Origin of the sequence: Glutamicibacter sp. HZAU, assembly GCF_004100365.1 — a bacterium.
Taxonomy (GTDB): Bacteria; Actinomycetota; Actinomycetes; order Actinomycetales; family Micrococcaceae; genus Glutamicibacter; species Glutamicibacter nicotianae.
On the sequence record NZ_SCKZ01000001.1, the window covers coordinates 153,782 to 379,908 of the forward strand.

213 protein-coding genes, 2 pseudogenes and 2 riboswitches are annotated in these 226,127 nt (G+C 63.5%); of the genes and pseudogenes, 85 read left to right on the plus strand and 130 right to left on the minus strand.

Annotated features, from left to right (window positions below; genetic code table 11):
• From EKH49_RS00720 to EKH49_RS00745, 6 genes are all read right to left on the minus strand, one after another.
• Positions 1–780 (minus strand): dioxygenase family protein (locus tag EKH49_RS00720; protein WP_145964433.1); only part of this gene is annotated, 780 nt, incomplete at its 3' end.
• 128 nt (positions 781–908) lie between these two features.
• On the minus strand, positions 909–1,982 hold the full coding sequence (locus EKH49_RS00725) for an ABC transporter ATP-binding protein (protein WP_128469220.1): 1,074 nt from the start codon (positions 1,980–1,982) through the stop codon (positions 909–911).
• Positions 1,979–3,013 (minus strand): ABC transporter ATP-binding protein, encoded by a 1,035-nt coding sequence (locus EKH49_RS00730; RefSeq protein WP_128469221.1) that lies wholly within the window; start codon positions 3,011–3,013, stop codon positions 1,979–1,981. Before EKH49_RS00730 ends, EKH49_RS00725 begins: the two co-directional genes overlap by 4 nt.
• Positions 3,010–3,999: an ABC transporter permease gene (locus tag EKH49_RS00735; RefSeq protein ID WP_236640965.1), complete on the minus strand. Its 990-nt coding sequence runs from the start codon at positions 3,997–3,999 to the stop codon at positions 3,010–3,012. The genes EKH49_RS00730 and EKH49_RS00735 overlap by 4 nt, the downstream gene beginning before the upstream one ends.
• Positions 3,996–5,039: an ABC transporter permease gene (locus tag EKH49_RS00740; protein ID WP_128469222.1), complete on the minus strand. Its 1,044-nt coding sequence runs from the start codon at positions 5,037–5,039 to the stop codon at positions 3,996–3,998. The genes EKH49_RS00735 and EKH49_RS00740 overlap by 4 nt, the downstream gene beginning before the upstream one ends.
• Before the next feature lie 30 nt (positions 5,040–5,069).
• Positions 5,070–6,647 carry an ABC transporter substrate-binding protein gene (locus EKH49_RS00745; RefSeq protein WP_201739530.1) on the minus strand — a complete coding sequence of 526 codons (1,578 nt, stop codon included), beginning with the start codon at positions 6,645–6,647 and terminating at the stop codon, positions 5,070–5,072.
• A 301-nt stretch (positions 6,648–6,948) separates the two neighbouring features.
• Between EKH49_RS00745 and EKH49_RS00750 the strand changes: the two genes are divergently transcribed.
• Positions 6,949–7,920, plus strand: coding sequence for a 2-hydroxyacid dehydrogenase (locus tag EKH49_RS00750; RefSeq protein ID WP_236640966.1), 972 nt, complete (start codon positions 6,949–6,951; stop codon positions 7,918–7,920).
• 275 nt (positions 7,921–8,195) lie between these two features.
• On the opposite strand, the gene EKH49_RS00755 is transcribed toward EKH49_RS00750, so the two are convergent.
• Positions 8,196–9,146 (minus strand): LysR family transcriptional regulator, encoded by a 951-nt coding sequence (locus EKH49_RS00755; RefSeq protein WP_128469224.1) that lies wholly within the window; start codon positions 9,144–9,146, stop codon positions 8,196–8,198.
• Between the two features lie 103 nt (positions 9,147–9,249).
• Here EKH49_RS00755 and EKH49_RS00760 point away from each other — a divergent pair, with 103 nt between their 5' ends.
• Genes EKH49_RS00760 through EKH49_RS00770 form a run of 3 tightly spaced genes read left to right on the plus strand, consistent with a single transcriptional unit; the run spans position 9,250 to position 11,949 of the window.
• Entirely contained in the window at positions 9,250–10,530 is a 1,281-nt protein-coding gene (locus tag EKH49_RS00760; protein ID WP_128469225.1) for a glucarate dehydratase family protein, read from the plus strand.
• A complete protein-coding gene (locus EKH49_RS00765; RefSeq protein WP_128469226.1) occupies positions 10,524–11,495 on the plus strand; it encodes a 2-hydroxyacid dehydrogenase in 972 nt (323 codons plus the stop codon). The genes EKH49_RS00760 and EKH49_RS00765 overlap by 7 nt, the downstream gene beginning before the upstream one ends.
• A 10-nt stretch (positions 11,496–11,505) precedes the next feature.
• Positions 11,506–11,949: a MarR family winged helix-turn-helix transcriptional regulator gene (locus tag EKH49_RS00770; RefSeq protein WP_073707797.1), complete on the plus strand. Its 444-nt coding sequence runs from the start codon at positions 11,506–11,508 to the stop codon at positions 11,947–11,949.
• Between the two features lie 62 nt (positions 11,950–12,011).
• Here EKH49_RS00770 and EKH49_RS00775 read toward each other — a convergent pair whose 3' ends face one another.
• On the minus strand, positions 12,012–15,227 hold the full coding sequence (locus EKH49_RS00775) for a DEAD/DEAH box helicase (RefSeq protein ID WP_128469228.1): 3,216 nt from the start codon (positions 15,225–15,227) through the stop codon (positions 12,012–12,014).
• A 140-nt stretch (positions 15,228–15,367) separates the two neighbouring features.
• Positions 15,368–15,489, plus strand: a riboswitch (SAM riboswitch).
• 31 nt (positions 15,490–15,520) lie between these two features.
• Between EKH49_RS00775 and EKH49_RS00780 the strand changes: the two genes are divergently transcribed.
• Positions 15,521–16,072 carry an OsmC family protein gene (locus EKH49_RS00780; RefSeq protein ID WP_128469229.1) on the plus strand — a complete coding sequence of 184 codons (552 nt, stop codon included), beginning with the start codon at positions 15,521–15,523 and terminating at the stop codon, positions 16,070–16,072.
• A 77-nt stretch (positions 16,073–16,149) separates the two neighbouring features.
• Here the strand turns inward: EKH49_RS00780 and EKH49_RS00785 are convergent, their stop codons facing one another.
• From EKH49_RS00785 to EKH49_RS00800, 4 genes are all read right to left on the minus strand, one after another.
• Entirely contained in the window at positions 16,150–17,205 is a 1,056-nt protein-coding gene (locus tag EKH49_RS00785; RefSeq protein WP_236640967.1) for an L-idonate 5-dehydrogenase, read from the minus strand.
• On the minus strand, positions 17,195–17,965 hold the full coding sequence (locus tag EKH49_RS00790) for an SDR family oxidoreductase (RefSeq protein WP_128469230.1): 771 nt from the start codon (positions 17,963–17,965) through the stop codon (positions 17,195–17,197). The genes EKH49_RS00785 and EKH49_RS00790 overlap by 11 nt, the downstream gene beginning before the upstream one ends.
• 171 nt (positions 17,966–18,136) lie before the next feature.
• Positions 18,137–18,844: a FadR/GntR family transcriptional regulator gene (locus EKH49_RS00795; protein ID WP_128469231.1), complete on the minus strand. Its 708-nt coding sequence runs from the start codon at positions 18,842–18,844 to the stop codon at positions 18,137–18,139.
• A 24-nt stretch (positions 18,845–18,868) separates the two neighbouring features.
• Positions 18,869–20,545, minus strand: coding sequence for an L-lactate permease (locus EKH49_RS00800; RefSeq protein ID WP_128469232.1), 1,677 nt, complete (start codon positions 20,543–20,545; stop codon positions 18,869–18,871).
• A gap of 146 nt (positions 20,546–20,691) precedes the next feature.
• Between EKH49_RS00800 and EKH49_RS00805 the strand changes: the two genes are divergently transcribed.
• From EKH49_RS00805 to EKH49_RS00815, 3 genes are read left to right on the plus strand one after another with little or no spacing between them, the layout of a single operon-like run.
• The gene (locus EKH49_RS00805) at positions 20,692–21,456 is read left to right on the plus strand and encodes a (Fe-S)-binding protein (protein WP_073707794.1); all 765 of its coding nucleotides are present in this window, start codon (positions 20,692–20,694) and stop codon (positions 21,454–21,456) included.
• Positions 21,457–21,473: 17 nt separating this feature from the next.
• Complete coding sequence (locus tag EKH49_RS00810) at positions 21,474–22,925, plus strand: LutB/LldF family L-lactate oxidation iron-sulfur protein (protein WP_128469579.1); 1,452 nt, start codon at positions 21,474–21,476, stop codon at positions 22,923–22,925.
• Entirely contained in the window at positions 22,922–23,554 is a 633-nt protein-coding gene (locus EKH49_RS00815; protein WP_128469233.1) for a LutC/YkgG family protein, read from the plus strand. The genes EKH49_RS00810 and EKH49_RS00815 overlap by 4 nt, the downstream gene beginning before the upstream one ends.
• Positions 23,555–23,648: 94 nt before the next feature.
• Here the strand turns inward: EKH49_RS00815 and EKH49_RS00820 are convergent, their stop codons facing one another.
• A complete protein-coding gene (locus tag EKH49_RS00820; RefSeq protein WP_128469234.1) occupies positions 23,649–24,443 on the minus strand; it encodes an IclR family transcriptional regulator in 795 nt (264 codons plus the stop codon).
• A 169-nt stretch (positions 24,444–24,612) separates the two neighbouring features.
• On the opposite strand from EKH49_RS00820, the gene EKH49_RS00825 reads away from it, so the two are divergent.
• The 3 genes from EKH49_RS00825 (at position 24,613) to EKH49_RS00835 (ending at position 28,376) form a co-directional block, all read left to right on the plus strand.
• Complete coding sequence (locus EKH49_RS00825; RefSeq protein WP_128469235.1) at positions 24,613–26,526, plus strand: FAD-dependent monooxygenase; 1,914 nt, start codon at positions 24,613–24,615, stop codon at positions 26,524–26,526.
• Positions 26,527–26,634: 108 nt separating this feature from the next.
• Positions 26,635–27,807 carry an MFS transporter gene (locus tag EKH49_RS00830; protein WP_128469236.1) on the plus strand — a complete coding sequence of 391 codons (1,173 nt, stop codon included), beginning with the start codon at positions 26,635–26,637 and terminating at the stop codon, positions 27,805–27,807.
• Positions 27,808–27,932: 125 nt separating this feature from the next.
• Positions 27,933–28,376 carry a DUF4190 domain-containing protein gene (locus EKH49_RS00835; RefSeq protein ID WP_161567407.1) on the plus strand — a complete coding sequence of 148 codons (444 nt, stop codon included), beginning with the start codon at positions 27,933–27,935 and terminating at the stop codon, positions 28,374–28,376.
• A gap of 127 nt (positions 28,377–28,503) precedes the next feature.
• Here the strand turns inward: EKH49_RS00835 and EKH49_RS00840 are convergent, their stop codons facing one another.
• Positions 28,504–29,052: a YceI family protein gene (locus EKH49_RS00840; protein WP_121867356.1), complete on the minus strand. Its 549-nt coding sequence runs from the start codon at positions 29,050–29,052 to the stop codon at positions 28,504–28,506.
• 222 nt (positions 29,053–29,274) lie between these two features.
• Between EKH49_RS00840 and EKH49_RS16470 the strand changes: the two genes are divergently transcribed.
• Positions 29,275–29,433, plus strand: coding sequence for a hypothetical protein (locus tag EKH49_RS16470; protein ID WP_161567408.1), 159 nt, complete (start codon positions 29,275–29,277; stop codon positions 29,431–29,433).
• A 149-nt stretch (positions 29,434–29,582) separates the two neighbouring features.
• Here the strand turns inward: EKH49_RS16470 and EKH49_RS00845 are convergent, their stop codons facing one another.
• Genes EKH49_RS00845 through EKH49_RS00860 form a run of 4 tightly spaced genes read right to left on the minus strand, consistent with a single transcriptional unit; the run spans position 29,583 to position 33,178 of the window.
• Positions 29,583–30,560, minus strand: a complete 978-nt coding sequence (locus tag EKH49_RS00845) for a glycine betaine ABC transporter substrate-binding protein (protein ID WP_201739532.1) — start codon at positions 30,558–30,560, stop codon at positions 29,583–29,585.
• On the minus strand, positions 30,557–31,285 hold the full coding sequence (locus EKH49_RS00850) for an ABC transporter permease (protein WP_073707788.1): 729 nt from the start codon (positions 31,283–31,285) through the stop codon (positions 30,557–30,559). The genes EKH49_RS00845 and EKH49_RS00850 overlap by 4 nt, the downstream gene beginning before the upstream one ends.
• Positions 31,282–32,544: an ABC transporter ATP-binding protein gene (locus tag EKH49_RS00855; protein WP_128469238.1), complete on the minus strand. Its 1,263-nt coding sequence runs from the start codon at positions 32,542–32,544 to the stop codon at positions 31,282–31,284. Before EKH49_RS00855 ends, EKH49_RS00850 begins: the two co-directional genes overlap by 4 nt.
• Positions 32,537–33,178: an ABC transporter permease gene (locus tag EKH49_RS00860; RefSeq protein WP_073707787.1), complete on the minus strand. Its 642-nt coding sequence runs from the start codon at positions 33,176–33,178 to the stop codon at positions 32,537–32,539. Before EKH49_RS00860 ends, EKH49_RS00855 begins: the two co-directional genes overlap by 8 nt.
• Positions 33,179–33,397: 219 nt before the next feature.
• Here EKH49_RS00860 and EKH49_RS00865 point away from each other — a divergent pair, with 219 nt between their 5' ends.
• From EKH49_RS00865 to EKH49_RS00880, 4 genes are all read left to right on the plus strand, one after another.
• Positions 33,398–34,255, plus strand: a complete 858-nt coding sequence (locus EKH49_RS00865) for a fumarylacetoacetate hydrolase family protein (protein ID WP_128469239.1) — start codon at positions 33,398–33,400, stop codon at positions 34,253–34,255.
• Positions 34,256–34,362: 107 nt separating this feature from the next.
• Positions 34,363–35,424 carry a GTP-binding protein gene (locus EKH49_RS00870; RefSeq protein WP_128469240.1) on the plus strand — a complete coding sequence of 354 codons (1,062 nt, stop codon included), beginning with the start codon at positions 34,363–34,365 and terminating at the stop codon, positions 35,422–35,424.
• On the plus strand, positions 35,414–35,536 hold the full coding sequence (gene ykgO, locus EKH49_RS00875; RefSeq protein WP_128469241.1) for a type B 50S ribosomal protein L36: 123 nt from the start codon (positions 35,414–35,416) through the stop codon (positions 35,534–35,536). The genes EKH49_RS00870 and ykgO overlap by 11 nt, the downstream gene beginning before the upstream one ends.
• Positions 35,537–35,762: 226 nt before the next feature.
• Positions 35,763–37,253: an alanine/glycine:cation symporter family protein gene (locus EKH49_RS00880; RefSeq protein ID WP_128469242.1), complete on the plus strand. Its 1,491-nt coding sequence runs from the start codon at positions 35,763–35,765 to the stop codon at positions 37,251–37,253.
• 86 nt (positions 37,254–37,339) lie between these two features.
• Here the strand turns inward: EKH49_RS00880 and EKH49_RS00885 are convergent, their stop codons facing one another.
• Positions 37,340–38,185 carry an HpcH/HpaI aldolase/citrate lyase family protein gene (locus tag EKH49_RS00885; protein WP_128469243.1) on the minus strand — a complete coding sequence of 282 codons (846 nt, stop codon included), beginning with the start codon at positions 38,183–38,185 and terminating at the stop codon, positions 37,340–37,342.
• Positions 38,186–38,793: 608 nt separating this feature from the next.
• On the opposite strand from EKH49_RS00885, the gene EKH49_RS00890 reads away from it, so the two are divergent.
• Positions 38,794–40,275, plus strand: coding sequence for an amino acid permease (locus EKH49_RS00890; protein WP_128469244.1), 1,482 nt, complete (start codon positions 38,794–38,796; stop codon positions 40,273–40,275).
• A gap of 224 nt (positions 40,276–40,499) precedes the next feature.
• Here EKH49_RS00890 and EKH49_RS00895 read toward each other — a convergent pair whose 3' ends face one another.
• On the minus strand, positions 40,500–40,964 hold the full coding sequence (locus tag EKH49_RS00895; RefSeq protein ID WP_161567409.1) for a DUF4262 domain-containing protein: 465 nt from the start codon (positions 40,962–40,964) through the stop codon (positions 40,500–40,502).
• A gap of 168 nt (positions 40,965–41,132) precedes the next feature.
• Positions 41,133–42,308 carry an NAD(P)-dependent malic enzyme gene (locus EKH49_RS00900; protein ID WP_128469246.1) on the minus strand — a complete coding sequence of 392 codons (1,176 nt, stop codon included), beginning with the start codon at positions 42,306–42,308 and terminating at the stop codon, positions 41,133–41,135.
• Between the two features lie 380 nt (positions 42,309–42,688).
• On the opposite strand from EKH49_RS00900, the gene EKH49_RS00905 reads away from it, so the two are divergent.
• From EKH49_RS00905 to EKH49_RS00915, 3 genes are all read left to right on the plus strand, one after another.
• Positions 42,689–43,078, plus strand: coding sequence for a helix-turn-helix domain-containing protein (locus EKH49_RS00905; RefSeq protein ID WP_128469247.1), 390 nt, complete (start codon positions 42,689–42,691; stop codon positions 43,076–43,078).
• On the plus strand, positions 43,075–43,932 hold the full coding sequence (locus EKH49_RS00910; RefSeq protein WP_128469248.1) for a hypothetical protein: 858 nt from the start codon (positions 43,075–43,077) through the stop codon (positions 43,930–43,932). Before EKH49_RS00905 ends, EKH49_RS00910 begins: the two co-directional genes overlap by 4 nt.
• 151 nt (positions 43,933–44,083) lie before the next feature.
• Complete coding sequence (locus EKH49_RS00915) at positions 44,084–45,319, plus strand: aminotransferase-like domain-containing protein (protein WP_128469249.1); 1,236 nt, start codon at positions 44,084–44,086, stop codon at positions 45,317–45,319.
• Between the two features lie 99 nt (positions 45,320–45,418).
• Here EKH49_RS00915 and EKH49_RS00920 read toward each other — a convergent pair whose 3' ends face one another.
• Genes EKH49_RS00920 through EKH49_RS00930 form a run of 3 tightly spaced genes read right to left on the minus strand, consistent with a single transcriptional unit; the run spans position 45,419 to position 48,471 of the window.
• Positions 45,419–45,727: an AtuA-related protein gene (locus tag EKH49_RS00920; RefSeq protein WP_128469250.1), complete on the minus strand. Its 309-nt coding sequence runs from the start codon at positions 45,725–45,727 to the stop codon at positions 45,419–45,421.
• Positions 45,728–47,071: an acyclic terpene utilization AtuA family protein gene (locus EKH49_RS00925; protein ID WP_201739533.1), complete on the minus strand. Its 1,344-nt coding sequence runs from the start codon at positions 47,069–47,071 to the stop codon at positions 45,728–45,730.
• Positions 47,068–48,471, minus strand: coding sequence for a CitMHS family transporter (locus tag EKH49_RS00930; protein WP_128469251.1), 1,404 nt, complete (start codon positions 48,469–48,471; stop codon positions 47,068–47,070). The genes EKH49_RS00925 and EKH49_RS00930 overlap by 4 nt, the downstream gene beginning before the upstream one ends.
• A 113-nt stretch (positions 48,472–48,584) precedes the next feature.
• On the opposite strand from EKH49_RS00930, the gene EKH49_RS00935 reads away from it, so the two are divergent.
• On the plus strand, positions 48,585–49,490 hold the full coding sequence (locus tag EKH49_RS00935) for a LysR family transcriptional regulator (protein WP_161567410.1): 906 nt from the start codon (positions 48,585–48,587) through the stop codon (positions 49,488–49,490).
• Here the strand turns inward: EKH49_RS00935 and EKH49_RS00940 are convergent.
• Entirely contained in the window at positions 49,487–50,419 is a 933-nt protein-coding gene (locus EKH49_RS00940; RefSeq protein ID WP_128469253.1) for a LysR family transcriptional regulator, read from the minus strand. The two genes, EKH49_RS00935 and EKH49_RS00940, sit on opposite strands and share 4 nt — an antisense overlap.
• Before the next feature lie 72 nt (positions 50,420–50,491).
• Between EKH49_RS00940 and EKH49_RS00945 the strand changes: the two genes are divergently transcribed.
• A complete protein-coding gene (locus EKH49_RS00945; RefSeq protein ID WP_128469254.1) occupies positions 50,492–51,550 on the plus strand; it encodes a YeiH family protein in 1,059 nt (352 codons plus the stop codon).
• A gap of 37 nt (positions 51,551–51,587) precedes the next feature.
• Here the strand turns inward: EKH49_RS00945 and EKH49_RS00950 are convergent, their stop codons facing one another.
• Positions 51,588–52,367, minus strand: coding sequence for a 3-hydroxybutyrate dehydrogenase (locus EKH49_RS00950; RefSeq protein WP_128469255.1), 780 nt, complete (start codon positions 52,365–52,367; stop codon positions 51,588–51,590).
• Positions 52,368–52,603: 236 nt separating this feature from the next.
• On the opposite strand from EKH49_RS00950, the gene EKH49_RS00955 reads away from it, so the two are divergent.
• Positions 52,604–53,308: an NUDIX hydrolase gene (locus EKH49_RS00955; protein WP_128469256.1), complete on the plus strand. Its 705-nt coding sequence runs from the start codon at positions 52,604–52,606 to the stop codon at positions 53,306–53,308.
• Between the two features lie 13 nt (positions 53,309–53,321).
• Here the strand turns inward: EKH49_RS00955 and EKH49_RS00960 are convergent, their stop codons facing one another.
• Positions 53,322–54,458: an acyl-CoA dehydrogenase family protein gene (locus EKH49_RS00960; RefSeq protein ID WP_128469257.1), complete on the minus strand. Its 1,137-nt coding sequence runs from the start codon at positions 54,456–54,458 to the stop codon at positions 53,322–53,324.
• A gap of 119 nt (positions 54,459–54,577) precedes the next feature.
• Here EKH49_RS00960 and EKH49_RS00965 point away from each other — a divergent pair, with 119 nt between their 5' ends.
• Positions 54,578–55,087, plus strand: coding sequence for a GNAT family N-acetyltransferase (locus EKH49_RS00965; protein WP_128469258.1), 510 nt, complete (start codon positions 54,578–54,580; stop codon positions 55,085–55,087).
• On the opposite strand, the gene EKH49_RS00970 is transcribed toward EKH49_RS00965, so the two are convergent.
• Entirely contained in the window at positions 55,084–55,452 is a 369-nt protein-coding gene (locus tag EKH49_RS00970) for a winged helix-turn-helix transcriptional regulator (protein WP_128469259.1), read from the minus strand. The two genes, EKH49_RS00965 and EKH49_RS00970, sit on opposite strands and share 4 nt — an antisense overlap.
• A gap of 84 nt (positions 55,453–55,536) precedes the next feature.
• On the opposite strand from EKH49_RS00970, the gene EKH49_RS00975 reads away from it, so the two are divergent.
• From EKH49_RS00975 to EKH49_RS01000, 6 genes are all read left to right on the plus strand, one after another.
• Positions 55,537–56,145 carry an NAD(P)-dependent oxidoreductase gene (locus tag EKH49_RS00975; RefSeq protein ID WP_128469260.1) on the plus strand — a complete coding sequence of 203 codons (609 nt, stop codon included), beginning with the start codon at positions 55,537–55,539 and terminating at the stop codon, positions 56,143–56,145.
• A 131-nt stretch (positions 56,146–56,276) separates the two neighbouring features.
• On the plus strand, positions 56,277–57,941 hold the full coding sequence (locus EKH49_RS00980; RefSeq protein ID WP_128469261.1) for an ABC transporter substrate-binding protein: 1,665 nt from the start codon (positions 56,277–56,279) through the stop codon (positions 57,939–57,941).
• Between the two features lie 6 nt (positions 57,942–57,947).
• On the plus strand, positions 57,948–58,880 hold the full coding sequence (locus tag EKH49_RS00985; RefSeq protein WP_128469262.1) for an ABC transporter permease: 933 nt from the start codon (positions 57,948–57,950) through the stop codon (positions 58,878–58,880).
• The gene (locus tag EKH49_RS00990; protein WP_128469263.1) at positions 58,877–59,674 is read left to right on the plus strand and encodes an ABC transporter permease; all 798 of its coding nucleotides are present in this window, start codon (positions 58,877–58,879) and stop codon (positions 59,672–59,674) included. Before EKH49_RS00985 ends, EKH49_RS00990 begins: the two co-directional genes overlap by 4 nt.
• A complete protein-coding gene (locus EKH49_RS00995) occupies positions 59,671–61,266 on the plus strand; it encodes a dipeptide ABC transporter ATP-binding protein (protein ID WP_128469264.1) in 1,596 nt (531 codons plus the stop codon). Before EKH49_RS00990 ends, EKH49_RS00995 begins: the two co-directional genes overlap by 4 nt.
• Before the next feature lie 235 nt (positions 61,267–61,501).
• Positions 61,502–62,278, plus strand: a complete 777-nt coding sequence (locus EKH49_RS01000) for a glucose 1-dehydrogenase (RefSeq protein WP_128469265.1) — start codon at positions 61,502–61,504, stop codon at positions 62,276–62,278.
• A 94-nt stretch (positions 62,279–62,372) separates the two neighbouring features.
• Here EKH49_RS01000 and EKH49_RS01005 read toward each other — a convergent pair whose 3' ends face one another.
• Positions 62,373–63,044 carry a M23 family metallopeptidase gene (locus EKH49_RS01005; protein WP_236640968.1) on the minus strand — a complete coding sequence of 224 codons (672 nt, stop codon included), beginning with the start codon at positions 63,042–63,044 and terminating at the stop codon, positions 62,373–62,375.
• A gap of 16 nt (positions 63,045–63,060) precedes the next feature.
• Here EKH49_RS01005 and EKH49_RS01010 point away from each other — a divergent pair, with 16 nt between their 5' ends.
• Positions 63,061–63,306, plus strand: a complete 246-nt coding sequence (locus tag EKH49_RS01010; protein WP_128469266.1) for a type II toxin-antitoxin system prevent-host-death family antitoxin — start codon at positions 63,061–63,063, stop codon at positions 63,304–63,306.
• Between the two features lie 535 nt (positions 63,307–63,841).
• On the opposite strand, the gene EKH49_RS01020 is transcribed toward EKH49_RS01010, so the two are convergent.
• The 3 genes from EKH49_RS01020 to EKH49_RS01030 form a co-directional block, all read right to left on the minus strand.
• The gene (locus EKH49_RS01020; protein WP_128469267.1) at positions 63,842–64,156 is read right to left on the minus strand and encodes a HigA family addiction module antitoxin; all 315 of its coding nucleotides are present in this window, start codon (positions 64,154–64,156) and stop codon (positions 63,842–63,844) included.
• Positions 64,131–64,412 (minus strand): type II toxin-antitoxin system RelE/ParE family toxin, encoded by a 282-nt coding sequence (locus EKH49_RS01025; RefSeq protein WP_128469268.1) that lies wholly within the window; start codon positions 64,410–64,412, stop codon positions 64,131–64,133. Before EKH49_RS01025 ends, EKH49_RS01020 begins: the two co-directional genes overlap by 26 nt.
• Before the next feature lie 105 nt (positions 64,413–64,517).
• Positions 64,518–66,206: a long-chain-fatty-acid--CoA ligase gene (locus EKH49_RS01030; protein WP_128469269.1), complete on the minus strand. Its 1,689-nt coding sequence runs from the start codon at positions 66,204–66,206 to the stop codon at positions 64,518–64,520.
• Between the two features lie 72 nt (positions 66,207–66,278).
• Between EKH49_RS01030 and EKH49_RS01035 the strand changes: the two genes are divergently transcribed.
• Positions 66,279–68,033 carry a nuclease-related domain-containing DEAD/DEAH box helicase gene (locus EKH49_RS01035; RefSeq protein ID WP_128469270.1) on the plus strand — a complete coding sequence of 585 codons (1,755 nt, stop codon included), beginning with the start codon at positions 66,279–66,281 and terminating at the stop codon, positions 68,031–68,033.
• On the opposite strand, the gene EKH49_RS01040 is transcribed toward EKH49_RS01035, so the two are convergent.
• Both EKH49_RS01040 and EKH49_RS01045 read right to left on the minus strand, forming a co-directional pair.
• On the minus strand, positions 68,030–69,130 hold the full coding sequence (locus EKH49_RS01040) for an alanine racemase (RefSeq protein WP_128469271.1): 1,101 nt from the start codon (positions 69,128–69,130) through the stop codon (positions 68,030–68,032). The genes EKH49_RS01035 and EKH49_RS01040 overlap by 4 nt on opposite strands.
• A 108-nt stretch (positions 69,131–69,238) precedes the next feature.
• Positions 69,239–70,027 (minus strand): IclR family transcriptional regulator, encoded by a 789-nt coding sequence (locus EKH49_RS01045; RefSeq protein ID WP_066141779.1) that lies wholly within the window; start codon positions 70,025–70,027, stop codon positions 69,239–69,241.
• Positions 70,028–70,131: 104 nt separating this feature from the next.
• Between EKH49_RS01045 and EKH49_RS01050 the strand changes: the two genes are divergently transcribed.
• The 4 genes from EKH49_RS01050 to EKH49_RS01065 all read left to right on the plus strand — a co-directional run bounded on the left by EKH49_RS01050 (position 70,132) and on the right by EKH49_RS01065 (position 73,274).
• A complete protein-coding gene (locus tag EKH49_RS01050; RefSeq protein WP_073707760.1) occupies positions 70,132–70,587 on the plus strand; it encodes a VOC family protein in 456 nt (151 codons plus the stop codon).
• Positions 70,588–70,750: 163 nt separating this feature from the next.
• Complete coding sequence (locus EKH49_RS01055; protein WP_038993256.1) at positions 70,751–71,455, plus strand: CoA transferase subunit A; 705 nt, start codon at positions 70,751–70,753, stop codon at positions 71,453–71,455.
• A 2-nt stretch (positions 71,456–71,457) separates the two neighbouring features.
• Positions 71,458–72,108 carry a CoA transferase subunit B gene (locus tag EKH49_RS01060; RefSeq protein ID WP_066141785.1) on the plus strand — a complete coding sequence of 217 codons (651 nt, stop codon included), beginning with the start codon at positions 71,458–71,460 and terminating at the stop codon, positions 72,106–72,108.
• Positions 72,105–73,274, plus strand: a complete 1,170-nt coding sequence (locus tag EKH49_RS01065; RefSeq protein ID WP_128469272.1) for an acetyl-CoA C-acyltransferase — start codon at positions 72,105–72,107, stop codon at positions 73,272–73,274. Before EKH49_RS01060 ends, EKH49_RS01065 begins: the two co-directional genes overlap by 4 nt.
• Before the next feature lie 138 nt (positions 73,275–73,412).
• Here the strand turns inward: EKH49_RS01065 and EKH49_RS01070 are convergent, their stop codons facing one another.
• Together EKH49_RS01070 and EKH49_RS01075 are read right to left on the minus strand one after the other, a co-directional pair.
• Positions 73,413–73,973 carry a histidine phosphatase family protein gene (locus tag EKH49_RS01070; RefSeq protein ID WP_161567411.1) on the minus strand — a complete coding sequence of 187 codons (561 nt, stop codon included), beginning with the start codon at positions 73,971–73,973 and terminating at the stop codon, positions 73,413–73,415.
• Positions 73,974–74,037: 64 nt separating this feature from the next.
• Positions 74,038–74,868, minus strand: a complete 831-nt coding sequence (locus EKH49_RS01075; RefSeq protein WP_128469274.1) for a metallophosphoesterase family protein — start codon at positions 74,866–74,868, stop codon at positions 74,038–74,040.
• A 249-nt stretch (positions 74,869–75,117) separates the two neighbouring features.
• On the opposite strand from EKH49_RS01075, the gene EKH49_RS01080 reads away from it, so the two are divergent.
• The 9 genes and pseudogenes from EKH49_RS01080 (at position 75,118) to EKH49_RS01115 (ending at position 82,731) form a co-directional block, all read left to right on the plus strand.
• Positions 75,118–76,068 (plus strand): beta-ketoacyl-ACP synthase III, encoded by a 951-nt coding sequence (locus tag EKH49_RS01080; RefSeq protein WP_128469275.1) that lies wholly within the window; start codon positions 75,118–75,120, stop codon positions 76,066–76,068.
• A gap of 106 nt (positions 76,069–76,174) precedes the next feature.
• Entirely contained in the window at positions 76,175–76,522 is a 348-nt protein-coding gene (locus EKH49_RS01085; RefSeq protein ID WP_201739534.1) for an ArsR/SmtB family transcription factor, read from the plus strand.
• A pseudogene (locus tag EKH49_RS17130) lies at positions 76,519–76,839 on the plus strand (SRPBCC family protein); the annotation flags it as partial. The gene EKH49_RS01085 and the pseudogene EKH49_RS17130, both read left to right, overlap by 4 nt.
• A gap of 92 nt (positions 76,840–76,931) precedes the next feature.
• Positions 76,932–77,249 (plus strand): annotated as a pseudogene (locus tag EKH49_RS17135) (maleylpyruvate isomerase N-terminal domain-containing protein); the annotation flags it as partial.
• A 35-nt stretch (positions 77,250–77,284) separates the two neighbouring features.
• A complete protein-coding gene (locus EKH49_RS01095) occupies positions 77,285–77,998 on the plus strand; it encodes an SRPBCC family protein (RefSeq protein WP_236640969.1) in 714 nt (237 codons plus the stop codon).
• A gap of 81 nt (positions 77,999–78,079) precedes the next feature.
• Positions 78,080–78,784 (plus strand): FadR/GntR family transcriptional regulator, encoded by a 705-nt coding sequence (locus EKH49_RS01100; RefSeq protein WP_073707752.1) that lies wholly within the window; start codon positions 78,080–78,082, stop codon positions 78,782–78,784.
• A complete protein-coding gene (locus tag EKH49_RS01105) occupies positions 78,781–79,776 on the plus strand; it encodes an asparaginase (RefSeq protein WP_236640970.1) in 996 nt (331 codons plus the stop codon). Before EKH49_RS01100 ends, EKH49_RS01105 begins: the two co-directional genes overlap by 4 nt.
• A gap of 46 nt (positions 79,777–79,822) precedes the next feature.
• Positions 79,823–81,238: an aspartate ammonia-lyase gene (locus tag EKH49_RS01110; RefSeq protein ID WP_128469584.1), complete on the plus strand. Its 1,416-nt coding sequence runs from the start codon at positions 79,823–79,825 to the stop codon at positions 81,236–81,238.
• 14 nt (positions 81,239–81,252) lie between these two features.
• Positions 81,253–82,731: an amino acid permease gene (locus tag EKH49_RS01115; protein WP_128469278.1), complete on the plus strand. Its 1,479-nt coding sequence runs from the start codon at positions 81,253–81,255 to the stop codon at positions 82,729–82,731.
• Between the two features lie 72 nt (positions 82,732–82,803).
• Here EKH49_RS01115 and EKH49_RS01120 read toward each other — a convergent pair whose 3' ends face one another.
• Positions 82,804–83,580, minus strand: coding sequence for a hypothetical protein (locus EKH49_RS01120; RefSeq protein WP_128469279.1), 777 nt, complete (start codon positions 83,578–83,580; stop codon positions 82,804–82,806).
• A gap of 206 nt (positions 83,581–83,786) precedes the next feature.
• Here EKH49_RS01120 and EKH49_RS01125 point away from each other — a divergent pair, with 206 nt between their 5' ends.
• A complete protein-coding gene (locus EKH49_RS01125) occupies positions 83,787–85,844 on the plus strand; it encodes a S9 family peptidase (protein ID WP_128469280.1) in 2,058 nt (685 codons plus the stop codon).
• Between the two features lie 34 nt (positions 85,845–85,878).
• Here EKH49_RS01125 and EKH49_RS01130 read toward each other — a convergent pair whose 3' ends face one another.
• The 8 genes from EKH49_RS01130 to EKH49_RS01165 all read right to left on the minus strand — a co-directional run bounded on the left by EKH49_RS01130 (position 85,879) and on the right by EKH49_RS01165 (position 96,315).
• Positions 85,879–88,452 (minus strand): hypothetical protein, encoded by a 2,574-nt coding sequence (locus tag EKH49_RS01130; RefSeq protein WP_128469281.1) that lies wholly within the window; start codon positions 88,450–88,452, stop codon positions 85,879–85,881.
• Positions 88,452–89,960, minus strand: a complete 1,509-nt coding sequence (locus tag EKH49_RS01135; RefSeq protein WP_128469282.1) for a hypothetical protein — start codon at positions 89,958–89,960, stop codon at positions 88,452–88,454. The genes EKH49_RS01130 and EKH49_RS01135 overlap by 1 nt, the downstream gene beginning before the upstream one ends.
• Before the next feature lie 5 nt (positions 89,961–89,965).
• Positions 89,966–90,898: a sigma-70 family RNA polymerase sigma factor gene (locus tag EKH49_RS01140; RefSeq protein WP_330857397.1), complete on the minus strand. Its 933-nt coding sequence runs from the start codon at positions 90,896–90,898 to the stop codon at positions 89,966–89,968.
• A 46-nt stretch (positions 90,899–90,944) separates the two neighbouring features.
• Complete coding sequence (locus EKH49_RS01145; RefSeq protein WP_236640972.1) at positions 90,945–91,307, minus strand: carboxymuconolactone decarboxylase family protein; 363 nt, start codon at positions 91,305–91,307, stop codon at positions 90,945–90,947.
• Positions 91,308–91,520: 213 nt separating this feature from the next.
• Positions 91,521–92,936, minus strand: coding sequence for a dihydrolipoamide acetyltransferase family protein (locus EKH49_RS01150; RefSeq protein WP_128469286.1), 1,416 nt, complete (start codon positions 92,934–92,936; stop codon positions 91,521–91,523).
• A 21-nt stretch (positions 92,937–92,957) separates the two neighbouring features.
• Positions 92,958–93,935 (minus strand): alpha-ketoacid dehydrogenase subunit beta, encoded by a 978-nt coding sequence (locus EKH49_RS01155; protein WP_128469288.1) that lies wholly within the window; start codon positions 93,933–93,935, stop codon positions 92,958–92,960.
• On the minus strand, positions 93,936–95,078 hold the full coding sequence (pdhA, locus tag EKH49_RS01160; RefSeq protein WP_128469289.1) for a pyruvate dehydrogenase (acetyl-transferring) E1 component subunit alpha: 1,143 nt from the start codon (positions 95,076–95,078) through the stop codon (positions 93,936–93,938).
• Positions 95,079–95,205: 127 nt separating this feature from the next.
• Positions 95,206–96,315 (minus strand): histidinol-phosphate transaminase, encoded by a 1,110-nt coding sequence (locus EKH49_RS01165; protein ID WP_128469291.1) that lies wholly within the window; start codon positions 96,313–96,315, stop codon positions 95,206–95,208.
• Positions 96,316–96,397: 82 nt separating this feature from the next.
• On the opposite strand from EKH49_RS01165, the gene EKH49_RS01170 reads away from it, so the two are divergent.
• Positions 96,398–96,784, plus strand: a complete 387-nt coding sequence (locus EKH49_RS01170) for a phage holin family protein (protein ID WP_128469292.1) — start codon at positions 96,398–96,400, stop codon at positions 96,782–96,784.
• A 162-nt stretch (positions 96,785–96,946) separates the two neighbouring features.
• On the opposite strand, the gene EKH49_RS01175 is transcribed toward EKH49_RS01170, so the two are convergent.
• Both EKH49_RS01175 and EKH49_RS01180 read right to left on the minus strand, forming a co-directional pair.
• Complete coding sequence (locus EKH49_RS01175; RefSeq protein WP_128469293.1) at positions 96,947–98,296, minus strand: hypothetical protein; 1,350 nt, start codon at positions 98,294–98,296, stop codon at positions 96,947–96,949.
• A gap of 2 nt (positions 98,297–98,298) precedes the next feature.
• Entirely contained in the window at positions 98,299–98,730 is a 432-nt protein-coding gene (locus EKH49_RS01180) for a hypothetical protein (RefSeq protein ID WP_161567412.1), read from the minus strand.
• Between EKH49_RS01180 and purB the strand changes: the two genes are divergently transcribed.
• Entirely contained in the window at positions 98,711–100,120 is a 1,410-nt protein-coding gene (gene purB, locus EKH49_RS01185; protein ID WP_128469296.1) for an adenylosuccinate lyase, read from the plus strand. The two genes, EKH49_RS01180 and purB, sit on opposite strands and share 20 nt — an antisense overlap.
• Positions 100,121–100,257: 137 nt before the next feature.
• Here purB and EKH49_RS01190 read toward each other — a convergent pair whose 3' ends face one another.
• From EKH49_RS01190 to EKH49_RS01225, 8 genes are all read right to left on the minus strand, one after another.
• Positions 100,258–100,848, minus strand: a complete 591-nt coding sequence (locus tag EKH49_RS01190; RefSeq protein WP_128469297.1) for a hypothetical protein — start codon at positions 100,846–100,848, stop codon at positions 100,258–100,260.
• Positions 100,849–100,880: 32 nt separating this feature from the next.
• Complete coding sequence (locus tag EKH49_RS01195) at positions 100,881–101,483, minus strand: hypothetical protein (RefSeq protein ID WP_128469299.1); 603 nt, start codon at positions 101,481–101,483, stop codon at positions 100,881–100,883.
• Between the two features lie 56 nt (positions 101,484–101,539).
• On the minus strand, positions 101,540–102,160 hold the full coding sequence (locus tag EKH49_RS01200; RefSeq protein WP_128469301.1) for a hypothetical protein: 621 nt from the start codon (positions 102,158–102,160) through the stop codon (positions 101,540–101,542).
• A 16-nt stretch (positions 102,161–102,176) separates the two neighbouring features.
• Positions 102,177–102,752, minus strand: a complete 576-nt coding sequence (locus EKH49_RS01205) for a hypothetical protein (protein WP_128469302.1) — start codon at positions 102,750–102,752, stop codon at positions 102,177–102,179.
• Positions 102,749–103,378 (minus strand): hypothetical protein, encoded by a 630-nt coding sequence (locus tag EKH49_RS01210; protein WP_128469303.1) that lies wholly within the window; start codon positions 103,376–103,378, stop codon positions 102,749–102,751. Before EKH49_RS01210 ends, EKH49_RS01205 begins: the two co-directional genes overlap by 4 nt.
• 60 nt (positions 103,379–103,438) lie before the next feature.
• Positions 103,439–104,830, minus strand: coding sequence for a hypothetical protein (locus EKH49_RS01215; protein ID WP_128469304.1), 1,392 nt, complete (start codon positions 104,828–104,830; stop codon positions 103,439–103,441).
• A 16-nt stretch (positions 104,831–104,846) separates the two neighbouring features.
• Complete coding sequence (locus EKH49_RS01220) at positions 104,847–105,167, minus strand: hypothetical protein (RefSeq protein WP_128469305.1); 321 nt, start codon at positions 105,165–105,167, stop codon at positions 104,847–104,849.
• 130 nt (positions 105,168–105,297) lie between these two features.
• The gene (locus EKH49_RS01225) at positions 105,298–105,585 is read right to left on the minus strand and encodes a WXG100 family type VII secretion target (protein ID WP_038993214.1); all 288 of its coding nucleotides are present in this window, start codon (positions 105,583–105,585) and stop codon (positions 105,298–105,300) included.
• A gap of 146 nt (positions 105,586–105,731) precedes the next feature.
• On the opposite strand from EKH49_RS01225, the gene EKH49_RS01230 reads away from it, so the two are divergent.
• Together EKH49_RS01230 and EKH49_RS01235 are read left to right on the plus strand one after the other, a co-directional pair.
• Positions 105,732–106,778, plus strand: a complete 1,047-nt coding sequence (locus EKH49_RS01230; protein WP_128469307.1) for an RDD family protein — start codon at positions 105,732–105,734, stop codon at positions 106,776–106,778.
• On the plus strand, positions 106,775–111,229 hold the full coding sequence (locus tag EKH49_RS01235) for an FtsK/SpoIIIE domain-containing protein (RefSeq protein WP_128469308.1): 4,455 nt from the start codon (positions 106,775–106,777) through the stop codon (positions 111,227–111,229). Before EKH49_RS01230 ends, EKH49_RS01235 begins: the two co-directional genes overlap by 4 nt.
• 69 nt (positions 111,230–111,298) lie before the next feature.
• Here the strand turns inward: EKH49_RS01235 and EKH49_RS01240 are convergent, their stop codons facing one another.
• The 4 genes from EKH49_RS01240 to EKH49_RS01255 all read right to left on the minus strand — a co-directional run bounded on the left by EKH49_RS01240 (position 111,299) and on the right by EKH49_RS01255 (position 116,830).
• Positions 111,299–112,048 carry a hypothetical protein gene (locus EKH49_RS01240; protein ID WP_128469309.1) on the minus strand — a complete coding sequence of 250 codons (750 nt, stop codon included), beginning with the start codon at positions 112,046–112,048 and terminating at the stop codon, positions 111,299–111,301.
• A gap of 128 nt (positions 112,049–112,176) precedes the next feature.
• Complete coding sequence (gene xdhC, locus EKH49_RS01245; protein ID WP_128469311.1) at positions 112,177–112,995, minus strand: xanthine dehydrogenase accessory protein XdhC; 819 nt, start codon at positions 112,993–112,995, stop codon at positions 112,177–112,179.
• Positions 112,996–112,997: 2 nt separating this feature from the next.
• Complete coding sequence (xdhB, locus tag EKH49_RS01250) at positions 112,998–115,331, minus strand: xanthine dehydrogenase molybdopterin binding subunit (RefSeq protein ID WP_128469313.1); 2,334 nt, start codon at positions 115,329–115,331, stop codon at positions 112,998–113,000.
• Positions 115,328–116,830, minus strand: a complete 1,503-nt coding sequence (locus EKH49_RS01255) for a xanthine dehydrogenase small subunit (protein WP_128469314.1) — start codon at positions 116,828–116,830, stop codon at positions 115,328–115,330. The genes xdhB and EKH49_RS01255 overlap by 4 nt, the downstream gene beginning before the upstream one ends.
• 54 nt (positions 116,831–116,884) lie before the next feature.
• On the opposite strand from EKH49_RS01255, the gene EKH49_RS01260 reads away from it, so the two are divergent.
• Genes EKH49_RS01260 through EKH49_RS01275 form a run of 4 tightly spaced genes read left to right on the plus strand, consistent with a single transcriptional unit; the run spans position 116,885 to position 122,421 of the window.
• The gene (locus tag EKH49_RS01260) at positions 116,885–117,403 is read left to right on the plus strand and encodes a hypothetical protein (protein WP_128469315.1); all 519 of its coding nucleotides are present in this window, start codon (positions 116,885–116,887) and stop codon (positions 117,401–117,403) included.
• Positions 117,404–117,420: 17 nt separating this feature from the next.
• The gene (locus EKH49_RS01265; protein WP_128469317.1) at positions 117,421–118,797 is read left to right on the plus strand and encodes an MFS transporter; all 1,377 of its coding nucleotides are present in this window, start codon (positions 117,421–117,423) and stop codon (positions 118,795–118,797) included.
• A gap of 1 nt (position 118,798) precedes the next feature.
• Positions 118,799–120,934 (plus strand): molybdopterin oxidoreductase family protein, encoded by a 2,136-nt coding sequence (locus EKH49_RS01270; RefSeq protein ID WP_128469318.1) that lies wholly within the window; start codon positions 118,799–118,801, stop codon positions 120,932–120,934.
• Positions 120,931–122,421, plus strand: a complete 1,491-nt coding sequence (locus EKH49_RS01275; RefSeq protein WP_128469319.1) for an FAD-dependent oxidoreductase — start codon at positions 120,931–120,933, stop codon at positions 122,419–122,421. Before EKH49_RS01270 ends, EKH49_RS01275 begins: the two co-directional genes overlap by 4 nt.
• Positions 122,422–122,463: 42 nt before the next feature.
• Here the strand turns inward: EKH49_RS01275 and EKH49_RS01280 are convergent, their stop codons facing one another.
• Together EKH49_RS01280 and EKH49_RS16770 are read right to left on the minus strand one after the other, a co-directional pair.
• On the minus strand, positions 122,464–123,090 hold the full coding sequence (locus tag EKH49_RS01280) for a dihydrofolate reductase family protein (RefSeq protein WP_236640973.1): 627 nt from the start codon (positions 123,088–123,090) through the stop codon (positions 122,464–122,466).
• A 324-nt stretch (positions 123,091–123,414) separates the two neighbouring features.
• Positions 123,415–124,002: a nitrite reductase (NAD(P)H) small subunit gene (locus EKH49_RS16770; protein ID WP_236640974.1), complete on the minus strand. Its 588-nt coding sequence runs from the start codon at positions 124,000–124,002 to the stop codon at positions 123,415–123,417.
• 148 nt (positions 124,003–124,150) lie between these two features.
• Between EKH49_RS16770 and nirB the strand changes: the two genes are divergently transcribed.
• Positions 124,151–126,766 (plus strand): nitrite reductase large subunit NirB, encoded by a 2,616-nt coding sequence (gene nirB / locus EKH49_RS01290; protein WP_128469321.1) that lies wholly within the window; start codon positions 124,151–124,153, stop codon positions 126,764–126,766.
• A gap of 22 nt (positions 126,767–126,788) precedes the next feature.
• Here nirB and EKH49_RS01295 read toward each other — a convergent pair whose 3' ends face one another.
• Positions 126,789–127,778 (minus strand): aldo/keto reductase, encoded by a 990-nt coding sequence (locus tag EKH49_RS01295; RefSeq protein ID WP_128469322.1) that lies wholly within the window; start codon positions 127,776–127,778, stop codon positions 126,789–126,791.
• A gap of 134 nt (positions 127,779–127,912) precedes the next feature.
• On the opposite strand from EKH49_RS01295, the gene EKH49_RS01300 reads away from it, so the two are divergent.
• Positions 127,913–128,803 (plus strand): SPFH domain-containing protein, encoded by an 891-nt coding sequence (locus EKH49_RS01300; RefSeq protein WP_128469323.1) that lies wholly within the window; start codon positions 127,913–127,915, stop codon positions 128,801–128,803.
• A gap of 69 nt (positions 128,804–128,872) precedes the next feature.
• On the opposite strand, the gene EKH49_RS01305 is transcribed toward EKH49_RS01300, so the two are convergent.
• Positions 128,873–130,354, minus strand: coding sequence for a nucleobase:cation symporter-2 family protein (locus tag EKH49_RS01305; RefSeq protein WP_128469324.1), 1,482 nt, complete (start codon positions 130,352–130,354; stop codon positions 128,873–128,875).
• A 29-nt stretch (positions 130,355–130,383) separates the two neighbouring features.
• Between EKH49_RS01305 and EKH49_RS01310 the strand changes: the two genes are divergently transcribed.
• Positions 130,384–130,716: a hypothetical protein gene (locus EKH49_RS01310; protein ID WP_128469326.1), complete on the plus strand. Its 333-nt coding sequence runs from the start codon at positions 130,384–130,386 to the stop codon at positions 130,714–130,716.
• Positions 130,717–130,769: 53 nt separating this feature from the next.
• Here EKH49_RS01310 and EKH49_RS01315 read toward each other — a convergent pair whose 3' ends face one another.
• Both EKH49_RS01315 and fdhD read right to left on the minus strand, forming a co-directional pair.
• Positions 130,770–133,091, minus strand: coding sequence for an FdhF/YdeP family oxidoreductase (locus EKH49_RS01315; protein ID WP_128469327.1), 2,322 nt, complete (start codon positions 133,089–133,091; stop codon positions 130,770–130,772).
• Positions 133,092–133,149: 58 nt separating this feature from the next.
• Positions 133,150–133,977, minus strand: coding sequence for a formate dehydrogenase accessory sulfurtransferase FdhD (fdhD, locus tag EKH49_RS01320; RefSeq protein WP_128469329.1), 828 nt, complete (start codon positions 133,975–133,977; stop codon positions 133,150–133,152).
• A 92-nt stretch (positions 133,978–134,069) separates the two neighbouring features.
• On the opposite strand from fdhD, the gene EKH49_RS01325 reads away from it, so the two are divergent.
• Positions 134,070–134,876 (plus strand): GNAT family N-acetyltransferase, encoded by an 807-nt coding sequence (locus EKH49_RS01325; RefSeq protein WP_128469330.1) that lies wholly within the window; start codon positions 134,070–134,072, stop codon positions 134,874–134,876.
• Positions 134,877–134,886: 10 nt separating this feature from the next.
• On the opposite strand, the gene EKH49_RS01330 is transcribed toward EKH49_RS01325, so the two are convergent.
• A complete protein-coding gene (locus tag EKH49_RS01330) occupies positions 134,887–135,657 on the minus strand; it encodes a VOC family protein (RefSeq protein WP_128469332.1) in 771 nt (256 codons plus the stop codon).
• Positions 135,658–135,849: 192 nt separating this feature from the next.
• Here EKH49_RS01330 and EKH49_RS01335 point away from each other — a divergent pair, with 192 nt between their 5' ends.
• Positions 135,850–137,409 (plus strand): long-chain-fatty-acid--CoA ligase, encoded by a 1,560-nt coding sequence (locus EKH49_RS01335; RefSeq protein WP_128469334.1) that lies wholly within the window; start codon positions 135,850–135,852, stop codon positions 137,407–137,409.
• A gap of 6 nt (positions 137,410–137,415) precedes the next feature.
• Here the strand turns inward: EKH49_RS01335 and EKH49_RS01340 are convergent, their stop codons facing one another.
• Positions 137,416–138,210 carry an enoyl-CoA hydratase/isomerase family protein gene (locus EKH49_RS01340; protein WP_128469335.1) on the minus strand — a complete coding sequence of 265 codons (795 nt, stop codon included), beginning with the start codon at positions 138,208–138,210 and terminating at the stop codon, positions 137,416–137,418.
• A 120-nt stretch (positions 138,211–138,330) separates the two neighbouring features.
• Here EKH49_RS01340 and EKH49_RS01345 point away from each other — a divergent pair, with 120 nt between their 5' ends.
• Positions 138,331–138,831 carry a DUF456 domain-containing protein gene (locus EKH49_RS01345; protein ID WP_201739535.1) on the plus strand — a complete coding sequence of 167 codons (501 nt, stop codon included), beginning with the start codon at positions 138,331–138,333 and terminating at the stop codon, positions 138,829–138,831.
• Here EKH49_RS01345 and EKH49_RS01350 read toward each other — a convergent pair.
• Genes EKH49_RS01350 through EKH49_RS01365 form a run of 4 tightly spaced genes read right to left on the minus strand, consistent with a single transcriptional unit; the run spans position 138,828 to position 142,250 of the window.
• Entirely contained in the window at positions 138,828–139,433 is a 606-nt protein-coding gene (locus EKH49_RS01350) for a response regulator transcription factor (RefSeq protein WP_128469338.1), read from the minus strand. The two genes, EKH49_RS01345 and EKH49_RS01350, sit on opposite strands and share 4 nt — an antisense overlap.
• Positions 139,430–140,584 (minus strand): sensor histidine kinase, encoded by a 1,155-nt coding sequence (locus EKH49_RS01355; RefSeq protein WP_128469339.1) that lies wholly within the window; start codon positions 140,582–140,584, stop codon positions 139,430–139,432. Before EKH49_RS01355 ends, EKH49_RS01350 begins: the two co-directional genes overlap by 4 nt.
• Complete coding sequence (locus EKH49_RS01360; RefSeq protein ID WP_128469340.1) at positions 140,581–141,336, minus strand: ABC transporter permease; 756 nt, start codon at positions 141,334–141,336, stop codon at positions 140,581–140,583. Before EKH49_RS01360 ends, EKH49_RS01355 begins: the two co-directional genes overlap by 4 nt.
• On the minus strand, positions 141,333–142,250 hold the full coding sequence (locus EKH49_RS01365) for an ABC transporter ATP-binding protein (RefSeq protein WP_128469341.1): 918 nt from the start codon (positions 142,248–142,250) through the stop codon (positions 141,333–141,335). Before EKH49_RS01365 ends, EKH49_RS01360 begins: the two co-directional genes overlap by 4 nt.
• Before the next feature lie 344 nt (positions 142,251–142,594).
• On the opposite strand from EKH49_RS01365, the gene EKH49_RS01370 reads away from it, so the two are divergent.
• A complete protein-coding gene (locus EKH49_RS01370) occupies positions 142,595–143,269 on the plus strand; it encodes a DedA family protein (protein ID WP_369826776.1) in 675 nt (224 codons plus the stop codon).
• A gap of 3 nt (positions 143,270–143,272) precedes the next feature.
• On the opposite strand, the gene EKH49_RS01375 is transcribed toward EKH49_RS01370, so the two are convergent.
• Both EKH49_RS01375 and EKH49_RS01380 read right to left on the minus strand, forming a co-directional pair.
• Entirely contained in the window at positions 143,273–143,629 is a 357-nt protein-coding gene (locus EKH49_RS01375; RefSeq protein WP_128469342.1) for a DUF2695 domain-containing protein, read from the minus strand.
• A gap of 105 nt (positions 143,630–143,734) precedes the next feature.
• The gene (locus EKH49_RS01380) at positions 143,735–144,931 is read right to left on the minus strand and encodes a pyridoxal phosphate-dependent aminotransferase (protein ID WP_128469343.1); all 1,197 of its coding nucleotides are present in this window, start codon (positions 144,929–144,931) and stop codon (positions 143,735–143,737) included.
• A gap of 239 nt (positions 144,932–145,170) precedes the next feature.
• Between EKH49_RS01380 and EKH49_RS01385 the strand changes: the two genes are divergently transcribed.
• The gene (locus EKH49_RS01385) at positions 145,171–147,066 is read left to right on the plus strand and encodes a metallophosphoesterase family protein (protein WP_128469344.1); all 1,896 of its coding nucleotides are present in this window, start codon (positions 145,171–145,173) and stop codon (positions 147,064–147,066) included.
• 100 nt (positions 147,067–147,166) lie between these two features.
• Positions 147,167–147,424, plus strand: a complete 258-nt coding sequence (locus EKH49_RS01390; protein WP_128469346.1) for a hypothetical protein — start codon at positions 147,167–147,169, stop codon at positions 147,422–147,424.
• Between the two features lie 68 nt (positions 147,425–147,492).
• On the opposite strand, the gene EKH49_RS01395 is transcribed toward EKH49_RS01390, so the two are convergent.
• From EKH49_RS01395 to EKH49_RS01420, 6 genes are all read right to left on the minus strand, one after another.
• Positions 147,493–147,978, minus strand: a complete 486-nt coding sequence (locus EKH49_RS01395) for a carboxymuconolactone decarboxylase family protein (RefSeq protein WP_236640975.1) — start codon at positions 147,976–147,978, stop codon at positions 147,493–147,495.
• Between the two features lie 94 nt (positions 147,979–148,072).
• Positions 148,073–149,371: a 23S rRNA (adenine(2503)-C(2))-methyltransferase RlmN gene (gene rlmN, locus EKH49_RS01400; RefSeq protein WP_073706892.1), complete on the minus strand. Its 1,299-nt coding sequence runs from the start codon at positions 149,369–149,371 to the stop codon at positions 148,073–148,075.
• Positions 149,337–150,083, minus strand: a complete 747-nt coding sequence (locus EKH49_RS01405) for a hypothetical protein (protein ID WP_128469348.1) — start codon at positions 150,081–150,083, stop codon at positions 149,337–149,339. The genes rlmN and EKH49_RS01405 overlap by 35 nt, the downstream gene beginning before the upstream one ends.
• A gap of 241 nt (positions 150,084–150,324) precedes the next feature.
• Positions 150,325–151,458, minus strand: a complete 1,134-nt coding sequence (locus tag EKH49_RS01410; protein ID WP_161567413.1) for an FAD-dependent oxidoreductase — start codon at positions 151,456–151,458, stop codon at positions 150,325–150,327.
• Positions 151,451–152,164 carry a methyltransferase domain-containing protein gene (locus tag EKH49_RS01415; protein WP_128469350.1) on the minus strand — a complete coding sequence of 238 codons (714 nt, stop codon included), beginning with the start codon at positions 152,162–152,164 and terminating at the stop codon, positions 151,451–151,453. The genes EKH49_RS01410 and EKH49_RS01415 overlap by 8 nt, the downstream gene beginning before the upstream one ends.
• Complete coding sequence (locus EKH49_RS01420) at positions 152,164–153,285, minus strand: type III polyketide synthase (RefSeq protein ID WP_128469352.1); 1,122 nt, start codon at positions 153,283–153,285, stop codon at positions 152,164–152,166. Before EKH49_RS01420 ends, EKH49_RS01415 begins: the two co-directional genes overlap by 1 nt.
• Positions 153,286–153,450: 165 nt before the next feature.
• Between EKH49_RS01420 and EKH49_RS01425 the strand changes: the two genes are divergently transcribed.
• Positions 153,451–154,116 (plus strand): GntR family transcriptional regulator, encoded by a 666-nt coding sequence (locus EKH49_RS01425; RefSeq protein WP_161567414.1) that lies wholly within the window; start codon positions 153,451–153,453, stop codon positions 154,114–154,116.
• Positions 154,117–154,134: 18 nt separating this feature from the next.
• On the opposite strand, the gene EKH49_RS01430 is transcribed toward EKH49_RS01425, so the two are convergent.
• From EKH49_RS01430 to EKH49_RS01440, 3 genes are all read right to left on the minus strand, one after another.
• A complete protein-coding gene (locus EKH49_RS01430) occupies positions 154,135–154,797 on the minus strand; it encodes a GOLPH3/VPS74 family protein (protein ID WP_128469354.1) in 663 nt (220 codons plus the stop codon).
• Positions 154,798–154,857: 60 nt separating this feature from the next.
• Complete coding sequence (locus EKH49_RS01435) at positions 154,858–156,033, minus strand: hypothetical protein (protein ID WP_145964430.1); 1,176 nt, start codon at positions 156,031–156,033, stop codon at positions 154,858–154,860.
• A gap of 78 nt (positions 156,034–156,111) precedes the next feature.
• Complete coding sequence (locus tag EKH49_RS01440; protein WP_128469357.1) at positions 156,112–156,849, minus strand: sulfite exporter TauE/SafE family protein; 738 nt, start codon at positions 156,847–156,849, stop codon at positions 156,112–156,114.
• A 126-nt stretch (positions 156,850–156,975) separates the two neighbouring features.
• On the opposite strand from EKH49_RS01440, the gene EKH49_RS01445 reads away from it, so the two are divergent.
• Entirely contained in the window at positions 156,976–158,139 is a 1,164-nt protein-coding gene (locus tag EKH49_RS01445; RefSeq protein ID WP_236640976.1) for an FAD-dependent oxidoreductase, read from the plus strand.
• Between the two features lie 64 nt (positions 158,140–158,203).
• Positions 158,204–158,584, plus strand: a complete 381-nt coding sequence (locus EKH49_RS01450) for a TetR/AcrR family transcriptional regulator C-terminal domain-containing protein (RefSeq protein ID WP_161567415.1) — start codon at positions 158,204–158,206, stop codon at positions 158,582–158,584.
• A 101-nt stretch (positions 158,585–158,685) separates the two neighbouring features.
• Here the strand turns inward: EKH49_RS01450 and EKH49_RS01455 are convergent, their stop codons facing one another.
• The 7 genes from EKH49_RS01455 to glsA form a co-directional block, all read right to left on the minus strand.
• On the minus strand, positions 158,686–159,804 hold the full coding sequence (locus EKH49_RS01455) for a signal peptidase I (protein ID WP_161567416.1): 1,119 nt from the start codon (positions 159,802–159,804) through the stop codon (positions 158,686–158,688).
• A 1-nt stretch (position 159,805) separates the two neighbouring features.
• The gene (locus EKH49_RS01460; RefSeq protein WP_128469362.1) at positions 159,806–160,384 is read right to left on the minus strand and encodes a SipW-dependent-type signal peptide-containing protein; all 579 of its coding nucleotides are present in this window, start codon (positions 160,382–160,384) and stop codon (positions 159,806–159,808) included.
• Positions 160,381–161,046 carry a hypothetical protein gene (locus EKH49_RS01465; RefSeq protein WP_128469364.1) on the minus strand — a complete coding sequence of 222 codons (666 nt, stop codon included), beginning with the start codon at positions 161,044–161,046 and terminating at the stop codon, positions 160,381–160,383. The genes EKH49_RS01460 and EKH49_RS01465 overlap by 4 nt, the downstream gene beginning before the upstream one ends.
• Positions 161,043–161,612 carry a signal peptidase I gene (locus tag EKH49_RS01470; protein ID WP_128469365.1) on the minus strand — a complete coding sequence of 190 codons (570 nt, stop codon included), beginning with the start codon at positions 161,610–161,612 and terminating at the stop codon, positions 161,043–161,045. The genes EKH49_RS01465 and EKH49_RS01470 overlap by 4 nt, the downstream gene beginning before the upstream one ends.
• A complete protein-coding gene (locus EKH49_RS01475) occupies positions 161,609–162,163 on the minus strand; it encodes a hypothetical protein (protein ID WP_128469367.1) in 555 nt (184 codons plus the stop codon). The genes EKH49_RS01470 and EKH49_RS01475 overlap by 4 nt, the downstream gene beginning before the upstream one ends.
• Before the next feature lie 60 nt (positions 162,164–162,223).
• On the minus strand, positions 162,224–162,775 hold the full coding sequence (locus EKH49_RS01480) for an alternate-type signal peptide domain-containing protein (RefSeq protein ID WP_128469368.1): 552 nt from the start codon (positions 162,773–162,775) through the stop codon (positions 162,224–162,226).
• A gap of 340 nt (positions 162,776–163,115) precedes the next feature.
• Positions 163,116–164,144 (minus strand): glutaminase A, encoded by a 1,029-nt coding sequence (gene glsA, locus EKH49_RS01485; protein ID WP_128469370.1) that lies wholly within the window; start codon positions 164,142–164,144, stop codon positions 163,116–163,118.
• Between the two features lie 209 nt (positions 164,145–164,353).
• Here glsA and EKH49_RS01490 point away from each other — a divergent pair, with 209 nt between their 5' ends.
• Together EKH49_RS01490 and EKH49_RS01495 are read left to right on the plus strand one after the other, a co-directional pair.
• Positions 164,354–164,776 (plus strand): acyl-CoA thioesterase, encoded by a 423-nt coding sequence (locus EKH49_RS01490; protein WP_073706909.1) that lies wholly within the window; start codon positions 164,354–164,356, stop codon positions 164,774–164,776.
• 199 nt (positions 164,777–164,975) lie between these two features.
• Complete coding sequence (locus EKH49_RS01495; RefSeq protein ID WP_128469371.1) at positions 164,976–165,398, plus strand: VOC family protein; 423 nt, start codon at positions 164,976–164,978, stop codon at positions 165,396–165,398.
• Between the two features lie 4 nt (positions 165,399–165,402).
• Here the strand turns inward: EKH49_RS01495 and EKH49_RS01500 are convergent, their stop codons facing one another.
• Together EKH49_RS01500 and EKH49_RS01505 are read right to left on the minus strand one after the other, a co-directional pair.
• Positions 165,403–166,242 (minus strand): SGNH/GDSL hydrolase family protein, encoded by an 840-nt coding sequence (locus EKH49_RS01500; RefSeq protein WP_128469373.1) that lies wholly within the window; start codon positions 166,240–166,242, stop codon positions 165,403–165,405.
• Between the two features lie 71 nt (positions 166,243–166,313).
• On the minus strand, positions 166,314–166,922 hold the full coding sequence (locus tag EKH49_RS01505) for a GNAT family N-acetyltransferase (RefSeq protein WP_128469375.1): 609 nt from the start codon (positions 166,920–166,922) through the stop codon (positions 166,314–166,316).
• A 125-nt stretch (positions 166,923–167,047) separates the two neighbouring features.
• Here EKH49_RS01505 and EKH49_RS01510 point away from each other — a divergent pair, with 125 nt between their 5' ends.
• From EKH49_RS01510 to EKH49_RS01520, 3 genes are read left to right on the plus strand one after another with little or no spacing between them, the layout of a single operon-like run.
• Positions 167,048–168,340 (plus strand): sensor histidine kinase, encoded by a 1,293-nt coding sequence (locus tag EKH49_RS01510; RefSeq protein ID WP_128469377.1) that lies wholly within the window; start codon positions 167,048–167,050, stop codon positions 168,338–168,340.
• Complete coding sequence (locus EKH49_RS01515) at positions 168,328–169,017, plus strand: response regulator transcription factor (RefSeq protein WP_128469378.1); 690 nt, start codon at positions 168,328–168,330, stop codon at positions 169,015–169,017. The genes EKH49_RS01510 and EKH49_RS01515 overlap by 13 nt, the downstream gene beginning before the upstream one ends.
• Positions 169,014–169,877: a hypothetical protein gene (locus EKH49_RS01520; protein WP_128469380.1), complete on the plus strand. Its 864-nt coding sequence runs from the start codon at positions 169,014–169,016 to the stop codon at positions 169,875–169,877. The genes EKH49_RS01515 and EKH49_RS01520 overlap by 4 nt, the downstream gene beginning before the upstream one ends.
• Positions 169,878–170,009: 132 nt before the next feature.
• Here the strand turns inward: EKH49_RS01520 and xylB are convergent, their stop codons facing one another.
• Together xylB and EKH49_RS01530 are read right to left on the minus strand one after the other, a co-directional pair.
• Positions 170,010–171,398: a xylulokinase gene (gene xylB, locus EKH49_RS01525; RefSeq protein WP_128469381.1), complete on the minus strand. Its 1,389-nt coding sequence runs from the start codon at positions 171,396–171,398 to the stop codon at positions 170,010–170,012.
• Positions 171,395–172,210, minus strand: coding sequence for a DeoR/GlpR family DNA-binding transcription regulator (locus EKH49_RS01530; protein WP_073706916.1), 816 nt, complete (start codon positions 172,208–172,210; stop codon positions 171,395–171,397). Before EKH49_RS01530 ends, xylB begins: the two co-directional genes overlap by 4 nt.
• A 174-nt stretch (positions 172,211–172,384) precedes the next feature.
• Here EKH49_RS01530 and EKH49_RS01535 point away from each other — a divergent pair, with 174 nt between their 5' ends.
• The gene (locus EKH49_RS01535; protein WP_128469383.1) at positions 172,385–173,716 is read left to right on the plus strand and encodes an MFS transporter; all 1,332 of its coding nucleotides are present in this window, start codon (positions 172,385–172,387) and stop codon (positions 173,714–173,716) included.
• A gap of 39 nt (positions 173,717–173,755) precedes the next feature.
• On the plus strand, positions 173,756–175,240 hold the full coding sequence (locus EKH49_RS01540) for a mannitol dehydrogenase family protein (RefSeq protein ID WP_128469385.1): 1,485 nt from the start codon (positions 173,756–173,758) through the stop codon (positions 175,238–175,240).
• Between the two features lie 71 nt (positions 175,241–175,311).
• On the opposite strand, the gene EKH49_RS01545 is transcribed toward EKH49_RS01540, so the two are convergent.
• From EKH49_RS01545 to EKH49_RS01560, 4 genes are all read right to left on the minus strand, one after another.
• Positions 175,312–175,638 (minus strand): helix-turn-helix transcriptional regulator, encoded by a 327-nt coding sequence (locus tag EKH49_RS01545; protein ID WP_128469386.1) that lies wholly within the window; start codon positions 175,636–175,638, stop codon positions 175,312–175,314.
• A 257-nt stretch (positions 175,639–175,895) separates the two neighbouring features.
• Positions 175,896–176,723 carry a PspA/IM30 family protein gene (locus tag EKH49_RS01550; RefSeq protein WP_128469387.1) on the minus strand — a complete coding sequence of 276 codons (828 nt, stop codon included), beginning with the start codon at positions 176,721–176,723 and terminating at the stop codon, positions 175,896–175,898.
• 88 nt (positions 176,724–176,811) lie between these two features.
• Positions 176,812–177,528: an AAA family ATPase gene (locus tag EKH49_RS01555; RefSeq protein ID WP_128469388.1), complete on the minus strand. Its 717-nt coding sequence runs from the start codon at positions 177,526–177,528 to the stop codon at positions 176,812–176,814.
• 112 nt (positions 177,529–177,640) lie between these two features.
• Positions 177,641–179,539: an FAD-dependent monooxygenase gene (locus tag EKH49_RS01560; protein WP_128469389.1), complete on the minus strand. Its 1,899-nt coding sequence runs from the start codon at positions 179,537–179,539 to the stop codon at positions 177,641–177,643.
• A 167-nt stretch (positions 179,540–179,706) separates the two neighbouring features.
• Here EKH49_RS01560 and EKH49_RS01565 point away from each other — a divergent pair, with 167 nt between their 5' ends.
• The gene (locus EKH49_RS01565; RefSeq protein ID WP_128469390.1) at positions 179,707–180,372 is read left to right on the plus strand and encodes an IclR family transcriptional regulator; all 666 of its coding nucleotides are present in this window, start codon (positions 179,707–179,709) and stop codon (positions 180,370–180,372) included.
• Between the two features lie 409 nt (positions 180,373–180,781).
• Positions 180,782–181,546 carry a DUF2786 domain-containing protein gene (locus EKH49_RS01570; protein WP_161567417.1) on the plus strand — a complete coding sequence of 255 codons (765 nt, stop codon included), beginning with the start codon at positions 180,782–180,784 and terminating at the stop codon, positions 181,544–181,546.
• Here EKH49_RS01570 and EKH49_RS01575 read toward each other — a convergent pair.
• Together EKH49_RS01575 and EKH49_RS01580 are read right to left on the minus strand one after the other, a co-directional pair.
• Entirely contained in the window at positions 181,543–182,787 is a 1,245-nt protein-coding gene (locus EKH49_RS01575; protein WP_236641000.1) for an MFS transporter, read from the minus strand. The genes EKH49_RS01570 and EKH49_RS01575 overlap by 4 nt on opposite strands.
• Positions 182,788–182,903: 116 nt before the next feature.
• A complete protein-coding gene (locus EKH49_RS01580; RefSeq protein WP_128469393.1) occupies positions 182,904–183,362 on the minus strand; it encodes a GatB/YqeY domain-containing protein in 459 nt (152 codons plus the stop codon).
• A 109-nt stretch (positions 183,363–183,471) separates the two neighbouring features.
• On the opposite strand from EKH49_RS01580, the gene EKH49_RS01585 reads away from it, so the two are divergent.
• Complete coding sequence (locus EKH49_RS01585; RefSeq protein WP_128469394.1) at positions 183,472–184,896, plus strand: DUF4232 domain-containing protein; 1,425 nt, start codon at positions 183,472–183,474, stop codon at positions 184,894–184,896.
• Positions 184,897–184,913: 17 nt separating this feature from the next.
• Here EKH49_RS01585 and EKH49_RS01590 read toward each other — a convergent pair whose 3' ends face one another.
• Entirely contained in the window at positions 184,914–186,188 is a 1,275-nt protein-coding gene (locus EKH49_RS01590; RefSeq protein WP_128469395.1) for a carboxylate--amine ligase, read from the minus strand.
• A 13-nt stretch (positions 186,189–186,201) separates the two neighbouring features.
• Positions 186,202–187,344 (minus strand): lipid II:glycine glycyltransferase FemX, encoded by a 1,143-nt coding sequence (locus EKH49_RS01595; RefSeq protein WP_128469396.1) that lies wholly within the window; start codon positions 187,342–187,344, stop codon positions 186,202–186,204.
• A 96-nt stretch (positions 187,345–187,440) separates the two neighbouring features.
• Between EKH49_RS01595 and EKH49_RS01600 the strand changes: the two genes are divergently transcribed.
• The 5 genes from EKH49_RS01600 (at position 187,441) to EKH49_RS16475 (ending at position 193,198) form a co-directional block, all read left to right on the plus strand.
• On the plus strand, positions 187,441–187,770 hold the full coding sequence (locus EKH49_RS01600) for a metal-sensitive transcriptional regulator (protein WP_128469397.1): 330 nt from the start codon (positions 187,441–187,443) through the stop codon (positions 187,768–187,770).
• Positions 187,771–187,829: 59 nt separating this feature from the next.
• The gene (locus EKH49_RS01605) at positions 187,830–188,144 is read left to right on the plus strand and encodes a heavy-metal-associated domain-containing protein (RefSeq protein WP_128469398.1); all 315 of its coding nucleotides are present in this window, start codon (positions 187,830–187,832) and stop codon (positions 188,142–188,144) included.
• A 55-nt stretch (positions 188,145–188,199) separates the two neighbouring features.
• Complete coding sequence (locus EKH49_RS01610) at positions 188,200–190,476, plus strand: heavy metal translocating P-type ATPase (protein ID WP_128469399.1); 2,277 nt, start codon at positions 188,200–188,202, stop codon at positions 190,474–190,476.
• A 308-nt stretch (positions 190,477–190,784) separates the two neighbouring features.
• Positions 190,785–190,883, plus strand: a riboswitch (glycine riboswitch).
• A 319-nt stretch (positions 190,884–191,202) separates the two neighbouring features.
• Entirely contained in the window at positions 191,203–192,705 is a 1,503-nt protein-coding gene (gene cycA, locus EKH49_RS01615; protein ID WP_128469400.1) for a D-serine/D-alanine/glycine transporter, read from the plus strand.
• Positions 192,706–192,874: 169 nt separating this feature from the next.
• Positions 192,875–193,198, plus strand: coding sequence for a 4a-hydroxytetrahydrobiopterin dehydratase (locus EKH49_RS16475; RefSeq protein WP_161567418.1), 324 nt, complete (start codon positions 192,875–192,877; stop codon positions 193,196–193,198).
• A gap of 13 nt (positions 193,199–193,211) precedes the next feature.
• On the opposite strand, the gene EKH49_RS01625 is transcribed toward EKH49_RS16475, so the two are convergent.
• From EKH49_RS01625 to EKH49_RS01640, 4 genes are all read right to left on the minus strand, one after another.
• Positions 193,212–194,240 (minus strand): FUSC family protein, encoded by a 1,029-nt coding sequence (locus tag EKH49_RS01625; protein ID WP_128469402.1) that lies wholly within the window; start codon positions 194,238–194,240, stop codon positions 193,212–193,214.
• The gene (locus EKH49_RS01630; protein WP_128469403.1) at positions 194,237–194,689 is read right to left on the minus strand and encodes a MarR family winged helix-turn-helix transcriptional regulator; all 453 of its coding nucleotides are present in this window, start codon (positions 194,687–194,689) and stop codon (positions 194,237–194,239) included. Before EKH49_RS01630 ends, EKH49_RS01625 begins: the two co-directional genes overlap by 4 nt.
• A 154-nt stretch (positions 194,690–194,843) precedes the next feature.
• Positions 194,844–196,367 carry a GMC family oxidoreductase gene (locus EKH49_RS01635; protein ID WP_128469404.1) on the minus strand — a complete coding sequence of 508 codons (1,524 nt, stop codon included), beginning with the start codon at positions 196,365–196,367 and terminating at the stop codon, positions 194,844–194,846.
• 132 nt (positions 196,368–196,499) lie between these two features.
• Positions 196,500–197,477, minus strand: a complete 978-nt coding sequence (locus tag EKH49_RS01640; protein ID WP_128469405.1) for an EamA family transporter — start codon at positions 197,475–197,477, stop codon at positions 196,500–196,502.
• 114 nt (positions 197,478–197,591) lie between these two features.
• On the opposite strand from EKH49_RS01640, the gene EKH49_RS01645 reads away from it, so the two are divergent.
• On the plus strand, positions 197,592–198,161 hold the full coding sequence (locus tag EKH49_RS01645) for a CGNR zinc finger domain-containing protein (RefSeq protein WP_128469406.1): 570 nt from the start codon (positions 197,592–197,594) through the stop codon (positions 198,159–198,161).
• Positions 198,162–198,273: 112 nt separating this feature from the next.
• Positions 198,274–198,582, plus strand: a complete 309-nt coding sequence (locus tag EKH49_RS01650) for a hypothetical protein (protein ID WP_038993088.1) — start codon at positions 198,274–198,276, stop codon at positions 198,580–198,582.
• Between the two features lie 16 nt (positions 198,583–198,598).
• Here EKH49_RS01650 and rraA read toward each other — a convergent pair whose 3' ends face one another.
• The 6 genes from rraA to EKH49_RS01680 all read right to left on the minus strand — a co-directional run bounded on the left by rraA (position 198,599) and on the right by EKH49_RS01680 (position 204,316).
• Positions 198,599–199,075, minus strand: coding sequence for a ribonuclease E activity regulator RraA (rraA, locus tag EKH49_RS01655; protein WP_128469407.1), 477 nt, complete (start codon positions 199,073–199,075; stop codon positions 198,599–198,601).
• A gap of 83 nt (positions 199,076–199,158) precedes the next feature.
• Positions 199,159–200,553 carry an amino acid permease gene (locus tag EKH49_RS01660; protein ID WP_236641001.1) on the minus strand — a complete coding sequence of 465 codons (1,395 nt, stop codon included), beginning with the start codon at positions 200,551–200,553 and terminating at the stop codon, positions 199,159–199,161.
• Positions 200,554–200,760: 207 nt separating this feature from the next.
• Positions 200,761–201,054 carry a hypothetical protein gene (locus EKH49_RS01665; RefSeq protein WP_236640977.1) on the minus strand — a complete coding sequence of 98 codons (294 nt, stop codon included), beginning with the start codon at positions 201,052–201,054 and terminating at the stop codon, positions 200,761–200,763.
• A gap of 38 nt (positions 201,055–201,092) precedes the next feature.
• Positions 201,093–201,686, minus strand: a complete 594-nt coding sequence (locus EKH49_RS01670) for a DUF308 domain-containing protein (protein WP_161567419.1) — start codon at positions 201,684–201,686, stop codon at positions 201,093–201,095.
• Positions 201,687–201,742: 56 nt separating this feature from the next.
• Complete coding sequence (locus tag EKH49_RS01675) at positions 201,743–202,963, minus strand: alpha-hydroxy acid oxidase (protein ID WP_128469410.1); 1,221 nt, start codon at positions 202,961–202,963, stop codon at positions 201,743–201,745.
• A 33-nt stretch (positions 202,964–202,996) separates the two neighbouring features.
• A complete protein-coding gene (locus EKH49_RS01680) occupies positions 202,997–204,316 on the minus strand; it encodes an MFS transporter (protein WP_038993081.1) in 1,320 nt (439 codons plus the stop codon).
• A 124-nt stretch (positions 204,317–204,440) separates the two neighbouring features.
• On the opposite strand from EKH49_RS01680, the gene EKH49_RS01685 reads away from it, so the two are divergent.
• Positions 204,441–205,082 carry a GntR family transcriptional regulator gene (locus EKH49_RS01685; RefSeq protein ID WP_128469412.1) on the plus strand — a complete coding sequence of 214 codons (642 nt, stop codon included), beginning with the start codon at positions 204,441–204,443 and terminating at the stop codon, positions 205,080–205,082.
• Here EKH49_RS01685 and EKH49_RS01690 read toward each other — a convergent pair.
• Both EKH49_RS01690 and EKH49_RS01695 read right to left on the minus strand, forming a co-directional pair.
• The gene (locus EKH49_RS01690; protein WP_128469413.1) at positions 205,070–205,831 is read right to left on the minus strand and encodes a DUF6308 family protein; all 762 of its coding nucleotides are present in this window, start codon (positions 205,829–205,831) and stop codon (positions 205,070–205,072) included. The genes EKH49_RS01685 and EKH49_RS01690 overlap by 13 nt on opposite strands.
• A gap of 211 nt (positions 205,832–206,042) precedes the next feature.
• Positions 206,043–207,347: an MATE family efflux transporter gene (locus tag EKH49_RS01695; RefSeq protein ID WP_128469589.1), complete on the minus strand. Its 1,305-nt coding sequence runs from the start codon at positions 207,345–207,347 to the stop codon at positions 206,043–206,045.
• Between the two features lie 191 nt (positions 207,348–207,538).
• Here EKH49_RS01695 and EKH49_RS01700 point away from each other — a divergent pair, with 191 nt between their 5' ends.
• On the plus strand, positions 207,539–208,372 hold the full coding sequence (locus tag EKH49_RS01700) for a hydrolase (RefSeq protein WP_236640978.1): 834 nt from the start codon (positions 207,539–207,541) through the stop codon (positions 208,370–208,372).
• 40 nt (positions 208,373–208,412) lie between these two features.
• On the opposite strand, the gene EKH49_RS01705 is transcribed toward EKH49_RS01700, so the two are convergent.
• From EKH49_RS01705 to EKH49_RS01785, 17 genes are all read right to left on the minus strand, one after another.
• Positions 208,413–209,612: an MFS transporter gene (locus EKH49_RS01705; protein ID WP_128469414.1), complete on the minus strand. Its 1,200-nt coding sequence runs from the start codon at positions 209,610–209,612 to the stop codon at positions 208,413–208,415.
• Positions 209,613–209,615: 3 nt separating this feature from the next.
• Positions 209,616–210,386: a CPBP family intramembrane glutamic endopeptidase gene (locus tag EKH49_RS01710; RefSeq protein WP_128469415.1), complete on the minus strand. Its 771-nt coding sequence runs from the start codon at positions 210,384–210,386 to the stop codon at positions 209,616–209,618.
• Positions 210,387–210,589: 203 nt separating this feature from the next.
• Positions 210,590–211,939: an SH3 domain-containing protein gene (locus EKH49_RS01715; protein ID WP_161567420.1), complete on the minus strand. Its 1,350-nt coding sequence runs from the start codon at positions 211,937–211,939 to the stop codon at positions 210,590–210,592.
• Between the two features lie 132 nt (positions 211,940–212,071).
• Positions 212,072–213,130, minus strand: a complete 1,059-nt coding sequence (locus EKH49_RS01720) for an FUSC family protein (RefSeq protein WP_128469417.1) — start codon at positions 213,128–213,130, stop codon at positions 212,072–212,074.
• Positions 213,131–213,251: 121 nt separating this feature from the next.
• Positions 213,252–214,163 (minus strand): LysR family transcriptional regulator, encoded by a 912-nt coding sequence (locus EKH49_RS01725; protein ID WP_128469418.1) that lies wholly within the window; start codon positions 214,161–214,163, stop codon positions 213,252–213,254.
• Between the two features lie 129 nt (positions 214,164–214,292).
• Entirely contained in the window at positions 214,293–215,228 is a 936-nt protein-coding gene (locus EKH49_RS01730) for a cytochrome b/b6 domain-containing protein (protein WP_128469419.1), read from the minus strand.
• A gap of 19 nt (positions 215,229–215,247) precedes the next feature.
• Positions 215,248–216,222: an electron transfer flavoprotein subunit alpha/FixB family protein gene (locus tag EKH49_RS17090; RefSeq protein ID WP_128469420.1), complete on the minus strand. Its 975-nt coding sequence runs from the start codon at positions 216,220–216,222 to the stop codon at positions 215,248–215,250.
• Positions 216,223–216,234: 12 nt separating this feature from the next.
• Positions 216,235–217,005, minus strand: a complete 771-nt coding sequence (locus EKH49_RS01740; RefSeq protein ID WP_128469421.1) for an electron transfer flavoprotein subunit beta/FixA family protein — start codon at positions 217,003–217,005, stop codon at positions 216,235–216,237.
• 172 nt (positions 217,006–217,177) lie between these two features.
• Positions 217,178–217,822 (minus strand): PaaI family thioesterase, encoded by a 645-nt coding sequence (locus EKH49_RS01745; RefSeq protein ID WP_128469422.1) that lies wholly within the window; start codon positions 217,820–217,822, stop codon positions 217,178–217,180.
• Positions 217,815–218,990, minus strand: coding sequence for a lipid-transfer protein (locus tag EKH49_RS01750; RefSeq protein WP_128469423.1), 1,176 nt, complete (start codon positions 218,988–218,990; stop codon positions 217,815–217,817). The genes EKH49_RS01745 and EKH49_RS01750 overlap by 8 nt, the downstream gene beginning before the upstream one ends.
• On the minus strand, positions 218,987–219,418 hold the full coding sequence (locus tag EKH49_RS01755; RefSeq protein ID WP_201739536.1) for a MaoC/PaaZ C-terminal domain-containing protein: 432 nt from the start codon (positions 219,416–219,418) through the stop codon (positions 218,987–218,989). Before EKH49_RS01755 ends, EKH49_RS01750 begins: the two co-directional genes overlap by 4 nt.
• Positions 219,415–219,867: a Zn-ribbon domain-containing OB-fold protein gene (locus tag EKH49_RS01760; RefSeq protein WP_128469424.1), complete on the minus strand. Its 453-nt coding sequence runs from the start codon at positions 219,865–219,867 to the stop codon at positions 219,415–219,417. The genes EKH49_RS01755 and EKH49_RS01760 overlap by 4 nt, the downstream gene beginning before the upstream one ends.
• Positions 219,867–220,385: an FAS1-like dehydratase domain-containing protein gene (locus tag EKH49_RS01765; RefSeq protein ID WP_128469425.1), complete on the minus strand. Its 519-nt coding sequence runs from the start codon at positions 220,383–220,385 to the stop codon at positions 219,867–219,869. The genes EKH49_RS01760 and EKH49_RS01765 overlap by 1 nt, the downstream gene beginning before the upstream one ends.
• A complete protein-coding gene (locus tag EKH49_RS01770; protein ID WP_128469426.1) occupies positions 220,382–222,094 on the minus strand; it encodes an AMP-binding protein in 1,713 nt (570 codons plus the stop codon). The genes EKH49_RS01765 and EKH49_RS01770 overlap by 4 nt, the downstream gene beginning before the upstream one ends.
• A 2-nt stretch (positions 222,095–222,096) precedes the next feature.
• The gene (locus EKH49_RS01775; protein WP_128469427.1) at positions 222,097–223,605 is read right to left on the minus strand and encodes an MFS transporter; all 1,509 of its coding nucleotides are present in this window, start codon (positions 223,603–223,605) and stop codon (positions 222,097–222,099) included.
• Positions 223,602–224,738: an acyl-CoA dehydrogenase family protein gene (locus EKH49_RS01780; protein ID WP_128469428.1), complete on the minus strand. Its 1,137-nt coding sequence runs from the start codon at positions 224,736–224,738 to the stop codon at positions 223,602–223,604. Before EKH49_RS01780 ends, EKH49_RS01775 begins: the two co-directional genes overlap by 4 nt.
• Entirely contained in the window at positions 224,735–225,916 is a 1,182-nt protein-coding gene (locus EKH49_RS01785) for an acyl-CoA dehydrogenase family protein (RefSeq protein ID WP_128469429.1), read from the minus strand. Before EKH49_RS01785 ends, EKH49_RS01780 begins: the two co-directional genes overlap by 4 nt.
• Between the last annotated feature and the right edge of the window lie 211 nt (positions 225,917–226,127).

A 226,127-nucleotide genomic window follows, 5' to 3' on the forward strand; every position in this document is an offset into this window, starting at 1 on the left:
GCGCTTGGACAGCCCATACCAGAAACCGTCAATAGCGGTCTTGGCATCGATGCCGCCCGAGGCGTAGGCAGCTCCCAGCGCAACGTACAGCGGAGCCCAGTGCTCCGAGCGCGGATGCGCTTCGCGCGCTGCCGGCGCCTTGTGCAGGAAGTCCAGGATAGAGTCCACGTCGCCGCGGGCCATCGCTTCCTCGGCCCAGTGGTCGAACTCGCTGGAGGCCGAAGGCGGGGCAACATCCGGTCCGCCGGCCGGGTTGAACCAGCGCAAGTTGTGGGTGGTGAATCCGGAACCAACAATCAGGGTTCCCCGATCACGCAAGGGGGCCAGGCTCTTGCCCAATTCGAAGAGTCCCGAAGGATCCAGTGTCGGCATGGACATCTGCACCACCGGCACGTCGGCATCCGGGAACATTTCCTTCAGCGGCACGTAGGCGCCGTGGTCCAGGCCTCGGGACTCATCGCGCTCCACGTGGTGCCCGTAGGCGGAGGTCAGTCGCTCGACTTCATTGGCCAGTTCCGGTGCCATGGGCGCGTCGTAGCGGACGTCGTAGTACTTCTGGTCAAAGCCCCAGAAGTCGTAGACCAATTCGTTCTTCTGCCGGGTCGCGCTCAGCGTCACCGGGGCATTTTCCCAGTGCGCGGAGATCATCAGAATATCTTTGGGCTTCTCGAAGGTGCCGGACCAATCGGCCAGTTCACTGGTCCAGCGCTGGTCATCGGCCAGCGGCGGAGCACCGTGGCTGAGGAAGAGGACGGGAGGGGTATCGGATCGCTGAGTCATAATTCAAAGCTACCAATCATTAGTTGAAGCGTCAACCTTTTGGGATCGTTTGCCGTTCCTGTCTCCAACCAACTGCGTACCGGGCCTTCGTCCATAACTCATGGACGAAGGCCCCAGCACCCGGGGCACTAGGCTCCCCGGCCTCTCTGCCCGGACTCAACCACTTCCACCGGGAAGTGGCATTCGGTGCTGTGCAATCCTTGCACCGGACCATCGCCAGGCATCCCCAAACGAATAGTTCCTCCCTGCTCACGCACCCGCACTTCGGGCCGTTCGGCACTGCACACCGGCTGCGCCTTCCAGCACCGGGTACGGAAACGGCACCCCGAAGGCGGATCCAACGGCGAGGGCAGCTCACCGCGCAGCACAATCCGCTCGGCCGGCCGCTGCGCCGGATCCAGCTTCGGCGAGGCCGACAGCAACGAAGCAGTATACGGATGCAACGGCGAATCAAACACCTGCTCGGTCGTCCCGGTCTCGATGATCCTGCCCAGATACATGACCGCCACCTGGTCAGTCACATGCCGCACCACCGACAAATCATGCGAAATGAACAGGTAGCTGACACCCAGCTCTTGCTGCAACTCGTTGAGCAGGTTCAGCACCTGGGCCTGCACCGAGAGGTCCAGCGCGGACACCGGCTCGTCCAGGATGATCAGCTCCGGGTTCAATGCCAATGCCCGGGCAATCCCCAATCGCTGGCGCTGCCCTCCGGAGAACTCCTGCGGGGACTTGTCCGCATCGGTTCGGCGCAACCCCACCACATCGAGCAGCTCATGCAGCCGCCGCTGCTTGGCAGCCCCGCGATACAGATCGCGGTGCGTAGCAAAGGGCTCGGTAATGATCTGCCCGGCGCTCATCCGCGGGTTCAGCGAGGCGAACGGGTCCTGGAAGACCATCTGCACCCGGCGCCGCCACGTCAGCAATTCCTTGCCGTGCAGGGCGAAAGGATCCTTGTCGTCAAAGAGCACCTGTCCCGCGTCCGGGGTTTCAAGCATCATCAAGGTACGCGCCAGCGTGGACTTGCCGCACCCGGATTCGCCCACCAGGCCCAGGGTCTCGCCGCGCTTGATGCTCAGGTTGATGCCGTCCAGGGCGCGCAGTTCGCGGGAGCCCGACGCGCCGGCTGAAACGTGGAAGACCTTGCTCAGATCCTTGACCTGCAGCACGGTATCCGAGCGCTGGATAGTTGCGGTGCTCATGCGGGAATCTCCTTCTCGGTGGAGCCGGTTTGGCTGACGGTGGCGTGCGGCACCTGCTCGGCGAAGTGGCAGGCTGCCCGTTGGCCCGGACCGGTTTCCCGCAACGCCGGGCGTTCTGCCCGGCACAGCTGGGACGCGAGCGGGCAGCGGTCCTGGTAGACGCACCCGGCGGGGATGCGGCTGAGCTCCGGAGGGCTGCCCGGGATCGAGGACAGCGCCTGCCCGCGCTGCCCTTGGCCGGGCACCGATTCCAGCAAGCCCTTGGTGTAGGGGTGGGTGGGATTGGCGAAAACCGTTTGCACGCTGCCCTGTTCCACCACGTTGCCGGCATACATGATGCACACGTCATCGGCTTCTTCGGCTACTACCGCCAGGTCGTGGGTGATCAGCACCAGCGCCATGTCGGTTTCGGTACGCAGGCGCTTGAGCAGCGCCATGATCTGCGCCTGCACCGTCACATCCAGGGCCGTGGTCGGCTCATCTGCAATCAGCAGGCGCGGGTTCAACGCCACCGCCATCGCAATCAAGATGCGCTGTCGCATCCCGCCGGAGAACTGGTGCGGATAGGAGTTAACCCGGGTTTCCGGCTCCGGGATTCCCACCCGGCGCATCAAATCCACGGCTTCGGCCTTGGCCTGCTTCTTGCCCATGCCGCGGTGGATCCTGAAGGCTTCGCCCAGTTGGGTGCCCACCGTATAGACCGGATTCAGCGCCGCCAGCGCATCCTGGAAGACGATACCCAGCCCGGGACCTGCCACCTGGCGGCGCCGTGAACTGCTCATCTGATTCAAGTCCTCGCCCAGCAGCTCGGCGCTGCCGCCGGATACCTGGGCGACCGGGTCCAGCAGCCCGGCGATCGCCTTGGCCGTCATGGATTTGCCGCACCCGGACTCCCCCAGCAGGGCCAACGTGGTGCCGCTGCGGGCAGTGAACCCCACGTTGTTGACCACCCGCAAGGTGCCCTGCGGGCTACGGATATCAACATCCAGGTTCCGGACCTGCAGCACTGCCTGATCGGTGATGGTGCTCATTTTGCATCCTTTACTATGGTCTTCAGCGCCTTGGCCGAACGCTTATCCAAGGTCAAACGCCACCGCTGGGCCGGGTCGGTGGCGATCCGCAGCCACGCGGCCAGCGCGTTGGCCGCCACCGCGGTGATCACGATGGCCAGGCCCGGCAGGATCGAGAGCCACCACGCGGTCTGCAGATACTGGCGACCCTGGGCCACCAGCAGACCCCAGGAAACTTCCGGCGGCTGGATCCCGATGCCCAGGAAGGACAGCGAGGATTCGGCCAGCATCACGAAACAGAATTCCAGCGTCGCCAAGGTCAGCAGGGTTGGGGTGACCACCGGGATCACATGCCGGGCAATGATCGCATTGGGCTTGGTGCCGAAGGTGCGGGCGGCATCCACGAAAGTCCGCGACTGCAGCTCAGCGGCCTCGGCCCGGGCGGTACGCAGGTAGATCGGGATGCGGGTGATCGCCAGGATCAGCACGATATTCGCTGCCGAAGGGCTGAAGACGAACAGCACCACCACTGCCAGCAGCAGCGAGGGGAAGGACATGATCACATCGGCAATGCGCATCGACACGGTCTCGCGCCGGCCCCGGTGATAACCGGCCCACACACCCCACAACGAACCGATCAGCAGGGCAATCGCCACCGCCGGGAGCGCAACCATCATGGTGGTGCGGGTGGCCACCACGATACGAGCGAGCACCGAACGGCCCAGCGAATCCGAGCCCAGGATGTAGGCCCACCCATTGGCCGGGTCGAACGGGGCCTTGTTCATGAACATCAAATCCTGCTTGGTGGCCAGCTCGCCCATCAACGGCGGACCGAAGATCGCGGTCAGCGCCACCACTGCCAGGACTGCTGCCGCCACGGTGGCGACCTTGTCGCGCAGCAGCAGGTGCAGCATGCTCGGCTTGCTGCCGCGCGCCAGCTTGGTCCGCGGTTGCTTGGCGTGCGGTTCCTCGGCTTGCGGGCCTTGGGGGTTCATCGTCTGCGTCATGGCAGGCTCCTTGTCAGCTCGTGCTCCGTAGCTTCGGCGCGCTCAGCGGCAACGGCCGGTGCCGGCTGCGACGGGCGATGCCGGGACGCATCGCGCCGTGCGCTGCGCCGCGCCCGCTTGCCGGCACTGGGCCGCACCCTCGGGTCGAGCAGCGCATAGCCGAGATCAATCAGGATGTTCAATGCGAAGATCGCCACCGCGGTGAGCAGCACGCAGGCCTGCAGCACCGCAAAATCGCGTTGCAGGATCGAATCGATCATCAGCTTGCCGATGCCCGGCCAGCCGAAGATGGTTTCCACCACCACCGCGCCATTGACCAGGCCCACGGTCAGGTCCCCGGCCACGGTCAACGCGGGAGCCGCGGCGTTGCGCAGCGCATGGCTGGCGATCACCCGGCGCTGGGCTGCGCCCTTGGAACGCGCCAGCTTGATATACGGTTCGGACAGGGCCGAGACCATGGCCCCGCGGATTACCTGCACCAGCGTGCCGAAGGGCCGCATCAGCAGCGTGGCCACCGGCAGGAACCAGGCGGCCGCACCGGCCACCCCGGAGGTCGGCACCCAGCCCAAGCTGATCGCGAAGACCCAGATCCCCACGATGGCCAGCCAGAAGTCCGGGATGGATGCGGCGATCATCGAGGTGAAGCTCGCGAAGCGGTCCAGCAGCCCGTTGGGCTTCAGCGCGGCGATCGAGCCGACCACCACTGCCAGCACGATGGCCAGCAGCATCGTCATCGCCGCCAGCTGCAGCGTGGCCGGGAAGGCGCGCAACGCCATCGTTGCGGCGTCTTCCCCGGTGCGCATCGATGCGCCGAAGTCCAGTCGCAGCAGTCCGCCGAAATATTGGGCCATCTGCACCCAGATCGGCTGGTCCAGGCCGTTGCGTGCCGCAAAGTCCTCGCGCATCGCCTCGGTCGCGTTCAGCGGCAGGTACAGCGCCGCCGGGTTGCCGGTCATGCGGGCCAGCGCGAAGACGCCGATGACCACGACGACCAGGGGCAGCGCGGAGGAGATAATCCTCTTTCGCAAATAGGTCAGCATCTCACATCCTCGTTTCACTCATGGCGGCGCCTACTTGCTGGAAACTTCGGCCAGGCGCAGCTCGTCGCCCGTCGAGGAATTCGGGGTGTAGTCGATATTCGCCGCGACCCCGAGCATGCCGGTCTGGTGGGCGATGTGCGCGAACTGCACCACCTCGTCGTTCTGGTACTTGAAGACCTTCTCGAAGGCCGCCTGGCGGTCTTCGCCGGTGGCGGCATCCGCGGTGGCAATCAGCTCGTCGAGCTTTTTGGTGCCAAAGGCCGACTGGGCGCCCTTGGTAGTCATGTACTGGTCCACGGTGAAGGCGGCGTCGCCGGCCTGGTTGCCGTGCTGGGTCATCAGCATGATCGCCCCGTCCTCATCGGTGGGGAACGGGCGGACCTGGTAGGTCAGGTGCTGGCTGGTCTCCAGCATCTTCAGGTTCACTGTCAGCCCGACCTGGGAGAGCTGTTCCTGGATCACCTGGGCCAGCTCCTGGATCTTGGGGAACTGGGCGGTGCGCACGATCATGTTGATCGGGGCTGAGACGTCCTCGCCGGCGGCCTTGGCTTCTTCGACCAGCGCTTTGGCCTTCTCCGGGTTGTATTCCCAGACTGGCAGGTCTTCGCTGTGTCCCACCACGCCGGCGGGGACCAGCTGGGCGGCGGCCTTGTCGCGTCCGCCGTACAGCGAGGCGACAATGGATTCCTTGTCGATGGCGTAGTTGATGGCTCGGCGCACGCGCTCGTCGTTGAGCGGGGCTTTGTCATTGTGCATGCGCAGCGCCACGGTTTCGTTGTTCGGGTAAGAGACGCCCAGCTCGCCGATGTTGTCTTCCGGGCTCAGGCCGGTGGCGATATCCGCCTCGCCGGAGGTGATCATGGCCGCGCGGACGCTGCCTTCGGAGCGCCACTGGTAGTTGGCCTTGGCGAAGGACGGGGCTTCGCCCCAGTAGTCGGCATAGGCGGAGACATCGATGGACTGCCCGGCTTTCCAGTCATCAATCTGGTAGGGGCCGGTGCCAATTGGTTCGCGCACCTTCTCGGTGGCGGAGGTTTCCTCCGGGACGACTTCCAGGAAGGACAGGCGCAATGGCAGGATCGGATCCTTCTTCACTGCGGTGACCTCCAGGGTGTAGTCGTCCACGACCTTCAGCTTCAGGTCGTCGTCGCCGAAGACATAGCCTTCAACGTTGCAGCCCAGGTTGGAGTTGACCGCACGGTCAATGGTGGCGGCGGCATCGGCGGCGGTGAAGTCGGAGCCGTCATGGAATTTCACGCCCTCGCGCAGCTTCAGCGTCCAGGTCTGGTCATCGTCGCTGGACCACTCGGTGGCCAGTTTCGGCTCAAGCTCACCGCTGGAAGGGTTGCGTTCGATCAGCGGCTCGGTGATGGTCGAGCGAACCACCACGCCGGTGCTGGTCAGGTTCGATTCGCAGGCTTCCAGGGTGGGCGGTTCCTGCTGCAACACCACGCGCAGGGTGTCGCTGGCGGTGCCGGAGGCAGGTGCGCCGGCAGCCTGTTCCGAGTTGGCTACCGAGCAGCCTGACAGGGCGGTGGTGCCCAGCAGGGCGGAGGCGGCGACGGCCAGTGAGAGCTTGCGGGTGCGGGTGTGCTTGGTCAACATCATTGTGATCCTTCGCGAAGAGTGATGGGTTCAGTGAGTGGAGCATCCGGCGTGGCAGGACTGCCGGCGTTGATTCAAAAGCTTTGACCGATGAACCCGCATGGTCAAGGGAAAACAGGCCCCTTCGGTGGCGCCCGGCGAGCGCCGCAATGGCGATCCGCGCCTTTGGCAAATGTGACTTGCGCGACATTTCGGGGTTATTCGACGATCAATGCCTCAACAGCATTGATCCATCCAATCTGCGTGTTGGACGTGAATTGATTGGTCTTCCTAGGATGCTGGTATGCCCACAAATACCAGCGCCATGACGCACTCAAAGAACTCCCCCATCACCGGCGACGCCATTCTGCGCGTGGGACCGGTGAATCCAGAGGTGGCCCAGGCCCTGCAGGCCGACTTCGGCGCGCAGGCGCTGCCCGAGCCAGGCCCAGAACGCGAAGCACTGCTCGAGGAGCACGGAACGCAGATCCGCGTGGCCGTCTGTTCCGGACGCATCGGGGTGGACTCGGAGCTGATGCAGCGCCTGCCAAATCTCGAGGCGATCATCAATTTCGGAGTGGGCTACGACGCCACCGATGTTGCCCAGGCCCAGGCCCGCGGCATCGTAGTCAGCAATACCCCGGACGTGCTGACCGAGTGCGTGGCCGATACTGCGCTGGGACTCTACCTGTCGACGCTGCGCTCGCTCGGCGCTGCCGAACGCTTCCTGCGTGCGGGAGCCTGGGCTGCCGGTGAGAATTTTCCGCTGGCCACCCGGGCCAGCGGCACGAAGGTAGGCGTCCTTGGCCTGGGCCGCATCGGCCAAGCAATCGCAAACCGCCTGGAAGCCTTTGGGTGTGAAATCCACTATCACAACCGCTCGGAAAAGCCCGATAGCCGTTATGCCTACCATCCCTCGGCCCTCGCCTTGGCTGAGGCCACCGATGTGCTGATGATCGCCGCGGCCGGTGGACCCCAGTCCGCTGGGCTGGTGGACCGCGAGGTCATCGAAGCCGTCGGTCCGCGCGGATTCATCATCAACATTGCCCGCGGTTCGGTCATCGACGAAACAGCGCTGGTCCAGTCCCTGGCCAATAAGGACATTGCAGGGGCAGGGCTGGATGTTTTCGCCAAGGAACCGAGCGTCCCCGCCGAACTGTTGAACCTGGACAATGTCGTGCTGCTGCCCCACGTGGGCAGCGGAACCCACGAAACCCGCGCCGACATGGCAGCCTTGACCCTGGGCAATTTGCGCTCCTATCTGGAGGATCGCACACTGCTCACTCCGATCTCCTGATCGGTTCCCCAGCTCGATGCCGGCTCACCGGCATCACCACTTCTGCCGAAGCCGCGACGAGCGGCCGATTTTGCCATGCAAGGCCGGCCGCTCGCCGCGGATTTTGGTAGGAGATTCAACAACCTCCCAGCGCAGCGAACTTCCTTGGCATCCAGAGCAGAGAATGCTGAACCCGGCACGGCTCTCAAAAGCAGTGCGCTGGCACTGCTGCCGGCTGTTGCCGGGCGGGCCGCCTTGGTTCGCCGCCCCGGCTGGCAACTGGCGAAACCCGTTGCCTATTTCCCTGCGCTGCTGCCGTCACCCGCTTTCCGAGGGGTCGCATCATTCCCCTGCAATTCGGCCAGGTAGAGTTCGCGCAATCGCTGCGCCGCGGGATTCCCGGCCTCAGACTCCCACGCCAGGAAGATGTCCGAGTGGTTCAGCTCCTCCATCCCGCCCGGACCCACCAGCTCCTCGAAGACCACCCCCGGCGGGGCAAAGTCGCGGGCACTGGCTGGCACCAGGGAGACGCCCAAGCCCACCGAGACCAGCGCCATCAGCGCTGGGATCTGGCTGGCCACCTGGGTGATCGTGGGGCTGACACCCACCGAATCAAACAGCCGCAGCACCAGATCGTAGAAGTAGCGCGCCTCGTGGGTGGAGTACATCATCAGCGGCAGGCCGACCAGTTCCTTGATCAGCACCCCCTTGCCGGTTTCCAGGTGGTGCCCGGCCGGCAGCGCGATGACCAGCCGATCCTTCTTGACCAGGTGGGTTTGCACGCCCGGCCGGTGCACCGCCGGACGCAGCAGCCCCAGGTCGATCTGTCCCTTGCTCAGCGCATCGAGCTGGTCGATGGATACACCCTCGCGCAGCACCAGCGTGATCTCCGGCAGTTCGCGGGCCGCCAGCGCGAGCAGCTGCGGCAGCACCGACTGGCCGGCTACCGAGGTGTAGCCGAGGATCACGGTGCCCGATTCTCCGGTGGCGACCTTGGAGACTTCCAAACTGGTTTTCTGGCACAGATCCAGAATGCGCCGCGCGTTGGGAAGCAGCACCTGTCCTGCCGCGGTCAGCGCCACCTGCCGCGAGGTGCGGGTGAACAGCTTGGCATCCAATTCGCGTTCCAGCAGCTGGATTTGCCGGCTGAGCGGGGGCTGGGTCATATTCAGCCGCTCCGCCGCGGCGCCGAAGTGCAGCTCCTCGGCCACGGCCACAAAAGATTCCAGCTGGATCAGCGAGAACATCAATTCACTCCTTGAATTGCTGGTTGCCAATTTTAGCTTGGACAGGTATCGATTCACTTTCTAGGGTGATTCTAAACGTCCCTTACCGACTGGAGCTACCCCCATGACGCAATCCCAATCCCACCGAATCGCCGATATCCATATCACTCCTGTCGCCTTCGCCGATCCACCGCTGCTCAATTCCGTGGGCGTGCACGAACCGTATGCATTGCGCTCCATCGTGGTGCTGCACACCGAATCCGGCCACTACGGGCTGGGCGAGACCTATGGAGACAGCGCGCACCTGGCCCGGCTGGAACGCGCCGCCGGGTTCCTGCGCGGCACCGACGTGTTCAAGCTCAACCAGATCGCCGAGCTCGTGGAGGACTCGCTGCGCGGGGACCAGGGCCAGGGCGGGCACGGCACAGGCGGCATGGTCACCACCACTTCGCTGGCCGACCGGGTGCTTTCCGCCTTCAATGTCGCCGCACTGGATGCGCAGGGCAAGATCCTGGGACTGCCGGTGAGCACGCTGCTTGGCGGAGCGGTCCGCGATCGTGTGGACTTCAGCGGCTACCTGTTCTACAAGTGGGAACGCCACCCGGGGCATGAGCCGGACGCCTGGGGCGAGGCGCTGGACCCCGAGGGCATCGTGCGCCAGGCACGCACCATGGTCGAACGCTACGGATTCAAGGCGCTGAAGCTCAAGGGCGGGGTCTTCCCGCCCGAGCAGGAGGCCGCCGCAATCGAAGCCCTGCACCAGGCCTTCCCCGAATTGCCGCTGCGTCTGGACCCCAACGGGGTGTGGAACGTGGCTACCGGAATCGAGGTGGGCCGGCGGCTGGACGGCGTGCTGGAATACCTGGAGGATCCGTGCCTGAGCGCGGAAGACAACGCCGCGGTGCGCCGGGCCATCCCGATGCCGTTGGCGACGAACATGTGCGTAGTTTCCTTCAATGACCTGCCCGAAGCGATCGAACGCAAAGCCATAGACATCGTCCTGTCGGACCACCACTTCTGGGGCGGACTCAGCCGTTCCGCGCTGCTCGCCGGCATCGCGCGCACCTTCGGCCTGAAGCTGTCCATGCATTCGAATTCGCATCTGGGCATCAGCTTTGCGGCGATGGTGCAGCTAGCTGCGGCGACCGAGAACATCGACTACGCCTGCGACACCCACTGGCCGTGGAAGCGCCCGGACGAGGATGTCATCCTCCCCGGGGCGCTGGAACTGGCGGGCGGTGCCGTCGCGGTGCCCGAGGCACCGGGCCTGGGGATCGAGCTTGCCCCGGAGGGGTTGGCACGGCTGCACCAGCAATATCTGGACTGCGGGCTGCGCGAACGCGACGACACCGGCTACATGCGCCGCATCGACCCGTCCTTCGAGCTGGCGAGCCCCCGATGGTAGCGCCGTTGCGGGTAGTCGTCACCGACGCCATCGTCGCCCGCTTCGAGCCGCTGTTCCGCAGCCTGTGCCCGCACCACGACTGGCACTTTGCCGCCTCGATGGCGCCGGGGCCGCAACTGGAACTGATAGCCGAGGCCGACGTGCTGGTCTGCGCCCGGCTGAGTGCCGAGCAGGCCGCGGCTACCCGCGCCGGGCTGGTTCATGTCACAGGTTCCGGCACCGACCGGCTGGCACTCGACCGGCTCTCCTCCGGCACCACGGTGGCGCGCACCGCGCATCACGAACGGGCCATCGCCGAGCACATCCTGATGGTCATCCTGGCCGCGCAGCGCCGCCTGCTTGAGGTCACCGCGCAGTTGCGCGCTGGCAGCTGGCAGACCCTGGCCACCGATCCGCAAACGCCGCTGCACCGTACGCTCGCCGAGCTGACCATCGGCTTCGTGGGGCTCGGTGCCATCGGCACGCAGGCCCTTGAACTCTGCGGCAGCCTGGGTGCCCGCTGCGTCGCCGTGCGACGCACCGTCCCGGAGCAGCTCCCGCCCCATGCGGCCTGGGTGGGCACCATGGATGCATTGCCACGCCTGCTGTCCGAGGCAGACGTGCTGGTGCTGTGCGTGCCGCTGACCGATGAGACCACCGGGCTGATCGGCAGCGAGCAGCTAGCCGCACTGCGCCCCGGGGCAGTGCTGGTCAACGTCGCCCGTGGCCCGGTGCTGGACCTGGCTGCGTTGCACGAGGCGCTGGATTCGGGCCGCTTGGGTGCCGCGGCGCTGGATGTATGGTGGCAGGCTCCGGAGGGTATGCAGGCACCGGAGGACACCCGGCGCCTTGCCAACCATCCCCGAGTCATCGCTACCCCGCATTATTCAGGCCATTCGAACGACACCTTCACCCGCCGGGTGCAGGAAATCTGTGCGAATATCGATGGCTACGCGAACTGCCTGCCCGTGCGAAACGCTGATTAGAATAGGAGTTATGCAAGAAGAAGAATTGATGCAGACGGTCGAAGAAGAATTCACCGCCATCTTATTGCGTGCCCGCCAGATGCTGATCCGCCGTGCCAAGATCATCCACCCGGATCTGCAGGACCCAGGGTACCGCTTGCTTGCAGTGGTCATCCGTGACGAGGCCCAGCAGCAGGGATCGCTCGCAGAGAAGCTGCGCTTGGACAAGGCAACCATATCGCGCCTCGTGCAGCACCTTGAATCCTTGGACCTTGTCACCCGTACCCAGGATCCTTCCGATGGCCGGGCCCAGCTGGTTTCGGCAACAGATATAGCCAAGGAAAAATGGCGTTCGAGCGGCAACACGCTGCGTCAGGAACTGCGCCGCCAGCTCAAGGAATGGGAAGCATCCGAACTGAAGAACTTCGGAGATCTCCTGCACCGCCTCAACCACAGCTTTGACGAAATTCTCTAAACCGCTAGAGGAGCCGAAGCCTTGGAAACCCTACAGTTTCCAAGGCTTCAGCTTTTTAAGCATCAATCCATCAGTGCCAAGAAATCATCGGCAGAAAGCGCAGCGCTCTGTGCTCCCTCGGCGGTGTCGCCCAAGACATCGTTGAACAGCTGAGTCTTCTTGGCCTGCAGCGCGAGCACCTTGGATTCGATGGTGTCCTTGGCTACCAAACGGTACACATAGACGGGCCGGGTCTGACCGATGCGATGAGCACGGTCAATCGCCTGTGCTTCGGCCTGGGGGTTCCACCACGGGTCAAGCAGGATGCAATAGTCCGCTGAGGTGAGGTTGATGCCGAATCCACCGGACTTCAGCGAGATGAAGAAGACCGGGAAATCCCCCTCGCTGAAACCGTCAATCAGTTCCTTGCGCTTGGGTCCACTGGTGGAGCCATCAAGGTAACCGTGCTCAATGCCCAGCTCCTCGGCGACGTCGCGTGCCTTGGACAGGAAGCTGGTGAATTGGCTGAAGACCAGGATCTTGTGTCCTTCGGAAACCGCATCCCCCATGAGCTCGCGCAGCATTTCCAGCTTCGCGCTGGGCGCATTGCCTTCGCCTACCAGCGAGGGATCCAAAGCCAGCTGGCGCAGCAAGGTCAGCGACTGGAGAATCTGGAACCGATTCGAATCAACATCGCCAACCAGGCCCAGCACTTCTTGCCGCACGCGCTGGAAGCGGCGGTCATAGGCTTTCCGGTGCCCTGGCTCCAGCTCGACTTCCAGGACCTGTTCGGTCTTTGCCGGCAGCTCGGGAACGACCTGTTCCTTAGTGCGGCGCAGCACGAACGGTCGCAGACGGTTCTTCAAGCGTTCCATCCGTTCCTGGTCCCCGTCGGCGATTGGCTTCTGGTAGTTGTCCTTGAAGGACTTCGCACCACCCAGCAGGCCAGGTGCGGCCAGCGAGACCAACGCCCACAGTTCCATGAGGTTGTTCTCCATGGGCGTGCCCGTGACCACGAATTTGCACGGCACCGGCAGCTGCCGGGCCTGCTTGTAGCCCTTGGACGCGTGGTTCTTCAGCTGCTGGGCCTCGTCCATGATCATCACGTTGAAACCGGCAGCCTCGAAATCCTCATAGGCCAAGCGGAAGATCGTATAGCTGGTCACCACCAGCTGCGCATCACCGATCTGCGCAGCCAAATCCTGCCCGCTCTTCTTTGCCGTAGAGGTAATGCCAGTGACGCTCATCTGCGGGGCAAAACGCTGAGCCTCATTGATCCAGTTGCCCACCACCGAAGTAGGGGCAAGCACCAGGAACTTCTGGCTGGGATCTTCAACGCGTGCCTGCTCCAGGCAGGCCAGCAGCTGGACGGTTTTGCCCAGACCCATGTCGTCGGCGAGGACTCCGCCCAGGCCGTGGGTGCGCAAGAAGTCCAGCCAGGACAGGCCGTGGCTCTGGTAGGGGCGCAACTGCGCATTGAAGGTATCCGAGAGCTCAACAGGCTTCATCTCTTCGCCGCTTTGCAATGCCTTCATGGTCTGCAGCCACTGGTTGTGCTGGGCTTCGATAATTCCCAGATCCACCAGTTCCTGCCACCAGTCGATGCTCAACTTGTGGATGCGAATCGTATCGCCCTGCACCGTGCCCAGCTCCCCTGCTTCGGTGATCAGCTGGCGCAGCTGGGCAAAGTCCGCACCATCAATCGGGATCACCGTCAGGTCATCGAGGATGAGGTATTCATCTTGCTTGGTCAGTGCTTCGAGCAGCAGCGCGAACGGCACCTTGATCTCGCCGAGTAGCACTTCCACTGACAGGTCGAACCAGTCCCCCGTGCTTTCACCCGCTTCGACGCTGACAGTCGCGGGGGCATCGCTGATCCGATATTTCGGCAGCCGATTCTGCTCCTCGATAATGACATCGGGATGCTCTTCCAGCAGCGGCAGTGCGTGGACCAGGAAGTCGATGGATTCAGAGGTGCTGAATTCCTTCGGAGGGAAAATCCCTGATGAGGTCAGCTGCCCCAGCGAACCCAGCTCGCCGAGCTTGTCCTGCACCGAAGCGGCAATTTCCCGTTCCACTGCCTGCTGGCGAGGCCCCTTGGTGGAGTACTCCCAGGAATAGCGCACGGTCAGCGGGGTTTGGATGCTCTCCAAGGACAGCTTGAGGCTGGGGCGCGCGGGAACCGGGATGCGGTAGCTTCCATCTTCGCTCTTCAGCGGCGCCATTAAGCGCAGCCGGTCCAGGTGCTGCCGCTCGAATAGCTCGATGGCTCCATCCGGGATGATGTGCGCACCGGATTCGATGAATGCCGCCAGTTCCTTTCTGACCGGTTCTGCGAACTGCGCGAAGCCGAGTTCCTTCGCTTTGGGCAACGGGCTGGAGGCGTAGGCCAGCAGGGTCGGCGGCGTGCCGATCGGCAGGAGGTGGTGGTGCTCTTCGTGCGGGCCGCGCAGCTTGCCTTCCATGCGCAGGCCCTGCTCAGTGCGGCGCACATCCACGTGGGCCATGGCTGGTTGCGCACTGAATTCCACCGGGAGCTTGGCAGCGGAACCGCCGTTGACGATCTGCACTCCGGCGTCGCGCAGGGCCTCGAAGGCATCCAGCAGGTCCTGGCCAGGCAGATCCATCAGCGAGATCCAGTCCTTGGGATCCCACGAATGCCGGTAGGTGTTCTGTTCCACGCGTTCACGCAGCCGGTCCAGTTCAACGACCGCTCGGCGCTGCTTCTTGGAGAAGCGCTCATCGAAGGCGACGTTGCGCCAGCTGACTCCAGTCTGGACCCAGGGGCTCTTGGTGCCCCGGCGGGCCGGCCGCGCCTGCAAGGTCAGCGCGTCCTCGCCTCCGTAACGGGGTTCGCTGACCACTTTCAGGATCAATCCCAGCGGTTCCTCGTCAATCAGTTGCTCATCTGGAATTGCTGGAAGCAGACGGTCAAGGGTCCGTTCCCACTGCGGCTTGCTGTTGCGTTTCCATGCGAAAGGGTCCACCCCGGAGTCGGAGACGAAGAAGCCCTGGTCCTCTTCGGTGGTGACCTCAATGAGCAAGGCGGCGACATCCTCGCAGGATTGAACGCCCGGATGCTTGCTGCAGAAGCTGGTGAAGCTGATATTGCCGCGGTTGATTTGCAGCTCGGCCATCACCGATTCGCGCAGCACCATTGCCGAAATGCGGGTATATCCCGGCTTCATGTCCCGGTGGACGATCTCCACTTTTCCGGAATCGCAGAGGAACTGGCCCAGGTTGTATTCGGATTCGGTCACCAAGGTCTGGGCCGCAGAAAGTGTCAGCTGGAATTCCATACTCGCCGTTCATTGTTCGTGCAGTGGGTGCCCGAGAGCTCGATTCCATCTTAGCGAGCAGCCAGACAAGTTGCCCGATGACGAAAAGTTACCCCTGCCCTTTACGCGCTGGCACCGCAGCCGATAGAAAAGAACCACAGAATCACGAGTTCCGCTCTTTGAGCCCTGGCTGAGTGGACGGCAACCCTCCTGCGTCATTGTGCGGGGTGCCCCAGGTGAAGATTCGACGCATCTTGAACGCCAAGGTGCGTAAGCGATGGCGCCCCTTGCGCCAGAAAGGGGATTAATTCCTCATGTCTAATGCAGCATCTACCCTGACCGTATCCGAAGACCGCGCACAGCGCCTGCAGGAAGCAGGCAAGGGCTGGGGCGAACGCATCTCGGCGGCCCCGCAAAGCGCCAAATTGACCTTTACCGTTCAGGGCGAGGGTTTCGATTCGGTAGCCAGCAACATTGTCTCCGGGAAGCACACTTTCCAGGTCGACGAGCCAGCTGCCCTGGGTGGCAACGACGTGGCCGCCAGCCCGGTGGAATATGCGCTCGGCGCGCTGATCTCCTGCCAGGTTGTGGTCTACCGCTTGTATGCCCAAAACCTTGGCATCCAGGTGGACGACGTGAAGATCCAGGCCAATGGCCACCTCGATGTCCGTGGCCTCCTCGGCATTGACAAGTCCATCCGCCCGGGCTTCTCGTCGGTGGAACTGGACATCCAGATCGCCGGCCCGGAATCGGCCGAACGCTATGAAGAACTGCGCCAGGCAGTGGATGCCCACTGCCCGGTACTGGATCTGTTCGCCAACCCGGTACCGGTGCGTACCGCGGTGAGCATTGCAGCGGCCAATTAACGTCCGCTAAACCAAACAAGTAGCCGCCGCGGGCCCTGGCTTCGGGGCTGCGGCGGCGCACTTGCGGTAAAGGCGGGCTACTTCCCGAGGAAGTTCAGCAAGACCTTGCCGGACTTCGAAGAATTCTTGGCTGTTTCAAAGGCTTCGAGGCCCTCGGCCACCGGGAATTCGTGGGTTACCGCCGCGGAAATCTGCAATGAGCCATCGGCCAGGGCAGCAAGCACTTGGTCGATTTCGCCGTTGAAGCGGAAAGACCCGGCAAGTTCCAGCTCGCGGGTAATCGCCAGGGAAATCAGTGCAGGTTGCTCTCCCGAAGGCAGCAACCCGACCATGACCACGCGCCCGCCGCGCACAGCACCGCGCACCGCCGAGGCCAATCCGCGGTAATTGCCGCTGGCCTCGATCACCACATCGGCGTTCACCTTGGCAATCGCCTCCTGGTCATCGGCACGCAAGGTGGATGTGGCACCCAGTTCCTTGGCAATTTCCAGCGGCTTATCGTGCATGTCCACCGCGATGATTTCCTCGGCTCCGGCACGCTTGAGCACGGCCACGGCCAGCGCTCCGATCGGGCCAGCGCCAATGACCAACGCCTTCTTGGCGGCAACCTCGCCGGCTCGCGATACCGCGTGCCAGGCCACTGCGGCTGGCTCGGCCAGCGCAGCGTCGCGCAGCGACAGTCCGGCAGGCAGTTCGCGAAGCATCCGGGAGGGCAGATTCACCTCGCGCGCAAAGGCGCCCTCGGTATGCGGGTAGCGGGCAGCCGAGCCCAGGTAGGTGCATCCCGGTGAAAGGTTCGGGCAGGCCTCCGGATAAGGTTCCCCGGTCTCCCCTGGTGTTGCAGGGTGCACCGCAACTTTGGTTCCGGCTGGCGGACCGCTGCCGTCGGCGGCAGCCTGGATGACGGTGCCGACGATCTCGTGCCCCAGAACCATCGGGGCCTTGAGGATGGATTCCCCAGCGGCTCCGTGGCTCCAGTAGTGCAGGTCCGATCCGCAGATGCCTCCGTAGGCGATGGCTACGCGTGCCTCATTTGCTGCCGGTGCTGGCAGCTCGATCTGCTCGATGCGCAGGTCCCCGGCCGCGTGCGCCACGACGGCCAAGGTCCTGTTGGACAGGGCGCTAGACGACAACGCTCATGCCTCCGTCGATGAAAATGGTTTGCCCGTTCACGTAGTTCGATCCACCCGAGGCCAACCACACTGCTGGGCCCGCTAGGTCCTCGACGGTTCCCCAACGGCCAGCCGGGGTGCGGCCCAGGATCCAGGAGTTGAATTTCTCGTCATCCACCAGATTCTGCGTCATTTCGGTGTGGATATAGCCCGGTGCGATGCCGTTGATCTGAAGTCCTGCTCCGGCCCATTCTGCGGTCATGGCGCGGGTGAGATTGCGCAGTCCGCCCTTGGCCGCGGTGTAGCCGGAGATGGTGGGTCGGGCCAGGTCGGTTTGCACCGAACAGATGTTGATGATCTTGCCTTCGCCGCGTTCTACCATGCCACGTGCGACTTCTCGGCCTACTAAGAAGGCGCTGGTGAGGTTGGTATCGATCACGCGCTGCCAGTCGGCGACTTCCAGTTCCAGCATGGGCACGCGGTGCTGGATGCCTGCGTTGTTCACCAGGATGCGGATGGGGCCGATGGTCTTTTCGATGGCGGCGATATTCTCGCGCACAGTGGCGTCATCGGTGACATCGAAGCAGACGCTATGGATTCTTTCTGCGCCGTAGCAGGCGGCGAATTCGGCGGCCGTTTTGTCAAGCCTTTGCGCATCTCGGCCGTGCAGGATGATGGTGGCACCGGCATCGGCCAGTGCTTTAGCAAGTTCGCGGCCAATGCCGCGGGAGGACCCGGTGACCAAGGCCAGTCGTCCGGACAGGTCAAAAAGTTGGCTCATGAATTCCCTCGCAAGAAGTTTCGATGGTAAATCGACGGGAACTGACCTGCGATATGAACCTGCTGTTGCATCCGAAAAAGTAGCCCCGTCGCTGTCCCAGAATATATCAGATATATAAGGGTCGAGGGGCAATAAAGTCCGACTTATACGGTCGAAGTTTAGATGTTGGCGCTAGCGGGTCTGCGAGTAGAACCAGTTGATGTGCTCTTCGAGCAGCTGGGCTGCCCGTTCGCGCTGGTTCGTCGCGAAGGCGTGGTGGATGGCCTTGTGCTGGCGGCGCAGCACGCGCACCACCGGCTGCCAGGCCTCGTCGCTGGGCACTGAGTCGGAGACGTAGTCGCTGATCGAGTTGCGCAGCGATTCCATCATCGATTCCACCACGGCGTTGCCGGCCATGGAGGCCAGGAGCACATGGAACTCGGCATCGATGCGGTGGAAGGACTCGCGGGAAAGCTGCGGGTCGTCCATGCGCATGATCAGCACCGCGGTGCGGTCGATGACCTGCTGGGCGTAGACCGGGTCGCGGGGGTTCATTTGCGCGGCCCAGGTTTCCAGCAGGATGCGCGACTCGACGATCTCGCGGACGTTGATCCCCTTGGCCGCCAGGTGCAGCCGCAATGCTTGCGAGATGCCGGCCGAGGGGTTGGAGATGATCACCGCTCCGGAGTTCGGCCCGGAGCCGGTAGAAGTCTTGATAATGCCCATGACATCGAGGATGCGGATGGCATCGCGGACCGAAGCCCGCGAAATCCCATGCCGCTCCGCGAGCGCACGCTCGCCGGGAAGCTGGTCTCCTACGGATAGCTTCTCCCTGCGCAGATCTTCTTCAATTGCCTGGAGAACGATCTGGTATGCACGCGGAGCTGGGTTCATTGACATCGGATCTATTTTAGCCGGTCAGGGCTATGGCAGCATCCAGGACAGCACCGGGGTGGACTGCAGGTAGACCAAGCAGCACAGCACCAGCAGCATGCCTACGGACCAGCCGGCAACCTTCTTCAGGATCACCGATTCCTGGCCTTCCATCTTCACCGAGGTGGCGGCGATGGCCAGGTTCTGCGGGGAGATCAGCTTGCCGACCACGCCGCCGGAGGTGTTGGCGGCAACCAGCAGGTTCGGGTCGATGCCGGCATTGACGCCGGCGGTCTGCTGCAGCTTGGCGAACAGCGCGTTGGCCGAGGTGTCCGAGCCGGTCACCGCGGTGCCGATCCAGCCCAGGATTGGTGAGAGGAAGGCGAAGAACGCGCCGGTGCCGGCCAGCCAAGTGCCGATGGTGATGGTCTGGCCCGAAAGGTTCATCACGTATGCCAGGCCGAGGACCGACAGGATGGTCAGCGCAGCCCAGCGCATGTTGTAGATGGTCTTGCCGATTTCGGCAGCACCTTCGCCGAAGGTCATGGCGTACTTGCCGTTGCCGTCGTTCTTTGCGTAGACCAGGGCCACGATCAGGCCGGTGATCAGCAGCAGGGTGCCCGGGGAGGACAGCCACTGGAAGTTGTAGATGGTGGAGGTGACCGCTTCGCCTTCGGCGTTCAGGATCTTGCCGTCCAGGCCTGGCCAGCCGAACTTGATGTCGGTGCTTGCCAGCCATGCAGGAATGTCCACGCCCAGCTTCCACAGCTTGGCCACGCCGAAGATGACGATAACCAGCAGGTATGGGAACAGAGCCATCCAGGTGTTGCCTGCGTGCAGCTTGGTGTTCGACTCGTGCGGAACTGCGGCTGCTTCAGCGGTCAGCACGCGCTGGCGTGCTTCGTCGGCGCCCTTCGGGGTCCAGAAGCGAAGCAGGATCACTGCCGCGGCCAGGCCGATCAGCGAGGCGACGATATCGGTCAGCTCGTAGGAGAAGTAGGTGGAGCACAGCCACTGCGCGACACCGAAGGAAATGCCGATGGTCAGCGTTGCCGGCAGGGTCTGGCGCATGCCGCGCCAGCCATCGAGGATCAGCACCAGGATCGACGGGACGAACAGTGCCAGCAGCGGGGACTGGTGGCCGACGATGGCGCCGATGTCGGCAGCCGGGATGCCGGTCAGCGCGCCGGCGGTGGTGATCGGGATGGCCACGGCGCCGAAGGCAACCGGAGCGGTGTTGGCGATCAGCACGGCGCAGGCAGCGCGAAGCGGGGACAGGCCCAGTGCCAGCAGCATGGTGGCGGTAATCGCCACCGGTGCGCCGAATCCGGCCAGCGCTTCAAGCAGGCCGCCGAAGCAGAAGGCGATCAGCACGGCCTGGATGCGCACGTCACCGCCGCCGATGACGTCGAATACACGACGGAGATCTTCGAAGCGGCCGGACTTGACGGTGACCTGGTAGAGGAAGATCGCCATGACAACGATCCAGACGATCGGGAAGGCGCCGAAGACCATGCCCATCAGTCCGGAGTTCAATGCCAATCCAACCGGCATGCTCCAGCCGAAGATCGCAACGATGATGGCAACGGCGAGCGAGCCGAGGCCGGCCCAGTGGGCCTTGACCTTGATCACCGCGAGGAGCACGAAGAAGGCTAGAAGCGGTATCAGCGCGACGAGCGCTGAGACAGCGATGCTCCCCGCAATTGGATCCGTGGAGGGTGTAAACACGGTGTGGGCGTCCTTACTCTAGATGGTCTGACCATATGTGGTCCGACCACCAAGAGTACAAGGTGAGAGCCATCACAACAAGTCTTGACTATTGAGAAGCAAGTGGAATAGTATGGTCTGACCACACCCTGAAAGAGTCATTTATTATGCGAATTGCTCTCTTTGCCACGTGCATTGTGGATGCTATGTATCCGGAAACCGCCAAGTCGACCGTGAAAATCCTGGAACGCTTGGGCCATGAAGTCATTTTCCCGAAGGCGCAAGCCTGCTGTGGGCAAATGCATATGAATTCCGGCTATATGCCTGAAGCGCTGCCCGTCGTCGAAAACCACATCAACGCCTTCGACACCGAAGACTATGACGTCGCGGTCGCCCCCTCGGGTTCCTGCGTCGCTTCGGTCAAGCACCAGCACCCCTATCTGGCCGAGCGCCTGGGCAAGCCCGAGCTGAAGGACCGCGCAGTTGCCGTCGGCAAGCGCACCTACGAGCTGAGCCAGCTGCTGGTGGATGTCCTGGGCATCACCAACGCGGCAGAGCAGCTGGGCAGCTACTTCCCGCAGACCATCACCTACCACCCTTCCTGCCACGGCATGCGTTCGCTGAAGCTCGGCGACCGCCAGCTGGATCTGCTCAAGACCGTCGGCGGCATCACCGTCAACGAGCTGCCGGAAGCCGACCAGTGCTGCGGCTTCGGCGGCACCTTCGCGATCAAGAACTCCGATGTTTCCTCGGCGATGCTCGAAGACAAGATGAAGAACATCTGCTCCACCGGCGCCTCCGCCTGCGCAGGCGGCGACGCCTCCTGCCTGATGCACATCGGCGGCGGCCTTTCGCGCACCGGAGCCAAGCCAAAGACCCTGCACCTGGCCGACATCCTGGCCAGCACCATGGAAGAGACGGTGTCACTGTGACCCAGGTATTCCTCGGCATGCCAGCCGGCGGGCAGGGCAACCTGTTCGAGACCGAGCCATTCCCGAAGGCGGCGCACCGCGAGCTGGGCAACACCCAGATGCGCAAGAACCTGCGCCACGCCACCCACACCATTCGCGACAAGCGGCTGAATGTCGTCGGCGAGCTCCCTGACTGGGAAGAGCTGCGCGACGCCGGCAGCGCCATCAAGAACCTGACGATGGCCAACCTCGAAGAGCGGCTGGAGGAGTTCGAGAAGAACTTCACCGCCCGCGGCGGCGTCGTCCACTGGGCCCGTGACGCGGCCGAAGCCAACAAGATCGTCACCGAGCTGGTCAAGGCCACCGGCTCGAAAGAGGTCGTCAAGGTCAAGTCCATGGCCACCCAGGAAATCGGCCTCAACGAGCACCTGGAGACCGAGGGCATCGAAGCCTTCGAAACCGATCTCGCCGAGCTGATTGTCCAGCTGGGCAACGACAAGCCAAGCCACATCCTGGTTCCGGCCATCCACAAGAACCGCACCGAGGTGCGCGACATCTTCCTCAGCCAAATGCCGGTGGTGGACCCGAACCTGACCGATGAGCCGGCCAAGCTCGCCGAGGCCGCGCGCAAGCACCTGCGCAAGAAGTTCCTCGCCGCCAAGGTCGCCATCTCCGGCGCGAACTTCGCGCTGGCCGACACCGGAACCCTGGGCGTCGTGGAATCCGAGGGCAACGGCCGCATGTGCCTGACCCTGCCGGAAACCCTGATCACCGTCATGGGCATCGAGAAGGTCCTCCCCCACTGGGAAGACATCGAGGTCTTCATGCAGCTGCTGCCGCGCTCCTCCACCGGCGAGCGCATGAACCCGTACACCTCGCTGTGGACCGGGGTCAGCGAAGACGACGGACCGCAGAACGTGCACATCGTGCTGCTGGACAACGGCCGCACCCGGGCCCTGGCCGACCGTTTCGGCCGCACCGCACTGAACTGCATCCGCTGCTCGGCCTGCATGAACGTGTGCCCGGTCTACGAGCGCACCGGCGGCCACGCCTACGGCTCCACCTACCCGGGCCCGATCGGCGCGATCCTCTCCCCGCTGCTGACCGGCATCGAGGTCGAGGAAAACGGCTCCCTGCCGTACGCGTCCTCGCTGTGCGGCGCCTGCTACGACGCCTGCCCGGTAAAGATCAACATCCCTGAAATCCTCGTGCACCTGCGCGGCGACGATGTGGATGCCAACCGCGGCAAGCACAAGATCCCTACCCAAATGGACCTGCTGATGAAGGGCGGCTCCTGGGCACTGGGCAAGGGCAAGAATATTGGCCTGCTCGAAAAGGCCCTGCCGCTGGGCCGTCTGGTGTCCGGCAAGGACAAGAAGATCAAGAAGCTTCCGGGCATCGCCGCAGGCTGGACCGCCAGCCGCGACATTCCCGCCCCGCCAAGCAAGTCCTTCCGCGACTGGTGGAGCGACGAGAAGGAGTCCAAGTGAGCGCAAAAGAAGAAATCCTCGGGCGGATCCGCTCGGCGCTAGCCGATGCCCCCGTCGCGCCCGAAGTTCCCCGCGAATACCGCAAGACCTCGGATATGGGCGAAGCCGAGCTCATTGAGCTGCTGGTCGACCGCCTGGTGGATTACAAGGCCGGCGTGGATGTCATTGACGCCGCGCAGATCCCGGACTTCGTGGCCGCCAAGCTGGCCGGCGCCTCCAGCGTCGTCTACCCGCACGGCCTGGACACCGCATGGCTCTCCGCGCTGGGCGAGGACATCGAGCAGCGCGTGGATGCCCCGGGCGCACGCCTGGGCATTGCCGAGCTGGATGGAACCAGCGCCGTGGTCACCTCCTCGGCCGTGTCGGTTGCCGAGTCGGGCACCATCATCCTCGATGGCGAGCCGAACCAGGGCCGCCGCGCGATCTCGCTGGTGCCCGACCACCATGTGTGCATCGTGCCGGTCTCCTCAATCGTGCGCCTGCTGCCGGAAGCCATGCCGCGGCTGACGATCACCCGTCCGCAGACCTGGATCTCCGGTCCGTCGGCCACCAGTGACATCGAGCTGGAACGCGTCGAAGGTGTGCACGGCCCGCGTACGCTGGACGTCCTGATGGTCCGCGGCCTCTAAGGCCAGCCCGCCAAGCTATCGCGGCCGGTTCCCTTCCTAAACCTCCAGGGAACCGGCCGCGAGTTTTTTAATGCCTTCCGGCTGCCATTGCCGGTTATTGCCCGGCAATGAAATCTTCCAGACCGGCTTCAATGCGCCCACGCGCCGCAAAGACCGCCATGGGCACCCCTGCCTCGAACATCTGGCGGAAGCGCACCGGCGGGATGGAAACGCTCAGCCCCGCGACCACCTCTCCGGCCCCGTCCCGGATGGCCACGCCCAATGCGTTGGCGCCCACTTCCGTTTCTTCCAAGTTCACCGCGAAGCCCCGGCGGTTGGCGGCAATCAGCTCCTGCTCGAAACTTGCAAACCACGACTGGTCGAACTCGGCGCCATTGATTCTCGATTCGAGCAAATACAGGTCCTTGACCGCCGGGAGACCCAGCTGGGCGAGCATGGCCTTCCCGGCAGAGGCGGAATGAGCCGGCATCACCTCGCCTTGCCGGTCCCCCACGCGCACGGCGCGCGAGCCTTGTACGGTGGCCAGGAAGCGCACTTGCGTGCCCGCCCGAACCATCAGGTTCACGGTCTCGTCCAGCTCATCGCTCAGTGCCTGCAGGTGCGGATGCACGCGGCGACGCAGCTCTGCCGTCCAGCTCATTCCCGCCGGAGCCACGCCCAAGGCCGGGCCGGGAATGTATCGATGCGCGGCATCCTGGTCGGCAAAACCGCGGTACACCAGCATGGCCAGCAGCCGGTGGGCCGTGGAACGCGAGATGCCCAGTTCCAGCGCCGCATCGCTCAGGCGCAGGGTGCCGAAATCGCGCAGCAGCTCAAGCAGGGCCAAGGCGTTATCCACCGAGGCAATGGGATAGGACGGCCGCTTCCGGCGGTATCTCTTGAACGGCATACTCCGAGCTTACGCGCTGCATGCGGCCCGCTCCGAAGCGCGCAGCATGGTCAGGATTCTGCTCTGCAGAACAATATGGCCCGAGATCACTGGAAAGCAATAGCCTCATGGCAATCCATTTTTCTTTTCACAGCGGCTTCACGACGCTGTCAACCTGCAAAGGCCGAACATGCAGTACTACCTCAATGGCTTCCGCACCGGCAGCCCCGATATCCAGCCAGCACAGCGCGAGCACGACCCTGAGGTGCTCCCCGCCCAGGTCGATGTGCTCATTGCCGGAACCGGACCGGCCGGAGCCATCTTGACGGCCCAGCTCGCCGAATTCGGCGACCTTCACACCCTGGTCATCGAGAAGAATGGCGAACCGCTGCTGATGGGCCACGCCGATGGCGTTGCCTGCCGCACCGTGGAAATGTTCAACGCCTTCGGCCTGGCAGACCGCCTGCTGCGCGAAGGCTACAGCGTGAACGAGACAGTCTTCTGGGGCCCTGATGCCAAGGACCGTTCGCAGATCACGCGCAACAGCCGGGTCAAGGATGTTGCCGAAGGCCTGAGCGAATACCCGCACCTGATCGTGAACCAGGCCCGCCTCCAGGATTTCCTCTTCGAGAAAGCCTCCAAGAGCCCGAGCCGTACAGCTCCGTACTATGGCGTTGAGCTGATTTCCGTGGAAAACACCAATGACGGGGACTATCCTGTGGTGGCCACCGTCCGGCGCAACGGCGAAGAGCAGCAGATCCGCGCCAAGTACGTGGTGGGCACCGATGGCGCCCGGTCCGCGGTGCGCCGGTCCCTGGGCATCAAGCTCGAAGGCGATGCCCGCAACCATGCGTGGTGCGTCATGGACATCCTGGCCACGACCGATTTCCCGGATATCCGCGTCAAGGCCGCCATACAGTCCGCCGATGGCGGCAACATCCTGTTGATCCCGCGCGAAGGCGGCTACATGGTCCGCATGTATGTGGACATGGGAAATCTGGATCCAGCAGACCGCGAGGCGCGCAGCCGCTTCACTTCGGACCAGCTGATTGCCACCGCGCAGCGGATCATCCATCCCTACTCGCTGGACGTGAAGGAAATCGCATGGTGGTCAGTCTATGAAGTCGGCCAGCGCGTGGCCGCCCGTTTCGATGACCTGGATGCCGATGCGGCCCCGGATGCCTCGCCGCGCATTTTCATCGCCGGGGACGCCTGCCACACCCACTCGGCCAAGGCCGGCCAGGGCATGAATGTTTCCATGCAGGACACGTTCAACCTCGGCTGGAAACTGGCCGCCGTGCTGCAGGGCCGCGCCCACAGCTCGCTGCTGCGCACCTACTCCGAAGAACGGCAGGCCATTGCCCAGGAATTGATCGATTTCGACACCCGCTGGTCCAAGACCATGTCCACCGCGCCCAAGGACCCCGGCAATCCCGAAGCAGGCGGGCTGGATCCAGACCAGGTCCAGGAGCAATTCCAGCGCGGCGGCCAGTTCACCGCCGGCTTCGGCACCCGCTACACGCCCTCGCTGCTCACTGGCGGCACCCAGCATCAGCATCTGGCCTCCGGCTTCCCCGTCGGCGAGCGCTTCCACTCCGCCGATGCCACGCGCATCGCCGATGCGCAGCGCATCGGCCTGGGCCACACCGCCCAGGCAGATGGACGGTGGCGCCTGTACGCCTTCGCGGACCGCGATGCGCAGGGCTGTTCGCCGAACTACGATGCCCTGATCCAGTTCCTGGGCCAGGATCCGGAATCGCCGCTGCGGCGGTTCACGCCGGCCGGCGCAGATGTCGACGCAGTGTTCGACCTGCGCGGCGTGCACCAGGGTTCGCACACCGAGACCACCGTTGCGGATCTGCCGGCGTTGCTGGTTCCGGCCAAGGGAAAGTACGGCCTGCGGGACTACGAAAAGGCCTTCGCCTCCCAGCTGGTTGATGGCGGCGAGGAAATCTATGAGGCTCGCGGCATCGACCGTGCTGCCGGGGCGCTGGTGGTCGTTCGCCCGGACCAGTACGTCTCCATGGTGCTGCCCTTGGACGGCACCGCTGCCCTTACTGAGTTCTTCGCCCAATTCATGGCCGAAACCGTGGTGGCTGCCTGACGTGCAGCTCGTCATGTGCCCTGCACCACCGTCTTGAATGGCAGTTGTGCAGGGCACACTCTGCTTACATGGGTAGGTAAGCACAAGACATAGATGCGAAAGGCCGGAATGCGGCAAGATCAGGACCTCCAGTCTCGGGCACATGGCGTTCCCGATTCGGCTTTGCGCTTCATCGGCTTCCTTTCCTTCTTCGACCGCTATGGCACCCCGCCGATGCTGGTGGCTTTGTCGCTGGGCACCTCGCTCAGCTTCGCCCAAGCGGTCCAATTGGTAGCGTCCTATGCCTTGTTCTATGCCATCGGCCAGCCGATCTGGGGCATGCTCAGTGACCGCTTCGGGCGCTTGGCGGTGTTGCGTGCTGCGCTCATCGGTGCCGCGCTGGCCGCAATCGCCAGCATCCTTTTCACCAACTACCTGCCGCTGCTCATTGCCCGCTCCATCACCGGGCTCATGTTCGGAGCGCTGTACCCGACCCTCTTGACGCTGCTGGGCGATACACGCACCGGCGTAGAACGCGCGCGGGGCCTTTCCGATCTGCAGATCTATTCCTCGCTGGGCACGACCTTGGCGACGTTGGCTTCGGGTGCATTGGCGTCCTATGTCAATTGGCGGCTGGTGTTCTTCTTGCCTGCACTCGGTTGCATCGCTGCCCTGTATTCCCTGCGGAAGTCCGCGGAGCCTGAGCGTTCCCGCCCCGGGTTCAATTTCCGTGCCGCGTTGCGTCCCATGAATTTGGCCCTCTACGGCATTGTCTTCCTCGAAGGCGGCCTGCTGATGGGCTTGCTGACCTATATCGTCCCGGCCTTGCAGGAATCAGGTGTCTCCATCGGCCTGGCCGGAGCGCTTGGCTGCGCTTTCGCTTTGGGAGTCATCGTGGGCGCGCGCTTGATGCGCCGATTGGTGGCACGTTTCAGCCGAACGTGGCTTATCGGCGCTGGAGGGCTCGTGCTTTGCGCGGCATTCCTCCCCTCAGCGCTGGCACCGTCCCCTGCCTCGTATACCGTCACGGCATTCCTGCTCGGCGCCACGAATGCCATTATGCACTCGTCCATGCAGGGCTGGGCGACCGATATCTCGCCAGACGCGCGGGCCACCACCGTTTCGCTCTTCGTCTTTGCCCTGTTTGCCGGAGCATCTGCGGCGACTTATCTCACCGCAGATCTGGCGCAGCATGGCGGCTACGGCCAGATCTTCGGCTTCGGCTTGGCATTCAGCCTGCTGCTCGTGGCGTTGGCGACCGGCACCCACGCGCTGTGGTGCCGAAGGCATCCTGCAAGCTAGGCATCCTGGCAGGTTCGAGCCTTCATTTCGTTGCGGAAAGTTCCTATTGCCCAGGCGCTTTGGCCATCTGCATGAGAGAATCTTGAACTAGGCGCATGAGCTTCACGAACGGAAAGCAGGTTGTCATGACCAGTCCAAGCGAAGAACCGAGAAACCCTTATTCTTCGGGACAGCAGGGGCAGAACCAGCAGTACCAGCAGCCTGGCTATTACGAGCTCAATGGGGTGCCCCAGCAGCCGTATTACAACCAGCAGGCTCACGGCCAGCCGGGCCCATATCCCCCGGGCAACTTCGGCTATCCGCCTGCAGCCCATTTCGAAGGCGCCCAGTTGGCGCAGACTTCGATGATTCTTGGCATCTTGTCCCTTTTCGTTGCAGGCGTGATTCTTGGGCCGATTGCGATTTCCAAAGCCAACAAAGCCGAGAGGGAATTCAACACGGCATCCACGGTCGGCAAGGTGACCGGCTGGATCGGCACCATTTTCGGCATCCTCTGGGTCGCGTATTTCGCCTTCATGCTCCTCGGCTTGCTCGCCTTTTCCATGGAACCGTCATTCAGCGAGTTCTAGGCGTTTCATCCCTTCGCTCTCGACAGCACACTCTTAACGGCAAAGCCTCCGGCTCACTTTCGTGAGCCGGAGGCTTTCCGGTATCGGCCCTTACGCCGTCATCCCCATGACGGCTCTCGGGAAACTATTACTCTGCGGTTGGCAGTACGAACGAAGCGTCGATTTCGATCTTGACCTTGTCGCTGACCAGAACGCCACCGGCTTCCAGTGCTGCGTTCCAGGTGATGCCGAATTCCTTGCGGGAAATGGTGGTCGATGCGAAGAAGCCAACGCGGGTTGCACCGAAGGCGTCAACAGCTTCGCCGCCGAGCTCAGCTTCGAATTCAACTTCCTTGCTCACGCCGCGGATGGTCAGGTCGCCAACGAGAACGAACTCTCCGGCGTCGCCCTTGACTGCGGTGGACTTGAAGGTCATGGTTGGGAACTGCTCAGCGTTGAAGAAGTCCTCGCCCTTCAGGTGAGCGTCGCGGTTGGCATCCTTGGTGTTGACCGATGCGATCTGCACGGTTGCCTCAACCGAGGAATCAGCCAGGGTCTCGCCCGTGGTCAGGGTTGCATCGAACTCGGTGAAGCTGCCGCGTACCTTGGAGATGCCTGCGTGGCGAACCGAGAAGCCGATCTCGGAGTGCGATGCGTCGAGGTTCCAGGTTCCGGTGGTCAGTGCAGTTGCAGTCATGTCTACATCCTTTCGTCGGGCCGTCAAGTAGTTGACGCCTCAATTTGTTTTGCTGATACCAGTATGGCACTAATGAAGTTGAAGCGTCAACCACTTTTCGCAAGAAAAGTTCAAATCGGGTCGTCGCAAGGTTCTTTTTTCGAATGTGACTAGGAAGGTTTCCGATGAAATTATTTTTCAATCACCCCTTTACTCCTGCACGTTCATGGCTAGACTGAGGCCATGAACGCAAATAACCTAGATCCCAATCATGTCCAAGAAGAAGCCGAGCTATCTGCAGAGCTGGAGGAAATTTGGCAGGAAGAATCCATCACTACTGCTGCCAGCACCGAAATCGCCGATGAAGTCGACGGCGAGCTCGGCACGCGTGATCAGCCGTAGGCAGATGGCCTCCACCTATATCCATCCTGCAAGCAAAACCATCGGAGCGGAACCAATCCCCAGTGAATCCTCGGCAACATTAAACTGGATCCCCGGCATCGGGATGCCGGGGATCCAATATTTAATGCCTGCAATTTGGGTTGCCGGGATCAGGGTTCGGAGACCAGGCCCTCTCCGACCATCCATTCGAAGGCAACATCGGCTGGTTCACGTCCAACGACATCGACCTGGTAATTCAGGTCCATCAAGACCTGATCGGTCAGCAATGGAGCGATCTGGTCCATGATCTGCTGGATCTCCGGGTGCTGGTCAAGGAATTCCCCGTTGAAAGCCGGGGCAGCGTTGTAGCTCGGGAAATACTTCCGGTCATCTTCCAGGACGGTCAGGTTCAATGCTTTGATGCGTCCGTCAGTGGTGAAGACTTCACCGAAGTTGCACGCGCCATTAGCGGTCGCCTGGTAAATGGCGCCAACATCGTACAAGCCGATATTGTCCTCGCTCACCTCAGAGCCGCGGTCGATGCCGTAATGCTCCAGCATCGGGGTCAGCCCGTCGCGACGGGAGTTGAATTCCGGGTCGACGCAGAACGTCAGTTCGTCGGGATCCAGCTCCTGCAGCTCGGAAAGCTTGGTAATCCCCAGCCGCTTGGTCGTTTCCTCGTTCATCGCCAACGCATAGGTGTTATTCAACGGAGCCGGGTTCCCCCAGACGATTCCGTTGGCAACGTCCTCATCGTGCACGGCCTGCCACTGCTCCTCCTCGCCCACGACAGGCTTCTCATGGCCGAGGTAGGTCAGCCACGCAGTACCGGTGTACTCCCAGAGCACGCTCGCGTCGCCGGAAAGCAGCAGTTGGCGTGCCGGCTGGGACCCGGGAACATTGGTCAGGTCGGTGACGTCATACCCGGCGGCTTCGAGTGCGATCACGGTGATCTTGCCCAGCAGCAGCTGCTCGGTGAAGGCCTTGGAGGTCACGGTCACGGACGTGCTTGCAGCATTGTCGACCAGCGGCTTGATCTCGGCCGGGCCGGCTGGGGGCACCGTGCCGGTCGAGGGGCTCAGCCCGCAGCCGGTCAACCCGATCAGCGCGGCCATGGACAGGACAGCGAATTTCAGTTTGCGGTTCACGAAAGTCCTCTCGGTCGGGCCACCTGTTCGACGACGCGGCCAAGCCAGTCAACCGTCAAGGCCAGCAAGGCCACGAGCAGCGAACCGGCGATCAGCACCACATTCAGATTCAGGTTCACACCCGTGGTGATCAGGATGCCCAGCCCGCCACCGTTGATGAAGGTGGCCAGCGTCGCGGTGCCTACCAGCAGCACCAGTGCGGTGCGGATGCCCGAGAGCATCACCGGGACGGCCAATGGCAGTTCAACCTTGAACAGCACCGCCATCTGGCTCATGCCGATTCCCCGTCCGGCTTCCACCAGGCGCGCATCAACTTGCTGCAGGCCGACAATGGTGTTGGAGAGCACCGGGAGAATCGCGTAGATCACCAGCGAGATGATTGCGGTTTTCGGACCGAAGCCCAGCCAGAACGCCAAGAGCACGATAACGCCAATAGCAGGTGCCGCCTGGCCGAAGTTGGCAATGGCGCGTACCGCCGGGGCGGCCTTGCGCAACCCCGGGCGGGTCAGCAGCACGCCCAGCGGGATGGCGATCAGCAGGACGATGACTGCAGCGATGACCGTGATCTTCAAGTGGTCGAGGGTATAGCCCCAAATTGTTGCCGGATCCAGCGTTTGCCGTTCGGTCTCGGTCAGGTCGGCTGTCACCAGCCAACCCACCAGGATGGCAAAAGCAGCTGCGATTCCGGCGATCTGCCAAATCAAGCTGCGGGTTTCGGATCTCATGCCGATTCACCGCCCTGCCCGGCGGCGGCACCGTCGATGTCCACGACATTGATGGCACCGGAATTCAGGCCCACCGGAGCTTCATGATCAGCTTCCTCGGCGTTGTTGGCGGCGGCGATCGCCTCCATGACGGTCTGCACGGTAATGACACCGGTGAGCACATCACGGCGCCCCGTCACCAGGGCCGACTCGGAACTGGCCACCAGCATGGTGTCCAATGCGTCATTCAGGGTCGCCTGCTCGCCGACTACCGGCATGCTTTCGTCGTAGGTGCCCTCGATAATCTGGGCACGCGACAACTGGCGGCGGTCCAGCCGGCGCAGCGGACGTCCGCGCGAATCAAGCACCACAGCGTATTTGCGTCCGGCACCCTGCAGCTGCGAGAGCACATCCGAAGCGTTCTTGCCCGGGGTGGTGGTCAGCGCGTCTTCCAGCTCCACTTCGTTCACGCGCGTCAGGGTCAGCTGCTTGAGACCCGCACCCGAGCCAATGAAGTTCTCCACGAACTCGCTGGCCGGATTGGCCAGGATCCGCTCCGGGGAATCGTATTGCTCAAGCTGCGCGCCTTCGTTGAAGATCGCGATCCAGTCGCCGAGCTTCACCGCTTCGTCGAAGTCGTGGGTCACGCACACGATGGTCTTCTGGACCTCGGACTGGATATTGAGCAGCTCATCCTGCAGGCGCTGGCGGGTGATCGGGTCGACCGCGCCAAATGGCTCATCCATCAGCAGCACCGGAGGATCCGCTGCCAGTGCACGGGCCACGCCCACGCGCTGCTGCTGGCCGCCGGAGAGTTCCTTGGGGAAACGGTTCCGGTACAGGTCCGGGTCCAGCGAGACCAGCTCAAGCAGCTCGTCGACGCGGGCGGCGATCTTCTCCTTGGGCCAGCCCAGCATCTTCGGCACCATGGCAATATTGGCGGCCACGGTCATGTGCGGGAACAGGCCGCCGGCCTGGATCACGTAGCCGATGCGGCGGCGCAACTCGTCGCCGTTCATGTCAGTGACATCTTCGCCGTCGATGACAATCTTGCCGCTGGTCGGCTCGATCAGCCGGTTGATCATCTTCAGAGTGGTCGTCTTGCCGCAGCCGGATGGTCCGACGAACATCACGATGGATCCTGCGGGGATCTCGAGGGTCAGGCCGCCGACGGCCGACTTCTTCTGCCCCGGATACGTCTTGGTTACTTCTTCGAGCATGATCGAAGTGCCGGTGACATTTTGGGCCACGGCGTTTTCGGAAATCTTATTTTCAGACACGGATACCTCGCGGGGTAGTCAGTCGGCCGATGCCGAGCAAAATCAAGTCAAGGATGAGCGCCAGGATAACGACGCCAACGACGCCGGTAACCACGGATTCCAGGGAGTTCGCGCCGCCAAGGCGCGAAAGTCCCTGGAAAATGAATCCGCCAAGGCCTGGGCCCAGGGCGTAGGAAACCACTGCGGCGACGCCCATCACCATCTGGGCTGAAATGCGTATGCCGGTAAGGATCACCGGCCACGCCATGGGTATCTCCACGGAGACCAGCGTCTTCAGCCGGCTCATGCCGATGCCGCGTGCCGACTCGATAATGGTTGGCTCGATGTTGTTCAGGCCTACGATCGCATTGCGCAGAATCGGCAAGGCCGCGAAGAACGTCACCACGATGACGGCCGGCGTGACGCCGAAGCCAACGGGAACTATGAGCAAACCGATCAAGGCGAAGGATGGAATGGTCAGGCCGATGGCGCTAATGCCGTTGGCCAAACCGGATAAGGACTTATTGCGGTAAACCAGTACGGCGATAAGGACAGAAATAATTGTCGCCAGGATCAGGCACTGCGCGACGAGCGAGAAATGCTGCCAGGAGGCGAAGAGGATATGGCGAGATCTCTCGCCAATAAAGTCACCCACATTAAAACCTGCTTCACTTTAGTTTCGTTTCTAGATCTTTGTTTCAGGACTGGTCACTGAGACCCGAGCTTGCCCTGAGTTTAGCCGGGTTGCCGTAGCCTGACCAAGCCACGTTTTGATAACACACCTCTGGCTTGGCCCTATTCAGCGCGGATGGGAATCTCCTGGCGGGTACGAAATATGGTGCACTTTCAGCGGGAAATGTAGTGAGATAGATTCATGAAACTTGCCACGCTCCGCCTCGCCAGCGAACCAGGCCATACCACCGCAGCTGTCATTGAAGATGGCCGTGCCTATTATTTGGACAACCTCGATTCGGTGCAGCGTTTCCTGCGGCTCGAGGAAGCCGTCCAGCAAGAAGTCATTGCCCGTGCCCTGGTGGGTGATTCCATTGCCGAGGGCGAAGCCGACTACGCTCCGCTGATTCCCAAGCCGGAGAAAATCTACTGCATCGGCTTGAACTACAAGACCCACGCGGCCGAGATCGGCGAAGAGCTGCCGAAGTACCCGACGGTTTTCGCGAAGTTCGCTTCCACCCTCTGCGGCGCCAATGACTCGGTTGAAATTCCCGTTGAGGACCACCGTGTGGACTACGAAGCAGAGCTGGCCATTATTATCGGCAAGCCCGGCCGTCGCATCAGCCAAGAAGATGCACCAGCGCATATTGCCGGCTATGCGGTGTCCAGCGACGTGTCGATGCGCGGGTACCAGGGCCGCACCCAGGAATGGCTGCAGGGCAAGATCTGGGACCACTCCACTCCCCTGGGTCCTTGGCTTGTGACCCCTGATGAGCTGAATCCTTCGGCGCGCATCAGCAGCAAGGTCAATGGCACCGTGGTGCAGGACGAGCAGATCGATGACCTGATTTTCTCGGCGGATGAGTTGGTTTCCTACCTTTCGACCTTCAATGATCTGCAGCCCGGTGACGTGATCCTCACTGGCACGCCTTCCGGTGTCGCCTTGGGACGCCGGGACGAGAATGGGCGCCACCCGTGGCTCAAGCACGGCGACGCGCTTGAAACCTCGATTGAGGGACTGGGAACCTCAACGGTAGTTTTCCACGCACCGCAGCACTGATATTCAGCTGCTTCTCGGGGCCTGTCCGCGATTGCGGGCAGGCCCCTGGCCGTTAAGCATCGCAACTCTTTTGTTATTGAGACTCATTCTCATATAAGCTGTGATGCGTGAACCTCATTGTCCTCTCTGCACTTGACACCTCCAGCCGCGACACCGGCTTGGAGCACCTGCGACGCTACTACCCCGATGCCATCGTCCTGCGCTATGACTTCGTCGACGGCAATCGGCTGGTGCGCCACGTCTTTGGATCGGCGGCCCCCGAACGCGCCGAAGCGGTGCTTGAGCATCCCTGCATCGGCTGTGCCACGAAATTCGAGATCCTGCCGACCATCAGGCGCCTGGCGCCCCAGGATTCCGAAACCACCATGGTCTTGGGGTTGCCTTCCGCCTGGCATAGCGCCACTGTGCTCCAGATGCTCGAAACACAACTCGAACCACTGGACCTGCAGATCAGCAGCATCGCGCTGGCCCTGGATCCAGCCGAACTGGAAAACCAGATGTGGGATCGGCACACCCTCTGGGAATCGGGATTCAACGCCATGGAACACGATGCGCGGACTGCCGGAGAGTTCTTCTTCACCGAACTGATGCAGGCAGATACGCTCATTCCGGTTGAAGGCCTGGAAGCCCAGCTGCTTGAGGATGCTGCAGGTCCGCGGCGTGCTGGCGGCACCAGCTACGAAGCCGGTCTCGGCCTGGCACGGCAGATGGCGCCGCATGCGCAAATCTGCGTGCACAAAGGGGAACTCGGATCCTTCCACCCAGCCGCGGCACGCCAGCGCACCAGCGCCGGGCATCTGCCGCGAACACCCCTTGATGCCAGCAGTGCGCCGATCCGCCTGCACGCGGAACGTCCGCTTCACCCCGAGCGCTTCCGCCAAGCCCTGCCGTCGCTGGCCGAATCCTGCACCTGCATCCGCGGCGTCCTCTGGGTAGCCAGCGCGCTGAGCGAGCGCGTTGCCATCGGCGGAGCCGGCCCACGCATCTGGATGGAGAACACCGGGGCCTGGCACTCGGATATCGCCGTGTCAGAATTGCTGCTCTACGGATCCGAGCATGAAGCGTCGCAGATTGAAACGGTCTTCGAGCAGTGCCAGGTCACCGAGGAAGAGCTCAAGGGGCTGTTCAATTCCGCAAATCACGAGGGAGGTGAATGGCATGAAAGTTAGGAATTCCCTCCGCGCGCTGAAGAATGCGCCCGGAGCGCAAGTGGTCAGGCGGCGTGGCCGCGTCTTCGTGATCAACAAGAAGAATCCGCGCATGAAGGCACGGCAGGGCTGAAGCCCGGCAGCTGCCGGCGTCCACTGCCATGGACGCCGGCAGCCGTTTCCTGCCCAAAACTCTGGCCCTTTGGTGAAAACAAGTTAATGAACTGGACATGACTTGAACCAGCGCGCTTTGTGACACGCCTCTCCCGAGTGCCATATGATGGCACTCACATAGGGGAATCGGCTTCTCGCCTGAGACTCTTCATCATCAGTCACTCGCACATAAGGATATTGAATCCATGGACGCTTTGGGCACTCTCTTCGGGGATATCTCTTCCGTCATTTGGGGACCGTTTGTCCTCATCCCGCTGCTTCTGGGCACCGGCCTGTACCTGACCATCCGCTTGGGCGGCCTGCAGTTCTTCAAGCTCGCCGCCGCGCTGCGCCTTGGCCTGCTCAAGCGCAAGGACGCTGAGGCGGAAGGCGACATCTCGCAGTTCCAGGCACTGACCACCGCGCTGGCCGCCACCGTCGGCACCGGCAACATCGTCGGCGTGGCCACGGCCATCGGCATCGGCGGCCCGGGCGCCCTGTTCTGGATGTGGGTCACCGGCCTGCTCGGCATGGCTTCGAAGTACACCGAGGCCTACCTGGGCGTGCGCTATCGCGGCACTGACGCCGCCGGCGAAAAGTCCGGCGGTCCGCAGTACTACCTCGAACGCGGCATCAAGGGCCCCGTCGGCAAGTTCCTGGCATTGTTCTTCGCCATCGCCGCCACCCTGGCCTGCTTCGGCATCGGCAACATGACCCAGGGCAACTCCATCGCCCTGAACCTGGAGAACTCCTTCAGCGTGGCCCCATGGGTCACCGGCGTGGTCCTGACCGTGCTGTCCATCGCGGTGCTGGTTGGCGGCATCAAGTCCATCGGCCGCGTCACCGCAGGCTTCGTTCCCGTGATGATCGTCTTCTACGTGGCCGCAGCGATCTACATCCTGGTCGCCAACGTCGGTGGCATCCCTGCAGCTTTCGCTACCATCTTCACCGACGCCTTCACCGGCACCTCCGCTGTTGGCGGCTTCGCCGGCTCGGCCATCATCATCGCAGTCCAGTACGGTGTTGCCCGCGGCATCTTCTCCAACGAGTCCGGCATGGGCTCGGCTGCCATTGCCGCCGCTTCGGCACAGACCACGCACCCGGTTCGCCAGGGCCTGGTCTCCATGACCCAGACCTTCATCGACACCATCATCGTGGTCACCTGCACCGGCCTGGTCATCATCACCACCGGCACCTGGAACCTGCTCGACGAGGCCACCGGCGAGCAGATCTCCGCCGCGCTGATGACCGGCCAGGCCTTCACCCACGGCCTGCCGGGCGAGTGGGGCCACTGGATCGTGACCATCGGCCTGGTCATGTTCGCCTTCTCCACCATCCTGGGCTGGAGCTACTACGGCGAGCGCAACATCGAGCGCCTGTTCGGCCGCAAGCTGGTCATGCCGTTCCGCGTCGTGTTCTCGCTGGTCGTCTACGTAGGCTGCACCACCGAGCTGACCGCAGTGTGGAACTTCTCGGACATGATGAACGGCCTGATGGCCCTGCCGAACCTGATCGGCCTGCTGATCCTGTCGGGCATGGTGGCCCGCGAAACCCGCTGGTACCTCAAGCATGACCCGAAGCTGGAAGCCAGCAAGGCGCAGATCGAGGACTTCATGAGCGAGCGACCGGGCTGGGCTGATTGGAAGGCCGGCGACGTCGTCGGCTCCTCGCACAACCGCGGTGCCCACGAGGCATAGGCGCAGCTAGCGAAAAGGACCCGTTCAGCATCTGGTTGGTTCCAGATGCTGAACGGGTCCTTTGCTGTTGGAAGAAGGCTAGTGCCTTAGGCGTTCCACAAGCCGTAGGAGTCGGCCAGGTCGGCAATCTTCTGGGCACGAGCCAGGCGAGGCAGGTAGGAGCCGTCGCCCACCGATGCGCCGGCAGCGTGCGCTTCGAGCAGTTCCATGGCCCAGGACAGTTCGTCTTCACTTGGAGCCAGCGCGGCATTGATGCCGTCCACGTGGCCAGCGGAAAGGGACAGCTTGCCGGTCATGCCCATGGAAGCCGTGACGCGGGTTTCCTCGGTCACCTTGGCGGCGTCGGCACCCGCTGGCGGTGGTCCGTCGATTGGGCCGGGCAGCTTGCCGACACGCGAAGCGATCACGAGGCGGCCGCGTGCGTAGGCCAGGGCCATCGGCTCATCGGAGATGCCGGTGTCCTTGCGGAAGTCGTTGATGCCGAACGCCAGGCGGAAGGTGCCCGGCGCCGAAGCGATCTTCGTTGCGTTCTCGATGCCCAAGGCGGTTTCAATCAAGGCAAGTACCGGGGTGCCTGCGCGCAGGCGCATCGCGCTGTAAGTCACCTGTTCAGGTTGCTCGGTCATGGCCAGCATGATTCCGCGCAGGCCGGGAGCGCCGGACAATGCGGCAAGGTCATCGGCCCAGAAATCGGTGTCAATGCCGTTGACGCGCACCCAGGCAGTCATGCCATTGGACAGGGCGCGTACCACGTTGTCGCGAGCCTGGACCTTCTGATCGTCAGGAACGGCAGCTTCCATATCGAAAATGACCGAGTCCGCTTCACATGCTAGTGAAGGGGCGAAAGTTTCCTCCTTGGCAGCATTGACCAAGAGCCAGGAACGGGACAATTTTGCAGGAAGAGCCGCAGCTCGACGATTTCGGAATGCCATGAGTCTTACACTACTCACTTGCCCGGCATAGCTTCCACTGGCCATGTACAGTATTTGCTTCAAGTGAACCAGTTGCCTTGAAATGCAACGCAAAAGCAACCGGGTTTCGTGGTGCTCCTGTGCGCCAGACTGGCTATGCTGCAGCGAAAAGTGCGCCTGGATTTCGTGGTGATCCTGGTGTTTCCCCTTTACTTGGATCTGCCATTTCCGATATCCGACGGCAACGTGCACAAAGCTGAAAATGATCACCGATAATTCTGAATCAGCTAATCAAGCGCATCACGCTAATTCCATTCGCCGGAACCGGAGAAATTCCTTCATGGATATTCGATTGGCTTTCTTCCTTGCCCATTCCTGCCAGCTTTGCGACTGGCCACTTCGATTAAGCGCTCCCAAGGGCCAGGCCGGCTCCCCAGCTATTGTGCGAAGCGGCGTGCAGCATCCTTTGAGCTAGGTGCATATAACGAATTTCACAACTGTTAAGCCTGCTCGCACTCTGCGTTGACGGCCAAATATAGTCGGTCAATGCATCTGCGATAACCTCGTTCTGCGGTCTAGTCCTTCCTCCCAGCGGGCCGTCTCCTTCGAAAAACCGAAGGGATCTGCTCATGAAAGGTGCAGCCGTGGCGAACGATTCCACGCAACTGAAAACCGATTCCTCCGGAACGAAACTTGAGCGCGGCCTGTCCAGCAGGCATATCCAGCTCATGGCGATCTCCGGAGCAGTTGGCACCGGCTTGTTCATGGGCTCCGGCAAGACCATCTCGGCAGCCGGACCATCGGTCATCTTCGTGTACATGATCATCGGCTTCATGCTCTTTTTCGTCATGCGCGCCATGGGCGAAATCCTGCTCAGCAACTTGAATTACAAGACTTTTGCAGATTTTGCCGGAGACCTGCTAGGGCCTTGGGCCGCCTTCTTCACCGGCTGGACCTACTGGTTCTGCTGGGTTGTCACCGGCATTGCCGACGTGGTCGCCATCGCCCAGTACGTCGCCTACTGGTGGTCCGAGATCCCGTTGTGGCTTCCTGCGCTGTGCTGCATCCTGCTATTGGTCGGATTGAATCTGCCAACCGTCAAAGCCTTCGGCGAGACCGAGTTCTGGTTCTCGCTGGTGAAAATCGTCGCCATCCTGGCCTTGATTGTCTGCGGTCTGGCCATGATCGCCACCGGTTTCAGCTCATCAGAGGGAGACACCGCGTCCTTCGTCCACCTCTGGGCGCACGGCGGCATGTTCCCCACCGGTTTCATGGGCTTTGTCGCTGGCTTCCAGATAGCTGTTTTCGCCTTCGTTGGCATTGAATTGGTTGGCACTGCGGCGGCCGAGACCAAGGATCCTGAGAAGAATCTGCCCAAGGCGATCAATTCCATTCCGCTGCGCGTGATCCTGTTCTACGTCGGCGCGTTGACCGTCCTGATGGCCGTCACGCCCTGGTACAAGTTCTCCGCTGACGCATCGCCATTCGTCGGCATGTTCTCGATGGCCGGCCTGGCCGCGGCTGCGGGTCTGGTCAACTTCGTTGTCCTGACGGCGGCCGCGTCCAGCGCCAATTCCGGAATCTACTCAACCTCCCGCATGCTGTACGCCCTGTCCCAAGATGGAGATGCTCCGAAGAAGTTCAGCAAGCTGTCGACCACGCAGGTGCCGCGCAATGCGTTGCTGTTCTCCTGCATGTTCCTGCTTGCCGCCGTGGTCCTGCTGTACGCGGGCGACTCGGTGGCCCAGGCGTTCACGTTGGTCACCACGGTGTCCGCGTTGTGTTTCATGTTCGTCTGGTCAATGATCCTGATCAGCTATTTGGCCTTCCGCAAGCGTCGCCCGCACCTGCATGATGCCTCGAAGTTCAAAGTCCCCGGCGGCATGGGAGCCCCGTACATGGTGCTCGCCTTCTTCGTCTTCATCCTGTGGGCATTGACCACGCAGGCTGATACGCGCGCCGCGTTGCTGGCTACTCCCCTGTGGTTCCTCGTCGTTGCACTGTCCTACGTCAAGGTGCGCAAGTCCGAAGGCCATCAGGCACTGCGCGCTGCGCATCGGGCAAAGGTTGCTGCGGAGAACGAGGCAGCCGAGGTATATCGGGCAGGCTAGAAGCTCGGCAAGAATATCCAACGGCGAGTTTCGCTCCGTCACGCAAGCAGAAACCCGCCGAACAGCGCGGTACTTCCAGCCACGTCCAACGGGCGCCGAAGAAGCCTCGATGGAACCTCCGACTCAGGCCTTCTGCGCATGCCCACGACTGGAAAGCCCGACCGAGCAGAACAAAAAATCTCCTGTCGCGCCCCGACATGCGCCTCGCGGCGGTTTGCTCCAGTTCAAGCGACGCGGCGCAGATCTTGAGACAGCGTCTGTGGCCGGATATTAATGAAGTCCAACGGCATCATGCACTGGATCCACGAGACTGGAGAGTCTCCAAGAATCAGACGCGAGTATGGAAGCTCGTGCCATTTCGCTGAAGAATCATGAAAAGCGAGCTTGCTGAACAATGACGTGCTGTGTGTACCTGCGGAGAAGACCTGCCCGTGCTCGACGACCTGCTCGGCTACATGTGAGGCCAGGGCGAAAACATCATCCTCGTTTCCCCCAACGCAAGTGATTTCAGGATGCTCAAACGTGGTCAGGCCCAGCGTGTAGGCAGAAACCTGCTGATGCTTGGCGGAATGGCAGAGCATGATGGCATAGCCATTTTCGTCCGCTTCCAGGGCCGCAACGAGGCCAATCAGCTGTGTGTCGGGCAATGAGGTGCGGACACTGAGGTGGAAATCTGTAGGATCTGGCATGGCGTTCCTCCTGGACTGAATCGATTCCATTCAGTTTCGCGCTCATTCATCACCCGCAGCAGAATCTTTCGCGATTGTGGATAACTTCGCCCAACGCATCCAGGGGTGCCGTGCACGAAAAAAACTGCCTGCAACGGTAGGTTGCAGGCAGCTTTTCGCGTGAAATATCTACTGATTTTTTTCGGCTTCCGCAGCCACAGCCGCAGCCACGGCAGGCATTACGCGATCGTCGGTTGCCGAAGGAATGATGTAGCCCGGAGCCAGGTCATCGCCGACCAGGTTGGCAATGGCGTGGGCCGCCGCGACCTTCATGCCTTCGGTGATCTTCTTGGCGCCCGAGTCCAGCGCTCCGCGGAAGATGCCGGGGAAGGCCAGCACGTTATTGATCTGGTTCGGGAAATCGCTCCGTCCGGTGGCAACCACAGCTGCATACTTCGCGGCGACATCCGGCATGATCTCCGGGGTCGGGTTGGACAGCGCGAAGATGATGGCGTCCTTGTTCATCTTCGCCACCGCAGACTCAGCAAAGGTCGACGAGGAAAGGCCTACCACGACGTCGGCGCCATCCAGGGCCTCGGCCAAGCCGCCCATAACATCTTCGCGGTTGGTGCGCGCCGCCAGGTCGGCCTTGACCGGGTTCAAGTCGTCGCGTTCGCGGTGGATGGTGCCGCGCGAGTCGAGCACGATGACATCATCCACGCCGGCCGAAAGCAGCAGGTTGGTGACGGCGACGCCGGCCGAACCTGCGCCGGAGATGACAACCTTCAGCGAGCTGATGTCGCGGTTGGTCTGGCGGGCCGCACCGATCAGCGCTGCCAGCACCACGACGGCGGTGCCGTGCTGGTCATCGTGCATGACCGGGATGTCCAGGGCCTCGATCAGGCGCTTCTCGATTTCGAAGCAACGCGGGGCGGAGATGTCTTCCAGATTCACTGCGCCGAAGCTCGGACGCAGGCGGATGACGGTCTCGACGATTTCATCCACATCGGTGGTGTCCAGCACCAGCGGAATCGAATCCAGTCCGCCGAATTCCTTGAACAGCGCGCTCTTGCCTTCCATGACCGGGAGCGAGGCGGCGGCGCCGATATCGCCCAGGCCGAGCACCGCGGTGCCGTCGGAAACCACAGCGACCAGGCGGGAAGCCCAGGTGTGGGTGGCGTGCTTGGCCGGATCATCGGCAATGGCTTGGGACACCTTGGCTACACCCGGGGTGTAGGCAATGGACAGGTCGTGCTTGGTATTCAGCGGCATCTGCGAGGAGACGGAAAGCTTGCCGCCGAGGTGGGCATCGAAAATCTCTGCGTCGGTGATGGTGGACAGGTCTTTGGTGGATTCAACAGACATTGAATAGCTCTTCTTTCAAGAAAGTTCTGATTGACGAAAACGCAGTACCCACGAAATTGGTGGCAGAGCGTAGGAACGCGCATGACCATTCATCCGACCGCAACGGAGCGTGACCCACAGGCAATTAAGGAGGGTGTCAGGCTTCCATGTACACAATTCCCAATCGGGCTACGCCGGGTGAGGCTGAAGGATCCGTCATGGTGTGCCGGAAGATGGCTGGTCAGTACTTTCTTTAGACCTACGTTTTCCACCATACGGGAACCGTTTGGCGCAATTCAACCCCCTTTCGTCGTATGCGCGTCACAATTCAAGCGCCGCACGTTGCCGAGACCCAGCGTCATGAGGTGCGGTTCAGGAGCATCTCGGGCAAAATTGGGGCCATGGCATCACCGACTTCAGCACTAGGCAGGGTCCGCACTTTCGAAGCGTTGGACGAGAAGACCACGGTGCGATTGCGCCGTGCGTTGGACGAGTCGAATGACACGACAGTATTCGTCAACGGCACTGCCCTGCAGCTGCCCAAGGAAGCCCATCAGGCGCTGATCGAGGTGCTGTCGCGCTTCGCCGATGGCGAGTCGGTCAGCATCGGCACGCCCGAGTTGCTGCTCAATACTTCCCAGGCGGCCCAGATGGCAGGCATTTCCAACAGCTATCTGCGCAAGCTGGCCGATTCCGGGATCATCCCGGTGGAATACCGCGGCACGCATCGCCGCATCCGCCCGAGCGCCATTCAAGCATGGCTGGATTCGCGAGGCGAAACCCGAAAATGAGCAAGCCGGCCGGTTCATCCGCCAGCGCTCCGCAGGAAGTCGCCTGGTGGGATCGCCTGCTGATCCGCCTTCCCGGGTATTCCCTGTTCGCCTGGATGGGCGCCTACGGCATGCACCAGTCCGGCGACATCACCCTTGGCACCGCGGCGCTGCTCTTTTTCGCGCTCGCCCTTCCCCTGCTGGCCGGGTGGCAAATCTTCCAGGTCCTGCGCAGCCGCCGGCGCATCCAGGCGTGGCGCGACGCCCAGCGGATTTCCCAAGGCCGGCTGGGCGTTCCCGACCTGCCAGAAATCCGCGCGAGCCTCGACCGGATCACCAGGACCCGCGCAATTCGCCCGGAACCGAAAAAGCCGCGTTTCGGCAGCCTGGCGATCTTCCTCATCATTCTCGGGGTGGCAGGGTTGGCCATCGCCGCAGGAATTCTACTGGCCAAGCTCGGTGTTGCGGGCCTGTCGGCCTTCGCCATGGTCGGCATGCTGCTGGCCGCCATCAGGCCGTTGCAGCTCATGGGGGTGAAGAACCGGACGCACCGCGCGGTGGTTTCCATTGCCGAAAAGCTCACGGAGATCCGCGAGCTGGTGATGCGCGAACGCCACGCACCCAGCGGGCAGCGCGCCACGCAAGCCGCCGATAGCGCACTGGATGCGTCATTGCTGATCATCGATGCTGCCATCGCCCTGTCCCGGTCCGGATATTTCCGTGCTTCTGCCCACTGCGTCGAGCTGCTGGCCCATTTGGCCACGCAGTGCTGGCTGGCGGGGAGCAAGCCCCGGAATCTTGCGGAGAAACTCCACAATCGCGTGAACGCGGCGCTGGCCCAGCTGGCCATCGAGGAGCGCCATGCCTCGCGCTGAGGCATGGAATCGCGTTGCTGGATGCCCAGGTCTTGCCAAGCCCTGAATTTCCTGCTGGAATACCAAAGTATTCTATTTGAAAACAATTCTTGTGCCGCACCCAGCGCAGGAATCACGCTCCCGCCAGCGGGAGCCCCGGCCGAGGAGAACCATGACCACCGCATCACAATCGCTGACTACTTTGCACGAGTCCCTGCTTTCCGAGCGCGCGGCGGGAATCAAGCAATCTGCGGTGCGCGACGTGTTCGAGCTGTCGCTGGACCCTTCGCTGGTATCGCTGGCCGGAGGCAACCCCTTCCTGCAGCTGCTCCCGCTGGAGAAGATCGGCGAGATGGCCCAGCGCATCATCGTCGAGCAGGGCCCCGAAGCTCTGCAGTACGGCTCCGGGCTGGGCACCCCCGAGCTGCGCGCGCAGATCATCGACGTGATGGCGGCCGAGGGCATCACGAATGTGGGCATCGAGGATGTCGTGGTCACCAACGGCTCCCAGTCAGCCCAGGACATGGCATGCAAGGTGTTCTGCAATCCCGGCGACGCGGTGCTCTGCGAAGACCCGACCTATGTCGGCGCGCTGAACACCTTCGAGGCCTACCAGGTGACCGCCCGCCCGGTGGGCACGGACGAGAACGGGCTGATTCCTTCCGCCCTGCGCGAGCGCATTGCCGAATTGCGTGCGGCCGGAGAGCGCATCAAGTTCCTCTACACCATCCCGAACTTCAACAACCCTTCGGGCATCACGCTGGCTGCCGAACGCCGCCGGGAAATCGTGGAGATTTGCCGCGAAGCAGGCATCCTGATCCTGGAAGACAACCCGTACGGCATGCTGCGCTACGAGGGCACCCCGGCGCCCACGCTGCGCAGCCTGGACCCGGAAAACGTGATCTACATGGGTTCCTTCTCCAAGATCTTCGCACCGGGCCTGCGCATCGGCTGGGCCGCGGTCCCCACTCACCTGTTCCGCCGCTTCTATCTTGCCGGCGAAGCGGTAGCGCTCTGCCCGCCGACCCTGAACCAGATGATCATCAGCGCCTACCTGCAGGAGCATGATTGGAAGGGACAGATCACCAAGTACAACGATTTGTACCGTGCCCGCCGCGACGCGATGCTTGAGGCCTTGGCGAAGTACCTGCCGGCAGGCGTCACGCACACCCATCCTGAGGGCGGCTTCTTCGTTTGGCTGACCTTGCCAGAAGGCATCGATACCTACGCTCTGCTTCAGCAGGGTGTGAAGGCCGGCGTCATCTTCATTCCAGGTGCGGCTTTCAGCCCGAGCGGCAAGGCCGACAACAAGCTGCGTCTGGCTTTCTGCTCGGTTGATGAGAAGACCATCGACGAAGGCGTCAAACGCCTGGCGGACCTGCTCACGAACGAGATCTCAAAGCTCTAGGACCGGTTTCTTGTACCGGGACCCACGTCTCCCGGTACAAGCTTCCCGAGTTAGCAACGCACGAATTTATGCGAGCCTATTGGTTAATGCGACGATTCGTTAGTTTCCTAGTTTCAATGTTAGCAAGTGATAGCTCAACGATTTACCATGTCCATCTAACACTGGCGAACCCGTCACTCCCCCACCCAAAGCCCCCGGAAGAGTAAAAACCAGCGCCCTCGTCGAATCCACTACCTTTCGAGTAACCGGACCGCTCATCGGCAATGAATAGTGTTGGGCGACGCGATTAGCCGTCAGCTCACCTACCAGCAGCTCATAGGACTTTTCATCGCGAGCCAGTACCGACAGGATCAATGTGTCGCCTTTATCCCCTGTTCTGACATCTGCGTAGCTATCTATCGTAGCCATTTACGCTTCCTCTACTTGTACTTTTGTCTGTACGAATTCACGGGGGATGTAACACGAACGGACGGCCAAGACTTCTTGTATAGAACGTCTCACTCCCCCTCCTGCCGCAGGGCCGTTTGTGTAAAGAGCCTCAATTTCCCAACCGACGGCATCTGCGTGGTCCCACTGATCAACCCGTGCAGAGACCCGTAACCGAATTTCGATACCTTCTTGATTTGTCGACATTCCACGAAGGGCTGCACCGGCACCGATGTACTCCACCGATATCGACTCGGCCGACATTCCGTGTATGGCAACTAACCTATGTGTCACAATTTCTGCTGCCAGCTGCGCTCGTTCGTATGCCCGTGGCCCAGCGTAACTAATCTGCCCTTCCCCAATCCATCCACCTTTAAAGCCAAGAGTAACCTTGAGCTGTTCGGGCTTCCTGTGACCACCTGCCCCATGGACACGAACAGTGTTCTCACCAGCTTCGCTGAGCTGAACTTTTGAAAAATCGGCAACAACATCGGGCGTTACATATGCATGCGGATCGGCCACTTCATAGAACAGCTGCTCCGCTGCGGTACGAGTGGTCAACGAACCTCCACAATGGTCCAGCTTGGACAGCAACGCGCTCCCATCTCGAGCAACGTCCGCGAAGGGGAATCCCAAGGTTTCCATATCTGGCACAGGCTTGATGACAGGGTCGGCATAGTATCCACCGGTAATTTGTCCGGCGCATTCAAGCAAGTGCCCCACCAATATTCCATTGCCGAGAAGATCCCAATCATTTGCCAAGTCCCACTGATGCTCATAGGCAATTGGTGCCAGGTACAACGCCGGATCAGCCACGCGCCCGGCTATAACTATGTCGGCCCCGGCATTAAGAGCTTCGATAATTGGCTCCGCTCCAAGATACGCATTCGCAGATACCAGTTCCATATCTTCAGCGGAGAGCGGCTTTCCGGTCTCCCAAAGCACTGGATCCAGTGCGCGGATTACCTCCAGTACGTCATCACCCGTGACGACTGCTACTTTTGTTCCCAGCAGTCCAGCGGCCCTTGCCACCCGAAGGGCCATCTGTCCCGCGGCTTCCGGGTCAGCAGCGCCACCATTGGTAATAATAGTTGTATCGCTTTTCCGGGAGTGGGCTAGGGTCGCTTGGAATCGACGTTCCAACAATGAGTCATAGGCAACTCCGGTTCCGCCAATCCTGCGGGCATGAGCCGCTGCTATTGTCCTCTCACCCAGTACTTCAAAAATGAGGTAGTCGAGATTCGCGTGCTGCGCCAGCTCTACAGCAGGGTCTATACGGTCCCCGGCAAATCCGGCCCCTGCTCCAAGACGAATTGTTCGAGTCACGCCGCACCGCCCAGAGTAATTACGCCGGTCAGCAAAGCAACCGCGACCATAACCACACTTACAAGCCAGGCCCAGCCAAACATTGCGCGTATGTGTTTTCCGATATCTACACCTGCCAAGCCCACCAGCAGATAAAAGGATCCGGTCAATGGGCTGATAGGGAAACCTACCGTTTCCTGACCCAGAATTGAAGCTTGGGCAATTTCAATGGCAGGCACTCCATGGACCGCACCAAGCGTGTTAAGAACGGGAAGAATCCCAAAGTAGTAGGCATCTGGCCCAAATACTAAGCTCAGAGGAACCCCCAGGACGCCCACGATCAATGGAAGCATTGGCGCGGCCTGATCTGGAATCCGGCCGGCGGCCGCTTTAGCCATGGCATCGATCATTTCGGTGCCTTCCATGATGCCAAGGAATACGCCAGCGGCGAGCAATGTTGTTGCCATCAGCATCGCACCGGTCGCATGGGACTCGATACGCGACGTTTGGATTTTTAGTCCGGGATAATTGATCACCAATGCGATGATAACCGCCACTACGAAAATCAATTCAGGCTTGCTGAGTCCAGTAACCAGTGCAGCCAGCACCGCAATGGTCAGCACAGCATTAACCCACAGAAGTTTGGGACGGCGCAATATTGCATCTTCTTCGCCGAGTTCCGAAATATTCGAGCCTTGCATTTCAGGATCATGACCAGAACCCGCTGCTCCAGCGGAAGCACTATGCTCGGTCCTGCCTGCACCCACTCGTACGCTTGCTTCCTCACTTGGAACTTGAATGTTGAACGACAGGCGCTTCTGCTCTCTCAGTCCCAAGAACCAAGCGATCCCCAACGCGACGATAATGCCGACAATTTGCGCCGGAATCAATGGCACCCAAAGGTCATTCACCGGAACTTCGGTAGTAGCTGCGGCACGCGCTGTTGGCCCTCCCCATGGGAGCAAATTCATCGTTCCGGCGCCGAGGCCGACACAGACGCTCAAGGTTAACCGGCTCATTCCAATGCGGTCAAACAGCGGTAGCATCGCTGGAATAGTAATGAGGAACGTCGTTGCCCCCGCGCCGTCTAGGTGCGCCACCATAGCCAGCGCGGTGGTTGCTACCGTGATGGTCACCGGCGCATTGCCAGCCCAGCGAACAATGCGCTTGATGATCGGATCAAAAAGTCCAGCATCGCGCATCACCCCGAAGTAGATGATCGCAAAGATGAACATCACCGCTACCCCGGAGACGCCCTTAAGCCCATCGGTCACAAAACCGCCTATTTCGGCTGGACCAAAACCTGCAATGAGCGCAAACAGAACCGGTACGCCCGCCAGCGCAACGACAGCCGCGACACGATTTGAGAGTAGTAGCGCCAGGATGACGCCTATTGTTAGAAATCCAGCCCAAGCCAGCATTAGATCCCCTTTCCTATGAACTCTGACCAGTATGAGCTGTGTCACTTTCTACAGTCCAACATCATTGCCAGATAGACTCATGCGCCATGGCTATAAATTTAGGAATCCATCACTTGCGCGCCATTGTGGCCATCACTGAGGAAGGCAGTTTCACTGCAGCGGCTACGAGCTTGGGCCTCGCGCAATCGTCTCTCAGCCGCTCGATTCAAGAAGCAGAACGACGGCTGCGTGTCCCGTTGTTTCAGCGAAGCACCCGCAAATTAGAAGTTACTGCAGATGGGGAAGCCATTGCACAGGTCGCTAGGGCGATGATCAATCAGTTCGACGCCGGGATGCTTCATATCGAAGGATATTTGAAAGGAACGCAAGGGCATATAACCATCGCAACGCTCCCGTCATTAGCGGCGACGTTGCTTCCGCCAATCATTCGCAAGTACCAGCTCGATTTTCCAGATGTGGAGGTCCATGTGCTGGATTGCCTCAGTGAACAGGTGATCGAACGCTTGCAGTCTGGGGTCGCTGACGTGGCAGTAACTGTTGAAGTTCCCAACAATGATGCATTCAAGTCGAAGCTGATTGCCAAAGACAGCTTTTACGTGGCGGTTCGTTCAGACCATGAATTCGCCAATCTCGAAACGATTCGCTGGGTCGAGTTGAACGGCAAGCCTCTAATCCAGTTCACAAACACTTCCAGCGTTCAGCAAGGTGTTGCGTCGGCGCTTGAAATTCATGAAGTAGAGCCGGCCACTACAATGCGCGCCCAAAATGTCGCAGCAGTAGCTGGTCTGGTCGCTGCCGGCTTGGGAATTGCACCGGTTCCAGGCTTTGTTATTCCGTTGATGAGCTTCGCGGGTCTCCACTTCATACCGCTTAGTCCTACGCACGTGCGACGCATTGCCCTCATTCGAGATCCTGCCCGTCCGTTCACGCCCGCAGCCAGTGCATGGGTTGAGATCCTCCAGGAATATTTGATTTCATCAAAAGCACAATTCCAAGGCGTCGATTGGAATGCGGATTAGCCCTGCGCGGTTTTGGAGTCCACCGAAATCTCAAGCAGCTTCTGCTCGGTGGCATTCAATACGCGGTGTGCAGGCCAGATCGCCCTCAGCTCGCGCAACAGCGCAGGCCCGTCAAAAGGGATCTCGACTAGCAATCCCTGCTCCAGTTGGCTTTCCACCGCCAAGTGGCTGAGCACAGCCGGACCCATCCCGCGTGCCACGCACTGGCAAATTATGGCGTTGGAGTTGAAGACTGCTACCGGATTCGGTCGTTCGGCATGGGCAATGTAATCCAAGAACGCACGAGTGCCAGAGCCTTCCTCGCGTTCAATCAGCGGCGTGCTTTGCAATTCGTGCAGGCTCAGGGGTTCTTGGCGTTGCGCCCAGGCATGCTCCGGTGAGGTGACTACGAGCATTTCATCCTGGAGTATCTGCCGGCTTTTCAGTCCCAGAGGAATATGCGGGGTTTCCACGAATCCCAGTCCGAGCAGCTCTTGCTGCACTGCGCGAATGACATCTTGCGAATTCATGATCTGCATGCGGGGCTTGACCTGTGGCAGGGCGCGATGAAGTTGGCCAATCCAATTTGGCGCCAAAAATTCGGCCACCGTCATGCTGGCTCCGAACTCCAGCTCGCCCTCTCCGGATTCCGCCAGGGAGCGTGCTCCGTCGGCGAAGGCTTCCAGGCTTGCCAGGACTTCCCGAGCCCACTGGACGGTCAGCACCCCTTCTGCGGTCAATCGGGATCCCGTAGTTTTGCGGGCTACAAGCTCGTATCCGAGTCTGCGTTCCAAGGTTTTCAAGGCACGGGTGGCATTTGGCTGGGCCATGCCCGCCGCTCTGGCACCAGCGCTTAGGCTTCCGTGATCGGCGATGCCAACCAGCAGTTTAAGTGAAGAGGGTTGAATCCAGCGGGCAATGTCTTCAAGAGATGACGAACTGCTTTCCATATCATGATCATATGCCTGCAATAGCCAGAACGGGTATACCGCAATCGGCTAGGCCAGCGAAGAATTAAAGGCATGCACGACCCCACAAGTCCAGTCGACGAATCTGCCGTGTCAAGAACCGACGAGAGCACGAATCGAAAACCGGCTGCACGCCTCGCGTCCGCCCTTCCGGGATTGCTCCTCGGCTTGCTGGTCGGGGCCCTGTGCATGCTCGCCAGCCACTACGCGAACGGCTTGAGCGCACTGCTGCTGGCCATCGTCCTTGGTGCCCTGTGGCGCAACATTGCCCCAATTCCGCAGGCCTTTGAGGCCGGAACAGCAATCGCCGGCAAGCAGCTATTGCGTCTGGGCATCGTCTTACTGGGTCTGCAGCTGTCTCTGCACACCATATTCGGCTTGGGTCCCGGAGCGCTCTTGGTGGTCGCCCTCTCGGTCGGCGTGACCTTCCTAGCCACACTGTGGATAGGCAAGAAGCTCGGCATCGACCTGCAGCAGCGTCTGCTGATCGCCACCGGCTTCTCCATCTGCGGCGCCGCCGCGGTCGCCGGGACCGAGAACGTCATCAAGGCCAAGCAGGAACAGGTCGCCACCGCCATCGGACTGGTGGTGCTCTTCGGTACCCTGATGATTCCACTGATGCCCGCGGTGGGCTTGCTGCTCGGCATGGAAGAACGCAGCATCGGCATGCTCATCGGCGCCTCCACCCATGAGGTCGCCCAAGTAGTTGCGGCCAGCGGTTCAGTCGGCGCAGGGGCCTTGGCCGTCGCGGTAACCGTCAAGCTGGCCCGCGTGGTGCTGCTGGCTCCGATCATCGCCGGTGTAGGCCTGTACATGCGGCGAAACCAACTGGTTCAAGGCGGCAAGAACCCGCCATTGATTCCGCTGTTCGTACTCGGGTTCCTGGCCGCAGCGGTGCTGCGCACCACCGGAGTGCTGCCCGAGATCCTGCTTTCTGCTGCGGCCAGCTTGCAGACACTGTTGCTTGCAGCTGCCATGTTCGCCTTGGGGCTCGGAGTCCACCTGCGCGGCATGCTCAAATCTGGTGGACGGGCCTTACTGCTGGGATTGCTGGCCACCTTGGTGATCATCGCCGTATCCATCGGAGGCACCCTATTGCTGCCGCCGGCCTAGGAATGCCACGGGCTTTACCAAGAACAGTGCTTCCGGCTTATTTAGCACTCCAGCCACCATCCATGGTGTAGGAAGCGCCGGTGACCATGCCGGCGGCATCTGCGCTGAGCCATGTTGCCAATGAAGCGACTTCTTCGGGCTCCACCAGGCGTTTGATGGCTGCTTCGGCGAGCATGATTTTCTGGATAACTTCCGATTCGCCGATGCCATGGATCTTCGCTTGGTCGGCAATCTGCTCTTCCACCAATGGCGTGCGCACATAGCCCGGGTTGATGCAGTTGCTGGTGATGCCGTGCTCTGCGCCTTCCAAGGCGGTGACCTTGGACAGCCCCTCCAGTCCATGCTTGGCCGAGACATAGGCACTTTTGAAGGCGCTGGCTCGCAGCCCGTGGATCGATGAGATATTGATGATCCGCCCAAATCCGCGTTCTCGCATGCCGGGCAATGCGGCACGGATCAGCAAGAACGGGGATTCAAGCATGAGCCGGTGGATCAGTCGCCAAGCTTCGGGATCGTATTCGTGAATTGGGGCCACTCTTTGCACGCCGGCGTTGTTAATCAGAATGTCGGTATCTATGCTCAGCTCTTCCAAGGACTTGGTATCGGCCAAATCCACGGCCCACGCCGTGCCGCACAACTTCTGCGCCGCGTCTTCCGAGGCCCGCTTATTCAGGTCGGCAATCGTCACGTTCGCTCCAGCTTGGGCCAAGGCAGTTGCGCAGGCAAGCCCGATTCCCGAGGCGCCGCCGGTGACCAGTGCACGGCGTCCTGCCAACCGCGCAAAGTGCCCGCCAGCGGATCCTGTCTTTTCGCTCATCGCTGTTTTGCCTTCCCGGTTGCTGAATATCCATTGCCGGTTTTTGCACCGGGTCCTTGGTTTCAAATTAGGCGCCGGGACTGAACCCGGTCAACGATATGAGCTGTGCAGATTCCGCAGGCAAATGTGCAGGCTTGCACAGTGATTACCGTTGGATCTGCATTGGCTGTGCGCCAGAAGCTAAGCTGGCATTCAAAGGCTATTTCGCAATCCACGAGCCAAGGACACGGTAAGCAATGACGACTTCCCCGATACCTCCGACCCCCGCTGAAGTCCCCATCCGCAAGGCAGCCAGCGTTCTGCTGCTGCGCGAGGCAGCCGCCGGATTCGAAGTATTCGTCCAGCACCGCGTGAACACGATGGACTTCGCGGCAGGCATGGTGGTCTATCCCGGCGGACGAGTTGATCTCCAGGACGGACAGGCGGCAGACGAGGCCGAAATGGATCCGGCAGTGCTCAGCGATCACGTCCAGCGTTGGGCGCACACCTCGGTCCTTGCCGAAGGCCGGGAACGCGCGCCGCGCCTGGCCGGCGAGGTCCTCTTCGCAGCCCGGCGCGAAGTCTTCGAGGAAACCGGCCTGCTGCTGGATCCTGGCCAACTGCATCCATGGGCCAACTGGGTCACCCCAGCCGGATTCCCGCGGCGGTTCGACACCTATTTCTTCGTCGCTGCATTGCGCGCAGGCCAGGAACCGATCCACCAGACCACCGAAGCGGTGATTTCCAAGTGGACCAGCCCCGAAGCGCTGTTCGCTGCGCTTGAGCGCGGCGAGGTCAAAATGATGCGTCCCACCCAACGCACCTTGCTGGATGCGATGGAGCTGGGCAGCATCGAGCAGATCATGTCCAGCAAGCCGGTGATTTCCCCAGTCCACCCGAATCCCGAGGATTCGCAGTCGTCACACCCGGTGCGGGACTCGGAGCGGCACCCCAGAGGCTAGCCGCCGCCCTGGCTCAGGACTCCAGCAGCGAGCGCCCGACGATCAGCGACATGATCTCGTTGGTGCCTTCCAGGATCTGGTGCACGCGCAGGTCCCGGGCGATCTTCTCCATCCCGTAGTCAGCCAGGTAGCCGTAGCCGCCGTGCAGCTGGATCGCGCTGTTGGCGGCATTGAAGCCGGCATCCGAGGCCATCTTCTTGGCCATCGCGCACAACCGCACCCGGTCCGGGCTCTTGGCGTCCAGGGCGGCCGCGGCACGGCGCAGCAGCGAGCGGGCGGCTTCCAGTTCCATGTCCATCTCGGCCAGCTTGAAGACCAGGGCCTCTTGCCTGGTCAGCGGCCCGCCGAAGGCCTGGCGCTCCTTCAGGTACAGCGCCGACTTCTCCAGCGCGCTCTGCCCGCCGCCCAGCGAGCAGGCACCGATGTTCAGCCGGCCGCCATTCAGCGCCTGCATGGCCATGGAGAATCCCTGCCCTTCGGCGCCCAGCAGATTGCCAGCGGGAACGCGCACGCCTTCCATGATCACCTGGCGGGTGGGCTGCGCCTTCCAGCCCATCTTCTTCTCGTTCGGCCCGAAACTCAGGCCCTCGGCATCTCCTGGAACCAGGAAGGCGCTGATCCCGCGCGAACCGGTATCGGCGGTGCGGGCCATGACGATGTAGAGCGCCGAGCTGCCGGCGCCGGAGATGAACTGCTTGACCCCGCTGAGCACATACTCGTCTCCGTCCTTCCGGGCCCGGGTGGACAGGGCCGCCGCATCGGAGCCGACGCCCGGCTCGGTCAGGCAGTAGGAGCCCAGGTCTTCCATCGTGGTCATCGACGGCAGCCAAGCGGCACGCTGCTCGTCATTGCCGAAGGTGTCGACCATCCACACCACCATGTTGTGGATGGAAATGTAGGCGGCCAGGGTCGGATCGGCCTTGGCCAGTTCCTCGAAGACCAGCACGGCATCGCTGCGGGTCAGGCCCGATCCGCCGTGGTCTTCCGAAACATAGATGCCGCCCATGCCCAACTGGCCGGCCTCGGCCAGCACATCCACCGGGAAGTGCTGCTCCTGGTCCCACTTCAGGGCATTGGGAGCAATCCTGGTCTCAGCGAAATCATGAACCATCTCGATCAACGACTTCTGGTCATCGCTTACTTCAAACAACACCGGCTCCTTTGCCTGCACCTTGCGTCTTTGACCTCAGTCTATGTGACGCAAGATACACTTGGGTGCGAATCAGCTGAATTCCGAAGCATCCATTTCGAAAAGTTGGGCTCACCCGCATGCAGATCCGCACAAGCACCGCCGAGGATTGGCCTGAGATCTACGGCTTCTACCGCAAGATCATGGATGAGGGTCAAACCTACGCTTTCCCGCAAGGCCAGTCCGTCGAGGAAGCCCGTCCCTGGTGGATGGAGGAGCCGCCAGGCCAAACGGTGGTCGCCGTGGAGGAGGGAAGGATCATCGGTTCAGCGAAGATGGGCCCGAATAAGCCCGGGGCCGGATCCCACATAGCCACCGCTTCATTCCTGGTCGATCCGGAAGCCCGCAGCCGCGGCGTGGGGCGAGCGCTGGGCCGCTACGCAATCGACTGGGCGCGGCAGGAAAACTACCACGGCATCCAGTTCAACGCGGTTGTCGAAACCAATGAGGCGGCCGTGCACCTGTGGCAATCGCTGGGCTTCACGATCCTGGGCACGGTTCCGGGAGCATTCAGGCATCCCACCCAGGGGCTGGTGGGTCTGCACTTCATGTTCCTGCCCCTGGACCCTACTGTTTCAGCGGAGCATTAGCCGCGCGCGTCGAACCGCTCGCGGGCGGCGAGCACCTTGGGCACATGCTCTTCGGACCACAGCCGCAGGATTTCCATGGGTTCCAGGATCCCCTGGCCCAAATCGGTCAGCTCATAGTCCACCCGCACCGGCACCTGGGCGAACACGGTGCGCTGCACCAGCCCGTCGCGTTCCAGGTTGCGCAGGGTATGGGTGAGCACCTTCGGGGTGACGGCTCCGACGCGTTGGCGTAACGCAGAGAAACGTTGCGGTCCGCCAGCCAGCGCCAGAAGCACCAGCGGTGTCCATTTATCGCCTAGACGCTGCATAATTTCACGTGAAGGGCATTCCTGCACGAACACGTCGAAGGGTTCATGGCTATCCATGAGGAAACCTGGTTTCGTTGTAGTGGCCGGTATCTAAAAGATACCATTGACTCGAACCCGCTTCCCCCAAGGAAAGAGAGCACCATGAAGATTGCAGTTTACGGAGCGACCGGCATGGTCGGCTCGGAAGTTGTTGCCGAAGCCATTTCCCGCGGCCACGAGGTCACCTCGGTCACCCGTTCGGGCAAGGACGTCGAAGGCACCACCGCAGTGGCCGCCGAGCTGGGCGACGGCGCAACCTACCGCGATCTGGGCAAGGGCAACGACGTAATCGTCATCGCCGTGCCGCCATCGCGCACCGGCGGCGACCACCAGGAATACCTGGACGCCTTCGAGCAGATCACCGAAACCCTGGTTCCGGCCCGCCTGGTCGTGGTCGGCGGCGCCGGCGCCACCGAAGTCGAGGGCGTGCGCCTGGTCGACACCCCGGGATTCCCCGAGGAATACAAGGCCGAGGCCACCACCTGCGCCGAGGTCTATGACATGTTCACCTCGGTGTCCGGCATCACCTGGACCGTCGTGGCCCCGGCCCCGGTCATCATGCCAGCGCGCCGCACCGGCAGCTACACCCTGGGCACCGATTCGCCGGCTGGCGACTTCGTTTCCTCCCAGGACTTCGCCGTAGCGATCCTCGATGAGATCGAAACCCCGGTCCACGAGAACCGCCGCATGACCGTAGCCAGCGAAAAGTAGTCCGCTTCGCAGACTGCCGCTGGCAGGCATTCGCCAGATCGGAGCGAGACGCTCCGATCTGACGAATGCGTTCCGGATGACTAGAGTTGGTTTGGTCATCACCACTAGTTCATCGAGGTAAGCACTTCCCCATGCAACGAAACTCGCGCGCATCCCGGATCCTCGGCTGCGCTATCGCGCTCCCGCTCGTTGGATCCCTGCTGGCCAGCTGCTCGGCAGGAGCCGGATCCGATTCCGCCGAAGAGAATGTGAAGCCGGTAGCCGGCGGCACCCTGGTCTACGCGTCGGGCGATGCCGAGCCGTCCTGCCTGGACCCGCATGTGGGCGGCAACTACCCGCAGGCCCTGGTGGCCAGCCAGTACCTCGAATCACTGTTCACCAAGGATGCTAACGGGAAGATCATCCCGTGGCTTGCCGAAAGCTCCGAAGTATCGGAAGACGGCCTGACCCGCACCATCACTCTGCGCGACGGCATCACCTTCACCGACGGCACCAAGCTCACCGCCGAGGCCATCAAGGCCAATATCGAGCACCTGAAGGATCCAAATACCGCCTCCTCCACCGGCTATCTGGCCGTGGGCAAGGTCGTGGACATCGAGATCGCCGATGAGCTCACCGCCAAGCTGACGCTCTCCGCCCCGGATAACGCGCTGCTCGAATCGCTGTCCATGCCGTGGACCGCCATCGAATCCCCCAAGGCGCTGGAACGCGACCAGGCCACCAACTGCGCCTCCCCGGTAGGCACCGGCCCGTTCAAGGTCGAGTCCTGGGAGCACCAGAAGGCAGTGAACCTGGTCCGCAACGAAGACTACGTGCTGCCGGTGGACGACGCGGCGCGTGCCGATGACAAGGCCTATCTGGATGGCATCACCTGGCGCTTCATCCCGGAGGCCGCCACCCGCTACGCCGCATTGCAGTCCGGCGAGGTCGACGTGATCGACAATGCGCAGCCGGACACCATTGCCACCGCAACGAAGGACAACTCGCTGGGCCACCTGGATGCCCCGCGCCCGGGCGCTTCCAACCGCATCGAGCTGAACAGCTCCAAGGCGCCCTTCGATGACCAGCGCGTGCGCGAAGCCTTCATCCGCGCTGTGGATGCCAACTCCGGCATCAGCGCCCTCTACTTCGGCACCGCGCAGCGCAGCTACTCGCTGCTTTCTTCCGTGGAGCCGCTGGGCTACTCCGACGAGTCGCTGTTCGGCACCGATGCGGCCAAGGCCAATGAGCTGCTCGACGAAGCTGGCTGGAGTGAGCGCGACGCCGAAGGCTACCGCGTGAAGGACGGCAAGCGCCTGTCCCTGGACTTCCCGGTCTCCACCAACCAGTCTGTTCCTGCCGAGCAGTCCCTGTTCGAGCAGTTCCAGGCCCAGGCCAAGGCCGTGGGCTTCGAGGTGAAGATCCAGCTGCTGGACCTCTCCAGCTGGTACGGCGCGCTGGCCAAGCATGAATACAACCTGGTCTCCGCCCCGTACACCAAGGTCGGCCCGTCGGTGCTGCGCATCCTCTACCACTCCGATTCGACCGTGCCTGCGCCATCGGGCTACTTCGCCAACAACGCGCAGGTGAAGAACGAGAAGCTGGATGGGATCCTGGCCGAGGCGGAGCAGACCAGCGACGAGGCGCAGCGCGCCTCGCTGTATGAGCAGGCGCAGAAGCTGGTGCTCGAGGGCTACTACGTGCTGCCGCTCTACGACCAGCAGAACCACTTCCTCTACGGCAAGAACGTGCACGGAGTCGGCGCCACCACCGCGGTGTCCTCGCCGACCTACTACGACACCTTCATCACCGAGTAGCAACCGGTGGGCACGATTGCTTGGGCCGGGCGCAAGATCGGCGGCGCGCTAGTGGTGCTGTGGCTGGTCGCCACCGCCATCTTCATCGCCATCCGGCTGATCCCCGGCGACCCGGCCGAAGCAATCATGGGCGGCCCCGGCTCCCAGGCCTCGGCCGAAGCGCTGGCGGCTGCCCGCGCCGAATACGGGCTGGACCACCCGCTGGCCGCCCAGTACCTGATGTATCTGGGCAAGCTGGCCAGCCTGGATTTCGGCACTTCCTATTCGCTCAAGCAACCGGTGATCGGCATCATGGGCGAAGTCCTGCCCAACACGCTCTGGCTGGCGCTGCTCGCCCTGGCCGCCGCGTGGGTGCTCTCCCTGTGCTTCGCAGCCCTGGCCATGCGCGCCAACCGGGTGGGCGCCTGGGTGGGCAATATCGTGGAAATCGTTGCCGCCGCGGTGCCGCACTTCTGGCTTGGCGCGGTGCTGATCATGCTCTTCTCCTCGATGCTCGGCTGGCTGCCGGCGGTGGACAACGGCACGACCCAGGGCCTGGTCCTGCCGGTGCTGACCCTGGCCCTGCCGCTGGCCGGCTTCCTCACCCAGCTGATGCGCGATTCGCTCAGCGAGGCCATGTCAAGCCAGTTCGCGCTGGCCGCCCGGGCCCGCGGCGAGAGCCGGCTGGCAGTCTTCTGGCGCCATGGCCTGCGCCATGCGGCGTTGCCCGCACTGGGCCTGACCGGCTGGGCGTTCTCCTCGCTGCTCTCCGGGGCCGTGGTAGTCGAGGCGATCTTCGCCCGCCCGGGCCTGGGCCGTTCGCTGCTCTCTGCGGTGCTGGCCCGCGACATTCCCATGGTCACCGGCATCGCCTTGTTCTCCGCATTGGTGTACATCGTGGTCATGGCCATCACCGAAGGCCTCGAACGCGCCATCGACCCGGCAGGAGCGAGCTCATGAGCCGCACCGCCAAGATCCTCGGCCTCAGCTTCATCGCACTGTGGCTGCTGATCGCGCTGGCTCCCTCGGTGCTGGCTCCCGGCGACCCATTGGCCGTCAACCCTGCCGAGGCATTCCAGGCACCGGGCACCGCGCACTTCTTCGGCACCGACGAATCCGGCCGCGACATCTATACCCGCGTCATCCACGGCGCCCGCGACTCGCTGGCCATCGGCTTGGCCGCCACCGCACTGGGCATGGGGCTGGCCATCATCTTGGGCACCGTCGCGGCACTGTCCCCGCGCTGGCTCGATGAGATCATCCTGCGGGTGCTCGAAGCGCTGTATGCCATTCCTTCACTGCTGATGGCGCTGCTGATCATCGCCTTCACAGGGCCCGGCGTCGGACCGGCCATCGTCGCTGTGGGCCTTTCCACCGCACCTGGCTACGCCCGGCTTGTGCGCAGCCAGATCCGCACGTTGAAGAGCTCGGAAATGCTGGAGGCGGCCACCGTGCTGGGCCGCGGCACCTGGCTGCGCGTGCGCAACCACCTGGTGCCCAACGCCCTGAAGCCCCTGCTGGCACTGGTGACCTTGGGGATTGGCCAGGCGGTCATCTGGGCCGCCGCACTGTCCTTCCTGGGCTTGGGCACCCCGCCCCCAGCACCCGAATGGGGTGCCATGCTCTCGGCCGGGCGCACCTACCTGCACCTGGCCTGGTGGATGAGCCTGTTCCCCGGTCTGGCCATTGTCTTCGTGGCCGCCGGCGCCACCCTGATCGGCCGCACGCTGGGCGGAAAGGCCAGGACCGCGTGAACGGGCAAGCATTGATCACCGCCAGGAACCTGTCGGTCAGCTTCGGTTCCACCGTGGCGGTGAGGAACGTTTCCTTCACCGTCCAGGCCGGACGCTGCCTGGCCCTGGTGGGCGAATCAGGCTCCGGGAAATCCGTGACCGCACGCAGCCTGCTGGGACTCTCCGGCGGCACCGCGACCGCGGACGAGCTGGCAGTCTGCGGGCAGGATGCCCTGTCGCTGTCCGAGCGCAGCTGGCAGCAGATCCGCGGCAATTCCGTCTCGATGATCCTGCAGGATGCGCTGATGGCGCTGGATCCGCTGCGCCCGGTGGGCCGGGAAATCGGCGACGCGCTCAAGGCCCACGGCAAGCTGTCCCGGGCGCAGCGCCGGCAGCGGGTGTTCCAGGTGCTTGAGTCCGTGCGCATGCCCGAACCGGAACGCCGCGCCAAGCAGCGTTCCACCGAGCTCTCCGGCGGGATGCGCCAGCGCGCGCTGATTGCCCAGGCGCTGGCCGGCAATCCGCAGGTGGTCATCGCCGATGAGGCCACCACCGCGCTGGACTCGGCGCTGACCGCCTTGGTTCTCGCACAGCTGCGCGAGCTGAAGGAGCAGGGCCGCGGCGTGCTGATGATCAGCCACGACCTGGCCCAGGTAGCCCACCTGGCCGATGACATCGCGGTGATGCGCCAAGGCGAGATTGTCGAGGCCGGAGTCACCGCGCAGATCCTGGGCAACCCGCAGCACGAGTACACCCGGCAGCTGCTGCGCGCCGTGCCCTCGGGCGTGCCGCGCTTCGCCCCCTTGTCGGCATCCAGCAGGCCGTTGGCCGCACCGATGCAGCACGATGCCGCGACGGCTTCCAGCGCCCTGTCGGCCAAGGGGCTGTCCAAGAGCTTCGGCAAGCACACGGCGGTCGAGTCGGCCAGTTTCGAGCTGCCGCGCGGCAGGACCCTGGGCATCGTTGGCGAATCCGGATCGGGCAAGACCACCACTGCCCGCATGGTCCTGGGCTTGCAGCAACCGGATGCCGGCACCGTCGAGCTGCTCGGCGAACGCTTCGCCCCGGCCCATGAGCCGCAGCGCCGGAAGCTGCGCGAGCAGATGGGTGCGATCTACCAGAACCCGCTGGGATCCTTCGACCCGCGCTATTCCGTGGGCCAGCTGCTGGCCGATGTGCTGAGCCGGGGCAAGTCCAAGCGCGCGGCCGAGTACCGCATTCCGGTGACGGAGCTGCTGGAACAGGTTGAATTATCCCCTGGTTTGCTGGAGCGCAATCCGCGCGAGCTCTCCGGCGGGCAGCGCCAGCGCCTGGCCATTGCCCGTGCGCTGGCGCCGAAGCCATCGGTGCTGGTCCTCGACGAGCCGGTCTCCGCACTGGACGCTTCCATCCAGGCCACCGTGCTGGATCTGCTGGATAGGATCCAGGTCGAAACCGGGACCAGCTACCTGTTCATCAGCCACGATTTATCGGTCATCGAGCATATGAGCGATACGGTCGCGGTGATGCACCAAGGCAAGATCATCGAGCAGGGCGCGACTGCCCACCTATTCGCTGCCCCGCAACAGGAGTACACGAAGCTGCTGCTCTCGGCCATGCCTCGGTTGCGCTAGCCGGCATTCCGTCGCTCCCGCAGGCCCAGGCCGTGCCACGGCACCCTGCAATCCTCTGGGGGTCCGGAAAATACGTCAGATCAGATGAGCCAGCATCTCTGGTCCAACCGGCTGGATACCGTCCAATTCCGGCGGTAGCGGAAGAATCTCTTCCTATAATTATCCGGAGCCCCAGTGGCCTGGCAAACGGCCTCTGGCAACCATTCGGAGACGCAAAAAGCAGAGGATTCAAATCATGGCGCAAGACCTGAACGGCAAAGTTGTTATCGTGACCGGCGCGGCAGGTGGCCAAGGCGCCGCCGACGCGCGCCTGCTGGTTGAGCGTGGCGCCAAGGTGGTGCTGACCGACTTCAACGCCGAACTGGGCGAGGAAACGGCCGCGGCCTTGGGCGAGAATGCCATTTTCGTGAAGCACGACGTGTCCAGCGAGGAAGACTGGGCCAAGGTCATCGAGACCACCATCGCCACGTTTGGCCAGATCAATGCCCTGGTCAACAACGCAGGAATCCTCAAGATGGAACCGCTGGAGTCATCGAGCGCGCAGACCATCGACAAGCTGCTGGCCGTGAACGTGCGCAGCGTCTACCTGGGCATGATGGCCGTGGTTCCTGCACTGAAGGAGGCCGGTGGCGGCTCCATCGTCAACATCTCCTCGCTGGCTGGCATGAGCGGCCAGGCCAACGCTGTTGCCTACTCGGGATCCAAGTGGGCGGTGCGCGGCATGACGAAGTCGGCAGCGCTTGAGCTGGGCCAGTACGGCATCCGGGTGAACTCGGTGCACCCGGGCACCATCGCCACGCCGATGACCGCAGGCATGCTGCGAGCACCGATCGATGCCGCCTTCCCGCTCGCTGCCATGAACCGCGTAGGAACCCCCGATGACATCGCTCCGGCAGTGGCGTTCCTAATTTCCGACGAGTCGACCTACATCTCCGGCGCGGAGCTTGTCATCGACGGCGCCAGCGCCGTAGGGCAGTCCTCCCAGTTCACCGCCATGATGTCGCGCGGCTAATCTCCAATAACGCCTACCAGCAGTGCGCCGCCACCCATGGACGGTGGCGGCGTACAGCTGCCTGCATCTGCACGCTGGGCGTCGGATCCAGCGCTCACGGGGCTCCGGGAATTTGCACGATCTCACCGTTGCGCGGCAATTGACCGTTGAAGTTCATGTCAATGGCTTGCGCCCGTTCGATGGGTAGTCGATCAATGGCTTGCACGTGGACATGCGGCTCGGTGCTGTTGCCGGAATTTCCGCAGGCGGCCATAGGATCCCCGAGCACGACGTGGTCTCCGACGCCAACTTCGAGGCTGCCCTGCTTCAGATGGCATAGCGCAACGACCGCTGCACCGGTTTGGATCATGACATGGTTCCCGGCGAGCGCCTGCCAACCTTGGGCAAGCCGCTGGCGTTGGGTCAGCGCATAGCCAACGGATGCCAACCCGCGTCGGGCTCGATGGTCGGGCATCGAGTCGTCCGCCGCGATGACGGTCCCGGCGAACGGCGCCAGAATGGGCGCCCCGAATCCGAAAAAGCTCGTTGGCTCCTCTGTACCTAACCAGGTCCTGGCGGTCACTGGTGCGGACCTTCCCTGCTCATCGACCTGGACGAAGTCGATGGCATATGAGGAGGCCAACAGGGTTGTTCCGTGGCTGGGCACCCGGTCTGCCGGGCTATTCTGGACCAGCCAGAGACCGGTGAAGGGATAGCTCAGGTGCACTGCATTACCGCCGCTCATAAAACCCCTGTAGCCCAAAACCCATGTTGCCTTCTTGTACAAGATCTACCATAGGGTCATGATTTCCCTGACCCTCTCCGACTTCCGCAACCGCCAGGCCGATCTCATCGCCGCAGCACAGCGTGAGCCAGTCGTGATCACCTCCTGCGGCGCTGGTCGACGCGCAGTCGTGGTGTCACCGGCGTTCTACGATCGTGCGCTCCAGGCGTTGGAAGATCAAGCTGACATTAGTGCCGCGGCGGCAGCACGCCAAGAGACCGAACGCATTTCGCACGAGGATCTGGCCACCGAGCTCGGTCTCTGATCCGTAGCGTATCGCATCGGAACCGGTGACTAGCGAGTCGTTCATGACGTCGTGGACGATGAACTGGTTGTGCTGCCCCTCAGGCTCGGGCACCGTCGAGAACTCTATCGATGAGCGGCGATGGTTCCTCATCGATCCCAATGTAGATCTCACGCACTCGAGCCCCAGCGTGGAGGCCAAAGGCACCGATTGGGACCTTATAGTACGGGACTTGGACAGTTAGCTTCACGGTGGGCACCAACGACTTCAATTCGCGAGGGGCAAGCACTCGGCCCTCGGCAAAACCCGCCTTCAGCAGCCCCGATGACGACAGTGAGGTGCACTTCAGCGACACGCGGAAAATGGCGATCGATCAGCGTGACGCCGACGACCGTCCCCTCACTGCTTCGGATAGCCCACGTCTCCTTGGAGTGAGCTGCCTCGATGCAATCCTCGTTGGAATCCGGCCGCGCGAATCACTCGGGGACCGTGGCGAGCAACTTCGCGACGTCCTCAGGCGCCTGCCGGTCGCGCCGAACAACGAATCCTGTACTGGTCAGGCGACAGCTAGAGGTGTGATCGCCTCGATCTGCTCAGACACCCGGTCCCGGGCTAGCCCCAGCTCATAGTGCGCCTGCAGGTTGAGCCAGAACTGTGGGTCGATCCCGAAGTAGCGCCCAAGGCGCAACGCCGTGTCAGCAGTGATCGCACGCTTGCCGTGCACGATCTCATTGATGCGGCGTGGCGGCACGCCGATAGATACAGCCAGCTTGTTCTGGGTGATCCCGAACCCTTCGATGAAGTCCTCCATGAGAACTTCACCTGGATGAACGGGATCCCACTTCTCAGTGGTAGTCGACGAGTTCGACATTCTCGGCACCTCCTTCTGTCCAGCTGAAACAGATTCGCCACTGATCGTTGACCCGGATGCTGCGCTGTCCCACACGGTCGCCTTTCAGCGACTCCAACCGGTTGCCAGGTGGCACGCGCAGCGAGTCGAGGAATCGAGCGGCATGGATCTGCGTCAGCTTTCGAATGGCTGCCTTCTGGACACGGGGATCGACCGACGGCACCTTATCGCGATGCCAAAGTCGCTCAGTCGCCTTGTCGGCGGAGGATCTGATCACACCTACAGCATGCCACGCTTAACGCGATGCGTCAATAACGCTATACGTTAAACCGGAGCTCAACCGCGCTCCCGCCACTCACGACTACCCGTAGGCTCTGAGTCCCTAGACCAGGTCCGACATCTGGTCCTTGACCTGCTTGCGCAGGATCTTGCCCAGCAGCGAACGCGGCATCTCGTCGATCTGCACGATGCGCTTGGGCACCTTGTAGGCGGCCAGCAGCTCGCGGCAGTGGGCGCGCAACGCATCCTCGTTCAGGCCGGCGCCTTCTTCGAGTTGCACCGCGGCAACCACCATTTCGCCGCCACGGGCCAATGGCTTGCCGAAGACTGCGGCATCGGCAACATCGGCATGCTGGCGCAACGCGATCTCCACCTCGGTCGGAGACACGTTGAAGCCGCCGGTGATGATCAGTTCCTTGGCGCGGTCCACCACCTGGGCGAAGCCGTCCTCGTCCACGGTGACCACATCGCCCGAACGCAGCCAGCCGTCCTCGGTCTTGGCCTTGGCAGTTTCCTCCGGGTTGTTCCAGTAGCCCTGGAACACCTGCGGGCCCTTGACCAGCAATTCGCCCGGTTCGCCCTGGGCGACTTCCTTGGACGGGTCTTCCACATCGACGACCTTCATCAGCGTCGAGGGGAAGGGCACGCCGATGGTGCCGGTGCGCCGGCTCGGGTGGAAGGGATTGCCCAGTGCCACCGGGGAGGACTCGGTCATGCCGTAGCCTTCCACCAGCAGGCCGCCGGACATCGACTCCCACAGCTCCACTACGTGGTCCGGCAGGTTCATTGCCCCGGAGATGCAGTACTTGGCGCTCTTCAACGACATCCCGCGTTCCTTGGCGGCCAGTGCGGTGCGTTCGTAGATGGGCGGCACCGCGCAGTACACAGTGGCCGGGGATTTCTTCCAGGCATCCAGGATCATGTCCGGGTCGAATTTCGGGAAGAGCACCAGCAGGCCCTGCTTCTTCACGCCGAAGGTCAGGTACAGGGTCATGCCGAAGGCATGGAACATCGGCAGGATCGCGTAGAGGATTTCCTCGCGCTCCTTGGCCCCGAGCATCCAGGCCTCGCCCTGCAGGGCGTTGGAGTACAGGTTGAAGTGGGTGAGCATGGCGCCCTTGGGGTGCCCGGTGGTGCCCGAGGTGTACTGGATGACCGCCAGGTCGTTGACGTCCGGATGCGGGTGGCTTTCATCCAGTGCCGGCCCGGAGAGCAGCTCCTTCCAGGCCACGGTGCCCGAGGTGCGGGCGGTGAGCGAGGCCTTGGTTTCGCGCAGCTTCTTCACCGGAAGGTTCAGCGCCAGGCGCTTGATGGCAGGGAAGGCTTCGAGCAGGTTGACCGAGACGATCGAGTCGAGCTGCACGTCCTTGGGGAATTCCTGGAGGTTGGCCACGACCTTGTCCCAGGCAATCACGATGCGCGCCTGGTGGTCTTCGAACTGGTGGCGCAGTTCGCGCGAGGTGTACAGCGGGTTGTGCTCCACCACGACGGCGCCAAGGCGCAGGATCGCGTAGAAAGCTACCACGTGCTGCGGGCAGTTGGGCAGGACCAGTGCCACGCGGTCCCCGGCACGCACGCCGAGCTTGCGCAGGCCTTCGGCGGCCTTTGCGACCTGGTCCCCCAGCTCGGCGTAGCTGGTGCGGCGGCCGAAGAATTCGGTCGCCGAGCTGTCGCCGGCTTCGCGAACCGAGCGCTCGAACATGCGGCTGAGCGGTTCGGTGGGCAACTCGATTTCGGCAGGGACTCCGGGCTGGTAATTCGCCACCCATGCGGGCGCAGCACTATTTTCCATATCTCCAATCATGCCTTGTTGCGTCCCTTGGCGCGATTTCGCACCGGCGGCACGCGGTGAAACGCTGTGCCCATGTTGCCTGCGTCACTGGATAGACTGCCGGTAGAAGATGAGGAGGCCATGATGGTGCGCTGCTACCCGCAGGAACCGGAATTCACCAGCAAAACTGCCGCCGAGCAGAAGGTGTGGGAGATTCTGCGCCGCGACTTGCCGGATGACGCATTGCTGTTCCATTCAGTGCAGCTGCGCCATCAGCGGGCAGAACACGAAATTGATCTGCTGGTGCTCCTGCCCGGAGTCGGCGTTGCAGTCATCGAGGTCAAGGGCGGGCTGATCAGCGTGGAGAACGGCACCTGGTACCAGTCCGGGGCCAAGGACAAGCATCCATTGAAGGAAAGCCCCATGGCCCAAGTGCAAAGCGCATCCCATGCGCTGCGCGAACTGCTGGGCAAGCACATGGGCAGCCGCTTCACCAGCCGCATCGCTGATCTCGTCTGCTTCCCCTACACCGATTGGCCGGCCGGCTATTCATCGGTGGGCCTTCCACGTGATCTGGTGATTGACCGGGGCCAGGTCGAGCACCTCGTCGAGCACCTGCACCAAGCCATCGAAGAGCGCGGTGCCGGTTCCTCCACGCTCGCTCCGGAGTTCGCCGAGCGCATGGTCAGGCATTCGAATGGGGACACCGGTCCGCTGGGGGCGACACCGGCCGAGGTCGATTACGCCCAGGCCATGTCCAACGAGGACATCCAGGAAACGCTCACCACCCGCCAGTCCATCTTGCTCTCCTGCACCCGCTCCTTGAATCGCGTGCAGTTCCTTGGCGGCGCCGGAAGCGGCAAGACCTGGATGGCGTTGAAGAAGGCCAAGGAACTTGCCAAGGAGGACAAGCGGGTCGGCCTGTTCTGCTACAACAAGGGCCTGGGGCTCTACCTGCAGTCCGAGGTGGGCACCTGGCGCCAGAACAAGCCGGTGCACGTTGGCGAATTCCACGAATATGCCCGGAAGCTCGGCGTACCCGATGGGTACGGCCAAGAATACTTCGAGGTGGAATTGCCGCAGCATCTGCTCGCGTTGAGCCGGACCCTGCCCGAAGAAGAGAAGCTTGATGCGGTGATTGTTGACGAAGCCCAGGACTTCGCCGGCAGCTGGTGGGAAGCGCTGCTGGCCTGCACCAAGGATCCGGCCGACGGCGAAGTCTACGCCTTCATGGATGACCGCCAGGATGTGTACCAGCGCTGGGACGGGCAGTTCTCCGGGGATGGCATGCCGCTGGTTCCGATCCACGTTGACGATAATCTGCGCAACACCCGCCGGATTGCCGATACGTTCAAGGAGATCATCGGCAACCACTCAAGGCTTCGCGGCGGCGAGGGCTACGCTGTCCGCTACGTCAATTGCGCAACGGAAGATGCCGTGGATGTCGCTTCCGATTGCGTTGATGCGCTGCTGGACGAGGGGTGGGCGAACAACCAGATCGCGTTGCTGACCACCAACCGGCGCCACCCGATTCACCAGGACCACTTCGAGAACGGCACGATCGACAGCGAGTACTGGCCTGCCTTCCACCGGGATGAGGAGGAATTCTATGGCCATGTGCTCGGCTTCAAGGGGCTGGAGCGCAGCGTGGTGATCCTCTGCGTCAACGGCTTCAAGGACATGCAGCGCGCTACCGAGCAGCTCTACGTCGGCTTTTCCCGGGCACGCAGCCTGCTGGTGGTTGTCGGCGAGAAGGACCTCATCGATGAGGCCAGTGGCGCGAATCGGCAAATTTCCCTGGACGCGGCGCTGGACTGGTGGCCGTCGGCCGACACCGTGAGCAGCTAGAAATTCAGCCCGCGGGCCGCCACATCCCATTCTTCGCTCGTGCCGTCCTCATGCACGGCCAGCACGGTATCAACCAGGTTCACTGCGACGCAGACGTGGTTGGGGATGACCTGCAGCTGCTGGCCATGGGCCGGCAGCGGCTGGTCTTCGGGCCACAGCACGGTGGCATGGTGCTCGGACAGCGCACTGATCCGGGCTTCCGGGCATTCGGCGATGCGCCCGTAGCCGGTAGCCCAAGCCGGGCGGTCGCCGCCGAGCATCTTGCTGCCGGCGTCCAGCACAATGCGCCGGGGAATCTGCGCATCGCCTTCATGCCGGCTGATCACGGTGGATGCGACAGAAAGCGAAATGTCCTCCCAGCGCACGCGCCCCAGCTCGAACTGCTGCGCATCGCCAAAGACATAGACCCCGGGACGCACCTCGGTCAGCACCGAGTTGTCGCTGAGTTCCGCCGTCGGTGTGGAACCGCCGCTGATCCGCTTGATCTTATGCCCTGCCTCGCGCAGCAGGAAAGCCGCCTCGGCCAGGGCCTTGTGCTCATCGTTCAATGCCGCGTCAATGCCGTCCGGCGAGTAGCTGTGGCCGGGGAAGGTGAAGATCCCGTGCACGCGCATCCCCAAAGCACGGGCGGCCTCGGCAATTTCAACTGCGCCTTGCGGGCTGGTGCCGCTTCGGTGATGGCCGCTGTCGATCTCGATGACGAGCTTGACCTTGGAGGCCTTCTCCCCCAGCATCTTGGCCATCTGCTGGACGGCTTCGACCGAGTCAGTGCCAATACTCAGCTTGGCCCGGCGCATCAGCTCCATGATCCGCTCTGCCTGGGATTCATTGACCCACAGCGGGTAGGCGATGAAGATCTTGGCGACCCCGTGCAACGCGAAGGCGAGGGCTTCGCCCACGGTGGCCACGGTGAGTCCGGCGGCACCGGCATTCATCTGGCGTTCGGCGATCTCATGCATCTTATGGGTCTTGGCATGCGGGCGCAGCTTCAGCCCTTGGCTTGCCACCCGATGGGCCACCCGGTCGATGTTCTGCTGGAGCTTCGCTACGTCAACGATGATCTGCGGGGTGTTGATGCCGGCCGGGATAATGCCCAAATTTTCTGTCCTTCTTGCACGTGTACTGCGTCGCAGGGAACCTGTGGAATTGCATTCCCGCCGATCTGAAAGACTACCGCAGGAAGCTTTGTATAGGGGAAGGAAGAACTAGCGCGGCAGCGTGCCTGGCCGGCTGGACAGCTTGGTGGACAGCTCATGGGCGTGGTGCAGCAAGAGGTTGCCCAGTTCCTGACGGCGGCCTTCTTCAAAGCGGGTGTGGATTCCGGTCAGGCTCAGCGCCCAGGCGGGCTGCCCGGAGTTGTCGAAAACTGCAGCGCCCATGCCCCAGCTGCCCTCGACGATCAGTCCGGGGTTGACCGAATAGCCCAGCTGGCGGGTTTCGGCGACCTTCTTGCGCAGCTCGTCGCGTGAATGCGCCGGCCCGTATTCCGGCTCCAGGTCGGCGTTGCGCAGATAGCGTTCGATCCCCTGCTCGGGCAGGAACGCAAGAATGGCGATGCCGGCCGAGGCGACACCGAGCGGGAAGCGCCGGCCTTCATACAGGACGAAGGAGCGGATCGGGAAGGCCCCGTCCTGGCGCAGCAGGCACACGGTTTCGTCCCCGCGGCGGGCCGAGAGGAACGCGCTTTCTCCGGTGGCCTCGGCGAGCGCTGCCACGTGTTCACGGGCCAGTTCGCTGATGTCGTAGCGTTCGGCCGCCACCGCGCCCATGAGGTAGAGCTCGGGGCCCAGCAGCCAGCGGCCGGTGCGGTTATCGTGGTCGCAGAATCCTTCGGTGGCCAGCGCACTGAGCAGCCGGTGCACGGTGGGGCGGGCCAACGCGGTGCTCCGGGCGGCCTGCGTCGTGGTGATGCCCTCGGGCATGGAGGTGCTTACGGCGCGCAGCACGGCGGCCAGCCGTCCGACGACCTGGGTTCCAGCCGGGGAATTGCTCATGACCACATTATGGACGATGGGGGTTCGGGCCTGGTAGATTTCGGCTTCATACTTTGTCGCCGCACCCCTGTTGCAGTGGGGCCGATCGGCGGATAATTTGGCACATGGAAAAGACATGGCAGATCGTCATCGACTGCGCTGAGCCGCAAGCGATGGTCCGGTTCTGGACCGAGGCGCTGCGCTACGTTCCCGAGCCCGCTCCTGATGGGCATCCGACCTGGCGCGCCTACTGGCGGTCGATGGGTGTGCCCGAGGATGAATTGCCGCCCGGCGCCGGCGACGCTCCGGAGTCGCTGGTCGATCCGCACGGTGGTGGTCCCCGGATTTGGTTCCAGCAGGTGCCGGAAGCCAAGCACGTCAAGAACCGCCTGCATCTGGATTTGCTGGTCAGCGGCGGCCGCGGTGTCCGCTTCGAGCAGCGCCGGCAGATCATCACCGACGAGGCAGAGCGCCTAGTCGGTTTGGGGGCAAAGGTCCAGACCGTTCACGACATGCCCGAGATGGGCCATTTCGCCATTTGCATGCTCGATATCGAAGGCAACGAGTTCGACATCGTCTAGCTCCCGTCATACGCGTCCATGATATGGACAGGGTGTCCACTTCTCTTCACCATCCGACCAATTCACCGGCAAATCTCCGGGCCTATTGCATGCTCACCTGCGACTACGTACGTTAGGGACTAAGCAGATCCGAGCTCCACATAGTGGACACATGGAGGAATCGATGACAACGAAGTTTCAGGATGACGCAGCCGCTGCTTTGGCTGCCGTCGTCAAGGATGGCATGACCATCGCAGTAGGCGGATTCGGCCTATCCGGCATCCCGAACCGGCTGATCACCGCGTTGCGGGACTCGAAGGCAACCAACCTGACGATCGTTTCAAACAACATGGGCGTGGATGGCAAGGGGCTGGGCGTCCTGTTGGAAAACAAGCAGGTTTCCAAGGTCCTGGCCTCCTACGTCGGGGAGAACAAGCTGTTCGCCCAGCAGTTCCTTGATGGAGATCTGGAAGTTGAATTCTGCCCGCAAGGCACCTTGGCCGAGCGCCTGCGTGCTGGCGGTGTCGGCATCCCCGCGTTCTTCACGCCAACCGGCGTGGGAACGCCGATTGCCGAAGGCAAGGAAGTCATGGAATTCAATGGCAAGCCGGCGATCCTGGAACGCGGCATCTTCGCCGACATCGCCCTGGTCAAGGCGCACCAGGCGGATGCGGAAGGCAACCTGCGCTATCGGATGACCTCGAAGAACTTCAACCCGCTGGCCGCCATGTCCGGCCGGCACACCTTCGCCGAGGCCGAAGAAATCCTCGATGACTACCTGGATCCGTCATTGGTGGAAACCCCGGGAATTTTCGTGCAGACCCTGGTCCAGGCCGATGAGGTCAAGGACATTGAACAGCGCACCGTGCGCAGCCGAGAGGAGGCCTGAACATGTGGACACGAGATGAAATGGCGGCCATCGCCGCCAGCGAGCTGACCGATGGCCAGTACGTGAACCTGGGCATTGGCATCCCCACCATGGTGGCCAATAACCTGCCGGACGGCGTATCGGTCAAGCTGCAGAGCGAGAACGGCCTGCTGGGCATGGGCCCCTTCCCCTATGAAGGCGAAGAAGACGCTGATTTGATCAATGCCGGAAAGCAGACCGTGACGATCCTGCCCGGCGGCAGCTTCTTCGATTCGGCGACCTCCTTCGGCATGATCCGCGGCGGCCACGTCCAGACCGCGATCCTCGGAGCCCTGCAGGTGGCCGCCAACGGCGATCTGGCCAACTGGACCATCCCGGGCAAGCTGGTCAAGGGCATGGGCGGCGCCATGGATCTGGTCGCTGGCACCCCACGCGTGATCGTCTTGACCGACCACGTGGCCAAGGACGGAACATCGAAGATCGTGGAGAAATGCGACCTGCCGCTGACCGGAGTCGGCGTGGTCAACCGCATCATCACCGATCGAGCAGTGTTTGATATAGAGGACTCGAGCTTGACCCTGCGTGCAGTAGCCCCGGGGGAAAGCGTGGAAAGCATCAAGGAAATCACGGCAGCGGAATTTGCCGTGGATATTGTGGAGGATCTGAAAGCATGACCGCAAAGATTGTGGGCTACGCCCGCACCCCGTTCGTGAAGTTCAATGGCGTCTTCGCCGCGGTTCCGGCCACCGAGCTGGGCGCGCACGCCGCCAAGGCGGCACTGGAAGGCGCTGGAGTGGCACCCAGCGAGGTGCAGCAGGTCGTCGTCGGCCAGGTGCTGCAGGGGGGCGCTGGCCAGAATCCGGCCCGCCAGTCCGCTGTGGGCGCCGGTGTTCCACTGGATGTTCCGGCCATTGCGGTGAATGCGGTGTGCCTTTCGGGTGCCGAAGCAGTGGTGGCAGGTGCCCGCTTGATCAACAGCGGCGAAGCTGATGTCGTCCTGGCCATCGGCCAGGAATCGATGTCGCTGGCTCCGCACGTGCAGCGCGCCCGTGCCGGCGCCAAGTACGGTGCCATCGAAATGATCGACACCCTGGAATACGACGGCCTGACCGATGCCGCCGAGAAGCGTTCGATGGGTGCCTCCACCGAGGAGCACAACGCCAAGCTGTCGATGACCCGCGAGGCACAGGATACGGTTTCGGCCGCTTCCCACCAGCGCGCTGCCGCTTCCCGCGATTTCGCAGCCGGCGAGATTGCGCCTTTCACCATTTCCAGCCGCCGCGGCGACACCACCATCAGCGAAGATGACGGCGTCCGCGCAGACACCACCGTTGAGTCCCTGGGCAAGCTGCGCCCTGCCTTCGCCAAGGAAGGCACCATCACCGCAGGCAACTCCTCGCAGATCACCGATGGCGCCGCGGCAGTCGTGCTGGCCAGCGACGCGGCCATTGAGCGACTGGGCCTGAAGCCGCTGGCGGAAATCGTCTCCCATGCTTTTGTTGCCGGTCCGGACCGTACCCTGCACGAGCAGCCATCCAACGCAATCAGCGCAGCCCTGCAGAAGGCAGGTGCCGAAGCGAAGGACCTGAAGGCAGTGGAAATCAACGAGGCCTTCGCTGCCGTGTCGGTGCAGTCCACCAAGGCGCTCGGCCTGGATGCCTCCATCGTGAACCCGCATGGCGGCGCCATCGCCCTGGGCCACCCGATCGGTGCTTCCGGTGCACGAATCGTCGGCACCCTGGCCCGCCAGCTGCATGAACTGCCTGCCGGTTCGCTGGGTGCCATCGGCATCTGCGGCGGTGGCGGCCAGGGCACCGCATTGGTCCTGCGCTCGCTGTAGCCACCTGCTAACAAGCCGGTGCGGCCGGGTCCTGCTGGGATCAGGCCGCACCGGCTTTTTCGTTGTCCCAGTGGATCAAGAGCAAGAATTCTCGAGCTGACCGCTTGATGTTTCGATGCTGTGCCTTACGCTTTGTTTCTAATGCCAGAGCGGCTCCCGCGATACGTGGTTGATCAGCAGCTGCGGGTCCAGTTCGACATAGGTTCCATTGGCCATCCGCGGGTTGCTTTCTGCGGTGAGCGCAGCGATTACCGAGCAGATCAAGGCGCTGTGGCTGACTACCAGGACATTCTGTCCCGGATGCTGATGGCAGATCTTGAACAGCGCATTCACTGCACGGCCCACCAGGTGCTCTTCGGTTTCGCCGGTGCCCACCAGCAGCTGGCGCTGCTCATCGGCACCACCGGCAACCAGGGTGCCTTCCAGATTGCCGAAGTCCTGCTCCATCAGTTCCGGGTTCTCGTGCAGGGCGCGGATGCCCATGCTGTTCGCAATGATCTGCGCGGTTTGGCGGGCACGGAACAGCGGGGAGGAATACACAGCATCCCACGGTCCCTGAGGCGCCAGCTCGGCGGCGAGCTGCTGGGCTTGGCAGATGCCCGTGTCGTTCATCGGCAGGTCGCTGCGTCCATGCAGTCGTCCTGCCTTGTTCCATTCGGTCTGTCCGTGGCGGATCAGTACTAGTTTCTGTGCACTCATCGTCTTCTTCTTTCTGGCCTGCACCGCGGCGACACGCGCCCGGTGCTCAGTTCTGTTCTTCGAGTCAGTTGCTGGTCTGCGAACTCTTGACTGGCGCGGGCAGGGCCGGGCTTTCGTTCTGCGCAGGGCACTGGTCGCTGGACGCAGCGAACGCGTCCACTGTTTTTGCGCCGACATTGATGACGTTGAATGCCGTCGCGGGCTCGGCAACGATCTGGGTCGGGGCGAATGGATTCATGTTGTAGGACACTGCAGGAGCCATGAACACCGGGGTGTTCACCAGCTGGCTGGTGGACGCCTGGTGGTAGTGGCCGCAAAGGATCGCACGGATATCGCTACCGGCGGTAATGGCCGCCAGCTCCATGGGGTCCTGCAGTCCACGTCCGGCACGGGCCTCATTGGTGGCCTCCACCGGAGGATGGTGCAACAGCAGCAGGGATCCGCGCGGTGCTGGCGCCGCCAGGAGCATGGAAAGCCAATCGAGCTGCTCGCGTTCAAGGTTCCCCAGGGCCAGTTGGAATCCCCCGCTGTCCAGGCCGATGATTCGAAGCCCGTGGACCTCGTGCACCGTGTCGGCTGGACGGGGACCGGTGGACAGGCGCCTGGTGTTGAACCACTCCCCCACCGCTCCCAACGGGTCATGATTGCCCGGCACGCTGATGACCGGGCAGTCCAGTACACGCTGCGTCCGGTTGAACAGCTCGGCGGCCCGCTCATGGACGGGCGAACCGCGGTCGGCGATATCGCCAGTCACCACGATGGCATCCGGCTCCAGGCATGCGGCCGCTTCCAGCGCCTGCTCGGTGCGCTGCCACGAATCAATGGTCCCGTGAAGCAGCTGTCCTTCGGGGTGCAGGTGGGTGTCGCTCAATTGGATGATCGTCAGACGCTCCATCTATTCCCTCCCGTGCGGCTGCCGCATTTCATCCCATTGAACGCCGGAGGTTTGGCCAGCAGGTGAACAGGGCGCCGACACCATATGAAGTCCTGAAGAATCAAGGTTCCCCGAATGCCGGACAAATGGGCTATCTAAGACAGGGAAAACCCCGTATTACATGCTTTCTGGCGCATATGAACAGCGAGTAGCATTCAAAACGACTAACCTTGAAGAGAGAAGTTTTGAATCCACCGAGGAGCTATATCCATGACCGGCAGCAAAGTCGTCGCCTTTGGCCACTTCCAGCCAGAGCGCATCGTCCCGAATACCGAGCTGGAGAAGCTGGTGGAAACCAGCGACGAGTGGATTACCCGCCGCGTCGGCATCGAGGAACGCCGCTGGGGCACCGGTGTTGAAACCGTCGACTCCATGGCCATCAAGGCCGCCGAGATGGCTTTCGGCAATTCGGCGGACATCAAGGCAGCAGATATCGATTTGATTGTTGTCGCGACCTGCACCGCCACCGACCGCTCGCCGAATATGGCGGCCCGCGTTGCCGAGGCACTGAACATGGAGCAGGGCCCTGCCGCCATGGATGTCAATGTGGCTTGCTCTGGCTTCGCCCATGCAGTGGGCATCGCCCAAGGTGCTATCGCGGCAGGCACCGCCACCAACGCTCTGGTTATCGGCTCCGAAATGCTCACCGATTACACCGACTTCACCGACCGCACCACCTGCGTGCTCACCGCCGATGGCGCTGGCGCCTTCGTGATCACCGCGTCGGAGGACAATGGCATTTCGCCAGTCGTGTGGGGTTCGGTCCCGTCGCTGTCCGATGCCGTGCGCATCGAGGCCGAGAACGACATGAAGTTCGCGCAGAATGGCCAGAGCGTCTACCGCTGGACCGTGACCCAGCTGCCGAAGATCGCTTCGCAGATTATCGAGCGTGCGGGCATGAAGCCGGAAGAGCTGGACGCCATCGTCCTGCACCAGGCCAACCTGCGCATTATCGAGCCGCTGGCCGAGAAGATCGGCGCACCGAACGCACGCGTGGCCACCGACGTGGTCTACTCAGGCAACACCTCGGCCGCCTCGGTGCCGCTGGCGCTGTCCAAGCTGATGGCTTCGGAGGAGCCGCTGCCTTCGGGGTCCAAGGCGCTGCTGTTCGCCTTCGGCGGCGGCCTGGCCTACGCAGGCCAGATCATCACCATTCCCTAGGCTTCCTTCTTCGCGAAAGGCGCACTGGCAATCTGCCCGTGCGCCTTTCGCGGTTAATCTCCCGGCAGACCTTATGCAATGCGTAGCAACGGCTAACGCATTGCACATGCTCGAAGTGCTGGAGGTCGCCGCTGAACCGACGCGCAAGCGCCTGGTACAGCTGCTCGGCTCCGGTGAACGAACGGTGACGGAGCTGGCCGGGCATTTCCCGGTCAGCAGGTCCGCCATCTCCCAACACCTGCTGCTGTTGATCGAAGCCGGTTTGCTCGACGCCCGGAAGGACGGACGCCAGCGCTACTATTCGCTCAACCGTGCAGGCATCGCCCGGCTCAAGAAAGAAATCGAGTCGTTCTGGAGTACCGAATTGGATCTGCTTGCAGCCGAGGCCAGCCAGCTGGCCGCCGGCGGGCAGCCCACCGCCTCCCCGATGGCACACCCAGGAGAACAGCCATGAGCTTCGAGAGAACCGTCATCCTCCCTGTCAACCCGGACACCGCCTTCACCCTGGTCACCGACCCCGAACGCTTGCGCCGCTGGCAAACTGTGGCCTGCCGCATGAACCTGAGGGTCAGTGGCAGCTACCGATTCACCATGGGCCCCGGCCACCATGCCGCAGGCACAGTCACCGAAATCGAGCCAGGCCGCCGGCTGGTGCTCAGCTGGGGCTGGGAAGGCTCCGACGCGGTGCCTCTCGGTGATTCCACCCTCTACATCACCATGGAAGCGCATGCGGAAGGCACCGCGCTCACCCTGTGCCACGAACGCCTGGATGCCGGGCAGTCCTCCGGTCATGCTGAGGGCTGGAACCACTTCCTGGACCGCTTGGTGCGCTTCGCGAAAGCCGGCCATGCCGTCCCCGATGAATGGAACGCCACGCCGGAACCCGCAGATGCCATCACCGCTGCCGAGGCCTCCCTGGCCGTGCTGCAGCTGGTGCTGCACCACCTTCAGGAAAAGGACCTGCAGCGCCCACCCCCTGCACCGAGTTCAACGTCAGCCAGCTCGTGGACCATTTGGCCGGCAACCTCGCGCTGGCTTGCAAGGCGCTGGGCTCAGAACAGGCAGATGACCCGTCGCTGGAACCGGAACCGCGCATTGCCCAGCTCGCGCAGGCGGCCCTGGAGTCCTTCTCCGCACGTGGGCTGGAGGGCACGCTCGATCCGGGCTTCGCAATGGTTCCGGCCAGCGTCCTGTCCGGTATCCTGACCTCGAATTCATGGTCCACGGCTGGGATTTCGCCCAGGCCACGAGCCAGGAATTCGACGTGGATCCGGGCCTGGCCGAGTACGTCCTGGAACTGGCGCGGGCCACGGTTGGCGAACAGCAGCGCGCTTCGGGCTCACTCGGCCCCGAGACGGCCATCGCCGAATCCGCCGGTAGCCTGGAACGGCTGATCGCCTTCACCGGCCGCGTGCCGGCCGGCGCCCGAGCGGCACCGATGGTTGATGTCGCCACAAGCATCGTGATCCGCCGGCCGCTGCACGAGGTGGCCGGCTCCACGATGGATCCGCTCAACGCCCCGGCGTGGTACCGGAACATCAGCACCGCGCGCCGGCTCGATGAGGGCAGCTTCGGCATCGGAGCGCGTGCCGCTTTCGAAGCCCGCTTCCGGGGCCGGGCCCTGTCCTACACCTACGTGCTCAAGGAATATGTGCCCGGCCGGCTGCTGGTCATGGCCACCGCGCAAGGACCGTTCCCGATGCGCACCAGCTACCGCTTTAAGGCGGTGGATGGCGCCAGGACCCGGTTGCACCTGCGCAATGACGGGCGGCCCTCGGGATTCAGCAAGCTGCTGGCACCGCTGATGGCCCCCGATGATGCGCCGGGCGAACACCGCCGATCTGCGGATGCTCAAGCGTGTCCTGGAGGCAGGACAACGCTCAGCCAGGTGCGGGGACGCAGGTGTTCTACTCCTGCGTTCCCGCACTAGGCCACTGCACTGACTAGAGTGTTCGCGATCACGAATGGAGCGACTTGACGTTAAGTGGCTCACAGTCGCACACTGGTACACGTGAACCTGTCAGACAGCTGGACACCCGGACAACAGCCGATCGAACGCCGATCCGCTGCCGAAGGCGTCTTCCATGCACTCCGCTTAGCCATTGAAGCCCGGGAAATCGCCATTGGTGCGAAACTCGGATCCGAAGCAGCCCTCGCGGCCGACTACGGCGTGAGCCGTTCGGTCATCCGCGAAGCGCTGCGCTCCTGCGCAGCCCTGGGGCTGACCCGCACCGAAACCGGGCGCGGCACCTTCGTGGTCTCCCACCGGCCCACCCGCGAGCTGAAGCTGGGCAGCTTCTCCTCCGATGACCTGCACGAGGCCCGCCCGCATATCGAGATCCCGGCCGCCAGCTTCGCCGCCACCCGGCGCACCGCCGAGGACCTGGAGCGGATCAGCGGCCTGATCGAGGCCATGGAGCAGGAAGACGACCCGGCCGCCTGGGTGGAGCTGGATGCCGCCTTCCATGCGGCAATCGCGCAGGCCAGCGGCAATTCGGTGTTCACCAAGGTGGTCGCCGACATCCGTGAGGCCATGGCCCGCCAGTCCGAGACCGTGAACCTGGTCGCCGGCCGCCGCGCGCCCTCGAACACGGAGCACCAGGAGATCTACCAGGCCATCGCAGCACAGGATGAGCAAGCCGCCACCGCTGCCATGGCCAAGCACCTCAACGCGGTGCAGCACGCAGTATCCACCATAGTCAGGAGCAAGAAGTGACCCCCGCCGATCCCCAGACCCTGCGCGCATCGCTGGCCAATCAGGCACTGCCCCAGCACGAACCGCTGGTCATCGCCACCCGCGGTGACGCCGTCGAGTCCATCCACTACGGCTCGGCAGTGCTGCTGGATGCCTCCGGCTCCATCGCCGCCAGCCGCGGCGATGCCCAGGCCGTGTTCTACCCGCGCTCGGCGCTGAAGCCGCTGTTCGCGGTGGGCATGCTGCGCGCCGGGCTGCAGCTCGATGACCAGCAGCTGGCCCTGGCCTCGGCCAGCCACTCCGGAGCAGAACGCCACCAGCAGGTTGCCGCCTCGACGCTGGCAGCGGCCGGGCTGGACGAGCACGCGCTGCTCAACTCCACCGACCTGCCCTACGGCGCCGCCGAGCGCCAGCGCCACCTGTCCACCGGCGGCAAGGCCACCCAGCTGGCACAGAACTGCTCGGGCAAGCACGCGGCACTGGCCGCCCTATGCCAGCTCAAGGGCTGGGACACCGCAGACTACCTGAATGACCAGCGCCTGCTGGATCTGCTGCAGGACACCGTCGAGGAGCTGGCCGGCGAAGAGATCAGCGGGGTGAGCACCGACGGCTGCGGCACCCCGGTATACCGGATGAGCCTGGCCGGACTGGCCCGCGCCTTCGGCAAGCTGGCCAGCGCCGCCGAAGGCACCGCCGAGCACCGCGTGGCCGCTGCCATGTCCGGCTACCCGGAACTGGTGGCAGGCGAGGGCCGCGATGTCACCGAGCTGATGCGCGTGCTGCCCGGCGCCGTGGCCAAGGACGGCTTCGAAGGCATCCAGGCCGTGGGCCTGCCCGATGGCAGCGCGCTGGCCGTGAAGATCGCCGATGGCTCGGACCGCGCCCGGATGCCGATCACCGCCAAGCTGCTCGCCGAGCACCTTGGCTCCGAAGCGGCTCTGGCCCTTGAGCCGCTGGCCACCAGCCCGGCCCTCGGCGGCGGACAGCCCGTAGGCCTGCTGGCCGCACTGTAAGTTTCCCGTTCCCACCCAATCAATGAACACTGGAGAAGAATCCACCATGCCTGAAACCTTGCTCAGCGGCCAGACCCGCACCGAGCATGACCTGATCGGCGACCGCGAGATCCCGGCGGAAGCCTATTGGGGCGTGCACACCCTGCGCGCCAAGGAGAACTTCGACATCACCGGCACCGCGCTGTCCGGCAACCCGCACCTGATCCGCGCATTGGCGCGCGTGAAGCAGGCGGCCGCCCGGGCCAACCACGAGCTCGGTCTGCTCGACGCCCAGCGCGCCGCGGCCATCGACACGGCCTGCGAGCGCATCGTCGCCGGCGAGCTGCACGACCAGTTCATCATCGACCCGATCCAGGGCGGGGCGGGCACCAGCACCAACATGAACGCCAATGAGGTCATCGCCAACCTGGCGCTGGAGATCCTCGGCCATGCAAAGGGCGAGTACCAGCACCTGCACCCGAACGACCATGTGAACCTGTCGCAGTCCACCAACGACGCCTACCCGACCGCGGTGAACATCGCCACCCACTTCGCCACCCAGCCGCTGCTGGCGGCCATCGAGGTGCTGCAGGATTCCTGCAACGCCAAGGCCGCAGAATTCCGCACCGTCGTGAAGATGGGCCGTACCCAGCTGCAGGACGCCGTGCCGATGACCGTGGGCCAGGAGTTCCGCGGCTGGGCGGTGACCCTGGGCGAGGACCGGGCGCGGCTGGAGGAATCGCTGTCGCTGGTCACCGAGATCAACCTCGGCGCCACAGCCATCGGCACCGGGCTGAACGCCCCGGCCGGCTACGCCGAGGCCGCCTGCCGCCACCTGCGCGAGCTGACCGGCCTGCCGCTGACCACCAGCCCGGATCTGATCGAGGCCACCAGCGATGTGGGCGCCTTCGTGCACCTGTCCGGAGTGCTCAAGCGAGTGGCGCTGAAGATCTCCAAGATCTGTAACGACCTGCGCCTGCTCTCCTCCGGACCGCGCGCTGGCCTGAATGACCTGCAGCTGCCGGCCGTGCAGTCCGGCTCCTCGATCATGCCGGGCAAGGTCAACCCGGTGATCCCGGAAGTGGTCAGCCAGATCGCCTACCAGGTGGTGGGCCACGACTTGACCGTGACCATGGCCGCCGAGGGCGGGCAGCTGCAGCTGAACGCCTTCGAGCCGGTGATCGCGCACTCCATCGGCCTGTCGCTCAAGTACCTGGCCAACGGCTGCCTGACGCTGGCGCGCATGTGCATCGACGGGATCACCGTGGACGAGCAGGCGCTGCGCCGCGAGGTGGAGAACTCCATCGGCCTGGTCACCGCGCTGAATCCGCGCCTGGGCTATGCCGCGTCCACTTCGGTGGCCCTCGAAGCGCTGCACACCGGACGCGGCGTGGCCGAACTGGTGCTCGAACGCGGCCTGCTTTCGGCCGAAGACCTCAATGAGCTGCTCTCCCCCGAGCGGCTTGCCAACCTCACCGACTAGATCCAAGGAATCTTATGGATAATTCCACCCCGCACGCCACCGCGGCGCACGTCCCCGATGCCGCGCTGACTGCCGGCGACAACGATTACCACAAGGGCCTGTCCTCCCGGCAGATGCAGATGATCGCCATTGGCGGCGCGATTGGCACCGGCCTGTTCATGGGCGCCGGCGGACGCCTGGAGGCGGCCGGCCCGGGCATCGTGATCAGCTACGCGGTCTGCGGCTTCTTCGCCTTCCTGATCCTGCGGGCGCTGGGCGAACTGGTCATGCACCGCCCGTCCACCGGCTCCTTCGTGTCCTACGCCCGCGAGTTCTACGGCGAGAAGGCGGCGTTCGCCACCGGCTGGCTGTACTGGCTGAACTGGGTGATGACCGCCATCGTGGACATCACCGCGGTCGCCCTGTACATGGGCTTCTTCGGCAAATACGTGGGGTGGATCAGCTCGGTGCCGCAGTGGCTCTGGGCGCTGGTGGCGCTGGCCGTGGTGCTCACCATGAACCTGATCTCGGTCAAGGCCTTCGGCGAGATGGAATTCTGGTTCGCGCTGGTCAAGGTCGTGGCCCTGGTGGCATTCCTGATTGTCGGCTGCTACTTCGTCATCTTCGGCACGCCGCTGGACGGGCATGAGGTCGGCTTCTCGCTGCTGGCCGATAATGGCGGGCTGCTGCCCAACGGCCTGCTGCCGGTGCTGGTGCTGATGCAGGGCGTGGTCTTCTCCTATGCGTCCATCGAGCTGATCGGCACCGCCGCAGGCGAGACCGCGAACCCGGAAAAGGTCATGCCAAAGGCCATCAACACCGTGATCATCCGCATTGCCGTGTTCTACGTCGGCTCGCTGGTGCTGCTCTCGCTGCTGCTGCCCTACTCGGCCTACAGCGCCGGGGAATCGCCGTTCGTGACCTTCTTCGGATCCATTGGCGTGCAGGGCATGGACGTGGTGATGAACCTGGTGGTGCTCACCGCAGCGCTGTCCTCGCTGAACGCCGGGCTCTACTCCACCGGGCGCACCATGCGCTCCATGTCGTTGAACGGGTCGGCGCCGAAGTTCGCCGGACGCATGAACAAGGCAGGAGTGCCCTACGGCGGCATCGTGATCACCGCCGTGGTGGCAGTGTTCGGCGTGGTGCTCAACGCCGTGGTCCCGGCCAAGGCCTTCGAAATCGTGCTGAACTTCGCTGCCATCGGCATCATTGCCTCCTGGGCGATGATCGTGCTGTGCCAGATGGCGCTGGTGAAATCGGCCAAGCGCGGAGAGCAGGATCGCCCGAGCTTCCGGATGCCGTTCGCCCCGGTTTCCGGCTGGGTCACCCTGGGCTTCCTTGCCCTGGTGCTGGTGATGATGGCCTTCGACAATCCGGTGGGCACCTGGACCATTGCCTCTCTGGTGATCATCATTCCGCTGATCATCGGCGGCTGGTACCTGTGCCGCGGACGGATCAACGAGATCGCCGAGGCACGGCTGCGCAACGAGCAGCCGGCCAACCAGGGATAGCAGGTTCCCCGAACCGGTCCGGATGCAGCATCGCGCTGCTTCCGGGCCGGTTTTCTGCGTTCCGCAGCTGGGTTAGCCGACGGCAGGTTCCACGCTGAGCAAGATGTCGCGCACCAACGCGTACTGCTCGGTGTCCAGGAACTGCTGCGCTTGCTGCTTGGTCGGGTCGTCGGGAACACCATGGTCTTCCAGATAATCCTCTTCAACCCACATCATCGGCGACTGCTCGCCGATCCTGAAGAAGTTCAGATCCGGGTTCTCATCGCGCTTGGCGAGCTCTTCGTCATCGATCAGGGCAATGCCGAATCCTGAATCCTTCTCGCCGTCTTCCTGGTCCGTCGATTCCCAGAACTCGGCAATCAGGCTAGTGGGATGGAATCCGGTGTCCGCTCCGGGATTTTCAAGTTCCTTGCGGTCCAGCAGCTCCCGTTCATACAGCGCCATATCTCCATCCGGAGAGGTTGCCGTGGTGGGGATCAGGGTCAGCACGTGCTTGCCTTGCGCGTTCTTGATCTCCCATTCGTCCCATTCGGTGCATTCGCCGTCGCAGTCATCCCCGGTGGCAGTCCACTGTTCCGGGGTAAAGAAGCGGATGCCATGCACTTCATGCACCTGATTCAGCTCTGGCGCCGCCGAGCTTGACTCATCCGGGCTTCCGGTGCTTTGCGTTGGGCTGGCTTCGGGACTGGAGGCCGTCGGCGCGCTGGCACTTGCCGATGGCGACGTTCCGCTGGGTGCTGCGCTCTGGCTTTCGGCCGGTTCCGGCTCGGCTCCCTGGCAGGCAGCCAGCATCAGTGCTGCTGCGCACATCATCGGGAGCGCGCCAAGACGGGTTCTGGCACGGTTCATCTTTTCCAACTCCTTGATCGATTATCCGGTCATGCAGCTGACATCGCGAGCTCCCCCATGGAACCCATCCTCCACGGCCTTGCAGGTTTTTCCAATAGCTGCGGCATCACGCCTTGATTACAAGTTGCACCGGCCCTTCGTTCCGATGCCGCGTAATTTTCGATATTCGGTAGTGCCCGACCGCGAACAGTGGCAAGATATGTGAAGTGGAACACTCTAAGCATTCATTTCATAATTTAGATTCTTTTATCGGCCTGGGCCGGCTCAGCGGACTGGCGCTCTCCCCCGACGGCACGAAGCTCGTCACCACCCTCAGCACCCTGTCCGAGGATGAGACGAAATACGAAAGCGCCCTCTGGTCGCTGGACCCCAAAGGCCAGGAACCGGCACGCCGGCTGACCTTCGGCGAGCACGGCGAATCGCAGCCGCAGTTCACCGCCAACGGCGACCTGCTCTTCGTGTCCAAGCGCTCATCCAAGGAAGACGCCAAGGCCGAAGGATGGATCCTTCCGGTGGCAGGAGGCGAAGCCCGCTCGGTGATCTCCCACCCGGCCGGGGTGCAGTCCTTGCGGATCTGCAAGCAGTCCCCGCAGACCATCGTGCTGCGCACCTCGGCCTTCAGCCGCGCCAAGGATCTGGAGGCCGAAGCGGCACTGCGCACCGGCCGCAAGGACAAGAAGGTCTCGGCCATCCTGCACACCGGCTACCCGGTGCGCTTCTGGGACGAAGACCTGGGCCCGTCCACCCCGCACTTCTACACCGGCTCCCTGCCGGACCCCCAGGACACCAGCGGCACCCAGCTCACCGATCTCACCCCGGGCATCGGCGCGAACCTGGAGGATACCTACTACGATGTCGCTGCCAACGGGGCCTTCCTGATCACCGAATGGCAGGTTCCCGAAGGCCGGGCTTCCTCGGCCCCGGGCTTGATGCGGATCGACCTGCACACCGGCGCCCACGAAATGCTGCTCGCCCCCGACGACACGTACGAATACACGCTGGGCAAGATCAGCCCGGACTCCACCCAGCTGGCCTATGCACGTTGGGAGCGTTCCACCGCCGAAACCGCCCCGGTCTTCGAGCTGTGGCTGATGGACCTGGCCGACGGCGCCACCCATCGGATCGCCGCCGGCTGGGACCGCTGGGTCAGCGACCTGCAGTGGGTTCCCAATGGACGCTCGCTGCTGCTGGTCGCGGACGACAACGGCCATGCCCCGGTCTTCCACCTGAGCTTGTACAACGACAAGATCACCCGGCTCACCGACGAGGGCGCGTTCACCGACGTGGTCATCAGCAGCGACTCGCGCACCGCCTACGCGTTGCGCTCCAGCTACCTGCACCCGGCCGAACCGGTAGCCATCGACCTGGCGCACACCGGCGACCTGGAGCCGGGCGAATTCGCCGCCTTGACCGAGCTGCGCTCCCCGGTTGCCCGCCCGGCCTTGCCGGGCACGCTCACCGAGGTGACGACCACGGCCGAAGACGGATCGAGCGTCCGCGCCTGGCTGGCCCTGCCGGAATCAGCTTCTGCCACCAACAAGGCGCCGCTGCTGCTGTGGATCCACGGCGGACCGCTGGGCTCGTGGAACGCCTGGAGCTGGCGCTGGAGCCCATGGCTGCTGGTAGCCCAGGGCTATGCGGTGCTGCTGCCGGATCCCGCCCTGTCCACCGGCTACGGCCAGGCGTTCATCCAGCGCGGCTGGGGCCGCTGGGGCCAGGAACCGTACACGGATCTGCTGGCCATCACCGATGCCGCCGAGGCGCGCGCTGACATCGATGAAACCCGCACCGCCGCGATGGGCGGCTCCTTCGGCGGCTACATGGCCAACTGGGTGGCAGGGCACACCGACCGCTTCAAGGCCATCGTCACGCACGCCAGCCTGTGGGCGCTGGAAGGATTCGGGAAGACCACCGACGCAGCGTTCTACTGGACCCGCGAGATGAGCCCTCAAATGCGCGAGCTGAACTCCCCGCATCATTCGGTGGGCAGCATCGTCACCCCGATGCTGGTCATCCACGGCGACAAGGACTACCGGGTGCCCATCGGCGAAGGCCTGCGCCTGTGGTACGAGCTGCTGGCCGATTCGGGGCTGCCGCAAAAGGAAGACGGCAGCACCGAGCACCAGTTCCTCTACTTCCCGGATGAGAACCACTGGATCCTGACCCCGCAGCACGCCAAGATCTGGTACCAGGTGGTCACCGAGTTCCTCTCGCAGAAGGTGCTGGGCAACGAGGCGCAAGACCTGCCCGAGCTGCTGGGCTGAGTCCGAGCAGAATCCGGCTGCCGGGGCGGGTGCATTACCGCCCCGGCAGCGCCACTTCCGCCGGGGCATCCCCGCCGGCGCCACGGCTGGCCAGCACCAGCGCCTTGGCCCGCCGCGCCACATCGGCATCGCGTTCGCCCAGCAACGCCACCAGCTGAGCCAGATGCGCCGCGCGCTGGGCATAGCTTGCCTGCAGGCGCTGTCCCAGGGTCATCGAGGACAATTCCTCGGCCTCGCGCCACGCCATCATCAGGGCACGCTCGAACAAGCGCTGGCCTGCCTCGTCGGCAGTCCCCGCCTCGCTGGCCCCGAGCACGGCCACAGCATTGATCTGCGAATCCTCCAGGCCCATGGCCAGCTGCTCCAGCTGGCGGCGCGATTGCTGCACCGACCGCGAACCGCGGGAGAACCGGGTCAGCTGCGTGCTCGCCCCGAGCAGGTACTGGATCACCTGGAAAACGTTGATGACCGTGAAGAACAGCATGAACACGAGCATCCAGTAGAGCAACGTGGTGTTGTAGTCGGGCTGCTCGTAGCCGGCCCGCTTGAGCACCACGGCGAAGTCCTCGGCCGCGCCGGCCGCTTCCATGGCCGGATAGTTCGACTCGTAGATGCTGCCGTGCTCCCACCCGCCGGTCGTTCCCCAGGAGGCGGTACCGCTGATGACCGCACCGGAAATCAGCCCGGGCATGATGCCCTTGCCTCCATCCGTGATCAGCAGCGGGATAATCGTCAGGTCCTCGGGCAGCTCGCCGCTGGCGGGATCCGCGCGATCGGAGTATTCGTCCTTGATCCGCAAGATCGCCGAGCGCACGCTCTGGGGTGTCGATTCGCGGAATTCATAGCCTTCGACCTCGTTGAGATCCAGGTAGGCCTCCGCATCGCGGACCGCGACCAGGATCCGCTGCGGGGTATCGAAGTCTTCCTCCATGTACCGGCGGATCTCGGCCTCGTCCACCAGTTGGCCCTGGTCATCGATTTCAAGTTCCATCCCCCGGCCGGACCCCTCATAGGTGCGCTCGGGCTCGTTGGCTATCGAGGAGACAATGAGCCCGGAGGCGATCAGGCTGCCCACCAGCAGGGCCGCAAGCAGCCCGAACTTCCACGCCCGGCGCAGCTTCGGCGGTTCATCGCCAGCTGCCTTGCGCGTGCCGGCGAGCCGGGCCAGCATGCGCTGCCAGCCAGCAGGTTCGCCCGAGTTCCCTCCAGCGGCCTGGTCGGTCTGCAGCGTGTCGCCGAGCACCCCGCGGGCCAAAGCATTCGCGGTAGCGATCCGCTGCAGCGCGCTCTGCTTGGTAACCGGTGGCAGCCCCAGGCTGGCGCGCAGCTCATTGTGCTGGGCACCAATCGGCGGCACCTCCTGCTTCTGGCCCCGCGGATAACGGCGCAACCGGGTGGAGATCTTCGCGGCGAGCTTGGCCAGCTGCTTTTCGGCGTCGGCCCAGCGCTCGATGGCTGAGCGCTGGCCGGTGTCGCCGTGGGCGGCGTTGAGCAGTTCGCCCAAGGCGCCGCGGAAATCCTCCAGGTCCTTGCCGGCAACCATGGTGCCGGGGGCCGTTTCCAGCCGGATCAGCAGCGCTGTGGCGGCATCATTGATCGGGGCGCTGAGCTTGTCGAATGTGGACCCGGTGCCGGCCAGGTCGGCATGCACCGAGCCGGCGCCCATCAGGGAGTCGGCCAGTTCGGTCAGCTTGCGCGCGTCGGTTTCAAAGGCGGCCAGCTGCTGTCCGGTGTCCTTGTCCAGGCAGGTGGCACGGTCGAAGATCTGGCGCACCAAGGGGTCTTCGCGCCGGGCCGCATCAAGGGAGAGCGCTTCGAGCTGTTGCCAGGCCTTGGTGAAGCCAGCCGGGCGCTGCCCCGGATCAGCTGCCTGATAAGTGGCTTCCAGCGCTTCGAGATCCAGGACCACGCGGGCCAGCTTGCGCTGCGCCGCGGCCAGCCGCCGGTGCCGGGATGCCCACCGGGAACGGAAGCGCAGGGCGCTGGCCAGCAGGGCGGCCGTGAGCATGGCGCTGGCGCCGACCACGGCGAACCAGAAGATCGCCGAGTTGCTCGGCGAATCATCCAGCAGCACCGCGGCGGTATGCGCGGCGGCCACCGCCGCCTTGGGGCCGTGGCCTACCGAGATGTTCTTGATGAAGGCATTCTCGATATCGAAGCGCAGGTCGTTATGCGCGTCATCGGAGGCGACCAGGTTCCGGTCCAGGCCCACCCCTGAGAAGCGCTGCTCGGCCTCGCTTTGCCCGGAATCCCGGTTGTCCATCTTGGTCGAGACGATGATCTGGTTTTCGGGCACTTCCCCGCGCAGCAGTTCATCGCCGGTTAGCCAGCGGTCGGCAATGACCAGTTCCAGCGGGGCCGTGGCCCGCACCGGATGCCGGGCCAGCTCGGCATCCACCGTCTGCTGGGTGATGTTGAAGCCGTTCTCACCCTGGACCACCACCGTGACCGCATAGGGTGCAGGGACGTTGGCTGCCTGCACCGCAAGCACCGCGCGCACGCCAAGGGCCGTGGTCACCAAAGCCATGAAAATGGCAGCGATGGCGGTCCAGTGGAAGGGGCGGCGCAGGCGCCGGCCGGCGGAATCATGCATCAAGCGAGCAGGCATCAGCGGACCTCGCTTCCCGGCAGGAAATTCCTGAGCACCGCGATGGGATCATTCTCCAGTGCATCGGCGGAAGCTTGGGCCCCAGCCATCCGCTCCCCTAGCCCCAGAGGTACTTTGATCCGCGCTTGTCCGGCTTGCGCCAGCGCATCGCGCAGCACGCTATCGAGCTCGTCGCGCAGCTCCCATAACCGTTCAAGGATTCCAGGAGCATCCTGGGCTCCGGTGTTCCGCCGGCCCACCCGGGTTCGCAGCAGCTGCAGCTCATCGGTGTGGGTGATGATCACGGTGCGCGCAGCCTGGGCGCAACCCAGCTGCCCGGCCCCGGGAAGGTCAAGGAACAGCGCCAGGTCTTCCAGCCGCTCACGGTGGTATTCGAAGATCCGGTCCCAGGCTTCGCGTGCATCCCGCGGCCGGCCCGCGAAACCGCGGGCCAGCTGGACTGCGCCGCGCAGCAGCGAGAGTTCGCGTTCGCGGCGGCGCAGATCTGCCAGCTGCTGTTCGGAGACCTGCTCCTGGACGGCGATCCCCGGATCCAGGTCCTGTGTCCGCTGGGCACCGTGCTGGGTGCCGGCGCGCTGCTTTTCCAGTTCCGCCATCACCCGGGCCAAACGGCCCTGTTCCTGCAGTCCGAGGCCGGGGACCGGGTTGCTGCCGAGGTAGCGGCTTGCTTGCTGGATCCGCGATTCGAGCACTTCGGCCTGCTTGAGGCGTTCGGCGGCCGCCGCCTTCTTGGCCTTGCGGCGCTTGGCGCGCCACGCCCAGGCGAGCATGAAGACGATTGCCACCGCGAGCACGCCCACGGCGATCACCTTGGCCAGCGTCCGGTCAGGCGGCGCCTGCAGGTGCTGAGTCGTGGCCAGCGCGACCTCGTTGATGCCTGCGGTGTAGTCCCCTGCCCTAAATGCCTCGTCCCCGGCTGCCAGGATCTTCTGGCTGGACCCGGGTTCCGTTTCGCGGATATCGCGCCCGGGATCCACGAAGACCTCGACCTCATCGGCGGGGTCCTCGGGCAGCATCACGCCGATGGCAATCCAGCCTTTGCCGACGTAGCCCAGGGTCTTTCCGTTCTCCAGCCAGTCATCGCTCAGCGCGTCGCTGTCCCCGAACATCAGCATTCCGCGCACCAGCTGCGCGGCTCCCTTGAGGTTGTTGGGTTTCTGGTCCACCCCGAGCAGGATTTTCGCGTCCTGCTCGCCCACGGCCTGCCGGACCTGGTCCATGATCCTTTCCGAATCCACGTCATCGAGTGCCGCGTCAGTCACCGCAAGGTAGAAGTTGCCTTCCTGGGATGTCACCGACGGGATGAGCACCGTGCCCTCGTCTTCGGCCTCATCGCTGGGCATCGCCGAGGGGTACACCGGTGCCGGAGCTTCGGATTCCGTGGCCGCACTGGACGCGTCGACTGGGATGGTGGCGGTGCTGAGGCCGAGCACAACAGCGGCTGCCAGCAGGCATGCGCACTGGATCCTGCCCAGTGCCGACGGACCGAAACTGCGGGGTCGATTCATGGAAACTACTGTATCAACAATGATTTGAGAAACTTCGCTCCACGTGGAACACGTCGGCCGCTACCCGTGCAGCATGTCCACTGCGCGTTGGCATGGGTGAGCTTGTTCGGGTTGGACACCAGCAAGATGGTTTGAATGTGTCCTGCGGACACTTCGATCGCCACCAGATCCTGCCGGTCATGGAGCTTGAAGAGCAGCGCCGGCGCCGCATTCGCTTCGCCCAGAAAGACGCTGCGCCCTAGGTTTTTCCGCTCAACGCCAACCAGGAAGCGGGCAATGCGCTGCGCGCCAAGCACCGGGTTCAACGCGGCCCTGGCCTTGCCGCCGCCATCGGAGTAAAGCACCGCATCCGTGGCCATGAGCCTGACCAGTCCCTCAGCATCTCCGTGGCGTATGGCGGCAACGACGTGAGACAGCAATGACCATGTTTCGCTTGCGTCACTGCTGGGCGCTTCGGCGTGACCCAGTTCCTTGCCGGCACGGCTCAACAGCTGCCGGACCGCGTCCGGCGACGTCTCCAGCACCTCGGCGATCTCCGCGGCCTTGTAGCCCAGGGCATGGTGCAGCACGTAGGCGGCCCGGGCCTGGGGCGAGAGCTCCTCGAGGAGGAAGAGCACACCGAGGCGCAGCATCGATCTGCTCAGGACCTCATCTTCGGGAAGCGCCAGCTGGCCTACCGGCTCGGGCAGCCATTCCCCGTCATACTCGGTGCGCTGGCGCTGGGCCGAACGCAGCACGTCAATCGCCCGGCGCGTGGCCAGCGTGGTGAGGAACGCCGGCCAGTTGCGCACCTGTTCGGCGGCTTCCGAGGCGAGCTTGAGCAACTGCTCGGCCACCACGCTAACCACGTCTTCGGCCTGCGCCCACACGCCGAGCATGTTGTAGGCCAGGACGGTCAGCCGGGGCTTCTCGGCGTCCCACTGCGCCAGGACGGCGATTCCGTTGGTTGCTCCACGCGCCCGATTCTACCTGCGCTTCCCGGCACTAGTCGCGCACTGGCGGTTCGAGCTGGGTCGGGATCGCGATGCGGTTCCAGACATTGATCGTGGCGATCGCCAGGATCAAGTTGCCGATTTCTTCCTCGCTGAATTCGTCAGCGGCCGCGTCCCAGACTTCGTCGCTGACCCCGGTGGCAGGATCAAGCCGGGTCACCGCATCGGTCAGCCGCCGGACAGCGCGCTCGGCATCGGTAAACAGCGGCGAATCGTTATAGGCAGCCACAGCAAAGAGCTTCGCGATGGACATGCCCATCTCCATCGCGTCGTGGGAGTGCATATCGGTGCAGAAGGAGCAGCCATTGAGGATCAAAGCGCGCAGCTTCACCAGCTCGTAGAGTTCCTTCGGCACCGACTGGCTGGCGTAGGCTTCCAGCCCCAGTACGGCGGCGTACCCCTTCTTTTGTGCGTTTTGCTCAGATTCATGCGCATGGAGTGTCTGCTGTCATTCGATTACCGGGCAAGTTCCTTCCCTTCAAAAGTACGTCGAAACCGGGACTTAAACTGTGACACCCCGGAGAGAACTCTTTTCATAAGTTCTCTCCGGGGTGCTGTTATCCGCAGCTCAGTCCAGCAGCATGGCTGGTTCCTGCAGGATCGATGCCACATCGGCCATGAAGCGGGCCGAGAGGTCGCCGTCAACCACGCGGTGGTCGAAGGATCCGCCCAGAGTGGTGATCCAGCGCGGGACCACTTCGCCGTCGACAACCCACGGCTTCTGGCGGATCGTGCCGAAGGCGACGATGGCCACCTCGCCCGGGTTGATGATCGGGGTACCGGTGTCGATGCCCAGCGCGCCGATGTTGGTGATGCTCAGCGAACCGTCGCGCATGTCCTCCGGGCGGGTCTTGCCGGCACGCGCGGTCGTGGCCAGCTCGTTCAGCGCGATGGCCAGTTCCTTCATGTTCAGGTTCTGCGCGTCCTTGATATTCGGCACCAGCAGGCCGCGCGGGGTAGCAGCGGCGATGCCCAGGTTCATGAAGCGCTTCTGGTGGATCTCCGCGCCGTTCTCGGTCTCCACCCAGCTGGCGTTCACCGAAGGGTTGCGGGCGGCAGCCCAGATCACGGCCCGGGCCAGCACCAGCAGCGGCGAGACCTTGATTCCCTCGAAGTCGCGGGACTTCTTCAGCCGGGCTACGTATTCCATGGTGCGGCTGGCATCCACGTCCACGAAGATCGAGACATGCGGTGCGGTGAAGGCCGAGTCAACCATGGCCTTGGCGGTGGCCTTGCGCACGCCGCGCACCGGGGTGCGCTCGATGCGGGCGTCGGCCAGCTGGCCGTGGGCCCAGTAGGTTGGCGCCGCCGCATGCTCGGCTTCGCGCTGGGCCTGGTAGCTGTTGACGTCTTCACGGGTGATTTCGCCCTGGGTTCCGGTGCCCACCACATCGTTGATGTCGATGCCCAGCTCCTTGGCCAGGCGGCGTACCGGTGGCTTGGCCAGCACGCGGTCAACGAAGTTCGCCATCGCCGGCTTGCGGCGATCCACTTCGCGGGTCACTGCGGTGCCCAGGGACTGCGCGCGGCGCGAGATGGTCTCGGCCAGTGCGGATCCGGAAGCGCGGACCGCTGCGGTGCGCGCACCGGCAGCCGACGGAGCGGGCCGGCTGGTGCGCTTGCGGCGCACCGGGGAATCAGCGGTCGGTCCCGAACCGACGAGCGGGCCGGGTTCCTCGTTGGCCTGCGGCGCCGCGGTAGCCAGCGCCTCGGCTGGTTCCGGGGTGCCGGTCGGGGCCGGCTTGCCGCCCTCCTCGTCGATGGTGATCAGCGGGTTGTCCACCAGCACGGTGTCGCCTTCATCCGCGTGCAATGCGGTGACTACACCGGCGAAGGGGCAGGGCAGCTCGACCAGCGACTTGGCGGTTTCGATCTCGACGAAGATCTGGTTGACCTCGACGGTGTCCCCTACCTTGACCTTCCAGGAAGCGATATCCGCTTCGGTCAACCCTTCGCCCACATCGGGGAGATTAAAGACTGTCATTTCTACTCCTTGGATTCCGCTTTAGTAAGCGAAGGACCGGTCGAGGGCTTCAAGCAACTTGTCGATATCCGGCAGGTACTGGGATTCCACCTTGGAAATCGGGTACGGCATGTGGAATCCGCCCACGCGCAGCACCGGTGCTTCCAGCGAGAGGAAGGCGCGCTCGGTGATGCGGGCCGCGATCTCGCCGCCCAGGCCGCCGAAGGTCGGCGCTTCGTGGGTGACAATCAGCCGGCCGGTCTTCTGCACCGATTCGGTGATGGTGTCGAAGTCGATCGGCGAGAGCGAGCGCAGGTCGATGACCTCGATGGAGCGGCCATCTTCCAGTGCGGCATCCGCGGCAGCCAGGGCGATCGGCACCAGCGGGCCGTAGGCCACGATGGTCGCGTCGGTGCCAGGGCGGACCACCTGCGCCTTGAACGCATCCAGCGCCGGGGTCTCGATGTCCACTTCGCCCTTGAGCCAGTAGCGGCGCTTGGGCTCGAAGAAGATCACCGGATCCTGGCAGTTGGCCGCCTGCTGGATCATCCAGTAGGCGTCATGCGCGTTGGACGGGGTGATGATGCGCAGGCCCGCGGTGTGGGCGAACAGCGCTTCCGGAGATTCGGAGTGGTGCTCGATGGAGCCGATGCCGCCGCCGTACGGGATGCGGATGACCACCGGGGTGGTCAGCCGGCCCTCGGAGCGGGCGTGCATCTTGGCCAGCTGGGTGGTGATCTGGCTGAAGGCAGGGAAGACGAAGCCGTCGAACTGGATTTCCACCAGCGGGCTGAAGCCGCGCAGGGCCATGCCCACCGCGGTGCCGACAATGCCTGCCTCGCCCAGCGGCGAGTCGATGACGCGGTGCTCGCCGTACTTGTCGATCAGCCCGTCGGTGATCCGGTACACGCCGCCGAGGCGTCCGATGTCCTCGCCCATCAGCAAGGACTTGTCGTTGGTTTCCAGCACCTTGTCCAGGCCGCTGGTAATGGCCTTGGCCAGGGTCATTGTGGTGGTCATTTAGTGCTCTCCCTCAGCCGCATCGGCGAATCCTGCTTCGTATTCCAGATGCCAGGCCAGTTCTTCCTGGATCAGCGGATGCGCTTCGGCGTAGACCTGCTCGAAGGACTTGGCCAGCGGCGGGACAGGGAAGGCCATGGCGTCTTCGCGGACCTTGGCGGCCATCGCGTCGGCGTCGGCGGACAGCTGCTCGAAGAAGGCATCATCAACCAGGTTGTTATCGCGCAGGTAGGTTTCCAGACGGACCAGCGGATCCTTCGGGGCCCACATGGCTTCTTCTTCGCTCATGCGGTATTTGGTCGGATCATCGGCGGTGGTGTGCGCGCCGAGACGGTAGGTGACGGCCTCGATGAGCACCGGGCCCTTGCCGCTGCGTGCGTGTTCCAGCGCCCAGCGGGTCACCGCCAAGACTGCCAGCACGTCATTGCCGTCCACGCGGATCCCGGGCATCCCGTAGCCGGCGGCGCGGTTGACCAGCGGGACCTTGGACTGGACCTCGAAAGGCACGGAAATCGCCCACTGGTTGTTCTGGCAGAAGTAGACCACCGGTGCGTTGAACGAGCTGGCGAAGACCATGGATTCATGGGTTTCGCCTTCGGTGGAGGAGCCGTCGCCGAAGTAGGCGACAACAGCGTTGCCTTCCTTGGCGCGGCGGGCTTCATCCCATCCGCGCTGCTCCATGTTCAACGCCATGCCGTAGCCGGCGGCATGCGGCATCTGCGCGGCCAGCACCATGGTGTACATGTGGAAGTTGTTTTCCCGGGGATCCCAGCCGCCGCCGGAGATGCCGCGGAACAGGCGCAGCATTTCCGAGAAGGAGACGTCGCGGGTCAGCGCTACGCCGTGCTCGCGGTAGGTGGGGAAGATGTAGTCGCTTCGGCGGGTGGCGCGGCCGGAACCGATCTGCGCCGCTTCCTGCCCGCGCAGCGGGACCCAGAGGCACAACTGCCCCTGGCGCTGCAAAGCTGTGGCCTCTTGGTCGAATCGACGCGTCAATGCCATGTCGCGGTAGAAACCGCGAAGCATGTCATCATCAACGTCGCCCAGATACGCATCGTACGTTTCGTGGGGCTGACGCTGGCCGTCCGGAGTCAGGATCTGAATCAGATCCGGCTCCGTCGCAGGGGTCGCAGCTCGCGTCATTTATCATCCTTCGGTCATAAATATGCCCCACGCGGAATACATTCCGCATGGGACATATACGGCTTGTCCAGTTCCTAAGCCTATAGGCTTTGACCGCTAAAACGCGAGAAATCAGCGCCAGTTACCCCTATGCCAGGTCGAGTGATTCCTTGCACAGTTCAATAAAGCGATCGTTTGCCTCAACTTCGCCGATGGAGACCCGCACTCCCTCGTTCGAGAAGCCGCGCACAGACAACGCCACGGCGTTGGCCCGCTCGACAAACTGGCCGGTCTTTTCTCCCAGCGGCAGCCAGACGAAGTTCGCCTGGGTGGAAGGAATCTTCCAGCCCATCTCGGCCAAGGCCGCGGCCACCCGTTCGCGTTCGGCCACCAGCCCCTCGACACGCTCAAGCACCTGGTCAATATTGGCCAGCGAAGCGACCGCTGCATCCTCGGCCACGCTGGAGACGGCGAACGGGGTGGCGACCACGCGGATGTTCTCGGTGATCTGCGGGTGGGCCACCGAGTAGCCGACCCGGAGATTCGCCAGGCCGTGGGCCTTGGAGAAGGTGCGCAGCAGAACGACGTTTTCGTTCTCGTTGTAGGTGTGGATGCCATCCACCGATTTCTCATCCCGGACGAACTCGATGTAGGCCTCATCCAGGACCACCAGCACGTTCTTCGGAACGCGTGCCAGGAAATCATCGACCTCGGCCTGGGTGAGTACCGGTCCGGTCGGGTTATTCGGGGTGCACAGCAAGATCACTGAGGTGTTCTCGTTCACCGCGGCGATCATGGATTCCAGATCGTGGCGCCCATCTTCCAGCAGTGGAATCTCCACCGGCAGCGCACCGGCAGTCTGCACGAGAATCGGGTAGGCCTCGAAGGAACGCCACGCATAGATGACTTCATCCTGGATGCCGTCCTCGTTCTGGCCTGCGAAGGTATTCAGAATCTGCACCAGCGCGCCGAGGGAACCGGCGCCGGTCACGATATCTTCAGCCGGCACATCCAAATAGTCGGCGAGGGCCATGCGAAGCTTGGTCGATAGCGGGTCTGGATAGCGATTCAGGCTGTCCTGCTTGACGACTGCCTGATGCACAGCTTCCAACGGGCCAAAGGGAATCTCGTTCGATGACAGCTTGTAAGCTTGGACGCCTTCAACTGGAGCAGGCGGCTTGCCCGCAGCGTATTTTGGCAAACGTGCAACTACGGAGCGTGGCTGCACCTGATCTTGGGTCACCGGGTTCTCAGTCATACCTCAAAGCCTAGTCCTCACTATGGGTTTAGCGATATCCAAGGTTCATCCGAATCCCAGATTTCTGTGCCAAAGTTAAGCCATGAGCTTTCTGATTCGAGTCATCGTCAATGCGCTTGCCCTCGCCGCCGCCGTGTGGGTGGTGCCCGGCCTCAAGATCGTCGCGGCAGGCGAAGGCACCATGAGCACGGTCATCGCCTATCTGGTCGTTGCTGTCATCTTCGGCTTGGTCAATGCCTTGGTCCGTCCAATCGTCAAGCTTTTCTCCTTGCCGATCACCTGCCTCACCCTGGGCTTGTTCACCATCGTGATCAATGCCCTGATGCTCTTGCTGACTTCATGGCTGACGACCTTCACGCCCATCGAACTGGTCATCGAGCAGTTCTGGTGGGATGCCATCGCCGGCACGATCATCATCGCCATTGTCTCGGCGGTCCTCGGATTATTCGTCAAGAGCGATAACGACTAAGCGGTCTACCGCTCACGGCAAGAAGAAGACGGCAACCGGCAGGTGCCGTCTTCTTTGGTTAATTCCCAATTCGCCGGCCCGGTCATCTCCCCGTTTCCGCTGCCTGTTACTGTGGCGTCGGAAGATGCTGGCCTTGGACAGTGCGCTGCAACTTTGGGCATCTTAATGGGGCGGCGCCACATGCTTGAGCCGTTGCTTCTCCTCTTCCGTGATAGGCCGAGGTTCTTTTGGTTTCCGCTCCAGCTTGAACATGCGGATTTTCACCAGGGATTCGGGAAGGTAGTACTTCTTCAGGTGCTCCCTGATTTCCAGCTTCGGGTTCTCATCGATTTCCAGAAGGTGGTCACCGTAATTCTTGAGGTTATGCGGAGCGCCAAAGATGCCATCGTCGGGCAAGATGTCCTCCATGTGCTCCCGCGGGCCCGGGAAGGTTATGGTGTAATGCTCCCCCTTCCCGGGATTGGGCCCGCCATCGGTGCCGGGCACCATATCCTTCTGGTCTTCAACTGACAGGCTGCGTACGTCTTCCGGCAGGTCAATGGTCCCGATGGGCGATCCAAGGGTCAGGACTTTATTCAGCTTGTACTTGTGCTGCAAGAACTTGTTCTTCGACAACTGGGCCACATGAATGCCGCCTTGCGAATACCCGGAGAGGATGACCTCATCTCCCTCTTTCGCTCCACTGATCTCCAGTGCCTCATCAAGCGGTTTCGCGAAGTTCTCGGATTCCACCCCGAAGCCGTCGGCGATGCCTTCCGGGCCAAAAGGCGAAGGAACTTCCGAGTCATTCTGCGTCCCCGGGAAGATCGCAATGTACGTGTCGTCGTCAGCCTTCACGATCATGATTTTCCCGTTGTTCTCCGTCCCTTCGCCTTCCAGCATTTGGTGCAACTGGAAATAGCTTTGCATTTTTCCATCGACTTCAACCGTTTGCGTTGGATCCTGGCCGGTGAGCTGTATTTCCGTATTGCGATCTTCTCCCAGCCGCCGGATAAAGCCCGACAGATCCTTGGCTGCATCTTCGATTTGCTCGGTCAGCGTCAGGTTCGATCCGAAGGGCAAGCGCGGCAGATACGAGAACACCAGGCGCAGGAACATTTCCATGCTTTCCAGGGGCGGACGCCAGTCGTTGTCGCGGGTCTCGGAAATGAAGTCTCCCACCAGCACGGCTCCCGTGCTGGCTAGCACCATCCGTTCAGCAGCGGACTCGGCAACTTCATAGTTCCGCATGGCTTCGGAGACTTTTGCGGTCAGATCGAACGCTGTAATTTGCCCTTCTCTGGACTGCTGGTAGGCGTCCCTGATCAAGTCGCCCAACAGCCCGACGTTATACCCCCTGGCACCGATGCCTGACACCATGCACTGCAGATCCAGGTCGCGCTGGCACCTATCTGCTCCCTGCGCGGCTTTGAGCAGTACATCGCATATGCCATCGATATCGTTGGCAACCCGCTGGCAGATCTCCCCGGCCTCGGCGTAATCCAGCGAGTTGTAATTGACTTCATATCCCATGGCTACGGTGCCATTCGCTGGTTCATGATTTGCGCTTCGAGGTTCTGGATCTCCCGCATGGCTACCCCCACGTACTCTTCCGCGTCGCCCAGTTCGCTGTTGAGCATCTCCAGCCGACGGCTCAGCTCGTCGACATTGTCCAAAAACGCCTTGCCTGCCTTGGAATTCCAAGTCAATGAATGGATTGACCCCAACTGCGCGATGGCGAACTGAGTGGTTTTCCGTGCGTCATCGAGCTGGCTCGCCACCGTCAACAGCGTCGCTTGAAACATCATTTTCCTGCTCCGCATCCTTGAGAATTTGTCCACCATCATGGACAGCCGCGATTCGGTGCCAGCAAAATTTGGGCCCGGTTGTGGAAACAGGAACGGTGTAAAAGATGTGATGCAGCGCCGAGGATGGAAGAATATGAGCATGGCTGAGATTGCGCGCACTTCCCTTGCTAATGAACCACTGGCTTTGACTGCCCTCGACGGACGCTACCGCAGCGCCGTGGCACCGCTGGTCGACTACCTTTCCGAAGCGGCTTTGAACCGCGACCGCGTTCACGTTGAAGTTGAATGGCTGATCCATTTGACCGACAACTCCGTTCTTCCAGGCACCTCCCCGCTGACTGCGGACCAGAAGGCTGCGCTGCGCAAGATCGTCACCGATTTCAATGCTGACTCCGTGAAGGAACTGGCCGAGATCGAGGCTGTCACCGTTCACGATGTGAAGGCAGTGGAGTACTACATCGCCAACCGCCTGGAAGCGATTGGCATCGGCAACCTCAAGCCGCTGGTGCACTTCGGCTGCACCTCCGAAGACATCAACAACCTGTCCTACGCCCTTGGCGTTCAGGGCGGCGTGCAGCAGGTATGGCTGCCGGCAGCCCGCGACCTGATTGCCCAGCTGTCCAAGATGGCCGAGGAATCCCGCGACGTGCCAATGCTCTCGCGCACCCATGGCCAGCCGGCCACCCCGACTACCCTGGGCAAGGAACTGGCAGTTCTGGCCTGGCGCCTGACCCGCCAGCTGGACCGCGTCGAGAAGACCGAGTACCTGGGCAAGATCAATGGTGCCACCGGCACCTATGCGGCCCACTACGCTTCGGTTCCAACCGCCGACTGGCAGAAGGTCTCCAAGGACTTCGTCGAGCACCTGGGCCTGACCTGGAACCCCCTGACCACCCAGATTGAATCCCACGACTGGCAGGCCGAGGTCTACGCAGACATCGCCCGTTTCAACAGCATCCTGCACAACCTGTGCACCGATGTCTGGAGCTACATCTCCATCGGCTACTTCGCGCAGATCCCAGTGGCTGGTGCCACCGGATCCTCGACCATGCCGCACAAGGTCAACCCGATCCGCTTCGAGAATGCAGAAGCGAACCTGGAGATCTCCAACGGCCTGCTGAACACCCTGGGTTCCACCCTGGTCACCAGCCGCTGGCAGCGCGACTTGACCGACTCCTCCTCGCAGCGCAACATCGGCACCGCCATCGGACACTCGGTGCTGGCGATCTCCAATGTCGCCAAGGGCCTTGACCGCCTGGATGTTGCCGAGGCCGTGCTGGCCGAGGATCTGGACCACAACTGGGAGGTCCTCGCCGAGGCCATCCAGATGGTCATGCGCGCCGAGGCCATCGCCGGTGTCGAGGGCATGGACAACCCATACGAGCGCCTGAAGGACCTGACCCGCGGCCACCGCGTGGATGCGGCCCGCCTGAAGGAATTCGTTGGCGAGCTGGGCCTGTCGGCCGATGCTGAAGCCCGCCTGCAGTCCCTGACCCCGGGCACCTACAATGGCATCGCTTCGCAGCTGGTTGACCACCTGAAGAAGTAGCCCACGGCAAAGCCGGGCCCGGTACGTCGAATTTCGACGTACCGGGCCCGGCTTTTCGCTTGTGCACAGGCCAACTGGTGATTCACCGCGCGCATCGGCACGGCGCCAGATACCCTGTAAAAGGGCATCCCTGCCGGCTAGGCCTGCATCCACTTTTTCTTGTGCATCACCGGGATACGCTGGCGCTCGAATTCGTCCAGCAGCGACTCGTAGAGCCCGAGGTAGTCCACTGCTGGATAGCGCACCAGATCGATGCGCGGCGTCCCGGTTTCCGGCTGCTTCAGCTGCCCGTCCAGCCGGCGGTGCAGTTCGGCCCGGTCCCAGAGCAGCTGCACCTTGGCATCGTTCTGGAAACTAATCGCGGTCACCGAGCCGATGTCATCCCAAGCCACCTTCCGCCCGTCGCGCAGGATGAGCCCCGACGCGCGGATCTTCGCATCGATGGCATCGACACCCTTGCGACGCATGGCCAGCGACGCGGTACTTATTCCCCAGGCACCGAAGAGCAGCAGAATGGCATCGAAGAACATCGGCGTGTAGCTCGCCATGAGTTGCGCACGTCGGACGGAGGTCTCGGGCAGGTCGTTGGCCACGAGATACAGCCCCAGCGGCAGCAGGATCCAGGCCATCATCAGCAGCTGGGAACTGCGTTGCACCCGCGGCCAATGGTGGGCCTTGGCGGTGATGAAGTGCTTGGGCAGTTTGCGCCGAGTGCGGCCGTGGGCCATGAGTGTGCGTTCCTGACGCCGTCGGGTCCCATTCAGAACTGCTTGTGCTTGAACCGTTCCTTGGTGTGGAAGCGGCGCTCCTTGAGCGTGGCGACCAGTGCATCGAGGTGCTCCTGATATTCGGCCATCGGGTAGCGCCGCAGGTCGATCTCCAGATAATGCATTGGCGCGCGCCCACGCACTCCGGGGGAATTCAGGTCGATCTCGGAGTTGTCCAGCAGGCTGATTCGCACCACGCGGTTAAGCACCGAGTAGTCCCAAAGCAGCGGCACCATCGAGTCATTGATATAACGGATGACTTCGGCGCGGCCGATATTCGACCACGGCACCTCCCGTCCGCCGCGGGTCACCAGGCCCTGCTCGGTGACGATCACGTCGATCGAGTCATCGCCGGCGCTGCGGCGCGTGCCATGCCGGCCGGTGGCAATGCCCACGATGCCGAAGGCCAGCAACGCCGCGGCGATGACAATCGGCCCGTAATTCAGCCAATAGGTGGCAATGCTGCTCTCCCCGGCCCGGATGTTCTGGCCGAGGATCCAGAATCCGCCAGCGGCCGAGGCCAGGCCCAGCACGGTCAGGATGATTCCGCGCTTCAGGCGCTTGGCATGCAGGTGCGGGGAACTGATGAATTCCACAACAGTTCCGGATACGGCTGCGGAGCTAGCAGGACCACCGGTGCCGCCCTGCCGTGCTATGTGAACATCCATTTCTTCTCGAATTGAACCGGGATCCCCCGGCGCTTGAACTGCTCCAACGTGGAATCATAAAGCCTGAGGTACTCGGCAGCGGGATAGCGCAAGAGGTCTACCCGGGCTGGCTCGGTCCCACCTGATCCCTGCGTATTCAGCTGCTGTGATTGCTCCCGGAGATGGAGCACCAACCTGCGGTGCAGCTCAGCACGGTCCCATAGCAGCCGGATCTTTGAATTGTTCTCGAAGGTAATCGCAGTGACGGACTCAATCTGCTCCCACGGAATTTTGCGTCCGCCCCTCAGTGTGACCCCACTGGCCCGCAGCTTCAAATCTATGGCGTCGGCCTGCTTGCGGGATAGCGAGCGAGTGGCCGTGAAGATTCCGATGCATCCAGCGATGAGCACGGCGGCCCCGGCAATGGCCGGGGTCCAAGAGACGATGATTCTCGCCCTATCGCTCGGTGTCTCGGGCAGCCCATTTGCAATCAGGTAGTAACCGAGAGGCAAGAGAATAGCTGCTAGCAAGATCAGTTTGAAGCTGCTCTCCATTCGAGGCCAATGATGAACTCCCCTGCTGACAAACTCCCCGGGTTCTTCGCGGTAGGTGGCATGATTGCTCAAAGTTCGGAGGTCCTGTCTATTCGGAATCATCAATGGTCACGGTATCCAGCAGTTGCACCATCGGATCCATCATGAGGGCAAGATTCGACAGATCCGAGTCGAATGCCTCAAGGATGAACACAAGTCCCTTGCACCGGCCTACCGTTCGGACATGGCCAATGGCCGGCAACAACACTGTCTCGTCCGCCCTCGGGAGGTCCAAGGAGATGACGGATGTAGATTGGATGATCCGGCCGAAGACCGTTGAATCGAATTCTTCGGTTTGTGCGGGTGACATCGAATCATGATCGGGTGCGGCCAGTTCCTCTAGGCTCGCTTCGTCATCGTCGTCTTCGATGACCAGGTGGGCGGTGCCCATTGCGTGCCCATCTTCGGGTGAATACCACAGCGTGTGGTCGGCATCCGCTGCTTGATTCGCGGCAACTTCTAATGCGAGTTCCCGGTAGGTCTTCCGGAGCTCGGGATCACGCGGAATTGCGACTTCGGAAAGGTCTTCGGCCCATTGCTCTGCCGTGTCCCAGTCCGCCTCGGGGAAGGAACGAGGCACGGGGATCCAGAGTTCCAGATCCGGCTGGATTTCATATGATGTCACTGTATCGGCACCCACTTGAACGTCCCCAGGATTGCGTAGCCGAGGCCTCGCAATGCTTCGGTGAATTCTTCATTGTTTTCGCCTGTTTCAAGGCTTGCGTAGGAATACCTCAGCCACAATCCGGCACTCGGCTCGGGATCAGTGCTTCCGTCCGCCCGTGGCCGGGGAACCACCATATTCAAGCTCAGGTTCTTGTATTCCGGAGCCTCTTCGGCTGGCTCATTCGTATTCCACAGGTACCAGGTCTCATCGTCGACGGCTTCGGTTTCCACCGGATTGCCATCCGCGACCCTGCGCACCATCCCTGCCAATGCCCCTGCCTCCGAGGATTTCAAGGGGGTCATGATCATTGATGTCGGCACAGCTCCACCGCGGGCTTTCTCGACCGGTAAAGCGAGCCCAATCGCGCCCCGACGCCGCAAATTCTCGAACATCTCATGCGTTTTCTGGCGCAGCATCAGCACCACGTCAGCGCGCCCCAGCGCCTTCGCTTCTGCCGTAACCAGCTTGGCCAAGATCGCCTCGTGGTCGGCGCTCGTCCTGAATTCCCGCCACCCCGGCGGATAGACTATGCTGTACCCGATACCGCGTGGTTGCGGCTTCGCTTCTTGCGGACTCTGGCTCATTTTTCTCCTGCCCTGCCCTAGGGTTTCGAGCGCATCTGGCCCAACGTCGCTTGCACCAAGCTACTTCTTCCGCTCACTGTCGTAAACGGATAGCCCGAAGGATTGCACGACATTACCGCCATCCTCGAGCTTAGCGGCGATCTTGGTTCCCATGGCCCAGTCCACTGCGCGCGCGTCGAAGTCGTCAACATGCTTGAGTACGTATTCGGCCATTTCCCGGTGCTTCGTGCTGCCCCAGTCGTTAGCGTACTTGACGTATTTGAGCGGATCCTCGTCGAATGATTTCTTGAACTTTGCCAGGTAGTCGTTGCCATGCTTGAACTTGGCTTCCTGGTACTTTTGCTCCAGTTTCCGGTTGTTACGCCGGATTTTTGCCTTGGTCTTGCGGTTTCCACGAATCGTCGTCTTCACCGGGCGCTTCGGTTGCCCCTTGAGCGATGATCGGATGATTCCACGCCCGGTGCTGGCACGCGTTTTGGTGAACGCCTTGAACGCCTTGCCTGCACCACGGCTTCTTGCGGCTTTGAACCCGCCCTTGAAGACCTTGGAGAGCCCGGAAATGCTCTTTCCCAGAACCCTGCCGAACGGGACCAAACCGACGATGGCCAGTCCCAAGCTGGTCCAATCACCTTCGCCCTGGGTCATCTTGTAGATTTCAATGCCCAGGGTAATCACCCCAGCCACCAATGCAAGCAGACCGAGAATTGGGCCGAGGAATGTGGCAGACAAGATCAGCGCCAAGGCGCCCAGGACAAGGGCGGCGATGCTCAAGATAGAATTGAGCGTGTCGTACCACTTGTCATTATTATCAGCCGCGTCAATGGCATCCTCGATGCCGCTAACCGCATCGTCGTAGGCATCTTCCCAATAGGATACGCGTCCGTCGAACTTGCCCCACAACTCACGCAGTTCTTCTTCTGCCTGGTCACTCGCGTCTGTGGCAGCAGTCAAGTCCTTCTTCGCTTTGGCCTTTTCCTCGTCGGTGCCTTCTCCGATGCCGAATAGCCCGCCATCGGCATCGTCCATGGCGTCTTCGGCCGTTTCCGCTTGGCTCCGCTTGGTCGCGGCCGTTTCATGCGCCTGCTCGATGTCGGTAATCAAGGCGTTGAGCGTTGAATAATTGTCGACTCCGCCTTCCTTCGTGCACATCATTAGTGCGCCTTGGACCCGGTCCAGCGCCTCTGCATACGTCTTCAGGGCTTCGCCAGTCTTGCTGTAGCGGACTGATGCCTTGTGCAGCTTCGGGTAAACTTCGCCTGCACTCTCTCGAACTGACTTTATCGCCTCGGATTTCAAATCCGCTGTGCCATTGCTGATGTCCTCCAGCCGGATGGCCGAGCGTTCCATGGCTTCACCAGAAGAGATCAGATCCAAGGCGCTGCGGCGCAAGTCAGCGGCGTTGCCGGTGATCATTTGCAACGGGTCGCCAGTACTAGGTGAATGCAATGTCATTTAGTCTCTCCGCGCGCTAGTTGGCCTTGGGCGCGTCAGACGCCCGGGAGTTCAAGAAAGCCTTCTTGGTTTCGAGGTCCCAATCGGCGAAACCCTGCTGAATGTCTTTCAAATGCTTGTGTATTCCATCGAGTTCTTCCACCAAACCGTCGCGGGTCTTGTTCCACTCGTCCTCGAAATCGCCCACTCGATCTTGCAGCTTGTCGTCATTCATCGGGGTACCGACGGAACGCGAAATGCCCTTGGCAATATCCGAGGCATCGTTGAAGTCCGTGATGCTATTGCCCAAATCAGTGACGATCTCGTCAAGACGAGCTAGATACAATTCGTCTGCCACGGTGTGAACTACTCCTTGCGCTCAAGATTGGTTGTGGAATGCCGCAAGTTAGGCGCGGCAGGGATATCCCAGAAATGTGGTCGCCCCGTGAATAACGAAGCGACCACATCAGCCGGAAAATTGCGTCCGGCTACTGGCCGGCCATGCCGCGGTCGGTGTCCTGGATCTGGGTCATCATGTCGCGCAGCGCGGTGGCCATGTCGTTGATGCCATCGAACGCGGTCTTCAAGCCGTCGTTCAGGTCCTTGTAGCCTTCGCCGAACTGGCCCGAAGCGTGCTCGGTGGTGAAGTCTTCGCCGAGCAGCTTGTCCACACCGGACTGCAGCTGCTCAAGCACGCCGTCCAAGTCCTCGCGCCCGGTGTCAAGCTTCGATGCCATGGCTTCCATTTCGCCATAATTAGCCTTGAAATCAGTCACAACTATGCTCCTCAACTTGTTGGCTGGCCCGGTTGCCGGGCCAGTTCAGTTTTGTCCGCAACCTACGCTAGTGTGGCAGCTGGCCTGCTCTCAATGGGGAGAACTCCCCGTGGCAAGCCGGCATCGAACTGAAGTAGAAAGATCCCATGGACGTAGTTTCAGCAGCAGCACTCGCCAGATCCTCCACGCTCGGAATGCATCCAGCCGAAGCACGCCTGCGGATCTGGTCCTACCTCATCGACTACGCCGTTTCGCTGGCCGCGCTGCTGCCCGCCGGCATCGGATACGTGATTTTCCTGGTGACCGGGCACTACTCCACGGTCCCGCTGGTCCTGTCCGGAGTCAGCGCCCTGCTGCTGCTGGTCTATCTGGTTGTCTTGCTCGTGATGAACAGCCGCAGGGGCTCCTCGCCCGGCAAGGCCGCGATGCGCCTGCGCGCCGCCCGGCTGGATTCTTTTTCCGCACCCGGCTTCGGCCGGATCCTCCTCGCCGCCTTCGTCTTCCTGCTCAGCCATCTGATCCCGGTCATTGGCCCGCTGCTGATGCTGCTCTCCTGCCTTTTCGACCGGGAGCACCGCCGCAGCTGGCTGGACAAGATCGCCCAAACCTACGTGGTTGATATCCGCAAGGGCCTGGATCCGACCAACCCGCGGGCGCTGGCCCGTGCCGAATACCTGATCTCCCGCCCGGACCGGGACATTTCCGAGCATCTGCCATCGCTGGGCACCTCCGCCGAGGACGACATATACGATGACGCCGCAGTGCCTTCGCGTCCCCGCTCCACAGCGGGCATCATCGGAGCGCAGAACAGCGACTGGCATTCGCCATCTGCGCCGCAGACGGGAACCGTCCGCCGCGCGGCCTTCGCCTTTGACGACGGGTCCTATCTCCCCGTTCCGGAATCCGGGCTGATCGGACGTGCGCCCCAGACCACGGAAGAGTCCGGCAATGAACTGCTGGTCGCGCTGAAGGACCCCGAACGGCTGCTGTCCAAGACGCATCTGGCCTTCGGCTGCGACGGGGCGAATGCCTGGGTCATGGACCTAGGTTCCAGCAACGGCACGCAGGTCACCACCGCCTCCCGCGCCCCGCGCAATGCACCACCCCATGTCCGCCTGCATCTGAATGACGGGGATGTCGTCCAGGTAGGCAGCCGTACCTTCCGCATTACCTTCCAGGAGACCGCGAAGTGAAAATCAAGGCCACACTCAGGCGCCCGGACACCAGCACCATCGACGTGGTGTTGACCTGCGATGCCACCGCCACCGTGGGAGATGCAGCCCGCGCCCTGGCCGGGGAGCAGGTTCCCGAGCATCCCACGCTGCTGGTCACCGCCGCCGGCACCGCACCGGTGCAGCTCGATCCGCACACCCCGCTGGCCGAGGCGGAACTGGGTTCGGGCTTCAGCATCGAGGTCGTGCCGACCACCGATGCCTTCGTCTCGGGAGGCTCGGCGGCAGCGGTGCTGCGCGTGGCCAACGGCCCGGATGCGGGCATGGCCTTCGCGCTGCCCGCCGGCACCTCCTATGTGGGGCGATCGGAGAAGGCCACCGTGGTGCTCAACGACCGCATGGTCTCCACCCGGCATGCGCGCATCGAGGTGGGAAGCAAGATCGAGCTGGTGGACCTGAACTCCGCCAACGGCATCCTGGTCGATGGCCGGCTGGCCCAGCGCGTCGCGGTGATCCCCGGCCAGCTGATCACCCTGGGTGCTACCGAGGTCTTCTTCGAGCTGCTGCCCGGGACCGCCACCGGCCATTCCCCGGTCTATGAGAAGGGCGGCTCGATCCTCTTCAACCGTTCCCCGCGGGTGGAGGTCCGCTACCCCGGCGAGGAACTGCCGCGCCCGGCGATCCCGCAGGAAGCCAGCCCCAAGCTCTTCCCCTGGCCGATGATCTTCGCTCCGCTAATCATGGGCCTGACAATTTTCTCGCTCACCCAACGCGCGCTGTCGCTGATCGTGGTGCTGATCTCGCCGCTGATGATGCTGGGCAACCTGATCGGCCAGCGCACCCAGAGCAACAACAAGCTGCGCCTGGAAATCGAGACATTCGAACGGCAATTCGAGGCGCTGGAAGATAGCCTGCTGGCCGGGGAGGAAGCCGAACGCGCGCACCGGCGCAGCGAGGCCCCGGCCACCGCGACCGTCTTCGAGCAGGCCGAATCGCTGGGCCCGCTGCTGTGGACCCGGCGCCCGGAGCATTGGAACTTCCTCTCGCTGCGGCTGGGCTCGGGAACCGCGCGCAGCCGCACCACCGTCGCCGAGCTGGCCGACCGGACCGGGATGCAGGAATATGTGGAACGGGTCGACGAGCTCACCGCGCAATACCGGATGATCGAGGATGTGCCGATCATCGAGCTGCTGCCCTCGGCCGGCGCCATCGGCATTGCCGGGCCGCGGCTGCAATCCGCCGATGCGCTGCGCGCGCTGGCGGTGCAGCTATTCGGCCTGCACGCGCCCAATGACCTGTGCACCGCCGCGATCATCGACCCGGCCTGGACCGAGGACCTTGAATGGTTCAAATGGCTGCCGCACACCACGGGCCCGCGCTCCCCGCTGGCCCAGGTGGCGCTGGCCGATACGCAGACCTCCGGCACGGTGCTCATCAACGCCCTGGAAGAGCTCATCGCCCGGCGCAACGACCCGTCCGCCTACCGGCTGGGCCCGCTGTCCACCCGGCACACCTCCATGGAGCTGGGCAGGGAAGCCGGCGAGCAGTCCACCGGCGTGCCGACGGCCAAGGACCTTTCGCTGGTGCTCTTCGTGACCAATGACGCCCCGGTGGACCGTGCCCGGCTTTCGCAGATCATCGAGCGCGGGCCAGCCGTGGGCATCTACACGATCTTCGTGGCCCCCACCGTGCAGTCGCTGCCCGCCGCCTGCCGCACCTTCGTGGACGTCACCGAGGGCCTGGATGATGCCCGCGTGGGCTGGGTGCGTGCCGGCGAGGAAGCCGTCAAGGTGTCGGTGGAAGGGGTCTCGCGCGAGCATGCCGAGCACTTCGCCCGCCGGCTGGCCCCGATCGTGGACTCCAGCTCGCTGGTCCCGGATTCCTCGGACATCCCGGATTCGGTGTCGCTGCTGCGCATCCTGGGGCCGGACCTGGCTGAATCCCCGGATGCGGTGCTCGAACGCTGGAAGCAGAACAACTCGGTGATCGACCGCGCCGCCACCGGCCCCCGGCCGCGGCTGAAGCGCGCCGGGACGCTGCGCGCCTATATCGGCCAGGGCACCCCGGATGCGATGAGCCTGGATCTGCGCACCCAGGGCCCGCACGCCCTGGTGGGCGGCACCACCGGCTCGGGCAAGTCCGAATTCCTGCAGGCCTGGGTGCTGGCAATGGCCGCCGAATACAGCCCCGACCGGGTGACCTTCCTGTTCGTGGACTACAAGGGCGGCTCCGCCTTCGCCGACTGCGTGGAGCTGCCGCACTGCGTCGGGCTGGTCACCGACCTTTCCCCGCATCTGGTCCGCCGCGCGCTGACCAGCCTGCGCGCCGAGCTGCACCACCGCGAGAAGCTCTTCCACCGCAAGAAGGCCAAGGACCTGCTGGAACTGGAAAAGCGCCAGGACCCGGAAACCCCGCCGGCCCTGGTGCTGGTGGTCGACGAGTTCGCCGCCCTGGCCGGAGAGGTTCCGGAATTCGTGGACGGCGTGGTGGACATCGCCCAGCGCGGCCGCTCCCTGGGCATCCACCTGATCTTGGCCACCCAGCGCCCTGCGGGCGTGATCAAGGACAATTTGCGCGCCAACACCAACCTGCGCGTGGCGTTGCGCATGGCCGATGCCGCGGACTCGAACGACGTGGTGGAGGACCCGATCGCCGCCGGATTCGACCCGTCGCTGCCCGGCCGCGGCATCGCCAAGACCGGCCCGGGACGGTTGGTGCCCTTCCAGTCCGGGTACGCCGGCGGCTGGACCACCGACGAGCCCGAAGCCGCCGAGGTGCGCGTGGAGGACCTGCGCTTCGGCGGGGCGCGCGTCTGGGAGCAGCCCGAAACGGAGAATGCGGACATCGAGGAGAACAGCGGCCCGAACGACCAGAAGCGCCTGGTCTCCAGCTTCATCGCCGCCTCGAACGGCGCCGGGATCCCGGCCCCGCGCCGGCCATGGCTCGATGACCTCTCGGCCACCGTGGATTTGCGCGAGCTCGCCCCGGATTCGGACAGCCGGATCCCGCTGGCGCTGGCCGACATCCCCGAGCACCAGGCCCAGGAAACCGCCTGGTTCGAACCCGACACCGACGGCCACCTGCTGGTCTACGGCACCTCCGGCGCCGGCAAGTCCGCGGCGCTGCGCAGCATCGCGATCGCCGCGGGAGCCAATCCGGCGGCCGGCACCGCGGCGGTATATGCGCTGGACTTCGGCACCAGCTCGTTGCGCTCGCTCGAACCGCTGCCGCATCTCGGCGCCGTCATCGGCGGCGACGACGTGGAGCGCATCCAGCGCGTCTTCCGCATCCTGGCCGAGCACCTCGATGAGCGTTCGGCCCGCTATGCGCACGCGAATGCTGCCTCGCTGAGCGAGTACCGCCAGGTGACCGGGCACGTCTCCGAGCCGCGCATCTTCCTGCTGATCGACGGCTTCGGCCAGTTCCGCAACGACTGGGAGCTGGGCCACGGCCGCGGCGAGTTCTACCAGGTGTTCATGCGCATCGTCGGCGAGGGCCGCCCGCTGGGCATCCACGTTGTGGCCACCGCTGACCGCTTCGGCGCGGTGCCCACCGCGATCAGCGCGAACATCACCCAGCGCGTGGTGCTGCGCATGGCCGACGAGCAGGCGTACAACGTGCTGGGCGTGGCCAAGGATGTGCTCAATGAGCGCAGCGTGCCCGGCCGCGCCATCATCAAGGGCCACGAGGCGCAGATTGCGGTGCTTGGCGGCACCGCCAACGTGGCCGAGCAAACCGCGCTGACCACCAGCTGGGCCCAGGAGCTCACGGCTTCCGGCGCCCCGCAGGCGGCCGGGGTCGAAACCCTGCCCCAGGAATTCGCGGCGGCGTCGCTGCCCGACACGGTCAACGGATTGCCGGCCATCGGCCTGTCCGACACCACTCTGGGTCCGTGCGGCTTCGAGCCCATCGGCACCTTCGTCATTGCCGGGCCACCACAGAGCGGCAAGACCAACGCGATGCGCGCCATGGTCACCGCGCTGGAACGCGCCAACCCGGCCACCCAGTTCTTCCACCTCGGCGGCCGGCGCGCCGAGCTGCGCGGCTGGCGGCAGTGGAATGGCACCGCTTCGGGCCCGGCCGAGACCCGGCAGTTCGCCAAGGACATGCTGGATCTGGTCTCCGATGATTCCATGCCGGGCAAGATGGTGTTTGTCGTGGAGAACTTCACCGAGTTCGCCGATTCGGATGCGGAGCGTCCGATGAAGGAACTGCTCAAGGCCATCAACCGCTCCGATCATTTCCTGATCGCAGACGGGGACATCAACTCGTTCTCCTCCAGCTTCGGGCTGCTCGGCGAGCTGAAGTCCAACCGCCACGGCATCGCGCTCAAGCCCGACGCCTACGACGGGGACTCGCTGTTCAAGGTGCCGTTCCCGCGCGTCAAGCGCCACGACTTCCCGCCGGGGCGCGGGTTCATGGTGCAAAACGGCCAACGCACCCTGGTGCATCTGCCGCTCGTGGAGCAGTAGGCCGTGGAGCAGTAGGCGCGAAAAAGCCGGCAGCAACGTGCAGTTGCTGCCGGCTTCGCTGTGCTGGGGCTAGAACTCGAAGTCGCCGAAGTCTCCGCCGGCTCCGCCGAGGAAGTCGCCGAACATGCCCTCGGCCTGGCCGCCGAGCTGTTCCCCGGCACCGGCCACGGTTTCGCCCAAGCCATCGGCCATGGAACCGAATTCTTCGCCAATGCCGGCAAAGCCGTCAAGCAGCGGCCCGGCAATGGCGGTGCCGATGAACGCGCCTGCCACGCCGCCGAGCAGGCCAACGCCCAGGCCGCCGGCCGCCCCGGCAGCCATGCCCAGACCGCGGCCCTTGCCGCCGGAGCCCAGGAGCTTGTCCATGAATCCGGGACGCGAGATTTCCGCTCGGGTTGCCGAGCGGGCCAGGTCCCGCGGATCCTGGGTCCTCGGGCGTTCTGCCGGCGGCAGCTGCTCGTTCAGCTCGTGGTGCAGCAGTTCTCGCTGCTGCGGGGTCAGCCGGGCGAAGGCTTCGGCATGAGCGCGTTCCATATCCTGCGGCGGAGCGGTGCGCAGCATGTAGCGGTACTTCTCGATCGCCGCCTGGTCTTCGCGCGAAGGGGCTGAAGCCTGCGGATTGCTGTAGCCGCGGTTGCCGTAGTCCTGGCGCTGCTGCTGGTAAGGCTGCTGGTAGCCGGAAGTGTTCTGATGGTAACCGCGATGGTCGCGATCATAACCGCGCTGATTGCTGCTGGAGCTGCGCTGGCTGAGCTGTTCCCGGACATACTGGCCAGCCATTTGCTTGCCCTTGCGCAGCAGCTTGTCGAACATGGACATGAAATCGGCCTCCTAGGCTTTGCGGGCGCGGTGCGCTGGGGCACCGCTCTCAATTCGTTAAACTCCCCAGCACCGCTCCTTGTTCCCCGCATTAGACTATTCTCATTTTCACCTGGCAGGCCCAGAACCTATGAGCTCAGTACCGGCGGCTTCGCGGTTTGGCTGATGCGCGCCAGCAGCTCGGCGGCCACGGACACGGCAATCACCGCCGGCTGCTTGCCTCGCACCTGCTCGATCCCGATGGGGCACTGGATCGCGGCGATCTGCTGCTCGCTGAAGCCGCTGGAGCCCAGATGCTTCTGGAAGCGGGCCCACTTGGCGCTGGATCCGATCAAGCCAATTGACCCCAACCCCGGATGGCGCAGGGCCGCATCGCAAAGGTGGAAATCCTCGGCGTGATCATGCGTCATGATCAGCACATGGGATCCGTCAGGCAGGGCGCTGAGCACCTGCTCCCCGAGCACCGCCACCGCCGGATGGATCTGCGCCACGCTGGGTTCAAGGACGGGAAGTTCCTCCAGGAATTCCGGTCGCGAATCCACCAGATGCAATTCCAGGTCATGGCGGGAGAGGATTCGGGCCAATTCCATGCCCACATTGCCCACCCCGAAGATCGCCACCGTGGCAACAACCGGCAGGGGCTCCAGCAGCACCGTGATCTCGCCGCCGCAGCATTGGCGGCCGAACTTGGCCGGGGCCTTGTCGCTGAGCTTCATGCTGATGCTCTGCGGCTGGCCCTCGCCCACGGCGATCATCTGGCGGGCCCGTTCCATCACCGCCATCTCCAGGTTGCCTCCGCCAATGGTCCCGAAGATTTCCTGGCTGGAGATCACCATCTTGGCTCCCGGCTCGCGCGGGGCATGCCCGCGCACTGCGGTGACGGTAGCCAGCACGCCCGGACGGCGCTCATTGCGCAGCACGGTGACCGCTTCAATCCACGAGCGCATGGCTACTGCCCCTTCCGCACCGATTCAATCGCCCAGAACACCGCTTCCGGTGTCGCCGGGGACGCCAGCTGCACGGAGCACCCGGCAGGCCCGAACGCGGCCACCGCCTGCCGTATTGCCTCGCGCACCGAGAAGGAAAGCATCAGCGGCGGCTCCCCCACGGCCTTGGAACCGTAGACCGCGCCTTCCTCATGCGCTTTCTGTAGCAGGCCGACGTTCAAGATCTCGGGCATCTCGGAGAAGCTCGGGATCTTGTAGGTGCTCGCGGCCTGGGTGGCGACCCGTCCGCGGTTCGGCCCATCGGAGGTGTCCCAGCGCAGGTCCTCCAGGGTCAGCCAGCCGACGCCCTGCACGAACCCTCCCTCGATCTGCCCCAAATCCACCAGCGGCGAGAGGGAGTCTCCGACATCATGGACGATATCCACGCGGCGCAGCACGTATGAGCCGTCGAAGCGGCTGACTTCCACCTCGCTGGCCGCCACCCCGTAGGCGAAGTACTTGAACGGGCTGCCGGTCATCCGCGATAGGTCCCAATGCAGCCCTTCGGTGCGGTAGAAGCCGGCAGCCGAGAGCTGGATCCGCTGGAAGTACGCGGTCTTGACCACGTCCGCCCATTCCAGGGTTTCGCCCTTGCCCAGCGCGGTGACCCGGCCGCCGCCGAAGCGGAGATCCTGGGCTGGAACCCCGAGCATGCCGGCGGCCACCTGCGCCAGCCGGTCCCGGATCTGCTCGCAGGCATCCTTGACCGCCCCGCCGTTCAGGTCGCTGCCAGAGCTGGCCGCGGTGGCCGAGGTGTTGGGCACCTTGTCGGTGCGCGTTGGCGCGTTGCGCACCATGGACAGCGGCACGCCCAGCGCGGTGGCGGCCACCTGCAGCATCTTGGTGTGCAGGCCCTGGCCCATCTCGGTACCGCCGTGGTTTACCAGTACCGAACCGTCCTTGTACACCAGAACGAGGGCCCCGCCCTGGTTGAAGGCGGTGAGGTTGAAGGAGATTCCGAATTTCACCGGGGTCAAGGCCAATCCCCTTTTGGCGTGCTCATGGGTGGCGTTGAACTGAGCAATTTGTTGTTCGCGTGCGGCGATGCCTGCCGAGTCGAGCACTTGGTTCCAGGCGGCTTCCAGCCGCTCGGGATGCCTCACCGGCTGGTAATACGGGGTGTCCTGCCCTTCTGTGTAGAAGTTGCGCCGGCGCAGTTCCTTGGGATCCAATCCCAGCTGCGGGGCCACCCGGCCGAGGATGTCTTCCATGACCAGCATTCCCTGCGGACCGCCGAAGCCGCGGAACGCTGTTTGCGAGGTCTTATGGCATTTGGCGATGCGTCCGGAAACCTTGATGTTCGGGATCCAATAGGAATTGTCGATATGGCACATGGCGCGGGTCAGCACCGGTTCGGACAGATCCAGGCTCCACCCGCCGTCAGCTGTCAGTTGGGCCTGCAGGGCTAGGATCCTGCCCTGCTCGTCGAAGCCTATTTTCCAGGTGGCATGGAAACCGTGGCGCTTGCCGGTCATGGTCATGTCCAGGGTGCGGTCCAGCCGCACCCGCACCGGACGCCCGGTGAGCACCGCACCCAGGGCCGCCAGCGCAGCATAGCCGTGGGGCTGCATTTCCTTGCCGCCGAATCCGCCACCCATGCGCAGCACTTGCACGGTCACCTCATGGGCGCTGATGCCCAGCACATGTGAGACAATGTCCTGGGTTTCGGTGGGATGCTGGGTGGAGCAATGGATCATGATCTGTCCGCTCTCATCCACCATGGCCAGCGAGTTCTGCGTTTCCAGGTAGAAGTGATCCTGTCCGGAGAATTCGAATTCTCCGTCGAAGACATGGGCCGACTGCGCGAAGCCTGCCTCCGGGTCCCCCTTGGCGATCTCGGGCTGGATGCCGTGGAAGCTGCCGGCCGCGATGGCCTCCTTGATGGTGATCAAAGAATCCAGCTGCTCATAGTCGACGTTCACCGCCTTGGCTCCGGCCTTCGCCGCTTCCAGGTCTTTGCCCAAGACCCATGCTACGGGTTGTCCGAAGAACATCACCTCGTCCACCGGCAGCAGCGGCTCGTCATGCTTGGCGCCCTGGTCATTGACTCCGGGAATATCTGCCGCGGTAATCACCCGGACGACTCCGGGCACTTGAAGCGCCGCACTGGAATCCAGGCCCAGGATTTTCGCGTGGGCGCAGGTGGACTGCACCGGGTAGGCATGCAGCACCCCGGCCAGGCGCTGCGCTAGGTCATCGGTATACAGTGCGGTACCGGTGACGTGCGCGGCGGCGGATTCGTGGCGGCGGCGCTGGCCGACCACTGCGTTATCGGGGCGTTGGGATAGCTGGCTCATGAGTTCTGCTCCTGCCCTGCACCCGAGCGAGACAGCTGCTCGGCGTAGAACCGTTCCAGCGAAGAGGCCAGCATGGCCTTGCGGTAGCTGGCGCTGGCCCGGTGGTCATCCATCGGGGTGCCTTCCTCGCCCATGATGCTTGCGGCGGCCCGGATGGTGTCCAGGTTCCATTCCTTTCCTTCCAGCGTCTCTTCGGTAGCCTTGGCGCGCAGCGGGGTTGCTGCCACGCCACCCAACCCGATCCGCGCCTTGGAGATCACGCCGTCTTCCACCGTGACCGCGTAGCCGACGGCCACCGATGCGATGTCGTCGAAGCGACGCTTGGAGATCTTCTGGAAGCTGGTCAGTTCGGCCAGCGGCAGCGGGATGCGGATCGCGGTGATCATCTCCCCCGGTTCCCGCACGGTCTGCCGGTAGCCGGTGAAGTACTCGGCGAGCGCCACTACCCGGTTGCCCCTGATGCTGGAGAGCACCAGTTCGGCGTCCAGCGCCAGCAGCGCCGGAGGGGTGTCGCCGATGGGCGAGCCGGTGCCCAGGTTCCCGCCCAGGGTGGCACTATTGCGGATCAGCCGGGAGGCGAATTGACCGAAGAGCGTTCCCAGCAGCGGGACCCGTCCGGCGAGGTTCCGTTCCAGTTCGCTGAGCGTGCAGCCTGCACCGAGTTCCAGGTACTGCTCATTGAACTGGATCTGGCGCAGCTCGGGCAGCCGGTCGATGGCCAGCACCGACCGGGCGCGGGCACCCTTGATGTTGACTTCCACGCCCCAGTCGGTAGCGCCGGCCACCAGCACGGTGTCAGGTTCATCAGCCAGGATCTGCAGAGCCGATTCCAGGTCCGTGGCCCGGCGGAACCGGCCCAGTTCCCCGGTGGGGGTGTCCGCGCGCTGGATGTCCGTGGCGACCGGGTCCGGGGCGCCGCGCTGCGTCCGGACGGCCAGCGGGTCATCTTCCTCGGGCTCGCCCAGCGCATAGGCGGCGTCGCGGATCGGACGGTATCCGGTGCAGCGGCAGAGATTGCCCGACAGTGCGTGCAGATCGAATCCATTGGGTCCGCACTCGTGCTCGCCGCCATCCTCCGCGCTGACTGCGGGATTGGAGGTCCGCTCGGGGCGGTAGTATTCGGCGGCCATGGAGCAGACAAAACCGGGGGTGCAATATCCGCACTGGGATCCTCCGCGGTTGGCCATCTCTGCCTGCACCGGGTGCAGGTCCGCGACGCTGCCCAGCCCTTCGGAGGTGATCACTTCCTGGCCGTCCAGGGACGCGGCTGGCAGCAGGCAGGCGTTGACCGCGGTCCACCTGCTGCCCTCACCGTCGCTGCGGGCGACCAGGATGGAGCAGGCACCGCATTCGCCTTCGGCGCAGCCTTCCTTGCATCCGATCAGCTGCTGCCCGCGCAGGAAATCCAGCACGTTGGTGTGCGGCGGGCCGTCGAATTCCCGGACCGTCCCGTTGACGGTAACCAAGCATTTTGTCTCTTGCGTTGCCTCGGCGTTCATGCCGCTGACACCTCCTGCGCCCGGGTATCTGCGGACGCACCATGAATGATTTGGATGATGGTCGGAATCTGGCTCCCTGCCGGCGATTCAAGGCTCGGCAAGGTGCCGCCGCATGCTGCGGCGCGATCAATGTCCGTGCGCGATCTGGCCCTTGGACCAGGCGAGGCATCCGCCCATGATTGCCCTCCAGAATTCGGATGTTCAACATGCATCCAACTCTTCAAGGTGATCCAGGCCACCTCGATGGATCCTTACTATAGCCCGTATCGGCTCAGGCCAGTAGGGGTGCTTTGGGCTCTCCGGCGAGGTATTCCAGGTAGCCCAGCGCCGAAGCCGGTGGCAACTGAACTGGCCATCGGCTTCGTATTCGATGTGAGTAACGCCGGCATGGCGCTGGAGAACCGATTGGAGTTGATCTCGCGGATCTGCTCGGGCCACAGCCGGGTTTCCAACACGTTACAGCCGCCTATCGACTCCCCGATCCCCCAGGTGAAATTAAGTTCCCCTCGGCGCAACAACATGAGCACCTCGGTGAAATACCGATTTGAAAAGCTCAGAAGCATCAAACGCTAGAGAAGGGATCGGGTAGCGTGAGCGCACAGCTAGAAGCACCTGGCACATCGCAGGCACTGGACATCCAGCCGGGACGCTGGGTCAGCAATTGGACCCCGGAGGATCCTGCCTTCTGGAAGCACACAGGATCAGCGGTAGCCAGCCAAAACCTCAAGTGGTCCATCTTCGCCGAGTTCCTCGGTTTCAGCGTATGGCAGCTTTTCGCCATCATCGTGGTCTATCTCCCGGCCGCCGGATTCAACTACAGCACCACCGAACTGTTCTGGCTGATCTCCATCCCAAGCCTCGTCGGAGCGACCCTGCGCATCCCCTACACGTTCATGGTCGCCCGGTTCGGCGGACGCAATTGGACAGTGATTTCCGCATTGCTCCTGCTGATTCCTGCCGGCGGCATAACGCTAGCGCTGGCCGATGCGTCCACGCCGTTCTGGGTCATGCTCAGCCTCGCAGCGCTGACCGGCTTCGGCGGCGGCAACTTTGCCTCCTCGATGGCAAATATCACCTACTTCTACCCGGCCGCCCGCAAGGGCTGGGCGCTGGGGCTGAACGCTGCCGGCGGCAACCTAGGCGCGGCCGTCGCCCAGCTGCTCGTGCCGGTCATTGTCACGGCGTTCGCCGCCGGAGCGCTGCAGCTCCCGCTGGCGGGGTTGCTCTGGATCCCGTTGATTCTGCTCTCCGCGTGGGGCGCCTGGAAGTACATGCACAATCTGTCTTCGGCACGCTCCGATATCCGCGGCGCGGTGGCCTGCCTGAAGGAAAAGCACCTGTGGGTCATCTCGGCACTGTATGTGGGAACCTTCGGCTCCTTCATTGGATTCTCGGCAGTCTTCCCCAAGCTGATCGTTGACACCTTCCCCGAATACGCTGCATTACCGCTGGGAACAGCCACCATCACCTTGGCCTTCCTCGGCCCGCTGGTCGCCTCGCTGGCTCGCCCATATGGCGGAAAGATCGCCGACAAGCTCGGCGGCGCACGCATCACCGTGGCCACCTTTGCGGCCATGGCCTTGATTACCGCCACACTGGTGATCAGCCTGCCCCGGGCGAACTTCTGGGTCTTCCTCGCCTTGTTCTTGCTGCTCTTCACCGCAAGCGGCATCGGCAATGGCTCGACCTATCGCATGATCCCGGCAGTCTTTGCCCTGAGCGGCCAGGGACAGCAGGCCGGACAAGTGGATTCTTCCCGCAAGGCTGCTGCCGCACTCGGATTGATCTCGGCCATCGGTGCCTACGGCGGCTTCCTGATTCCGCAAGCCTTGGGCCTGTCCGTTTCCACGACGGGAGCCTACACCGCGGCATTCATCATCTTCATCGCCGCCTACCTGCTGCTCATGGCCACCGCATGGTTCACCTATGCGCGGCCCGGCACCCGCTTCGCGAAGCACGGAGTCTAGGATGACCGCCACCCATTGCCCCTACTGCGCCCTGCAGTGCGGCATCACCCTCGAACGCAGCACGCAGGCCGAAGCCCCTGAGCCGGTGAGCTTGAAGGGCCGCGACTTCGAAACCAACGGCGGGGCGCTGTGCCGGAAAGGGTACAGCGCCGCGACGCTGCTGGATCATCCCGAACGCCTGCAGGCACCTATGCTCCGCCAAGCCGATGGCAGCCTTGCACCGATCGGCTGGGAGCAGGCATTGGATCTGGTGGCAGACAAGGCCCGGGTCATCCGGGACGAATCCGGAGCCGATGCCCTGGCGGTTTTCGGTTCCGGGTCGCTGACCAACGAAAAGGCCTACCAGCTGGGCAAGTTCGCGCGGCTGGCCCTGGGCACGTCGCGCATCGACTATAACGGCCGGTTCTGCATGTCCTCGGCTGCCGCGGGCACCAACCGCGCCTTTGGCCTGGACCGCGGTTTGCCGTTCCCGCTGGCGGATCTGGATGAGGCGGCGATGATCCTGATGCTCGGTTCCAACGTCGCCGACACGATGCCGCCTTTTGTCCGGCATTTGGCCGGGGCGCGTGAGAATGGCGGGCTGGTGGTGGTTGATCCGCGACGTTCGGCAACGGCCAAGCTCTGCGCAGATAATGCCGGCTGGCACCTGCAGCCCACCCCGGCCACCGACCTGCCGCTGCTGCTGGGCTTAGCCCACGTGCTGGTGGCGGAGTCCCTGGCCGACACCGCCTATCTGGCCGACCGCACCAATGGTTTCGACGCGGTGAAAGCCTCGTTGGCCGGCTGGTGGCCGGAACGGACCGCCCAGGTCACTGGTGTTCCTGCCGAGCAGATCCGGCGCACCGCCCGGGCCTTGGCGCAGGCGGCCAGCGAAGCGAAGGCTGGCGGCAAGCCGGTCTACATCCTCACCGGCCGGGGCATTGAGCAGCACGCCAACGGCACCGACACGGTCACCGCCGCGATCAACCTCGCCCTGCTGCTCGGCCTGCCCGGAACTATGGCCGGCGGCTACGGCACCATCACCGGACAGGGCAATGGGCAGGGCGGCCGCGAGCACGGGCAGAAGTGCGACCAGCTTCCCGGCTACCGCAAGATCACCGACCCGGAACACCGCGCGCAGGTGGCCCGTGTCTGGGGCGTTGACCCCGAAATCATCCCCGGTCCCGGGCTACCTGCCGTTGAGCTGCTCGAAGCGCTGGGCACCCCAACCGGTCCGCGCATGATGATGATCCACGGAGCCAACCCGGTGATCTCGGCACCCGATGCCTCGAAGGTAAGCCGGGCACTGGCCAGCCTGGATTTCCTGGTGGTCTGCGACTTCTTCCTTTCGGAAACCGCGGCGCAGGCGGACTTGGTGCTGCCGGTGCTGCAATGGGCTGAAGAGGAAGGCAGCATGACCAACCTGGAGGGCCGGATCCTTCGCCGCCGCGCCGCCTTGGAGGCACCGGGAAATGCGCGCAGCGAACTGTGGATCCTCTCCCAGCTTGCCCAGCGGCTGGACGCTCCCGGCCACTTCTCCCCCGATCCGCGGGAAGTCTTCGAAGAACTCAAAGAAGCGTCAGCCGGCGGCTTGGCTGACTACTCGGGGGTGCGTTGGGATGATCTCGATGCCGGTGCCGCCATCTATTGGCCCTGCCCTGCAGGCACCGAGGTGACGGCCGAACCCGGAATCCGCAACGGCACCCCGCGCCTGTTCCTAGACGGCTTTGCCCACGCAGATCGGCGTGCGGTGCTGGTTCCGGTGGCATTCCAGCCTGCGCCCAGGAAGAGCGCCGCGGCCGTCTCCTTGGTTACCGGCCGCCTGCTGGAGCACTACCAGTCCGGCGCGCAGACCCGCCGAGTTCCCGAGCTGGCCCACGCCGCACCAGAACCAATGCTTGAAATCCATCCGGCAACCGCCTTGGCGCACCGGATTGTCCAGGGACAGAAGGTCGTGATCAGCAATGAACGCGGTGAGGTGACCGCCCGAGCGCTGCTGACCGCTGATGCCCGGCTGGACACGGTCTTCCTGCCGTTCCACTACCCGGGGGCGGGGACCGCGAACCTGCTGACCGAGGCGAAGGTCGACCCGCACAGCAGGATGCCTGAATTCAAGCACGCCCATGTTTCGCTGAACACTGTGGAAGAGGAACAATGACCGAGCATCGCCCGCAACGCATCGTCATCATCGGCTTCGGCCCCGTCGCCGCATCCCTCGTCGAGGGGCTGCTGCCCGCGGCGGCTTCCGGCCAGTGCGCCATCACCGTCATCAGCGCCGAAGATCATCTGGCCTACAACCGCGTGCTGCTCGCTGAGCTGGCCGTGGGAGCCGCCGAGCTCGAGCATCTGGGCATGGTGGATCCCCAACGGCTGGCAGATGCCGGAGTCGAGGTGCGCTTGGGCGTGCGAGCTACCGGCATCGAACGTGCACGCCGCCGGGTCCATCTGCAGGGAGATGGCTTTGTTTCCTATGATCGGCTGGTTTTTGCCACCGGTGCGCGGGCTGTGGTCCCGACGCTCAACGGCCTGAACTTCGATCCGCATGCGGAAGCTTCCCTGCCTGCCGGGGTTTTTGCCCTGCGTACGGTGGATGATGCCCATCAGCTGCGGGCATCGCTCGGTGCCGGCCGGCGCATTGCGGTTCTCGGTGGCGGCGTGTTGGGCATCGAGGCCGCCTTGGCCATTGCCACTACGGGGGCGCAACCGGTGCTGGTGCACCATGGCCCAGCACCCTTGGGACGGGTCGTGGACGCAGACGGCGGGGCGCTGCTGGCACGGAATCTGCGCGCTGCCGGTGTCGAGGTAGTCTCGGGCGCGAAGGCGACGGGAATTCACAAGGATGAGCAAGGTTTCGCCGGACTGATGACATCCACTCATGGACTGATCCAGGCTGACGCCCTGCTCCTATCCACCGGTGTGCGACCCAGGACAGAGCTGGCCTCGGGCTGCGGGTTGCCGGTGGGCCGTGGCATCAGAATCGATGAATTCCTCTGCGCCGATACGGAGCAGCGCATTTTTGCCGTCGGCGACTGCGCCGAAGTTGCCGGGCAGCCGCCGGTCGGATTGCTGGCTCCGGGGTGGGCCCAGGCCGCATGGTTGTCTCGGCACTTGCTGCAGCTGGATGGTTCGGCATCTTCCGTTCCGCTTCCCGCACCGGATTTCTCCGCCTCCGACGTGCTGATGCTCAAGGGCCAGGGCATCGAGCTGACCGCGGCCGGCGACATCAGCGCCGGCTATTGGGATGAACCGGACCTGCAGGCAACCGTCTATGCGGATCCTGCGCGCGGACGTTATCTGAAGATCGTCACCCGCAAGGATGCCGTCACCGGGTTCCTGGCCATGGGTCTGCCGCAAACCAGTGCCGAGCTTGTGCTTGCCTATGAACGGGGCACCGCGTTGCCTGAAGACCGTTCGGCCCTGCTGCGGCTGGATGATCCGGCGACGGAACAGGTCTCTGCAATCCCCAGCGATGAAGACCAGCTCTGCCGTTGTTCTGGCGCCACCTACGGCCAGGTGGCCCACGCGGTGAACGCTGGATGCACCACCGTCACGCAGGTGGGTGAAAGCTGCCGCGCGGGCACCGGATGCGGAGGGTGCAAAGCGAAAATCGAGGAACTGCTGGCCAAGGCTCCCGCCGTGGCATAACGCCCCTGAGGGCTGTCGGCACCTGGTACGGCGCAGAGCTGATCAGCGAAGCACCCGGTACACCAGATGCACTTCGCTAGCGAAAGCCGAAGTCTGAATGCGTTCCAGCTCGATATGCTGCCCCAAACCTTCGAACAGGGATATGCCACCGCCAAGCAATACCGGGGCAATATCCAGGTGCAGCTCGTCGACCAATCCCAGGGCAAGGCACTGCCGCGATATTTTCCCGCCCAATAAGCTGACAAAACCGTCTTTGGCATCCTGCTTGGCTGATTCCACTGCGCCTGCAATGTCATCAACAACGAAGGTGTAGGTGATGCCGTCGCGTACCACCGGCTCAGTGCCTGTATGAGTCATCAGGTATACCGGGACCTGAAGCATCCCTCCATAAGGGATTTCGCCCTCCTCGATCGTTTGCGTCCGATTCGCACCGCCGACAATGGTTCCGATCTTCTCCATGACCAAGGCAACGACCCCATCATCTTCGAGGGCGGCGGGACGGCCAAACATCCAGTCCACCCCGCCCTGAGCATCAGCGAGATACCCATCGAAGGTGATGGTCGCATGGATAATCACAGTTGCTATTGTTTCGATCCTTTTCACCAGGGAAAGGCTGTCAACGATAATCGGCCAGGAATCCAGCGAGCCGACCGCCTTGCTACGTGCCACCCTAGGGCAGCCACTGGTGCGCTGGCTAGACCCCAGTTGCGGAGCATCACGCAGATGTGGCTGCCTACGTCCGTGGCCCCACCCTGCTGGCATCTTTGCTCCTAGCCGGATGCTGCACGCTGCCAAATGACGCAGGGACGAAAGCCTCTGGCTTTCGTCCCTGCGATTAGTTGATGATGCGGGTTGTCTTGGTCTTCCGCCCCGTTGCTGGACGGTACGCTGACTGGAGCTAATTGGTTGCAAGCGATTCCGTCTCGTCGAGGATTTCGAACCAGCCTTGCCAGGCCGAATGTTCCACGTTCAGGCTGCACTCAGATTTGATGCTCATTTGATCTGCTCCATCCATAGCTGTCCTTCGATTTCCATGAGCCGCTGCACCGGCAGCGGCAGCGAATCGGCGTTCAGGCATTCCCCGGTATCCAGTCGGTACACTTCCTTGTGCAGCGGGCAGGCTACCGTGGCCACGGAATCGCCATCGACCACGGTGTCCCCCAGAATTCCACGGGCCATGACCTTCGCGCCGCTGGTCGGGCAATGATGCGAGGTTGCGAAGAAGGCGTCTTCTTCGGTGCGGAAAAGGGCCAGCTGCGTGGTCTCGAGCCAGAGCGCTTCTCCCCATCCGCGCTCCAGCTCTGCGCTGCGGCACAGCGGCTCCAAGCTCAACGTAGCTTCACTTGTGCCTTCTTCGATTTGTGTGCTCATGATTCCCAGTCCTTCGTGTTTGGTTTTCGCTGACAAATCGAGCTTAGAAGCCGCATGTTTCGCCCGATGCCCAACGCGATTGCTGGTCGGTAAAGCATCGCTAACAGCAATTTCGATCGACGTGAATCGAAAATCCTGCCGGAATTCCGCCGGATTTTGATGTTGCCTTCCCTTGGAGAAATCGAATTCCTTGCCGAATGATTCGTTCATGTTTCAGTGCCTTCACTAGGGAATTGACTCATGGTGGAGAGAATTGCGCTGACCGAAACACAAGGGTAATTGCCGTGCAAAACGAACTTTCTACAGTGGTCTCATCAGCCAGAAACTCACCGTTTCCCAGCGAAAGTCGAAATAGATCATGGGTACACCACACACTGCACGCAACATCCTGGTCATTGGCGGCGGCCCCGCAGCCCACCGCTTCACCGAAGCCTTGGCCAGCCGCGCACCGCAAGATCTGCACATCACGGTACTCACCGAGGAAACCCACCTTCCCTACGACCGTGTGGCGCTCTCCCAAGCATTGACCAACCCCGGGGTCGATCTCACCCTCGGCGACCCGAGGCTGTGGGAAGCAGAGCATGTCACCTTGGAAACCAACGCCAAGGCCGTGGCCATCGACAGCACCAAGCGCGTGGTCGCCACCAAAGATGGACGCACCTTCAGATATGACGAGTTGGTGCTCGCCACCGGTTCCAACGCCGCCACCTTGCCAATCGCCGGAAACGAGCACACCTTCGTCTATCGCACGTTGGAAGATGTCTGGTCCATCGCCGAGAAGGTCAAGGAACTGTCAACCACGCTGGGCCGCGCCCCGGTAGTGGCCACCATCGGTGGCGGACTGCTCGGGCTGGAAGCCGCGGCAGGTGCCCAGGCGCTGGGCGCAGAAGCTGTTGTCATTGACGGAGGCAAATGGCTGATGGGCACCCAGCTGGATGAAGGTGCCGGCCAAGCCATGGGCCGGCTCATTGAGCAGACCGGATTCACCGTCCACAACGGGGTCTTCCCGCAGGAAATCCTCACCAGCCAGGACTCCGGCAGCCCAGTTGTCACCGGAGTGCTGATGGCAGATGAACGCGTGATCGAAGCCGACATGGTCATCGTGTCGATCGGCGTACGACCCCGCGATGAGCTGATCCGCAACTACAACGCGGTCCTGGACGAGTCCGGCAGCGAAGCGCCCCGCTTCGGCATGGGTCCGCGCGGCGGCGTGGTCATCGATTCGCATTGCGCAACCGATATCGAGCACATCTGGGCCATTGGAGAGGTCGCGAACTACGACGGGTTCTGCATCGGCCTGGTCGCGCCGGCCAACGCCATGGCTGAAATCGTGGCCGAGCAGTTGGCCGGCGGCGAGGCCGAATTCGCCGGCTTCGACACTGCCACCAAGCTCAAGCTCTCCGGGGTGGACGTTGCCAGCTTCGGCGACGGCTTCGCCCGAGCCGAGGGTGCATTGGAAGTGGTCTACGCGGATGCCCCGCGTGGCCTGTACCAGAAGCTCGTGGTGTCCTCCGACGCCAAGACCCTGCTCGGCGGCATCTTCGTGGGAGATGCCACCCCGTACCAGTCATTGCGTCCGCTGCTCGGCCGGGAACTGCCCGGCGAGCCAGGCGCTTACCTGAGCGCATTGGGCGGCGAGGCGCCGGAGGGCGAACTGCCCGATGACGCGGTGCTGTGCTCCTGCAATTCGGTCACCGCCGGCACCATTCGCGATGCCGTCTCCGGTTGCGGCTGCTTCGAGGGCGAGGCTCCGGTGACTACCGTTTCCGGGCTGAAGGCGTGCACCCGTGCCGGCACCCAGTGCGGATCCTGCGTTCCGATGCTCAAGAAGCTCATGGAAGCGCAGATGCTCAAGGACGGAGCTGAAGTATCCACCGCCCTGTGCGAGCATATTTCCTTCTCCCGCCCGGAACTCTACGAAGCCATCCGCGTGGCCGGGTTGCAGACCTTCACCGAGGTGATGGAGCGTTTCGGCACCGGCAAGGGCTGCGATATCTGCAAGCCGGTCATCGCCAACATCCTTTCCTCGCAGACCAGCGTGCACCCGATGGATGCAGGACTTGCCGGTGCCCAGGACACCAACGACCGCGTGCTGGCAAACATGCAGAAGGACGGCACCTACTCGGTGGTCCCGCGCATCCCGGGCGGGGAGATCACCCCGGAAAAGCTGGGCGTGATTGCGGCGGTGGCGCAGAAGTACGGCTTGTACACGAAGCTCACCGGCGGCCTGCGCATCGACATGTTCGGCGCCCGGCTGGAGCAGCTGCCGGAGATCTGGCGCGAGCTGGTGGATGCCGGTTTCGAATCCGGCCAGGCCTACGGCAAGTCGCTGCGCAATGTGAAGACCTGCGTGGGTTCATCCTGGTGCCGGTACGGCATGCTCGATTCCACCGCCCTGGGCATCGAGATGGAGCTGCGCTACCGCGGCCTGCGCGCACCGCACAAGCTGAAGATGGGCGTCTCCGGCTGCGCCCGCGAATGCGCCGAGGCCCGCGCCAAGGACATTGGCGTCATCGCCACCACCGATGGCTGGAACCTGTATGTGGGCGGCAATGGCGGCGCCAACCCGGCGCACGCCCAGCTGCTCGCCGGCGGCCTGGATGAGCAGACGCTGTTCAAGTACATCGACCGCTACCTGATGTACTACATCCGCACCGCGGACAAGCTGCAGCGGACCGCGCATTGGCTCCAGGACCTGGATGGCGGTCTGGAGCGCGCCAAGCAGGTGGTGATCGAGGATTCGCTGGGGTTGGCTCAGGAGCTGGAAGCTGCGATGGAAGCCCATGTGGCAAACTACGAGGACGAGTGGGCGGCGACCCTGGCCGACCCGGTGAAGCTCAAGCGCTTCCGCTCCTTCGTGAACACCGCAGCTCCGGATACCGCGCTGGAATACATTTCGGAGCGGGGGCAGCAGCGCCCCGCCGAGCCGGTGGCACTAGGTGCCAGCATTCCCGTCGGGGCGCCGCGAAACTAGGAGCTGTTTCCCACCCGCGCTGCTACCAGCGTGGGTGGATCTGCTCGCGCAGCTTGGCGTCGTAGAGATCGCGGACCGAGGCGTTGAAACCCTCGGAGATCTGCATCGAACCGGCTGCCGCATTGGCGCGGGCCTGCTGCGCATTGCGGGCGCCGGGAATGATGGTGCTCACCCCGTCGTGGGCGGCCAGCCAGGCCAAAGCCACCTGCGCACTGGTTGCCTCGGGCGCCTCGACGGCGGCCAGCTTCGCGAACTCGCCAGCTGCTTCAAGCCCTGTGGCATAGTCCACGCCTGAGAAGGTCTCGCCGACGTCGAAGGAGGAGCCGTCGCGGTTGAAGTTGCGGTGGTCATCCTTGGCGAACTCGGTCTGCAGCGTGTAGCGGTTGGTCAGCAGTCCACTGGCCAGCGGCACGCGGGCAATGATGCCTACCCCGGCCTCGCGGGCTGCCGGCAGTACGGTGTCCAGCGGCTTGTGGCGGAAGGCGTTGATGATGATCTGCACGGTAGCGATGTTCGGGCGCGCAATCGCCGTCAGCGCCTCGTCCACGGTTTCCACCGAAACGCCGTAGTTCGCCACCCGGCCCTCATCCACCATGCTGTCCAGCGCATCGTAAATCTCATCGCTGGAGTACACCGGGGTGGGCGGGCAGTGCAGCTGGACCAGGTCCAGTGTGTCCACGCCGAGGTTCTTGCGGGAACGGTCGTTCCACGCGCGGAAGGCGTCCAGGTTGTAGTTCTCGGGCACCTGCTCCACGCGGCGGCCCATCTTGGTGGCGACGGTAATGTCCGCATCCGGGTTGGCCTTCAGCCAGGTGCCGATCAGCTGCTCGCTGCGGCCATCCCCGTACACGTCGGCGGTGTCGAAGAAGTTCACCCCGGCGTCATAGGCGGCATCAAGCACGGCCAGAGCGTCGGCTTCATCGACTGACCCCCAGTCGGCGCCGAGCTGCCAGGTGCCCAGGCCAATGGCCGATACGTTGCGGTGGGTACGTCCAAGTTCTCGTTGTTGCATGCCAACAATTCTAGTTTGCGCAGCACGATTTCCCTGGGATGGCAAAATCTCCTTCGACGCGTTGCCGTGTCCACAACGGTTCTCAATTATCTAAACGATAGAATATTGAATACCATCACGTCATCGAGGAGATCATGTTCCCCACCATCATTACCATCCTTTGCGCCATCGCAGGATTGCTTGTCCTGCTTGCCGGCAAGGCCATGAAGCCGGAAAACAAGAACCGTGCTGCCACGCGCTTCACTGGAATCACCGTTTTCGTCGTGTCCCTGATCGTCTTGGCCATCATGTCCACCACCATCGTGCAGCCACGCACCGTCGGCGTGAAGGTCGCGCTGGGCAAGCCGACCTCCGTGGTCAGCAACGGCTTCCACCTGAAGTGGCCATGGGAAAAGGTCGAGAAGCTGGACGGCTCGGTGCAGAATGATGTCTACTCCTCCGAGAGCGCCATCCCGGTCCGCCTGGGCAACAACGGCCGCGCCGATGTGGATGCCTCCATCCAGTGGCAGCTGAAAACCGATGATGCCATGGACGTTTTCCTGGATTACCGCACCTTCGAGGGCATCCAGTCCAACTTGGTCGACCGCAACTTCCGTGCGGCGCTGAACGAGGTCATGGCCACCTACGATCCGCTGGAATACGGCGAACCCGCCAGCGGCGGCCAGGACCTGGAGGGACTGGCGAAGTCGGTGCAGGAAAAGATGCAGGCCAAGGTCAAGACCCAGATCGAGATCCGCTCGGTTACCCTGCCGATCATCAATTTCGATGAGCCTACGCAGAACCGCATCAACGAGCTGCAGGCGGAAACCGCCAAGACCCGCGTGGCCCAGCAGCGCAAGCAGACCAGCGAAGCCGAAGCCGAAGCCAACAAGATCCTAGAACGCTCGCTGACCCCGGAGACCTTGACGTCCAAGTGCCTGGATATCGTCGCCGAGTCCGGCCAGAGCCCCATTGGCTGCTTCCCCAACTCAGGCGTCCAGCCAATCACCATGACCGGTGACAAGCAGAAGGACTCCAGCCAGTAAAGCCTTTCACGTCCAAACGCCCCAGTTCATTGAACCGGGGCGTTTGGCTCTCTAGGCTGGGTCCTTCCGCTAGCCTTGCGGCATCGGACGGTCGCCGGCGTGGCCCGGCTGCTCCGAGATGACCTGGATTTCCAGGCCCTTCGAGTCGTACAGCTTCCCGTCGATCAGGCGGTCGCCGTCTTCGAGCCCGGCCAGCTGGTACTTGTAGACAGTACGCAGCGAGGTTTCCTTCTTGCCCCAGTTCAGCTCATTGAAGATGATGTTCAGCAGCACGGCCATGATGGTGGCGGAGGAGATGCTTGACTGGAAGATGGTGCTCACCCATGCAGGGAATTCGGCGTAGAAATCAGGCTTGACCATCGGGATGCAGCCGAAGGCCAGCGAGGTCGCGATGATCAGCATGTTCATGTTGTCATCCTTGGCCTTGGACAGGGTGCGGATGCCTGCCGCGGCCACGGAGCCGAACAGCACCACGCCGGCACCACCCAGCACCGGCGAAGGGATCGAGGCGACCACGCGGCCGAGCACCGGCAGCAGGCCGAGGACCACCAGGATGCCGCCGCCGGCGGCCACCACGAAGCGGCTCTTCACACCGGTAATCGCCACCAGTCCCACATTCTGCGCGAAGGCCGACTGGGTGAAGGTGTTGAAGACCGGGGCGACCGTGGAGGAGAGCATGTCGGCGCGCAGGCCGTTGGCGATGCGCCGCGAATCCACTTTGGACCCGGTCACCTCGGCCACGGCGAGCATGTCCGCGGTGGTTTCGGTGTAGGTCACCAGGATGACAATCATCATTGAGATGATGGCACCGATCTCGAAGACCGGCAGGCCGAAGGCGAAAGGCGTCGGCACCGCAAAGATGTCTCCGGTGAGCACCTGGGAGAAATCAGCCATGCCCATGAACACTGCCACCAGGGTGCCTAGCGCAATGGACAGCAGGATCGACAGGCGCGAAAGCGCAGGGACGCCCGACTTGGACAAGGCCAGCAGGATCAGCAGGGTGATGGCGGCCAGGGCGATGTTCTCCAGCGAACCGTAGGAATCCCCGGCGCCGGCGCCGCCCATGGCCCAGTCGGCGGTGACCGGGAAGAGCGAAACGCCGATGATCGTGATCACCACGCCGGTGACCACCGGCGGGAAGAAGCGCAGCAGCTTGGCGAAGAACGGGGCGATGATGATGCCGATGGCGCCCGAGGCAAGCACCGCTCCGAACACTGCCGGCATGCCTCCCCCACCGTTGAGGATGGCGATCATGGTGGCCACGCCGGAGAAGGACGTGCCCTGGACCAGCGGCAGCTGGGCACCGAAGAACGGCACGCCCAGGGTTTGCAGGATGGTGGCCAGGCCGCCGATGAACAGGCAGCTGGCAACGAGCACGCCCATTTCGGCCGTGTCCATGCCCGCGGCGCCGCCCATCACCAGTGGCGGGGCGATGATGCCGCCGTACATGGTCAGCACATGCTGGAAACCGTAGGCCACGGTTTTCGCAGCGGGCAGGCGTTCGTCTTCGGGTCTGATGCTCTCAGCGGCATTGCTGCGGGCAGCACTCATGGGGGATTTCCTCTTCGGTGGACTGCGGATTGGCGCACCTTGGTCAGGGCGCCGAACACTTTATATTGTGTCGCAATAAGAAATCCAAGCGCTTATGGCAAGCGCTTGATGTGATGCAGCTTGCATTGCCAGTGGGCCGCGCGGCGTTACCGCTGCTGCTGATGCTGGCAGTCCATCTTGAACTCACTGTCCCGCTTATTCCCTCGGAACATCTTGTCGCAGGATTACCAGATGAATCCGAAACGACCATCAATTACGAGCGTTGCTGGACGCAGAATTTCCAGCCGGATATCCAAATGCCCGACCATTGGCTCGGCACTGCTCTGAGCCGCAAGAAGAATTGGCGACAGCGCCTGAACTGAATGAAGCCACGGCCGGGACGGATTTCCCCGACCGTGACTTCACCACTTTGAAACTAGCTGTCCAGCGTGCGCCCGGGCTGCTGGGTGTGCTCGACGAAGCGCACCATCATCGCTTTGAAGCCCGGCGTATTGGACTCGCGTGCCACCAGATCTCGGTGCACCAGCGCGTTGGCTTCCGGGTAGTAGGCGGCCACGCATCCCTTGGCGGTCGGGTAGGACACCAGGCGGAAACGGTTGGCTCGGCGCTCGGTTCCGGCGAAGGTGGAAATCACGTCCACCAGGTCGCGGTCGCTGAATCCGGTCTCGGCCAGGTCCTCCGGGTTGATCAGGATGACGCGGCGGCCGTCCTTGATCCCGCGATAGCGGTCATCCAGCCCGTAGAACGTGGTGTTGTACTGGTCATGGCTGCGCATGGTCTGCAGGATCAGGTGTCCCTCGGGTGCTTCCAAGGCCTCGAATTCCGAAACCGTGAAGCGGCCCTTGCCGATATCGGTGGCGAAGGAGCGGGTGTCGCGCGGCGGGTTGGGCAGCACGAAGCCGTTCTTGTCGCGCACCCGGCGGTTGAAGTCCTCGAAGCCGGGCAGCACCCGTTCGATGTGGTCGCGGATCACGTCATAGTCCTCGGCCATCGCCCGCCAGTTCACCGGGTGGTTATCCCCCAGGATGGCCTGGGCCATGCGCGCGACGATGACCGGTTCGGCCAGCAGGTGGTCCGAGACAGGGGTGAGCCGGCCGCGGGTGGACTTGATCACCGACATGGAGTCCTCCACGGAGAGGAACTGCGCACCGGTGGGGTGCTTGTCGTCCTTGTCGGTGCGTCCCAGGGTCGGCAGGATCAGCGAGGTCTTGCCGTGCACCACATGCGAGCGGTTGGGCTTGGTGGAAATGTGCACGGTCAGCTTGGCGCGCTGCATTCCGGCTTCCAGGGCTTCGGTATCCGAGTTGGCCAGGGCGAAGTTGCCGCCCATGGACACGAACACATCCACCTCGTCCTTTTCGAAGGCGTGCAGCGCTTCGGTGGAATCGTAGCCATGGGCGCGCGGGGATTCGATGCCGAATTCGGCATCCAAGGCGGCGAGCAGCTGCTCGGTGGGCTTCTCCCAGATTCCCATGGTGCGGTCGCCCTGCACATTCGAGTGGCCGCGCACCGGGCAGGCGCCGGCGCCGGGCTTGCCGAAGTTGCCCTGGAGCAGCAGCAGGTTGATGATTTCCTTCAGCGTCGGCACCGAGTGCGGCTGCTGGGTCAACCCCAGCGCCCAGCAGATGATGGTGGCCTTGGACTTGGCCAGCAGCATTGCGATCTCGGTGATCTGGGTGCGGGTCAGGCCGGTGGCCTTTTCCGTGGCGTCCCAGTCCAAGGTGGCGCGCGCGTCCTTGTAGGCTTCGAAGCCGTCGGTCACCGCGGCGATGAACTCGTGGTCCACCACCGTGCCCGGATGCTTCTTCTCTTCTTCCAGCAGCAGGTGGCCGAAGGCCTGGAACAGGGCCAGGTCGCCGCCGACCTTGATCTGCAGGAAGTCGCTGGAAATCGGGTCCGCCTTGCCCAGCATGCCGCCCACGGTCTGCGGGTCCTTGAAGCCGAAGAAGCCGGCTTCCGGCAGCGGGTTCACCGCGACCACGCGGGCGCCGCGCTTGCGCGCGTCGGCCAGTGCGGAGAGCATGCGCGGGTGGTTGGTGCCGGGGTTCTGCCCCACCACGAAGATCAGATCCGTATGCTCGAAGTCTTCCAGCGACACGGTGCCCTTGCCGATGCCGATGGTCGGGTTCAGCGCCGTTCCGGAGGACTCGTGGCACATGTTCGAGCAGTCGGGCAGGTTGTTGGTGCCCAGGCTGCGGGCCAGCAGCTGGTACATGAACGCGGTCTCGTTCGCGGTGCGCCCGGAGGTGTAGAACACGCACTTGTCCGGGGTGGTCGCATTGACGTGCGCGCCAATGGTCGAGAAGGCCTCGGCCCAGCTGATCGGCGAGTAGTGGGTGTCCCCTTCGCGGATGATCATCGGGGTGGTGATCCGGCCCTGCGAGCCCAGCCAGTATTCGGTCTTATCGCGCAAGTCCTCGATGGAGTGCTGCGCGAACCATTCCGGGGTGACGGTGCGGGCGCTGGCTTCCTCGGCGATGGCCTTGGCGCCGTTCTCGCAGAATTCGGCGGGCTTGCGCTTGCCGGTGATGGATTCGGGCCAGGCGCACCCCGGGCAGTCGAAACCGTCGTGCTGGTTGACGCGCAGCATCGAGCGAAGGGTGCGCGACGGGCCGGCTTCGGCGAAACCGCGCTCCATGGACACCATCACGGCTTTGAGGCCGGCGGCGGCGTGCTTTGGTTCGCTGACCTTCAGCTCATCTTCATTGATGTCTTTCTTGGGTGCCGAGCGATGCATGAGACCCTCCTGGTTGGTGGCGCGGGCAGGACTGATATCCAGCTCACATATTACAAGGCTACGCTGTGATCACCCGATGCGCATGTGTATAAATATTCACGCTGCGTCCGCGGGAGAACGCAGCGAGCGTCAGGCCTGATTCCTCGGCCAAATCCGCGGCCAGCGACGAGGGCGCGCTGACCGCCGACAGCACCGGAATTCCGGCCATCGCGGCCTTCTGCACCAGCTCGAAGGAGGCGCGTCCGGAAACCTGCAGTACGGCGTCGCCCAGCGGCAGCAACCCCTCGCGCAGGGCAGCCCCGATGACCTTGTCCACCGCATTATGACGCCCTACGTCCTCGCGCAGGATCAGCAGCTCCCCGGAGGCGGAGAACAACCCGGCCGCATGAACACCCCCGGTGGCGGAGAACAGCTGCTGCGATTCGCGCAGGGTGTCGGGCAGGCCCAGCAGGGTTTCCAGCTCCACCTGCCCGGCGTCCAGAGCCGGCGCGAAGGCGGCTTTCTTGCGCACCTCGTCGATGGAGTTGGTCCCGCAGATCCCGCAGGCGGAACTGGTGACCACATTGCGGGCGGCCAGCAGATCGGGGTGCTTTGCTCCCGGACCCAGCTGCACCTCAATGACGTTGTAGGTCTGGTTGCCCGCTTCGTCGGTGCCGGCGCAATAGCGCAGGGAAACCAGGTGCTCGGGGACGGAAATGATGCCCTCGCCCACCAGGAAGCCGGCGACCATGTCGAAGTCGTCGCCCGGCGTGCGCATGGAGGTAGTGTAGGAAGTGTGGCCGAAGCGGATCTCCAGCGGCTCCTCGCCGGCCAGCTTCTCCTCGCGCACGCGCGAGCCCTCCAGCGTTGCCCTGACGATGCGGCGGCGCGCGATCTTGCGGCCCATGTGCTTCTCCTGCCTGCTGCTCTTCTCCCCTGAGTGTGGCACCCTTGGCCAGAGGAGGCAAAGCGGAAGGGCCCTGGCCGTAAACTATGCAGATGGATAACCACCGCGACCGCTTCCTCAGGCTCTACGATCAGCAGCTGCGCACCGATGCCGAGACTCCGGGCGCCCAGTCCATCACCCGGCTCGGTCCGCTGCGCCTGGCCACCTACGCCAATGGGCGCGGTTTCATCACCTATCCGCATTTCAACGGAAAAGAACCGCAAACCTTGGCCCAGCTGGCTGGAGCAGCACTGGAGCATTTTGCGGCGCAGCCGCAGATCACCGAGGTGGAATTCAAGACCCGCGGACACGACCATGCACCCGGCCTGCCCGAGCGCTTGCAAGCATTGGGATTCAATGCCGAGGAGGGCGAATCAATCATGATCGGACCGCTGCAGGCATTGCTCAGTGGCGACCCCGGTCCGGCTGGGCTGGAACTGCGGCGTGTGAGCGCTGCAGAAGAAATTGAGGAAATGTGCCGCATGGTCGACCAGGCCTTCGGCGAACCCTACGACCCAGCCACCGCCCAAGCCCTGATTTCACGCATGGGACGCAATGACGGCATGGAGCTGTGGGTCGCCTGGCTGGAGGGGCGAATGGCGGGTGCGGGCCGTCTGGAGCCGGTGGCCGGCACCGAATTCGCAGGCCTCTGGGGAGGCGGCGTGCTGCCTGAATACCGCGGACGAGGTGTCTACCGGGCCCTGGTTGATGCCCGGGCACGCAGCGCGATCGCCATGGGTTGCAAGTACGTGCACAGCGACAGCACAGAGTATTCCCGTCCGATCCTTGAACGCCAGGGCCTGGTGAAGGTTTCCACTACGACCCCTTACATTTGGAAGCGCGCGGCAACCGGAAGCTAGCCGCTTCCAGCTAGCCTTTCGGCGGGCAGATGACCGCGAATTCGGCTCCGGTGACATCGCCGAGCACTGCCATGCGGCCGAAGTAGGAGTCATGCGGTTCATGGATAACCGTGCCGCCGAGCCGCTCGGCGAGCGCCACGGTTTCATCGGTGTCCGCCACCGCGAAGTAGGCGCGCCAGCCGGACTTCGAGTCCGGGTAGCCGGAAATGTCGAAGATGCCCGCCACCGCCTCGGGCCCTTGGCCATAGGTGTGGTAGCGGAACTCGTCCGTGTCCGAGACCGGGGACAAGTTCCAGCCCAGGGCCTCGCGGTAGAAGCGGGCCACCGGCTCGAAGTGCTTGGTGTGCAGTTCATTCCAGATCCGTGTGCCCGGTGCGCGGCTCGTGGCCGTTCCCGCTGGCGCGAAGGCTTGGAAGAGTCCCACGCCGGCGCCGGCTGGATCCCCGATGATGGCCATGGTTCCCTGTCCGGGAACCTCGATGGGCTTGAGATAGACCTTGCCGCCGTGCAGCTTGGTGGCGTAGGCGGCAGCGTGCACATCGGTGACATTCAGGTAGGTGGTCCAGCAGTCCGGAACCTCGGAGTCCGGGTCATTGGCAATGAAGTCGGTGACCATCGACCCGTTGAGATAGACCTCGGCATATCCTTCGTCCGTGCCTGGCGCGTTCCGGCGCATTTCCCATCCGAATAGCTGCGCATAGAACTGGGCGGAGCCTTCCATGTCGCTGGTGAGCAGATCGACCCAGCAGGGTTCGGCTCGTGGATCCCTTGGTGCCGGCATCGCTTCCCCATTCCACAATATATCCAGCTCGCTTGGCCTGAGTCTATGTCCTTTTCGTCCAGATCAGCAACGGAAAATTTGCTGCCACCCAAGATATTACGGAACTGGATGCCTTGCGATGAACCGCGGTTTCATTATGTTTTAATGTGACACAGGGCACATAGCATTGTAGGTTCACCCGAGGAGTTCACCATGAGCGTTCCCACGTCCAATCTCACAGTTTCAGTAGCAGCAATCCTCGCAGAAGGGGCCACCCGCTACGGCGAACTGAACGCCATCACCGTCGATGGCCACAGCACAACTTATAGGCAGCTATGGGATGAGACGCGGAACTATGCCGGGGCGTTGCAGGCCCATGGCATCACGGCGGGTGATCGGGTGGCTCTGCTCATCCCCAATGTCGCGGACTTCGCCCGCGCCTACTACGCGGTTCTGGCCCTGGGTGCCGTGGTGGTGCCGGTGCACGCACTGCTCAAGGCCCGCGAAATCTCCTACATCTTGGAGGACTCCGAGGCCAAGCTGATGATCTGCGCCGCGCCGCTGCTCGCCGAGGGTGCTGCCGGAGCCACCGCTTCAGGCGTCCCGGTGCTCAGCGTGCTGGCGCCAGAAGACTCGGGCACCGACCGGCTCGAAGACCTGGCCCGGCAGGCTTCGCCGATTGCCACCTACCTGCCGCGGCGCCCGGAGGACCTGGCCACGATCCTGTATACCTCGGGCACCACCGGCAAGCCCAAGGGTGCGCTGGGCACGCACCTTGCCTTGATTGAGCAGACCCACACCACGCTGCTGAACACCATGGATTTGCGCCGCGGCGACAGGCTTTTCGGCGGGCTGCCGCTCTTCCACACCTTCGGCCAGACCTGCGTGCTCAATACCGGGCTGCGGGTGGGCGCCGAATTGATGCTGCTGCCCAAGTTCACCGCCGAAGGCGCCCTGGAGCTGCTGCTGGACGCGGGCATCGATGTCTTCTTCGGGGTGCCGACCATGTATGTGGCCCTGCTCGAAGCGGGCAAGCACCGCACACAGACGCCCCAGAAGCTGCGCTACGCCATTTCCGGCGGAGCGTCGCTTCCGGTATCCATCCTGACCGCCTTCGAGCAGCGCTTCGGCGCGCGGATCCACGAAGGCTACGGGCTGACCGAGACCTCTCCGGTGGCCTGCTTCAACCATGTGGGTGTCGAACCGCGGCCCGGCACCGTCGGCACCCCGGTCTGGGGAGTGGATGTGGAAATCGCGGACCCGGCCAGCCCGGAGAAGATCCAGCTGCTGCCGCGCGGCGAGCTGGGCGAACTGGTGGTCCGCGGGCATAACCTGTTCTCCGGCTACCTGAACCGGCCCGAGGCCACAGCCGAAGCGGTGGTCGATGGCTGGTTCCGCACCGGGGACCTGGGGACGAAGGACGAGGATGGCTACCTGCGCATCCTGGACCGGACCAAGGACATGATCCTGCGCAACGGCTACAACGTGTACCCGCGCGAAATCGAGGAGGTGCTGGTGTCCCATCCGGAGATTTCCAATGCCGCAGTATACGGGGTGCCGCATGAAACCCACGGGCAGGAGATCGCCGCCTCGGTGACCCTGGAGGCAGGCTCCACACTAGGCGCGCAGGACCTGGTGGCGTGGGCCAGCGAGCAGATGGCCGCATACAAGTACCCGCGGCTGATCGAGATCGTCACCGAGTTCCCGCTGGGTCCCAGCGGGAAAATCCTCAAGCGCGAACTGGTCGCCCAATTCACCGCCGAGCAGCGCTAGCTGGCACTATTTGCGCAGCCCACTGTAGTCCGGGGTACGGCGTGCCAGGAACGCGGATCTGCCTTCGGCCAGGTCCGCGTTCGCCCCGTTCTCTTCCCACAGCGTTTCCCACCAGCTGTCGGTGGCTTCCCCAGCGCTCACCAGGTTGATCGCTTCCTTGGTGCGCGCAATGGAATACGGCGAGTTCGCCGCCAGCTGGCCCAGCAAGGCGTCCAGCTGCTCTTCGAGCTGCCCATGGGAAACCACCTTGGTGAACATGCCCCAGCGTTCGGCTTCGGCAATGGACACCTCCGCTCCGGAGAGCAGCAGGTACTTGGCCCGGTGCTCCCCCACGGCACGCACCAGCCGCTCGATGCCCGGGCGCGGGAACACCAGGCCGATTCTTGCCGGGGTGATCGCGATGCGCACATTGTCCGAGGCCAGCTGGATGTCGCAGGCCGAAGCCAGCTGCCAGGCCCCGCCGAAGCAATTGCCTTCCACCACCGCAATGGTGGGCTTCGGACAGCCCACGATGATCTTGTCGAGCAGATCGAAGTGGTTGATCAGTTCCCCGTTCTCATCCCGGTCGAAGAGCACCTGGTCCATTTCATCGATGGCAATCCCGGCGCAAAAGTTCCCTCCGGCACCGCGCACCACAATGGAAGCGACCTCGTCATTGGTCGCCAGACCGGCAAAGGCACCCACCAGCTGCAGGCACATGTCCTTGGTGAGCGCATTGAACTGGCCCGGATTCTCCAGCCGCACCACGGCGGTGGACCCGGCAATCCCTACGCCGACCCGTGCATTATTGTCCTTGCCCATCAGGATCCTCCCCGATTCATCATGCGTCCTAGGCAATCTATCGCGAATCGGCCAGCCTGCGGAACCTCTCCACGCTCCGCTTGCCTCCGGGCAGATGGAAACGTGTGCGAAACTGGGCGTGTGGATGCACAGATTATTTACACCATCATCGCCGGGCTGCTGCTCGTCGTCTCGGCGTTGGGCACTATTTTCCCGGTGCTGCCCGGGTCCTTGCTGACCATCGGCACGCTCCTGGCCTGGGGCTGGCTGCTGGGATCCGGCGCCTCCTGGTGGGCGGCCGGACTGGGCATGGCGATCGCCCTGCTGGGCTGGTCGGCCTCAGCAATCCTGACCGGCAAGAAGCTCAAGGAACATCAGATCCCCAAGGGATCCATTCTCTTCGCGGTTATCGGTGCCATCGCCGGCGCGTTCATCATCCCGGTCGTCGGCATGTTCATCGGTTTCGCGGTGGGCCTGTTCGCCGGTGAAAGCGTGCGCCGCCGCGAGGTCTCCGGGGCGTTCGGCTCATCCTGGGCTGCGCTGAAGGCCATGGGCTTGGGCATCGTGGTGGAATTCGGCTGCGTGCTGCTGGCGTCTTCCATCTGGGTCATCGGCATGATCATGCACTTCGTGATGCACTAGATCCAGCCCATCTCCCTGGCGTAGCGCGCGGCCTCGATGCGGTTGGCCGTGCTGGTCTTGCCGATCGCATTGGACAGATGGTTGCGCACGGTTCCCACCGACAGGTGCACCGTCGAGGCGATCTGCGAGACCGGCGCACCGGACGCGGCCAAGGCCAGGATCTCGCGTTCGCGCCCGGTCAGCGGGTTGCTGCGGCTCTCCACGCTGAGCATCGCACGCTGCGGATCCACCACCTTGTCCCCGCCATAGACCCTGCGGATGGCGGCAATCAGCTCGGCAGGCGGAGAATCCTTGACCAGGAAACCATGAGCTCCGGCTTCGAAAGCCTGGCGGAAGTACCCGGGACGGTCAAAGGTGGTCAGGATCAGCACCTTTACCTCGGGGTGGCTGTCCTTCAGTTCTGCCGCGGTGCTCAGCCCGTCCTGCCGCGGCATCTGCACATCAAGCAATGCAATATCGGCCCGATGCGCATCCAGCGCCGCGGCAACTTCGTCTCCGTCGGCGCATTGCGCAACGACCTCGATGTCCTCTTCGAGGTTCAGCAAGGCTGCCAGCGCGCCGCGCACCAGATGCTGGTCATGTGCAATGAGTATCCGGATCATCGGGCGTTCCCGTCTGCCGCAAAGGCTACCTGCACGCTGGTTCCGCCCAGCCGCGAGGCCCCCACCGTGCACCTGGCGCCGAACTGCTTGGCACGCTCCTGCATTCCGCGGATCCCGTGGCCGGGCGTGCTGGCCTGCAGCCCGTCGCCGTCATCTTCGATGCTGACGTGTTCGGGTTCCAGCTGCAGCACGATCCTGCTGGCGTGCGCATGGCGCAGTACATTGGTGACCGCTTCGCGCAGGATCCATGCCACATGCGAACGCAGCTGCATCGGGACCTGCTCGGCGGATCCGGCCACCGTGAATTCGAGGTTGTTGTCGTTGCAGGCCTGCCTCAGCTCAGCCAATTCCGCGGCCAGGTCCTGGCGGCTAAGCCCCTGCACCGTGGTGCGAACGGAGTCCAGCGCATCGACGGCCAAGGCGCTGAGCTGTTCCAGTTCGCCGCGGGCCTGGGCGTACTGCTCCTGGTCCAGCAGGCGCAGGGCCAGCTGCGCCTTCAGGTTCAATGCGGTGAGCGAATGGCCGATCCCATCATGCACGTCCCGGGCAACGCGTTCCTGTTCGGCGACCAGCAGGTAGTCGCTGCGCATCTTTTCGGCTTCGGTCGAGCGCCGGATGGCCGCCACGGTGATCGCATACACCACCATCAGCACGAGGTTCAGGCCGATCAGGAAGATCGCGTCCATGAACTGGCCGTAGATGATTGGCAACGCGAAGCTGAGCACCAGCACCGCCGAGTAGGCCGCGATGGCCCACCTCCTGCCCAGCAGGAAGATCGCGAAGGAGGTGATGAAAGGGAAAAGCCCCATGGTGGTCAACCCGACGACCGGGATGCCCAGCACAATAATCGCGCAGAGCACCAGGAAGTTCACGTGCGCCCGGCGAGCGCTGGTTCCGCCTTGGCCAATCTTGGATGAGAATTTCGAATAGGACTGCAAGTACACGGCGGCGAAGAGGGCAATCAGCGCCAAGCCGATGATCCGGGTGGGCAGCGAATAGTCCTCGACGAGCAGGTCCAGCACCGGGAAGACCAGGAAGATCACCCAGACCCCGGCCACCAGCCAGCCTCGGCGATCCCAGAATTTCTGGTCTTCGTCGAGGCCGCAGAGCGGGTCGTCCACCGGCGCGGAGCCAGGCTGGCGTGGGCTCACTGGCGCGCCTTGGCCTTGCGGGTGGCGAAGACCGCGAAGAGAACGAAGATGAGTGCCCATGCCACTAGGTTAGCGGTTGGGATCCACAACGCATCCGGTGCCATATCGACCCCGGCAGGCATGTCCTTGAGCAATGGGTAGCGGGCCAGCGCGACGTAGCCATACATCGGGGTGAAGCGGGCCGCGTCGAGCATGCCTCCTTCCAGAGGCATGAACACGTTGCCGAAGAAGGCGAAGAACACCATCAGTCCCGAGGCCAGGCCCAGGGCCGATTCGGATTTGAACGCCATGCCCACCCCGATCCCGTAGCAGGCGAAGATCATGGCACCGAGCAGGATGATCAGGTAGCTCGCGGCCCAGATCCAGCCTTCATGCGCTTCGGCTCCGGTGGCGGCGCCCAAGGCGAAGACGAGCGCTGCCGAGGCGCCGGCAACGGTGGCCGCGACGATCATCTTGCTGCTGACGAACATGCTCGGCGGCATTTTTGTCAGCGAAATTTGCCGGCCCCACCCCTGCATCGTCTCGGTGGCCACGGTGCCAGCGATGGCCACGGTGCTGACTGCCGCTCCGTAGGCCGCCATAGAAATCATCAGATAGAACTTCACATTACCGGCTCCCAGCTCGAACTCGGTGTAGCTGGGGATGCTGCCGAACAGGATGTACATTGCCGCGGGCAGCAGCAGGGCAAAGATCAGGTTGTATCCATCGCGGAAGTGCCGCGCGAATTCCACGCGGATGTAGGTGCTCATCATGATGGGTCCTTGGTCAGTTGGATGAAGGCGTCCTCGAGGCTCGGCGAGGAAATTTCCAGGTCGTAGCCTTGGTACTCGGTCAGCAGGGCGGCTGCGAAGCTGTCGGAGTCGGAGCTGCGGAAGGCGAAGCGCAAGCCATTGCGTTCAGCCACCTGCACCGAATCGCTGGAGGCGGCGGCCCGTTCGGCATGCTCGGCCGAGGGGAAGGAAGCGCTGACGGTGCGTCCGGAGATGAGCTTGCGCAGATCCTCGGTGGCGCCGTCGGCGACGATGAGCCCGTGGTTCATCAGCACGGTGCGTTCTGCGAAGTTCTGCGCTTCTTCCAAATAGTGCGTGGCGAAGATGACGGTGCGTCCTTCGGTGGCTTCGACGCGCATTGCGGCCCAGAAATCCCGGCGGGCCATCACGTCCATCCCTGCAGTAGGCTCATCGAGGATCAGCACATCCGGATCCGGCAGCAACGCCAACGCGAACTTGATGCGCTGCTGCTCGCCGCCCGAGCATTTGCCCACGCGCCGCTTGGCGATCTTGTCCAGTCCGGTGCGTTCCATGACCTCACCAATGCGATCTGCCTGCTCATGCATGTGGGCGATGACCGACACCGTTTCCTTGACGGTCATGTCGCGCAGCAGCCCGCCGGTTTGCAGCACTGCCGAGACCCTGCCAGCCAGGACCGCCTGGCGCGGGTCCAAGCCGAGGATTTGAGCCGATCCCTCGGTGGGCTGGGTCAGGCCGAGGATCATGTCCACGGTTGTTGTCTTGCCGGCTCCGTTGGGCCCCAAGAAGGCCACGATCTGACCGGTCTGGATCTGCAGGTCGATGCCCTTGACGGCTTCGACCTTGCTGCGCGGCGTTGAGAAGGTCTTCTTCAAGCCGCTGAGCGAAACTGCATTGGTTTTAGTCAGCGTTTCCATGACTCCCAGTTTTCTCCGTTTGCCAGGTAGGCAGAAGAGCAGAAAGTCATGGGTTGCCCATGACCGTTGTCATGGACCAATACCAGTTGCTCGACGCAACTATGCTGATCATTGCTCGGAAAACTGCTGTGAGCTTGGCAACTCGCCGCTGCGCGATGCGCCCTGGCCACATGATGCAGGCCTTGCGAAAAGCCATGATCCACCGGGTCAACGAACAAATTGGAGATTTCCCCCCTGTGGTCGGGTTATCCCGCATCAGGCTTTACGGATTCCTCTCTGGGAAACTCACAGCGTATTCCCGTAGGATTTTTGCTGTGCTAGATCATTCTTCGTTTCTTTCCCTTGTGACCGATTACGCGGCCCCGACCATGGGCGCGGCATTCCTGCCCGACTGGTTGAACCCTGCCGTCTTCCTGAACAACCCTGCGCTCGGCCCATGGGTTCTGCTGCTGGTGTGCGCCATTGTCTTCGCTGAGACCGGCTTGCTGGTGGGATTCTTCCTGCCTGGTGATTCGATGCTCTTCACCGTTGGCATGCTCATCGCCACCGGCACCATCCACATCCCGCTGTGGCTCTTCTGCGCCGCGATTTTCGTCTGCGCCTTCGCCGGCGACCAGACCGGTTACATCATTGGCAAGAAAACTGGTCCTGCCATCTTCAAGAAGCCGGATTCCCGCTTCTTCTCGCAGCAGAACGTTGAACGCGCCCACGAGTTCTTCGAGAAGTTCGGCGGCCGCGCGGTGATCCTTGCACGCTTCGTGCCGATCGTCCGCACCTTCGTCCCGGTAATCGCTGGCGTTGCGAAGATGAACCACAAGACCTTCGTCTTCTACAACCTGATCGGCGCAGCCCTGTGGGGTATCGGTGTCACCTTGCTGGGCTACTGGCTGGGACAGTTCACGTGGATCGAAGAGAACATCGACCTGATCTTCATCCTGATCGTCCTCATCTCGGTCATCCCCATCGGTGTCGAACTGCTCAAGGCACGCAAGCCGAAGAGCAAGACCATCGAAGACTGATTTTCAAGCACTTCTCCGGCGGAATTGTCCGCCACCCCACTGTACGCCGCGGCGCATCAACCAATGTTCACAAGGTTGGGTTGTGCCGCGGCGTACTCCTTTGCAGACAAGATCCACCTCGTCTTCCAAGGCGTTGCTTGCCTCGCGCGTGATCGGGCGGAGGGCATTGGCCAGCACTTCGCAATCGCAGTAACCGCCCAGCAGCTGCATCTTCCGTTCCACTGCGGTAGCCCGCGGCGCACTCGCGTCGCGATAGGCCAGCAGGAACAGATGGGTCCCGTCGCATCCTTGCGCGCTCAGGGAGCGATAGAGGAAGCAGGCAAGGCATTCGTGGTCGACGGGTTCAAGTACCGCGGGCATGGGTGGCTCCTAAAAGCAGTTGAAGGCAGTAGCGTTTCGCTACTGCCTTCAACTGTCCGTGGTTCAAGCACCGCGCACCGCGCCAAGCTCGCCAGCTGTGGATAATCAGCTGCCTGCCAGGCTCTCGCGGAGGAACGCAGCCACCCGTTCCACGGCTTCTGCCACACGCTCGTATCCGGCCGCGAACGACAAGCGGATGAACAGGTGCCCTTCGAACGGATCGAAGTCGCCTCCCGGGGTCAGCGCCACGTGCGCGTGTTCCAAGACTGATTGGCAGTACTGGCCCGCGGAACCGAAATGCTCCAGGACTTCGGGGGCCAACCGGCCATAGAGGTAGAAGGCCCCATCGGCGGGTGCCGCCTCGCTGATCCCCAGGCTGCCCAGGTGCTCCAGCACGTGGGCCCGGGTGCGGGCGAACTCGGCCACGCGCTCATTGGCCTCATCCAGGCTCCGCTGCTCGAAGGCTGCCACCACCGCACGCTGCGCAGGTGCCGGAGCGCACAGCGCAAGGTTCGAAGCCAGCGCGTCAACGGTGGCCACCAGGTCATCGGGCACGATCATCCAGCCCAGACGCCAGCCAGTCATCCCCCAGTATTTGGAGAAAGAGGAGACCACGATGGAGGTGCGGGAGAACTCCCACGAGGTGTGGCCCTTGCGCTCCGGGACGAACTCGATACCGTGGTAGATTTCGTCGCTGACCAGCCGCACGTCATTGGCTTCGCACCAGCTGGCCAACTCCGAGAGCTCCTGGGCGCTGAACATGGTTCCGGTGGGATTATTCGGCGAGGCGATCACCAGACCATCCAGGCGGCCGTGCTGCTTCTTGGCCGCTTCGAGCAGCTGGACGGTGGGCTGGAAACGCTGTGCCGCGCCGGTGGGCAGGTCCACCACTTCCAGTCCCAGGGCACCGAGGATGTTTGCGTAGGCCGGGTAGCCGGGGCGGGCCAGCGCCACCACGTCTCCGGCATCGAAGGCCGCCAGGAACGAGAGCTGGAAGGCTCCGGAGGACCCGGTGGTCATCACGAAGTTCTTGGCCGGGATCTGCACCCCATAAGTACCGAGGTAGTGCTGGGACAGGGCTTGGCGGGTTTCGAGCAGGCCCGCGGTGGAGGTATACCCGAAGTCTGCGTGCCCGGCATGCAGCTGGGCGGCCAGCTCATTGACCGCAGCTGGCGCGCCGCCGCCGGGTTCTCCGACGCACAAGGAGATCACGTCGTGCCCCGCGGCACGCATCGTGGCGACCTGGTCAACGATCTGCATCACTTCAAAGGGAGCTACCTTGGAACGCTGGGAAGCTTGCACTGTTTGTCCTTCTTTCCGCAGGCATCGAAGAACCGCGGCATCCTCGCCGCGGCCTTCTGCGCTATCTGCTTCAAGGCTATCGGCTCCAGCGTGGCATTGCGCCCACCGGAAGCCGGTGAGCAGGCTCACTGCCCCGGTTCCCCCTCCGTTTGCCTCCCGTCCACCGTTGGGGCATTCGCCCCGAGCATCCTCGAGGCATCCGCCTATTGCAGGCGACACCTCGCACAGGAGAACGAACCATGAACAAGCCATTCTCGGCCGCCCTGGCCGCCGCAGTATTGCTCCCCCTGGCCCTGGCGCCAACCGCCGGAGCGGCAGCCTCGCCTGCAACCGCGGCTGCCGCCCTTCCGGCGGCAGTTGCCAAGGACCCCGCACCGGGGTTCCGCGTATTGCCATATCTGCAAGCTCCTTCTTCCACCTCGATGACCATCAACTGGATCAGCGAAACCGATGAGCCGGGCACCATCAGCATGAGCGGACCGGGCCTGGGCAAGTCCGGCCAGCAGAGCAGCGCGCCGGCATACCTGGATCTCATGGAATACACCCAGGCCGAACTCGATGAGCAGATCGCTGGCTTGGAGCAGGGCTCGTGGCTGAAGTCGAATTCGAATTACAAGCACTCGGTGACCTTCGAGGATCTCAAGCCGGGAAAGACCTGCAACTACACGGTGACCCAGTCCGGCGAAACCCACAGCGCGGCTTTCAAGACGGCGCCGAAGGGCGAGGCCTGGAAGAACGTGCGCATCATTGCGTTCTCCGATTCCGAAACCGAGCCGCGCGGACGCACCGAGCATCGCGAATGGGAACTCTCCCCGGTCAACGGCTACACCGCGGATTGGCTGCAGCGCCCGGGTGCCGGGTCCGCCTGGGACCAGAAATTCGGCATGACCACCCGCTACGGCGAGCCGACCCTGCGCTACCCGCTGGACCAGTCCACCGCCTTCATTGAGAATCTCAAGCACATCCAAGCCGCCGATCCGGACCTGGTCATGATGGCCGGCGACCTCACCCAGGGTTCGGGCTACCAGCCGGCCTGGGATGAGTTCTTCGGCCATGTGGCCGGGGAGCATTCGGACCTGGCCTCCAATGTCCCGCTGCTTCCGGCGCTGGGCAACTGGGAAACCTATGCCGCGCTGAACGGCGGCTACGGCACGGATGCCGGCCGCACCCCGGCGGTCATTTCGCGCAACCGCTTCCTGGATTACTTCTCACTGCCGCGGGATCCGCAGCACCCCGAGTACAACGGCTCCTACTACCGGGTGGATCACGGGCCGGTCACCGTGCTGACCTTGGATTCCACCAACGGCCGCCCGGATGAGAACACCAAGACCGGCCAGCTCTCCGGTCAGGAGTTCTCGGGCGATGACACGAATATGGACGCAGGGAAGCTGTCCACCGATACCCAGGGCGAGTTCACCTTCGAGTCCTACGTCCAGGGCTTCAAGGAGCTGTTCCCCGGATCCATCGATAAGGACGTGGACCTGCCGAACATGGATGCCGCTTCGGCGCAGTGGGCTTGGGCCGAGAAGCAGCTGGCCGATGCCCGCGCCAAGGGCCAGATCGTGCTGGTCCAGTTCCACCACGCGGCCTACCCCAACGGCGTGCACGGCACCCCGCCCAACCATGAGCACCCGGATAACGAGTCGGGTACCGCAATGCGCGCCTACACTCCGGTGTTCGAGGAGCACGGCGTGGCAGCGGTGATCTCCGGCCACGATGAGATGTTCGAGCGCTCCTGGGTGGATGAGAACGGCGACGGACGCGGCTTCCTCTCCTATGACGTCGGAGTGGCAGCCGATGGCCTGCGCGGCGAGAAGCTGGTGCGCAATGCCGAAGGCGAGTACGAGCCGTTGCGTTTCAACTCGCATTCGCAGTGGTCGGCCCCGGCCGATGAGCCGGAAACCTGGGCCGAGGATGCCAACGGTGTTCCGCAACTGGTCTCCGGCGGCTTGCATTACGGGCACCTGCTGATCGATGTGGCCAATACCGCGCAGGGCGCCGAGCTGACCTTGACCCCTGTGCATATCTTCCCGCTGCTGGATTCGCAGTACCAGCTGGAGAAGACCGAGCGGCGGGCCTATGACGATGTCGTGCGCTTCGCGGTCGGCAAGGACGGGGCGCCGCTGGCGAAGTAGCGCTGGCGGAGCAGGCGACTTGTCGCCATGGCTGCAGGTAGTGGACTATTGAAGTGAGCAAAGGCCACTGAGCGCAGCAGCGCAGGGAGCAGGACGAGACATGAGTGAACAGCGCGTTTTCAAGGCAGTAGTCGCCAAGGAAGCCGGCTGGTGGAACATCTGGGTTCCCGAATTGGATCATGTGACTTCCACCCGCAAGTCCCGCAAGATCTCCCTCTACACCCGCTCCTTGATCGCAGCGGTGCTGGGCATCGAGGAATCCTCGTTCCGCGTAGAGCGCGAACTGGTTTCCGCTGGAGAATTCGAGCGCCGCTTCACCGCAGCCGTGCGCGCAACCAGCCCGCAGGAAAAGCTGTAGGCAGAACGCCCAGCGCGCATCCGATGCAAAGGCCGCCGTATCCCCAAGCGAAATACGGCGGCCTTTGGCTATTTGCCCGTGGTGCCCAGTTCGCGTTCCTTGACCGGGTGGCGCGAAAGGATGGAAATCCGGTTGAAAGCGTTCATGGCGATGGCGATCCACTGGATCGCGGCCACCTGCTCATCGCTCAGCACCAGCCGGGCCGAGGCCACCGCTGCAATGCGCTCATCGGGTATCGGCAGGTCGGTGGCTGCTTCGGCGATGGCCAATGCGGCGCATTCTTCTTCGGTGAACAGCCCTCCGCATTCATCCCAGGTGCGCAGCAGGGTGATCCGCTGCAGGCTTTCGCCGGCCTCCAGCGCCTTGCGAGCATGCAGGTCCAGGCAGAAGGCGCAGCCATTGATCTGCGATACGCGCAGGTTGACCAGTTCGGCGGTGCGGTCGCTGATTCCGGCGGCGCGGTAGGACTTGGCGACATCTTTGGAGAATCGGCCAATCGAGTTCCATAGCTCAGGATTGGTCTTGTCGAGGAACATCGGGTCTGAAACGGCCATAGTTGAACCATACATCGACGTGCAGCCCTCCTGCTTGAAGGCATCCGGTTAAAGAACCGTGGAGACCAGCGAAAGCTGGTCTCCACGAAGTTTGCTACTTGTCGCCGTCGGCTGCGAGCTGGCCGCAGGCGCCGTCGATTTCCTTGCCGCGGGTATCTCGCAGCGTGGTCGGCACGCCCAGCTCGTCCAGGCGGCGCACGAACTTGGACGTGATGTCAGGTTCGCTGCGGGTCCAGATGGAGCCCGGCACCGGGTTCAGCGGGATCGGGTTCACGTGCACCCAGCCGCGACCGCGGGCGTTGAGCTTCTTGGCCAGCATTTCCGCGCGCCACTCGTGGTCGTTCATGTCCTTGATCAGCGCGTATTCGATGGAGACGCGGCGTCCGGTCTTCACGTAGTAGTCGTAGGCCGCATCCAGCGCCTCGTCGACCTTCCAGCGCGAGTTCACCGGGATCAGTTCGTCGCGCAGCTCGTCATCCGGGGCGTGCAGCGACAGGGCGAAGGTGACCTGGACGTTCTCGTCGGCCAGCTTGCGGATCGCCGGAACCAAGCCGACGGTGGAAACGGTAATGCCACGGGCGCTCATGCCCAGGCCTTCCGGGGCCTCGGCAACCATGCGGTGCACGGCGTTCATCACGCGCTTGTAGTTGGCCAGTGGTTCGCCCATGCCCATGAACACGATGTTGCCCACGCGCTCATCAGGGTGCTGGCGTCCGCCCAGTCCGCCCTCGGCGATCACTCGGTTGGCCTGGACGATCTGGTCAAGGATTTCAGCAGTGGACATGTTGCGGGTCAAACCCGCCTGGCCGGTGGCGCAGAACGGGCAGTTCATGCCGCAGCCGCACTGCGAGGAAATGCACAGGGTGATGCGGCCCGGGTAGCGCATCAAGACCGACTCGACCAGCGAGCCGTCGAACAGGCGCCAGAGGAACTTGATGGTCTTGCCGTCATCGGTTTCCAGTCGCTTGACCTCGGTTAGCAGCTTCGGGAACATCGCCTCGGCGAGTTCCTCGCGGCCGTTCTTCGGCAGGTCGCTCATCTGCGCCGGGTCGGTGGTGTAGTGCTGGAAGTAGTGCACGGAGAGCTGCTTGGCGCGGAAGCCCGGCAGTCCCAGTTCCTTCAGCTTGGCCTGGCGTTCGGCCAGGGACAGGTCGGCAAGGTGCGTTGGCGGCTGGGAGACGCGGCGCTTGGTGGAGAACTGCAGCTCCGGACGGCCATCGGCACCCATCTCCTGCTTCCAGCCTTCGGCGGTCGGCACGACCTGGGCACGGCCTTCGGCTTCGGCTCGGGACTTGGAGATGCGCAGCTGCTGGGCGCGCTGGGCCGCGGCCTGCTCGTTGCGCAGCGCCTTGCGTTCTTCAGCGGAAAGTGGGGTGGAATCGATGGAAGTCATTGCTACCTATTGTTTCATGTATCCGCGAGAGTTTGGCGGTGAGTTTGGGCACGCGCAAGCAGTGCCGCACCGCCAATCTACCTGCGGTACGGCACTGCTGCATACGGGTATTCAGTACTTGAAGGATTCCTTCAGGTGGCCAATGTTGCCCACTGCCCCGGCCAGGTCCATGCCCCCCCCCCAGCTGCCCGCTGGTGGCAGCTGCAGGGCGGTCCTTGCTCCAGTGGCGGAATCCTTCCTGGTGCTCGCGGGTGATCACCGCGTCACCGGTGCCAGCCATGACCGCCTCCAGCTGGTAGGTATCGCCCCAGATCGGCTCGCCGTTTTCGTCTTCGCCCTGGTATGCCCTGACTGATCCGCTGACCGAGCCGTTCTTCAGCTGCTTGTCGATATGCACTTCAAGCGCGTCACCGTACATTCCCACGATGTCCAGCGTCTCGCATCCGCTGTCCGGATCCCACGACGGCAGTTCGCCTGCCGGGCAGTCGAAGTTCACCACAGCTGCATCACCCGAACCAGTGGTGCGTGCGAAGAAGCTGATCAGGTGTGCGTTGCCGGCAAAACCGTCAAGCTCGCCGACATGGGCCACCTCGCCCGAGAGCCAGATGCTGTCGGTCTTTTCCGGGGGCGCCGCCGAAGCGGGGACAAGCGCAGTGAGCGCCAGAAGGGCGGTACTTGCGCCGCATAGCACGGCACTGGTCGTTTTCCTCATGATGGGTCCTTTCCGCTGCGCATGCCTCGCTGCATGCGCAAGTGAACCCGACCAGTGTGCAGTCACCCAGCCCGTTAATTCAACAGATGGACATAAAAGTTATCTGAGCTCAATGCATGCTCGCAGGCAACAGATCCGGCCAGGCCGTCACGCTTCTGCCACGACCTGCGCTGTCCTCGCCACCGGGTATCGCACTGATTGATGCAATCACGCAACCAGCAACCGAAGCGTTGCCATTTCGTCATGCAACGGGAATAGTCCTCTGCCCGGGCGAAGTCATCGTGAAACTGCGCGCGACCTTCTGCTTCAACCAGCCGCTGGCAGCCAATGCTGAAATCGCCGTATCCCGCAGTGGGACGGACCAGCTCGGCAGGGCCCGCCCCAGCAGCATGTTGACCTGCGCACGCCGGGCAGCACTGCGGGCGGCCGCGAGCCGCAGATCATCCAGTGAACCAGCTGGTGCACCGGCGGCAATGAGGTCGGCTATTGCCTGCGCATCAGCCAGCCCCAAGCTCAGCCCCTGCCCGCCGATGGGGCTGATCTGATGGGCCGCGTCCCCGAGCAGCACCACCCGCCCGTGGACCATCGAGGACACCATCCGGGTAGCAGTGCCGAAATAGCTGGTCATGGTGCAGGCCCCGGGGTCAAGCAGGTATCCGGTCCGGTCCATGATCATTTCGGTCAAGATTCCCGGCGAATCATTGTCCAGCTTCTGTTCGACGCGCACCACCCAGCGCCGCCATGCACCGGGCAACGGAAAGGATTCGACAATCCCCTGCTGGTGCAGGAACAGCGCCGCAGCATGCACCAGTCCAGTGGTATCGGGAAAGTCACCCATCAGATACCTGTCACGATGGTTTGCTCCTGCAAAGTCCATCCCGAGATCCGTGCGGACTGCGGAGCGGACCCCGTCGGCACCGGCCAGCCATCGGGCCCGGTAAGCGGTGCCGCCGGATAGGAACTCCACGGATTGCTCGGACTGCCCCAGTACCTTCTCGAAAGCGCGACCGGGCATCAGCGAACCCGGTGCCAACCGCTCCAGCCGCTCGCGCAGCAAATGCTCGGTGGATTGCTGCGGCAAGGACAGCACATAGGGGTAAGGTCCGCCAATCGTGGCGAAATCCATCGCGGCGATGCTCATCCCGCGCGAGATCCCCAGCCCGCCGCGGATCTGCACGCCGTGGCGCTGCGCGGCCTCCCCCACTCCGAGCTGATCCAGGACCTGCTGTGCCGGAGGGTGCAGGCCAAAGGCCCGCGAGTGGGCTGCCGGCGCACTGCGCTGCTCGAAGACCCGGACGCTGCGCCCGTGCTGGGCGAGCAGGATGGCCAAGGCCAAGCCCACCGGTCCGGCACCGATGATCGCGACGTCATCCATGGCGTCCAGCATCCCAGCACAGCAGGTTGCGGTACGGGCGCTGCGTGCGCACTTCCCACCCGGTCCGGAGCAGTTGTTCCAGCTCCTCGGGCACATAGCTGCGCCTGATGGAGGTCAGGCCGTCGCGGCGGATCAGCGAGCTGCCGGCCAAGGGCAGGGTCGCCAGGCCGAAGAGTCCCAGCGCCATCGGCGAGCGCCGGATATCGCTGTGCACCCCGAGACCGGTGCACAACTGCTCGGTGTCTTCCTGCAGCTGCTGCAGCTCATCCGGTGACAGGTGGTGCAGCAGGTGGTTGGAGAGCACCAGGTCGTACTGCTCGCCGGCGGCGGCCAGCCGGGTGCTGGTGGTCTCGCGGAATTCCAGTGCCCCTGCAGGCAGCTTGCTGCGGTGCAGCGCTTGCCGGGCGTAGCCGATCGCCCGCGGATCCGGGTCGATGCCATGCACTGCAACCTCGAACCCATCGACGAGCGCCCACCGGGCCAGATTCGCCGCAATATCCCCGCCGCCGCAGCCCACATCCAGGATTTTGGCCCGTGCCCGGTGCACCAGCAACGGGCGGATGCATTCCAGGTAGTTGCTCCGCCAGCCCGCCACCACCCGGTTCACCAGCGGGAACTGGGCGTAGGTGCGGCGCAGCAGCACCGGATCGCAATCCGGGCGGTCCATTTCCTCGATGGCTTCCGTGGCCCTCGCCAGCCGGAGCATCATTCCCTCCTGGATACGGTGAACAGCCCGGTTTCAACGGTCAGCCCCGGGCCGAAAGCCATGGAGCAGACTCGATCCCCGCTGTCCGCTGCCGCGGAATCCAGGATTTCCTTGAGCACGAAAAGCACCGTGGCGCTGGACATGTTTCCATAGCGATCCAGGATCGCGCGGGCCGGCTGAAGCTGCCGGTCATCCAGGCCCAGCCGGTTTTGCACCCGGTCCAGGATGGCCCGGCCGCCGGGATGCAGTCCCCAGTGCTGGATCTTCTCAACCGAGAGTTCCGAGTCGGTGTCCTTGTCCAGGAGCGGTTGCAATGCCGCGGTGATGTGCTCGTCGATGATGTGCGGGACGTAGGTGCCCAGCACCATCTCGAATCCGTGATCACCGATATTCCACGCCATCGCTTCTTCGCCTACCGGGGTGAGCACGGTCTCGAAGCCGTCCATCTGCAGCGGCCCGCTGCCCTTTGCCGAAACGATCACCGCGGCCGCCCCGTCGGCGAAGATAGCCGAGCCCATGATGGTGTCCGGGTCATTCGAGCTGTGCACATGCAAGGTGCACAGCTCTGCGCAGACCACCAGCACCGTGGCGTCCGGGTCGGCCAGGCAGAAGTCGCGGGCCGCGCGCAATGCGGGGAAGGCGGCATAGCAGCCCATGAATCCCAGGTGATGGCGTACGGTGCTCGGGGCAAGCCCCAGCGCCCGCACGATCTGGTACTCCGGGCCGGGGTTGTAGAACCCGGTGCAGGAGACGGTGATGACGTGGGTGATGTCTTCCGGCGCCAGGTCCTCGCAGGCATCCAGCGCCTTCTTCGCGGTCTCCGTGAAGAGCATGCCTGCCTGCTTGGCGTACACGTTATTGCGCTCCGCGGTGCTCGGGGAGAGCAGGAGTCCGGCGGCCCGGTCATAGAACATCGGCTGTTCCGGCTGTGGCAGGGTGAGGTCGAATTCGTCGACGCAGCTGTATCTGGTGCTGATCGCTGCGGAGTTGAAGGAAGTGGCGATGAGCCGTTCGCCCAGCCGGCTCAGATTCGGCTGGCTGGCGAAAACATCACGGATTTCGTCCTGAGCAAGTTGCGTCGCGGGAACTGCGGTCTGGATCGTGCGGATCTTCACTGGCATGCCCCGAGCCTAGGGCCGTTGCCAGCGATGGTAAACAGCTTCGGCGAATTGCCAGCATTCTCCCGATGATCCGTTGCCCTCCGCGTGTGGATTATCTATCCTCGGCGAAGAATATGATTATTGTTATTAACGTCAGATTTAATCGATCGCGCAGGAAGAGGCCCCGTGGCAAAGGCATCAGTTCATTCCTTGGAGGGTATCCGCCGGACCATCCTTGATGGCTTCTGGTCCCCAGGCGATCGCCTGCAGCCGACCGCATTGGCAGTGCAGTTCGAAACCAGCACGACGGTGATCCGCGAATCACTGACCCGGCTAGCAGGGGAAAACCTGGTGGTCATCCGCCCGAACCGCGGGTTCTTCGTACCGGATCTCGATTTGCGCGAACTGGCGGATATCACCGAGCTGCGTTGCTCCACCGAAGCGCTGGCCGCCCGCCTGGCAGTTGAACGCGGAGACGTCGCGTGGGAATCCAAGGTGATCGCGGCCCACCACAAGCTCTCGCGCACCCCACGGCGCTTGCCGGAGGAACCCGGCACACTCAACCCTGCGTGGTCCGAAGCGCACCGCGAATTCCACCATGCATTGCTGGTGCCTTGCGATTGCCAGCCGATGCTCAAGCTATCCGCCGACCTGGCGAACTTCACCGAGCTCTACCGGCGCTGGGCCGCCCCGTCGAAGGCGGCAGGCAAGCGCAACGTCGAGAAGGAGCACCAGGAAATCCTGGATGCCGCTCTGGCTCGCGATGCCGGCCTGCTCGGAGAGCTGCTCGGGAACCATTACCGTTCCACCGTCCAGGTGGTCATTGATGCTGGGTTGAGCACCCTGCGCTGAAAGGCGTGCGCCGTTCGGCTATTTCTTGCCTGGCGCAGGCGGAATGACGCGCTCACTGACAATCGCGGCGTTCATCGCCGCCACTGCTCTCTGCGCCGAGTCCGCTGCCGGTGAATCCTGCGCGAGTTCGGCAATCCGGGACTGCGCCTGCGCTGCCGTCATCGGCGCAAGCTCATCTTCCAGCACAGGGTGCACCAGGCCTACCGCCTGAAGGATCGCGAGCACGGTGGTATCGCTGGTTCCCGGGACTTTCTGTCCGTGAAGGGCACCGTGCAGGTCGGTTCTGATCTGGCGCTGGATCTGCTGGTTGATGATGCGCACCCGCTGCTTGCCCAAGCCCAGCATCGTGCGTTCGCCATATTCGATAATTCCGCCCTTGGCCAGGGAATCGGTCAGCAACCGGACATCGCACAGGGAATTGATCTTCACCGCGTCATCCAGGCTCAGGCTGCCCCGCCTTTCCAGCTGCTCCAATGGCGCGGCAAGCACTGGATCCGGGCAGGGGCCGGCACCGATGAGCTGGATCTGCCGCTGCTCATCCTCGCTGAGCGCCACACGCCCGGCAATCATCAGGTCGGTGATGATGGCGGCGTTCATGCCGTATCCCGTAGCTGATACAACTGCTTCTGGTTTCTCGGAGTCATCGGCCATGAGCAAGTAGAGCTTTTCTGCGATCAACATATTCTCAGGCTACCGGCCCGCACTGGAGGAATTCTTCAGCCTTGCGACGGATATTCAGGCTCAGTCGCCCTTGACCGCTGGTTTCTTCTTCGCCTTGGCCAGCTCGGATGGCGAATGGGTGGTCCGGGGTTCGGAGCGATCCTGCGTCATGGCCGAGGTGGTGCGGATGAAGACCGAGATCCAGCTGAACATGATGGCCACCACCGACAGCTCGAAACCGGTCAGGTTGTAATAGGACCATTTGGTCCACAGCTGGAAGGCGCCCCAGATCGCGCCGATAGCGGCATAGGACAGCAGATGGAACACCACCGGGTAGCCCGGCAGCAGCACGATAGTGCCCAGCAGCAGGAAGATCATGGCCACCGAGACCGTCTGCACGAAGGCCGAATGCACCTCCATGGCCACGTCGAAGGGAACCAAGCCGATGCCGATAATTCCCACGGAGACAAGCAGCAGGCACCAGCGCACCAGCTTCGGACGAGGACGCACCATGCGTGCAATCTTGTAGCGTTCCAACGCAGGGCGGCAACGGTAGGTCTGTGCCAAACGGACCAGGTCGCGAGTCAGGAACTCGGTGAAGGCAGCGAGCACCAAGCCGGAAATCACCAGGGTGAGATTGAAGGTCCAGAAGGACCCCATGCCGGCTTGCGTGGTCCCCAGCGACGAGAACATGCTCCGCCACCAGTTCTGGTCTTCGGCCAGCAGCATGCTGATCAGCACACCGGCGCTCATGAAGATCCCCAGCACCACTGACAGGGACTCCGCATTAATCCGCGCGGTGGCTTCCAGGGACAGGTAAGCGCTGATGCCCGTGGCAACGCTGACTGCCAGAGCCCCTGCGAGCACGTCCAGATGCAGCCCGTAGAAAGCCTGCTGGAGCAGGTGGAACACGACCAGCATGATCATGATGGTGCTGGCTACGTGCACCAAGACGAGGCCAAGGGCAGTAACCATCCGGCGCCATGCGGGAATCTTCTTCAGCCACGTCTCGCGGGCCCGGAGCATGGTGCGGAACGCATAGGCGCTGCTGGTTCCGGCCGAGACGGCACCGCAGACGGCTGAAACAATGCCTACCGACAGATCGCCAAAGAGCGGCGGACGTTCACCGGCGAAGATGATGAGCCCGACAACCAGCCCGAAGAGGGAACAGATCAGGCCGGCCCATAGGGCACGGCGCTCGATGTCCAGTTCGGTGACTCGCCTGCTGAGAGTGACATCGGGATATTGGGAATGCACGTAGTACATTCTCTCATTTTCATTGAAGAACGTGTACCGTCCGCGGCCCGGCCATCCTCCGCGGAACAGGTCTTTGCGCTAGTTCGAGGACAACGCGAGCAAGCCGCTGGCCATCAGGCTCACCGCACCGCTGAAGGCAATCAGCACCACGAAGGCGCGGCTGAACTTCTGCGGAATCCTCGGGGCCAGAAAATTGCCCAGCACGATGCCCAGCACCATCGCGCCGAAGCAGGCACCCCATTGCTGCCAATGCAGCTGCGGCATGCCGCCCTTGGCGATCAGCGACGTCAAGGACAGCACCAGGAAATAGAGCTGCACGGAGATGGCGAATTGGGCTTGCGGCCAGCGGCTGGCTACCGCATATCCGGCAATGGCCGGACCGGAGACCCCGGCAGTCACGGACATGAATCCGGAGACAGCCCCTGCGCCAATAGCCAGTCCCCTGCTTTGGGCCATGGCGAGGTTCCGGATCATGAAGCTGGAGCACAGCGCGAGGATCACCATGAAGGAAATGCCGATGTTCAGCCATGGCCCATCCAGCGAGTTCGCCACCCACGCCCCGGGAATGGTCATGAGCATGGCGGGGATGAGCATGAAAGCGACTTTCCGGTATTCGACTTGCCGAAAGACCTGCGCAAAGATCAGCAGGCTGCTGCAGGCGCCGAGCAAGTTGACCAGCATGACACCTTCGTGCGGCCCCAGCACCATCACCAGGAAGGGCGAGGAAACCAGTGCGAATCCCATGCCGGAAATACGCTGTGTGGAGGCACCCACGAAGACTGCGGCCGCCAAGCCGATGATCGCCGCAAATTGCACGCCCTGCTCCACGCTGCCTCCGGTATCCCTCGTCGCTGTCCACTATTACGTTAGTCCACGGCCAATGAGTCATTTGAATGGAGCAGGCTTCGGCTGGAGTTCTACGCTGTAGGAATGCGCAATGACGTGGATTTCCTGGTAATTGGCGGCGGGGCGATGGGCTCGGCAGCCGCGTGGTCCCTGGCCGCCGGCGGACACGAGGTGCTGCTGCTTGAACGCTTCGCTCCGGGACATCAGGAAGGCGCATCGCACGGGGCCACCCGCAATTTCAATCCGGCCTATGCCGAACCCGAGTACCTGCGCCTGCTGCAGCGCTCCAACACCCTGTGGGATGAGATCTCGCAGCGTTGCGGCACTGCGCTGCTGACGCGCACCGGATTGGTCAATCACGGAATCGTTGAAGCTCAGCGCGCCATGCACGAGGTGCTAGGCCAGGCAGGTTTCGACAGCGAGCTGTTGTCCATTGAAGCTGCGGAAGAGCGTTTCGCCGGCATGAAGTTCGAGACCGAAGTCCTGCATATCCCTTCCGGCGGCCAGATCAACGCCGACCTCGCAGTTTCCTCCCTGCAGCAGCTGGCAGTTGCCGAGGGTGCGTCCGTGGAGCATGGGCACCAGGTGGCAAGCGTTCAGGTGCTTGCCGATGACTGTGTTGAGGTCCAGGTCCAGCACCGGGGAACCAGTTCGACCATCCGGGCCCGCCATGCCATTGTCGCCGCGGGCGCTTGGACCCGGTCGCTGCTCGGCGATGCGCTCAGGCTGCCGGCTATCCACGTCACCGAAGAACATCCGGTGCATTTTGCGCAAAAGGACCTGCCTGCGCACTGGCCCGGATTCAACCACATCCTGGACCCGAACCGGGAAATCGGTTCACGGATCTTCGGTCCCGTCTACGGGATGCGCACCCCCGGCGAAGGCATCAAGGTGGGCTGGCACGGCTCAGGGCAGATCATCGATCCAGAGCACCGCCCGCACCAAGCCAGCGGGGAGCAGCTGCGCGGGCTGCAGGACTACGCGGAACGCTGGCTTCCAGGGGTCGATCCCTCGCGCTATGAGACGGTGTCCTGCACCTACGCCAATACCGAGGACGAGCACTTCATCCTCGACTCGCTCGGCCCGATCACCGTCGGCGCAGGGTTCAGCGGCCACGGCTTCAAGTTCGTGCCCGCCATCGGCGAGCACCTGGCCGAGCTGGCCTTGGGCCGGCGCACGGCCGAACCGAAGTTCTCGGCGAACCGCACGGTGGCGAAGCCAGTCTTCCTGCAGCGCCGCCGCGCGACCGGCATTAGCTAGCCGCCTATTTGAGTGCGGCTGAGGGAAGCTGTTGGGTGATGCCACGGGTGCCATGGCACATGCCTTGTCTTCCGAACTCAACCTAGAGTTGACGAGAAAGTGCGCCACGTCCACGATCAGCCTGCCGGATGAAGTTACCGGCGACTGGCAGGAGTCCGTGCGGCAAATTGCCATGTCCTACTGGGAGTCGTGCTCAACGCACCGAAGGCTGATCCCGCTGCTCACCAGCCATGCCGTGCATGGCTTCGCTACCTTGCGGATCTATGATGCCTCGGCAGAGGTACTGGAACAAGCAGGATTGGATCCGAAACGGCGCCCGCAGGCGATCGCAATCATCGATTCCTTCGTGCTCGGATCTGCGCTCGGTTCAGCTACACCGTCGGCCGTCTGGTGTTCGGACGTCGGTTCTTCTCCAGTTTTCAAAAGGCCTTGCCGGACGGGCTAAGCGACACCATCTGAACGGAAAGTGGATTGCTGCTCAGATTGGATGTTGTATCGATCAGCTTGAGAACGCTGATTCTTCCTCAACGAATGTCCGTTGGGCAGTCAGGCCTTGGGACATGAGTAGCTGTCAAGAATAAGCACGCCTGGCTTGTAGTCGATCGCGATTTTAGGCGCACTACTGACTAATGAAGACCAGCCAATATTCGTGCCTTGTTCATTCACCGCAGCACCATCAGTGGTAATGACCGTCAGGATTCGTACTTCAAAGGTTTGAGCCTTACCGAACAGGAGTCCCAGGAGGCTGAGACCGCCATCAAAGCTTATTTTCTCGTTCCCTGAATTTACGCTCAGGTATCGAACTTCGCCTGCAACAGACTGGACTCTGACGGCATACTTAGCTCGCGGGGGCAGGTTCGGGGCGGGATTCCAAACGACTTCTGCACTAGTCGCTGCACCAAGAATGCCACCTGTAGTGGTGCAGTGCAGCGTCCCGGGGACTTTTGGCATGCTTCGGGCCGTCTGCGCGCCCGTCGTCGCGGTGGCTGAACCGCTGAAAGCAGCCTGAGTCGTCAAAAACACGACAGGATGCACCGCCAAGCCACTGACTAACCCGAACGAAAGAATAATCGAAAGAACCGATGGGCCTCGAAGCAATTTCCGAATCGGCTTTTCAGACAACTGCTCTTCGCGCACAGAGCCCTCAGAATTCTCCGGCCCCTTCGCGATGCGGTCATTCTTGAGAAACGCGACATAAAGCAGGTATGCGCACAGCAGTCCGCCGAGGAAATAGGCCCACGGCTGGGACAGCCACGTGACGACGTACCCCAGAATCGGCACACTGGCCAGCAGCTTGTCGACACTGTCTACCGCAAACGGCTGCAGGTCTGCGACAGGGTTGGCATCACCCTTGAGGATCAGCCCAGCTTCTGTCTTCTCGGCAACCCTGTGCGTCACCCTGACTTCGTCGCTGGTCACCACCGAAACCACATCGCCTACGGCGATATCCCCAACCGGGGTGGGAACAGCCAGCCCTAAAGAACCAGTGGGGATTTCTGGGCCCATTGAACCACTGGTGAAAACCAGCGGCTTCAGCCCGAACAGCAAGGCTGCAAGTGTCATGAGCAGGCACAGCGAACCGAGGATCGCCCCGGTATTCAGGGCGACGTTCTGAACCCAATAGCGTTGACGCGCGCCAAGCCCGTTTCGCTTTCGATTCGCCACTTTAAGTACCCACCGTTCCAGTGAAGACCAAGTCCACCTTCGTCGTAGCACCTTGAAGGTTGTTGGCTGCGTTTTCTGGCAGAGAGTACTGCACGCAGAAAGTTTCTGTGGCACCCGCTGCCAATTCCCCCAGAGATTTGGCATCTGCACTGAACGCTGAGCCGGGGGACTTCTCAAGCGTTTTTGCGGAGCCGGAGCACGTGGCATTCGGTACGGTACCGCTGACGCTTGAGCCAGTTTTCACCACTACTTCCATGGCCTTGCCCAGTTCCGCGCCGTCGCTTTCGGTAATGCTTCCCTTGATGGAATACGGAAGTGAAACCGAGCTGGTGTTCTTCACGACAACTATCGCCGCAGCGCTGACTTTCGGATACCAGTTCACTGAGGAGAGCGGCACGGTGTAGCTTGCGCTGGTTGCACCGGAAGCCGTCGCGCCGACGCCAAGCGACACCTTCGCAGCGGTGATGCTGGAGGTTGCCGTGGCAGTTCCTGTCCAGGCTGCCAGCGTGGATACCGCACCAAGACCCACCAGTATTCCCATCGACAGGATTGCTTTGATCTGTACCGATCGTCTGCTCATTGAGAATCTCCTTGATAGGTCTGTGCGTGGACGCTGATCCGCTTCGAACGTAGATAAAGCGCAACGCCGGCCCCGGCCATGCCCAGTGCGAGCGGTATGGCCCAGCTGCTGAAGCCCGTGGATTTCAGCTCATCGGGTGGATGTTTTCCGTCCGCTTCCGGGGGATCTGGACGCTCCTGATACGGCGGACTTTCCGGCGATTCAGGTTCCTGCAGGTTTCCGCCGGTAACCTCGACAGCGCTGATTTCCAGGCTCAGTGATCTCACCAGATCCTCCGAAGAATTTCCTGCAGAAGCCGGCAATCGGGCTTCTAACTCAAAATCAGCATTCTGTTTCGGGTCCAGCCGGGCCATGGAGTCACCCGCCACCACGAACTGCAGCCCGTTGGCAGGTTCAGCAACCGTGGGCCTTAGCGTGACCGCGATTGGATGTGGACGCTCATTGCGAATGGTGATTTTTTCAGTCAGTCGGTCCCCCGGAACCAGCTGAAACTCGCCGCCAAACAGTTCGCCTGGACTCGCACGGAAGTCACCACCATTGACGCTATAGCTCAGTCCTCCCGCGTCCGTTGCGGAACCGTGAGCTTCGAAGCTGCCGGCATTCAGCAAACCGGCGGCGAGCGCGATGGACAACATGACCTTTGACGGTATGCCGAACGTCATGATGCACTCTCCCTGCGGTGGTCACGCCATGCGCCTGCGAACATCACCAGCGAATAGGACAGCAGTCCTCCAATGGCCAGCCAGGTCAGCCAGGTTCGTTGCGAAGAGCTGAGCGCTGAATTCAGGTATCCGAGCCACGGCAGCGAGTACCAGAGCTTGCCACGAACCTGTTCCGCGACAATCGGCGCATCATCGGTGTTATTCGCATCGCCGCGCAGTACGAATTGCTTTTCACCCGACAGCGTCGAGTGCACCGCGGCTACCCGGTGGGTCACCACCTCGGGCTTTCCTGACTCCAGTTGATAGGTGAGCACATCTCCCACCTCGATCTGTTCAACCGGAACCGGTTTGACCACAATCAGTTGCCCTGGAGGGTAGTCAGGTCGCATGGATCCAGTCAGCACTGTGTAGGCGGTGGCCCCGCCCAGCTTGGGAATAACTACCATGACGACCAGCAAGGTAAGCACGATGAACAGCGCCAGCCACGAGAAGATCTGGCCGACCCACCAAAATGGACCAGTTTTCTGTTCTTCACGGCGTCGTTGGGCCCGCGTCAATACCGTCATTTCTGTTGTCCAGTGAATCTGAAGGTCGGCGCCATCTTGCCTCCGGCGGCGGTCTGTGGAGTCCCGGCCGGAAGACTCAACCGGATGCACAGTGCTTCGGAGGCCAATGGTGATCCTGCAGCTGCAAGATCGCGAGGGTTGCTGAATGCTGCCCCCGCACTCAAGGAGCCGGAGTAGAGCAGTTGTCCTGTGAACTGCTGCGTTCCCATACAGCTTGCGGGCGGCACGGCCGCATAGATACTGACCGTTCCAGCCGCGGCCAAAGCTTTATCCTGGGCGTTTCCGTTATCGGTTCCTGTCGTGATTCCAGCGAGCCCGTAGGTCAATGACGTCGTGCCGGCGTTGGAAATCGTCAATGGTGCCTGCACGAATGAACCCGGCAGCAGGTTCTCTGTTTTCAATTCGGAGAAGACGTAGTCCTTCTTTGCGCTGTTGCTGTTTCCTGCCAACAAGCTCAGCGAACCTGTCTGGACCGCCCCGGCATCAATTCGCTCTTCGGCGCGCCAAGCAGCGACCGTGGTTTGGGCGCTGACTCCGAGCACCAGCACCACGGCCGCCGTCGCTGCGAACTTCAGGGCTTTTGGCATGCCGCTTCGAGAATCCGCCAACCGCTAGCTGCGAACCTGGTCCAGTGTCAGGGTCAGCGCGTTCAGGTCAATCGCCTTGTCCATGGTGTCGTTTGGCGTAGATGCAGCGGTTCCGGTTGGGAAGGTCACGGTGATTTTCACCGGCACATCGTAACTTCCCTGCTCTGCAAAGGAAATGACGTTGCCTTCCTTGGTCAATCCTTCAGCCGTTGCATCGATTTCAAGGCCAAGTTCGATTTCGTCCTGGAGCTCCGGCGGCAGCGCCTGCAGCGTACCTACCGACAGGGCACCCTGGATGTTCTTGCCTTCGGCATCGATCTGCACTGTCTGCGTGTAGGCTACGACATCGCCCGGAACGATTTGCTCGGTGGCCGGATCGAATGGCACACCCGCACCGCCGTCGCTGATGTCGGTCCAGACGCCGTTGTTGTCTACGGTGAGCGCCAGGTGGCCAGTATTTACCGTCCCTGCGTCAACAGTTTCGGACTGCTGCCAAAGTGCGATGGTTCCTGCTCCGCCGAGGAGCAGCGCTCCGGCAGCGACTGCGGCGATGGTTGCCTTGGTTACTTTCTTCATGAAATACGCATCCTCAAAGTTCACGTGCCCCCAGTGACACACACTTTAAGTAAAGCTTGTTTAGTAGGTTTTTCAACCCCGGCACTTCACATGCCGTGACAACCGTCAGGTCCCTCGAAATGACGCACTACAACTATTGCGCAGAGGTGCACTCAGAGTGCTGTCAATTTTTCCTAACCAGCAGGTGGGACACTCTTTCTAACAGGACTTTTCCAGACCTTGCAATACCCATGCACCGGATGGCGGAAACAAGTCAGCAAGACCTAACCGCTTGTCTAGCAAACTTTAGCTAGTTAGCGAATCATTCCACCTTATTGGATAAACTGCGAAATTCCCGGAATCAGCTGTCCCGGTCCGGGGCCGAGGCAAAGAGGTTCAGGCCCATGGCGCGCGAAAGCTGCCCAATGGCAAGCTGCGCACGCACCGAGTTCCCGGCCATGTCCAATGGCGGCGAGAACGCGCCGATGGCACCCTTGCCGGGAGCCACCGCGACGATACCGCCGGAAACACCTGATTTCGCCGGGATACCGATTTCAAACAGCCATTCACCCGAGCGCTCGTACAAGCCATTGGAGGCAACCGTCGCCAAGGTGTCGCGGCAAACATCAGCATCCACAACGCGCTGTCCGGTCACCGGGTTCACGCCGCCGTCAGCCAGTGTCGCTCCCATGATGGCCAAATCGTGCGCGTTGATGTTCAGCGAGCACTGCTTGGTGTAGACATCCACAGCATCATAGGGGTCGCCATCCAACCGGCCGTAGCTCTTGAGCAAATGCCCCAGGGCCTTGTTCCGCTCGTTGGCCAACGACTCGGAATGGTAGACCTCGTCATCCAGGCTCAGCGACCGGCCGGCGAAGGCGGAGAGTCCTTCGCGCACGTTCTCCCATTTCTTGGCAGCGGTCTTCCCCGGCATCAGCGAGGTGGTGGCGATGGCACCGGCATTGACCATCGGATTCATCGGCAACCCGTTGTTCAATTCCACTGCCATGACCGAATTGAACGACATGCCGGTGTTATTCACTCCGATGCGGTCCCGGACGACTTCGCGGCCGTGCTCCTGGACTACCAGCGCATAGACGAACATCTTCGAGATCGACTGGATCGAAAAGAGATGGCTGCAATCGCCCACCGTGTGGACCGAGCCGCCCACGTGGGACATGGCGATGCCAAAGAGGTCGGGATCGGCTTGGCCCAGGATCGGAATGTAGTGGGCCAGCAGTCCATCATCGACATCCGCGTAGCGCTCATGGGCTTCCTTGAGCAAGGAGTCGATGCGATTATGCTCCAGCTCACCGGTGGAAACCTGCTGAACGACATCGTCGAAGTCGGTAGGAATAGTCTCGTTATTCCCTTCCGAAGGATAGGTCATTCTCACCTGCCTCTGATCCTGAGTCCATTGATCCATGCTGCTTGGTTTGACCTTATCAACAGCTCCGGCGCTTGGCACCTCGCGTCAAGCTCGAAGCGGACAGAATCACGCTCGCCGAGGACCTCCAACTCGAGAATCCCCTGTGTTTTCCCCGACATTGTGGAGCAACTAACAGCGCAAAGTCCTCCGCCTGACTTAGCATTTTGTGCATGGCTAAGGGTATTACTTTTCATACGCGCAAGTGGGTCCGCCCAGAAGACTTGAACGCAAACGGCACGCTGTTCGGCGGCAGCCTGTTGCGCTGGATCGATGAAGAAGCTGCGATCTATTCGATCATCCAGCTGGGCAACAAGCACGTTGTCACCAAGTTCATGTCCGAGATCAACTTCATCGCTTCCGCAAAGGAAGGCGATTTGATCGAGATGGGCCTGACCGCCATCGACTTCGGCCGGACCTCGATCACCCTGCGCGCAGAGGTGCGCAACATCTTCACCCAGGAATCGATCCTGACCATCGAAAAGCTGGTGTTCGTGAACATGGGCACGGACGGCAAGCCCCAGCCTCACGGCTACGACCAGATCACCTACACCCGCGATCGCATCCCGCTGGAAATCACCAAGGCTCTGATCTAGCCTCTGTTCGATTGCCCGAAGCCCTCACTAAACCAAGGGTTAGATTCAAGGTCCCGCTCGGCCGCACCTCGTTGCGTGCCCCGGCGGGACCTTGCTTTATTTGCAGGCAATTCACCCCAAGCTCTTGCACTGGGTTCTTGCGTCCAGCAAAGTTGATTCTGCACCGAGGAATTCCCGCCTACGCAGAAGCGAGCCACCCATGGGACAAATGATTTTCGTCAACCTGCCGACCGCAGATCTAGCAAGAGCCGACAAGTTCTACGAGGCTCTGGGCTTTACCAAGAACCCCACGTTCTCCGATGAGAACGCCACCTCCTGGATCATCGACGAGAACATCTTCGTGATGGTGCTGCGCCAGGAGTTCTTCTCCAGCTTCCTGGTCAATGGCGATCAACCGGCACTCGGAAATGGCGTGCGCGAAACGCTCAATGCCATCTCTGCGGAAACTCGCGAAGGCGTCGACGATTTTGTCGCACGTGCCGAGGCCGGCGGCGGCAACGTCTACCGCCCGGCGGATGAGCCCTTCCCGGGCATGTACCAGGCAGCCGTCCAGGACCCGGACGGGCACGTCTGGGAAATCGCGTGGATGAGCCCCGAAGCAATGGAAAACCCTACCGGCTGACCTGCTAGCCAAGCTCGGAATTCCGCAGGTGCCGCGACTCTTCTGATTTACGGCGCCTGCGGAACTGCTTTTTCATCCCCTGTGCCGGATATATCGGCTCAGGCCAGCGAGGTTGCAGCTGGTCGCCTAAGGTAATGCCGCGCATGCGCCGCCCGAACATCGGCAGCACCCATTGCCTCAGCCATTCCACATCTCGCTGGGTGGCCTGCCAGAACCCGACCCGGTCCGCGGCGCCAAAGGGATCGAAAACCAGCTGGTGCGGATATCCGAGGATCTCCAGGATCCGGATGGCCATATAACGATGGCCTGCACGGTTCATATGCAGCTTGTCGATATCCCACATGCGCTTGTCCCGGTAGGCATCCCAGTTCCAGTAATCAACGAGCACCACCGAATCCGGGTAGCGTTCGGCCAGCTGGCGCACGCACTCGTTGAAGCGCCAGTTGCGCCGCTTGAACGGGGCGAGCACCGGGTGCACCGGGATATCGAACCCGGTGAACAGCAAAACCTTGGCGCCAGTGGAGACCAGAGCGTCGACGGCTCGGGCATACTGCGCCAGGAACTCCTTCATGTCCTTTCGGAATTCGAGGATATCGTTGCCTCCGGCATAGAAGGTAATCACCTCCGGCTTGAGCTCCAAAGCAACGGGGATCTGCTCGTCGATGATCGATTTGAGCCGGCGGCTGCGGATGCCCAGATTCACGTACTGCCATTCGGGATCCGACTTGGACAGCTGCTTGGCCACGCGGTCAGCCCAGCCACGCACCCCGTTGGGCAGCCTGGGTTCCCAGTCCCCCACGCCTTCGGTGAAGGAATCCCCGATCGCCATAAACAGCCGCCCCATGCTACCGACGCTAGAAGCCGAAAGTGCCTAGCAGGAAGCTTGCTGTTGAATTTCTGGCAAACGCTGGCGGTTCAGAAAACCTTGCGCATGATCAGCCGCGGCATCTTGCTGGCTTGGGCGTCGCTGACTCCAACGATCTCGAACCCTACCTGCTCGAACATCTTCCGCGTTCCCACGAAGGCCATGGTCAAGTCCATGCGTCCTGCAGGACCCACCGGGTAGGCCTCGACCGCTGGTGCTCCGAGGTCGCGCGCATATTCCACTGCACCGTGGAGCATGGCCCGGTTCACGCCCTGGCGGCGGTGGCCGCTGCGCACCACCATGCAGATGATGCTCCAGACTTCCAGCTCATCCACGGGCCTGATGAGCTTGGACTTCGCCAGCAGCGGGATCTGCGAGCGCGGGGAGATGCTGCACCAGCCTACCGGTTCACCGCCGCGATAAGCGATGACGCCCGGGGCAATCGGCTCGGCGCTCAGCGAGCGCATGGCTTCGAACCGGTCCCCTGCGCCGCGTTCCCTGATTTCGTTGGCGCTGAGCCGGTGCGACAAGCACCAGCAGTGATTCTCGCGATGGTTCGGATTCACTACCGTGGCGAAGTCTTCCATACGCTCCTCGGTCAGGGGCTTGACCACGATGGGCGCTGTTCCTTTGGCTTGCGGATCCTGATTCGTTTCCATCTGTCCATCCTGCGCTTCGAACGGCTGCAATGGCACCCCCGGCGGAATATTCTTCGGGTTTTCCATAATGAAGAACTCCGGTTCCCTCGGTGTTGGCGCTGACCTGCGCGCTCTAGTGTTGAGGTATGACTTCGACACCTAAGGTTTCACCGGGCACCGCACCGGACCGTCCCCCGCTGAGATTAGGCATGACGTTGCTGCAGATGGCGTTGCTCGGTTCCGCCGGCCTGATCATGTTTTCGCTTTTGCTCGGATGGCTCTCGCTCGGCATCGCGCTGACCCCGCTGCTCGGCCTGGGCCTGCTCTTCCTGGCCGGCCTGGTCTATGCACTCTTCGGCATCGCCCGCTTCGAGCTGATGCGAGTCAGCAACCTCTACGACATGGACGTCACTGCGCTGATCTGGCGGCCCCGCCGCCGCGAGGGTTTCGGCGAATACGTCCGCTCGCTGGGGCGCAACCTGGCCAACGGACGCATGTGGGCCCTGCTGGGAAGCTTGCTCTTCTCCTGCCTGGCCGGTTCGCTGATGCTCAGCGCATTGCAGCTGGCAGTCCGCACCGGCATCGTCGCCTTCGCTCCGTTCCTGCAATCGGGTCAGGCTGATCCGCTGGCGAGCGTTCCAGGGCTGTGGGGCTTCCAGATCCCGGTTGGCCAGGCTCCGTGGCTGCTACTGGCTACCCTGCTGGGACTGGCAGTAGTTGTCGGCCTCGTCTTCTTGCACCGCATGGTCACCGTGGGAATAGTCGGCTCGATTGCCCGCGAGACCGCACTGGTGGAACGCGTTCGCACCACCGCGGTGCAGCGCGAAGGAGCCGTGCGCGCTGCAGAGGTGGAGCGCACCCGCATCGAACGAGACCTGCACGACGGGGTCCAGCCCCGCCTGGTTTCCGTGGCCATGACCCTCGGCCTTGCGCATCAGCAGATCGACTCCGATCCGCAGCAGGCCAAGGCACTGGTGGCCGAAGCCCACGCTTCGACCAAGTCGGCAATCACCGAACTGCGCCAGCTCACCCGCGGCATCTACGCCTCGGTGCTCGATGACCGCGGACTGGATGCGGCGCTCTCGGCCATCGCAGGCCGCTCGCACATCCCGGTGGGACTGGATGTCCAGCTCAACGGCCGCTACCCGCGGGTGGCGGAGGCGGCGGTGTACTTCGCCATCGCCGAGGCGCTGACCAACGCGGCCAAGCATTCGCGGGCCCAGCGCTGCCAGGTCACCGTGAGGGTGCGCGAGCTCGAAGGCCAGCAAAGCCTGTGGGCCCGCATCGAGGACAACGGCACCGGCGGGGCGCGCATCACCCCCGGTGGAGGCCTGGATGGAATCAACAATCGGGTTCTCGCCGCCGGCGGCACCCTGACCCTGGACAGCCCGGCCGGCGGGCCAACTGCAGTGGAGGTGAACGTGCCATGCGCGTACTGATATGCGAAGACTCGGTCCTGCTGCGCGAAGGACTTGTCAGATTGCTGGCGCACAGCGGCCACCAGGTGGTCGCGGATCTGCCAGAGGCCAGCGGGCTGATGGATTTCCTGGAGACCGCCCCTGCGGAGGAATTCCCGCAGATCTACATCCTTGATGTCCGGCTCCCGCCGACCTACACGGATGAAGGCATCCGCGCGGCGCTGGAACTGCGCAAGAAGTATCCGGATCTGCCGGTGCTGGTGCTCTCCCAGTACGTGGAGGAACGCTACGCCTCTGAACTGATCTCCACCCAGTCCTCAGCGATCGGCTACCTGCTCAAAGACCGTGTTGCGGATGTCAGCGAGTTCATTGCTTCGCTGGAGCAGATTGCAGGTGGCGGAACAATCCTGGACCAGGAAGTGGTGGCACAGCTGTTGACCCGGCGAAATCACGATGACCGCATGCAGAACCTGACCGACCGGGAACGCACAGTCCTGGCCGCATTGGCCGAAGGAAAATCCAACCAGGCCATCGCCGCGCTGCTCTTCCTCTCGGAAGCCAGCGTTGAAAAGTACATCACTTCCATCTTCCAGAAACTCGGCTTGGAAGCCGACGGAACGGGCAACCGGCGCGTGCTGGCAGCCCTGGCCCATATCGAAACCCTGGGCACCAACCGCACAGACAGGACAGGATCATGACTTCCACGCACACCATGCCGCTACCCCCAACCCCTCCGGCCCCCTCCAACAACGGCAAGCCGCTGAACATCATCCTCGCGTTGCTAGGCGGGCTGGTCATTCTCACCCTGGTCATCGCCACGGCACGCAGCGCTTTCGCTTCGGTGTCCCGGGAGCATTCGATCCACGAAGCCGAGGTCTCCGGGGTGACCGCCTTGGAAGTTTCGGCCAGCTCGGGACGCTTCGATCTGGTCTTCGCAGACACCGAGAAGGCAGCCCTTGAAGTCCGAAGCGCCAAGGCCGCCAGCTGGAAGCTGCACCGCGAAGGCAACCGGCTCGTTGTCGATGCCCCGAACGCCTGGGACAATTTCTGCTTCTTCGGCTGCGGATTCGACGAAAATGAGGCAACGCTGGTGCTTCCGGAATCCCTGAATAACGGAACCCTGGATGCCGACTTCGATTTGTCCGCCGGATCCTTCAACGCCGTTGGCGACTACAAGAACATCGTGGTGGAGGTCGGCGCCGGGGAGCTGAACCTCACCGGCAGCGCGCAAACCGCCGATGTGGATCTGGGTGCCGGCGAAGCAACAGTCCGCCTGGAAAATGTCAAGAGCGCACGGTTCGACATCTCGGCCGGCGAACTGATCGGCGAACTGTCGGGCGAGGCGCCCAAGAGCATCGACGGCAGCGTCAGCGCCGGCTCGCTGGAGCTGCAGCTGCCCGAAACCACCTACGACCTGCGGCAGAATACGGCCGCCGGTTCGGTTGAGAACCAGCTTGCCACCGATCCGAACTCGCCGCACAAGATCACCATCCAGGTGGCTGCCGGCAATGCCATCCTGTACCCGGAAGGCACCGATAAGGAATCGATTGACCGCTAGTTCCGGTTTTCCCGGACAAGCAACAGCGTCCCTTCCTGCGATCAGCGTGAACTGATCGTAGGAAGGGACGCTGTTTCGTTCTGCTGGCAGTGGCCAGACCCCGGCGTGCGGACCGGCCGAAGATGCTGCCCGTTAGGTCCAGCCGTCCGTCGCCTCGCGCAGTTCTGCATAGCGGGCATAGATTTCCGGACGCGGCTGCGCCTCGAAACGAGTCGGCGCGGCAATATCCCAGTGCGGAGGCTCCTCCTTGCCGCTCAGTGCCCAGGCCGCTTGCCGGGCGGCTCCCAGCGCCACGTATTCCGCGGGCTGCGGAACGTCCACGGCGACGCCGAAGACCTGCGGGGCAATTCGCCGCACGGCTTCGGATTGGGCGCCGCCGCCAATCAGCAGGATCCTGCGGGTCGCCACCCCGGTGGCATTTTCAAGGGCTGCCACCGCATCCTTCATCGAGCACAGCAGGCCTTCCACGTAGGCGCGGGCCATCTCATTGCGTGTGGTGCCCGTGCGCAGCCCCCGCAGCACGCCCGTGGATTCGGGCCTGTTGGGGGTCCGTTCGCCGCCGAAATACGGCAGCAGGGTGACACCGCCGGATCCGGGTTCGGTACCCAGGGCAAGATCGGAGAATTCCTGCTGGGTCACGCCCAGCATGCGCGCACCGAAATCCAGCACCGGCGCGCCATTGAGCGTGCAGGCCAGCGGCAGGTAGTTCGCGCCGGCCGCCACGAAGCCGCTAACCATGCCGCTGCCGTCATGCACGCTGCGCTCGACCAGCGCGGAAGCCACGCCCGAGGTGCCCATGGACACGCACACATCGCCCGGCTGCAAGTCCAGCCCCAATGCGGCAGCCATGTTGTCACCGGTTCCGGCCGCGATCCTGGCTCCCTGCGCGGTCTGCCCGACCAGTTCATTGGCGGCGGCAAGCCGCGGGAGCTGAACAGGATGCCCCAGGGCCTGCTCCGCCAGCTCGGGCAGGAACCGCCGCTCGGCCGTCGAGTAATAGCCGGTCCCGGAGGCATCTCCGTGATCCGTGACGAATTCCTTGCGCCCGCCCAGGTGCCAGGTGAGGTAGTCGTGGGGAAGCACCACGCGGGCAGTGCGCCGGGCGTTCGCCGGTTCGTGTTCGCGCAGCCAGCGCAGCTTGGTGATCGTCAGCGACGCCACCAAGACGCTGCCGACCTTGTCGGCGGTAGCTTGGGCACCTCCCAGTTCACCGCCCAGCTGCGCGGCCTGCGGTGCCGATGACACGTCATTCCAGAGCATCGCATCGCGCACCGGCTCGTTCCGGGCATCTAGAGCCACCATCCCGTGCTGCTGCCCGGCCACGGACAACGCAGCGGCCCGGTCGATCAATCCGCCAGCGCTGGCTTCCAAGGCTTCGATCCATCGTTCGGGATTGATCTGGGTGCCCGGCAGATGCGGCTGGCGGCTGCTTGCCACTATCTCGCCGGTGGCTGCGTCGACAAGCAGCGCCTTGCACGATTGCGTCGAGGAATCGATTCCAAGGACATGGGTAGGGGTCATGAGTTGGCCTTCGTCGAGGTAGTGGCAATATGGATGCGCGGGCCCAGGCGCTGCAGCTCGGTGCGCGTTGCGGCGTCGAGCCCGTCATCGACCACAATGTCGTCGAATTCGCCGAGATCCATCACATGGTACATGCCCGAAGATTCGAATTTGGTGGAATCGACGACCAGGATCTTGCGCCCGCCCATTTTCAGCAGGCTTCGCTTGGTCAGGGCGGCTTCCGCGTCCGGGTGCAGCAGCGCATGGTTCTTGATCGCGGTAGTGGACACGAAGACCGCGTCAGCGGTGAGGCGCTGCGCCTGCTCGACCACGATGGATCCGAGGAACGAGTCGGTTTCCTGGTAGTACTGCCCGCCCAGGCCGACCAGGGCGATGTTCGGCAGCGAGGAAACGATCCCCATCAGCGCGAGCGAGTGCGTGATCACGGTGGATGGCTGCCGGGCTTCAAGGTGCGCGCCCAGTGCCCCCACGGTAGTGGAGTCGTCCAAGGCTATGACAGCGTCCGGCTCGATCAGCGTTGCGGCCGTGGCGGCCAGCTCCTGCTTGATCTCGGCATGCAGGTGCCGGCGCAGTTTCACGTCCCGCTCAGCAAGGCGTGCGGTAATTGCCCGCGCTCCGCCGCGGATGCGTTCCAGCCGGCCGTCCTTGGCCAGGTGGTCAAGGTCCCGGTGGATCGTCATTGCGCTGACGCCGAAAATCTCGGCCAGCTCCTCGACGCGCGTTCGCTGCATGCGGTTGACGTAGCCGGTGATCTCATCACGCCGGTCGTCAGGAGACAATCCCGCGACATCTTCGGCAGCAGCTGTTCCCACTCTGGATTCCCCATTTTTCACAATTTCGATGATATGTCCTGTGCGCTGAGTCGCAAAAGACCGAACCTCAGACAAATAATTTAACACTTTTCATGTTGAGTTTGTGTTTTTTGGTGTTAGATTAATTCCAGCACAAAGCAGAGAAGGCAGTCCGGCCGCAAAGGAGCGCATACGATGTCCATCCCCCAGTCCACCGCACCGGGAGGCGTTTCGCCCCGGGAATCCTTGCTGGATCGAATGGGATTGCCCCGTCCCCTGCTGTGGGGATTCGTCGGCCTGATGATCTTCATGATCGGCGATGGCGTCGAAACCAATATCCTCGCGCCGTACCTGACCGGCGAGCACGGCTTCTCCATCCCGCTGGCCGGCACCCTGGTCACGGTCTACGGCGTGGCGGTGGCCGCGGCCGCATTCCTGTCCGCTTCGCTCTCGGATCTATGGGGCCCGCGCAAGGTCATGCTGATCGGCGCGGCCACATGGATCGTATTCGAAGTGCTGTTCCTCGGGGTTGCACTGAACTCGTCCAGCACCGTGCTGGTCTTCATCACCTACGGCTTGCGCGGTTTCGGCTATCCGTTCTTCGCTTACGGTTTTCTGGTGTGGATCTCCGCGACGGCGAATGCCAAGCGCCTGGCTGTGGCCATCGGCTGGTTCTACGTGGCCTTCAGCGCCGGCTTGCCAACGCTGGGTGCACTGACCGCCAGCGCATCCATCGATTTGTTCGGGTTGGGCTACTACCAGACCCTGTGGCTGTCCTTGGCCCTGGTGGTCATCGGTGCCGCGGTCGCCTTGATCGGAGTCAAGGAGAAAACCGGACGCGCACCGCTGGTCGACAACCCCGAACAGGTCTGGCAGACCATGAGCTTCGGCTTGCGCCTGCTGGTCACCAACCGCAAGGCCATGATGGTGATGCTCACCCGCACCATTAATTCCGTGCCAACCTACGGCATGGCAATCTTCTTCCCGGCGTTGTTCGTTGACCGGTTCGGCTGGAGTGTTGGCCAGTTCCTCATCCTGACCACCGTGATCTATGCGGTGAACATCCCCTTCAATTTGGTCTTCGGGGCGCTGGGCGACAAGCTCGGCTGGTCCAAGACCGTGGTGTGGTTCGGCGCGGTGCTGTGCGCCATCTCCATGCTCTCGCTCTACCTGGTGCCGGCATGGGCCGTGGACAACGGCCTGGACTTCGCCTACGGACTGACCTTGTTGTGCGGTGCAGTGTTCGGCATTGGGCTGGCCGGATTCGTGCCGCTGTCAGCCATCGCGGTCTCCCTCGCGCCGCAGAACCCCGGCGCTGCCATGGCTTCCTACAACTTGGGCATCGGTGCTGCAGTCTTCGCCGGTCCACTGCTGGTCGCCATGCTCTACAACCTGCTGGGCGCTGCCGGCATGGTGTACCTCTTCGCGGCCCTTTACCTGGTGGCAGCCCTGATGTCCCATAGCCTGCGCGGAACCCAGCCCCGTGCGGAAGCTGCGCCACTCAGCGAAGCCGCCCAGCGCGCCTAAGCATCCCCCGACCTCCCACTTCCTAGGAGTTGTGAAACCGTGAAACTGTCCAATAACGCACTGGCCAACCTCCAGACCGACGCCGAGCTCCCCCGCTACGACCGCAGCAAGCTGCGCGCAGGCATCGTGCACTTCGGAGTAGGCGGATTCCATCGAGCGCACCAGGCAATGTACCTCGATCAGCTCATGAACGAGGGAAAGGCCCTTGACTGGGGCATCATCGGCATGGGCGTCATGCCTTCGGATGCGCGCATGCGCGATGTCCTTGCCGAGAGCGACGGGCTGTACACCCTCATGGTGAAGAACCCCGACGGCAGCGTCAAGGGCCGCGTCATTGGTTCCATCCTGGACTTCATCTACGCCCCGGATGACCTGCAGCGGGCCATTGAGCAGCTGGCAGACCCGCAGATCCGCATCGTGTCCTTGACCGTCACCGAGGGCGGCTACAACGTCAATCCGGTCACCGGCGAGTTCGACCAGCAAAATCAGGCCATCCTCGATGACCTGGCCAACCCCGATCAGCCGCGGACCACCTTCGGGCTGATCTGCGCGGCACTGAAGCTGCGCCGCGAACGGGGCATTGCTCCGTTCACCGTGATGAGCTGCGACAACATCCAGGGCAACGGCGAGGTCGCACGCAAGATGTTCGGCGCCTTCGCCTCCGCGTCTGACCAGGAGCTCGGCGCTTGGGTTCAGCGGCATGTCCCGTTCCCCAACTCCATGGTGGACCGCATCACCCCAGTGACGACCGAGGCCGATCGCGCCGAGGTTTCAGAACGCTACGGCATCGTCGATGCTTGGCCGGTGGTCTGCGAGGACTTCGCGCAATGGGTCCTGGAGGACAAGTTCACCAGCGGCCGGCCACCTTTCGAAGAGGCCGGGGTCCAGCTGGTAGATGATGTGGTCCCCTACGAGCTGATGAAGCTGCGTCTGCTGAACGCCACCCACCAGGGCCTGTGCTACTTCGGGCACCTGGCCGGCTACCGTGCCGTGCACGATGCGGCCCGCAACCCGCTGTTCGCGCAGTTCCTTCTGCGCTACATGAAGACCGAGGCAGCGCCGACCTTGCGCCCCCTGCCTGGCGTGGATCTGAATGCCTATCAAAACAAGCTCATTGCCCGCTACAGCAACGAGCACGTGGCCGATACCATTGCACGGCTGTGCGCGGATTCCTCTGACCGCATCCCGAAGTGGCTGGTGCCGGTGATCCGGGAGAACCTCGCCACCGGTGGCGAGGTGGCCCTGTCCGCCGCGATTGTTGCCAGCTGGGCTCGCTACGCCGAAGGCGTCGATGAAAACGGCGAGCCGATTGAGGTGGTGGACCGCCTGGCCGACCAGGTGCGCGCCGCCGCAGCGCGCCAGGCCGAGGACCCCCTGGCTTTCCTGCGTCAGCCCGACCTCTTCGGGGATCTTGTCGAGGACGAGCGATTCACCGCGCCCTACCTGCGGGCACTGGAGTCCTTGCACGCCCACGGCGCATCGAAGACCTTAGAAGCGATCATGGGCGCCGAGGTCTCTGCCTGATAACAGCGAAAGGGACAGCTTCTCTCACGTGAAGCTGTCCCTTTCGTTCGTTGGCAAGAAGTGCTGCCAGCCTACCGTGAGACTGTTTCGGCGGGACCGGATATTGGAGCAAGGGTCAGTTCCATCCCTAAGGATGACGCCAAACGGATCAACGTTTCACGTGTCGGATTTCCCAACCCTCGTTCAATGCGGCTGATATCGGCCTGCTGAACGCCTGCGCGAGCTGCAAGCTCCGGTTGAGTTAATTTAGCTTCGGTACGCGCTCGTGCAATGCTTCGACCAAGCTTCAGCGATCGATCAACCTCAGCCTCCAGATGTTCGCCCATGCGCGAGGACAGATCCGTAGTCTCAGCCGACCACTTTTCGCGGCGCTTGGCGATTTCCTGGCCATAGGACAATGTCGGCACTTTGCATCCCCCTCTTCGAAACCATTGCTTTCATATTATGTGCGTCAACACATACCGGCTTCAAGGGCAAGAGTCCTGGAGGAGTTGGCATGTCGCAACAGGAATCATGCGGGAATCTTATTCTTCGGCGTACTGCCCCTTTACACTCCCTGTGTTCTCATTTAGCACGAGCGATCTCTGATAAATCGGCTTTCGAGTCAACAGCGGGGTTTCTGCCTAGCAGACCATTTACCTGCCCAGTGGCGCCGTTAGCCTTGTTGCTTCTTCAGGGCGGCCAGGCGTGCTTCGATCTCGGAAACCTGCGGTTCGCCGGCTTCGATCTGTGCTGCGCCGTTGGCTTCCTCCAGGATGTCCTGCGGAGCGTTGCTGGCCTTCAATGCCGCCAAGCGCGCATCGACTTCGGTGGCAGCACCGAGGTCGTCGAGCTGCGCGAACTGCGCATCAAGGGAAGATGCTGCCAGTTCCTGCGCACCGCGGACCTTGGCTTCGTCCTGGCGGATCTTCTGCTCGAAGCGGCTGATCTCGCTGGTTGGGTCGTTGATGTCCAAGGCCTTGAGGGTGTCCATCATCTGGTTCTGGGTCTTGGCATTCCGTGCGCGGGCTACCAGCTCATCGCGCTTGGCCACCAGTTCCTGGCGCTTGGTCTGCATGGTGTTCAGGCCGGTCTTCAGCTTGTCCACGACTTCGCGCTGGGTGGAGATGGTGGATTCCAGGCTCTTGGCCCGCTTCTCGGCGTCCATCTGGCGCTGAATCGCCACGGTGGCCAGCTGGTTGAACTTCTGCTGGTTAGCGGAATCGCCGGCGGCGGCATATTCATCAGCCTTGTTCGACGCGGCCAGCGCCTTGCCGCCCCAGTCCTTGGCTTCCTGCAGGAACTTGGCGTGGTCATCCTCGGCCATGCGCAGGTTGCCGATGGTCTGGGCGACTGCTTGCTCGGCCTGGGCAATGTTGTTGGTGTAATCGCGGACCGTCTGGTCCAGCATCTTCTTCGGATCCTCCAGGGCATCCAAGGCAGCGTTGGCGTTAGCCTTGCCGATACCGAAAATTCGAGCCCAAATTGAGCGCTTCTTGGCCATAGTGCGTCCCTTCGTCTTCCGTTGCTTAAAGCTTAGGGGAATTAGCGGTGGCGCTCTAACCAGAGATCCTTCTGCGTCGGGAAGCCGCCTAAGACAAATGGCGCAGGAAGCGCCCCGGCGCATCCAGGAACAGCCGCCAGTTGCGCACCATGTCCAAGTCGTCATAGCCCGATTCGCGGATTCCCCATTCCCCGATTTCGTAGATTTTCGCCTCCGGCAGGGAAGCGAGAATTGGCGAGTGGGTGGAGAGGATCACCTGGGACCCGGCACGCAGCAGATCGGCAATATGCGAGAGCAGCATCAGGCAGCCGTTGAAGGACAGGGCTGATTCTGCTTCGTCGAAGACCCACAATCCGTTCACCGCGGAGCGTTCGGTGAAGAATTCGATGAATGATTCGCCGTGGCTCTGGAAATTGTGCTTTCCGTGCGAGCCGATGGATCCCAAGTAGGCGAAGTGCCCATGCATGGTTTCCGCGCGCAGGAACACTCCTGCCTTGGATGCCCCGGCTCCGCGTTCCAATTGCAGATGCGAGGACAGCCCGGATTCGGTGGACTGCGTCTGGTGCATGCTGTGATTGGTTCCACCCTCGGCATTCAGCCCGAAAGCCGCGGCGATTGCTTCGACGAGCGTCGATTTTCCGGCGCCGTTCTCGCCGACCAGCACAGTCAGCTGGCCAAGTTCCAGCCCCTCGTCCAGCAGCTGGCGCACGGCCGGGATCCGGGCGGCCCAGTCCGAGCGATCCATGGGTGCCTTGGGATGCTCGGTGATCCGGCGAACCGGCCACGTGTCGAAAGGTGCGCTCATGAATCTGAGGCTATCAGCAGCCTGCGACAGCCCGGCACCCGCAGAACAGCACTGGGCCCCGGGGCCGCGCCACTGCATGGGCAGGGTGCGGCCACCGGGCCCAAGCGGTTTCCTAGCGGTTGACCGGCAGCATGTTCCCGGCGAAGAATCCGGCGATCTCATCACGCGCATCCAGCGGGAAGATGCCTGCGACGTACTGGTCCGGGCGGACCACCACGATGGCGCCGTCGGTGCTGACCTCGCGGTCGCGGAAGATGTCGCGGCCGTGGCCGGCGGCGAACACCTGGTTGATGTCGTGCAGGCCGTACGGGACTTTCAGCGGCTGGAAGGCCTTGGGCACGTCATGCAGCTCCACCTCGGTGTAGTCCTGCTGGTAGATGGCCTTGGTATCGAAGACTGCATCCTCGTCGCCGCCAGCCGGGGTGTACAGGTTGCGCGGCGAGCTGGCGTCCTCGGCCCACCAAGCGGCGAAGTCTGCCATCTTGGTGCCTTCGAGCGCAGGGGCGGCCGCGTCGGCGAAGACGTAGACGCGCCAGCGGCCATCGGCCTCGTGGAAGTGGCCCAGGTGGCGCCAGCGGTTATCCGAACGGCGGATGACCTCGGCGGACTTGAAGCGCTTGCCCACCGGGAAGCCCGGGGCCAGATCCTGGTGCTCCAGGCCGGTAGTGATCGAGGAAGCGGTGTACTGGGTCATGAATCCGGCAGGGAACTCCTGGGTCTGGGTGTAGTACTTCTCCAGCTCGTCCGGGTCTGTCCAGTCCTCGACGGACTTGGCCATCAGCGTGGACCATTCCTTGTCGAAGTCGATCAGGTTCTGCGCGATGACCTTGCGTTCCTCGGCGTAGGTGTCCAGCAGCGACTCGGGGGCGCGGCCCTCGAGCACAGCGGCCAGCTTCCAGCCCAGGTTGAAGCCATCCTGGATGGACACGTTCATGCCCTGGCCGGCCTTGGCCGAGTGGGTGTGGCAGGCATCGCCCATGATGAAGGCATGCGGGCTGCGGGTGCCGCGCTGTTCGTCCGGGACGTCGTCGAAACCGTCGGTGATGCGGTGCGCCACCTCGTAGACCGAGAACCAGGCGACGTTCTTCACGTCCATGGTGTACGGGTGGATAATCCGGTTGGCCGTGTCCACGATCTGCTCGACCGGGGTGTCGCGGATGGCGCCTGCGTCTTCCGCAGTGGTTTCGCCCAGGTCCACGTAGAAGCGGACCAGGTAGCCGCCTTCGCGCGGGATAAGCAGGATATTGCCCTGGTCGTGGGACTGGATGGAGCACTTGACCTGGATGTCCGGGAAGTCCGTGTTGACCATGACGTCCATGACGCCCCAGGCGTGCAGCGCGGCATCGCCGTGCAGCTTGTGGCCCAGCGAGCGGCGCACCTGGCTGCGCGCGCCGTCGCCGCCGACCAGGTACTTGGCCTTCACGGTGCGTTCTTCGCCGGCACGCGGCCCGGCCACGTACTTGATGTGCGCGGAGACTGGGTATTCGGCGGACGGGTCGATCTCGCAGCCGACGTATTCAACGCCGTAGTCCGGGGTGATCTTGCCCGGTGCGCGTTCGGCGTCGCGCAGGAAGTAGTCGAGGATGCGCGACTGGTTCACGTAGATGTGCGGGAATTCACTCATGCCGGTTGAGTCGTCCGCGGCGCGGGAGTGGCGCTTGATGTTGGCCGGGTTTTCCGGGTCCGGGGTCCAGAAGCACATCTCCACATTGCGGTACGCCTCTTCGATGACCTCGTTGGCGAAGCCGAAGGCCTGGAAGGTCTCCACCGAGCGGGCCTGGATGCCGTCGGCCTGGCCTACTTCCAGGCGGCCCGGGCGCATCTCGATGGCGCGGGCGTTGATGCTCGGGAAGCGCGAGAGCTGCGCGGTCACCACGGCGGCGGCCGGACCGGTGCCAACGATCAGCACATCCATTTCATCGGGGATTTCCTCGGCGCGGTTGATACCGTAGCCGGCGGCTTCCTTGACGCGCGGGTCTCCGGAGACGTATCCCCTGTGGTGAATCTGCATTATCTGGCTCCTTGTGCTGTGCCGCCACCCTCTATTGTCTCTATAGTTGCGACACTGTTGTAACTATAGAAACAATCGTAGCTTTCACGTAGGCTGGAGGCAAGACGTACGTCACACCGGAAACAGCGCTGGAAGCATCCGCGCATGCCAGATGAAATGATTGGACCATGAGCAAAACCACCGAAGGCGGTTCGCAGACCCTGGGCCGCGGGCTGGAAGCACTGACCCTGATCGGGGAATCCGCGGCGCCGCTAAGCGTCTCGGAACTCGCAGGGCTGCTGGGTGTGCACCGCTCCATGGCCTACCGGCTGGTCAAGACCTTCGAGCAGTACGGCTTCGTGGAACGCAACCCGGCAGGCGAGCTTGAATTGGGAGCACGCCTGGGCGCGCTGGCGCGCAATGTCGCCAAGTCCCTGCAGGCCGCGGCCGCACCGCATTTGGCCACCGTCTCCGATGAGCTGCAGATGACCGCGCTGCTGGTAGTCTTCGACGGCGAAGCGGCTGTCACGCTGAGCACCGCCGAACCCCGGCTGGCCGATGCCACCGTGGCCCAGCGCCCGGGCACCCGCCACCCAATCGACAACGGCGCACCGGGACGGGTCATCCGCTCCATGCTCAATCCCGACGGATATCCACCCAAGGACTTCGAATTCAGCCATGACGAGGTGATCCCGGGGCTGAGTTCGATTGCCGTTCCGCTGCTGCTTCCGCAGGGCAAGCCGGCGGCGATTGCCGTGATCTACCCGCCACTGGAACGCGACCACAACCATATTGCTGACGTGCTCGCGGCCGCGTCGGCGCGCATCTCGGCAAGCCTTGGCGTCCGCTCCTGACGCGGCGCCGGCTGGCTGGCTGCGCTAGCTACGCGGTACAAGCCTCATTGGAGCACCCTGCATCGCGTGGAAGGTAGGTGTCGGTTCCCTCTACCTGTTCCCACACGATGTGGCGATGCTGCCCGCAGCGCTCGCACGAAGGAGCCAGGTACGTGGACCGCTCTTCCATGGTGTATGCCCGAAAATCACCCATCACAACCTCCCGATGACCAGCCGCGAAGCGAGGTTCACGGCCTGCTGGACCTGCTTGGTGCCTTCACTCTACGCGCCGAACGCACAACCGGCTAGGGTCTGCCGCAAGCGGTTACCCACAGCCCCGCCAGCAGGCTCGGCCACCTCGTGGCAAACTAGGGCAGAGAACCGGAGACCACCGTTTCACCACCGCAGGACCGCTACCAAGGAAGAAGCCATGAGCACCTCAGAGCAGAAGCTGCACCGCTTGAAGGAACGCATCACCCTGTTGCTGAACAAGGCGGAGAACACCAATTTCCCGCATGAAGCGCAGGCGTTCCAGGAGCATGCCGAACGGCTCATGGTGCGCTACGGCATCGGCCGCGCCGAGCTGGACGCGGATTCGGCCGACCGGGGCAAGAAGAAGGAACCCATCATCGAGGAGCACTTCGATATGCGCGGCGTCTACCGGCTGGGCCAGCGCGACGGACTGTCCGCGGTGGGACGGGCCTTCCGCACGGTGTCGATGCTGCAAAGCAACTACTCGAACTCCTGCCGGCTGTACATCATCGGCCACGAATCGGATGTCGCCACGGTCAAGAACCTCTTCGCTTCCCTGGTTGTCCAGGCCACCGCCGCCATGGCCCACTGGTGGGCGCAGGAGGGAAGGCTCTACACGAACTGGTACACCGACTCCGAGAAGACCATCGAGCGCCGCGAATTCCAGCGCAGCTTCTACCTGCAGGTCGCCTCGCGCATCGCCAACCTGTACCAGGAAGAAAGCGAGCAGAACGGCAGCGGCACCGAACTCGTCCTGGCCAGCCGCAAGGAGCAGGTGGACGACTACGTCAGCAGCAACTACCCGTTCCTGCGCCGCAGCCGGAACCGCGCCGCCTCCGGCAGCGCCAATGCCTCATTGGCCGGACGCGTGGCAGGATTCAAGGCGGATCTCGGTTTCGGCAAGCACGTCGACTCGGCCTCCCCGGGCGAGGTCGCCAGCTAGCGCACTTCCCGAAGCTGGGTGTCCTCGATGTAGCGCGGACGCCCGGCCATGATCCCGACCAGGGTCTGGAAGACGATCAAGCCGGCGATCAGCCAGATCGGGGCAACCCATGAACCCGAGGTTTCATGCAGCACCCCGACCAGGAACGGTCCGGGAAAGGCCATCAGGTAGCCGGCCGATTGGCCGAAGGTGGACAGCTTCGACACCCCGGCCGCAGTACGGGCCTTCAACCCGATCATGGTCAGCGCCAGCGGGAAGTTCGAACCGCAGATGCCCAGCAGCACAGCCCAGAGCACCGCGCCTTGAACCGGGGCCAGCAGCATGCCGATGATCGCGATGATGCCCACCACCCCGTTGAAGATCACCAGCGGAGCCTGATTCGAGAATTTGGCAGCCAGCGCCGGCATCACGAAGGACAATGGGACACCCACACCCAGCAGGATCGCCAGCAGGGATCCGGCAAACGCCGGCGAGACTCCGAAGTCGATGAAGATCTTGGGCAGCCACCCCATGAAGATATAGGCCACGGCAGACTGGCCGCCGAAGAACAAGGCCACCCACCACGCGGTGGCATTCTTGCGCATCGGCCCGATGCCTGCCCCGTCAGTTGAACTGCCGGCCAGCTGCTGCTGGGCCGCGATCTGGTTGCGCATGCCGAAGTACACCAGCAGCCACAGCACCAACGCCAGCAAGGCCAAGATTGCCCAGAAGCCCAGGCCCAGGCGCCAGTTCCCGCCAAGCATCTGGTTCACCGGCACGGCAATCCCAGCCACCCCGGAAGCACCCAAGGCGACCGCCGTGGTGTAGGCGCCGGTGACAATCCCGATCTTTCCCGGGAACCAGCGCTTGACCAGCACCGGCATCAGGATATTGCCGACCGCGATGCCGGCCAGAGCCAAAGCGGTGCACAGCAGGAAGAACCCGGTCCCCGGCGCGGCCGCGCGCAGGGCGATGCCCAGCAGCACGGCTGCCATGGCCGCGGCCACCACCAGTTCCGGGCCGCGCTTGCCAGCCAGCCGCGGAGCCAAGGGGCCCATCAGCGCAAAGCACAACGGGGGGATGCCGGTGATCATGCCGGCCACGAAGCCATTCATCTGCAGGTCCTCGATCACCAGATCGAGCAGAGATCCCAGGGAGGTGACGGCCGGCCGCAGATTCAGCGAGGCCAGGATGATCGCGAGGATCAGCAAGGCGCCAAAACCCTTGGACAGGGTGGCGTGGTTTTTCGGGAAGTCAGGCATGGTATCCACAGACTATCCGCTTCAATTCACGGAACACATATCCGTTGCCTTCACTACGCAAAAAGACCGCCCCGATAAACGGGACGGCCTCGTGGCGCAGCGCAAACCCCAGCGGATTAGCCCAGCTTGGCGCGCACCATCTGTGAGAGCGCCTTGCCGTCGAAGCGGCCAGCGATTTCGGCGCCAACCAGCTTCATCGCCTGGCCCATGTCCTTCATGGTCAGCTCATGGTCTGCCGCCAGCTCGGCCATGACCCGGTCGACAATCTCCTGGGCTTCTGCTTCGCCCAGCGCCTTCGGCAGGTAGGTGGAGATGAAGGCGGCTTCGGCCAGCTCGCGTTCGGCATGTTCGGCACGCCCGTCCTTGGCAGCCAGGGCAGCGGTTTCCTCGCGGTTGCTGACTTCCTTGCGCAGCAGGTTCTCCACGTCCTGGTCGTTCAGTTCCGTGGGGTTCTTCCCGGATTTCTCCTTGGTGCCGATGGCGCTGAGGATATTGCGCAGGGTCGTCTTCTCCAGCTCGTTGCCGGCCTTCAGGTGGACGATGCTGTCATCGCGCAGGCGATCTTTCAAACTCATGGGAACTGCCTTTCACTTCGTGTGCTTGAAATTTTACTCGCATAGCTTCCACGCTGTTTTCCACTGGGCCATCCCGGATGCACGGACACGCTTTTGATACAGTGACCAGATGAAACCACTGCGCGCTGGCGCCATCGTTGCCGCGCTGGCGCTGATCGCAGTTCTCCTGATGGTCTGGAAGCCATGGGACTCCTGCGATGCTCCGGATGACGTGTGCGATTTCCTGGCAACCGTCGCGGATCGAGATGGCGTCTTGGGCTCCCAGGTGTCCTCCAGGGTGTCGGAGCGCGATGCCTTGGCCGCACCGGAGTTGTCAGTTGACGTGCAATTCGAGCTCTCAGATCAGCTCGCCCCCGGGCAAGCCAGAGAAGCCGTCACCCAGATGGCCCAAGACATCCAGGCCGGAGCCCCGGCTCTGGACATGAATGAAATCCACCTGTCTTTCGTTGCCGGCCCCTCGCGGAAAATCCAGGGGTCGAAGACCAAGGCCTACCCGTTGAAAGTCAGCGAAATTATCTCCCCCGCCGCCGCTGACGAACAAGCGAAACCTGCCTTGCTTGGCGAGAAGGCAGCCTTCGCCTTCGGCCTGCGCCACCATGGCGCGGCCAGCGTGATCAATGGCTCGGCCACGGCGGACAATCTGGAGCAGCTGCTGAAGCTGGGAGAATTCACGGCCCAAGCCAAGCACCCGGCCGAGCTGGTCCTCGCCGATCACAGCGTGCGCTATTCGGCCACGGATCGCACCGATATGTCCGAGCTCCAGCTCCTTGCCGATGCAGCCAAGCGGGGGATCTTCCAGAACGCCAGCATTGATAATTCCGGGTTGAACCTGACCCTTGGCAACCAGGCGCCAGCAGCAGCCGAGCAGGAAACCCACGTGTGGCTGGAGCAGCATGAAGCATTTGACGAGGCCATGCCCTACAAGCTGTTCTCGGCTGGATACGAGGTCCTTGCCGAAGGCTGGGTTGGCGGCAAGAAACCCGAGTCGCTCATTCCCCGACCGGTGGTTCTCCCCGATAACGTCACCAGCTGGCCGCAAGACCCGTCGGCCCCATGGTGTGCGGAGGATGAGCTGGACACTGCTTTGGGAACACCCGACGCGGCTGCCGGTTCCCGGTACCTGCCGGTGTTTGCCAAGAACACTTCTGCCGGCCCGTGCGCGCTGCGCTCCTACCCGCAGATCGCTTTCCTCAACGCGGAGGGGGAAGCCCAACCGGATGTCCAGCTGCAGCCCGAACCGGGCATCCTCCTTGAACGCGTCACCATTCCTGCGGGCGAAGCGGTGATCTCGACTTTGGAGTGGAATGCCATGTCGACATCCCTGGATCCGGATGAAACCGTTACGCTGGGCATTGCCGCGGCCAGGGGCATGACACCGGTCGAGCTCGCACCGGCCGTCGACGGCCAGCCCACAACCCTTGACATCCTGGATGGCGCGCGGATCACGCAGAGCCCATGGGTCCAGGCCCGCGACGGGTGGACAGTTCCATCCGACGCTTTCGCCCAGCAATCCCCTGCCCGGCCAAGGCCCTAGGCCCTAGGCGAGGCCGCCTACTGCTCGCGTGGCGGGAATGCCTTGTACTTGCGGTAGTGGTTGACCGCGTTCAGCAGCAGGTAGAGCTTGCGGCGGGGATGCTTCTCGGCGGAGAACTTCAACGGGTTCGACACCTTGCCAGCCTTGAGCAGCGCCTCGGCCTTGCGGCCGGTGTCGCTATCGAAGAAGCGGCGCAGCAGATGGTGCGGCAGCACGGTGAACAGCCGCTGGCGCGACAGCTGCAGCACCCCTGCCCCGGTCTCCACCACGGCGTCGGTTTCCGGATCCGAATCATCGAACTGGGCACCGAGGAACTCGGTGACGTAGAAACGGGCGGGATTCACCCCGGCAGCGGTCAGGTAGAAGTGGTTGCGGCCCAGACGGGGGTTGATCTCGAAGAACTTGATCTGGCCATCGCGGTGGTCATATTTGGCATCGATCATGGCAATTCCGCGCCAGCCCAGCTCTTCGAGCATGCGCGCGCCATCCGCGGCCATTTGATCATTGCGCCCGGTCACGATGGCGGCGGAGTTGCCCAGCACCAGCGGGGCATGCTCCTCGATCACCACTTCGCCGTATCCGGCGAAGATGACCTTTTCTTCCTGGGTGGCGAAATAGGTGCACAGGCGCATCGCGTCATCGCCCCCGGGAATGTATTCCTGCAGGATGTAGCCCGCGTCGTACCCGCTGCCATCGATCTTTGCCAGCAGCGCTTCAAGCTCTGCACGGCTGTTGATGGTGTGGATCTTCTGCTTTCCCTCGAACTTGGCGGCAATCCATTCAGCGGAGCTCGAGGGCTTGCCGATGACCGGGTAGTCGAAGGAGCCGACCAGGGATTCCAGCTCGGCTCCCGGGTAGTGCACGGCGGTGCGCGGGTGGGCGATGCCCAGCTTCTCGGCGAGCGCGTAGAAGTTCTCCTTCAGCGCCGCGCCCTCGATGGTTTCCAGCTCGGGGTACGGGATGACGTACTGGCTTTCCAGCTGCGCACGGTGCTTGGCGATCAGCATGATGTGGAAGTCCAGCGAGCCGAAGAGCATCAGCGGCCGGTTCCCCTCGGCTTTCAGCTCATCGGCCAGCTCGGCCAAGGCCGCGACCACGCGCCCCTCGTCGGCCATGGAGCCGATGGGGCGCAGCTCGATGGCGACCGAGTGCTCGATGACGCCGTTGCCGGCGGCCGGCAGGACCACCGAGCGCACGCCGTAGGCTTCGTAGAATTCGCGCGCCAGGGTGTAGGTGCCGATGTCTCCGCCGAGGATGACGGGGACGAAGGGCTGGGTTGGATCGATTGCCACAGTGGTGCTTTCCCTACTTCTTGCGCCAGTTCATGTACTTTTCGAAGGCCCAGGCCAGCGGCTTGTTCAGCGCCAGGTCCCATTCGCCGCTGGTCTGCACGATGTCGCAGCCGGTGTTGGTCTTGAACTTGGTCAGCCCGGACAGGTGGTGCTCCTTGTCCAGGGTTGCGCTCACGCCGCCCTGGTCCAGGTAGCGGCAGCCGGCGTCGATGGAGTCGCTGACCATATGGTGCATGATCGCTTTCGGGGCGAACAGCTTGCGCTGCTCCGAGGAGGAGGCGCCGTAGAGGTACCAGGCAAGGTTCGAGGAGCGGATGACAATGGCGGCCGCGAGGTCCACGCCTTCATTGCTGGCAATGTACAGGGTGCAGGAGCCGGGCACCGCTTTGTTGAGCACGGTGTGCATCTTCTCGAAGTAGCTCAGCGGTCGGCCGGTGAACTCCTGGCGGTCGGCGGTGTGGTTGTACAGGGCATGGAAGCGGGCCATGTCCTTGGTTGCGCCGATCTCGACTTCCAGGGTGCTCTTCAGCGCCTTGCGGGTCTCGTTGCGGGTGGTCGAGGAGTAGCTGGCCATGACCTGCTCGGCATCCAGCTGGTTGCCCTCATCATCCTGCAGCGCCACGCGGGCCACGTATTCGGGCTGGCCGGCGGCGAAGTCCAGGCCCACGTCTTCCTTGGTGAACCCCAGATCTGCCAGCGCGTCATTCAGTGCCAGCGCGGTGCTCGACGTGCTCTTGGTTTCCAGGTCGTTCAGCTGGGTGAAGCCTTCCTTGCCCAGGTTCTTGCGCACGGCGGCGGCGCCCCAGGTGCGCACTGCAAGTCCCGGGCCCATCTTCAGCTGGAAGGCGCCGCGGTTCTTCAGGTAGGAGGCCAGCGGGCGGATGACCGCTTCCGGCGCGTAGGTGCTGAAGTCGATGACCGGGCCATCGGGCAAGTAGGCGAGGGTCTTCTTGATCACCGGGGCCGCACGGTGCAGCACCAGTGCGGCGCCGACCAGTTCGTCCTCCTCGAAGAAACCGAGGGATTCGCCCCGCCAGCCGCCCTTGACCTGGGCCCATTCGGGACGCTGCAGGAAGCTGACGTCGTGGGCGGTCTCCAGGAATGCTGAGTGCTCGGTACCGGATATCGGACGCACATGAAGTTCGTTGTGGCTCACGGGTGAAATCCTACCGTGCTTCCCTTCCGGATTGGGGGATGCCAGATACCCCTAGGGGGTACTTGACTTAATACCCCTAGGGGGTATCATCGGAGTATGGAAACCAACCACACGCCACATGAAACAGCCGAGCACCACGGCTATCACGCGGACAAAAGCGCCTTGGAACGACGTTTGAAGCGCATTGAAGGCCAGGTGCGCGGAGTGGCCAAGATGGTAGATGAAGACAAGTACTGCATCGACATCCTGACCCAGATCTCCGCCATCAACGCGGCATTGCACAAGGTCAGCGTGCAGCTCATCGATGACCACATCGGCCACTGCGTGGTGGATGCGGCCAAGTCCTCCATCGAGCAGGGCGACCCGTCCATCGTGCAAGGCAAGATTGCCGAAGCGACGGCCGCCATCTCCCGCCTGGTGCGCTGAGCGCGCGCCAACGCACCAGTTTCCAATTCACACAGAATTCATCGAAAGAGAGCAAGATCATGAGCCACAACTGCAATTGCGGATGCTCCTCGGAAAAGAACTCCAACGAGGGCCTGCAGATCATCCCGCGCGAGCAGAGCACCCCGCTGGCCAGCCGCATGGAAATCAAGATCTCCGGCATGACCTGCGGCCACTGCGTCTCCTCGGTCACTGAAGAACTCAAGGAGCTTGACGGAGTGCAGGAAGTCGAGGTCATCCTCGACGCCAAGGGCGTATCCACCGCCAACGTCACCACCACCGCAAGCGTGAGCGAAGAAAGCATTCGCGCCGCCATCGACGAGGCCGGGTACACCGTCGAAGCAATCAACGCCTAGCCGCCACCAGCCAGGCACCACGCCGCAACGGCAAGAAAGTGCAAGGTAGCAAATCATGACTTCCCACGCCCCGCACGAAGCAATCCCCGACGTGCGCACGGTCGATCTGGACATCCAAGGGATGACCTGCGCCTCGTGCGTGAACCGGGTGGAACGAAAACTGGGCAAGCTGCCCGGCGTCAGCGCCACGGTGAACCTTCCCTTGGAAACCGCCAAGGTCCAGGTGCCCGCCGAGGTCACCGATGAAACGCTGATCGAGACGGTGCAAGCCGCCGGCTACACCGCCTCGCTCAAGCACCCGCCGAAGCCAGCCGGTTCGGACCACCAGGGACATGGCGGACATGGGCCTTCGGAGCATGAGCACGGCGGGCACGAGCACCTGGTGCCCAGCCACCTGCTGCGCCGCCTGGTCATCTCCGCGGTCTTCACCATCCCGCTGTTCATCATTTCCATGATCCCCGCAGCGCAGTTCCCGCACTGGGGCTGGGCCGCCTTCGCGCTGGCCACTCCCGTGGTCTTCTACGGCGCGTGGCCCTTCCACAAGGCCGCGGCAGTCAACGCGCGGCACCTGGCCTCGACCATGGACACCCTGGTGTCCCTCGGCGTGCTCGCCGCCTACTTCTTCTCCGCGGTGCAGCTGATCCTCGATCCGCAAATGACCGCCCACATCGGCATGCCGATGTCCGAGCATGCGCTCTACTTCGAAACCGCCGGCGTCGTGGCCACACTGCTGCTGCTCGGTCGCTTCCTGGAGCACCGGGCCAAGTCCTCGGCCTCCGATGCGCTGAAGTCGCTGCTGAACCTGGGCGCCAAGGACGCGGTGGTGCTGCGCGACGGCAAGGAAGTGAAGATCCCTGCCGGGCAGGTGCAGATCGGGGAGCATTTCGTGGTGCGCCCCGGCGAGAAGATCGCCACCGACGGCGTGGTCATCGACGGCGCCAGCGCCGTGGACACCTCGCTGCTCACCGGCGAATCGGTACCGCAGAAAGCCGGTCCCGGGGATGAGGTCACCGGCGCGACCCTGAACACCTCCGGCCGGCTGGTCATCGAGGCGACCCGGGTCGGCGAGGACACCACCTTGGCCCAGATGGGCCGGCTGGTCTCCGAAGCCCAGTCGGGCAAGGCGCCGATTGCCCGCTTGGCCGACCGGATTTCCGCGGTCTTCGTGCCGATCGTGCTGGCCATCGCGCTGCTCACGTTCGTGATCTGGTTCTTCGCCAGCGGCGATACCTACCAGGCCTTCACCGCCGCCGTGGCCGTGCTGGTCATCGCCTGCCCGTGCGCCTTGGGCCTGGCCACCCCGATCGGCCTGCTGGTCGGCACCGGCCGCGGCGCGCAAATGGGCATCCTGATCCGCGGCCCGCAGGTGCTGGAAGATACCCGCAAGTTGGACACCATCGTGCTGGACAAGACCGGCACCGTGACCACCGGCGTGATGGCCCACCAGGGCACGAAAGCCATTGAAGGCGTCGATGCCAATGAGGCCCTGGCCCTGGCCGGCGCGGTGGAGCACCACTCCGAGCACCCCATTGCCCAGGCCATCGCCAAGGCGGCAGCCGAGCTGGGCCCGCTGCCCGAAGCGAGCGGATTCGACTCGGATCCCGGCGGCGGCGTGAAGGGCACCGTCGGCACCCAGCTGGTGGTTGTCGGGCGCCCCTCGTGGCTCGAATCCCAGGGCGTGACGCTGGACGAATCCGCCCGGCAGATGCTCCACGAGGCCGAGCAGGCCGGCGCGACCGCCATTCTGGTCGCGGTGGACCGGCAGTTCCAGGCAGTGATCTCGGTAGCAGACAAGATCAAGGACAGCTCCGCGAAGGCCATTGCCGAACTCCAGGATCGCGGCCTGCGCGTCGTGCTGCTGACCGGCGATAACAAGTCCGTGGCCGCCGAGGTGGCTGCGCAGGTTGGCATCAAGGACGAAGATGTCTTCGCCGGCGTCTTCCCAGCCGACAAGGCCAAGGCGATCAGCTCACTGCAGGAGCAGGGCAAGGTCGTGGCCATGGTGGGCGACGGCGTGAACGATGCGCCGGCACTGGCCCAAGCTGACCTGGGCATCGCCATGGGCTCGGGCACCGATGTGGCCATCGAGGCCGCCGACATCACCCTGATGGGCAATAACCTGCACCAGGTCACCCAGGCCATCGACCTGTCGACCAAGACCCTGTCCACGATCAAGATGAACCTGTTCTGGGCCTTCGCCTACAACACCGCGGGCATCCCCGTGGCGGCCTTGGGCCTGCTCAACCCGATGATCGCGGGTGCAGCCATGGCAGCCAGCTCCGTGCTGGTGGTGCTCAACTCGCTGCGGCTGCGCCGTTTCGGAAAGCACTAGCACCAGCCGGGAACAACCCCTGGGGCGTGCCGCGTGAGAAATTGCGCTGCATGTCCCAGGGGTTTTGCCCATGGCCTTCGTCATACCGGTGGCCTACGGCGTGGGAGGCGGAGATCCGTGCTGTGCATTCCCGGAGCGGGAGATCGCCGGATGCGAATCATTACGAAAGCCCCAACGCAATATTTCGCCTCATATTTCTCGTGAATCGCCTAGCCATGCGGATTAACGGGGTGCGAAATATGAAAATGCGATTTGCGCCACGTTGAAGTTTCTGCGCATACTGTGATGGCAATCACCACATATGCCGCTGATGCGTGGCGGGAGAGACCCGCCCACACCACGGGCGGGCGCCGTAGGAGCAATTTCCTCCCCGGGAAACTCTCAGGCACCCGTACCGCCACGACTAGGCAAATCTGGAAAGCAGTGCGGTACGGCCGCACTCACCGAAGGAGCAAGCTTCGCCCAGTAATCGGGCCGAAGTGAAAACTCTCAGGTCGACATACAGATTGGGGAGGGACCAAGAACAGTGCCGCACCGAGCGCACCGGATTCGAGGTACTCCCCTTGGCTGGCCTGGTCCCTGCTCTTTGCGCAGCGTGCCCGGCAAGCCTGCTGGACTGCTCCGAAACGGAAGTGTTCATCGAAGCGAGACTGCACTCCAAGCCAACCCGGCTTGGAGGCAGATCAGCTTCGGGGCGTCACGCCACACTCCTGGAAGGCAACCAGCATGAGTCCCACCAGTTCTGGCCCCACTCTCGAGCGCGGGCTCTCCAATCGACACATCCAGCTGATCGCCATTGGCGGCGCGATCGGCACCGGCCTGTTCATGGGCTCCGGCAAGACGATTTCGGTCGCCGGCCCGTCGGTCATCTTCGTCTACATGATCATCGGCTTCATGCTCTTCTTCGTCATGCGCGCCATGGGCGAGCTGCTGCTGAGCAACCTCGAATACAAGACTTTCGCCGATTTCGCCGGCGACCTGTTGGGCCCATGGGCGGCATTCTTCACCGGCTGGACCTACTGGTTCTGCTGGGTGGTCACCGGCATTGCCGATGTGGTGGCCATCGCCCACTATGTCGCCTTCTGGTGGGGCGACCTCCCGTTGTGGATCCCGGCTTTGGCCTGCATCGCACTGCTGCTGGTGCTGAATCTGGCCACCGTGAAGGCCTTCGGCGAAACCGAATTCTGGTTCGCGCTGATCAAGATCGTCGCCATCGGCGCCCTGATCGTGGTCGGCCTGGTCATGATCATCACCGGCTTCCAGCACGACGGCACGACCTCCTCCTTCGCCAACCTGTGGGCGCACGGCGGCATGTTCCCCACCGGCTTCATGGGCTTCGTCGCCGGCTTCCAGATTGCAGTGTTCGCCTTCGTGGGCATCGAGCTGGTGGGCACCACCGCAGCCGAGACCAAGGATCCGGAAAAGACCCTGCCCAAGGCGATCAACTCGATTCCCGTGCGCATCCTGTTCTTCTATGTCGGCGCCCTGCTGATCCTGATGATGGTCGAGCCGTGGAACCTGTTCTCCGCGGAGAACTCCCCGTTCGTGGGCATGTTCGCCCTGGCCGGCCTGGCCGGCGCCGCGGGCATCATCAACTTCGTGGTGCTCACCTCCGCCACCTCCAGCGCCAACTCCGGCATCTACTCCACCTCGCGGATGCTGCGCGGCCTGTCCATGGAAGGCGATGCCCCGAAGAGCTTCGCCAAGCTCTCCGGGCGCAAGGTTCCGAAGAACGCGCTGATGTTCTCCTGCATGTTCCTGCTGGCCGGCGTCGCCCTGCTCTACAGCGGCGACTCGGTGATGGGCGCCTTCACCTTGGTCACCACCGTCTCGGCCCTGTGCTTCATGTTCGTGTGGACCATCATCCTGCTCAGCTACCTGGTCTTCCGGGCCCGCCGCCCGCACCTGCACGATGCCTCGAAGTTCAAGGTGCCAGGCGGAATTATCATGCCGTACGTGGTGCTCGGCTTCTTCGGCTTCATCATCTGGGCGCTGACCACCCAGGCCGATACCTTCACCGCCCTGCTGATCACCCCGGCCTGGTTCCTGGTCCTGGGCGCCGGCTACCTGTACATCCGTCGCAACCCGAAGCACCAGCAGCTGCGCGCCGCGCACCTGGCGAAGGTGGCGCATGAACGCTACGAGGCGGCCGCCTACCGTGACGCGAAGTCTTTCGCCAATCACGAGCAGGAAGCTGCCCCGAAGGTTACCGAAGACGTGCACCAGTAGCCGCGCCCGCACCGGCTGCACAGTCCAGGCCCCGGCATCTGAAGCAGATGCCGGGGCCTTTCTGCGTGCTCGCTGGGATCGCTATTGCCGCCTGCAGGATCAATGCCATCATTGGTTCAGCCAGCAAGCGCTGGCTACCTTCGAACAGCTGCCGCAGGAGGAAAGAACCATGGCATCAACGGGTCCATTGCCGCGCATCGAATCCGGCCAGGTGCCGGCGGACTTGCCCGACTGGATGCGTGATGACCGGGGGCTGCGCGCGGCCTACCGCTTCGATTCCGCCAGCACTGCCCTGCAGTTCATAGTCCAGGTGGGCTTGCGTGCCGAGCAGGACAACCGGCACCCGCATCTGGATTGGCGGATCATTACCGTGGAGCTGCGCCTGGCGCCCAACCAGCCCGAACAGCTCGCAGCACCGGAGCTGGCATTGGCCCGCCACATCTCCATCGAAGCCGGCAAGCTCGAAGCGCAGGTGATCACCGGGCATCAGTAGCGGCTTCCGCCGTTCAGCTGCGCTGGCGGCGGGAAACGATCGAGGAAATGATAATGCTCTGCGCCGCACCCACAGCGGCGCCGAGCACCGTCATGGAAATCCGGTCGATGAGCAGCGACGAGGGCGGTTCCGGGCTGACCAGGTGGACCATCAGCAGCGCGGAGACGGTCATGAAGACCATGCCCACCGCATAGTTGCGCAGGATCACCAGCTCGATGATGAACTGCGAGACCAGCGCGGCGGCCAGGATCACCCAGAGCGGGGAATCGAAGGCGAATACTACGGCGGCCAGCGCCACGCCAAGGCAGGTGCCAACGCAGCGCTGCAGCCCGCGGGCCACGCGCGCATAGGCATCGATGCCGGTGACCGCAGCGATCGCGCCGAGGCTGGCCCAGTACCAGTGGCCGTCGCCGACCAGGCAGGCGATGACTGCAGCGAGCAGCACGCCCGAGCCCATCTGCAGCGACTCCGGCATGGCCCGGGCACTGGGAACCCAGGTGAATCCGGAGCCCAGGGTGTGGCGCAGGTTCGCTTTGCGCAGCGAGAGGCCCAGCATCAGCAGCATGCTGAAGACCATCGTCCCGCCGCCGGCCAGCAGCACCCCGGTGAAGTTGTCCGCGGTAGCCGGCAGGCTCAAGCAGGCCCCGCCGGCGAAGACCGCGAAGATCGGTCCTGGCGGCATCCAGCTTGCGGCATGCGAAACGTAGTTGGCGCCGAAGCCGATAACTGCCAGCACCAGCGCGCGCACCAGGAACGGCGCATCGATGAGCGAGAAATAGGTGCCCAGCAGCATGGCGAGCAGCTGCACGATGCCTGCCGAGAGCTGCTGCCAGAAACGCGGCGCATAGGCATCGAAGCGGCCGAAGACCGCGCAGAAAGCGCCGAATGCGGCGTACATTGCCCAGTCCAGCCGGCCAGCACTTGCCACGAGGATCAGCGGCACGGCCAGGCTGAGCGTCGCCTTGGATGCCGGGATGAGCGACGGGCGGTGCGGGGCCACGATGACGCTGCGCCGCACGACTTCCTTCAGATGGCGTTTCACTGCTGCGCTTCCCCGTCCTGGGTGGCGACCAGCTGGAGCAAGGTGCGCAACTGGACTTGCTGCTGCGCATCCAAGGCGCCAAACACCTTGGCCTCGCTGTGCTCTGCGGCGGCCATCGCCCGGGCAGCGAACTTTCTGCCGGCGGCGGTCAGCGTAATGAGGTTGCGGCGGCGGTCTTCCGGATCGACGTTGCGTTCCAGGATGCCGCGAGTGGACAGCTGGTCGAGGTAGGCCACCAGGTGGCCACGGTTCAGATTCGAGCGTGCCGCCAGGTCATTCTGCGAGATGCCGCCGAACTCCTCCAGCGCGCAGATGATGGTGAAATGATGCCTGGTCAAGGACTCGGATTCCATCAGCTCGGTCAGCTCCTGGGTGCCGATGCGTCCGGCGCGGGCAGTGAGATAGCTCAGCGAGTTCCATTGGAACTGGGGAATCCGGTGTTCAGCCATTCCTCCAAAATATCATTTCGAGTTGAAACGATTTCACAATGAAGCGTTTTATCGATGAATCTCACATGGCAATGACGGCCATCATCGCCCACCCGTTCTGCTCAAACACCATCCAGCGGGACGGGTGGACGATTTGGCTTGGCCTCCCCGCTGTTCAGAGCCCCAGGTCTGCTGCCAGGAATTTGGCTCCCAGCTCGCCGATGAGGATGGCCGGGGCGTTGGTGTTGCCGGTGGTGATCTTCGGCATGATCGACGCATCAATGACGCGCAGGCCGGCCAGCCCGCGGACGCGCAGCTGCGGATCCACCACTGCCTGCGCATCGGTGCCCATGCGGCAGGTACCCACCTGGTGGTGGTAGGTCACCACATTGTTCCGGATGTACTCCCCCAGCTGCTCATCGCTCTTCACCTCGTTGCCCGGGTACACCTCCCGGGCACCCCAGTCCTGGGCCAAGGCGTCCTGCTGGACCATCTCGCGGCACTGCTTCATCGAGAACACGAACGCCTCCAGATCCCGCGGATCATCCAGGGCATTCAAATCGATGTTCACCTGATCTTCCAGTCCAGGTCCGCTCAGGGTGATTTCTCCACGGCTGTGCGGGGTCACGATTCCGGAGTGCAGGGTGAATGCGGTGCCCTCGATCGGTTCCATGCCCGGGGAGTACATTGGCACGGCGAAGAAAATCGGCTGGGTGTCCGGGCGGTCCAGGTCTGCGCGGGAGCGGGAGAACATGTGCGATTGCGAGACCGAGACCCCGGTGCGCGGGGCAGGAATGTCCCGGGTGGTGGTTTCGGCGATGACCGGGGCGAGCAGGTGGTCATGCAGGTTCTTGCCCACCTGGTCCAGCTCATGCAGCGGCTCGACACCCACGGCCTGGAGCTCGGCCGCCGGACCGATTCCGGAGCGCAGGAGGATCTGCGGGGAGCCCAAGGCGCCGGCGCTGAGCACCACCTCATCGGCACGCATCTCCTGCAGCTGCCCGCCCTTCTGATAGCGCACGCCCACCACGGTGCCGGATTCCAGGATCACCGAGTGCACTTCGGCGTCGGTGATGATCTCAAGACGCTCGCGCACCGGCTTGAGGTAGGCCTTCCAGGTGTTGATGCGTTCGCCGCCAACGACGTTGATCTGCTCCTTGGACACGCCGTCCAGCTGCTCGCCGTTGTAGTCGGGGTTGAACTCGATGCCGGACTGCACTGCCGCGTCGATGATCGACTGGTGGATTTCATCCAGCTCGTAGTCGTTGTCCACCGGCACCAGCCCTTCGGTGCCGTGGAACTTGCTGGCGCCGCCGGAGAAGTTCTCGATATCCTTGTAGATCGGCAAGACGTTCTTCCAGGCCCACTGCTCGCCGCAGTCCTTGGCCCAGTCGTCGTAGTCCTGCGGTGCGCAGCGCACCCAGATGGTTGCGTTCAGCGCGTGCGATCCGCCGAGCACCTTGCCACGAGGCAAGTGCATCGGCTTGTTGGCGGCCCCGGCCATCGGGACCGTGTGGTAATCCCAGTCGTCCTTGCTATGCCACAGTTCGCCCATGCGCGAGAGGTCATGGATGGCCGGGTTGGTGTCTTCGGATCCGGCTTCGAACAAGGTCACCTGCGCTCCCGCGTCCACCAGCCGGCGCGCGACGACCGCACCTGCTGAACCTGCTCCGACGACAATGACCGACTTGCTGCCCATGGAAACTCCTCCACCTTGAGGTGCCTGCGAAATGTATTTCTCCCAGTCTGTACAGGTCAGCAGGTTTTCCATTGTCATCCTGCGCACAGCAATTGGCAACGCGTGCGCAGTATCCGCTTGGGACCGCTTCGGCTATTTGCGGATCCGGGCCGCCCGCAATTCGTCGATGCGGACCAGAACCACCCCGCCCACGATCAGCAGGCCGCCGAACAGCTGCACCGCACCGGGCAGCTCGGCCAGCAGCAGCCAGGCCCAGAGCACCGCGAAGAGCACCTCGGTCAATGAGATGAAGCTTGCCACCTTGGATCCCAGTTCCCTCGCGGCCATCACGCCGGTGGTGTAGGAGAACACGGTGGCGATTAGGATCAGCCCGGTCAGCGCCAGCCACCACGGGGTCTCGAAGCCGGCGAAGGAGCCGGTGCCAGGAGCCCAGTGCATGGGAAGGATGCCCAGTCCTCCCACGGCCAGCATGGTCAGCGCACCGACTGCCATGCCTCCGGCAGAGAGCATGATCGGCGGCAGCGCGCCATCAACCTTGGCGCTGATGAAGAAGTAGACGGTCAGCCCGATGGCCGCGCCCAGTCCCCAGAGCACGCCAATCGGGTCGATACGTGTCGTACCGGTCAGGTCGAGCACCGCCACCAGCCCGGCCAGCGACAGCAGGGTTCCGGCGATGGTCGCCACGGACGGGCGCTTCTGGTGCCTGGCCCACAGCACCAGCACGATCAGCACCGGCGCCAGATACTCCAGCAGCAGGGCCACGCCCACGTCCAATCGCTGCACCGCCAGGAAGTAGCACAGCTGGCAGGCGCCCACCCCGAACAAGCCGAAGAGCACAATCGACACCCAGTTGGTGCGCAGCAGCACCCACCGTCCGCGCATCGCCAGCAGGGCCGGGATGGCCAACACCAGTGCGGCACCTGCCATGCGGGCGGCTACCGCGGCGGTAGGGCTCCAGCCGGCTTCGAAAAGCCCCTTGGCGAAGGAGCCCGACAACCCGAAGGCGGCCGAGGAGGCCAGCGCAATCCAAATGCCCTTCGATTGGCTGGGCTGGCGGGTCGCAGCAGCGGTGGAAGCTGCAGGCGCACCGGGGGCAGGCAGGTCGCTCATGAGGGTCTTTCGCGCAGAATCTCATGCCCCGTTCAGGGGCAAATGGGGGTATGAGCATGACGATACGGTTAGGCTTGAGTGGCAGTCAATCCACCCACCCTCCAGGAACGAATTATGACCTTTGCCCCAGATATCGAAGCGTCGCTGAAGACCGTGGTGAATCTCCTGAATACCGAGGTGCAAATCGTGGATATGCTCTCCACCGTCGCTGATCTCGATGAGTTCCTCGATGCGGAGAACTTCGACGGCTCACGCGCGCACAACCAGGCGGAGCTGCGTTCCATCCGCCAGCTGCGTTCCCAGCTGAAGAACATCTGGATCGGCACCGAAGAAGAATCAGTCTTCCGGGTCAATGCCATCCTGCGCAATGCCAACGCCCAGCCGCAGCTGATCAAGAGCGAATCGCTGGGCTACCACCTGCACGCCACCACCAACAGCACCCCGCTCTACGACCGGATGGCCGTGGATGCCGCCATGGCGCTGGCCGAAGTGATCCGTTCCGGCGGCTTGCAGCGGCTGCGGATCTGCGCCTCCGAGGACTGCGAGGCGGCGCTGCTGGACCTGTCGCGCAACCGCTCCAAGCTGTACTGCGATACCGGCAACTGCGCCAACCGCGAGCATGTGCGCGCCTACCGTGCGCGCAAGGCCTCAAAGCGCTCAGGCCAGCAGCAGCCGGCCAGCTGAGCGTCCAGCCTGGATCGAGTTGGGCGATGCTCCTCGCCTTTTGCCTTGCCCGGGCCATATGATGAACACACAACCGGGACACCGGCAAATGCAGTACTGGAAGGGGCAGGCCATGACTCAGGAAACCCACGCTTCGGATGATTACGAGGCACGGATCGAAGCCGCTGAGAGCGGCCCGCTGAAAGCCGCCGCCCGCTGGGTCGTAGCCCTGGCATCGGCCGCCCTGGGCGATGCCGAATACGAGGCGAATGAGCCGCAGGTCGTCGTGCATTCGCGCCAGGACGATTCGGTAGTCCTGCGCATTACGACCTCCAGCCTGGAAGAGGCCGAGCGGCTGGTCGTCCAGATCCGCGAAGACTTGGAAACCTTGAGCACCGACGAATTCAAGGCGGAGTGGGAAGGCGCTGGCGACAAGTCCTAGCGGCGCCAGTGGCCGTTCAGTGCTCGACGAGGATCCCGTCGATATCCGCGTACACCATCGCGCCTGGACGGATGTTCACGTCCCCGATGCTGATGGTCTCGTCCACTGAGCCATGCGAGCGCTTGACGGTTTTGCGCGGGTTGCTGCCCAGCGCCTTGATGCCCAGCTCCAGTTCGGCCAGTGCGGCCCGGTCGCGCACGGCGCCGCTGATGATGACCCCGGCCCAGCCATTGGCTTCAGCGCTCTCGGCAATCATGTCGCCCATCAACGCGTAGCGCAGGGACGCTCCCCCATCGACCACGAGCACCGCTCCGTTGCCCGGGAAGTTCAGGATTTCCTTGACCAGGCCGTTGTCCTCATGGCACTTCACGGTGCGTGCTGGCCCGTAGAAGGACAGCCGTCCGCCGAAGTCCTGGAACTGCAAGGAGACGGACTGCAGCGCATCTCCGTGCTGGTCGTAGAGGTCGGCGGTGCTGATCGGTTCCTGGTGCATGTCGCTTCCTTCGTGAGCTGCGATAGTGGTCCACCACACAGCTTAGCCCTCAGCGCACGCAACCCCAGAGCATGACGAAAGGTTTAGAGGTTCAGCTCCGCCTCATAGGCCTTGGGGTCCAAGGCTCCCAGGCGCGAATTGCGCCGGCCATAGGCCAGGTAGATCGCGGCACCCACGGCCATCCAGATTCCGAAGACCAGCCAGGTGATCCCGGCCAGGTTGAGCATCAGGAACAGGCAGGCAGCGATGCCCAGGATCGGGGTCACCGGATACAGCGGGACGCGGAAGGTGCGCGGAGCCTCGGGCTGGGTCTTGCGCAGGTGCATCACCGAGACGCCCACCAGCGAGAAGGCGAACAGGGTGCCGATGCTGGTCGCCTCGGCCAGCTGGCCCAAGGGGATCAGCGAGGCGGCAATGGCCACGACCGCGCCGGTGACGTAGGTGCAGATGACCGGGGTGCGGGTGCTCGGCGAGACCTTGGCGAAGAAGCGCGGGATCAGGCCATCGCGGCCCATGGACAGCAGGATGCGGGTTTGGCCATACAAGGTGGTGAGCACCACCGAGACGATCGCGATCACCGAGGCCAGGGCGAAGGCCAGGACCATCCACTTCTGCCCGGTGATCTCGGAAACGATTTGCACCAGGGCGGCTTCCGAATCGGCGAACCAATCCCATTCCCGGGCGCCGATGGCCGCCACGGCAACCAGCACGTAGATGGTGGTCACCAGCACCATGGCGATCATGATGGCCCGCGGCAGGTCCTTCTGCGGGTTCTTGGCTTCTTCGCCGGCGGTCGAGGCGGCATCGAAGCCGATGTAGGAGAAGAAGACCATGGAGGCAGCGCCGGTGACGCCCGCGGCGCCCATGGGCAGCAGCGGCGCGAAGTTTCCGGCGTTGAAAGCGGTGAAGGCGACGACAACGAAGAAGACGAGGATGGCGATCTTCACGATCACCATGACGGTGTTGGCCAAGGCCGATTCGCGGGCACCGCGGACCAGCAGCAAGGTGGCCAAGATGACCACAATCAGTGCCGAGAGGTTGATGATGCCGCCCTCGCCCGGGCCGGCGGCCAGAGCTTGCGGCAAGGCGAGTCCGAAAATCTCCAGCGTCTGGTTCACATAGGACCCGGCGCCAACCGCCACCGCGGCCGCGGACACCGCGTATTCCAGCACCAGGCACCAGCCGCACACCCAGGCCATGCCTTCGCCCAGGGTGGCGTAGGAATAGGAGTAGCTGGAGCCGGATACCGGAACCATGCCGGCCATTTCGGCGTAGGACACGGCCGAGAGCAGCGCAGTGATGCCGGCCAGCACGAAGGCGATCCAGATCGCCGGGCCGGCGACCGGCACGGCAGATCCGAGGATCACCAGGATGCCGGTGCCCAGGGTGGCGCCGACCGAGATCATGACCAGCTGGGTGACGCCCAGCGAGCGCTTGAGCGTTTCGAGGCCGGCGTTGTCCGCGGCATCGTTGGCCATCGCCTGGATGGACTTGCGCCGCCGCAGCTGCTTGCCCAACGGGGTATGGCTGTGCTGCTCTGTCTTGCTCGTGCTGCTCACTGGAAATCCTTGGTGCGTGCTTGAGGCGTTTCGCCTCGATTAGCCGGCCCGGCAAAAGAGAACGCGCTGGGACTATCTGTGGATGGACAGTCCCAGCGCGTCACGCCGCGTGGCTAAGCTTTATTGTCAGTCTTCAAACTTCTTGTCCGGATTGGCAGAGGATCGGTTGACCCCGGTGCCCTTGCCAAGGTCCGGATCATTGTCCTTGGCTGCCATGGTCAACACCGAGATGACCAGCAGGCTGGCGACGAAGGCGATGCCGAAGGCGGCCAAGCCGATGTCGAAGCGCAGTGGATTCTGCGATCCGCCGGTGGAGCTGATCAGGCCGACGACGCCGGAGACAAGGCCCAAGATCAGCGAGAAGCTCAGTGGGCCCTTGATTGACTGGCTCCACGGTTGCTTCTTCTTATTGTTTCCCACCAGAAACTCCGTTTCTACTCTTGCTGCTGACCTGAGGACTAGTTGTTGTCCTGGTCCGGGGTATTGGTCGTGGCCGGTGCGGCCGCCTTCATCTCATGGCGATGGCCGAAGGCTGCAATCAGCGCGAAGACCGCGAGGACAATGGTGCCGCCGCCAATCAGGCCGAACAATGCGTGTGCATCCAGGCCGCCGCTGAAGCACAGCGAAATGGCCAAGATCACGCCCACCGCGCCGGTCACCAGCTGGTTCCTGAACGGCGGGAAGGCCTCGCGGAGCTTGGCGAAGACCACGAGTTCGGCAATGCCGGCTGCCAGGAAGGCGAACGCTGCCACGTAGCCAACCCAGGTGATCGAGCTGACGAAGACGGTTGCGATGCCAGCCATGAGCATCAGTCCAGCACCCAGTGCGTAGGGGGCGCGCGACTTCTCAGGAGCGCTTTCCACCGATACGTACTGCCACATGAATACGCCAGTGACAACGAGGAACGCCGCCGTCGAGTAGGTCACGACCTTCTCATCTGCGCCGATCCAGAAAATCGACATCAGGGCATAGGCCAGGGCTGCCAGGCCGCGCAGGAACACTGGGCGGAAGACATCTGAAGCTTGGACTGGGGTGGTTTTTGGTGCAGGCACAATCTCTATTCTACCGCTCATAGAACTAACCGCCACTTCGCCCGGGGTTAATCGCATCAGCGGCGGCGGCGGATCAGCGACTCGTCCAGGTCCTTGATGCTGGCAGCGCCCATCAGCTGCATATTCACTTCCACTTCCTTGGCCAGCAATTCGATGGCACGGCTGACGCCTTCCTCGCCGCCAGCCATCAGGCCGTAGAGGTAGGCGCGGCCAATGAGCACGAAATCGGCTCCGGCGCACAGTGCGGCGACAATGTCCGCACCGGACATGATGCCCGAATCCATGATGATTTCCATGCCCTCACCGACTTCGGCGCGCACCTCGCTGAGCGCTTCGAAGGCAATCGGCGCACGGTCCAGCTGGCGTCCGCCATGGTTGGACACCACCAGGCCGTCAGCACCGGCAGCCTTGGCCTTGGAAGCGTCCTCGCGGGTGAGCACGCCCTTGACGAACAGCTGGCCCTTCCACAGTTCGCGGATCCATTCCAGGTCGTCGAAGTCCAAGGAGGAATCGAACATGGAGTTGATGATGGTCGGCAGGTCTGCCGAGGTATCGGATAGCGAGGCGAACTTCAGCGAATCGGTGGTCAGGAAGTTGTACCACCACTCCGGACGGTATGAGGCATCCAAGATGGTCTTCAGCGTCAGCTCGGGCGGGATCTTCATGCCGTTGCGGGCATCGCGGTGGCGCTGGCCGGCTACCGGGGTATCCACGGTGACCAGCAGGGTGTCATAGCCTGCCGCGGCCGCGCGTTCCACCAGCGCCTTGGACTTCTCGCGGTCCTTCCACAGATAGAGCTGGAACCACTTGCGCCCCTCCGGTGCCGCCGCGGCGACTTCCTCGATGGAGCGGGTGCCCATGGTGGACAGGCTGAAGGGAATCCCGGCCTTCTGGGCAGCCCTGGATCCGCCGATTTCTCCCTCGGAGTGCATGAAGCGGGTGAAGCCGGTGGGCGCGATGCCGAAAGGCAGCGCCGATGGCGCACCGGCAATGGTGGTGGACAGGTCCGAGTGCGCGGTGCCGTGCAGGATGCGCGGCAGCAGCTCGACGTTGTCGAATACCTCGCGGGCGCGCCTCGCGGTGATCTCGCGGCCGGCGGCGCCGTCGACATAGTCGAAGGCCGCGGCGGGGGTGCGGCGCTTGGCGATCTTGCGCAGATCCCAGAGGTCAGCGGCGCTGGCCAGGCGGGCGGCCCGGCGATCGGTGGTGGGGAGCTTGAACTTCATCAGGCTGACCAGTTCGGCGACGTCCGGCAGTTGGCGCTTGAGGTTACCCATTGGTTGTTCCTTCTTCGGTGGAAATGCGTTGGTTCAGTACAGGTTGCGCGTGCTCGCGCGGGTGCCGATGAAGATCGCCACGGCCGAGGACAGGCAGCACAAGGCCAGGTAGCCGGCCGGCATCACGATGGAGCCATTGCCTGCCTGCAGCAGCGCGGCCGCGATCAGCGGCGAGAGTCCGGCGACGATGGCGCCGTTCAATTCGCGGGCCAGGGCAATCCCGGAGAAGCGGATCGAAACGGGGAACAGCTCGGTGAGGAAGGCGCCCTGGGCACCTGAGGTGCACGGAATCACCAGTGCGTAGCCGGCTGCGATGCCCAATAGCCCGTAGGCGAATTCGCCGGTGGAGACCATGGCGAAGATCGGGAAGGCGAGGACCAGGCCGGAGATGTTTCCGGCAGCCAGCACCTTGGAGGCGCCGAACCGGTCAGCCAGCCAGCCGCCGACCGGCGTGAGCACCACGGAGACCAGCGAGCCCAGGGTGACCGCCAGCAGCGCCTGGCTGCGTTCCATGCCGCTGGTGACCATCAGGCTCAGCGCGAAGACCGCGAGGATGTAGTTCACCGCATTGTGCCCGGTGATGGCCAGGAAGCCCAGGATGACCCGGCGCCAGTGCCCGGCGAACACCTGCACGATGGGCAGCTTGGCCTGCTGCTGGCTGGCGCGGGCCGAGGCCATGGCGGCGGCGTAGTCCGGGGTTTCCTCCAGCTTGTTGCGGATGTAGATGGCCACCACGAACAGCAGCGCCGAGATCAGGAAGGGAATGCGCCAGGCCCAGCCGAGCAAGGCCTCGTCGCCGGCCAGCGAGACCAGGAAGAAGCACACGGTGGCCAGAGCAATGCCCAGCGGAGGGGTGGCGAGCACCAGCGAGGTGTAGAGGCCGCGTTTCTTCGGCTCCACGTATTCGGCCACCAGGGTCATTGCCCCGGTCAGCTCGGCGCCGGCGCCGAAGCCCTGGATCAGGCGCAGCAGCACCAGCAGGCCCACGGACCATACGCCCCAGCTGGCCGCGGTGGGCAGCAGGCCGATGCCCACGGTGGCGACGCCCATCAGGATGACCGAGAGCAGCATCGCTGGGCGGCGGCCGAACTTGTCCCCCAGATGCCCGATGACCACTCCGCCCAGCGGGCGGGCCACGAAGCCCACCGCGAAGGTGGCAAAGGAGGCGATGGAGGCCGCCGAGCCACCGGCCCCGGAGAAGAACAGCGGGCCGATCACCACCGACGCGGCCGCGCCATACAGCGCGTAGTCATACCATTCGATGGCCGTGCCGAAGACGGAGGCGAACAGGGCTCGACGCCGGTTGCGCGCTTGCTGCCCGCTGGTTGAGTTCTGGGTGATCGGCACAGTCATAGTCCTTGCGATGAAATAGTTTTCCCGTAAGATTCCTGAAATATATTTCATCCAAGACTAGAGTGTTGCCCAGGGCGACACCTAGATCAGGTAGCTACATTACGCGCAGGAGAATCGGAGAATCATGGCCAGCTCACTCTCCGAACAGCTCACCATCACCTTGCGCGAACGCATCAACCGCGGGGAGCTCGCCCCAGGCACCCTGATCATCGAGCCGGCACTGGCCCAGGAATTCGACGTCTCCAAAACCCCGGTACGCGAATCCCTGCGCCAGCTCACCAGCGAAGGCCTGCTGCAGATCCTGCCCAAGAAGGGCTATCTAGTGTGCGCCATTTCGCTGAACGATGTCTACGAAGTCCTAGAGCTGCGCAGCCTGCTCGAACCGCATGTGGCCGGGCAGGTGGCCAGCATGCACTCGGCGGCGCTCGTCGTGTCCCTGGCCGGTCATCTGGAGGCCCAGGAGAAGCTGTCGGTCAGCGATCCCATCGCCTCCATGCATGCGGCCCAGCGCTTCCACAGCGAACTGGCGGCGGCCTCGCGCAATTCGCGCCTGGTAGCCAGCCTGGAGAACTGCTTCGCGCAAACCGCCCGCGCCCACTACGTACTGCCTTCCATGCAGCCGTACATGTCCCAATCGGACGAGCTGGCCGAGCACCGGGCGATCTTCGATGCCGTGGCCCGGAGTGATGCTAAAGCTGCCGAGGAAGCAATGCGCGCACACCTTGGCTCCATCCGCACCGCAATGCTGGGACCTCAATTGTCCTGAACGCGGGCTTCGTACCGCCCAACCTGGTACGAGGCGTGCATCCAGATCACGATGTCCAGCACGCGCAAGAGTGACAGGTTCGCTGCGGCAGGCACCGCCTCGCGCGCTGCACGGGCGAAGTTCGCCACGAAGGCACTGCCGGAATCGTCCGTGAGATGCATAGCTTGCCACCACATGAGCCAGTACGTGGAGTCCTCGGCTCCCAGCGCGTTCACCACCACGGAGTCCTGAACTGGCACGAGGCCCGGACGCTTCCGCGCCATCAGCTTGCTCGTCGTTGTGGCTCCCATGCCCCACTTGCGGCCTTGGGGATCACGGCGCAGCAGGTCCCACAGCTCCTGCAGAGGCGCCAACTCACCCGACGCTTCTTCCGTGGCATACAGCTCATAGTTGCATCGTGGATCCTCGATGAACAGGTCGTCCGGGATCTTCACCAGCGTCTTGGTCAGTTGCGCCCGTAGATCAGTAAGGATCGTCCAGGCAGCTTTAGCGGGCAAGTTGACGGAAAGGAACGAGACAGCCACTACATCCGACGCAGAGATCACCAGAGGATCGGAGTTCGACTCAAGTTGCTCGTTGAAATGGCGCCCTACTGCCGGCCAAACGTCCGTTAGCAATGGGTCCTCACCAGTGAGATAGGTGCGTAAATACCCAGCGGCCAGTTCGGCAGGTCCAAGCTCTGTTCGTTCGCCCATGTGCAGCCTGGATAGATAATCGCTGACCTTACGGCCCAGCTGGTCTGATGACATGCTTTATTCCTTTACGTCGCTGGTTGCCCCCAGAAGAATTGAAATTGATTCTGCATTGCTCACGCTACATTCCACTCGTTCGCTGCGGTCCATGCTGGATCTGCACTCCTTGAGGGAAACAGCGGCACAGTACCCGACGAGCAGGGCAGAAATGCCGAAGCCATCAGCGAGCGGAACAAAGTCCAGACCTGGCATTGGGCACGGCCAGCTGTCAGCTGCCCAGCCGCATCCATGCGGTGTTCTTGGCGCGCAACGACAGGGTCACACCGCGAGCCGCCATGTAGCCCAGGGCGAAGGCTACCCAGATCCACAAGATCGCCGAGGTGGCGTCCTTCGCGAAGACATGGATCACCCAGAGCATCGGTGCGTAGACCACGAGGTTCAGCACACCGACCAAGCCGAGGTAGCGGGCATCGCCGGCTCCAATGAGCACCCCGTCCAGGACGAACACCAGGCCGCACAACGGCTGGGACAACGCCAGCACCCACAGCCCGATGGTGGTCAGCTGGCGGATCTGCTCATCCTGCGTGAACATCATCGGGAAAACCCACGACGTGGCGAATAGCAGGATGCCGGTGGCCACGCCGAAGTAGATGCCCCAGCGGCTCATGATGCCGGTAAGCTTGCGGACCTGTTCGGCATCCCCGCGGCCCAGCTCCTGGCCAATCAGGGCCTGGGCCGCGATGGCCAAAGCGTCCAGCGCGAAGGCCAGGAAGCTGAAGATGGTGAAGACCAGCTGGTGCGCGGCCAGCGTCTGGGTGCCGGCATTGGTGGCCACCAGAACGGTGAGCAGCAAGGCCGCGCGCATGCTCAGGTTGCGCAGCATCAGCCAGGAGCCGACCTGCCCGGTGGAAATGAACCCGGACCAGCTCGGTGCCAGGGAGATCCCTTGAGCCCTGATCCGCGGCATGATCATCCACAAATACACCAGCGCCATCATCCACTGGGCAATCGAAGTTCCCAGCGCGGCACCCGCTACCGACATGTCCGCCCAGTAGACCAGGATGAAGTTCAGGACGATATTCAATCCGAAGCCGACGGTGGCCACGACCAGCGGCGTTTTCGTGTCCTGCATGCCGCGCAGCACGCCGGTGGCTGCGAGAACCAGCAGCATCGCGGTCAGGCCGGGCATCGAATAGTTGATGTAGTCCACGGCGAATTGCGCGGTTGCCCCCTCGCCGCCCATCAAACGCACCAGGCCCCCGGCACCGAAGTATCCAGCCAGCGACAGCACCAGGCCGAGGACGACGGCAAACCACATGCCGTCGCGGCCTGCGGCCATCGCCTTGCCCGGATCACCGGCACCCAGGGCGCGGGCCACTGCAGGGGTGGTGGCGTAGGCCAGAAAGATCATCAGCCCCACCGCTGTATGCAGCACCGTGGTGCCCAGGGCGGCGCCGGCCAGCTCGGCCACGCCAAGGTGGCCGACAATAGCCGAGTCAGCCATCAGGAACAGCGGCTCGGCAATCAGCGCGCCCAATGCGGGAACGGCCAGGGCAAGGATCTGCCGGCCCATGCTCCGCGGGGATTCGATGGGGGTTGAAGGATTCACAACCCCAACTCTACGAAGCGGCGTGCAGTTTCACCATTTGCGTCCCGGGTGCGGAGATTGCAGATGCCGTGCTCTTTCCTGCATCCGGGGCTGGCACTAGGTTGGATGGCAAGCAAAGACGCAACCATCACCCTCAATAGAAGACGGATTCATCCATGGGAGAAGAACAGATCGGCCATTGGCAGTGCGCAGGCTGCGCAGTGGAGTTCCCGCCTGGCGCGCAACCTGCCGGCCTGTGTCCAATCTGCGCCGATGAACGCCAATACATTCCCGGCGGAACCCAGCGCTGGGTGCGCACCGAGGAGTTGGCAGCGGCCGGGCACCAGCTGACCATCACCTCCCTCGAACCGGGGCTGAACGCCATATCCTCTCCGGAGATCGGCATTGGCCAAAGCTCGCTGCTCGTGGAGACCACCGGGGGCAACCTGCTCTTCGATGTGCCGGGGCTGATTACCGGCGAGATCATTGACTGGCTCAAGAGCCGCGGGAAACTCGCGGCGATTGTGGCAAGCCATCCGCATATGTACGGGGTGCAGCAGCAGTACAGCCAGGCGTTGGGCGATGCGCCGATCTTCGTCGCCGAGAAGGATAAGGAGTGGGTTCAGTATTCGTCTGACGTGATAACCGCCTGGTCCGAGCCCTTTGACGTGCTGCCCGGGATCAAGCTGATGCAGCTCGGCGGCCACTTCCCGGGCAGCACGGTGGCCGTCTGGGAAGCAGGCGCTGATGGCCGTGGCGTCCTGCTGGCCGGTGACGCGATTTTTCCCGTGGCCGATGGCAATGTGACGTTCTTGCGCAGCTATCCCAACCGCATTCCGCTCTCTGCTGCGGTGGTTCGGCGCTTGGCCGCGACGCTGGCACCGGAGAGATTCGACCGCCTCTACAACAACTTCGCTTCCTGCATCCAGGCTGATGCCCACCGGATCGTCCAGTTCTCGGCGGAACGCTACGCACGCTGGGTATCGGGAGATTTCGACGATCTGACCTGATCATCCGCGAAGAAAAAGTATTCCGAGCGCGGAATATGATTTACCGGCGCAGGGATGGGTCCGTCTTGGACAGCAAGGAGGCCAGGATCAAGGCAACCACCTGCAGTGCTCCCACGCAGAGCACCACGCTGGCCCACCCGTAGTGCAGGAACGGGATGCCGATGAGCCAGCCCAGCACGGATGAGCCGACGTAGTAGAACAGGTTGTACAGGCTGGAGGCTTGGGCGCGGGCCCCGGTTGCCAGCACCGGCACCCACCCGCTGGCCACCGCGTGGGCGGCGAAGAAGCCGGCAGTGAAGATCAGCAGCCCGGCGATGATGACGACCAGGTTCCCCGCCAGCGTCAGCAGCAGGCCGACTGCGCTGAGCAGGATGCTGATGCGCAGCGTATTGCGGCGTCCGGCCTTGGCCACGAGCTTGCTGCTGGCCACCGAGGTGTAGGTCCCCGAGAGGTAGGCGAGGAAGACCAGTGCCGCCCACGAGGCTGGAATCAAGTAGGGCGGTGCTTCGAGCCGAAACGCCAGGTAGTTGTAGACGGCGACGAATCCGCCCATGAGCAGGAAGCCCTGCGCATAGACCAGCGCCATCCTGCCGCGCAACGCCTGCGCGAATTTCTTGGCGATGCTGCCCAAGTTCTGGTCCCGGATGGGAGCGAAGCCCTGCGCGCTGGGAGCCTTGAGCAGGAAGAAGAGCGTCGCCAGGCCGGCCATGATGCTCACGGCAGCGATGCCCCAGCGCCACCCCGCAGGGTCTGCGACAAAGCTGGCAACCAGGCGGCCAGCCAGCCCGCCCAGGGTGGTGCCGGAAATATAGGTGCCGCTGGCCACCGCAACGGCGCGCGGATTGACCTCATCGACCAGGAAGGCCAGTGCCGAACCGGGCACTCCGGCCAGGGCGATGCCTTCGAAGAAGCGGATCGCCACCAGGAACTCGAAGCTTGGCGCCAGGCAGCTGAGCATTCCCAGGGCAACCGAAGAGACCAGTGCGATGCTGATGACCTTGCGACGCCCGACCCTGTCGGAGATGATCGCCCAGGGAGTCACCGCCAAGGCCAGCCCCAGGGTTGCCGAGGACACGGCCAACGCTGTTCGCGAGGAGGTGATCTCGAAGTAGCTGGCGATCACGGGCAGCAGCCCCTGCACCGCATACAGCTGGGAGAAGGTGGCGACACCCCCGGCAAAAAGCGCCAGCAGCATGCCGCGATAGGCGGGGGTATTCGGTTCGAGCCCGGTAAATGCCACTGCCTAGACCCCGGCAGGAAGCAGCGGGTAGATCAGGTAGACCACCAGCAGCGCCACGGTGTTGTTGATGACATGCAGCATGTAGGAGTAGGCCAGCGACTTGCCGCTGAGGATGTAGGCGACGGCCATCATGACGCCCAGCATGAAGTACGGCACCACTTCAAGCCAGGATCCGATGCCGGCCCCAATGAAGTGGATGCTGGCGAACAGCACCGTGGAGATCAATGCGCACAGCCAGACGTTCAGCTTGCGCGACAGCTTGCCGATGAGCAGATGGCGGAACAGGTATTCCTCGACGAAGGGGCCGAAGAACGCGGTCACTACCAGCATGACCGGTAGCGGCACGGTTCCGGCCATGGATTCCAGGGCTGCCTGGTTCTCGCTGGTGACCGCCTGGCCAGTCAATGCGGCGATGATCCCGTTGACCATGATGGTCAGGAACCAGCCTCCGGGCAGCATCAGCCATTTGGCCCAGGGGTAGTACCGCATGGTCTTGAACGATTCGAAGAACTGCGCCCCGCACTGGATCATCGCAAGAATGAAGAAGGTGACATACAGGATCAGGTTGATCCCGAACAACGCCTGTTCCTGGGTCGAGAAGGCACTCATGTAGCCGGGGATCAAGCCGATGAGGGCTGCCGCGCCGCCGACAAAGAAGACGAGGTAGGCAATGACGGTCCAGAGGTCGCCCTTGGTGAACGGTCCTGCATCGAATACACGCTGTCCGCGTCGGGGAACAACAGGATAGTTCGGGTAGTCAGGCAGCTGATGCATATCCCCTAGCCTATCTGCCTCGGCTGGGGATCCGTTGTGTTTGGGGTTTGACGCACGCAAGCGAAACCGAAGACCTCGCAGGTGTGGTCAGCGAACGAGCGGAGCGGGCCGAGATCCAGGACAAATGTTTCGCGGAATTCTGCAGTGATCTTGGCCAGGCATCCAAGATCAAGAATGCGTCATGATGGCTCATGCTGCTGAGTTCAGTTGCCCGCATATTCGAAGTGCCATGCTTCGGCGTACGGATTCCTGCTTCCGTTGGCGCGGAATTCTTCCAGATTTTTCCGGTGAATCCAGTTGTGTTTCTTGGAGTTGGCCTTCAGCCACTTGTAGTACTTGCCCTTGAATGAGTAGTTGAAGGTCTCAGGCACGTCGATGGCCAATCCCCAACCGTGGTTCGAGGTGCCCGGTTTGGCCGCGATGTAGTGGCCGAGCTCCTGATAGAGGAGCTTCTGCGTATCCAGGGTGCGGTAGGCCAGATCGATATCCAGGTTCTTCCCGAATTTCTTCTTGAAGGCGGCGTTCAACCTGCCCAGGTCTGCAGCGGCCGGGGCGGCGATCAGCGTTTTCTCCTTGTCCCAGTGCAGGGCCACCAGCATCGAGGAGGGCAGCTTCCCATTGGCTTGCTTCAGTACTGTGGCCCGGGTGGTCTTCGCGGTGTTGCTGGTCTTGGCATTGGTGCTGCGTTTCAGTGCCGAGGCTTTCATCCAGCCATCTGCCCCTTGGGTGCGCATGTAGTACCAGCCGGAGACCGGGCCGGCTTTCTTTTCCCACGCTTTGTCGCGATAGGCGATCGAGTTCTTCGGGATGTCGCCGATGCGCTTCTTGCCCTTGACCGAGGCGAACAGGTCTGCGCCGGAAGTTTTGGCGAAGTAGCGGTCCGTCAGGCCTGCGCGGTTGGTGGTGTACGGGCCGGCATCGATGGCGCATCCCTTGGAGCAGGTTGTGACGTAGGCGCCGGAGATCCACCCAGTCTTGCCCTGGGTGGATATCTTGTACCAGCCGTTGGCTGCCTTGGATGTCGCGTAGGCCGGCTGGCCCTTGCTGATCTTCCCGACGACACTGTGCCCGGTTCCCGCCCCCTTGCGGATATTCATCGTCGATTCCGGGGTGACCCAGAGCTTCACGCTTTTCGCCCGCTTCGGCGTCTTGCCGGTGCCGGAGGTCTTGGTGACCTTGGCGTATTTATTGGAAATCCACCCGGTCTTCTTGTTGTACGTGACCTGGTACCAGCCGTTGGAAGCCTGGGACTTGACCGTGACCGTCTTGTTTTTCGGGATGGTTAGGATGACTCGGTGCTTGGTGCTGGAACCGGAGCGCATGTTCAGGTTGCTGGTGGTCTTGACCTGCACTACACGGTTGGCGGCAGGCACCTGCAGTGCTCCGGGGGCCGATAGCGACGCGGAAGACTGGGCAGACGCAGCTTGCTGTGCAACCGGGTGCGGCTGCGCAGCGCCGGCCGGCACCAGGCCGCCCAAGGCCAGCGCACCGGCCAGCAGTGCGCTGGCAGTTGAAACGGCGAATCGTCGCGGAGAACTGAACTGTGTTTTCACGGCGGTGGAATCTTCCATTGGGCACGGATTGGATGGTGTCCTGCGCAAAACCGTTCCCGGTGCGAGCGAGATTGCCGATTCGACGCCTGACCTAGTTAATCATGCAACGTCCAGTCCGAATCCGGTACTTCGTCAGCGGGGTTTGCGATCGAAGAGCTGCGCACCGACGATGCCAGCGAGCACTCCCAACAGGTTGCCCGCGGCGCGTTCCCAAAGGACATCCGCATTGACGCTCGGGTCGGCGAGCTCAAGCATCAGCATGATCAGCGGAGTGAAAAAGCTCAGCGCCAGCCCGTAGTTTCGGGTCATGTAGCCCTCGGTGGGGAACATCAGCACGATGATCACCAGCCCCAGGGCCAGCTGAGGCAGCTGCAGATGGTAGATGCCCAGCAGCACCCCCAGTCCGGCCACGGTGCCGGCCATACGGTGCAGTCCCCTGCCCAGGCGGCCACGGGCGTTGCCCGCCGCCAGCGGCACCACCGAACCGGCCATGACCCATTGCAGGTGTTCCAGGTGCAGCCCGATGGCCAGGGCTCCTGCCAGCATCACCACGCTGGCGTAGCAGGCGGCGCGGCGCAGCGCTTCCGGCCAGCCGATCGGATCATGCCCGGGATATCCGCTTGCCGCAGCTCCAAACGTGGCGGTCTGTCCCACAGCGATGCTGAACAGTGCGGTGACCACGAACGCCGCCAAACCCGCCACGGACTGCGATTGCCCCACCGGGAGGCTGGCCAGCGCCCCGAAGGCGAACAGCGGGAAGAACGAGCCGCCGGGCTTGAGCCCGTAGCGGTCCGTGGCCAGCGAACTGGTGCAGGCCCAGAAAATGCCTCCGGCGAGCAGCGCCCATCCGTCAAGTCCCCACGGCGCGATGACGATGCCGGATATGCCGGCGCACAGCATCATGGTTCCGGCCAGGGCCTGGTCTTTGAGACGCTGCACCCGGTGCGGGCTGCGGCCGTACATTCCGACCACCGAACCGAAGACCGCGTAGACCATGAGGTCCACCCGCCCCAGTAACAGCAGTGCGGCGCCGGGAATCGCCAATCCGAAACCGACACGCAGGGCGGGGCGGATCTCGGGGCTGTGGGACAGCACAAGACCCCGCCACGCCGCGGAGGCCAACGCCGAGGCCGGGATTCCCGTTTTCGGGATTCTGGCCGGCTCGGCCGGCACATTCCGGAAATTCGCCATGATCGCTCCTTGCGGGTCGTCCAGCTTCCTGCAAAAAGGAGCGGTTCTGCCACTTCAGAGTTGCATCAACACTTTGATCATGTCCAAGCATTATTTCTGATGTTTCAATCGGTCTAACTTATCAAGCCAAGTCAAGGTCCTTTGTTACGGATGGATACAGGTCGCCCGTCGCAGAGAGCAATGCGCGTAACATGAGCGGCAGCGGCTGGTGCCCGGTCATCACCAAGCTGATTTGGCTGGTGATGCAGGGACCGGCAAGGGGCGTCTGGGCAAGGCCCGGCAGCTCGCCCAGGGGTTCGAGCCACTGCTTCGGGACTACGCTCGCCCAGCGGCCGGTGGCCACCTGCGCCAGCAGCGTGATCATCGAATCGCACTCGATGCGCGGCTCGGCGCTGCGCCCGTGGGATGCCAGCACCTCGTCCAGCAGCTGGCGGCCGCGCATGGAGGAATCCAGCAGGCACAACGGCAGCGAGAGCACCTCGTCCACGGCGGTTGGCTGCCCCTCGCCAGCGAACATCCCTGCCTTGGTGAGAAGCACGTGCTCCTCACGGTACAAGGGCAGCGCGAGCAGTCCACCCAACTGCGCAGGATCCGCGTAGACCAGCCCCGCATCGAGTTCGTAGCCGCGGACCTGGGCAATGATGCCGGTGGAGCGCAGGCTGCTCTGGACATGGATCGCTGCTTTCGGATTGGCCCGGGCGAAGGCATCGGACAGCTGCGCGACCGTGGAGGACGCGGCGGGCACCACGCCCAGACGCAGCGTGCCGGTCAGCCCGGATTGCAGCGCCGCCACCTCCTGGGCCAGCGCATCGCGGTCGGCCAGCAGGCGCTGGGCCCAGCGCAGCACCGTTTCGCCTTCCGCGGTCAGCCCCTGGAACGCGTGCCCGCGGCGCACCAGCGGCACCCCGAGCCCGGCTTCAAGCTTCCTGATGGATTCGGACAGCGCCGGCTGGGAAATGCGGCACTCCTGGGCGGCCCGCACGAAATGCTGTTCCCGGGCCAGGGCAACAAAGTATTCCAACTGCCTAAACATCACCTGTCCATTGCACCATGCTCACCTCGGGTCGCGCGGTCGGGGCATGCAAAAACCGGCGCTGTGCAGGAGCCCATTCCTGCACAGCGCCGGTTTCGGCGATCCAGCTCGTAGCCCGTCGGCGAGCCGCTACTTGGAGATCTTGCCCGACATCCCGGCCAGGGCCCGGATGACCACCGGCTTGCAGGCGAACCAGGCTCCGGCGGTGGCCGCAACGGCCACCAGGAACAAGATGACGCCCATCCAGCCGTCGTCGCTGCGGGCGGCGAACATGTGGTTCAGGTTCGCCCGCGCCCCGGTGAGCAGCACCAGCAGCACGTGCATCACCAGGAAGCCGACGAAGAACAACATGGCCGGGAAGTGCACCTTGCGGGCCGCTTCCATGGGCAGGACCTTGTCCAGCTTGGCAGGCCAGGCCGGGGACATGCGCAGCCCGGTGATGGCGGAGACCGGGGCGGCCAGGAACACGATCGCGAAGTAGGCCAGCACCTGCAGCGCGTTGTAATTCAGCCAGCCGTTCTCGCTCGGCCAGTCCAGCGACAGGTACTGCACGCCGGCGCTGAAAGCGTTCGGGAAGATGTCCCAGCTGGTTGGCACGATGCGCATCCACGCGCCGGTGGCGAACAGCAGCACGATGAACACCACGCCGTTGAGAATCCACAGCACGTCCAGGCTCAGGTGCAGCCAGATTTCCAGGCTGATCTTCTTCGGCTTGGTTTTGGTCTTGAACAACCCGGTATTGTTCCGGGTCCAGTAGGCCTTCGGCCTGGCGGTGGTGCGGATCAGCCAGCCGGAGCGGATGATCAGCACCATGAAGAAGGCGTTCAGGAAGTGCTGCCAGCCCAGCCAGGCCGGGATGCCGGTGGGAGCGTTTTCCGGCAACGCAGAATGCCCCGGGTAGGCGGCAATGAATTGCTCCCCCGCTCCGGTTCCACGCCACCAGCGGGCGGCCAGCACCAGCAGGGCCAGGGCAACCACCACGCCGGCGGCGATCCAGATCTTCTTCAGCGCCGGATTGCCCGCCTTCGCGGCGGTGCGGGCGCCGTCCTTGGTTGTCAGCGACATGGAAACGATTCTCCTTGCTCTAGCCGGCGTTGACCGGCTGCTTGGCCTCCAGCAGCTGCGTGAGCTGCGGGAGGATCTCGAAGAGGTCGCCCACGAGGCCGAAGTCGGCAATGTCGAAGATCGGCGCGTCCTCGTCCTTGTTGATGGCCACGATGCGCTTGGCGGTCTGCATGCCGGCCAGGTGCTGGATGGCCCCGGAGATGCCCACTGCCACATAGAGGTCCGGCGAGACGCTGACGCCGGTCTGCCCAACCTGGTGGCTCTGCGGGATGTAGCCGGAGTCAACGGCGGCGCGGGAGGCACCCAGTCCTGCACCCAGCGAGTCGGCGAGCGCCTCGATGAGCGCGAAGTTCTCCTTCGAGGCCACTCCGCGGCCACCGGAGACCACGATCTTGGCGGCGCGCAGCTCCGGGCGGGAGGAGGCGGCAGCCAGCGGGGTCACGGACTCGATTTCCGCCGAGGCGACGGTGGCCACCTCGATGGCGGCGGAATCCACCTGTGCGATGGCGGCCGGCAACGGCTCGGAGCCGCTGGAGGCCACAGTGATCAGCGGGATGCCGGCACCTGCGGTGGATTCGGTGACGTAGGTGCCGCCGAAAACCGAGTGCGAGGCGGCGATGCGGCCATCACGCTGCGCCAGATCGACAGCTTCGAGCACCACCGGGTTGCCGGTGCGCACCGAGAGCCGGCCGATAACTTCTCGGGCCACGGCGCTATTCGAGGCGAGCACGGCGGCCGGGGCGTAGGCATCGATGGCTGCCTGCAGGGCGGCGACGGCGCTGGCTGCCGGGTGGGCGGCAGCATGCTCGGTTTCGCCGATGAAGACCTGCTGCGCGCCCTGGGCGCCGATGGCGGCGGCGGTGCTATCGCGCTCCGCGGAGGCGGCCACGGCCACCGGGGTCCCCAGCTGCGCTGCCAGGGCCAGCAGGTGAGCGCCGCTGGCGGTCGGGGTGCCGTTCTCGGCCAGTTCGATGTGTACCAGGATGTTCGTCATGTCGTTGATTCCTTAGATCAGCTTCTCGGCGGCCAGGTAGGCGGCAAGTTCCTGCGCACCTTGTCCCTCGTCGATGATTTTCACGCCGGCGGTGCGGGCCGGGCGGGCGGCGGAGGAGAGCACCAGGTTGCCCGCGGCGTGCTCCGGTGCGCCCAGGCCGAGCTCGGCGGTGCCCTGCACGCTGACCGGCTTGCGCTTGGCGGCCAGGATGCCCTTGAACTTCGGGAAGCGCGCCTCGCCCATGGCTTCGGCTACGGAGATGACGGCCGGGGTGGCGGCGCGCAGCGCGGTGGTGCCCGAAGCATCCAAGCGGGTACCGCGCACGCTGCCTCCGGAGATCTCCAGGGTGCCCAGCGGGCCGAGGAATGGAAGGTTGAGCAGTTCGGCGATCATCGCCGGGACCACGCCTCCGCGCCCGTCGGTGGATTCGTTGCCTGCCACGATCAGATCGGCATCGAGCGCGGAGAGCGCCTGGGCCAGGGCCCGGGCGGTGGCCAGCGCGTCGGAGCCTGCCAGTGCGTCGTCCTGCACGTGCACCGCCTTGTCGGCGCCCATGCTCAGAGCCTTGCGCAGCGCTTCGTTCGCGGCGGCCGGGCCCATGGTCACCACGGTGATTTCCACCGACTTGTCCGCGTCCTTCTGCTTCAGCGCGGCTTCCAGCGCGCGTTCGGTGATCTCGTCGATCACGCGGTCGCTGGCCTCGCGGTCTGCGTGTCCGCCGGAGGTGAGGTGGCGGCCTTCTTCGGTGTCCGGCACCTGCTTGATCAGCACTGCAATCTTCATGGTTTGCTCTTTTCTCGGTTCGGTTCCCCACCCTGCGCAGCCGCGTGGCGCGGGTCACGTTTCTGAAATACTATAACTAGATTCTAGTTTTTGTCTAGGGCGGGGCATGGACCGCGTTCTACGCCGTACCCGCACCCCGCCCCGACTGGCTTCGATTGCCTGCCTGCCTTTCTCAGCCCTGCTCCGGCGGAGCATCGCGCGGCGGCAGCCACAGCCCCCGGGCCTGGGCCACCACCTTGCCTCCTGCCTCGATCTGGCCCCTGACCCAGATCTTGCGGCCGTCGATTTCCTCCACCCAGGCAGAAAGCTCCAGCTGCTCGAACAATGGCACCGCATGGTCATAGTCCACGGTCAGCGACCGGGTGAAGATCCACTGCGCCACGGTGCCGGCGGCGAAGCCCATCAGGTGATCCAGCAGCGTGGCCACCCATCCCCCGTGCACCCGGCCCGGAGGCCCCTGGTAGGGCAGGCCCAGCCGGGTGGTGGTGCGCACCCCGCTCTGCCCATCCATGCGCATCGATATCGGCGGGGCGATCGGGTTCAGCACCCCGGACACCGGCGAGCGGTCCATGTAGTCCTCGCCGCGCTCGCCGAAGGGGTCCAGGACCATTTCCCGCTCCTCGGCCACGGCGCCGCGCAGCAGCTCGAGCACGCCGTCCAGGCGTTCGCCCAGTTCCTGGGCCACCTGCGTGTCCACCGGAAGCCTGACCATCGCATCGAGCAGCTCGCGCACCTGCCCGGCGGCATCCAGCAGCTTCTGCCCGCCGGCCGCTCGGACCTGCGTTCCGCCGTTCGGCAGGGCCACCTGCCTAGTCATTGCCCAGGATCAATGCGCTCGTCGGCACGCCGGTGCCGGCGGTGACCAGCACGTTGCGGGCGTTGGCCACCTGGTTCACCGCGGTGCCGCGCAGCTGGCGCACGCCCTCGGCGATGCCGTTCATGCCATGGATATAGGCTTCGCCCAGCTGGCCGCCGTTGGGGTTGATCGGCAGGCGCCCGCCCATCTCGATGGCGCCGTTCTTGATGAAGTCCTTCGCCTCGCCGCGGCCGCAGAAGCCGAATTCCTCCAGCTGCGCGAGCACAAACGGGGTGAAGTGGTCATAGAGCACCGCGGTGTCGATATCTTCCGGGCGCAGCCCGGTGTCATTCCACAGCTGGCGTGCCACGTTGCCCATCTCCGGCAGCGCGCGGTCGCCGTCCTTGCGGTAGTAGCTGACCATGGTGTGCTGGTCATACGCCGCGCCCTGGGCGGCGGCGCGGATGGTCACTGCCTTGCCCGGCAGGTCCTTGGCGCGTTCCGGGGTGGTGATCACGAATGCCTGGCCGCCGTCGGATTCCTGGCAGCAGTCCAGCAGATGCAGCGGATCGGCGATCCAGCGCGAGTTCTGGTGGTCTTCCAGGGTGATCGGCTTCCCGTAGAACCAGGCCTTCGGGTTGGTGGCCGCATGCTTGCGGTCAGCCACCGCCACACGGCCGAAGTCCTCGGAGGTGGCGCCGGTAAGGTGCATGTATCGCTGGGCGAACATGCCCACCCAGGAGGCAGGGGTCATCAACCCGAAGGGCAGGGTCCAGGCGTAGGCGGCGGCGCGGGCATCCGGGGCCATGCCCTCGGTGCTCATCGCCGCGCCGAAGCGGGCGCCGGAGCGCTCGTTGAAGGCGCGGTAGCAGACCACGGTCTTGGCCACGCCGGTGGCCACCGCCATGGCCGCGTGCAGGATGGTGCCGGCGGCGGCGCCTCCCCCGTAGTCCACGTGGCTGAAGAAGTTCAGCTCCTTGCAGCCCAGTCCGCGGGCCACCTCGATGGCCGGGTTGGTGTCCATGGAGTAGGTGACCATGCCATCCACGTCATGCGGGTCCACTCCGGCGTCGCGGCAGGCGGCCAGGGCGGCCTCCTGGGCCAGCTGCAGCTCGGAGCGGCCGGAGTTCTTGGAGAACTCGGTGGCGCCAATGCCTACGATGACTGCCTTGTTCAGCAGGTTGCTCATGCCGATTCCCCTTTCGATGGGATCGTAAGGTTGACGGTGCCCGTCACATGCGGGCCCAGGGAGTTGGTGCCGATGACCTTCACGACGACGTTCTCGCCGTCGACGGACTCGACGGTGCCGGTGAAGACCATTTCGTCGCCCGGGAAGTTGGTGGCGCCCAGGCGGATATTGATCCGGCCCACGCGGGCGGCCGGACCTGCCCATTCGCCCACGTAGCGGTTGACCAGCGCGTTGGTGGTCAGGATGTTCATGAAGACGTTCGGGGTGCCGGCCGCTTCGGCCACGTCCTTGTCGTGGTGCACCTTCTGGAAGTCGCGGGTGGCGATGGCCCCGGTGACGATCAGCGTGGCGGTGATCGGGATGCGCAGCTCGGGAAGCCGGGTGCCGGCCTCGATGCCGGTGCGGGCGGCGGTGCCTACGGTGCTCATGCCGCGCCCCCTGCCGGACGGGCGACCGGGAGGACCAGGTCGGCGTCCATGCGCTCTGCGGTGACATGCACCGGCATGCCGATCTGCACGTCCTCACGGGCCACGCCCTCCAGGTTCATCACCACGCGCACGCCCTCTTCCAGCTCCACCACTGCCACGATGTAGCCCGGCTCGAACGGCGGGACGATCGGGTGGTACATGACCACGTAGCTGTGCAGGATGCCGCGGCCGGACATGGTCTTCGGGGACCAGTGCAGCGAGTTGCACTCCGGGCACATCGGCACCGGAGGGTGGCGCAGCTCGTTGCAGTCCTCGCAATGCTGGATGGACAGCTCCCCGCGCTCATTCAGGGACTCGAAGAAGAAGGCATTGTCCAGGTTGATGGCCGGGCGGGGACGCAGGGCCTGGCTCTTGGCCGTGGCGGCGGTCTCGGTCAGCGTTTCGCTCATTACGAGTTCCTCTTTTCAGGGTTGTACCACAGGGTGCGGAAGCGCATGGTGCCCACGCGATCGCCCTGCTGGTCGGTGTAGGTGGTCAAGGTGGTGATGAAGTAGCCCTCGCCCAGGCCCGTCTGCTTGGGGCCCACGAAGGATTCGACCTTCTCGCTGGCGGTCAGCAGGTCGCCGGGAACCAGGTAGCGGTCGTATTCCTGGTCGCAGTTCACCGCGACGACCTTCGGGTAGCCGCAGTCGGCCAGGTGGGCGTAGGCGCGGTCCACATCGGATTCGATGTCCGGGTCCGAGGGGTTGATCATGTTCCAGACCTGCAGCGCCGAGGGCGGGGCCACGACGTCCGGGTGCCCGGCGGCGCGGGCCGCCTGCCGGTCCAGGTAGATCGGGTTGGTTTCCTCCATCGCGTCGCACAGGTGGTGGATCATCGGCCGATTGACCTCGTCGCGGGCGACGCTGATCCGCTCGTTGCCGGCGGCGATCATCTCGCCGATCAGGACTGCGGGATCCTTGCTCATGCTTTCTCCTTAATCGTGGTTTCGGCTGGCTTCAGCGGCAGCAGGTGGGCGCGGCCGTTCTGCTCGAACAGGGCCTCCAGCCGCGCCAGGGCGTTCTCGTCCAGCACCTCGAAGGCGATATCCCTTCCGGGGCGGTGGAAGACGGTCTCGTTCACCAGCCAGGCGTCGCGGCGCAGGCTGGGCTTGTTGATCTTCTGGGTGGCGGTCACCGGCACATCGGACACCACCGACAGGAAGCGCGGGGCCCATTTGGTGCCCAGGTCCGGCTGGGCCTCGAGGAAGGCGGCGAAGTCCGCCGGGTCGAAGCTCTCCGGGTCCTCGAACTGCAGCGTGGCCATCACCTGGTCGCCGGTGCGGGCATCGGGCACCGGGTAGACGGCGGCCAGCGTGACCCCCGGGTAGCGCGAGAGCACGCGTTCCACCGGGGCGGCGGAGAAGTTCTCGCTGTCCACGCGCAGCCTATCCGAGGTGCGCCCGGCGAAGTAGAAGAAGCCTGCCTCGTCGCGGTAGGCCAGGTCCCCGGTGAGGAACGCGGTGCCGCGCACGCGCTCGGCCCCCGCCTCGGGGTTCTTGTAGTAGCCCTCGAACAGGGCGGCGCCGGTGAGGTTCACCAGCTCGCCGATGGCGTCCTCGGCGTTCAGGATGCGCCCGTTCTCGGAGAAGATCGCCGGCGGGCACGGTTCCATGGTGTCCGGGTTGACCACCGCCGCGTCCATGCCTTCCGGGGCAACACCCAGCGCGCCGGCCGGGCAGTCGTCGGTGCGCTTCAGGGTCAGCCCGCCCTCGGAGGCGCCGTAGCTTTCGGTCGGCCAGACCCCGAAGCGGCGGTGGAACTCGGCCAAATCGAATTCGCTGGCTTCGGTGCCGAAGCAGGAGCGCAGACAGGTTTCGGCTTCGGCGGCCTTTTCCGGCTGCGCCAGCAGGTAGGAGAGCGAGCGACCCACGTAGTTGAAGTAGGTGGCCTTGTACCGCATCAGATCCGGCAGGAACCCGGAGGCGGAGAACTTGCGGGCCAGGGCGAAGGTGCCGCCGGTGTACAGCGGGTTGGCCCAGCAGGCGAAGATGCCGTTGCCGTGGAACAGCGGCATGGAGTTGTAGCTGACATCCTGGCGGCCCAGGCCCATGTGCTGGAATTGCGCGGTGCGGAACAGCCGCCCGGTGGTGCAGATGACCGCCTTGGGATCCCCGGTGGAGCCGGAGGTGAACAGCAGCAGCAGCGTGGTGTTCGGGTCCCCCGCGGCCTCGGCGTCCGGGCGCGGCAGGAGGCGCAGCGAGTCCAGCTCGCGGGCGTATTCCGCGGTCTCGATGTAGCGGGTCTGCGCGGCCGGCACCCCCGAGTCCACCGAGTTGAAGTAGCCTTCCAGCTCGCGGGTGGTCAGCAGGATCTCCACGTCGGTGTACGCGATGTCGCGGGCCAGCTCCTCGCCGCGGCGGGTGAGGTTGATGCCCACCACGGTGGCGCCGGCGTAGGCCGCGCCGCCGATGGCGAAGATGTACTCCGGGTCGTTTTCCAGCATCACGCCCACGTGGAAGGGCTTGCCTTCTTCGTGCAGCGAGAGCATCAGGTGGGCGCGGACCTTGCATTCTGCCACGACTTCCGCCCAGGTCCAGATGCGCCCTTCGAAGAGCAGGCCGGGGTGGTGGTCCTCGGCTCGCAGGTCAAGCAGATCTCTGGTAGTTTGAAGTTTCGTTTCGAGAACGGTGTTCATTGCTAATCCTTAAGGGTGAGGTTGGAGACCTGTGGCTTGCCGCCGACTGCGCCTGGCTGCTTCGTCGCTGGAATGAAAAGGACCACGACGATGGTCAGCAGGCAGGTGGCGATGAGTACGCCCACGACCAGCAGGAAGCCGGTCATCGAGACGAACGTGTTCTCGCCTGCTGCAACGGGCGAGAACACGAGCAACAGGCCCACGACCGAGGCGGCAACCGCCTGGAAGGCCGTACGGGTCACTGCATTGACGCCCGTAGCGGTGCTGGTCTGCTCGGGCAACACGCATTCGACGATCACGGTCGGCATTCCCGAGTAGAGGAAGCCGGTTCCGAAGATCACCACGACCATGCCGGTGATGACCACCGCGATGCTCCTCGGATCGATGCATACGACCAGCAGGCCGATGATGGTCAGCAGCGAGCCGATCATCAGGCCCATGCGGGCCCCGAAGCGGCTGGAGATCCGGCCGATCAGCGGGGAGATCGCGAAGGCCGCGGCGGCGGTGATGAAGCCGAGCAGGCCGGTCATGGTGGCGCTCAGCCCCAGCCCCACCGGCAGCTCCATGATGCTGCCGTCCGCCAGCGGGATGCTGTTCGGATTGCGGTAGATGGTCACGGTGAGGATATTCGTGGTGCCGATCGGGCCGATAGCGATCAGCGCGGTGGCCAGCATGCCCAGGGCGAACTTGCGCTGGGTGAACATGCGCACATCGATCATCGGCTCGCGGGTGCGCAGCTCCCAGCGGACCCACAGCGCCAGCAGCACCAGTCCGCCAATCAGGTACAGCAGCACCTTCGGGCTGGTGAAGCCCAGGCCCTTGCTCAGGGTCAGCCCGTACAGCGCACCGGCGATGCCCAGGCCGAACATCAGCCCGCCCGCCCAGTCCACGTGTACCGCGGAGGCCAGCGAGGACTTCGGTTCGCGGGTGATGCCGAAGTGCACCAGCACCGCTGCCACGCAGGCGAAGATCGCCGCAGTCCAGAAGATCCAGTGCCAGCTGGCGTAGTCCAGGAACAGGCCTCCGCCGAGCATGCCGCCGGCTCCGGCAATCAGCGCGGAGGTGGAGACCACCGCGATGCCGGTGCCGATCTTGTGCTCCGGGAAGGTGGAGCGGACCATGCCGATGGCCAGCGGCAGCACCGCACCGGACACGCCCTGCAAGGCGCGGCCGGCGACGAGGATGCCGAAACTCGGGGCGACGGCGCTGATGACCGAACCCAGGGCCGAGAGCAGCAGCACCCAGGCCAGGATCTTGCGGCGGCCGAACTGGTCGCCCAGGCGTCCGACGAAACTGGTGGCCAGCGCCGCGACCAGCGAGTAGGAGGTGACCACCCAGACCAGCTGGGAGAGGTCCGAGGTGAAGAACTCGCCCGGGGTGTACAGCAGCTGCACCGCCATGGAGGTCTCAAAGGCCGCGACCACCTCGGCGATCACCAGGATCGCCAGCACGGCCGCCACGCTCTGCCCGGCGTGGGTGCGGGCCTTGCCCGCGGCCGCCGGTGCGCTCATGATTTCTCTCCGTCCAGGATGACGGCGGCGAGTTCCTCGGATACCTGCCCTGCGGTGCCCCAGAGCACGTCCAGTTCGCGCATCCACACGAAGAAGCGGTGGATGTGGTTGTCCAGGTCTGCGCCCATGCCGCCATGCAGGTGCTGGGTGGTGTGCACCACGCGGAATCCTGCCTCGCGGGCCAGCCAGGAGGCGCCGAAGGCCGCTTCGGCCCCGTCGCCGTCGTGATCCAGCTGCCAGGCGGCGTCGATGGTGGACAGCCAGGTGGTTTCGGTGTCGATGAACGCGTCCGCCGCGCGCAGGGCCACGCCCTGGTTGGTGGCGATGGCGCGCCCGAACTGCTTGCGCTCATTGGTGTAGGCGGCGGTGCGGCGCAGCGCTTCGGCGCCCACGCCGGACATCAGCGCGGCGGCCGCGGTGAGCAGTCGCGGACGGATCCATGCCGAGACCGTGCCGGCAGGCTGCTCGGCGCCGATCAGGTCAGAGGCCTGCAGCTGCACGCCGGTGAAGGCAAGTTCGGCGTGCTGCTGGCGGGAGAGCCCGCGGTACTCGTGAACGCTGATGCCCGCGCGGTCCTTCTCGATCAGCGCGGTCAGCTGCCCGGTTCCGGTGTGGAACTGCACCATCAGGTGGGTGGCCGAAGGGACCAGGTAGCCCAGCTCGATGGCGCCATCCAGCATCCAGCCGGAGCCGGAGGCGGTGCCGTTGACCCGGCGGCGCACCTCCGGCTGCAGCGCGGCGATGCGCACCGAGCCAGAGCTGATGCCCTCGAGCAGCTGCTCGTGGCCGCCGAATTCGGCGATGGCCAGGGCAGCGACGGCGGTGCTGATGAACGGGATGCGGCCCAGGGCGCGGCCCTGTTCGCGGGCGACCAGCGCCAGCCCAGCCATGCCCAGTCCCGGCTCACCTTCGCCCATTGGCAGCAGCGCGTCGATCAGCCCCGATTCCACGACCTGGCCCCAGAGGGCTTCGTCGTAGGCGGCGCCGGCCTGTTCCCCGGCAGCGTACAGCTCGTCGGTGCTCAGCGAGGAGAAGATCTGCGCGGCCAGGTCGGTCAGGCCCGCCTGCTCCTCGTCGAGGGAGAACTCCATGCTTGGAGCCTCGATGGTGTTGTTCATGCTCGCGGTGCTCAACGTGCGCTCCTTGCCATGCCGAGGGTGGTCCAGGCGACGATTTCGCGCTGGATTTCGGCGACTCCCCCGCCGAAGGTATTGATCTGGGCGCCGAGGTTCATCAGCGCCAGGCGTCCGGTGTCGAAGTTCCACGGGGCGTCCGAGATGCGGGTGGCGTTGCCGCCCACGATCTCCAGCAGCGAGCGGTACACGTCGATCACGGTTTCGGTGGCGAAGACCTTGGCCGCTGAGGCCGAACCCGGATCCAGCGACCCCTGGGCGGTGGTCTCCACGAGCTTCCAGTTCATCAAGCGCATGGCGCGCAGCCGGGCGGTGGAGGTGGCCAGCAGCGAGCGGACCCAGGCCTCGTCGGCCAGCGGGGTGCCGTCGGCCGTGACCTGGTCCTTGAGCCATTCGCGCACGTCGTCCAGCTGGCCTTCGCAGATGCCGCTGAAGGCCGCCAGGCCCACGCGCTCATGGTTCAGCTGGGTAGTGATCAGCTTCCAGCCCTCGTTTTCCTTGCCCACGACATTGGTGACCGGCACGCGGATGTTGTCGTAGTAGGTGGCGGTGGTGCTGAAGCCGCCCACGGTGTGGATCGGGGTGGCGGAGAAGCCCGGGTCGGTGGTCGGCACCAGGATCAGCGAGATGCCCTTGTGCTTCGGGGCATCCGGATCGGTGCGGGCGGCCAGCCAGATCCAGTCGGCGCCGTCGCCGCCGGAGGTGAAGACCTTGGAGCCGTTGATCACGTACTCGTCGCCGTCGCGCACCGCGCGGGTGGTCAGCGAGGCCAGGTCGGTGCCGGCCTCGGCTTCGGTGTAGCCGATGGACACGACCAGCTCGCCGGCGAGGATCTTGGGAAGGAAGTAGTCCTTCTGCTCCTGGCTGCCGTGGCTCATCAGGGTAGGACCGACGGTGGTCATGGTGATCATCGGGATCGGGGCATCGGCACGGTAGGCCTCGTCATAGAAGACGAACTGCGCGGCTGGGCCGCGGCCCTGGCCTCCGTACTCGACGGGCCATCCGATGCCGAGCCATCCGTCCTGGCCCATCTGGCGTTGCACCGCTGAGTGGACCGGCCCGCCGGCCTCGCCTTCTTGCTTCAAGCCTGCGCGCACCTCATCGGTGAGGAGCGCGGCGAAATAGGAGCGGAGCTCCTCGCGGAGAGACTGGATCTCCGTGGAAGAACGTAAATGCATTAGGTTGCCTTTCGTCTTTGACTAGGCGTTTACCGTCGACGACGGTGGAGCGTGACCCAGATTACTTACCGGCCGGCAAGTAGTCAACGTCTTGCGCACCGCTGGCTCTTGAGCTACTCGCGGAGGAGTTTCAAAGAGGAGAAATTTCTTTGCACGGCAGGTTGGACTCCGCGGATCCGCACGGCAAGAGTGAAGAAATGCGATTCTTTCT

Bases quoted from the DNA above. Each gene is read 5' to 3' on its own strand.
- EKH49_RS00725 (WP_128469220.1), bottom strand. From the start codon at position 1,982: ATGAGCACCGCAACTATCCAGCGCTCGGATACCGTGCTGCAGGTCAAG.
- EKH49_RS00730 (WP_128469221.1), bottom strand. From the start codon at position 3,013: ATGAGCACCATCACCGATCAGGCAGTGCTGCAGGTCCGGAACCTGGAT.
- EKH49_RS00735 (WP_236640965.1), bottom strand. From the start codon at position 3,999: ATGACGCAGACGATGAACCCCCAAGGCCCGCAAGCCGAGGAACCGCAC.
- EKH49_RS00740 (WP_128469222.1), bottom strand. From the start codon at position 5,039: ATGCTGACCTATTTGCGAAAGAGGATTATCTCCTCCGCGCTGCCCCTG.
- EKH49_RS00745 (WP_201739530.1), bottom strand. From the start codon at position 6,647: ATGATGTTGACCAAGCACACCCGCACCCGCAAGCTCTCACTGGCCGTC.
- EKH49_RS00750 (WP_236640966.1), top strand. From the start codon at position 6,949: ATGACGCACTCAAAGAACTCCCCCATCACCGGCGACGCCATTCTGCGC.
- EKH49_RS00755 (WP_128469224.1), bottom strand. From the start codon at position 9,146: ATGTTCTCGCTGATCCAGCTGGAATCTTTTGTGGCCGTGGCCGAGGAG.
- EKH49_RS00760 (WP_128469225.1), top strand. From the start codon at position 9,250: ATGACGCAATCCCAATCCCACCGAATCGCCGATATCCATATCACTCCT.
- EKH49_RS00765 (WP_128469226.1), top strand. From the start codon at position 10,524: ATGGTAGCGCCGTTGCGGGTAGTCGTCACCGACGCCATCGTCGCCCGC.
- EKH49_RS00770 (WP_073707797.1), top strand. From the start codon at position 11,506: ATGCAAGAAGAAGAATTGATGCAGACGGTCGAAGAAGAATTCACCGCC.
- EKH49_RS00775 (WP_128469228.1), bottom strand. From the start codon at position 15,227: ATGGAATTCCAGCTGACACTTTCTGCGGCCCAGACCTTGGTGACCGAA.
- EKH49_RS00780 (WP_128469229.1), top strand. From the start codon at position 15,521: ATGTCTAATGCAGCATCTACCCTGACCGTATCCGAAGACCGCGCACAG.
- EKH49_RS00790 (WP_128469230.1), bottom strand. From the start codon at position 17,965: ATGAGCCAACTTTTTGACCTGTCCGGACGACTGGCCTTGGTCACCGGG.
- EKH49_RS00795 (WP_128469231.1), bottom strand. From the start codon at position 18,844: ATGTCAATGAACCCAGCTCCGCGTGCATACCAGATCGTTCTCCAGGCA.
- EKH49_RS00805 (WP_073707794.1), top strand. From the start codon at position 20,692: ATGCGAATTGCTCTCTTTGCCACGTGCATTGTGGATGCTATGTATCCG.
- EKH49_RS00810 (WP_128469579.1), top strand. From the start codon at position 21,474: ATGCCAGCCGGCGGGCAGGGCAACCTGTTCGAGACCGAGCCATTCCCG.
- EKH49_RS00820 (WP_128469234.1), bottom strand. From the start codon at position 24,443: ATGCCGTTCAAGAGATACCGCCGGAAGCGGCCGTCCTATCCCATTGCC.
- EKH49_RS00825 (WP_128469235.1), top strand. From the start codon at position 24,613: ATGCAGTACTACCTCAATGGCTTCCGCACCGGCAGCCCCGATATCCAG.
- EKH49_RS00830 (WP_128469236.1), top strand. From the start codon at position 26,635: ATGCGGCAAGATCAGGACCTCCAGTCTCGGGCACATGGCGTTCCCGAT.
- EKH49_RS00835 (WP_161567407.1), top strand. From the start codon at position 27,933: ATGACCAGTCCAAGCGAAGAACCGAGAAACCCTTATTCTTCGGGACAG.
- EKH49_RS00840 (WP_121867356.1), bottom strand. From the start codon at position 29,052: ATGACTGCAACTGCACTGACCACCGGAACCTGGAACCTCGACGCATCG.
- EKH49_RS16470 (WP_161567408.1), top strand. From the start codon at position 29,275: ATGAACGCAAATAACCTAGATCCCAATCATGTCCAAGAAGAAGCCGAG.
- EKH49_RS00850 (WP_073707788.1), bottom strand. From the start codon at position 31,285: ATGAGATCCGAAACCCGCAGCTTGATTTGGCAGATCGCCGGAATCGCA.
- EKH49_RS00865 (WP_128469239.1), top strand. From the start codon at position 33,398: ATGAAACTTGCCACGCTCCGCCTCGCCAGCGAACCAGGCCATACCACC.
- ykgO (WP_128469241.1), top strand. From the start codon at position 35,414: ATGAAAGTTAGGAATTCCCTCCGCGCGCTGAAGAATGCGCCCGGAGCG.
- EKH49_RS00880 (WP_128469242.1), top strand. From the start codon at position 35,763: ATGGACGCTTTGGGCACTCTCTTCGGGGATATCTCTTCCGTCATTTGG.
- EKH49_RS00885 (WP_128469243.1), bottom strand. From the start codon at position 38,185: ATGGCATTCCGAAATCGTCGAGCTGCGGCTCTTCCTGCAAAATTGTCC.
- EKH49_RS00890 (WP_128469244.1), top strand. From the start codon at position 38,794: ATGAAAGGTGCAGCCGTGGCGAACGATTCCACGCAACTGAAAACCGAT.
- EKH49_RS00895 (WP_161567409.1), bottom strand. From the start codon at position 40,964: ATGCCAGATCCTACAGATTTCCACCTCAGTGTCCGCACCTCATTGCCC.
- EKH49_RS00900 (WP_128469246.1), bottom strand. From the start codon at position 42,308: ATGTCTGTTGAATCCACCAAAGACCTGTCCACCATCACCGACGCAGAG.
- EKH49_RS00905 (WP_128469247.1), top strand. From the start codon at position 42,689: ATGGCATCACCGACTTCAGCACTAGGCAGGGTCCGCACTTTCGAAGCG.
- EKH49_RS00910 (WP_128469248.1), top strand. From the start codon at position 43,075: ATGAGCAAGCCGGCCGGTTCATCCGCCAGCGCTCCGCAGGAAGTCGCC.
- EKH49_RS00915 (WP_128469249.1), top strand. From the start codon at position 44,084: ATGACCACCGCATCACAATCGCTGACTACTTTGCACGAGTCCCTGCTT.
- EKH49_RS00920 (WP_128469250.1), bottom strand. From the start codon at position 45,727: ATGGCTACGATAGATAGCTACGCAGATGTCAGAACAGGGGATAAAGGC.
- EKH49_RS00930 (WP_128469251.1), bottom strand. From the start codon at position 48,471: ATGCTGGCTTGGGCTGGATTTCTAACAATAGGCGTCATCCTGGCGCTA.
- EKH49_RS00940 (WP_128469253.1), bottom strand. From the start codon at position 50,419: ATGGAAAGCAGTTCGTCATCTCTTGAAGACATTGCCCGCTGGATTCAA.
- EKH49_RS00945 (WP_128469254.1), top strand. From the start codon at position 50,492: ATGCACGACCCCACAAGTCCAGTCGACGAATCTGCCGTGTCAAGAACC.
- EKH49_RS00950 (WP_128469255.1), bottom strand. From the start codon at position 52,367: ATGAGCGAAAAGACAGGATCCGCTGGCGGGCACTTTGCGCGGTTGGCA.
- EKH49_RS00955 (WP_128469256.1), top strand. From the start codon at position 52,604: ATGACGACTTCCCCGATACCTCCGACCCCCGCTGAAGTCCCCATCCGC.
- EKH49_RS00965 (WP_128469258.1), top strand. From the start codon at position 54,578: ATGCAGATCCGCACAAGCACCGCCGAGGATTGGCCTGAGATCTACGGC.
- EKH49_RS00970 (WP_128469259.1), bottom strand. From the start codon at position 55,452: ATGGATAGCCATGAACCCTTCGACGTGTTCGTGCAGGAATGCCCTTCA.
- EKH49_RS00975 (WP_128469260.1), top strand. From the start codon at position 55,537: ATGAAGATTGCAGTTTACGGAGCGACCGGCATGGTCGGCTCGGAAGTT.
- EKH49_RS00980 (WP_128469261.1), top strand. From the start codon at position 56,277: ATGCAACGAAACTCGCGCGCATCCCGGATCCTCGGCTGCGCTATCGCG.
- EKH49_RS00990 (WP_128469263.1), top strand. From the start codon at position 58,877: ATGAGCCGCACCGCCAAGATCCTCGGCCTCAGCTTCATCGCACTGTGG.
- EKH49_RS01000 (WP_128469265.1), top strand. From the start codon at position 61,502: ATGGCGCAAGACCTGAACGGCAAAGTTGTTATCGTGACCGGCGCGGCA.
- EKH49_RS01010 (WP_128469266.1), top strand. From the start codon at position 63,061: ATGATTTCCCTGACCCTCTCCGACTTCCGCAACCGCCAGGCCGATCTC.
- EKH49_RS01020 (WP_128469267.1), bottom strand. From the start codon at position 64,156: ATGTCGAACTCGTCGACTACCACTGAGAAGTGGGATCCCGTTCATCCA.
- EKH49_RS01030 (WP_128469269.1), bottom strand. From the start codon at position 66,206: ATGGAAAATAGTGCTGCGCCCGCATGGGTGGCGAATTACCAGCCCGGA.
- EKH49_RS01035 (WP_128469270.1), top strand. From the start codon at position 66,279: ATGTTGCCTGCGTCACTGGATAGACTGCCGGTAGAAGATGAGGAGGCC.
- EKH49_RS01045 (WP_066141779.1), bottom strand. From the start codon at position 70,027: ATGAGCAATTCCCCGGCTGGAACCCAGGTCGTCGGACGGCTGGCCGCC.
- EKH49_RS01050 (WP_073707760.1), top strand. From the start codon at position 70,132: ATGGAAAAGACATGGCAGATCGTCATCGACTGCGCTGAGCCGCAAGCG.
- EKH49_RS01055 (WP_038993256.1), top strand. From the start codon at position 70,751: ATGACAACGAAGTTTCAGGATGACGCAGCCGCTGCTTTGGCTGCCGTC.
- EKH49_RS01060 (WP_066141785.1), top strand. From the start codon at position 71,458: ATGTGGACACGAGATGAAATGGCGGCCATCGCCGCCAGCGAGCTGACC.
- EKH49_RS01065 (WP_128469272.1), top strand. From the start codon at position 72,105: ATGACCGCAAAGATTGTGGGCTACGCCCGCACCCCGTTCGTGAAGTTC.
- EKH49_RS01070 (WP_161567411.1), bottom strand. From the start codon at position 73,973: ATGAGTGCACAGAAACTAGTACTGATCCGCCACGGACAGACCGAATGG.
- EKH49_RS01075 (WP_128469274.1), bottom strand. From the start codon at position 74,868: ATGGAGCGTCTGACGATCATCCAATTGAGCGACACCCACCTGCACCCC.
- EKH49_RS01080 (WP_128469275.1), top strand. From the start codon at position 75,118: ATGACCGGCAGCAAAGTCGTCGCCTTTGGCCACTTCCAGCCAGAGCGC.
- EKH49_RS01085 (WP_201739534.1), top strand. From the start codon at position 76,175: ATGCTCGAAGTGCTGGAGGTCGCCGCTGAACCGACGCGCAAGCGCCTG.
- EKH49_RS01095 (WP_236640969.1), top strand. From the start codon at position 77,285: ATGGTCCACGGCTGGGATTTCGCCCAGGCCACGAGCCAGGAATTCGAC.
- EKH49_RS01110 (WP_128469584.1), top strand. From the start codon at position 79,823: ATGCCTGAAACCTTGCTCAGCGGCCAGACCCGCACCGAGCATGACCTG.
- EKH49_RS01115 (WP_128469278.1), top strand. From the start codon at position 81,253: ATGGATAATTCCACCCCGCACGCCACCGCGGCGCACGTCCCCGATGCC.
- EKH49_RS01120 (WP_128469279.1), bottom strand. From the start codon at position 83,580: ATGAACCGTGCCAGAACCCGTCTTGGCGCGCTCCCGATGATGTGCGCA.
- EKH49_RS01130 (WP_128469281.1), bottom strand. From the start codon at position 88,452: ATGCCTGCTCGCTTGATGCATGATTCCGCCGGCCGGCGCCTGCGCCGC.
- EKH49_RS01135 (WP_128469282.1), bottom strand. From the start codon at position 89,960: ATGAATCGACCCCGCAGTTTCGGTCCGTCGGCACTGGGCAGGATCCAG.
- EKH49_RS01150 (WP_128469286.1), bottom strand. From the start codon at position 92,936: ATGACAGTCTTTAATCTCCCCGATGTGGGCGAAGGGTTGACCGAAGCG.
- EKH49_RS01155 (WP_128469288.1), bottom strand. From the start codon at position 93,935: ATGACCACCACAATGACCCTGGCCAAGGCCATTACCAGCGGCCTGGAC.
- pdhA (WP_128469289.1), bottom strand. From the start codon at position 95,078: ATGACGCGAGCTGCGACCCCTGCGACGGAGCCGGATCTGATTCAGATC.
- EKH49_RS01165 (WP_128469291.1), bottom strand. From the start codon at position 96,315: ATGACTGAGAACCCGGTGACCCAAGATCAGGTGCAGCCACGCTCCGTA.
- EKH49_RS01170 (WP_128469292.1), top strand. From the start codon at position 96,398: ATGAGCTTTCTGATTCGAGTCATCGTCAATGCGCTTGCCCTCGCCGCC.
- EKH49_RS01175 (WP_128469293.1), bottom strand. From the start codon at position 98,296: ATGGGATATGAAGTCAATTACAACTCGCTGGATTACGCCGAGGCCGGG.
- purB (WP_128469296.1), top strand. From the start codon at position 98,711: ATGGCTGAGATTGCGCGCACTTCCCTTGCTAATGAACCACTGGCTTTG.
- EKH49_RS01190 (WP_128469297.1), bottom strand. From the start codon at position 100,848: ATGGCCCACGGCCGCACTCGGCGCAAACTGCCCAAGCACTTCATCACC.
- EKH49_RS01210 (WP_128469303.1), bottom strand. From the start codon at position 103,378: ATGAGCCAGAGTCCGCAAGAAGCGAAGCCGCAACCACGCGGTATCGGG.
- EKH49_RS01215 (WP_128469304.1), bottom strand. From the start codon at position 104,830: ATGACATTGCATTCACCTAGTACTGGCGACCCGTTGCAAATGATCACC.
- EKH49_RS01230 (WP_128469307.1), top strand. From the start codon at position 105,732: ATGGACGTAGTTTCAGCAGCAGCACTCGCCAGATCCTCCACGCTCGGA.
- EKH49_RS01240 (WP_128469309.1), bottom strand. From the start codon at position 112,048: ATGTCCATGTTCGACAAGCTGCTGCGCAAGGGCAAGCAAATGGCTGGC.
- xdhC (WP_128469311.1), bottom strand. From the start codon at position 112,995: ATGCGCTCGTGGATTGAAGCGGTCACCGTGCTGCGCAATGAGCGCCGT.
- xdhB (WP_128469313.1), bottom strand. From the start codon at position 115,331: ATGAGCCAGCTATCCCAACGCCCCGATAACGCAGTGGTCGGCCAGCGC.
- EKH49_RS01255 (WP_128469314.1), bottom strand. From the start codon at position 116,830: ATGAACGCCGAGGCAACGCAAGAGACAAAATGCTTGGTTACCGTCAAC.
- EKH49_RS01260 (WP_128469315.1), top strand. From the start codon at position 116,885: ATGATGGTCGGAATCTGGCTCCCTGCCGGCGATTCAAGGCTCGGCAAG.
- EKH49_RS01270 (WP_128469318.1), top strand. From the start codon at position 118,799: ATGACCGCCACCCATTGCCCCTACTGCGCCCTGCAGTGCGGCATCACC.
- EKH49_RS01275 (WP_128469319.1), top strand. From the start codon at position 120,931: ATGACCGAGCATCGCCCGCAACGCATCGTCATCATCGGCTTCGGCCCC.
- EKH49_RS16770 (WP_236640974.1), bottom strand. From the start codon at position 124,002: ATGAACGAATCATTCGGCAAGGAATTCGATTTCTCCAAGGGAAGGCAA.
- nirB (WP_128469321.1), top strand. From the start codon at position 124,151: ATGGGTACACCACACACTGCACGCAACATCCTGGTCATTGGCGGCGGC.
- EKH49_RS01295 (WP_128469322.1), bottom strand. From the start codon at position 127,778: ATGCAACAACGAGAACTTGGACGTACCCACCGCAACGTATCGGCCATT.
- EKH49_RS01300 (WP_128469323.1), top strand. From the start codon at position 127,913: ATGTTCCCCACCATCATTACCATCCTTTGCGCCATCGCAGGATTGCTT.
- EKH49_RS01305 (WP_128469324.1), bottom strand. From the start codon at position 130,354: ATGAGTGCTGCCCGCAGCAATGCCGCTGAGAGCATCAGACCCGAAGAC.
- EKH49_RS01315 (WP_128469327.1), bottom strand. From the start codon at position 133,091: ATGCATCGCTCGGCACCCAAGAAAGACATCAATGAAGATGAGCTGAAG.
- fdhD (WP_128469329.1), bottom strand. From the start codon at position 133,977: ATGGGCCGCAAGATCGCGCGCCGCCGCATCGTCAGGGCAACGCTGGAG.
- EKH49_RS01325 (WP_128469330.1), top strand. From the start codon at position 134,070: ATGGATAACCACCGCGACCGCTTCCTCAGGCTCTACGATCAGCAGCTG.
- EKH49_RS01330 (WP_128469332.1), bottom strand. From the start codon at position 135,657: ATGCCGGCACCAAGGGATCCACGAGCCGAACCCTGCTGGGTCGATCTG.
- EKH49_RS01335 (WP_128469334.1), top strand. From the start codon at position 135,850: ATGAGCGTTCCCACGTCCAATCTCACAGTTTCAGTAGCAGCAATCCTC.
- EKH49_RS01340 (WP_128469335.1), bottom strand. From the start codon at position 138,210: ATGGGCAAGGACAATAATGCACGGGTCGGCGTAGGGATTGCCGGGTCC.
- EKH49_RS01350 (WP_128469338.1), bottom strand. From the start codon at position 139,433: ATGATCCGGATACTCATTGCACATGACCAGCATCTGGTGCGCGGCGCG.
- EKH49_RS01360 (WP_128469340.1), bottom strand. From the start codon at position 141,336: ATGATGAGCACCTACATCCGCGTGGAATTCGCGCGGCACTTCCGCGAT.
- EKH49_RS01365 (WP_128469341.1), bottom strand. From the start codon at position 142,250: ATGGAAACGCTGACTAAAACCAATGCAGTTTCGCTCAGCGGCTTGAAG.
- EKH49_RS01375 (WP_128469342.1), bottom strand. From the start codon at position 143,629: ATGCCCGCGGTACTTGAACCCGTCGACCACGAATGCCTTGCCTGCTTC.
- EKH49_RS01385 (WP_128469344.1), top strand. From the start codon at position 145,171: ATGAACAAGCCATTCTCGGCCGCCCTGGCCGCCGCAGTATTGCTCCCC.
- EKH49_RS01390 (WP_128469346.1), top strand. From the start codon at position 147,167: ATGAGTGAACAGCGCGTTTTCAAGGCAGTAGTCGCCAAGGAAGCCGGC.
- EKH49_RS01395 (WP_236640975.1), bottom strand. From the start codon at position 147,978: ATGGCCGTTTCAGACCCGATGTTCCTCGACAAGACCAATCCTGAGCTA.
- rlmN (WP_073706892.1), bottom strand. From the start codon at position 149,371: ATGACTTCCATCGATTCCACCCCACTTTCCGCTGAAGAACGCAAGGCG.
- EKH49_RS01405 (WP_128469348.1), bottom strand. From the start codon at position 150,083: ATGAGGAAAACGACCAGTGCCGTGCTATGCGGCGCAAGTACCGCCCTT.
- EKH49_RS01410 (WP_161567413.1), bottom strand. From the start codon at position 151,458: ATGGATGACGTCGCGATCATCGGTGCCGGACCGGTGGGCTTGGCCTTG.
- EKH49_RS01415 (WP_128469350.1), bottom strand. From the start codon at position 152,164: ATGCTCCGGCTGGCGAGGGCCACGGAAGCCATCGAGGAAATGGACCGC.
- EKH49_RS01420 (WP_128469352.1), bottom strand. From the start codon at position 153,285: ATGCCAGTGAAGATCCGCACGATCCAGACCGCAGTTCCCGCGACGCAA.
- EKH49_RS01430 (WP_128469354.1), bottom strand. From the start codon at position 154,797: ATGTTGATCGCAGAAAAGCTCTACTTGCTCATGGCCGATGACTCCGAG.
- EKH49_RS01460 (WP_128469362.1), bottom strand. From the start codon at position 160,384: ATGAGCAGACGATCGGTACAGATCAAAGCAATCCTGTCGATGGGAATA.
- EKH49_RS01465 (WP_128469364.1), bottom strand. From the start codon at position 161,046: ATGACGTTCGGCATACCGTCAAAGGTCATGTTGTCCATCGCGCTCGCC.
- EKH49_RS01470 (WP_128469365.1), bottom strand. From the start codon at position 161,612: ATGACGGTATTGACGCGGGCCCAACGACGCCGTGAAGAACAGAAAACT.
- EKH49_RS01480 (WP_128469368.1), bottom strand. From the start codon at position 162,775: ATGAAGAAAGTAACCAAGGCAACCATCGCCGCAGTCGCTGCCGGAGCG.
- glsA (WP_128469370.1), bottom strand. From the start codon at position 164,144: ATGACCTATCCTTCGGAAGGGAATAACGAGACTATTCCTACCGACTTC.
- EKH49_RS01490 (WP_073706909.1), top strand. From the start codon at position 164,354: ATGGCTAAGGGTATTACTTTTCATACGCGCAAGTGGGTCCGCCCAGAA.
- EKH49_RS01495 (WP_128469371.1), top strand. From the start codon at position 164,976: ATGGGACAAATGATTTTCGTCAACCTGCCGACCGCAGATCTAGCAAGA.
- EKH49_RS01500 (WP_128469373.1), bottom strand. From the start codon at position 166,242: ATGGGGCGGCTGTTTATGGCGATCGGGGATTCCTTCACCGAAGGCGTG.
- EKH49_RS01505 (WP_128469375.1), bottom strand. From the start codon at position 166,922: ATGGAAACGAATCAGGATCCGCAAGCCAAAGGAACAGCGCCCATCGTG.
- EKH49_RS01510 (WP_128469377.1), top strand. From the start codon at position 167,048: ATGACTTCGACACCTAAGGTTTCACCGGGCACCGCACCGGACCGTCCC.
- EKH49_RS01515 (WP_128469378.1), top strand. From the start codon at position 168,328: ATGCGCGTACTGATATGCGAAGACTCGGTCCTGCTGCGCGAAGGACTT.
- EKH49_RS01520 (WP_128469380.1), top strand. From the start codon at position 169,014: ATGACTTCCACGCACACCATGCCGCTACCCCCAACCCCTCCGGCCCCC.
- xylB (WP_128469381.1), bottom strand. From the start codon at position 171,398: ATGACCCCTACCCATGTCCTTGGAATCGATTCCTCGACGCAATCGTGC.
- EKH49_RS01535 (WP_128469383.1), top strand. From the start codon at position 172,385: ATGTCCATCCCCCAGTCCACCGCACCGGGAGGCGTTTCGCCCCGGGAA.
- EKH49_RS01550 (WP_128469387.1), bottom strand. From the start codon at position 176,723: ATGGCCAAGAAGCGCTCAATTTGGGCTCGAATTTTCGGTATCGGCAAG.
- EKH49_RS01555 (WP_128469388.1), bottom strand. From the start codon at position 177,528: ATGAGCGCACCTTTCGACACGTGGCCGGTTCGCCGGATCACCGAGCAT.
- EKH49_RS01560 (WP_128469389.1), bottom strand. From the start codon at position 179,539: ATGCAGATTCACCACAGGGGATACGTCTCCGGAGACCCGCGCGTCAAG.
- EKH49_RS01565 (WP_128469390.1), top strand. From the start codon at position 179,707: ATGAGCAAAACCACCGAAGGCGGTTCGCAGACCCTGGGCCGCGGGCTG.
- EKH49_RS01570 (WP_161567417.1), top strand. From the start codon at position 180,782: ATGAGCACCTCAGAGCAGAAGCTGCACCGCTTGAAGGAACGCATCACC.
- EKH49_RS01575 (WP_236641000.1), bottom strand. From the start codon at position 182,787: ATGCCTGACTTCCCGAAAAACCACGCCACCCTGTCCAAGGGTTTTGGC.
- EKH49_RS01580 (WP_128469393.1), bottom strand. From the start codon at position 183,362: ATGAGTTTGAAAGATCGCCTGCGCGATGACAGCATCGTCCACCTGAAG.
- EKH49_RS01585 (WP_128469394.1), top strand. From the start codon at position 183,472: ATGAAACCACTGCGCGCTGGCGCCATCGTTGCCGCGCTGGCGCTGATC.
- EKH49_RS01600 (WP_128469397.1), top strand. From the start codon at position 187,441: ATGGAAACCAACCACACGCCACATGAAACAGCCGAGCACCACGGCTAT.
- EKH49_RS01605 (WP_128469398.1), top strand. From the start codon at position 187,830: ATGAGCCACAACTGCAATTGCGGATGCTCCTCGGAAAAGAACTCCAAC.
- EKH49_RS01610 (WP_128469399.1), top strand. From the start codon at position 188,200: ATGACTTCCCACGCCCCGCACGAAGCAATCCCCGACGTGCGCACGGTC.
- cycA (WP_128469400.1), top strand. From the start codon at position 191,203: ATGAGTCCCACCAGTTCTGGCCCCACTCTCGAGCGCGGGCTCTCCAAT.
- EKH49_RS16475 (WP_161567418.1), top strand. From the start codon at position 192,875: ATGGCATCAACGGGTCCATTGCCGCGCATCGAATCCGGCCAGGTGCCG.
- EKH49_RS01630 (WP_128469403.1), bottom strand. From the start codon at position 194,689: ATGGCTGAACACCGGATTCCCCAGTTCCAATGGAACTCGCTGAGCTAT.
- EKH49_RS01635 (WP_128469404.1), bottom strand. From the start codon at position 196,367: ATGGGCAGCAAGTCGGTCATTGTCGTCGGAGCAGGTTCAGCAGGTGCG.
- EKH49_RS01640 (WP_128469405.1), bottom strand. From the start codon at position 197,477: ATGAGCGACCTGCCTGCCCCCGGTGCGCCTGCAGCTTCCACCGCTGCT.
- EKH49_RS01645 (WP_128469406.1), top strand. From the start codon at position 197,592: ATGACCTTTGCCCCAGATATCGAAGCGTCGCTGAAGACCGTGGTGAAT.
- EKH49_RS01650 (WP_038993088.1), top strand. From the start codon at position 198,274: ATGACTCAGGAAACCCACGCTTCGGATGATTACGAGGCACGGATCGAA.
- rraA (WP_128469407.1), bottom strand. From the start codon at position 199,075: ATGCACCAGGAACCGATCAGCACCGCCGACCTCTACGACCAGCACGGA.
- EKH49_RS01660 (WP_236641001.1), bottom strand. From the start codon at position 200,553: ATGGCCAACGATGCCGCGGACAACGCCGGCCTCGAAACGCTCAAGCGC.
- EKH49_RS01675 (WP_128469410.1), bottom strand. From the start codon at position 202,963: ATGGGTAACCTCAAGCGCCAACTGCCGGACGTCGCCGAACTGGTCAGC.
- EKH49_RS01680 (WP_038993081.1), bottom strand. From the start codon at position 204,316: ATGACTGTGCCGATCACCCAGAACTCAACCAGCGGGCAGCAAGCGCGC.
- EKH49_RS01685 (WP_128469412.1), top strand. From the start codon at position 204,441: ATGGCCAGCTCACTCTCCGAACAGCTCACCATCACCTTGCGCGAACGC.
- EKH49_RS01690 (WP_128469413.1), bottom strand. From the start codon at position 205,831: ATGTCATCAGACCAGCTGGGCCGTAAGGTCAGCGATTATCTATCCAGG.
- EKH49_RS01695 (WP_128469589.1), bottom strand. From the start codon at position 207,347: ATGGGCCGGCAGATCCTTGCCCTGGCCGTTCCCGCATTGGGCGCGCTG.
- EKH49_RS01700 (WP_236640978.1), top strand. From the start codon at position 207,539: ATGGGAGAAGAACAGATCGGCCATTGGCAGTGCGCAGGCTGCGCAGTG.
- EKH49_RS01710 (WP_128469415.1), bottom strand. From the start codon at position 210,386: ATGCATCAGCTGCCTGACTACCCGAACTATCCTGTTGTTCCCCGACGC.
- EKH49_RS01720 (WP_128469417.1), bottom strand. From the start codon at position 213,130: ATGGCGAATTTCCGGAATGTGCCGGCCGAGCCGGCCAGAATCCCGAAA.
- EKH49_RS01725 (WP_128469418.1), bottom strand. From the start codon at position 214,163: ATGTTTAGGCAGTTGGAATACTTTGTTGCCCTGGCCCGGGAACAGCAT.
- EKH49_RS01730 (WP_128469419.1), bottom strand. From the start codon at position 215,228: ATGTCGCTGACAACCAAGGACGGCGCCCGCACCGCCGCGAAGGCGGGC.
- EKH49_RS17090 (WP_128469420.1), bottom strand. From the start codon at position 216,222: ATGACGAACATCCTGGTACACATCGAACTGGCCGAGAACGGCACCCCG.
- EKH49_RS01740 (WP_128469421.1), bottom strand. From the start codon at position 217,005: ATGAAGATTGCAGTGCTGATCAAGCAGGTGCCGGACACCGAAGAAGGC.
- EKH49_RS01745 (WP_128469422.1), bottom strand. From the start codon at position 217,822: ATGACTAGGCAGGTGGCCCTGCCGAACGGCGGAACGCAGGTCCGAGCG.
- EKH49_RS01750 (WP_128469423.1), bottom strand. From the start codon at position 218,990: ATGAGCAACCTGCTGAACAAGGCAGTCATCGTAGGCATTGGCGCCACC.
- EKH49_RS01755 (WP_201739536.1), bottom strand. From the start codon at position 219,418: ATGAGCACCGTAGGCACCGCCGCCCGCACCGGCATCGAGGCCGGCACC.
- EKH49_RS01760 (WP_128469424.1), bottom strand. From the start codon at position 219,867: ATGAGCGAAACGCTGACCGAGACCGCCGCCACGGCCAAGAGCCAGGCC.
- EKH49_RS01765 (WP_128469425.1), bottom strand. From the start codon at position 220,385: ATGAGCAAGGATCCCGCAGTCCTGATCGGCGAGATGATCGCCGCCGGC.
- EKH49_RS01770 (WP_128469426.1), bottom strand. From the start codon at position 222,094: ATGAACACCGTTCTCGAAACGAAACTTCAAACTACCAGAGATCTGCTT.
- EKH49_RS01775 (WP_128469427.1), bottom strand. From the start codon at position 223,605: ATGAGCGCACCGGCGGCCGCGGGCAAGGCCCGCACCCACGCCGGGCAG.
- EKH49_RS01785 (WP_128469429.1), bottom strand. From the start codon at position 225,916: ATGCATTTACGTTCTTCCACGGAGATCCAGTCTCTCCGCGAGGAGCTC.